The organism is Prevotella melaninogenica, from assembly GCF_003609775.1.
Taxonomy (GTDB): Bacteria; Bacteroidota; Bacteroidia; order Bacteroidales; family Bacteroidaceae; genus Prevotella; species Prevotella melaninogenica_A.
Map to the genome: position 1 here is coordinate 1,268,771 of NZ_AP018049.1, position 230,686 is coordinate 1,499,456.

Annotated in this window: 168 protein-coding genes, 4 tRNA genes, 3 rRNA genes and 1 pseudogene (2 of these 176 cut by a window edge); 71 read left to right on the plus strand and 105 right to left on the minus strand. The window is 41.4% G+C overall.

Annotation, left to right across the window (positions count from 1 at the left end; translation table 11 throughout):
- From PMEL_RS05215 to PMEL_RS05300, 18 genes are all read left to right on the plus strand, one after another.
- A protein-coding gene (locus PMEL_RS05215) for a lytic transglycosylase domain-containing protein (RefSeq protein WP_120174280.1) crosses the window boundary here: on the plus strand, positions 1-1,019 show its 3' portion. Its footprint begins 118 nt before the window's first position; 1,019 of the gene's 1,137 nt are visible here — the last part of the coding sequence; its start codon lies beyond the left edge, outside the window; it ends in the stop codon at positions 1,017-1,019.
- 42 nt (positions 1,020-1,061) lie between these two features.
- Entirely contained in the window at positions 1,062-3,356 is a 2,295-nt protein-coding gene (locus PMEL_RS05220; RefSeq protein WP_120174281.1) for a RelA/SpoT family protein, read from the plus strand.
- A 367-nt stretch (positions 3,357-3,723) separates the two neighbouring features.
- On the plus strand, positions 3,724-4,302 hold the full coding sequence (locus PMEL_RS05225) for a hypothetical protein (protein WP_145985350.1): 579 nt from the start codon (positions 3,724-3,726) through the stop codon (positions 4,300-4,302).
- 263 nt (positions 4,303-4,565) lie between these two features.
- The gene (locus PMEL_RS05230) at positions 4,566-5,630 is read left to right on the plus strand and encodes a LysM peptidoglycan-binding domain-containing protein (protein ID WP_120174283.1); all 1,065 of its coding nucleotides are present in this window, start codon (positions 4,566-4,568) and stop codon (positions 5,628-5,630) included.
- A 14-nt stretch (positions 5,631-5,644) separates the two neighbouring features.
- Positions 5,645-6,925 (plus strand): PAAR-like protein, encoded by a 1,281-nt coding sequence (locus tag PMEL_RS05235; protein WP_120174284.1) that lies wholly within the window; start codon positions 5,645-5,647, stop codon positions 6,923-6,925.
- Between the two features lie 2 nt (positions 6,926-6,927).
- Positions 6,928-7,512, plus strand: coding sequence for a hypothetical protein (locus PMEL_RS05240; RefSeq protein WP_120174285.1), 585 nt, complete (start codon positions 6,928-6,930; stop codon positions 7,510-7,512).
- Between the two features lie 140 nt (positions 7,513-7,652).
- Positions 7,653-8,219: a hypothetical protein gene (locus PMEL_RS05245; RefSeq protein WP_145985351.1), complete on the plus strand. Its 567-nt coding sequence runs from the start codon at positions 7,653-7,655 to the stop codon at positions 8,217-8,219.
- 358 nt (positions 8,220-8,577) lie between these two features.
- Positions 8,578-11,532 carry a TonB-dependent receptor gene (locus tag PMEL_RS05250; protein WP_120174287.1) on the plus strand — a complete coding sequence of 985 codons (2,955 nt, stop codon included), beginning with the start codon at positions 8,578-8,580 and terminating at the stop codon, positions 11,530-11,532.
- Positions 11,532-11,912 carry a hypothetical protein gene (locus PMEL_RS05255; RefSeq protein ID WP_120174288.1) on the plus strand — a complete coding sequence of 127 codons (381 nt, stop codon included), beginning with the start codon at positions 11,532-11,534 and terminating at the stop codon, positions 11,910-11,912. The genes PMEL_RS05250 and PMEL_RS05255 overlap by 1 nt, the downstream gene beginning before the upstream one ends.
- Positions 11,913-11,950: 38 nt before the next feature.
- Positions 11,951-12,466, plus strand: a complete 516-nt coding sequence (locus PMEL_RS05260) for a T9SS type A sorting domain-containing protein (RefSeq protein WP_120174644.1) — start codon at positions 11,951-11,953, stop codon at positions 12,464-12,466.
- 31 nt (positions 12,467-12,497) lie between these two features.
- Positions 12,498-13,616: a DUF4876 domain-containing protein gene (locus tag PMEL_RS05265; protein ID WP_120174289.1), complete on the plus strand. Its 1,119-nt coding sequence runs from the start codon at positions 12,498-12,500 to the stop codon at positions 13,614-13,616.
- A 48-nt stretch (positions 13,617-13,664) separates the two neighbouring features.
- Positions 13,665-15,266, plus strand: coding sequence for a DUF6850 family outer membrane beta-barrel protein (locus PMEL_RS05270; protein WP_231999367.1), 1,602 nt, complete (start codon positions 13,665-13,667; stop codon positions 15,264-15,266).
- Positions 15,267-15,467: 201 nt separating this feature from the next.
- A complete protein-coding gene (locus PMEL_RS05275; protein ID WP_120174291.1) occupies positions 15,468-18,290 on the plus strand; it encodes a M16 family metallopeptidase in 2,823 nt (940 codons plus the stop codon).
- A 383-nt stretch (positions 18,291-18,673) separates the two neighbouring features.
- Positions 18,674-19,888: a DNA cytosine methyltransferase gene (locus PMEL_RS05280; protein WP_120174292.1), complete on the plus strand. Its 1,215-nt coding sequence runs from the start codon at positions 18,674-18,676 to the stop codon at positions 19,886-19,888.
- 1 nt (position 19,889) lies between these two features.
- Positions 19,890-20,780 carry an ATP-binding protein gene (locus tag PMEL_RS05285; RefSeq protein WP_172586752.1) on the plus strand — a complete coding sequence of 297 codons (891 nt, stop codon included), beginning with the start codon at positions 19,890-19,892 and terminating at the stop codon, positions 20,778-20,780.
- A 104-nt stretch (positions 20,781-20,884) separates the two neighbouring features.
- Complete coding sequence (locus PMEL_RS05290; RefSeq protein ID WP_120173978.1) at positions 20,885-21,823, plus strand: IS30 family transposase; 939 nt, start codon at positions 20,885-20,887, stop codon at positions 21,821-21,823.
- A gap of 112 nt (positions 21,824-21,935) precedes the next feature.
- Positions 21,936-23,396 (plus strand): ATP-binding protein, encoded by a 1,461-nt coding sequence (locus PMEL_RS05295; RefSeq protein ID WP_120174294.1) that lies wholly within the window; start codon positions 21,936-21,938, stop codon positions 23,394-23,396.
- 5 nt (positions 23,397-23,401) lie between these two features.
- Positions 23,402-24,325, plus strand: a complete 924-nt coding sequence (locus PMEL_RS05300) for a response regulator (protein ID WP_120174295.1) — start codon at positions 23,402-23,404, stop codon at positions 24,323-24,325.
- Positions 24,326-24,794: 469 nt separating this feature from the next.
- Here PMEL_RS05300 and PMEL_RS05305 read toward each other — a convergent pair whose 3' ends face one another.
- Both PMEL_RS05305 and PMEL_RS05310 read right to left on the minus strand, forming a co-directional pair.
- Entirely contained in the window at positions 24,795-25,544 is a 750-nt protein-coding gene (locus tag PMEL_RS05305) for an LrgB family protein (RefSeq protein WP_120174296.1), read from the minus strand.
- Positions 25,544-26,047 carry a CidA/LrgA family protein gene (locus tag PMEL_RS05310; RefSeq protein ID WP_120174297.1) on the minus strand — a complete coding sequence of 168 codons (504 nt, stop codon included), beginning with the start codon at positions 26,045-26,047 and terminating at the stop codon, positions 25,544-25,546. Before PMEL_RS05310 ends, PMEL_RS05305 begins: the two co-directional genes overlap by 1 nt.
- Positions 26,048-26,190: 143 nt before the next feature.
- On the opposite strand from PMEL_RS05310, the gene PMEL_RS05315 reads away from it, so the two are divergent.
- Both PMEL_RS05315 and rsmD read left to right on the plus strand, forming a co-directional pair.
- Positions 26,191-27,087 (plus strand): DUF3822 family protein, encoded by an 897-nt coding sequence (locus PMEL_RS05315; RefSeq protein ID WP_120174298.1) that lies wholly within the window; start codon positions 26,191-26,193, stop codon positions 27,085-27,087.
- A 106-nt stretch (positions 27,088-27,193) separates the two neighbouring features.
- Entirely contained in the window at positions 27,194-27,724 is a 531-nt protein-coding gene (rsmD, locus tag PMEL_RS05320) for a 16S rRNA (guanine(966)-N(2))-methyltransferase RsmD (RefSeq protein ID WP_120174299.1), read from the plus strand.
- A 96-nt stretch (positions 27,725-27,820) separates the two neighbouring features.
- Here the strand turns inward: rsmD and cls are convergent, their stop codons facing one another.
- The 4 genes from cls to PMEL_RS05340 all read right to left on the minus strand — a co-directional run bounded on the left by cls (position 27,821) and on the right by PMEL_RS05340 (position 33,607).
- Positions 27,821-29,242: a cardiolipin synthase gene (gene cls, locus PMEL_RS05325; protein ID WP_120174300.1), complete on the minus strand. Its 1,422-nt coding sequence runs from the start codon at positions 29,240-29,242 to the stop codon at positions 27,821-27,823.
- Positions 29,243-29,259: 17 nt separating this feature from the next.
- Positions 29,260-30,882, minus strand: a complete 1,623-nt coding sequence (locus PMEL_RS05330; RefSeq protein WP_231999368.1) for a hypothetical protein — start codon at positions 30,880-30,882, stop codon at positions 29,260-29,262.
- Between the two features lie 53 nt (positions 30,883-30,935).
- Positions 30,936-32,870: a DNA primase gene (gene dnaG / locus PMEL_RS05335; protein ID WP_172586753.1), complete on the minus strand. Its 1,935-nt coding sequence runs from the start codon at positions 32,868-32,870 to the stop codon at positions 30,936-30,938.
- A gap of 152 nt (positions 32,871-33,022) precedes the next feature.
- Positions 33,023-33,607 carry a hypothetical protein gene (locus PMEL_RS05340; protein WP_120174303.1) on the minus strand — a complete coding sequence of 195 codons (585 nt, stop codon included), beginning with the start codon at positions 33,605-33,607 and terminating at the stop codon, positions 33,023-33,025.
- Between the two features lie 514 nt (positions 33,608-34,121).
- Here PMEL_RS05340 and PMEL_RS05345 point away from each other — a divergent pair.
- The 6 genes from PMEL_RS05345 (at position 34,122) to PMEL_RS05370 (ending at position 40,797) form a co-directional block, all read left to right on the plus strand.
- Positions 34,122-34,991, plus strand: coding sequence for an electron transfer flavoprotein subunit beta/FixA family protein (locus PMEL_RS05345; protein ID WP_120174304.1), 870 nt, complete (start codon positions 34,122-34,124; stop codon positions 34,989-34,991).
- 194 nt (positions 34,992-35,185) lie between these two features.
- Entirely contained in the window at positions 35,186-36,208 is a 1,023-nt protein-coding gene (locus PMEL_RS05350; protein ID WP_120174305.1) for an electron transfer flavoprotein subunit alpha/FixB family protein, read from the plus strand.
- Positions 36,209-36,364: 156 nt separating this feature from the next.
- Entirely contained in the window at positions 36,365-36,760 is a 396-nt protein-coding gene (locus PMEL_RS05355) for an endonuclease domain-containing protein (RefSeq protein ID WP_120174306.1), read from the plus strand.
- A 91-nt stretch (positions 36,761-36,851) separates the two neighbouring features.
- On the plus strand, positions 36,852-38,585 hold the full coding sequence (locus PMEL_RS05360; protein ID WP_120174307.1) for an acyl-CoA dehydrogenase family protein: 1,734 nt from the start codon (positions 36,852-36,854) through the stop codon (positions 38,583-38,585).
- 108 nt (positions 38,586-38,693) lie between these two features.
- Positions 38,694-40,241, plus strand: coding sequence for a restriction endonuclease subunit R (locus PMEL_RS05365; protein WP_120174308.1), 1,548 nt, complete (start codon positions 38,694-38,696; stop codon positions 40,239-40,241).
- Positions 40,242-40,413: 172 nt separating this feature from the next.
- Positions 40,414-40,797, plus strand: coding sequence for a hypothetical protein (locus PMEL_RS05370; RefSeq protein WP_120174309.1), 384 nt, complete (start codon positions 40,414-40,416; stop codon positions 40,795-40,797).
- Positions 40,798-41,514: 717 nt separating this feature from the next.
- Here PMEL_RS05370 and PMEL_RS05375 read toward each other — a convergent pair.
- The 5 genes from PMEL_RS05375 to PMEL_RS05395 all read right to left on the minus strand — a co-directional run bounded on the left by PMEL_RS05375 (position 41,515) and on the right by PMEL_RS05395 (position 49,193).
- Complete coding sequence (locus PMEL_RS05375; RefSeq protein WP_120174310.1) at positions 41,515-42,036, minus strand: hypothetical protein; 522 nt, start codon at positions 42,034-42,036, stop codon at positions 41,515-41,517.
- Between the two features lie 152 nt (positions 42,037-42,188).
- The gene (locus PMEL_RS12345; protein ID WP_231999369.1) at positions 42,189-42,569 is read right to left on the minus strand and encodes a hypothetical protein; all 381 of its coding nucleotides are present in this window, start codon (positions 42,567-42,569) and stop codon (positions 42,189-42,191) included.
- Between the two features lie 474 nt (positions 42,570-43,043).
- The gene (locus tag PMEL_RS05385) at positions 43,044-46,376 is read right to left on the minus strand and encodes a DEAD/DEAH box helicase family protein (protein WP_120174312.1); all 3,333 of its coding nucleotides are present in this window, start codon (positions 46,374-46,376) and stop codon (positions 43,044-43,046) included.
- A 45-nt stretch (positions 46,377-46,421) separates the two neighbouring features.
- Positions 46,422-47,570 (minus strand): restriction endonuclease subunit S, encoded by a 1,149-nt coding sequence (locus PMEL_RS05390; protein WP_120174313.1) that lies wholly within the window; start codon positions 47,568-47,570, stop codon positions 46,422-46,424.
- A 111-nt stretch (positions 47,571-47,681) separates the two neighbouring features.
- Positions 47,682-49,193 (minus strand): N-6 DNA methylase, encoded by a 1,512-nt coding sequence (locus tag PMEL_RS05395; protein WP_120174314.1) that lies wholly within the window; start codon positions 49,191-49,193, stop codon positions 47,682-47,684.
- Positions 49,194-49,828: 635 nt separating this feature from the next.
- Between PMEL_RS05395 and tssD the strand changes: the two genes are divergently transcribed.
- On the plus strand, positions 49,829-50,524 hold the full coding sequence (tssD, locus tag PMEL_RS05400; protein WP_172586754.1) for a type VI secretion system tube protein TssD: 696 nt from the start codon (positions 49,829-49,831) through the stop codon (positions 50,522-50,524).
- A 5-nt stretch (positions 50,525-50,529) separates the two neighbouring features.
- The gene (locus tag PMEL_RS12350; RefSeq protein ID WP_231999370.1) at positions 50,530-52,017 is read left to right on the plus strand and encodes a hypothetical protein; all 1,488 of its coding nucleotides are present in this window, start codon (positions 50,530-50,532) and stop codon (positions 52,015-52,017) included.
- Between the two features lie 284 nt (positions 52,018-52,301).
- Here PMEL_RS12350 and PMEL_RS05415 read toward each other — a convergent pair whose 3' ends face one another.
- From PMEL_RS05415 to PMEL_RS05430, 4 genes are all read right to left on the minus strand, one after another.
- Positions 52,302-53,507 carry a mechanosensitive ion channel family protein gene (locus PMEL_RS05415; protein ID WP_120174315.1) on the minus strand — a complete coding sequence of 402 codons (1,206 nt, stop codon included), beginning with the start codon at positions 53,505-53,507 and terminating at the stop codon, positions 52,302-52,304.
- Between the two features lie 76 nt (positions 53,508-53,583).
- Positions 53,584-54,912 carry a D-alanyl-D-alanine carboxypeptidase/D-alanyl-D-alanine-endopeptidase gene (gene dacB / locus PMEL_RS05420; RefSeq protein ID WP_120174316.1) on the minus strand — a complete coding sequence of 443 codons (1,329 nt, stop codon included), beginning with the start codon at positions 54,910-54,912 and terminating at the stop codon, positions 53,584-53,586.
- A complete protein-coding gene (locus PMEL_RS05425; protein WP_120174317.1) occupies positions 54,909-55,316 on the minus strand; it encodes a hypothetical protein in 408 nt (135 codons plus the stop codon). Before PMEL_RS05425 ends, dacB begins: the two co-directional genes overlap by 4 nt.
- A 169-nt stretch (positions 55,317-55,485) precedes the next feature.
- The gene (locus tag PMEL_RS05430; protein ID WP_120174646.1) at positions 55,486-56,385 is read right to left on the minus strand and encodes a diaminopimelate dehydrogenase; all 900 of its coding nucleotides are present in this window, start codon (positions 56,383-56,385) and stop codon (positions 55,486-55,488) included.
- A gap of 456 nt (positions 56,386-56,841) precedes the next feature.
- Here PMEL_RS05430 and ruvA point away from each other — a divergent pair, with 456 nt between their 5' ends.
- Both ruvA and sprA read left to right on the plus strand, forming a co-directional pair.
- Positions 56,842-57,459, plus strand: a complete 618-nt coding sequence (gene ruvA, locus PMEL_RS05435) for a Holliday junction branch migration protein RuvA (protein WP_120174318.1) — start codon at positions 56,842-56,844, stop codon at positions 57,457-57,459.
- 163 nt (positions 57,460-57,622) lie between these two features.
- A complete protein-coding gene (gene sprA, locus PMEL_RS05440) occupies positions 57,623-65,185 on the plus strand; it encodes a cell surface protein SprA (RefSeq protein ID WP_120174647.1) in 7,563 nt (2,520 codons plus the stop codon).
- A 181-nt stretch (positions 65,186-65,366) separates the two neighbouring features.
- On the opposite strand, the gene PMEL_RS05445 is transcribed toward sprA, so the two are convergent.
- Together PMEL_RS05445 and cysK are read right to left on the minus strand one after the other, a co-directional pair.
- A complete protein-coding gene (locus tag PMEL_RS05445) occupies positions 65,367-66,107 on the minus strand; it encodes a hypothetical protein (protein ID WP_120174319.1) in 741 nt (246 codons plus the stop codon).
- 1,058 nt (positions 66,108-67,165) lie between these two features.
- The gene (gene cysK / locus PMEL_RS05450; protein ID WP_120174320.1) at positions 67,166-68,113 is read right to left on the minus strand and encodes a cysteine synthase A; all 948 of its coding nucleotides are present in this window, start codon (positions 68,111-68,113) and stop codon (positions 67,166-67,168) included.
- Positions 68,114-68,306: 193 nt separating this feature from the next.
- Here cysK and PMEL_RS05455 point away from each other — a divergent pair, with 193 nt between their 5' ends.
- The 3 genes from PMEL_RS05455 to PMEL_RS05465 all read left to right on the plus strand — a co-directional run bounded on the left by PMEL_RS05455 (position 68,307) and on the right by PMEL_RS05465 (position 71,588).
- Entirely contained in the window at positions 68,307-69,125 is an 819-nt protein-coding gene (locus PMEL_RS05455) for an AAA family ATPase (RefSeq protein ID WP_120174321.1), read from the plus strand.
- A 19-nt stretch (positions 69,126-69,144) separates the two neighbouring features.
- On the plus strand, positions 69,145-70,158 hold the full coding sequence (locus PMEL_RS05460) for a DUF4435 domain-containing protein (protein WP_120174322.1): 1,014 nt from the start codon (positions 69,145-69,147) through the stop codon (positions 70,156-70,158).
- A gap of 128 nt (positions 70,159-70,286) precedes the next feature.
- Positions 70,287-71,588, plus strand: coding sequence for an alpha-L-fucosidase (locus tag PMEL_RS05465; protein ID WP_120174323.1), 1,302 nt, complete (start codon positions 70,287-70,289; stop codon positions 71,586-71,588).
- A gap of 207 nt (positions 71,589-71,795) precedes the next feature.
- Here PMEL_RS05465 and PMEL_RS05470 read toward each other — a convergent pair whose 3' ends face one another.
- The 16 genes and pseudogenes from PMEL_RS05470 to PMEL_RS05540 form a co-directional block, all read right to left on the minus strand.
- Positions 71,796-72,539: a hypothetical protein gene (locus PMEL_RS05470; RefSeq protein ID WP_145985352.1), complete on the minus strand. Its 744-nt coding sequence runs from the start codon at positions 72,537-72,539 to the stop codon at positions 71,796-71,798.
- Entirely contained in the window at positions 72,529-73,752 is a 1,224-nt protein-coding gene (locus tag PMEL_RS05475) for a DUF262 domain-containing protein (protein WP_120174325.1), read from the minus strand. Before PMEL_RS05475 ends, PMEL_RS05470 begins: the two co-directional genes overlap by 11 nt.
- Positions 73,753-74,015: 263 nt before the next feature.
- Positions 74,016-74,863: pseudogene (gene dinD, locus PMEL_RS05480) on the minus strand (DNA damage-inducible protein D).
- Positions 74,864-75,260: 397 nt separating this feature from the next.
- Positions 75,261-76,505, minus strand: coding sequence for a VapE domain-containing protein (locus PMEL_RS05485; protein ID WP_120174326.1), 1,245 nt, complete (start codon positions 76,503-76,505; stop codon positions 75,261-75,263).
- 481 nt (positions 76,506-76,986) lie between these two features.
- The gene (locus PMEL_RS05490) at positions 76,987-77,412 is read right to left on the minus strand and encodes a DUF6078 family protein (protein ID WP_172586755.1); all 426 of its coding nucleotides are present in this window, start codon (positions 77,410-77,412) and stop codon (positions 76,987-76,989) included.
- Positions 77,413-77,869: 457 nt separating this feature from the next.
- Positions 77,870-78,481: a hypothetical protein gene (locus PMEL_RS05495; RefSeq protein WP_120174327.1), complete on the minus strand. Its 612-nt coding sequence runs from the start codon at positions 78,479-78,481 to the stop codon at positions 77,870-77,872.
- Between the two features lie 75 nt (positions 78,482-78,556).
- Positions 78,557-80,461: a molecular chaperone DnaK gene (dnaK, locus tag PMEL_RS05500; RefSeq protein WP_120174328.1), complete on the minus strand. Its 1,905-nt coding sequence runs from the start codon at positions 80,459-80,461 to the stop codon at positions 78,557-78,559.
- 55 nt (positions 80,462-80,516) lie between these two features.
- A complete protein-coding gene (locus PMEL_RS12225; RefSeq protein WP_172586756.1) occupies positions 80,517-80,687 on the minus strand; it encodes a hypothetical protein in 171 nt (56 codons plus the stop codon).
- A 154-nt stretch (positions 80,688-80,841) separates the two neighbouring features.
- A complete protein-coding gene (locus PMEL_RS05505) occupies positions 80,842-81,465 on the minus strand; it encodes a DUF4840 domain-containing protein (RefSeq protein WP_120174329.1) in 624 nt (207 codons plus the stop codon).
- 421 nt (positions 81,466-81,886) lie between these two features.
- Positions 81,887-83,344, minus strand: coding sequence for a TrkH family potassium uptake protein (locus PMEL_RS05510; RefSeq protein ID WP_120174330.1), 1,458 nt, complete (start codon positions 83,342-83,344; stop codon positions 81,887-81,889).
- Between the two features lie 2 nt (positions 83,345-83,346).
- On the minus strand, positions 83,347-84,687 hold the full coding sequence (gene trkA / locus PMEL_RS05515; protein ID WP_120174331.1) for a Trk system potassium transporter TrkA: 1,341 nt from the start codon (positions 84,685-84,687) through the stop codon (positions 83,347-83,349).
- A gap of 42 nt (positions 84,688-84,729) precedes the next feature.
- Entirely contained in the window at positions 84,730-86,649 is a 1,920-nt protein-coding gene (gene dxs / locus PMEL_RS05520) for a 1-deoxy-D-xylulose-5-phosphate synthase (RefSeq protein ID WP_120174332.1), read from the minus strand.
- Positions 86,650-86,921: 272 nt separating this feature from the next.
- Positions 86,922-88,010: an OmpA family protein gene (locus PMEL_RS05525; protein WP_120174333.1), complete on the minus strand. Its 1,089-nt coding sequence runs from the start codon at positions 88,008-88,010 to the stop codon at positions 86,922-86,924.
- Between the two features lie 522 nt (positions 88,011-88,532).
- Positions 88,533-89,954 (minus strand): MATE family efflux transporter, encoded by a 1,422-nt coding sequence (locus tag PMEL_RS05530; protein ID WP_120174334.1) that lies wholly within the window; start codon positions 89,952-89,954, stop codon positions 88,533-88,535.
- Positions 89,955-90,189: 235 nt separating this feature from the next.
- Positions 90,190-90,885, minus strand: coding sequence for an FKBP-type peptidyl-prolyl cis-trans isomerase (locus PMEL_RS05535; protein WP_120174335.1), 696 nt, complete (start codon positions 90,883-90,885; stop codon positions 90,190-90,192).
- 111 nt (positions 90,886-90,996) lie between these two features.
- Positions 90,997-92,544: a glycine--tRNA ligase gene (locus PMEL_RS05540; RefSeq protein WP_120174336.1), complete on the minus strand. Its 1,548-nt coding sequence runs from the start codon at positions 92,542-92,544 to the stop codon at positions 90,997-90,999.
- Between the two features lie 493 nt (positions 92,545-93,037).
- Here PMEL_RS05540 and PMEL_RS05545 point away from each other — a divergent pair, with 493 nt between their 5' ends.
- The 3 genes from PMEL_RS05545 (at position 93,038) to PMEL_RS05555 (ending at position 97,791) form a co-directional block, all read left to right on the plus strand.
- A complete protein-coding gene (locus PMEL_RS05545; RefSeq protein ID WP_120174337.1) occupies positions 93,038-95,764 on the plus strand; it encodes a DNA gyrase/topoisomerase IV subunit A in 2,727 nt (908 codons plus the stop codon).
- A gap of 156 nt (positions 95,765-95,920) precedes the next feature.
- Positions 95,921-96,757 (plus strand): DUF3316 domain-containing protein, encoded by an 837-nt coding sequence (locus PMEL_RS05550; protein ID WP_120174338.1) that lies wholly within the window; start codon positions 95,921-95,923, stop codon positions 96,755-96,757.
- Complete coding sequence (locus PMEL_RS05555) at positions 96,754-97,791, plus strand: S41 family peptidase (protein ID WP_120174339.1); 1,038 nt, start codon at positions 96,754-96,756, stop codon at positions 97,789-97,791. Before PMEL_RS05550 ends, PMEL_RS05555 begins: the two co-directional genes overlap by 4 nt.
- Before the next feature lie 37 nt (positions 97,792-97,828).
- On the opposite strand, the gene PMEL_RS05560 is transcribed toward PMEL_RS05555, so the two are convergent.
- On the minus strand, positions 97,829-98,326 hold the full coding sequence (locus PMEL_RS05560; protein ID WP_231999371.1) for a hypothetical protein: 498 nt from the start codon (positions 98,324-98,326) through the stop codon (positions 97,829-97,831).
- Between the two features lie 292 nt (positions 98,327-98,618).
- Here PMEL_RS05560 and PMEL_RS05565 point away from each other — a divergent pair.
- Positions 98,619-98,700, plus strand: a tRNA-Leu gene (locus tag PMEL_RS05565).
- A 227-nt stretch (positions 98,701-98,927) separates the two neighbouring features.
- Here the strand turns inward: PMEL_RS05565 and PMEL_RS05570 are convergent.
- Together PMEL_RS05570 and PMEL_RS05575 are read right to left on the minus strand one after the other, a co-directional pair.
- Positions 98,928-99,419 (minus strand): porin family protein, encoded by a 492-nt coding sequence (locus PMEL_RS05570; protein WP_120174341.1) that lies wholly within the window; start codon positions 99,417-99,419, stop codon positions 98,928-98,930.
- 552 nt (positions 99,420-99,971) lie between these two features.
- Positions 99,972-100,406: an HU family DNA-binding protein gene (locus PMEL_RS05575; protein ID WP_120174342.1), complete on the minus strand. Its 435-nt coding sequence runs from the start codon at positions 100,404-100,406 to the stop codon at positions 99,972-99,974.
- Between the two features lie 977 nt (positions 100,407-101,383).
- On the opposite strand from PMEL_RS05575, the gene PMEL_RS05580 reads away from it, so the two are divergent.
- The 7 genes from PMEL_RS05580 to PMEL_RS05610 all read left to right on the plus strand — a co-directional run bounded on the left by PMEL_RS05580 (position 101,384) and on the right by PMEL_RS05610 (position 107,963).
- Positions 101,384-101,461 (plus strand) — tRNA-Val (locus tag PMEL_RS05580).
- A 46-nt stretch (positions 101,462-101,507) separates the two neighbouring features.
- Positions 101,508-101,582 (plus strand) — tRNA-Val (locus PMEL_RS05585).
- Between the two features lie 157 nt (positions 101,583-101,739).
- Positions 101,740-103,086 carry an adenylosuccinate lyase gene (gene purB / locus PMEL_RS05590; protein ID WP_120174343.1) on the plus strand — a complete coding sequence of 449 codons (1,347 nt, stop codon included), beginning with the start codon at positions 101,740-101,742 and terminating at the stop codon, positions 103,084-103,086.
- A 138-nt stretch (positions 103,087-103,224) separates the two neighbouring features.
- Positions 103,225-104,772 (plus strand): pseudouridine synthase, encoded by a 1,548-nt coding sequence (locus PMEL_RS05595; protein ID WP_120174344.1) that lies wholly within the window; start codon positions 103,225-103,227, stop codon positions 104,770-104,772.
- A gap of 140 nt (positions 104,773-104,912) precedes the next feature.
- Complete coding sequence (gene asnS / locus PMEL_RS05600) at positions 104,913-106,304, plus strand: asparagine--tRNA ligase (RefSeq protein ID WP_120174345.1); 1,392 nt, start codon at positions 104,913-104,915, stop codon at positions 106,302-106,304.
- Positions 106,305-106,410: 106 nt separating this feature from the next.
- A complete protein-coding gene (locus PMEL_RS05605) occupies positions 106,411-107,085 on the plus strand; it encodes a YiiX/YebB-like N1pC/P60 family cysteine hydrolase (RefSeq protein WP_262697065.1) in 675 nt (224 codons plus the stop codon).
- A 332-nt stretch (positions 107,086-107,417) separates the two neighbouring features.
- The gene (locus tag PMEL_RS05610; protein WP_231999372.1) at positions 107,418-107,963 is read left to right on the plus strand and encodes a hypothetical protein; all 546 of its coding nucleotides are present in this window, start codon (positions 107,418-107,420) and stop codon (positions 107,961-107,963) included.
- Positions 107,964-108,282: 319 nt separating this feature from the next.
- Here PMEL_RS05610 and PMEL_RS05615 read toward each other — a convergent pair whose 3' ends face one another.
- The 8 genes from PMEL_RS05615 to PMEL_RS05650 form a co-directional block, all read right to left on the minus strand.
- Positions 108,283-108,747 (minus strand): hypothetical protein, encoded by a 465-nt coding sequence (locus PMEL_RS05615; RefSeq protein ID WP_120174347.1) that lies wholly within the window; start codon positions 108,745-108,747, stop codon positions 108,283-108,285.
- A gap of 259 nt (positions 108,748-109,006) precedes the next feature.
- Positions 109,007-110,191, minus strand: coding sequence for a peroxiredoxin family protein (locus PMEL_RS05620; RefSeq protein WP_231999373.1), 1,185 nt, complete (start codon positions 110,189-110,191; stop codon positions 109,007-109,009).
- Positions 110,181-111,578 carry a RagB/SusD family nutrient uptake outer membrane protein gene (locus tag PMEL_RS05625; RefSeq protein ID WP_120174348.1) on the minus strand — a complete coding sequence of 466 codons (1,398 nt, stop codon included), beginning with the start codon at positions 111,576-111,578 and terminating at the stop codon, positions 110,181-110,183. The genes PMEL_RS05620 and PMEL_RS05625 overlap by 11 nt, the downstream gene beginning before the upstream one ends.
- Before the next feature lie 11 nt (positions 111,579-111,589).
- Positions 111,590-114,745 (minus strand): SusC/RagA family TonB-linked outer membrane protein, encoded by a 3,156-nt coding sequence (locus PMEL_RS05630; RefSeq protein ID WP_231999374.1) that lies wholly within the window; start codon positions 114,743-114,745, stop codon positions 111,590-111,592.
- 911 nt (positions 114,746-115,656) lie between these two features.
- Positions 115,657-116,541, minus strand: coding sequence for a ThiF family adenylyltransferase (locus tag PMEL_RS05635; RefSeq protein WP_120174350.1), 885 nt, complete (start codon positions 116,539-116,541; stop codon positions 115,657-115,659).
- Positions 116,542-116,675: 134 nt separating this feature from the next.
- On the minus strand, positions 116,676-117,536 hold the full coding sequence (locus PMEL_RS05640) for a S1 RNA-binding domain-containing protein (RefSeq protein ID WP_120174351.1): 861 nt from the start codon (positions 117,534-117,536) through the stop codon (positions 116,676-116,678).
- Positions 117,537-117,632: 96 nt separating this feature from the next.
- Positions 117,633-118,340, minus strand: a complete 708-nt coding sequence (locus PMEL_RS05645; RefSeq protein ID WP_120174352.1) for an ABC transporter ATP-binding protein — start codon at positions 118,338-118,340, stop codon at positions 117,633-117,635.
- 66 nt (positions 118,341-118,406) lie between these two features.
- Complete coding sequence (locus tag PMEL_RS05650; RefSeq protein WP_120174353.1) at positions 118,407-120,524, minus strand: cation:proton antiporter; 2,118 nt, start codon at positions 120,522-120,524, stop codon at positions 118,407-118,409.
- Positions 120,525-121,264: 740 nt separating this feature from the next.
- Between PMEL_RS05650 and PMEL_RS05655 the strand changes: the two genes are divergently transcribed.
- Positions 121,265-122,278, plus strand: a complete 1,014-nt coding sequence (locus PMEL_RS05655; RefSeq protein WP_120174354.1) for an aspartate-semialdehyde dehydrogenase — start codon at positions 121,265-121,267, stop codon at positions 122,276-122,278.
- A 485-nt stretch (positions 122,279-122,763) separates the two neighbouring features.
- Here PMEL_RS05655 and PMEL_RS05660 read toward each other — a convergent pair whose 3' ends face one another.
- A complete protein-coding gene (locus tag PMEL_RS05660; protein WP_120174355.1) occupies positions 122,764-123,171 on the minus strand; it encodes an FMN-binding protein in 408 nt (135 codons plus the stop codon).
- A gap of 222 nt (positions 123,172-123,393) precedes the next feature.
- Between PMEL_RS05660 and lipA the strand changes: the two genes are divergently transcribed.
- A complete protein-coding gene (gene lipA / locus PMEL_RS05665; protein WP_120174356.1) occupies positions 123,394-125,217 on the plus strand; it encodes a lipoyl synthase in 1,824 nt (607 codons plus the stop codon).
- A gap of 174 nt (positions 125,218-125,391) precedes the next feature.
- Here lipA and PMEL_RS05670 read toward each other — a convergent pair whose 3' ends face one another.
- The 10 genes from PMEL_RS05670 to guaB form a co-directional block, all read right to left on the minus strand.
- Entirely contained in the window at positions 125,392-126,555 is a 1,164-nt protein-coding gene (locus tag PMEL_RS05670; RefSeq protein WP_120174357.1) for an OmpA family protein, read from the minus strand.
- Between the two features lie 1,120 nt (positions 126,556-127,675).
- On the minus strand, positions 127,676-128,290 hold the full coding sequence (locus PMEL_RS05675) for a hypothetical protein (RefSeq protein ID WP_120174358.1): 615 nt from the start codon (positions 128,288-128,290) through the stop codon (positions 127,676-127,678).
- On the minus strand, positions 128,287-129,489 hold the full coding sequence (locus PMEL_RS05680) for a DUF4280 domain-containing protein (RefSeq protein ID WP_120174359.1): 1,203 nt from the start codon (positions 129,487-129,489) through the stop codon (positions 128,287-128,289). The genes PMEL_RS05675 and PMEL_RS05680 overlap by 4 nt, the downstream gene beginning before the upstream one ends.
- Positions 129,490-129,491: 2 nt before the next feature.
- Positions 129,492-130,409: a hypothetical protein gene (locus tag PMEL_RS05685; protein ID WP_120174360.1), complete on the minus strand. Its 918-nt coding sequence runs from the start codon at positions 130,407-130,409 to the stop codon at positions 129,492-129,494.
- A gap of 479 nt (positions 130,410-130,888) precedes the next feature.
- On the minus strand, positions 130,889-132,781 hold the full coding sequence (gene mutL / locus PMEL_RS05690) for a DNA mismatch repair endonuclease MutL (RefSeq protein ID WP_120174361.1): 1,893 nt from the start codon (positions 132,779-132,781) through the stop codon (positions 130,889-130,891).
- An 8-nt stretch (positions 132,782-132,789) separates the two neighbouring features.
- Positions 132,790-133,080: a ubiquitin carboxyl-hydrolase gene (locus PMEL_RS05695; protein ID WP_120174362.1), complete on the minus strand. Its 291-nt coding sequence runs from the start codon at positions 133,078-133,080 to the stop codon at positions 132,790-132,792.
- A gap of 63 nt (positions 133,081-133,143) precedes the next feature.
- Positions 133,144-135,018, minus strand: a complete 1,875-nt coding sequence (locus PMEL_RS05700) for an OstA-like protein (RefSeq protein WP_120174363.1) — start codon at positions 135,016-135,018, stop codon at positions 133,144-133,146.
- A 53-nt stretch (positions 135,019-135,071) separates the two neighbouring features.
- Complete coding sequence (locus tag PMEL_RS05705; protein ID WP_120174364.1) at positions 135,072-136,514, minus strand: peptidylprolyl isomerase; 1,443 nt, start codon at positions 136,512-136,514, stop codon at positions 135,072-135,074.
- Between the two features lie 17 nt (positions 136,515-136,531).
- On the minus strand, positions 136,532-137,956 hold the full coding sequence (locus tag PMEL_RS05710) for a peptidylprolyl isomerase (RefSeq protein WP_120174365.1): 1,425 nt from the start codon (positions 137,954-137,956) through the stop codon (positions 136,532-136,534).
- A gap of 75 nt (positions 137,957-138,031) precedes the next feature.
- Positions 138,032-139,516 carry an IMP dehydrogenase gene (guaB, locus tag PMEL_RS05715; RefSeq protein WP_120174366.1) on the minus strand — a complete coding sequence of 495 codons (1,485 nt, stop codon included), beginning with the start codon at positions 139,514-139,516 and terminating at the stop codon, positions 138,032-138,034.
- Positions 139,517-139,848: 332 nt separating this feature from the next.
- Between guaB and PMEL_RS05720 the strand changes: the two genes are divergently transcribed.
- Entirely contained in the window at positions 139,849-140,337 is a 489-nt protein-coding gene (locus PMEL_RS05720) for a Dps family protein (protein WP_120174651.1), read from the plus strand.
- Positions 140,338-140,759: 422 nt separating this feature from the next.
- On the opposite strand, the gene PMEL_RS05725 is transcribed toward PMEL_RS05720, so the two are convergent.
- From PMEL_RS05725 to PMEL_RS05760, 8 genes are all read right to left on the minus strand, one after another.
- The gene (locus PMEL_RS05725) at positions 140,760-141,071 is read right to left on the minus strand and encodes a helix-turn-helix domain-containing protein (RefSeq protein WP_025838526.1); all 312 of its coding nucleotides are present in this window, start codon (positions 141,069-141,071) and stop codon (positions 140,760-140,762) included.
- Positions 141,072-141,074: 3 nt separating this feature from the next.
- Positions 141,075-141,425 (minus strand): type II toxin-antitoxin system RelE/ParE family toxin, encoded by a 351-nt coding sequence (locus tag PMEL_RS05730; RefSeq protein ID WP_120174367.1) that lies wholly within the window; start codon positions 141,423-141,425, stop codon positions 141,075-141,077.
- 225 nt (positions 141,426-141,650) lie between these two features.
- Positions 141,651-143,834, minus strand: coding sequence for a DNA helicase RecQ (gene recQ, locus PMEL_RS05735; protein ID WP_120174368.1), 2,184 nt, complete (start codon positions 143,832-143,834; stop codon positions 141,651-141,653).
- 101 nt (positions 143,835-143,935) lie between these two features.
- Complete coding sequence (clpX, locus tag PMEL_RS05740; RefSeq protein ID WP_120174369.1) at positions 143,936-145,174, minus strand: ATP-dependent Clp protease ATP-binding subunit ClpX; 1,239 nt, start codon at positions 145,172-145,174, stop codon at positions 143,936-143,938.
- Between the two features lie 9 nt (positions 145,175-145,183).
- On the minus strand, positions 145,184-145,876 hold the full coding sequence (gene clpP / locus PMEL_RS05745) for an ATP-dependent Clp endopeptidase proteolytic subunit ClpP (RefSeq protein WP_120174370.1): 693 nt from the start codon (positions 145,874-145,876) through the stop codon (positions 145,184-145,186).
- Positions 145,877-146,053: 177 nt separating this feature from the next.
- Complete coding sequence (gene tig / locus PMEL_RS05750) at positions 146,054-147,418, minus strand: trigger factor (protein ID WP_120174652.1); 1,365 nt, start codon at positions 147,416-147,418, stop codon at positions 146,054-146,056.
- A gap of 486 nt (positions 147,419-147,904) precedes the next feature.
- Complete coding sequence (gene lptB / locus PMEL_RS05755) at positions 147,905-148,759, minus strand: LPS export ABC transporter ATP-binding protein (protein ID WP_120174653.1); 855 nt, start codon at positions 148,757-148,759, stop codon at positions 147,905-147,907.
- A 234-nt stretch (positions 148,760-148,993) separates the two neighbouring features.
- Positions 148,994-150,340, minus strand: a complete 1,347-nt coding sequence (locus PMEL_RS05760; RefSeq protein WP_120174371.1) for a hypothetical protein — start codon at positions 150,338-150,340, stop codon at positions 148,994-148,996.
- A 576-nt stretch (positions 150,341-150,916) separates the two neighbouring features.
- Here PMEL_RS05760 and PMEL_RS05765 point away from each other — a divergent pair.
- Positions 150,917-151,663 carry an MlaE family ABC transporter permease gene (locus tag PMEL_RS05765; protein WP_120174372.1) on the plus strand — a complete coding sequence of 249 codons (747 nt, stop codon included), beginning with the start codon at positions 150,917-150,919 and terminating at the stop codon, positions 151,661-151,663.
- 146 nt (positions 151,664-151,809) lie between these two features.
- A complete protein-coding gene (locus PMEL_RS05770; RefSeq protein WP_120174373.1) occupies positions 151,810-152,577 on the plus strand; it encodes an ABC transporter ATP-binding protein in 768 nt (255 codons plus the stop codon).
- 264 nt (positions 152,578-152,841) lie between these two features.
- On the opposite strand, the gene PMEL_RS05775 is transcribed toward PMEL_RS05770, so the two are convergent.
- The 13 genes from PMEL_RS05775 to PMEL_RS05850 all read right to left on the minus strand — a co-directional run bounded on the left by PMEL_RS05775 (position 152,842) and on the right by PMEL_RS05850 (position 169,022).
- A complete protein-coding gene (locus tag PMEL_RS05775; protein ID WP_120174654.1) occupies positions 152,842-153,231 on the minus strand; it encodes a hypothetical protein in 390 nt (129 codons plus the stop codon).
- A gap of 29 nt (positions 153,232-153,260) precedes the next feature.
- Positions 153,261-154,574 (minus strand): ribosome biogenesis GTPase Der, encoded by a 1,314-nt coding sequence (gene der / locus PMEL_RS05780; protein ID WP_120174374.1) that lies wholly within the window; start codon positions 154,572-154,574, stop codon positions 153,261-153,263.
- Positions 154,575-154,887: 313 nt separating this feature from the next.
- Positions 154,888-155,769, minus strand: a complete 882-nt coding sequence (era, locus tag PMEL_RS05785; protein ID WP_120174375.1) for a GTPase Era — start codon at positions 155,767-155,769, stop codon at positions 154,888-154,890.
- Positions 155,770-155,956: 187 nt separating this feature from the next.
- Positions 155,957-156,976 (minus strand): beta-ketoacyl-ACP synthase III, encoded by a 1,020-nt coding sequence (locus PMEL_RS05790; protein WP_120174376.1) that lies wholly within the window; start codon positions 156,974-156,976, stop codon positions 155,957-155,959.
- A gap of 2 nt (positions 156,977-156,978) precedes the next feature.
- A complete protein-coding gene (gene rpmF, locus PMEL_RS05795) occupies positions 156,979-157,164 on the minus strand; it encodes a 50S ribosomal protein L32 (RefSeq protein ID WP_120174377.1) in 186 nt (61 codons plus the stop codon).
- Positions 157,165-157,185: 21 nt separating this feature from the next.
- The gene (locus tag PMEL_RS05800; RefSeq protein WP_120174378.1) at positions 157,186-157,704 is read right to left on the minus strand and encodes a YceD family protein; all 519 of its coding nucleotides are present in this window, start codon (positions 157,702-157,704) and stop codon (positions 157,186-157,188) included.
- A gap of 353 nt (positions 157,705-158,057) precedes the next feature.
- Complete coding sequence (locus tag PMEL_RS05805; RefSeq protein WP_120174379.1) at positions 158,058-159,224, minus strand: sensor histidine kinase; 1,167 nt, start codon at positions 159,222-159,224, stop codon at positions 158,058-158,060.
- 365 nt (positions 159,225-159,589) lie between these two features.
- Positions 159,590-159,702, minus strand: a 5S ribosomal RNA gene (gene rrf / locus PMEL_RS05815).
- Positions 159,703-159,936: 234 nt separating this feature from the next.
- A 23S ribosomal RNA gene (locus PMEL_RS05820) occupies positions 159,937-162,840 on the minus strand.
- Between the two features lie 380 nt (positions 162,841-163,220).
- Positions 163,221-164,751, minus strand: a 16S ribosomal RNA gene (locus tag PMEL_RS05825).
- Together the 16S, 23S and 5S rRNA genes form the textbook arrangement of a ribosomal RNA operon.
- 485 nt (positions 164,752-165,236) lie before the next feature.
- Positions 165,237-166,910, minus strand: coding sequence for an AMP-binding protein (locus PMEL_RS05835; RefSeq protein WP_120174381.1), 1,674 nt, complete (start codon positions 166,908-166,910; stop codon positions 165,237-165,239).
- A 141-nt stretch (positions 166,911-167,051) separates the two neighbouring features.
- Complete coding sequence (locus PMEL_RS05840; RefSeq protein WP_120174382.1) at positions 167,052-167,606, minus strand: helix-turn-helix domain-containing protein; 555 nt, start codon at positions 167,604-167,606, stop codon at positions 167,052-167,054.
- 939 nt (positions 167,607-168,545) lie between these two features.
- Positions 168,546-169,022 carry an arginine repressor gene (locus PMEL_RS05850; RefSeq protein WP_120174384.1) on the minus strand — a complete coding sequence of 159 codons (477 nt, stop codon included), beginning with the start codon at positions 169,020-169,022 and terminating at the stop codon, positions 168,546-168,548.
- Between the two features lie 321 nt (positions 169,023-169,343).
- Between PMEL_RS05850 and PMEL_RS05855 the strand changes: the two genes are divergently transcribed.
- On the plus strand, positions 169,344-170,072 hold the full coding sequence (locus PMEL_RS05855; protein ID WP_120174385.1) for a Bax inhibitor-1 family protein: 729 nt from the start codon (positions 169,344-169,346) through the stop codon (positions 170,070-170,072).
- A 390-nt stretch (positions 170,073-170,462) separates the two neighbouring features.
- Complete coding sequence (locus PMEL_RS05860; RefSeq protein ID WP_120174386.1) at positions 170,463-171,416, plus strand: M48 family metallopeptidase; 954 nt, start codon at positions 170,463-170,465, stop codon at positions 171,414-171,416.
- Positions 171,417-171,555: 139 nt separating this feature from the next.
- On the opposite strand, the gene PMEL_RS05865 is transcribed toward PMEL_RS05860, so the two are convergent.
- The 4 genes from PMEL_RS05865 to rpmH form a co-directional block, all read right to left on the minus strand.
- On the minus strand, positions 171,556-172,554 hold the full coding sequence (locus PMEL_RS05865) for a D-alanine--D-alanine ligase (RefSeq protein WP_120174387.1): 999 nt from the start codon (positions 172,552-172,554) through the stop codon (positions 171,556-171,558).
- Between the two features lie 163 nt (positions 172,555-172,717).
- A complete protein-coding gene (locus tag PMEL_RS05870; protein ID WP_120174388.1) occupies positions 172,718-173,815 on the minus strand; it encodes an RluA family pseudouridine synthase in 1,098 nt (365 codons plus the stop codon).
- A gap of 6 nt (positions 173,816-173,821) precedes the next feature.
- Complete coding sequence (locus tag PMEL_RS05875; RefSeq protein ID WP_120174389.1) at positions 173,822-174,601, minus strand: PASTA domain-containing protein; 780 nt, start codon at positions 174,599-174,601, stop codon at positions 173,822-173,824.
- A 218-nt stretch (positions 174,602-174,819) separates the two neighbouring features.
- On the minus strand, positions 174,820-174,975 hold the full coding sequence (gene rpmH, locus PMEL_RS05880) for a 50S ribosomal protein L34 (RefSeq protein WP_004361653.1): 156 nt from the start codon (positions 174,973-174,975) through the stop codon (positions 174,820-174,822).
- A 217-nt stretch (positions 174,976-175,192) separates the two neighbouring features.
- Here rpmH and efp point away from each other — a divergent pair, with 217 nt between their 5' ends.
- The 4 genes from efp (at position 175,193) to cdaA (ending at position 179,157) form a co-directional block, all read left to right on the plus strand.
- Positions 175,193-175,759, plus strand: coding sequence for an elongation factor P (gene efp / locus PMEL_RS05885; protein WP_120174390.1), 567 nt, complete (start codon positions 175,193-175,195; stop codon positions 175,757-175,759).
- A 359-nt stretch (positions 175,760-176,118) separates the two neighbouring features.
- The gene (locus PMEL_RS05890) at positions 176,119-176,946 is read left to right on the plus strand and encodes a hypothetical protein (RefSeq protein WP_120174391.1); all 828 of its coding nucleotides are present in this window, start codon (positions 176,119-176,121) and stop codon (positions 176,944-176,946) included.
- Between the two features lie 471 nt (positions 176,947-177,417).
- Entirely contained in the window at positions 177,418-178,260 is an 843-nt protein-coding gene (gene folP, locus PMEL_RS05895) for a dihydropteroate synthase (RefSeq protein ID WP_120174392.1), read from the plus strand.
- A 120-nt stretch (positions 178,261-178,380) separates the two neighbouring features.
- Positions 178,381-179,157 carry a diadenylate cyclase CdaA gene (gene cdaA / locus PMEL_RS05900; protein WP_120174393.1) on the plus strand — a complete coding sequence of 259 codons (777 nt, stop codon included), beginning with the start codon at positions 178,381-178,383 and terminating at the stop codon, positions 179,155-179,157.
- Positions 179,158-179,477: 320 nt separating this feature from the next.
- Here the strand turns inward: cdaA and PMEL_RS05905 are convergent, their stop codons facing one another.
- Positions 179,478-181,223 (minus strand): GNAT family N-acetyltransferase, encoded by a 1,746-nt coding sequence (locus PMEL_RS05905; RefSeq protein ID WP_120174394.1) that lies wholly within the window; start codon positions 181,221-181,223, stop codon positions 179,478-179,480.
- 454 nt (positions 181,224-181,677) lie between these two features.
- Here PMEL_RS05905 and pta point away from each other — a divergent pair, with 454 nt between their 5' ends.
- A complete protein-coding gene (gene pta, locus PMEL_RS05910) occupies positions 181,678-182,721 on the plus strand; it encodes a phosphate acetyltransferase (RefSeq protein ID WP_120174395.1) in 1,044 nt (347 codons plus the stop codon).
- A 118-nt stretch (positions 182,722-182,839) separates the two neighbouring features.
- Complete coding sequence (locus tag PMEL_RS05915; protein ID WP_120174396.1) at positions 182,840-184,045, plus strand: acetate kinase; 1,206 nt, start codon at positions 182,840-182,842, stop codon at positions 184,043-184,045.
- Between the two features lie 382 nt (positions 184,046-184,427).
- On the opposite strand, the gene PMEL_RS05920 is transcribed toward PMEL_RS05915, so the two are convergent.
- A complete protein-coding gene (locus tag PMEL_RS05920; RefSeq protein WP_120174397.1) occupies positions 184,428-185,192 on the minus strand; it encodes a UDP-2,3-diacylglucosamine diphosphatase in 765 nt (254 codons plus the stop codon).
- A 154-nt stretch (positions 185,193-185,346) separates the two neighbouring features.
- Entirely contained in the window at positions 185,347-185,667 is a 321-nt protein-coding gene (locus PMEL_RS05925; protein WP_120174655.1) for a metal-sulfur cluster assembly factor, read from the minus strand.
- A gap of 196 nt (positions 185,668-185,863) precedes the next feature.
- Here PMEL_RS05925 and PMEL_RS12135 point away from each other — a divergent pair, with 196 nt between their 5' ends.
- On the plus strand, positions 185,864-186,073 hold the full coding sequence (locus PMEL_RS12135; protein WP_145985353.1) for a hypothetical protein: 210 nt from the start codon (positions 185,864-185,866) through the stop codon (positions 186,071-186,073).
- A gap of 64 nt (positions 186,074-186,137) precedes the next feature.
- Here PMEL_RS12135 and radC read toward each other — a convergent pair whose 3' ends face one another.
- From radC to PMEL_RS05940, 3 genes are all read right to left on the minus strand, one after another.
- Complete coding sequence (radC, locus tag PMEL_RS05930) at positions 186,138-186,836, minus strand: RadC family protein (protein WP_120174398.1); 699 nt, start codon at positions 186,834-186,836, stop codon at positions 186,138-186,140.
- 163 nt (positions 186,837-186,999) lie between these two features.
- Positions 187,000-187,386: a four helix bundle protein gene (locus tag PMEL_RS05935; RefSeq protein WP_120174399.1), complete on the minus strand. Its 387-nt coding sequence runs from the start codon at positions 187,384-187,386 to the stop codon at positions 187,000-187,002.
- A gap of 135 nt (positions 187,387-187,521) precedes the next feature.
- The gene (locus PMEL_RS05940) at positions 187,522-188,562 is read right to left on the minus strand and encodes a glycosyltransferase (RefSeq protein WP_120174400.1); all 1,041 of its coding nucleotides are present in this window, start codon (positions 188,560-188,562) and stop codon (positions 187,522-187,524) included.
- A 288-nt stretch (positions 188,563-188,850) separates the two neighbouring features.
- On the opposite strand from PMEL_RS05940, the gene PMEL_RS05945 reads away from it, so the two are divergent.
- The 4 genes from PMEL_RS05945 to PMEL_RS05960 all read left to right on the plus strand — a co-directional run bounded on the left by PMEL_RS05945 (position 188,851) and on the right by PMEL_RS05960 (position 194,889).
- Entirely contained in the window at positions 188,851-189,627 is a 777-nt protein-coding gene (locus PMEL_RS05945) for a DeoR/GlpR family DNA-binding transcription regulator (RefSeq protein ID WP_120174401.1), read from the plus strand.
- Between the two features lie 38 nt (positions 189,628-189,665).
- Positions 189,666-190,865, plus strand: a complete 1,200-nt coding sequence (locus tag PMEL_RS05950) for a 1-acyl-sn-glycerol-3-phosphate acyltransferase (protein WP_120174402.1) — start codon at positions 189,666-189,668, stop codon at positions 190,863-190,865.
- A 45-nt stretch (positions 190,866-190,910) separates the two neighbouring features.
- Positions 190,911-191,561: a hypothetical protein gene (locus PMEL_RS05955; protein ID WP_120174403.1), complete on the plus strand. Its 651-nt coding sequence runs from the start codon at positions 190,911-190,913 to the stop codon at positions 191,559-191,561.
- Between the two features lie 685 nt (positions 191,562-192,246).
- Positions 192,247-194,889: a thiol protease/hemagglutinin PrtT gene (locus PMEL_RS05960; RefSeq protein ID WP_120174404.1), complete on the plus strand. Its 2,643-nt coding sequence runs from the start codon at positions 192,247-192,249 to the stop codon at positions 194,887-194,889.
- 165 nt (positions 194,890-195,054) lie between these two features.
- Here PMEL_RS05960 and kbl read toward each other — a convergent pair whose 3' ends face one another.
- On the minus strand, positions 195,055-196,242 hold the full coding sequence (gene kbl / locus PMEL_RS05965; RefSeq protein ID WP_120174405.1) for a glycine C-acetyltransferase: 1,188 nt from the start codon (positions 196,240-196,242) through the stop codon (positions 195,055-195,057).
- Positions 196,243-196,421: 179 nt separating this feature from the next.
- Between kbl and PMEL_RS05970 the strand changes: the two genes are divergently transcribed.
- The gene (locus tag PMEL_RS05970; RefSeq protein ID WP_120174406.1) at positions 196,422-197,375 is read left to right on the plus strand and encodes an NAD-dependent epimerase/dehydratase family protein; all 954 of its coding nucleotides are present in this window, start codon (positions 196,422-196,424) and stop codon (positions 197,373-197,375) included.
- 595 nt (positions 197,376-197,970) lie between these two features.
- On the opposite strand, the gene PMEL_RS05975 is transcribed toward PMEL_RS05970, so the two are convergent.
- Entirely contained in the window at positions 197,971-198,804 is an 834-nt protein-coding gene (locus PMEL_RS05975) for an SPFH domain-containing protein (protein ID WP_410524633.1), read from the minus strand.
- Positions 198,805-198,992: 188 nt separating this feature from the next.
- Entirely contained in the window at positions 198,993-199,895 is a 903-nt protein-coding gene (locus PMEL_RS05980; protein WP_120174408.1) for a hydrogen peroxide-inducible genes activator, read from the minus strand.
- A 647-nt stretch (positions 199,896-200,542) separates the two neighbouring features.
- Between PMEL_RS05980 and ahpC the strand changes: the two genes are divergently transcribed.
- Positions 200,543-201,109 carry an alkyl hydroperoxide reductase subunit C gene (gene ahpC / locus PMEL_RS05985; protein WP_120174409.1) on the plus strand — a complete coding sequence of 189 codons (567 nt, stop codon included), beginning with the start codon at positions 200,543-200,545 and terminating at the stop codon, positions 201,107-201,109.
- A 116-nt stretch (positions 201,110-201,225) separates the two neighbouring features.
- Positions 201,226-202,779: an alkyl hydroperoxide reductase subunit F gene (gene ahpF / locus PMEL_RS05990; protein ID WP_120174410.1), complete on the plus strand. Its 1,554-nt coding sequence runs from the start codon at positions 201,226-201,228 to the stop codon at positions 202,777-202,779.
- Between the two features lie 214 nt (positions 202,780-202,993).
- Here ahpF and PMEL_RS05995 read toward each other — a convergent pair whose 3' ends face one another.
- The 4 genes from PMEL_RS05995 to PMEL_RS06010 all read right to left on the minus strand — a co-directional run bounded on the left by PMEL_RS05995 (position 202,994) and on the right by PMEL_RS06010 (position 206,776).
- Positions 202,994-203,194, minus strand: coding sequence for a helix-turn-helix transcriptional regulator (locus tag PMEL_RS05995; RefSeq protein ID WP_009012559.1), 201 nt, complete (start codon positions 203,192-203,194; stop codon positions 202,994-202,996).
- Positions 203,184-203,675 (minus strand): hypothetical protein, encoded by a 492-nt coding sequence (locus tag PMEL_RS06000; RefSeq protein WP_120174411.1) that lies wholly within the window; start codon positions 203,673-203,675, stop codon positions 203,184-203,186. Before PMEL_RS06000 ends, PMEL_RS05995 begins: the two co-directional genes overlap by 11 nt.
- A gap of 136 nt (positions 203,676-203,811) precedes the next feature.
- Entirely contained in the window at positions 203,812-204,405 is a 594-nt protein-coding gene (locus PMEL_RS06005) for a hypothetical protein (RefSeq protein WP_120174412.1), read from the minus strand.
- Positions 204,406-204,898: 493 nt separating this feature from the next.
- The gene (locus PMEL_RS06010; protein WP_120174413.1) at positions 204,899-206,776 is read right to left on the minus strand and encodes a heavy metal translocating P-type ATPase; all 1,878 of its coding nucleotides are present in this window, start codon (positions 206,774-206,776) and stop codon (positions 204,899-204,901) included.
- A 222-nt stretch (positions 206,777-206,998) separates the two neighbouring features.
- Between PMEL_RS06010 and dusB the strand changes: the two genes are divergently transcribed.
- Positions 206,999-207,955 (plus strand): tRNA dihydrouridine synthase DusB, encoded by a 957-nt coding sequence (gene dusB, locus PMEL_RS06015; RefSeq protein ID WP_120174414.1) that lies wholly within the window; start codon positions 206,999-207,001, stop codon positions 207,953-207,955.
- A gap of 98 nt (positions 207,956-208,053) precedes the next feature.
- Here the strand turns inward: dusB and PMEL_RS06020 are convergent.
- The 4 genes from PMEL_RS06020 to PMEL_RS06035 form a co-directional block, all read right to left on the minus strand.
- Positions 208,054-208,126, minus strand: a tRNA-Pro gene (locus PMEL_RS06020).
- A gap of 75 nt (positions 208,127-208,201) precedes the next feature.
- On the minus strand, positions 208,202-209,524 hold the full coding sequence (locus PMEL_RS06025; protein ID WP_120174415.1) for a UDP-N-acetylmuramoyl-tripeptide--D-alanyl-D-alanine ligase: 1,323 nt from the start codon (positions 209,522-209,524) through the stop codon (positions 208,202-208,204).
- Positions 209,525-209,790: 266 nt separating this feature from the next.
- Positions 209,791-210,762 carry a ComEA family DNA-binding protein gene (locus PMEL_RS06030; protein WP_120174416.1) on the minus strand — a complete coding sequence of 324 codons (972 nt, stop codon included), beginning with the start codon at positions 210,760-210,762 and terminating at the stop codon, positions 209,791-209,793.
- A 240-nt stretch (positions 210,763-211,002) separates the two neighbouring features.
- On the minus strand, positions 211,003-212,364 hold the full coding sequence (locus PMEL_RS06035) for a sodium-dependent transporter (RefSeq protein ID WP_120174417.1): 1,362 nt from the start codon (positions 212,362-212,364) through the stop codon (positions 211,003-211,005).
- A gap of 72 nt (positions 212,365-212,436) precedes the next feature.
- Here PMEL_RS06035 and PMEL_RS06040 point away from each other — a divergent pair, with 72 nt between their 5' ends.
- The gene (locus tag PMEL_RS06040) at positions 212,437-212,829 is read left to right on the plus strand and encodes a VanZ family protein (protein ID WP_120174418.1); all 393 of its coding nucleotides are present in this window, start codon (positions 212,437-212,439) and stop codon (positions 212,827-212,829) included.
- Here the strand turns inward: PMEL_RS06040 and PMEL_RS06045 are convergent.
- From PMEL_RS06045 to dut, 8 genes are all read right to left on the minus strand, one after another.
- Entirely contained in the window at positions 212,789-213,286 is a 498-nt protein-coding gene (locus PMEL_RS06045; RefSeq protein ID WP_120174419.1) for a CYTH domain-containing protein, read from the minus strand. The two genes, PMEL_RS06040 and PMEL_RS06045, sit on opposite strands and share 41 nt — an antisense overlap.
- 82 nt (positions 213,287-213,368) lie before the next feature.
- Positions 213,369-213,506, minus strand: coding sequence for a hypothetical protein (locus PMEL_RS12230; RefSeq protein ID WP_172586758.1), 138 nt, complete (start codon positions 213,504-213,506; stop codon positions 213,369-213,371).
- A 185-nt stretch (positions 213,507-213,691) separates the two neighbouring features.
- Complete coding sequence (prfB, locus tag PMEL_RS06050) at positions 213,692-214,807, minus strand: peptide chain release factor 2 (RefSeq protein WP_120174420.1); 1,116 nt, start codon at positions 214,805-214,807, stop codon at positions 213,692-213,694.
- A 171-nt stretch (positions 214,808-214,978) separates the two neighbouring features.
- A complete protein-coding gene (locus tag PMEL_RS06055) occupies positions 214,979-216,787 on the minus strand; it encodes an AMP-dependent synthetase/ligase (RefSeq protein ID WP_120174421.1) in 1,809 nt (602 codons plus the stop codon).
- 742 nt (positions 216,788-217,529) lie between these two features.
- On the minus strand, positions 217,530-219,554 hold the full coding sequence (locus PMEL_RS06060; RefSeq protein WP_120174422.1) for a murein hydrolase activator EnvC family protein: 2,025 nt from the start codon (positions 219,552-219,554) through the stop codon (positions 217,530-217,532).
- Positions 219,555-220,466, minus strand: a complete 912-nt coding sequence (locus PMEL_RS06065) for a DUF4292 domain-containing protein (RefSeq protein WP_120174423.1) — start codon at positions 220,464-220,466, stop codon at positions 219,555-219,557.
- Positions 220,463-222,199 carry a tetratricopeptide repeat protein gene (locus PMEL_RS06070; RefSeq protein ID WP_120174424.1) on the minus strand — a complete coding sequence of 579 codons (1,737 nt, stop codon included), beginning with the start codon at positions 222,197-222,199 and terminating at the stop codon, positions 220,463-220,465. The genes PMEL_RS06065 and PMEL_RS06070 overlap by 4 nt, the downstream gene beginning before the upstream one ends.
- 21 nt (positions 222,200-222,220) lie before the next feature.
- Positions 222,221-222,658 (minus strand): dUTP diphosphatase, encoded by a 438-nt coding sequence (dut, locus tag PMEL_RS06075; RefSeq protein ID WP_120174656.1) that lies wholly within the window; start codon positions 222,656-222,658, stop codon positions 222,221-222,223.
- 182 nt (positions 222,659-222,840) lie between these two features.
- On the opposite strand from dut, the gene dgt reads away from it, so the two are divergent.
- The 4 genes from dgt to argS form a co-directional block, all read left to right on the plus strand.
- On the plus strand, positions 222,841-224,178 hold the full coding sequence (gene dgt / locus PMEL_RS06080) for a dGTP triphosphohydrolase (RefSeq protein WP_120174425.1): 1,338 nt from the start codon (positions 222,841-222,843) through the stop codon (positions 224,176-224,178).
- Between the two features lie 275 nt (positions 224,179-224,453).
- Positions 224,454-225,449, plus strand: a complete 996-nt coding sequence (locus tag PMEL_RS06085) for a YqiA/YcfP family alpha/beta fold hydrolase (RefSeq protein WP_120174426.1) — start codon at positions 224,454-224,456, stop codon at positions 225,447-225,449.
- Between the two features lie 267 nt (positions 225,450-225,716).
- Complete coding sequence (locus tag PMEL_RS06090) at positions 225,717-229,166, plus strand: DEAD/DEAH box helicase (protein WP_120174427.1); 3,450 nt, start codon at positions 225,717-225,719, stop codon at positions 229,164-229,166.
- A 575-nt stretch (positions 229,167-229,741) separates the two neighbouring features.
- Positions 229,742-230,686, plus strand: partial view of an arginine--tRNA ligase gene (gene argS / locus PMEL_RS06095; protein ID WP_120174428.1) — the 5' portion only. Its footprint extends 876 nt past the window's final position; the window shows 945 of its 1,821 coding nt (coding positions 1-945); the start codon lies at positions 229,742-229,744; its stop codon lies off the right edge, out of view.

The following is a 230,686-nucleotide window of genomic DNA, read 5'->3' on the forward strand; positions in this document are numbered from 1 at the left end:
CTGATGCATCAGAAACGATGGCAGGATATGTTGACGTAGACTATATAGATGATAAGTTCTATAATAGTGGTATAGAAACAGGGTTTAAGAATACACCCTCTACGAATGCAACAGAGCCAGAAAACGGCATGGAAGTTATAGATCGTAAGATGCGTAATCTATCGAATGTGATGACAATGACCTGTAATGAGGAAGTTAAGAAATATATCGATCGCTACACAAAGGCTGGACGCCAATCAACTTCTTACCTCTTAGGACGTGCACGTTATTACAACCCTATCTTTGAAGAAGCACTGCGTTTCTATGGTTTACCATTAGAGTTGAAGTATCTTCCTGTGATAGAATCAGGCTTAAATCCCAATGCTACCTCACGTGTGGGAGCAGCAGGACTATGGCAATTCATGGCAACAACCGGTAAACAATATGACCTTCAGATTGACAGTTATATTGATGAACGCCGCGACCCAGAGAAGTCTTCCTACGCTGCAGCACGTATGCTGAGCGACCTTTACAAACGATTTGGCGATTGGACATTGGCACTTGCTGCCTATAACTGTGGACCGGGACGTGTTAGCAGTGCTATCACAAAGGCTGGTGGTGGTGCTGACTTCTGGGCTGTCTATCAGCATTTACCAAAGGAGACACGTGGTTATGTTCCTGCTTTCATTGCTGCTAATTATGTAATGAACTACTATGCAGATTACGACATCACACCTTTATCAACAGGTCTACCCAACCGCTGTGATACGATCATTGTAGAGAAAGACGTTACACTTGCTAAGATTGCCAATGTATTAGGTATGAATGTGGACGATTTGAAAGTACTTAACCCACAGTATCGACAAGGCTTAATCAAGGCTTATGCAACAAATGGCGTAGCTAAGTTACGCCTACCTTCTGAGATGATTGAGAAGTTCAAAGACTTCAAAGATCAGATTTACCAAAACGAAACACCAAGCGAAGAGCCTAACATGACTATCGCGGCTACTAATACAAGCCAAGAAGCCATATTATACTAACAAGATTCTTTTACCTTATTATATATAACGGGAGGATGCACAATGGACAAGGACAATATTGAAGTTAAGGAGATTGACTATGAGAAGATGGTAGATGATGCCTTTCAGCATCTCATTGATACCTATCTTGCTTCACGTCATCGAAAGAAGGTTGATATCATTACCAAGGCTTTCAACTTCGCTCGACAAGCGCATAAGGGTGTGCGCCGACTCTCGGGCGAACCTTATATCATGCACCCTATTGCCGTTGCCCAAATTGCTTGTGAAGAGATGGGACTCGGAGCAACAAGTATCTGTGCAGCCCTCTTACATGATGTCGTAGAAGATACCGACTATACAGTGGAAGATATGGAAAATATCTTCGGTCCTAAGATTGCACAAATCGTTGACGGATTAACCAAGATTTCTGGTGGTATCTTTGGCGAACAGGCTTCTGCTCAAGCAGAGAACTTCAAGAAGCTTCTGCTCACGATGAGCGACGACATACGCGTTATCCTTATCAAGATATGCGACCGTCTGCACAACATGCGCACCCTTGAATCCCAACCAGCAAGCAAACAGTATAAGATTGCAGGTGAAACCCTCTACATCTATGCACCACTTGCAAACCGATTGGGACTAAATAAGATTAAGACTGAACTGGAAGACCTAAGCTTCCGCTACGAACATCCTGAAGCATACGCCTCTATTGAGAAGAAACTTGCTTCAACACAGGCGCAGCGTGATACCCTCTTTGAACAGTTCACAGCACCTATCCGTGCCGAACTTGACAAGATGGGCTTTGAATATGAACTTAAAGCACGTGTAAAGAGTCCTTATTCTATTTGGAATAAGATGCAGAACAAACACGTCACTTTTGAAGAAATATACGATATCCTTGCCGTACGTATCATCTATAAACCAAAGTCACCTGATGAGGAAATCAACAACTGTTTCCAAATTTATGTGGCTATCAGTCAGATTTATAAGAGTCATCCTGACCGTCTGCGCGACTGGGTGAACCATCCTAAGGCTAATGGTTATCAGGCTTTGCACGTAACATTGATGTCTTCCAAAGGTCGTTGGATTGAGGTTCAGATACGTTCTGAACACATGAACGAATTAGCTGAACAGGGCTTTGCTGCACATTGGAAATACAAAGATGGCGGTGAGATCACTGAGGATGAGGGCGAATTGAATGAGTGGCTCAGTACGATAAAGGAAATCCTCGATGACCCACAGCCAGATGCTATGGACTTCCTCGATGCTATCAAACTTAACCTCTTTGCATCTGAAATCTTTGTCTTTACACCGAAGGGTGAGATTAAGACAATGCCTGCAGGTTGTACGGCACTCGACTTTGCTTTCCAAATCCACACCTTCCTCGGTAGTCACTGTATCGGTGCAAAGGTCAACCATAAACTTGTCCCATTGAGCCATAAACTTCAAAGTGGTGACCAAGTAGAAATCCTGACTTCGATGTCGCAACACGTCAATCCCTCATGGATTAACTTTGTGTCTACAGCGAAGGCAAAAGCAAAAATACAAGCTATCTTGCGACGTGAGAGCCGTGAGTTACAGAAGGCAGGCGAAGAGCAGCTATCGAAGTGGCTAAAGGCACACGACCTTGAGATGACAACTGCCACCTTAGACAAGCTTTGCGAACTACACGACCTCCATAAGCATGACAGTCTTTTCCTTGCCGTTGGAAACAAGACCGTTATCCTTGGCGATACTGACTTGAATGAACTTCGTGGAAAGTCAAAGTCTGAGAAGACAGTTACCTCAGGTGGTTGGCGCCGTTATGTTCCTTTCTTAAAGTCAAATGGCAAGAAGACTACTGAGTCTGTAGAGGCTAAGGACATAGAATGTACAGAAGGCTTAATCGTTGTAACCAAAGAGCTCAACAGAAAGAAGCCTATCTTCATCAATGAAGAAAACATACATCGCTATCTCTTCCCACATTGCTGCCATGCTATCCCAGGTGATGATATCCTCGGATATATTGACAACAAAAATCATATCGAGATTCATAAACGTGCTTGCCCAGTAGCCACAAAGCTAAAAGCAAGCTACGGTGGTAGAATCTTAGATGCTAAGTGGGACATGCACCGTCGTTTGTTCTTCGATGCAACGATTGAGATTCGTGGTATTGACCGTAGTGGTATGCTGCACGACATCTCTGATGTCCTCTCCGACCAATTGGGTGTTAATATCCGTAAGGTTACGATCTCCAGCGATAATGGCATCTTTGAGGGAACGATCGAGATGCAAGTCCACGACCGCAAGGATGTACAGTTTATCGTTGAAAATATGAAGAATATTAAGGATGTACAAGAGGTCTTAGAGATTCTTTAGTCCTCTAAAGAACTATCTAACCTCAAGATTGATATTCCTTCCAACACACGGACTAATAAAGCCCCTAACAAGAGTGGGGGCTATTACACAGCTTGCAAAAAAAGTTTTGTTTTAATTTGCTGTCACTTTTAACATTTCACATAACCCTACTGTAAACTAATCAGTTATGTTATAATCTTGAATGACAGCAATGACAGCAAAATTAATTTTAAGTGAATTACTTTATAATTGGCATACAAAGGTGGAGCGTGTGATGAGTTCCTAATTATTACGGATATACTAAAAGGGTTAGGGAGAATCTCAGGAGCTACGCAATAGGTTATATCACTCGAGAAATGGTAATCCATAAATGTAATGTAAAGACAAAATGAATATTGGAAAGAAACTTTTACCATTAAGAAGTTATTTCATTTCACATCAAGTCTTAACAAGCTGTATTGCAATTATCTTTATACTATGCGGTCTATGTGTGTTATCATCGGCATTTTATAATGCCAATGACATATATAAACACCTCAATCTCAAAACAGGTGTTGTATCTTATTGGGAGCGTACAGGGGGAAAATACAATACTGCGACCATGAATATAAAAGATGATAGTAACACTTATACGACAGAGAGGTTTGGTGGTTGGTTATGCTTGCAACATAGTGGTAAGCAGGGAGAAAAAGTGATATTCTATACCAACGATAAGATAAAAAGAAATAACAAAAACCAAATACGCTATTTTGGACTGAGTACAATAGACTCTCCTCGCCACACCTTTTGGCTATTTATGGATATTCTAAGCTATATATTTGAATCAAATATTTTTTTATTCATCCCTGGCATAGTTGGATGCCTCTATTTTAATATGACAACCGTAAAAAACAAGTTTATCAGAACAGCTTCTTGGACACTCCCATTTCTGACATTATTTCTCATAGGCTTGGCTACAACATCTTAATTTGACCAAAGAACAAGCCTCAAAATGACAATAAATCAAAATAAAACAGAATAGCCTAATGCTACACTACTTAAAAACACATAACAATTCTTTGATAAAATAAATTATATCCTCAAAATGTTTGTTTTTAGGAATTTATATTTATCTTTGCTAAATATGAGGTAGAGGTCCTTAGGGACCTTTTACAATACAAATAAACGAAATCATAAACAAAATAATATTAGAAATCTGTCCACCTTTTCATAAGAATTAAAACAAAAAATATGATAAAAGAAGAAAACAGAATCTATACAGTTAAACAGGGGGATACGTTGCAAAGTATTGCAGACCAGCTACAAATTAATGTGGACGACATTATTGAGTTTCATAACAGGCACTCTAATACTTTTATAACAGAATCTCGTCCAAATCTATTTGGAGTTGACATAATAATTCTGCCAGCTGACTTGTCCGAGTTTAGACGGAGACATAATCCTAACAGGCTTAATCTTCTTTATGGAGACATTACTCTTGCCTGCGAAGATATAGTTATTGATGAGGCAACAGAACTGCAAATGAGAGGACAGAATTTAATTCAGGCACAAACCATACAGCGTTTTTCCGTAAAACAAGAAGAAAAAGATGGTCATGCTATCAGTATCATTGATTGCAAGGAAATTATCAAGCGACAGATATCTCCAGAGTACAAGCCATTGGCAGATACCATTTCTTTCCTTGGACAACCACTTTATCATCTTGTCTTAGGGATTAACCCTAATGGAGAGATTGCAAAAATTGTCAATCAAGAAGAGATTTACGAACGGTGGAATAAACTCAAACAGACAAAGGAAGCACAGATATTGCTTGCTGACGACGTTACTGGGGAAAAAATAAGTCAGGCTATGGATACTGATTATAGCCAAACATTGAAAGTGATTAAAGAAACGTTGCGATACAGATTACTCTGCCCTGACTTTTGGGGAGATCAGACTTTGGGTGAGGTGCGGCATCGTGAAACAGACCTCACTTTAAGCTCCAACTTTTTCTCTTCACATAAGATTAGATTTTTATTGAAAGAGACTTTCGCTCGTGCAGATGAAACAAAAGGAATTATTGTTACTCAAGAATATAGTTCCATGAAAGAGATACAGAAAGAACTTTCAGGGGTTTACAACAGCAGCCTAAATGATTATCTACAAACTCCGATGAACTATGGAATGAAAATCAAATGTACATTCCACCTCTCAGGAGTCCCCTTATGTATACAAGAATGTCATTGTCACCTACAAGAGAAACTTAATGATATGGCAGTCTTTACGAATGAAATTCATATCAAGTATAATCATTAATTGAATAAACAATAATGGGCAAGTTATATATTCCTGAAAATGTTTGGCTGGTATGTTCTGAAGGAACAAGCACACAACAAATGCTTGTAACAAGCCAGTCAACAGTGAAAATCGATGGCGGACATTTAATGGCAACAACAGCAGATAGGGTAAAAACTGATTTTGGCTGCAAAAAAGAAGCTCTTGCAGACGCCATAGGTGTAGCAATTTGTGCAATGGTCATTGCAGCATGCGTCGTGGGAACAGGTGGATTAGGAGCATGTGCCATTATAGGTCTGGCGGGGGCAGCTGGTGCTGTCGGTGGAGGAATCCTGGGCAGAGTGTCGCCATGCGGATGTGCACGTTGCATGGGTCCTTGGCAAAACTACAGTCCTTCTGTCATAGTAAGTGGTTATAATGCCCTCTTGGATGATTCTTTTTCTATCTGTTCAAAAGGCGGAACGATTAAGATAATGTTCTCTAAAGAAGCAGCAGAGGCGTATGCTGCTTTGGTGGCAATGAAATCGAACACCGAGATTGCCAATGTCGCAGCAATAGCATTTGCACTTCCATTTGTTCTTAAGGGAGCAGGAACTGCAATTATAGGTTTCAAGGGAGGGTTTACAGCAGCCTTAGCTGTTAGTAGTAAGGCAGCATTCCTTTACACATTAGAAGCAAGTATGATTGGCGGGGCATCGTATGGCATCGGAATATTGGTAAAGGAAGGGAAAGAAAGTATATACAAAAAAGCTGGAGTTTATAACTATACAAAAGGAAAGGAGGAGGATGAAGTAACATCCATTTTAGGTAATGATGATGGACAAAAAGATTTATTTGATGCCAAAAGTAATATTGGAAAAGTTGGAAAAATTGGAAAAAGGAAAAGCTATTCTATTACATCTTATGAAAAGATGAGTTATGAACGTGAAGGATACTTAAGCACGACCAAGGGATACATTGAGGAAAAGAGTTGGGAAACGGTCGAAGAAAAAGCCAACTGGAAATATAAAGCTACGAGTACTAAATCAATAGAAAAGATTTCGTCAACAGACAAACTTACACAATCTACAGGTGCATATTACATGAAAGAAGAGTATACTCTTAAAACAGGAAAGGATTATAATATTGGCAAAGGGCTTGGTTCAGATTTAAAAAAAGGGATAAATCCTTTCGGACATATGTTCGCTATAGATTTATTAATAGATCTTAGTAGAGGAATATGTAATAAGTTACTGGAAAATAAGAAAAAAGACTACGAAAAAGTTCTCACTACAGAACAAAAAGCGCGTAATGCAAAAAATGTAAAAACTAAATAAAAATGGATATAAATATCTCCCTAATAGAAAAAAAGGCTAAAAGACTCTTTCTAAGCCATAGGAAAACATCTTATACTATCGGTTTGTTTTTCATCTGCTGCTGTTTATATGTTGACTTTGTTACGATAAGTAACACATGCCACAAAATAAACAATCTTGAGTATAAAGAAGGAGTTGTTTCCTATTGGAATCATACAGGTGGAGAGTTTAACGATGCTACTCTAAAAATTAATAATGACACTAATACGTATATAACTCAACGTTATGATGGCTGGCTATGTTTTCAACATAATGGGAAAAGGGGTGAAACTGTTGCTTTCTATACTGTTAAGGATGAAGTGAAAAATGAGAAAGAAGGAATACCTTACTATGGATTATGCGAGAAAGATAACCCACGAACTTCATTTTGGTTATTCTTTGATGTGCTTTTTCCTTGCTATAAACCCGTTCTTATTTGGTTGGCTCTTGGTACCATCGGAATAATCCTTTTTAACTTTCAAATAATCCGAGACCGTTTTGTCCTACCTTTAAGCATTGTGGTTTTAGGTGTAAGTTTTCTTATGTTTATCATAGCTTCTATATCATGACAAAACTACTAAATATAAAATTATCAGAACAGTTTCTTGGACAATCCCATTTCTGACATTATTTCTTATAGGCTTGGCTACAACATCTTAATTTGACCAAAGAACAAAGAGCCTCAACATGGCAACAAATCAAAAAAAAGATGAGAACAGAAGAAAAATCATTATTATTGAAGCATCAGACACTTTCAAAATTAATAGCGATAGTGCTTATCATATTTAGCCTTTGTATTAATTATTATGTCATAGAAAGAGCCATATCTAATTACCAACATTTGCAACAGAAAGAGGGTGTTGTAGATATGTGGTATAGTACAAGTATGAAAACGACAAAAGCTTGCTTAAAAATAGAAGGAGATACAACTATCTATTCAACAAGCAGACCAGGCTGGTGGATGACATTACAACACGATGGCAAAAAGGGGGAGAAAGTTATTTTCTACACACTAAATAACGAACATAACGCAACCACCGAACAAACTAACCGTTATTTTGGTTTAAGCGAAATAAACAATCCTCGCTCCTCGTTCTGGATATTTCTTGATGTTATATTTTATACTTATAAAAAAGTATTTATTTTCTTCTTACTTAGCGTTATAGGACTCGTCCTTTTTAATGGGAGTATCGTTAAAGACCGCATAATTAGATTTACATCCGTCGCTTTAGGCATCTTATTTATTCTTTTTTGGGGTATAGCATCTATTTCTTAGATGATTATCCCTTACAAAAAATGATAAAGTTTACATCTGCAAGAGGAACTTCAATATAACAGATACAATTTCTTTTCAAACGTGCGGAGGCTCCGCACGCATGGTGCGGACGTTAAACACCAATAGTGCGGAGGCTTAACACCAATCATCTGGGCGGTTTATAACCTTACAAAATTCTACTACTCATAAAGTGTTAGATATCGTTTCTTCTCACACATTAGGCTGTCCCTTATCATTCCATATATCAGAAGGAGCTTATCTAATATGATAAAAGCATTTCCTATTTATAGAGGAAAGCAAATAAATACCTATTTTTGAGTATTGTAGAGTTAGTAGATTCGTCCTACCTTTGCAATTCATGGACTTCACGAATAGGATAATAGCGTCTATTGTATTTTGCGGACTAAGTATCAATGGAATTGCACAGACACTAACAGGTTGTGTTGTGGGGAAGGATGATCGTAAGCCTATAGCCTACGCATCAGTCACATTGAAGGAAAATCGCTTATACGCTTTTACGGACGAAAAAGGTTGTTTCACGATAAAAAACGTACCGAAAGGAAAGTGTACAGCGGTAATATCTTGTCTTGGTTATGCAGAACAAACAATAGTTGTCACCATTAATAATGATGGTGCCACGCTCAACGTGCGCCTTGCCGAAGACAACCTTCAACTCGATGAAGTACAAGTTGTTGCACATCGAAAGAAGGACGAGATAACAACCTCTTACACCATTGACCGTAAGACGTTGGACAATCAACAGATAATGACTTTGGGCGATATTGCCCAGCTTTTACCGGGTGGTAAGAGTGTGAACCCTTCTCTGATGAATGATAGCAAATTGACTTTGCGAAGCGGTTCATCAGAGCGAGGCAACGCGTCGTTTGGTACAGCCATAGAAGTGGATGGTGTTCGTCTGAACAACAATGCTATGATGGGTGAAACAGCTGGTGTAAGTACACGGGGGGTAAGTGCTTCTAACATTGAAAGTGTGGAGGTAGTACCCGGTATTGCCTCTGTAGAATACGGCGACCTCACCAATGGTGTAGTAAAAGTGAAGACCCGTAGAGGTAGTTCGCCTTTCATCTTGGAAGGAAGTATCAACCAACACACCCGCCAGATAGCCCTTCACAAAGGATTAGACTTAGGCAAGAACGCTGGACTTATCAACTTCTCCCTTGAGCATGCACGCTCTTTCTCGGATGCAGCATCGCCTTACACTGCTTATCAGCGCAACGTTCTATCGTTGCACTATATGAATGTCTTTATGAAGAAGACACAACCTCTTACCTTGGATATTGGTCTGAATGGTGGCGTGGGAGGCTATGATTCAAAGGCAGACCCAGACCGCAACTTGGACAGTTATTATAAGGTTAAGGACAATAATGTGGGTGGTAATGTGCGCCTTGACTGGTTATTGAACAAGTCATGGATAACCAATCTGAATTTTACAGCTGCCTTCACCTACGCTGATAAACGCTCAGAAAGCTATAGCAATGAGAGTAGTAGTTCTACACAACCTTATATCCACACTTTGACGGAAGGATATAACATTGCTGAAGACTACGATAAGAACCCTTCTGCCAACATCATCCTTGGTCCTACGGGTTATTGGTATCTTCGTGGCTTTGGCGACTCGAAACCATTAACCTATAGCTTGAAGCTGAAGGCTAATTGGAATAAATCATTTGGAAAGTTCCGCAATCGCCTACTTGTTGGTGCAGAATGGACCAGCAGTAAGAACAAAGGAAAGGGAACATACTACGAGAATATGCGCTATGCACCAACATGGCGTGAATATCGTTTTGATGTCCTTCCCGCTTTAAACAATATGGCACTCTATGCCGAAGACAAGCTATCAATGGCTGTAAATGCCAAACAGAACATTGAATTGACAGCGGGTGTACGTGAGGATATTACCTCTATTCCTGGCTCAGAATATGGAACAGTGGGTAGTCTTTCACCACGACTGAATATGCGCTATATGCTTCGCTTCGGACAAGAAAGTTGGGTGAACAGTCTTAGCTTGCATTCAGGATGGGGAAAGAGCGTGAAGCTTCCGAGTTTCCAAGTACTCTACCCTTCTCCATCTTATCGTGATATGTTGGCATTCTCATCTACCAGTGATGCTAATAATCGCTCTTATTACGCCTATTACACTCACCCTTCAAAGGCACGATACAATGCTGACTTGAAATGGCAATATGCCAACCAGTGGGATTTAGGTGTGGAACTGAGAACAAAAATTGCGGACATCAACCTTTCATTCTTCCATAGTAAGACTTTCAATCCTTACATGGCAACAAACACTTACACACCTTTCACCTATAAATACACATCACCTGCTAAACTTCAAGCGAGCGGTATTGATGCGGCTAATCGACTCTTTGCGATTGACCCACAGACAGGTATTGTGACTGTGAGCGATGCCAGTGGTGCGAAAACACCAGTCGTTCTCGGTTATGACGAACGTAACACCTACGTCACCAATACGAAATATGTGAATGCTGACCCATTGAGTCGCTATGGCTTAGAATGGATTATAGACTTCAAGCAGATTAAGTTGCTCCGCACACAGGTGCGTGTAGATGGTAAGTATTATCATTATAAAGCACAGGACGAAACCCTCTTTGCGGATGTTCCTGTAAGTCTTAACACACGTCAATCAGACGGTAGACTCTATCAGTATATTGGTTATTACCGTGGTGGTGCAGCTACTTCAACCAACTATACCGCCAATGCTTCACCATCAAATGGCTCTGTCAGTGGTCAAGTAGATATGAATGTCACATTGACGACACATATACCAAAGATTCGACTCGTCGTAGCTTTGCGTTTGGAAAGTTCACTCTATACTTACAGCAGAGCCACCAGCAGTCGTGGATATGTTGTGAATAGTGGCAATGAATACTTTGGTGAGCCATATAATGGTAAGGCAGAAAATCAAACAGTAATCGTCTATCCTGAGTATTACAGCACATGGGATGCACCAGAAACATTAGTTCCCTTTGCAGAGAAATTACGTTGGGCAGCAACGAATGACAGAGGATTATACAACGACCTGACACAGTTGGTTGTGCGAACCAACTATCCTTACACATTGAATCCGAATAAGTTGAGTGCGTTCTGGTCGGCTAACTTGAGTGTAACAAAGGAAATAGGCAAACACGTATCTATATCGTTTTATGCCAATAACTTCTTCAACACACTTGCTCAGGTACACTCTACTCAGACAGGACTTGAAACAAGTCTCTTTGGTAGTGGATATGTTCCGAGTTTCTATTATGGACTTTCATTAAGATTGAAGATATAATGAGAAAGATATTTTGTTTACTTGCAGTATGCGTGATGACGCTGTTAGTTTCATGTGCTGACTATGATGAAGGACTTGATGTAGTCAACTTTGATGTGAAGTTAGAGTTTCCAAGCACATACGATGGCTCGTATGAAGGCTTACGTGTAGAGTTACAAGACGCTGTGGCAAGCACCTTCGTTGATAGTACAGACACTGAGGGAGTAGCGCATTTCAGTGTTCCTTCTGGGTTGTATAAGGTCAGCAGCTCTGCAAGAAAGGAGACAGTAGATTACCGTTATTTCTTCAATGGTGCCAAGTCGCAGGTGGTCGTTGCAGTAGACTCTCCTCGCATAGTAACCTTACCATTAGTAATGTCGAAGAAACGTATCGTGAATTAAAAGAGAAATAAAGATAGTATAAATTAAAAACAATGTTTATGAAGAAAATAAGTTTTATAGGGCTTATCGCTTTAGCACTGTCGTTCATACCCCTTAGTGGCTTTGCGCAGACAGTACAAGAAAAGATGATAACCTGCCTTGTCTTGACCGAAACGAATGGTACCAAGACCGAGTTTGCTTTGGATTCATACCCAGTTATAACCATAGAAGGCAACGACCTTGTTATTACTTGTGAGGGTAAGAAGTTATCAACAGCACTGACAGGCGTGCAGGACTACCGCTTCATTGAGAAGAAGGTGACAACAAGTATTAGTAGTGTACCTTCTAATGACCCAAAGAATGAATCTAACACACCTCAATTCTCTTTCAGTAATGCTGAGGTTAGTGGATTGAAAGCAGGTGCAAGAGTGGCTATTTACAATCTTAATGGTACACAAATCAGCTCAGTAACAGCAGATGGTGAGGGACGAGTTGCCCTTGATTTCTCGTCTTTACCTAAGGGTGTCTACATTCTCCGCACACCTACAAAGAGCTTTAAGTTTATGAATAAGTAAGAATAACATTAGAAATTAAATAGAAAAAGATATGAAGAAAATATTACTTCTCCTTGTTGCTGTATTTGCTTTCATCAGCAACATCAACGCACAAACATGGAATATGGTTGTGACACATAACGATGGTACCGTACAAGTCATCAAAGCATCAGATGTAAAGAACGTTACTTTCCAATTGCCTGATCAGAATGCTGACCAAGTTATCATCAAGGAACTATACACAACTGGCGTACCAGACGATAAAGACCCCAAGAAGTTCTTCCAATCAGACAAGGGTTTTATCCTCTATAACAATGGTGGTAAGACTGCGGTTATCAGCAACTTGGCTATTGGTATGTTAGACCCATACAATGCACATTCTGGTGCAAATGCATGGTATAGTGCAGGTGCAACGGAGCCATCATACGTATCTCAGAACTGGGTTCCAGCAACTGCAGGTATATGGTACTTCCAGAATTCATTGGTTATCGAGCCTTATTCACAGGTTGTTATCAGCTGTATGGGGGCTATAGACAACACCAAGACCTATTCTAAGAGCGTCAACTATGCCAACAAGGATTATTACACAATGTACGATCCAGAGTCTGGCTATAACAATACATCTTATTATCCAACACCTTCAAATGTTATTCCATCCAGCCAATATCTTAAGGCAGTAAACTTTGGTCCTGCCAATGCTTGGCCACTTAGTCAGTCTTCTCCAGCCTTCTTTATCTTCCAAACAAAGGGCACAACACCTGCTGCTTTTGCTAAGGATGCAAGCAATATCACATACGCACCGGGCAAAGCACAGACAAATGTAAATGCTGTTTTGAAGGTCCCAACAGACTGGATTCTTGATGGTATTGAGGTTTATCAGGATATTAACGAGAGTAAGAGTAAAAAGCGTTTCGGCTCTGACGTGGATGCTGGTTATGTAAAGCAGACTATCAAACTTGGTCATAGCGTATATCGTAACGTGGATGCTGAAGCGACAAAGAAGATTGAAGGCAATACCGCTAAGTTGGTTTATAACTACAAGTATGGCACAGACCCAAGTGGTATCGATGCTGAAGCATCTATGAAGAATGGAGCAAAGATTGTCTACATGGACACTAACAACTCTACTTCTGACTTCCACGAGCGCAAACAGTTCTCACTTAGAGACTAATAAAATAGATGGTAAAAGAACATAACCTGTAAGATGAAATATAGGTTCATGACACTTATACTGGCAGGAGCAGCCCTCTCTGCCAGCCTCAACGCACAGGAGCAGGCTAAAGATAGTCTGCTCCATCGTGATTTTAGCTTCGTTGCCAATAGCGATGCATGGCTGAGAAGTGACAATGCTGCAGCTTTGACACGATTTAAGACAAAGAACATTTCTTTGGCTGAAGTTTATGCACAATATGGCAAGGGAGGCTTTGTCAACTATGACGAGTCACCACGTACCGTGCAAGCGGGTGCCAACGTGTCTTCATTCTATCGTTTGACGGACAGGATTGTCCTATCGGGAAGTATGCGTTATGACAACTTCTCTGGGCGCAACATGACTGGTTCAGCATTCATACAGACCCAGCGTCTGCCCTTTGATATCGTAGAAGACTCGCTAAACCATGCTGGCACAAAGCATCGTGACACCTATAATCTTATGGGAGCATTGTCTTGGGAGATATATAAAGGACTTGCCATTGGTACAAAGGTGGACTTCACTGCAGCAAACGTTGCTAAGTATAAGGATTTAAGACATAAGACAAAGCTAATGAACTTAGCCCTTACAACGGGCGTATATGTACCACTACGGTCTGTTAGTCTTGGCCTTAACTATACGTATCGACGTAACACGGAGAGTGTAGTTTTCAGTACTTACGCTTCAAATGCACAAGAGTTTTCATCTTATATCAACTATGGCCCGTGGATTGGCAAGACCGAACAATTCAGCAGTTCAGGCTTTACCGACAGCAACAGAGAGCAACCGATGCTCAATGAATATCATGGGTTAGGACTACAATTTAGCTGGGACATCCTACCTAATCTCTCATGGTTTAACAACTTTGGCGGTACATATCGCAAAGGTTATTACGGCAGGAAGTCACCCTATACGATAGTTCACTCCGATCATCATAGCAACATCTATGACTATCAATCACGCCTATCTTTGACTCTCGACAAGCAGATACATCATCTCGATTTCAGCTTTTCAAGCGAGAATCTTGTCAACGAGATGAATGCTTTTCGTTCTAACAAAAACGAACAAGGGGCATACTTCTATCAGTATCTTGACCCTGTGAAGAGTGCTAACAAGGCGTGGAACGACGTACATCTTGGCTATACGGGCTATTATGGCGTTATAAACGAATTACCTCTCTGGACGATTGAAGCGGGGGCAAACTTCTCTCACCGCAAGCAGACGGGCTACAGCTACCCTTACTTCCGACGTCAGGACATCCACACAACAGAGGCTTATACAAGTCTTACACGTAACCTCCTTTTCCGAAAGGGAGTACTTTCACTACAAGCAGGCTTTGCCTACAAGAAGGGAAAGGGTGATGCTTTCGAGGATGGAACATTGGCACAACCTTCTGATAAGCAGAATGGTTTTCCTACGATGGACGTACTAATGTATTGTGAGTATAAGTATCTTACAGACCCGCAATACTCCCTTCAACTTGGCGTTAAGTATGCCTTTGTACTTCCGGGGACAAAGATGAAAACCTACACTGCCTTTGACTTTACTCATCGCCACACTAATGACGGCAACGCTTACCTTGTAGGTAGGAACTATTCAACGGGCAGACTGACCATTGGTTGCACCTTCTAACAGTCTTACTATTGGTCCGCACGAATGGTGCTAAGCGTTCGCACAAGTGGTGCTGAGCCTCCGCACCACTCGTGCGGAGCACTTAAAAGAGTACAATATGCTATTAAGACCAAAGCAAGTAAGCCTTAGTAAGATGACAGCTACCCCAGAGTAATTACCAAACAGACATAAAAGAATTATAAAAGGAATCAATCACATATTATGTTAATAAACAAAAGAATCATCAATGCGCTTGTGCTCCTGCTCCTCGTAACAGGTGCTATGGCGCAGAATGTCACTACCGACAACAGCTTCCGTATGGGTAAGTTGAAGAATGGTATGACTTATTATATACGCCACAATGCCAAGGAGAAAGGAATAGCCGACTTCTACATTGCACAGCGTGTGGGAAGTATTCTTGAAGAACCAAACCAAAGAGGATTGGCTCACTTCCTTGAGCACATGGCTTTCAATGGTAGTAAGAACTTCAAGAACACTGCTTCTTCACCAAGTATCGTACATTGGTGTGAGGCACATGGTATTAAGTTCGGTACCAATCTCAACGCCTACACCTCTGTTGACGAAACAGTTTACAACGTCAGTTCCGTACCTGTAAAGCACGAATCTACCATCGACTCTACCCTACTTATCCTCCACGACTGGAGTCACTACTTGGACCTTGAGGACAAAGAGATAGACAAGGAACGTGGTGTTATTCACGAAGAGTGGCGCACACGTCGTGCTGGTATGGCTTCACAACGCATGTTGGAAGAGGCGTTGCCAATTATCTATCGTGGTACAAAGTATGAGGACTGCCTGCCAATCGGTAAGATGGAGATTGTAGACAACTTCCCTTACAAGGCTCTTCGTGACTATTACCACAAGTGGTATCGCCCAGACCTGCAAGCAATCATCGTTGTGGGCGATATTGACGTAGACAAGATGGAACAGAAGATACAGTCTGTCTTTTCTGCCATCCCAATGCCTGAGAATGCTACTCATCGTGAATACTTCCCAGTAAGCGACAACGACAAGATGATTGTGGCTTCGCTGAAAGATTCTGAACAGCCTATCATGCTCGTTACACTTTATATGAAGCGTGAGGCTACACCAGATGCAGAGAAGTCTACTGTAAAGTATCAGCGAGACGGATATGTTGACGACTTGCTTTCTTATATGATTGGCGAACGCCTTAACGAGATGCAGGACAAGAATCCAAAACCTTGTTTGAGTGCTTCTGCACGATTGGGACAGTTCTTGATTAGCCGTACAAAAGATGCCTTTGTTCTTTCTTTCGGTGCTCGTCAGGAGGATGTAAAGGGTTCTTTCGATGCTGCAGTGGGTACGATAGAGCAGATTCGTCAGCATGGTTTTACTCCATCAGAGCTTACTCGTGCCAAAGCCTTCCGCCAGAAGGTGATTGACCGCCAATACAATGAGCGTAACGACCGTCGCAATTCTTACTATGTGCGCCGTGCTAAGCAGAACTTTTTCGATAACGAACCGATTACCACCGAAGCATACGACAAGCAACTCGATGATCAATTCTTTAACGAGGTGACTCTCAACGAGGTGAATGCTGCTATGCGTGAAGCTATCACGAATAAGAATCAGGTGCTTGTTATATATTCTCCCGACAAGGCTGGCGTAAATGTTCCCTCAGATGCGCAGTTCGAGCAGATGGTTCTCGATGCACAGGCAAAGACCTATCCTAAGTATGTTGAGAAGAAGTTGGACGATAAACTTATAGAGACGTTACCGAAGAAGGGACGTATCAAGAGCGAGAAAGCTGGCTTGCACGGAACGACAGAAATCACACTGAGCAATGGTGTGAAAGTATTTTTCAAGAAGACCGACTATCAGAAGGATGCAGTAACGCTAAACTTCTTTGCAGAAGGTGGTTCATCCCTCTATCCTGTCAAGGATTTGATTAACACGCAGTTTATCTCAGCTGCTGTAAAAGAAGGTGGTGTTGGCCGCTTCAGTGCAACAGAACTCAACAAGTTCTTAGCTGGCAAGACCGTACGTATCAACGCTGGTGTAGGCAATGAAACACAGTCTATCAGCGGTAACTCATCTATCAAGGACATTCGTACGCTGTTTGAACTTACTTACTTGTATTTTACCAACCTCCGTCGTGATGATCAGGCGTTCCAGTCAGAAGTTAACCGTATGCGTTCTTTCCTCACCAACCGTGAGGCAAGTCCAAACGTTAGCTACAACGACTCTATCGCTACCATCGTTTATGGCAACTCACCACGTGTACAACCACTTAAGGCAGCTTCGCTTGACAAGGTAAGCTATGACCGTGTTCTCGAGATTTACAAGGAACGTTTCAGCAATGCTTCTAACTTCAAGATGATTATCATGGGTAACATTGACATCGCTCAGTTGCGCCCTCTCTTGGAGCAATACATTGCTTCGCTGCCATCAACAGGCAAGAAGGAAACCTTTGCAAAGACTTATCCTGACGTGCGCAACTGCAACGAGACACACCGCTTTGAAAAGAAGATGAAGACGCCATTGGCACGTGTAACCGTCTTCTACACATGGGACGAACCTTACACAGCTAAGGCTGATTTGGAACTCGACATCTTCAAGCGTGTATTGTCTATCGCCTATACCGACTCTATCCGCGAGGAGAAAGGTGGAGTGTATGGTGTGAAACTACAGCAGAGTCTGAACGCAACAAGTAATCCTCACGCCATGTTGAAGATTGCCTTTGATACCGACCCAGACAAGTATAACATGGTAATGCCAATCATCACAAAGCAGATTGAGCATATTGCCAATAAGGGTCCAGAGGCAGTAAGTCTGCAGAAGGTGAAGGAATATCTCCTAAAACAGTACGACCAATCTTCTGTTACCAATGACTACTGGCTCTACGTGATATACAACCAGCTGCGCCACGGAGTTGACTTTGACAAGGACTACAAGACAATCGTGCGTAACATCACAGCTGCCGACATCCAGCGTATTGCCCAAAACCTTATCAAGAGCAACCGCCGAATAGAAGTAACGATGCAGTCAGAAAAGGAGAAGTAAGCCGTTCTATATTATAGGTTGCACAAAGTAAACCTACTTAAAACAGCCATATCGAAGCCAGAGAGCTTTGATATGGCTGTTCTTATGCCAAAGAGTATGAAGATATTATTGCAAAATCAACCGCATTAAACGGCAAAACGTATCATAAATGGCGTTCAAACATATCATATATTCTCTTATGATGAAAATATATTTATAAAAGGAATGATATTCTCATTTTTTTTGTATCTTTGCCATGTAAACTATTCGATTTGTTGCAGACTTTTGCTGTATAACAGAAAGCATAGGCAACTTTTTGTTGCTCATGTTTTATTATTAGAATAAAACTAAAGTGTTGCAGAATTTAGTTTTTGCAATTATAGTTACGTTTTTTATCAACCTAAATGAAAAAGAAAGAATATACAGTCATCGATCTCTTTGCAGGAGCAGGGGGCTTATCACTTGGCTTATATCAAGCTGGGTGGAATGGGTTATTCGCTATAGAAAAAAATCCCTTTGCTTTTGAAACATTGAAATATAATCTAATAGATGACAAAAAACATTTCTCATGGCCAGAGTGGTTGCCACAAACACCACATGATATTGACGAAGTTCTGAAGAATTATTCTCAGCAGTTAAAAGAATTACGAAATAAAGTGGATTTAGTTGCAGGAGGTCCTCCGTGTCAGGGCTTTTCAATGGCAGGTAAGCGTATAGAAAGTGATGTTCGTAACCAATTGGTATTTTCTTATATTAAGTTCATAGATTTAGTTCGACCAAAGATGATTCTATTTGAGAACGTTAAGGGCTTTACTTATGCTTTTGATAAGAAAAATGATAATGACGCAGAGCCTTATTCACACAAGGTTATACGTGGTTTACAAAAACTTGGGTATAAAGTAAAACCCCATGTTTTTGATTTTTCAAATTATGGTGTACCTCAGCGTCGAAAACGTTTTATTTTGGTTGGTATTCATAAAGATTTAGGAACTCCAGATAATTTTGAGCAGTTGCTGTTGGTTAATCGTGACCAATTCTTAAAAGATAAAGGATTGAAACCAACAACTACATTGCAAGAGGCAATTTCTGATTTATTGCGTAGTAACGGTGAAGTTCCAACACCTGATCGTAAAGGTTTTAGTTCTGGGAAATATCGTAGTGGGAAATTAACCAATTATGAAAAATTGATGAGAGGGGATTATCCAAAAGGGCATGAGATTCCTGATAGTCATAGCTTTGCTAGGCATACAGCTGAGAAAACACTATGCTACCAGCATTTGTTAGCAGAATATCCTCAACGTGGAAAACGTATTGATGGGAAGACTCGTGAGAATTGGGGAATCAGACAAAGAAGCATTACTGTTTTGGATCCTGCTACTGTATCTCCGACTATCACTGGGCAGCCCGATGACTACCTACATTACTCTGAGCCTCGTATTATGACGGTTCGTGAATGTGCTCGTATTCAGTCTTTCCCAGATTGGTATGAGATAAAAAAGAAATATACAACAGGAGGAAAAATGCGTAGAATAGAAGTGCCTCGCTATTCTCAGGTGGGTAATGCTATTCCACCATTATTTGCCGAGCAGGCAGGTTATGTACTCAAACAGATGTTTTAGTATGAAAGATAATTTGCAATTTAAAGTTAGTGCTGAGTTGAAAAATATTCTTGGTCGGGATTTGATAACAAGTCCCGATATTGCCATACTGGAGTTGGTTAAGAATTCATACGACGCACATGCTTCTAAGGTTGAAATCACTTTTGATGACGATTATATAACCATTGCAGATAATGGCAAAGGTATGTCAAAAGACGATCTAATTAACAAATGGCTATTTGTAGCATATTCCGCAAAAAGTGATGGTACTGAAGACACGTCATACCGAAGTAAGTTCAAACGCCACTATGCTGGTGCTAAGGGTATTGGACGTATGTCATGTGACCGATTAGCTAGAAATTTGGTCTTAACTACTCGAAGCGTAGATAGCGATAAGACAGAGGTCCTTTATGTTGATTGGAGGTCCTTTGAAGTTAGTAAACATAGTGAGTTTGACACAATAAATATTCCACATGAAACAATAGATACTAACCTTTCTTTTCCTTTGGCATCTCCCACAGGAACAATCTTGAAGTTTACAGACCTTCACCTTTTATGGTCCCGTGAAGATATCAAACGACTTCGACAGTCTTTAGAGAAAATGATTAACCCCTTCTCTGGAACAGATGATGATTTTACAATAGAGATTATTGCGCCAAAGATGAAGGAAGAGGATAAAAAAGTTAGCTCTCAATATGATGTGATAAATGGAGTAATAGAAAACTCTATCGCTGATGTGTTAAAGCTGAAAACAACACAAATAGAGAGTCGTATTCAAAATGGTAAAATCTATACTATTTTGAAAGACCGTGGGATTACTATGTATGAGATAGAAGAGGCAATGCAAGTTCCAAAACGAAGTGCAATAAAAGAGTGTCCCTCTCCGAGAGATGCAGACGTTCTCGACGCGTAGCGAGAGGTTGTCTGCATCTCTCGGAGAGGAAAAAGAAACAACCAGCAATACAAATAAAAAAGGAGACCGAAGTCTCCCAAAGATTAACTAACTTTGTATTGCAAATGTATCATCAATTAATCTCGGAGCAAAGGTCGCAAATTTTTGCCTTACTCCAAAAGAAAACAGCGAGAAAAGAAATTGCCGAGATCGTCGGTATTAGTCAGTCAACACTCTCACGTGAAATCAAACGCAACAGTACGCCTTCGGGAAAGTATATCTGGACGAAGGCGCATGATATGGCTATGCAGCGCAGAAAGAGCACGGTAACTAACGCCAAACTCTCCGACGAATTAGTTTGGAGAATTAAAGAATATATTATCAACGACCAGTGGTCTCCAAGACAAATATCAGGGTATCTGCGCATAAATGAGAGTATAGAGGTCTCCCACCAGTCCATCTATAACATTATCCACAATGACACAACAGGGAAGCTTGCAGAGCACACAAGGCATAAGATGAAATACAGGCATCGTCCCCAAGGCGGACATCTTCCAATAAAGGACAGGGTGAGTATCCATGAAAGAAGTAAGGAAGTTGACGGGAAGAGATTCGGAGATTTTGAGATGGACTTGATCGTCGATCCTGCCCAGCACGCCATACTCACAATAGTGGAGAAATCCACCAATATGTTGTTTATGCAGAAACTGCCATTTGGAAAAATGTCAAAGCCTCTGGTAAAGGTGGTTAGGAAACTACTGCTGCCATACAAAGACAGCCTGAAGACAATTACAACAGATAACGGACCTGAATTTGCAGCACATAAGGACATCACAAAATACTTAGGAGTGCCCGTGTACTTCGCTGACCCATATTGTTCATGGCAAAAGGGAACTGTTGAGAATACAAACAAATTAATCAGGCAGTATATACCTAAAAAGGATTCGTTTGATAAATATACGGACAAGAGAATTATGTCCATACAAAAGAAATTGAACGAAAGACCAAGAGAAAAATTAAACTTTTCTAATCCAAAGTGCGAGTTCTTTAAACACGTTTTGTAATTTTGCACTTGCTGGTTGACTCTGCGCAAGCCAAAATTACTACTTATTAGATACAGTTTCTATAAGCATCTTCTACCTCAATCGGGCTGCAAAATATAATTTTACAAAAAAAATGGGTATAGAACCTGTTAAATATGGAAATGTATTTCTTTTTAGAAACGGTTTCAGAATATTTCCTTTTGGAGAATGGAACGATGATAGCTGGAAATTAAATCAACGCGTTCAACAAGGTTATAATCGATTTTTAGGTACTCGAGAATTATTCGGTCGAGTCGATATTGAAACGGACAACTCAGAACTAATTAAAGAAGTATCAAGTCGAGATAATGGATTAATTAAGACAGGTGCTTCTATCCAATTAATGGATTACTTTACTCTGATACATAGACGTTTGGAACGTTATGTTGTTGGTGTCTTATGGGGAGAAGGATTTTTAAGAAAGGAATACTTTATTAATCAAACTTCAGCTATAGCCGCACGAGTATTGTTAAAAAAAGATAAGGACCAAGAAACTGCAAAACATTTATATGCAAATATAGGTAGTAAGGTTGATTTTATGCAACTCATAAAATCTCTTGTGAATGATAAGTCTGTAACAGTATTACAGTATAATGAGGAGTTGGCAAACATAGTTGCTAATCCCTCAGAGACGGAGATGATTCAGACACAAATGTTTGATGATGTTCGCAAATTAGCTGAGAAAACTAATGATTCTTATTTACTTGAGAAGATTCAAGAGTTTGAGAAGCATCTTGATGATTTACGCCAGGAAAAAGAAGACGCAGAACGAAAAGCAGAAGAGGAGCGTAAGGCAAAAGCTGAAGTTGAACGTAAATTCCGTGCCGAGAAAGAAAAACGAGAGCAAACCGAGAAAGAATTAGAGCAAAAGACAAAGCAAAATCTATTCCTACTTTCTGTTGGTACACTTGATACTGACCGTATATTAAAATATCATCATGATATTCGTATTCATGCGGCAACAATACATAATACGATAGGTCAGATTATGAAAAAAGCAAATCGAGGTGTTTTAACACCAGATGAAATAATCAAATTGGTAGAACGTATATCTAGGGCAAATGAAAAAATTACATCAATAGCACAGTTTGCAACAAAGGCGAACTATAGTATTGAAACTGACGTAATTAAGGCTGATATTATCAGTTATATAAGTGAGTATATCAATAATGTTTTACCAGAGTATTATGGTGATATAACATTGAATTGTGAAGTAAATTCGTGTTCTAAAATATTGGAATTTGCACCAATAGAAGCAAGTATCTTTATTGATAATTTGGTTTCAAATACCGTAAAATCCAATGCACAACATTTCGATATTACTTTTAAAAATAAGAGAGATGTAATATGCATGATAGTTTCTGATGATGGTGATGGTCTTTCTTCAAAATTGACAGATCCTAGTAGTATATTTGAAAAGGGTATAACCACATCAGACGGTTCGGGGTTAGGCCTTTATAATGTTGCGTCTTTCGTTAGAAATGTGATGAAAGGAACTATCGATGTTGATAAGTCTAATAATAAAAAAGGGTTTAAACTATTCATAAATTTCTAAACATCATGAACTTAAAGTATAAAATTCTTTGGATTGAAAATGAAAAAGACTGGGTAAATAGTATTGAAGACCAAATTCAAGAATATCTTGATAATTTGGGATTTGAATTTAAAAAGAAACTCATAAACAAAGAAGATCAAGAAATCGATTATAATAGTTGGGATTTAATCCTTATGGACTTAAATCTTGCAAGTCAACCTAATGGTGCGGAGCTTATTTCTAAAATCCGTAATCAGGGAGTATATACGGATGTTGTCTTTTATTCATCAAGTGGAATTGATGAGTTAAGGACGAAAGGAAGAGAAAAAGAACTTGATGGAGTATATTATAGTAGTCGTGATGTAAATTTATTTATAAAGAAGGTAAAGGCTGTTATTGACACCACAATCAAAAAGGTTCAAGACTTAAACAATCTTCGTGGACTAGTTATGGCAGAGGTAAGTGAACTCGATTCACGCATGGCTTCTCTTATAAAAAAATATTTTATAGATCAAAGCACTGACAAAAAAACAAAAGACTTTACAGAACGCTTTGTTAATGAAATGGAGAAAAATACCAAAAAGAAGCTTTCAGAAAGTAAAACTTGCGATAAACTTTGCAAACATACATGGCGCAATCTTTCTATAGAGGAAATAATAGAGGATTTCGATTTTGATGCTTCCAGAAAAGCTCGTGCAGTCAATTTGATAATTAAAGAAGCAAAAATTTCATACACCCCTAAAGGCAATAATTTTTTTGAGGATTATTCTAATGAAATGCTAAAAATGCGTAACCAACTTGCACATTGCAGTAGCTCCTACATAAATGGGAAAGAGATTTTGACTACAAAAGATGGAGAAAAAGAATTTAACGACGAAAATTTTAAGGAGATCCGAAAACAAATAAGGGAATATAACGCTATCTTTGATAAAATTGAAAAGAAAATTTAGGAGAGGGTATTATGTTAATACTTTTATAATTAGTGGGCAACGATTAAGTGGTCGTACCTTTAAAGATTATTGTAAGTGAAGGAGAGTGTATTAAAATTATTCTTATAGAAAATTCTCAGGAAGTCCTTAAATCTATTTAACAAATACGCGGATAAAGTAAACTATCAGTATAACTAAATGTTCATTACTATGAAGTTAATTAAGTTTTTCTATTAAAAGCATTTCACCAAAAAGAAAAATTAGAATAACCTTTTGGTGAAATATGTCGTTTAAACAGCATTTCCCAGTAAAACCAACTTTGCTGTCACTACTGTCACCCTAATTCATTAGTTAACTTATTATGTAACAGTAGGATTACACGAAATGTTAAATGTGACAGCAAAATGAAAACAAAACTATTCGTGGAATAGTGTGTATAAATTCCTTCTTACCTTAGTAGACTTTATCACACTATAACACACAAAGACTCCTAAACAACCCCCATCAAACGAAGAATCGTTGGGGTAAGCAGGGCTGTAAAGATACCGTTCAGCGTAATACCTAAGCTCGCAAAAGCCCCATACTTACTGCTATATGCCATCGCTGTTGATGCACCAACAGCATGAGAAGCTGCTCCCATAGAGAGTCCTTGTGCAATAGGACTGCTTACATGACCGAATGACAACGTCTTAAAGCCTACCAATGCACCAATAATACCTGTGATAACCACCACAGCAGCTGTAAGAGAAGGAATACCGCCAAGACTCTGTGTCACTTCCATCGCAATAGGTGTTGTGACAGATTTACTTGCCATTGAGAGAACGATAATATCAGGAGCACCACAAAGTTTGGCTACTAAAACAACACTAACAATACCCACTAAACAACCAACAAGCTGTGACATGACGATTGGAAACCACAGACGCTTAATGGCATCAAGCTGTAAATAAAGTGGTACACCTAAGGCTACAACAGCAGGTTTAAGCCAAAAGTCAATCAATTGGGCACCTTGCTTATAGACAGCAAAAGAAACACCAGTTATCTTGAGATAGACAATAATAAGTACGATAGCTATCAAGATAGGATTAAGTAACATCCAACCAGTACGCTGCTGTAGACGTTTGATGTAAAAGAAGGCAGCAAAAGTTAATGCCAAAATAACATACTGATTGGAAAAGATATCTTTACCATCCTGTATAAGGTCAATAGTCTGACCGATTGTTTCATCCCACGAATTCATTATTTTTCCTCCTTTTTAGTTATCTTATCCTGTCCGAGTAACGCTTTGTCAAGTTCTATTCTTTCAGCCTCTTCCATGGCCTCAACCTCTTCGGTTTCCTCCAGCACCTTCTTCATCTTCTGCGCATGGGCACGATGATGAAGTAAGTCCATAGCCATCAACCGACGTTCAAACTTTATGACAAGTTGATGCATCTGTCCTGTAACAACAAGAACAAGAAGAGTACTGACTACTGTTGCAGTAACAATAGGGAACCATTGAGCCTTAATAAGATCAAGATAGAGAATAAGAGCCACCCCAGGCGGTACAAAGAAGAAGCCAAGATTTGCTATCAGAAGCTGTGATAATCGCTCCACCCATCCTAACTTCACCCATCCTAACTTTAGGAAAAGAGTTAGTAAGAGCATACCAATGATACTGGACGGCAGTTTTATTCCTGTAGCCCAAACAATAAACTCTCCCAATGCTAAGCATCCGAAGATAACAAAGAACTGTCTTGCCATGTAAAAAAGTTATTATTCAACACCACCATCAAACATGATTGTTTGAATAGTTATAGCATTTAATAAGTAGATGCAAAGTTATAGATTTTTTAAGTATCAAACGCTAAATTTCCCTTTTTTAATACTTGAAAGAAAGGCTTTCGATGATATTTATCAAGCAGATAACCAACGAAATCGGAAAAAAATGCGTAAGTTTGCAGATGATAAAAAGCTATACAACGTTCGTAATGACAGAAACAGACAATAACATATCCGACAAGAAACTGCGACTAACTATCAGATTTAGCAGGAACAACATGGCATTTGCTGTGGGCGACCCACAGGAGAATGGTATGCTCGTTTATGAACCATACGAGATGAATATGGGTATCTCTGTTGCTGCCAATCTACGTGAAGCCTTCAAGGTTTCTGAACTACTGCAGAGCGGATACAAACGTTTGTTAGCAGAGATTGATACACCTGTGATGCTTATGCCTGTTGATGACTTTGGCACACAGGATATCGAAACACTCTATCATCACACTTATCATAGACAAGGCAACGAGGAGATTCTATCGAGTATTCTACCAGACTTGAACGCTGTTGCCGTCTTTGCAATTAACAAAGACCTCAAGCTCGTTATCGACGACCATTTCAAGGATATTCGCATACAACCGCTTATGCAGTCTGTATGGACTCATCTCTATCGTCGTTCTTACGCTGGTCCACGTAGAAAGCTCTATGCTTATTTCCATGAGAAACGTATGGAGGTTTTCACCTTCCAACAAAACAGATTCCGTTTCAGCAATTCATACGAAGCAACTAATGAGCATGATGCTTTGTATTACCTCCTTTATATATGGAAGCTAACAGGAATGGATGTAGAGAAAGATGAGTTATGTCTTGTTGGTGATATACATTACCAAGACTGGCTCCTTGACAAAGTAAAACAACATTTGAAGTTCTGTAGGGTTATCAATCAGGAAGTTTACTTCAACAACAGCCAGTTGGCTAAACGTACAGAGATACCTTACGACATGAAAGCAATTTATTTGGAATAAAAGAAAGATTAAGATGTAGAGTGAATTAAATCCACACATCTCCCACAGATACAAATGTCTTAACTCCATTTCACTCCCTAACTCCTTCACTCCTAAAAAAGAAACTATGCGAATTATAACAGGAAAATATAAAGGCAGACACTTTGATATTCCACGTACCTTTAAGGCACGTCCTACAACAGACTTTGCTAAAGAGAATATCTTTAATGTTATCAATGCATACGTGGATTGGGAAGAAGCAACTGCACTCGACCTCTTTGCTGGTACGGGTAGTATATCCTTAGAACTCTTATCACGTGGTTGTCAACAGGTAATAAGCGTAGAGAAAGACCGTGACCATGCTCGCTTCATCAGCCAATGTATGGAAAAACTTGGCACAGAGGAAAATATCTTGATAAAAGGTGATGTATTCCGTTTTCTAAAGAGTTGTCACCAGAAGTTTGACCTCATCTTTGCTGACCCTCCATACGCATTGCCAGAGTTAGAAACTATTCCTAATCTCATCTTCCAATATGACTTATTAAAAGAAGATGGACTACTTGTCTTTGAACATGGTAAGAACAATGATTTCTCCGCTCACCCCAACTTCCTTGAACATAGAAGCTATGGTAGTGTAAACTTCACCTTGTTTAGATAAACACAGCTTTATCCGTAAAACTTCCTATAAAAGAGTTATATCGGAAAGTTAACAATATTGTCTGATTTAGGTTAAAGCTTTCTTAGCTTCTTACCCTTACAACAGTGGACTCAAAAGTCTTACCATTGATTCCCACAACCGTTGTAGGAAGGAACGATGCGTAAGGTTTCGCACATCTTCCAAAGCAACACACTCTTCTTGGTCCTTTAAGAAGACATCCTTTACCTTCAATGCTATTTTCTTATCATAGAAGAAAGCATTTGCTTCAAAGTCATTCTCAAAGCTACGGAAGTCAACATTAGTAGAACCAATCGTTGCTATGCTATCATCGGCAACAAGAAGTTTTGAATGATTAAAACCGGCCTTATATAAATAAACTTTTACTCCCGCTTTCACCGTATCTAAGACGTATGTGCGTGAAGCCCATTCCACAATCTTTGTGTCTGTCTCGTAGGGAATCATCAGTCTTACATCAACTCCCGACAAGGCTGCAGTACGCATAGCAAAGAGGATTGGGTCGGTAGGAAGGAAATAAGGCGTTTCCATATAGACATATTGCTTTGCACTGGTAAGTACCCTTACGTAACCTTGCTCAATCTCAGGCCATAAACTTGTTGGACTACTGGTGACAATCTGAATAAGACTATTATTCTCAGCAACCTTGCTGACAGGATAATAAACATGGTCAGTAATCAACTCACGACTCACAAAGAACCAATCTACCAAAAAAGCACGTTGCAAACCATATACCGCAGCACCAGTTATCTTAACATGCGTATCACGCCAAGCCAGTTTCTTTATTCCCTTCACATAACGATTGGCGATATTCATACCACCGATAAAACCAACATCACCATCAATCACACATATCTTTCTATGATTACGATAGTTCACCTTACTGGTAAAGACTGGGAAACGTACAGGCATGAAGGCATATACTTCTATACCCTCGGCACGCATACGATCAAAGAAACGCTTCTTTGTTTTCCAAGAACCCACATCATCATAGATGACACGCACCTCAACTCCTTGTCGTGCTTTATCAATCAAAGCATCAGCAACAATCTGTCCCAAGGGGTCACTGGCAATAATAAAAGTATCTAAATGAATATGGTGTTCAGCCTTACCAATCTCCATTAACAAAGAAGGAAAAAACTCGTATCCAGAAGTATAAATCTCTGTTTCGTTATTCTTAAATGGTAAGACCCAGTTCTGATTCATAAAGAGTTTGATAAGTTCTCGATACTCATTGGGCAGATGAAGACGCTTTTGTTCTACAAACTCCAACATGGAACGCTTTGTCAACTGGTCCATACTATACTGCCATATCTTACGCTCCTTACGTGTGGTCTGGCCAAAGAAGAAGTAAAGAATAATACCTAACATTGGGATAAACGTTAGCACCAACATCCAAGCCATAGTCTTGGCTGGCTGTTGGTTATCCATCAATATGCGCACCATCACAACAATGATGACAACAACGTAGACTGCTAAGAATGCCCAATGAAAATAAATCATCTATATTCTCCTTTTCACTAACTCTTTGAAACGTCTGAATCGTCTATCTTTTCTTTCTCTCGTAACTGCTGAATATAAGCCAATTCGTCTAAGGCAAAGTCACCACTTTCTGGGTCATCAATCATCTGACGAAGTATCTCCTCTGCCTCATCAAGCCTACGCAACTCTATCAACACATAAGCTTTGCGTCGATACAGAAAGTGCAAGAAAGGACGCAAAGACTGATCAATCTCACCTTCCTCATCTTCAGAGATGGAACTGTGCAAATCTTCCAAAATATTATCTATAGTCATCAGCGAACGATGATCACCCAGATTTATCAAACAATTCACATATTCCTCAGCATAAAGAGCACGATTTAGCCCAGTTACAAACGAAAGATAATAGTAAGCCCGATCATACTGACGCAGCTCATTATAGCAGAAACCTAACATATAGCAGACTTCTAAGAAAATACCTATTTCACTCTTGCTCAGCTTCTGGAAATTAGCATTTAACAAGCGGTAAGCATTCTCTAAACAAGCAACAGCCTCATAGTAACGCTTCTGACGATAAAGCGTCCGACTACGATAAACAAAGCGGGCAGCATCTATACTTCCCACATTGGCTATCAGTCGCTGTTCTTCTGTTAATTGATTCTCCTCACCATTAGCAAGTTTACTCTTAGCTTCCTTCCACATATAGACAAACTCATCCTGCAACTGCTTTGTTGAACGAAGGTCGTATGCTAACAAGACAGAATGCGACTGCACCTGCACTTCCCTTGTGTGAAGAGGTCTACCAATTCCTGACGGCAATGGTAATAAAGTAGCAACTACCTGATAATAAAGCACATCTTCACAACCATCCGCCTGCTGAATACTAAAAGTCATACGGCGACGTGTCGTCGGATGAGCTGGAAGGAAGAAGACAATATCAAGCATTGCCTTTTGTCGAACAAACATTCCATTTGCTATCAGAGTATCAGACAGGTTATAGGATGCTATAGCCTCACGGTCGTTGATAACCGTAATGGAATCTGTAACAACCGTCAACTCAGAGAAGACAACATCCACTAATCCGAAGACTTTATCCATCCACTGCCTTAAGGTTGCAGCTTCCTTATCATTCTGTCTCCACTCGGCAGCCTTCTTCTGATGTCTTAGTTCCTGTTCACGGAGGAGAAAAATATCACGCTCAACTTCCTTTGAAGCCCATTCTAAGTCTGTTGTAGACGAACTCTTAGCATCATCCTTTGTTTCAGTAAGAATCCTTATAAAAGAATTCTGCCATGCAAACATATCGACCATAGCCGAAGAAAGGATGTCTTGAGCACGGTCGTCATCTAACAAAAGTGGCGTTAGAATATGTAAGTCAATAACATTTGTTTCCTCATTGATTGTATAGCTAAAGCGTGGACCAGTAGAATTAAGATTAAAGTGATTGCACACATGACGCACAATGTTTATATCGTTCATTTCAGCTTCTGCAAAAAAGAGGAATGACAATTCTACCTGCGGATACTTATTGATAATACGAATACCAAAATGACCGCTCTGAAATGCATAGCGAACGAGTGCGGCATCTCCATCTTCTCTCCACTCCCCAGTACAGTTGAGTGCTTTCAGTGCCTTCGAAACTATCCTTTTATTCTCACCCATATCAAGGCTTGAAAGCCTAAGTGGGGGATTAAATAACCTTCTTATCAGATTCATCATACCAGAATATTACTACCATTTTTCTTTGCCAATTCATTACGAAGATTCTGTGTCCTCATAATTTCTCCCATAACTTCTTGCATCTCTTCTGGGTCTTTCACTTGCAGAAGTCGTGCATTCAACTCCTTCAAATGAGAAGAAACATACTCCAGACGAAAATCAGCAACAAGATGTAGAACACGATCACGTAATGTCTGCTCCGTTTCCTTCACCTGCAGACTCTCTGCAAGTTGGAAACGATCTACACTCAATCTTACGGCTACAGATGAAATATCAATATCAACATGTTGTGTAAAGTACTCTTCTGCCTTGAAGCCTTCTTCACCACAATGCTCTACAGCTTCCTGCAATATCTTTTTATATAACTCATTAGAAAAGCCGAGTTCATCACTTCCAAGGTCGTAAGCTATATATTGTGCTACAGTCAGATTATATATCTGTCCGCTATTCTCATCTTTCACATCACGAAAGATAATCTTCTCTCCATCCTTAATTACAGCCTGTATAAGCATCTCTTCTACCTTTGATACCAATTGAGTAGATGTATCTACCTCCTCTTCTCTATGTTGCTCCTCTATGACTACTGAGTGCTGTTGCTGTTGTTCGCGTGTCTGTTGTTCTCGATTGGAATAGATATTACGATTCATCTGTTCCATCAACGTACGCTCTGACACGCCTGTACGGTTAGCACACTCTCGGATATAGGTATCACGGAGTATCGGGTCTTTAATAACAGAAATGCTTTGCACTATTGAACCAACTGCCTCTGAACGTTTAATAGGGTCAGTAACTCCATTTAAGAGTACATTAATCTTAAAGACGATGAAGTCTGTCTGATTATCTTCAATATATTTTCTAAAGTCCTCTGCACTATAACTACGTGCGAACTCATCTGGGTCTTTACCGTCAGGAAGTAACAGTACCTTCACATTCATACTCTCTGCCAACAACATATCAGTTCCTCGAAGAGCAGCATGCTGACCAGCCTCATCGCCATCATAGAGCAGAACGATATTAGAAGTAAAGCGGTGCAACAGTCGAATCTGATGCACTGACAATGCTGTACCACTATTAGCTACGACATTCTCAATCCCGCACTGGTGCATAGAGACAACGTCTGTATATCCCTCAACCATATAAACGAGGTCGTGCTTAGCAATAGCTTTCTTTGCTTGGAAGATACCATAGAGTTCTCTCTCCTTATGATAGATAACACTATCGGGAGAATTGACATACTTCTGACTAACTCCCTTCGTACGAGAATCCAGCAGACGACCACCAAAGGCTGTCACCTTACCGCTTACACTCACCCATGGAAACAATACACGTCCATTGAAGCGGTCGATAAGTTCTCCATTCTCACGTTCGAAGCAAAGACCTGTCTTAACAAGAAATTCTCTCTGGAAACCTGCCTTTAAGGCTGCATCAGCAAAGGCATGACGACTCGACAGACAGAAACCTAACTGAAACTTACGAATAATATCATCTCTAAAACCACGACTGCGAAAGTACTGCATACCAATAGCCATACCATCAACATCGTTGTGCAAGATATCATTAAAGTACTTTGCAGCCCATTCATTGACCAAGAACATTGATTCTCGTTCATTCTCCTGCTGCTTTTCCTCATTCGTCAGTTCTCGCTCATGCACTTCAATATGATACTTATTCGCAAGCCACTTCAAGGCTTCAGGATAAGTCATCTGCTCATGCTCCATGATAAACTTTACCACATGCCCCGCTGCACCACACGAAAAGCATTTGTAAACACCTTTCACAGGACTGACGGAGAACGATGGTGTACGGTCATCATGAAAAGGGCACAAGCCTTTATAACTTGTTCCCGTCTTGCGTAAAGAAACGAAATCGCTGATTACTTCAACAATGTTCGACGCATTCAAAATCCTGTCTACGGTCGCTCTGTCTATCATTATGCTACAAAGATAACACAAACCAATGAGATAGCAAAGTTAGAACAAGAAAACTTTGCTACAGATAGTTATCACCTGTAGCAAAGTTATTCCAAGACCCAGACACATCACATGTGTCTACAACCTGTATAAATGTTTCTCGTCCTTAACGCTTACTTCCTATCAACGACTATATTGATAACATAGTCAGCAAGATTACCTTTTTGATTCGCAATCTTATAACAATTCTTTTTATATGACATTTCTTCAACTACAGGACAAGGAACGCCATCTATCTTACACTCCTCAAATGTCATCGAGTTAATTGGGACTCTTTTAGCTCGCCATGATATCGTATGTCTCTTGGTGTCACCAAAAATCTTTGGACTACCAAGGAAAAGGGTGCATTCCTGTGAAGGTTCCACCTCATGCTGGAATATATCTACATGTAAACAAGAGGAAAGAACTCCTGCTCGTAAATTATCTTTCATCCAAAAGTCATTACAAATAGACAACATATTATTTGATGCTGATGTCGAAACATCCATTTGCAAATCACCTTTACCTATTGATGCAAATAGGTTATTTCCAACATACTTTGCAAGTTCTAATGAATCAGCAATATTTTCCCCACTCGTGCTTGAGAACCTTACAAAAAGAGACACATACCCTGGAGGTAATACATCATTATTTTCCGAACTACAAGACAAAAGAAATAATGGGAGCATAGCTAATAAAAATAAAACTCTACTTTTCATAGACTTACAATTTAGTTATTTATAAATAATTTGTTGTTAAATTACCTTTGATTTATCTTATGCAAAAATAAAAAAAAGAAGAACTTTTGTCAAGTTACGCCACATCTTTTTAACATAATTTGAACAACGCCTATTCTTATTACAAAAATAGTTTTATTTTTAGTTGCTGTCACTTTTAACATTTCATATAACCACCCTATAAACCAGCGTGTTAAACACTGATACAGAATGACAGATATGACAGGAAAAGTTAATTTAAAGCGTTTCTTATACCCCTGAGAAAAATGGGCTCAGTCTATAATAAAGAGATAATTTCTATGAAATAATAGATGACTGAAGGCTCGTAAACATTGAAAACTTCTCCAACTCTTACAACCAAGGATAGAATCGCTCCTAACAAACATAAACACAGTTAAGCGGTTTTTGTGCAAGTTTTTTTGTTTATGTTGCAAAAAAACTGTACTTTTGCCCTCAACCAAAACAATTGAATATTAAATAACACATTATTATATTTATGAGTTTGAAAATTGTAGTACTTGCTAAGCAGGTACCTGACACAAGAAATGTGGGAAAAGATGCCATGACAGCCGAAGGAACGGTTAACCGTGCCGCACTGCCTGCCATCTTCAACCCTGAAGACCTCAACGCATTGGAGCAGGCTCTAAGACTGAAAGAACAGAACCCAGGCTCTACTGTAGGAATCTTAACCATGGGACCTCCACGTGCCGGAGAGATTATCCGACAAGGACTCTATCGTGGTGCTGATACCGGCTGGTTGCTTACCGACCGTAAGTTTGCTGGCGCTGACACACTCGCTACTTCATACGCTTTGGCGATGGCTGTACAGAAAATCGGTGATGTAGACATCATCATCGGTGGACGTCAGGCTATCGATGGTGATACCGCACAGGTTGGACCACAGGTTGCACAGAAGTTAGGACTCAACCAAGTTACTTACGCAGAAGAAATCCTAAAGATTGAGGATGGTAAGGCTACTATCCGCCGTCATATCGATGGTGGTGTAGAGACGGTTGTTGCTCCATTGCCAGTTCTTGTCACAGTGAACGGTACTGCTGCTCCTGCACGTCCTTGCAATGCCAAACTCGTGATGAAGTACAAGTATGCTACTTGTCCTATGGAGCGCAAAGGAGATGAACCTTGGACAGAACTCTACGAGGAGCGTCCTTACCTCACACTGAACCAGTGGTCGGTTGCCGATGTCAATGGCGACGAGGCACAATGTGGTTTGAGTGGTTCACCTACAAAGGTTAAGACTGTACAGAATATTGTCTTCCAAGCTAAGGAGAGCAAGACACTCACTGGTTCAGACGAGGATGTAGAGGGACTCATCCAAGAACTATTAGGAGAGAAGATTATTGGTTAAAAGCCTCTCCCCCAACCCCTCTCCGAACCAACGGTCACTGACCGAAGGGAAGTAATGGAGAGGGGCGTAGAATGTTCTATATAAACATAAGATTGAACATCATGGGGAGGTATCATATAAACATAAGAAAATCCCCCAGCAAGTGAAGCATTTCACTCCCCTCTCCACTCGGAGAGGGGGCGGGGGTGAGGCCTATGAACAACGTATTTGTATATTGCGAAATAGAGGAAACCACCGTACAGGAGGTTTCACAGGAGCTGTTGACCAAGGGTCGCAAGCTCGCAAATGAGTTAGGTGTGGAACTCCATGCCATCGCTGCCGGTAGTGGCATTAAGGGTAAGGTAGAAGACCAGATCCTGCCATACGGCGTTGACAAACTCTTTGTCTTTGATGGTGAGGGACTCTTCCCTTACACATCAGCACCACACACAGACATTCTTGTAAACCTCTTCACTGAGGAGAAGCCACAGATTTGTTTGATGGGTGCTACCGTTATCGGTCGTGACCTCGGTCCACGTGTGTCATCATCCCTGACAAGTGGTCTTACTGCCGATTGTACTCAACTTGAGATTGGTGACTACGAAGATAAGAAAGCGGGTAAGCGTTATGAGAATCTGCTCTATCAGATTCGTCCTGCTTTCGGTGGAAACATCGTGGCAACCATCGTCAACCCTGACCATCGTCCACAGATGGCTACTGTACGCTCTGGCGTTATGCAGAAAGCTATCTATGAAGGCGAAGCTAAGAAAGAGGTTGTCTATCCAGACGTTGCGAAGTATGTACCAGAGGTTGACTATGTTGTAAAGGTTATCGACCGTCATGTTGAGCCAGCACAGAACAACCTGAAGGAAGCTTCTATCGTTATCTGTGGTGGCTATGGTGTAGGATCTAAAGAAGGTTTCGACTTGCTCTTTAAGTTGGCTAAGGAACTTCATGGTGAGGTTGGTGCCAGCCGTGCCGCTGTTGATGCAGGTTGGGTAGACCACGATCGTCAGATTGGTCAGACCGGTGTCACCGTCCATCCAAAGGTTTACATCGCTTGTGGTATCTCTGGACAGATTCAGCACATTGCTGGTATGCAGGACAGTGGTATCATCATCTCTATCAACAACGATCCAGACGCTCCTATCAATGCCATCGCCGACTATGTCATCAATGGCTCTGTTGAGGAGGTTGTTCCGAAGTTGATAAAGTATTATAAGCAGAATAGTAAGTAAAGCCAGCTGACTGAACAACTAACTGGCCCCTCCCCCTTGCCCCTCCCCCGAAGGGAGGGGAGTAAAATGCGAAAAGGGAATAAGAGGACTACTGTCGCTAAATACTCATTATCACAAGAGGCATAGCGTGTATAATCATTGACTAACTACCGACCTATGACTAAAGAAAATAGAAAGAAATGCACCTACAAGACAGCTTCACCTGACAGATACCATATTCTGAAAGACTTTGCAAAGAAGAATCGAAACGAGATGACTTTGGCAGAAGATATTCTATGGAAAGAATTAAAAGGTACAAGGGGCGAATATCATTTCAGAAGACAGCATCCTATAGGTGACTTCATTGTAGACTTTGCTTGTCTTTCACAAAACTTAGTCATAGAAGTAGATGGGGCTTACCATAAGCAACCGCTACAAGAGGCAGACGATGAAACAAGAACAGAATACCTCAATGAAATGGGATTTAATGTGCTTAGATTCACCAACGAAGAGATATACACGGACATAGATAATGTGATAGAACAAATAACCGAATTTATAAACAACGAATAAAAAGAGTCCCTAACCGTAAGAATCAGTACATTCTACTCCCCTCTCTTCGGGGGAGGGGCAAGGGGGAGGGGCTACTTTTACATTTTTTATCATGGCAAATTATTATACTGACCACCCAGAAATAGCGTTTCACTTGGAGCATCCATTGATGAAACGCATCGTAGAACTGAAAGAGCGTAACTACGCTGATGCTTCTACACATGCTGACGCACCAGTAAACTATGAGGATGCTATCGAAAACTACAAGCGCATCTTGGATATCACTGGTGACATAACAGCAAACATTATTGCACCTAACTCTGAGTCTGTTGACCTCGAAGGTCCACATCTCATCGACAACCGTATGCACTATGCCAGCAAGACCTTAGAGAACATTGAGGCGACTCGTCAGGCTGGCTTGTGGGGCGTTTCTATGCCTCGCCGCTATGGTGGACTGAACCTACCAAACGTTGTCTTCTCTATGATGTCTGAGCTTATTGCTGCTGCCGATGCTGGTTTCCAGAATATCTGGTCATTGCAGTCTTGTATCGACACACTCTATGAGTTTGGTGACGAGGAGCAGCGTCAGAAGTTTATCCCACGTATCTGTGAGGGAGAGATGATGTCAATGGACCTTACCGAGCCTGATGCAGGCTCTGACCTCCAGCGTGTAATGCTCAAAGCTACCTTCGACGAGAAGGAGAACTGCTGGCGATTGAATGGTGTGAAGCGTTTTATCACCAATGGCGACTCAGACATCCACCTCGTCCTTGCACGTTCAGAAGAGGGCACACGTGATGGTCGTGGACTTTCAATGTTCATCTATGACAAGCGTGATGGCGGTGTTGACGTACGCCATATTGAGCATAAACTCGGTATTCATGGTTCTCCTACCTGCGAACTTGTTTACAAGAATGCAAAGGCAGAGCTCTGTGGTAGCAGCCGAATGGGTCTTATCAAGTACGTAATGGCATTGATGAATGGTGCTCGCCTTGGTATCGCTGCACAGTCTGTTGGTCTTGAGCAGGAGGCTTACAACGAGGGCTTGGCTTACGCTAAGGATCGTGCACAGTTTGGCAAGAAGATTGTCAACTTCCCTGCTGTCTACGATATGCTCTCTCGTATGAAGGCAAAACTCGATGCTGGTCGTTCTCTCTTATATCAGACTGCTCGCTATGTCGATATCTACAAGGCTTTGGAAGATATTGCACGTGACCAGAAACTCACGGCTGAAGAGCGTCAGGAGATGAAGAAATATACCCGCCTTGCTGATGCCTTTACACCATTGGCAAAGGGTGTCAACTCTGAGTATGCTAACCAGACTGCCTACGACTCTATCTCTATCCATGGTGGTTCTGGTTTCATCATGGAGTATAAGTGTCAGCGTCTGTATCGTGATGCACGTATCTTCTCTATCTACGAGGGTACAACACAGCTGCAGGTTGTTGCTGCTGTGCGTTACATCACTAACGGCACTTACCTCTCTATCATGAAGGAGATGCTTGAGGGCGAACTCTCTTGCGACTGCATGAAGGGGCTGCGTGACCGTGTTGCAAAGCTTGTTCAGCTCTATGAAGAGGCTGTTGAGAAGGTGAACGCAAGCGACAATCAGGATGTTCACGACTTCCTTGCACGCCGTCTTTACAATATGACTGCCGACATCATCGGTTCTCTCCTCCTTATCGAGGATGCTTCTAAGGCACCAGACCTCTTCAAGAAGTCTGCCCATGTCTTTGTTCGTATGGCTGAGGAAGAAGTTATCGGTCACACTGCTTATATCAAAGCTTTCAACGCTGAAGACCTTGAGCAGTTCAAGGCTGTGGAAGAAGAAGACACAGAAGCATAAATATATAACGATATAAGAAATGAAAGCGAAGGTGGAGAAACTAATTCCCCTTCGCTTTTATTTATAATAAACAATAAACCTACTAACAAAATAAAGAAATAACTGAGTATGAATAAAAATCTATGGAATTACTATAAGCAATCAGAGGATGGGCAAAAAGCCATTGATATATTCAATCCTGAGACTGAAAATATATGGGACAACATTGAGAAAATTATTGAATTATTAAAGCAATGGGATATAAATGAGAACTTACAATATCTTTTGAATAGAGTCATATTATATAACATCAACCTAATTGAAAGAGAATTTATCAAAGAAGATGATATTTTCAGTCGGGAGTTTTTTGAACACCTAATAACTACTTATGATATAAAAGATTTTCATATTGATGATAATGAGAATATCGATTGGCTGGAAGAAGTCATACCCCAAAATAAATTTAGAGACAAAGCATCAACCATAGATGGCTTATCCTTATTCTTATATCTTTATGATTCCTTTTTCACACCTATCCTATTATCAAATCGCTTTGATCTATTCCAGAAAAGCTGTGATGCTCTTGGTATAGAACTACCACCTATTCCACACACAACTAATTACAAAGAGTACCTTATGTACTATTATGATATATGTGTCGTCTTAAATGCTTTTCAACAAGAGAACGAGCTAAGCGATGCAGAGTTGTGTGCTTGTATCTATGACTATGGTATGAGAGTTCTACAAGAGACAACTATAGAAACAGAATTACCACAACCAACCAATATATGGTTAACAGGTGGTTCTGGGAAACACGATTTTACTTTCTTGGATTCTTTAGGAAATTCACCTGAGGCAAAAAGTTCTATATGGGCGTGTAATGAGAAAACGCGAAAAGGAGATATTGTTATTATGTATTGTACTTCTCCCAGAAGCTACATTCACTCCGTATGGCGTGCTGGCTCTACAGGCATATTTAACCCTTTCGATTATTACCATTGCCGTACAACTATCCAAGAAGGAATAAGACTTCCTGAAATTACATTTAATGACTTAAAAAATGACGAATACTTTTCAAGCTTACCGATAGTACGCAAGAATCTGCAAGGCATTAACGGAGTTGCGTTCTCTGCAAAAGATTATTCCGAACTCCTTAGATTAGCAGCGTCAAAAGGGGCAAAGACTGACGAATTTCCACAACTATTCATGGGAGAGCATATAGATTTTGGAGAAATAAAGTTAGAAAAGGATGTTGAAGAAAAGATTCTAATCCCGATTCTTAAAAAACTTGGGTATATCGAAAGTGATTGGACAAGACAACTCCAACTAAAAGCAGGTAGAAAGGAAAAAGCTATTCCCTACTTTGTTTTCTTCCCCAAAGGTGAGAAGCATTTTGAGAACGCCCCTTTCATCATCGAAGCTAAATTAGATATGTCTTCTATCTTAGAAAGACAAAAGGCTTTTAGACAAGCTTTCTCATATGCACGTTTGCTCCGGTCTAAACTAATGGGTATCTGCGACAAAGAACGTTTGATGATTTATAGAATAGAATCTACTGGCAGTTGTAATATAGAGACACCATTATTTGACTATCATTGGCAAGCCATATACTCAGACAATATCATCGGAGCAAAACTTGTACAATGCATAGGAAAAGAGGTTGTTGAATCACTATAAACTACTAATATTCACATATAAAGAATTCTAACATCATCCCCCACCAAATACTTTCATTTCCAAAGATAATATGCGGAACAAGGAGAAACAAAACTGAAATAATTATAAATATTAGTATTTTTCTGCTTATTTATAACTATCTTTGTCATCCATATTTAAAGGAGAGAATAAGATGAAGAAATATTTTAAAGCAAGTATGTTGCTGATGGGCTTATTGTTCATCCAGTCAACAACAGCATCCGCACAATGCCCCATCAAGGAACAGATAATGAATGGAGACGATGGCGGAGAAGGTCTGGAAAAGGCAAAACGTGAACGCGAAAAGACTCCTGTTAGCCACACGCTGATTATCTTCTTTGACAAGAAGACAGGCAACAAACCTCTACTGAAAGCCATCAAAAAGCAGGACTGTACCCTACTCTATAAATACAAGGAGTTCAGTGCTGTAGCGGTCAAAGTTGACGAGAAGCACGACGTTGATAAAGCCATTGCCGACTTCAGAAAGGTGAAAGGCGTGACAAGCGTGAACAAAGACGGAATTATGCAGTTGCAATAGAACAGACGTAATTCATAATTCATAATTCAAAATTCATAATTATGATTACTACTATACGCTGTGTTTATTGCTACAAGTAACTTGTTCACTTGTAAACCCGCAAACTCGTTTACTTATGAACTTGTAAGCTTGTTCACTTGCAAAAAACTCTGTGAACTCCCCAGACCACATGATCACTCTGTGGACTTAAGTGCTGTCTAAACCTCAGTGTAACTCTGTGAACTCTGTGAACTCTGTGAGAGAACCTTTTTAATTCATAATTATGATTACCTGTGTCTAATGTGTTTCTTACTGCGCATTAAGACTGGAAAACAAAAAGACAAAAGAATAAAACAGCAAAATACTCTTTTACCGTTTTATTCTTTTGTCTTTTACTTTATAGGTTTCCTCAAAATAGGTAGCAATAAAATCTACTTACGTTAGTAAGAGAAAACACCAATTATTACGAAAATAGTTTTGTTTTTAGTTGCTGTCACATTTAACATTTCACGTAAATACGCTATCAACCAACAAGTTAAACACTACTCTTATATGACAGATATGACAGGAAAATATATTTTAGGGATTTTCTTATCCTCAAAGAACAATTGAACCAGTAGCTTAAAAGCAACTTCAAGCTGACATCACAGCTAACCATTCCACGATAAAGCTGTAGAAAGTAAGGCAGAGGCACTTGTATAACCAAGCCACCACAACCCTACTCTCCACACTTATTCCTTACCGACTCATTGTCAGTATAAGTTCCTTCCCTTTCTCCAGATTTACAGTTCCGCTAAAAATCTGGTTATCTTTGTTTATCTGTTTATCGGCGGTAGTGTGATAAACCTCCAACTGGTAGTTGCCAGAAGGGATATTATTTATCTTGAAATCAACATCATAGCGACAGATGCAGTTTGTCATCATGTCCTTATCGGGATACAGGATGAGAACAATCTTACCCTCACTGCTGCTTGCTCCTACATGGAACAGGTCGATTGCACAGTTATCCATGACGTCTGCAAAACGTGCCGTGACAGTATTCTCTTTACCGAGCAAGAGGTGCAACGCAGACTTCTGTCCTACAAAACTATTATAGTACTCAGGACGAGAATCCAACAAGGAAGCAGAAGCCTTGCAGCCTGACGACTTTACATCACTTACTCCAACATTCCCAACAACAGTGTTTTCCGTTGAACAAGATAACATCAACACTGATAGGCAGCATATAGCCAAACAATTAATAGGTTTCCAATATTTCATACGTATGTCTATTTATAGGGTTAGTTAACACAAAAGATTCTTCGTAAAGATAGTGTTTTATTTTGTAGAATGAAACTTTCCTCATGTTAAAAAATCTATATCATGTTATTTCAATACCCAAGCAGTTAACCGCAGTCCTTATCGTTCTATCCCTACACAAACCGCGTTTTATCTTCAACGATACGGAATGTCTGTATATCCGGCAAGACCTCTATCACATAGACTGTACCCGGATGGAAATTGAATTCCATTTCTTTCTTATAGATAACCTTATGAGCAGCGTGGCGTTTCAAAAACCTGTATTCATAGAATTGAAATGTCACCCTGTGCCTTCCGGCAGTGATAAAATATCCATCAAACCACGAGAAACTTACGCCACGTCCATAAGTGATATCATCAACCTTGCTGATTGACACGCCAAAATTTCTGACTCTTTTATTGTATTTTGGCAGAAACAGTCTGCTATGCTTAGGATTACGGCGCAACCAAGCCCTTTTCTCATACTTGAAAATGCCTATTGGCGAGACTACCATCAGTATTACTATAATGAAAAGTAGCGTCCTGACCAGTTGATCAGAAAATAATCCTCCCAATTCGCAGAAAAAAAAGGCGACAGGACAAACAAAGGCTACAAGAAGTCCTACCATTGCCCATCCTGAGAGTGTTGTCACATCAGGAAAAGATCGAACAGGAGAGAAACGGTAGAAAATAAAATTGCACAAGTATATCATTGCCTTTATGCCTAACAGCATAACTGCAAATCCTACCAAGTATTGGAAAAATAACGAATTTATAAGTGGACAAATTGCTTGTAACATTGTTCAGTTGATGGATTAATGGGGTGATGGGATAATAGGTTCACGAGTTAACAGGTTGCCCCCCTACATTCAAGCAACTCGTCTACTTGTAAACTTATCAACTCGAAAATCTAAATGATTGCCAACATCGCAAGCAACTTGTCTACTTGTCAACTCGTCTACTTGTCTACTTGTCTACTTGTCAACTTGTCAACTAATCACCTTATGCAACTCATTCACAAAATCTTTCAGTCCCACAAAATACTCGCCAAAGACCTCTCGCCATCTATTCCTATTCAAAGGATATTCCATGAAGTCGCTTATCAGCAGGTCACCATTCTCGCTGAGATAGTTCAGTATCTCTTTCAGATACTGTTCTTGCTCACCTGTCAGGTTGCCGTCTTTGATAAAGCGGGTATAGAGGGCTAACGCTTTCTGGCGGTCGACACCTTGAATGACACGGATAAACGCAGCCACATTATGGTTATATTTCTTTCCATTCGTAGCCTCATCAAACTCCGTACGTGTACCTAATTCTTCCCAGAAGATACGTTGCAACTCGTTGACATCATCCGTCGTCAGCTGCTCAAAGTTCTGTATCTTCCTTAATACTTCATTGTCCGTATGCTTTGCCAAATAGTCTATCACACGATCGTGATAGGTAACCTTCAGCGTGACTGGAGCAGCCACATCATCCGAACTGATTGCATCTTCGATGTTGATAACAAATCTTCTCTCGTCCCTACTCTCGGCTAACACATGTACCAACTCACGTAGTTCCTTCCTCACTCGTTCAAGACTATTCAGCGTACAATGGTCCCAGAAAGCGGCAGTCTGCACCTCCTTAATCGTTTCCATCCGCTCTCTCACGGCTGGGATTGTGGCTTTCTTCTCTAACAGTTGGGCAATCTTAATCACACTCGCACGACTGTTATCGGCCTTCACTGTACTATCTACCAGTTCTAACTGCAAATAAAGCATCAATACATCGAACTTCTTTGCAGCCTCATTCTCCTTCGGACGGGGCAGCAGATGGGCTATTCCCTTCAGTTCGGCAACGTCTAAATCACTCAGACAAACCCATGCCTCACGGTCACGATAGGGTTCGATAGTCTGCAGATGTGCTCTGACATCTATGCGCGACAGACTCAGACTATCCACCTGTGCGTGTAGGATAGCCTTCAATTCATCATGTAGTCGACGGTCATCTTCCTTCTCTTGATGCTCTGCTGTCTGTAATGCAGCAGCGATATCGAGCCTCAACGCAAAGAGTCGTTCGGTCAACGACTTCACAGCGACTGGGTTTGCACCATCACTATTCACTGAGAAATACTCGAAGTTATTACACCAATCGAAGATATAGAACTCTTTCTTGTCAGCATCACCAAAGACCTTCGGACAAAGACGTGTGCCACGTCCTATCATCTGCATAAACTTAATCTTCGACTTCACACACTTAAAGAAGACGAGGTTAAGCACCGATGGCACGTCAACACCTGTGTCAAGCATATCGACACTGACAGCTATCTGTGGGTTCTTATCCATCTGTTCGAAGTCAAGTATAAGACCACGCGCCTTGTTGACATAGTTATCAATCAACTGACAGTAGTCGGGATCTTTCTCGGGATAGAGCGTGCGGAAGCGTTCAACGATGAGTTCTGCGTGCTTGTGGTTCATGGCAAAGATGATAGTCTTACCTATCTCTTCCCCACTCTTCACCTTTAGTCCTTTTTCCATCAACTCCATCAATACCTTGTCAACAGTATCTATGTTGAAAAGATACTTGAAAATCTCTTGCGGGAGGATGTCACGATGATATTCATCGTCGGGTCCTAAGCCTGCTAAAGACTTCTCATAGTCCATTAGTCTTTCTGCTTCTTCACGGTCCTCCTTCGACATTTCATCCCATTTGGCACCACGTTCCATTATCTTAGAGTGATACTGCAACGTTTTATAAGGACAGAGATAGCCATCCCTGACAGCCTCATCAATGTCGTAACTATAATTAGGCATACCATTATCTAACTGTAGAAGGTCGTAGGTATTGCGGTCTATCTCATCACGTGGGGTGGCTGTCAGACCGATGAGCAACGAGTCGAAATAGTTGAAGATGGCACCATACCGTCCAAAGACACTTCGATGAGCTTCGTCGATGATGATGAGGTCGAAGCGTCCAACACTAAAGGCTTTATCCTCTCTGTCGAGGTAGTTTATCATCGTTTGATAGGTTGAAAAGAGGATGCGTGCCTGCATATCAGGTGCCTTCTCTTCGCTCAACACCGACATAGAAACACTCGGCAGCAAGGCTTCATAGTTTTTATGTGCCTGACCGACGAGTGCCGTACGGTCTGCAAGAAAGAGTACATTCTTCACCCAGTCATTACGCATAAGGATGTCGCAGAGCGAGATACTCACACGTGTCTTGCCTGTTCCTGTTGCTAAGACGAGCAGTCCACGGCGATGCTTAGCGTTAAACCACTCCACAATACGCTTGATAGCCGTCTGCTGATAAGGGCGGTCTGTGATATCAGCTTTTATCGTTACGTCCTTTATCTCCGCCCTTCCCCGCTTCTGTATCAGCCTTTCGAGGTCGTCCATAGAGTGGAAGGATATCACGTCACGGTCGGCATAGCCCATTCCATCAATGACTTTTGTCGTAAAGCCATTGGTATAATAGATGACAGGGCGCACGCCATATCGCTTCTCTAAGCAGTCAGCATAAAGCGTTGCTTGGTGTCGTCCTTCTGTTACGGCATGGTTAGTTGCCTTGGCTTCAATAACAGCTAAGGGTTTACCGCCACGGCTAAAGAGAACATAGTCGGCATAGCCTTTCCCCGAAGCGGTAGGCATTCCGTCTACTTCCACTTCTATACAAGCCTTTCCGCCCTGCACCATTCCCTTCACGTCTAAGAGTTCCCAACCTGCCTCCTCGAGCATATAGTCGATGAGATACTTCCTTGTCACCGCCTCACTTTCAAGACTTTCGCGAGGAATTACCACAGGTTGTGGGTCGTCGAGCGTCTCTTTCTGTACGCTATTGACCACCTCCATCTCTACCTTTGGTTCAGGACTCGTAACGAGGGCAACCGTAGTAGTCGGTGCAGAGATAAGGGTTGCATCGAAGGGTGGGATATTCTTCACGGCATCCCAACGACCCATAAAACCCGCTACGACATTATAAAGCGCACGAAGACAACGGAAAGCCTTCACACGATTAACAGGTTCGGCACCATCATGGCTGGCAGCATTGCCTATCTTCTTTACTAAATAGATGTCGTCCGAAAACCTATAATCATGGTTGATAAAGGCGTCTGTCTCTGGCAGACGTAACATATCGTTGAGTGTCATCCGCTCGTCAACGGTCACACCTTTTATTCTCAGCATCTGCTTCATCAGCCATTCAAGGGCTTTACGTGCGTTGTTGGCAGACGCATCAGGATAGATTGGTTGTTGTTCTTCAGCCAACCTGCAATAGTTATGCAAGCTCTTAAAGCTGGGTATTTCGTCTGCTACCAATCGTATGTAATCAAAGTTTTTAGCCATGTCGTTTTTCTTCGTCTTTATATTTCAAGTATTCTGATTGCTTGCTTAGTCAAACCAGTATTGCATTCGTGCAGCAAGAAGGGTCTCTAAGTCGGTAATTGTCTTTTGAATAGCAGCTTTCTGCTGCTCTATCTGCTCTATCTTTTGCGCAAAAGAGTGCTGGAGGGGGAGAGGAGGGTATATTATAGGGAATTCTCTCATTGCTTTTAAAGATACATTCCTTATCGTAGTTCCTGTACATACAGATTCAGCATATCGTTTAAAATACTCACCTCTAATAATCTCATATATGAATAATTTGTTAACATCCTTATTCAACTTTATATAACAAGCACTCTTGCCCAATATTACATTTTCCCCGTTATAGAAAGCACTTTTACCTAATGTTCCATTAATAGAAACTAACAACGTAAAATCATCCATTTCTACATAATACTTCTTCCTTACAAAATCAGTTACTTTCTTGGTCGTTGATTTTATGGAAATACATCCATTTTCTAAATTGTTACCATTAATAAAATACCAACCAGTATCTAAGTCAGAGTATTCAGGAGTACCATGAAGTCCGTCACCAATTTTACGAGATATATCTTTCAATTTCTTCACTTCCCACCCTTTCTCATTCTCCACAGGGTTCCCAAACATCTCATAGAAGATGCTTTGTGCAAGTGTATCATAGCCTTTTAGCTGCTCTTTCTTAATCCGTATCAGCTCGTTTAGCTTATCAAGTTCGGAGACAATGGATAGCTGGGTAGGCTTGGGAGGAATAGCAATCTTATGCTTTGAGATTGTAGCCTTATTCAAGGTAATACCCATCACAGCCTTATTACTTCCCTCCCATCTATAATTCATGAGATAATAATAGAGAAATGAAGCATCTATATCATAACCATTTCGAAGATTAAAAGCCATTATAGCCTCATTCGTATATAGGTCTTTACCAGCAATAGCTGTCTTACCTACGGTCAGCTTAAAGCTCATTATGACAGTTCCTCTTTTAACCAGTTTAATGTTCTTAGCGGCTTCATCAGAAATACAATCCTTTGAACTTGAGATGTATTTACCATCTAAATCTTTGATAGAAACCCACGTATTATCACCTTCAAACAAAGAAAAGTTCTTTCTATCAGGTGTTTTACCCATCTGAAGGTCAAAGACATCTTTGAATAATCTTATATCCCAATCCTCTCTCATACGCTTACCTCCTTCCTTACTTGCTGTATAAGAGAATACTGTTGAGGTTTAGCAATCCCCTTGCCTACCCACTCGCAGCCAAGAGAATATACCCTTATAAAAGTCAGTTGATTATTCATTCGTACCCTCCTCCAACATTTCCATGAGTGCATTATAACCACTTAGATAATCCGCCTCATTCGCTTTTAGACGAGAAAGGATGTCGTTGACAGGCTCATAGGTTACTTTCTCACGCTCTACCTCCTTATACTTGTTAATGGAGAGGTCGTAATCATTCGCACGAATCTCATCAACAGACACCATAAAGCTCTGTTCCTTACGGCTGCGATTAGCTTCGTCAGCAAGGTTATGGAAGCGGTTGACAACATCAGGGATGTCATTCTCAGCTATTGGCGAACGCTTGTCGTCGAGCGAAAATCCGTCAGCCTGCATATCATAGAACCACACCTTATCCGTTCCGCCACTGTTGGTCTTGGTAAAGACAAGTACTGCCGTGCTAACACCAGCGTAGGGTTTGAAGACACCACTCGGCATAGAGACAACAGCCACCAACTGCTGATTGTCGACAAGTTCCTTACGCATTGCGATGTGTGCCTTGGACGTTCCGAAGAGAACACCGTCTGGAACGATGCTCGCACAACGACCGCCCACCTCCAACGAACGTACAAACTGGGCAAGAAAGAGTAGCTCCGTCTTCTTCGTGTCAGCGTAGGCAAGAATCTTCTTGTTTATATTTCCCTTGTCAAGACTGCCCGCAAAGGGTGGGTTGGCAAGGATGAGTGTGTAGCAAGACTCGTCATTGTTCTGCTCAGAAAGGGAGTCGCGACGTGCCAATTCGGGTGCTGTGATGTCATGCAAGAGGAGGTTCATTGCACCGATACGCAGCATCGTAGGGTCGGTATCGTAACCATTGACAAGCGAAGACTTAATATGCTTCACCGATTCAGCCGTATAGAGTGCCCGCTCGTGATGCTCCTTGATATACTTCACTGCCTCCACCAAGAAGCCCGCACTACCCATCGCAGGGTCGCAGATAAAGTCGTTAGGCGTCGGCTGCATCATGTCTACAATCATACGAATGATGTGGCGAGGCGTGCGGAATTGTCCGTTTGTTCCCGAAGCAGCCATCTTACCGAGGATATACTCATAGACATCGCCCATCGCATCACGATTGTTCATGTCGAGGGCATCGACCCCATCGACCACCTTCGTCAGTGTACGAGCATCAGAGATAAGGAAGGTAGCCGACTGCATATACCTACTGTAAGCACTCTCCTCACCTGTTCCGATTGTCTTGATAAACTCAAAGACATTCTGACGAACCATCTGGAACATGTTTTCTGGACCCGTATGGCGAAACACCGACCAGCGCATACTCTCGTAGGGCACCTCTTGTTCGGTAGTAGGATTCAGCCAGTTCTGCCCAACAAGGAAGGTAGGATTCTTTACTTCGGTATCAAAGTCGCGTGCCATATCTTCCTCTTGTAGCTGCTTGTCGTCAAGCATCTTCATAAAGAAGATATAGGTCATTTGCTCTAAAACAGTAATAGGATTGGTGATACCAGAGACGTGGAAGGTGTCCCATATCTGGTCAATCTTGGTTTTTATCTCGCCAGTTATCATCGTTATCAGTTTACGGATTATAGATTGTGCTTGCCCTCTACCAAGCAAGACGACTACAAATGTACAAATTATTTTCCAATTCTTTCACTTGGAAACTTTGAATTTTGAACTTTAGTCTTTGCCAAAAGAAAGCAGAGATATGGACTGGTTGACATAAACGAAAAAACAAAAGAGTATGTAGCCTTTGGATAGAAAGGACTTATCACACAAATTGTGGTTCTTCCGAAATATGAAATGACAAACTAAAAAGCTTACATAATAAGGCACACAGAGTTACGGAGAGGACGGAGGTAAAGGCAATAACACGGAGGTGCCGATGGCACATAGAGCGACAGAGGCGTAGCGTACAGATTCCTGATAACTCTGTTGGGGTAAACGCTTTATGTATAAAGTGATAATGAAATTGGCAAACAATCTCCATTACTCCACGCACCGACGGTGCCTCCGTAACTTCCATTACGTTGTTTTAATCATCCTCCGTACTCTCCTTTTCTCCGTGTGACATTTCGTCAGAGACCTAAGCTTAGGCGAATCATTATCATTCCAAATATCTGAAGACCCTAAATTGTGTCTCCATTTCTTTGTATTTCTGTAAGAAAACATTATATTTGCAAAGAACAAAGAAATAGAACTCTATGCCTACAATCGCACTACTAACACTTAACGGACATAGCTATGATGTTAAGCTACTCAACCAATGTTTCGGACTGCCTGTTGGGTGGAATGGATTCCCGAAACAATCTTTGCCTGGTGACGGACAATTACGCTTACTGATGGATACACCTGCCGACAATTTCATATTGGAACTAATGATGAAGACGGAGGAAAACCCCATTGCAGAGGGAGTGCTTGAGATATACGACGGGACAGATGATATACCATTACGTCACATCAAATTTAGCAAAGCATATATCACTGAATTTCGGGAAACTTTCGATATCCTAAACGGCGGAGAGATGACCACCTATGTGCAAATCTCCCCAATGGAAATGACAATCAATAAGAGACTCGATATAGAACGGAGATTCTTTTGGTTATGGAACAAAACTCCACTGAAACCTATGAAGATGAAAGAAGTTGTGGCAGACCCCAACATACACATCAACGATGCTTATTGGATCAATCCTAATGGGGAGAAATGCAGAGATTTCCCTGTTGGAGAGTCTGTAAAGCTCTATTTAGTTCTTGGTAATTACAATGTAGGGCAAACTGTTCAATTCAACTTCGAGGAAGAAACCGATGAAGGAATCTACCATGAGTCTTGTTCTGGACTAACAAACAACAAAGGTATGGTTGTTATTGAAGATTTTAAACTAAAAAAGAAAGAATGACATATATGGCACAAATCATTATTACATCGCCACAAGCAGTAGGAAGCGTAACGATTACAGCTCAGGAACCAGGCGTCATTACATATCACATCTATTGGGATGGAAGAATAGAAAAACATATTCCAAAAACTATACAGAAAGGATATGAAAAAAAATACAAGTATGTCTATCATTCTTCTGATACCGAAGAGTATGAGATATGTACATTGGATTTCTTTAAAATAAAGGAAAAAGAAAATGGTATCAAACTTTTTAAAAAACCAGAAAGGACAGACATTTCAGAAGACTTGAAAGTTTCTGAAGGACAAACTGAAAGACGTATTCTCTATGAAAACGAAGATGTTGCGGAATTTGGTTCTAATAATGGGGCAACCTTTTGGAGACTTTATAAAGCTAAATCTAATAATATAGAAATAGTACGAATGCCAGACTATTTAAACTTTATTAGTGGAACAGTGACTATTTCCTATACTTTCACAGCAACGAAAAGACGTTATGCAAGTCCTAATGCCTTTGCTGGCTTCATCGGTGCACTTGCAACAACGAGACTAAAATTGCAAACCACAGGAAGTTGTTTTAAGTATGGCAGTTGTTTCCCAAGTTCAGAACATGTCAATGGAAAAAGTATAGATACAATTTACTTAAATGATAAAGACGAACAATTATTTATTACAGCAATGAAAAATTTTGGTTTCAATAAACAAGTAACTGGTAGAAATAAAAAGGTATTTACCGATGCTATCCAAGAAAAAAAAGGAACTTTACATAATTCTCATTTGCATTCTGGTTTTAATGAGGCTGTTGTAAAGATTGTCACTCTATCTATTTTAATACTTTTCTTGATATCTTGTAAGCAGAAAGTTCTGTCTCAACCTTGTCAGAATTTAATCGTTAATTCTTCTAATAATGTATTTCTACTTGGTGATAGTATTGTCGCTAATAGTGCTTTTTCCAATCAAGTAAACACCTCTTGTGCAACGGGAAAGGAAGGGTGTATACTTGAAAAACTGACAACAGATTACTACAGTTCACTTTCCAAAGAATCGGGTTCGGTTTTGAAATTAGATAAGACACATCAGCTATCACTCAAAATTTATAAGAAAAAGAGTAGTACGGAAGAACATATAAGAGCCTATGCCATGCTTTCTGTAAACAACTTGGTTTCTGATTCAATTCTGTGCTATGAATATTACAATAATGCCAATACACTTTCTTGTTATGAACAGATATATTACATCAATATTAACCAACGCAAGATATGGACTGTTATGCTGACTTATGACGAAGAAAGTGCAGAAGCTAACAATGTAAATATATACAAAATAGATTTAAACACAAACCGCTTTAGAAAAGAAGTCAGCAATAATGGAAAGGCATATAAGTCTGCAAGCGATAAAGAAACTGCTTTTATTAAGGAATTATATCCTATGACTCACCACCTGTTCCTTTCCTCCAAAGACAAATCAGAGGACAAACGACGGTTTGTCAGTTAGACTAACAAGACGGTAGATTTACTATTGTTTTAATGATACGGAATTGTCTTATCAAGCTACAATTGTTAGATAACTTCTGCCCTCAGCATAACAAGGTAGCTACAAACACATAAATTATGACCCAACTCCTCTGCTTGTATTCAAACTTCTTTGGGGATTAGCCAAGCAACTTAAAGAATAAAACTAAGCCTTCGCACGATATGTGCGGAGCCTCCGCACATGTCGTGTTGATGCTCCGCACATATTGTGTTGAGGGTTTAAATGAAACTCCTCTACCAACTCTTTTACTGTGTAGGGTTCTGTGCATAGACCTTCAAGCCGAACTCGTTGGCATAGGCGTAGACATGTTCGAGGATGTCAGCCATGGCATGCTCGTAAGGAATCCAGTCTTTCTGACGTAGGAAGAAGTAAAGTTCCATAGGGACACCCGCCTGTGTTGCCTCCAATTGACGTACGAGGAGAGACATCTTCGCATTGACATCCTCACGCTTGGCAAGGTAATGCTCCATGTAACGACGGAAGAGAGCAGTCGTCACAACCTCACCCTTTAGGTCGTCCGCCTTAGCAAGTCCCTTATCAATTAGCTGTTGTTTGAGTCCATCGTCAGCAATACGAATGCTGCGAACATCAAAATAAATCATCTTCTTGACCCTTTGTCCCTCTACATCTTCCAATCCTTTCCAGTTTTGGAACATTCCACTAACTAATGTAAGAGGCGGTACGGTGGTAATCGTATTATCGCCCTGACGAATCTTCACAGTTGTGAGTGTGATATCAATAACCGTTCCATCCACGAAGCCTCCAGGCAAAGCAATATGATCACCAATATGAATCATCTCGTTACTCGTCAGACGAACACCAGCAACAAGACCATCAATCGTGTCTTTGAAGACTAACATAAGAACAGCAGAGGTTGCTCCTAAGCCAGCCAACAACGTCATCGGACTACGATTAATAAGGATTCCAACCACCACAATCACAGCAATAAAGATAGCAAGAATCTTCAATACGCCACAGAAAGACTTAAGATAAAGACTTGTCGAGTCACCGGGTTTCGTGTTGAGATAGCGCAGGCGGTCGATGAGTTTCGTCACAAGTCGCGTCGTTGCTACGGTAAGATAGACAGCTGTTAGCCGTGTCAAAGCCACCTGAACAACATGGTACTGATAGAAGACAAGCGGCATCAACTGCCATATCACCAAGGCAGGGACAATGTGGCAGGCTGTGCGCAGCACTTGATGGTCAAGGAGAACATCGTCCCATCGAGCTTGCGTACGCTTTACCAAACGAAGAACGAGGGGTATGAATAAGTATTTACAGATTCGTTCGGCAATGAAAGCCAACAAGATTGCTACTAAAGTCAATAAGACATGACGCAATACAGGAACGGTATGACCATGTACACCGACTGACTCAATGATATTCTCGACGAAGATTCTTATCTCTTCAAGAATGTCCTCAAGAAGATTATGGGGAAGCTTTGGTATCATAAATTCTTTTCTTTTTAAAGGGTTATTGGGCTTATTGGACTAATAAGGCTAATTGGGCAAATAAGGCTAATAAGCCCTATTGGCACAACGCCACACAAATCTTGTTTTGGAGATTACGCATAGGTCCATTGCTGAGTCCACCATTATTAATAATAGAGAAACAAAGCAGATGACCATTAGAAGCAGTGAGATAACCCGCAAGTGAGCTGACACCCTTCACCGTACCAGTCTTTGCACGTACATTACCAGCTGCTGCCGTACCACGCATACGGCTCTTTAAAGTTCCGTCTACGCCAGCTATCGGCTGTGCTTCAAGATAGGCACCATAAATATCTGAACGCTGATAAGCATAGCGCAAGAGTTTTGTTTCAAGCTCGGTACTTACGTAGTTATACAAAGACAAACCAGAACCATCAGCAACATAATAGTCACGAGGATTCAAACCGATACGGCTGAAGAGGGCATTCTCATACTGGCGACCAGCCTTTGCACTCGCCCATCGTGTACCACCACTGGCAGCCAACTGATAGAACATTGATTCGGCATAGAGGTTATCACTCACCTTCATCATACGATGGAGAACCTGTCGGATAGAATGTGTGCGTGTTGCTATCAAGCGAGCATTAGCAGGCGCCTGACGTTCATCAGTAAAGCCATTGACTAACACACCCATTTCCTCTAACTTACGAGAGAAACGATAAGTGAAGTCGTCCTTACCATCAATCAACAAAGGAGAGAGGTTCGGATTCTTATCATCCCAACACCAACCCTCGCCCAAGCGGTCACGATCCTTAAAAGAGAGGTCGGCATAGATGTTGCCTTCTATGGTCTTAATACCCTGATTACGTACGGCACGTGCCAATTCAGTCAGATCCGAAGAAGATAACATTGGGTCCATACCACCATAACAATAGAGGTCGCCACGCAACACCTGAGTAGAATCGTCTATCTCACCTGTATAGTAAAGGCTTGTCGTAAAATCGTAATCAGCACCGAGTTTATCCAAAGCAGCGATAGCAGTCAGGCACTTCATCGTAGAAGCAGGGCGCATGTGCAGACGTTCACGGAAGTGATAGACAGGAACATCATCCGTCAAATCCCACACCATCACACTTGTTTGTACCGTTTCTAAGAGCGGACTACGGAGTATTCCATCCAAACGAGCAGTGATATTCTCCTTCCAACTAAGATGGCTATCCGTGGTAAAAGCAGGGATGATACTATCGGTATCTTCCTCTTCCTCGCTGACAACAGTAGTTACAGTTGTCACCTTAGGCTGTTCAATAGTAGCCGCTTTAGGATGAAGGATATTCGCAACCTCCGTACTGTCTAAATATATCTGTGCCTGTGCTGGCAGACCCAATAAGACACCAAAGACCAGTGCCGATAAGTATTTTAATCTCATACCTCGTTATCTTTCTTTTCTATTCGTTTTCTCAGTGCTGACAGGAAACTATCAACATTATCAGGTTGTACGCTGACAACGCTGCCATTCATCATTTCTAACAACGCATAATGTCCCAATCGAAAGGCAAAAGGGCGTTTTTCAACTGTCTTCACCTCGCTGAGAAGAACATGTTTTCTTAGTCCTACTCGTCCTGTCGTTATCTGTAAGACATCGTCATCAGTCAACACGTATTTAGTATGTATGGCACGGTCTACCGCTCTGATCGTCACAATGATAAGCAAGAAGCCCAAAACCACCATCAGACTACTCGTACGATGCCACAGACAGAAGAAGGCACCAAGGGCAAAAACCACGATGCCACCCATGTCATTTATAGTTACTTTATGTTGAAAAGTTCTCATATTAAATGCAAAAGTACAAAAAAAAGCCTTTGCACGTCAATATATTACATAAAAAGATAATGGCAACCAACTGGTGGTTGCCATTATTAAGGGGGAAGGTTATTAGCCTAATGGGCTAATAGGACTAATAAGGCTAATTGGGCTAATAAGGCTAATTAGCCAAATAGCCTTACACCAACTTCGCAATAATATCCTCGCGGCTACCTGGAAGCATATCAATAACTGGAATCTCAGGCATTGTATAGCAACCCGGAGCAAGGCGCATACTTGCACGTGCCACGTTAACAAGCACCTGTGCAGTAAGCGCAGGGTTATTGATAGACATATCAAAAGAGAAGTGCTGGTTGTGAGTCTTACCGCTCACACCCTTACGCGTCATGTGAACACCATGACCAACATCGTTCAAAGCAGCTACGCTTGGTACGGCAAACACGTGCAACTCATCGTGTGCAAAGTAATCGTCAGCCTTAAGTTCTTTCTTTACGTCCTCAAGGTTAGCACCCTCTTCTAACTCAACATAGACCATACGACGGTGGATTCCCTCACCGAGAGGAATAGTCATTGACAAAGCTTCCTTAACGCCCTTCTTGCTACGAGCCACAACAGAGTGACCCATTGAACGGCCCGGACCAAAGTTGGTATAAGAAAGACCCTCTGGTGCGAGGCTCTCCATCAAGATACGAACGATTGAATCAGAACCCGGATCCCAACCAGCAGCAATAACACTAACGGTGTTAGTGCGCTTATTATTTTCCATCTGCTTAGTGCGATAGTCAAGGATTGAACCATGAATATCGAAAGAGTCAACAGTATTGATACCCAATGCTGTAATCTTCTCTGCAAACTCTGGGCAGCTACGCGTTGGTGCAGCAAGGATGGCTACGTCAACATCTTTCAACTTTGTTATATCATCAACAACCTCGTATGGGGTCAGCTCCAATGGTTTATCCTTGTCTCCCTGACGGCGAACAATACCGGCAATCTCAAAATCTGGTGCTGCTTCAAGTGCCTGAACACTATAAACACCAATGTTACCATAGCCTACGACGGCTGCTCTAATCTTTTTCATATTCTTTACCTTTAACAGTTTAGTACTCGTTATCTGCTGCAAAAGTAACGTTTTATTTAAAGAAAGTATAGCAAAAAAAGATGTTTTAACATAATTATGTAGAAGCCACAACCACAACTGGCCCCTCCCCCTTACCCCTCCCCCAAAGGGAGGGGCGTAATCAGCGAGATACCCCTTTTGGTTAGTACACGAGTTTACAGGTAGACAAGTTTATGTGTAAACAAGTTATTCTATTTGGGAGTTGACTCTTTTCTTGCGAGCAATCTATAAGCATACGGTACATTTCACGCCCCTCCCTTTGGGGGAGGGGTAAGGGGGAGGGGCCAGTTGGTTGAGCCGCTTATGCCTTCTTTTTTTTTTATACCTTTTGTAATACAATATTTTGTTATTATATTACGTTATTAATTCTGTATATACAAAACACCTTGCCACGGTAAGGATTATTTTTATTAGATTATGATTGAATACATCAGGGGCGAACTGGCTGACCTGACACCTGCATTGGCTGTTGTCGAGGCACATGGTGTGGGCTATGCACTGAACATTTCGCTTAATACTTATAGTGCTATACAGGGTAAAGCGCAAGTGAAACTCTATGTGCACGAGGCTATTATGACGGGTGGACGCGACGACAACTATACGCTCTATGGCTTTGCCAATAAGCAGGAACGCTCGCTCTATCGATTATTGATTACTGTTTCGGGGGTCGGTGCTAATACCGCTCGTATGATTCTCTCATCACTGACACCTGCAGAACTTTGCAATGTCATTGCCAATGGTGACGAGAAGATGTTGAAGACGGTGAAAGGAATCGGACTCCGTACAGCACAACGCATCATCGTTGACTTGAAGGACAAGATTATGCAGAGCGGTATTGCTGACGAGTTGCACGTAAGCAGTCAGCCTAACACACCAACTGTCAACACTGCTATCAAGGACGAAGCGGTCAGTGCATTGACAATGCTGGGCTTCTCTCCTGTACCATCAGCAAAGGTTGTTGTAAGCATCCTCGCTGAACAGCCAGACCTACCAGTGGAGCAGGTTGTTAAGTTGGCGTTGAAGATGATTAAGTAAAAAGCCTCACCCCCATCCCCTCTCCTACAGAGAGGGGCGTGATTACCGCCTACAACTGCACTTTACTGTATGTTAAGGCTTACCATTGGTTAGAACTATCCACCTACTCCAACATATCCCCTCCTTTGGAGGGGCTTGGGGAGGTATAGAACCACTTATCTTCTTGAAAAGAAAGTATTACATATCCATCCTTATTATCACACTTCTCGGCAGTATCGGACTGTTGAGCTGGGGACGCTCGGCACTTAGTTTTGCACCAATTGCAAAACTGGTTTATGCGGTAGCGCCACCAGATACGGTCAAGAAAGCGAAGCCTATTGAAGTGGAGATCGATGAGGAGACTATTCCTGACTCTTTGCTACATCCTCGTTGGAAGGTGCAGCGCACTACCCCGATTACATACGACGACCTCAAGGAAAACTCTACCGACCTTATCCGACCAGAGAATATGCGACAGACTGTGGAGTATAACGACTCACTCGACCGCTATATCATTGGTTATAAGATTGGTAAGACCTACGTGATGGCTCCAATCATGATGACGCCAGAGGAGTATAGGAAGTGGACGGAGAAGCGTAGCTTTGCTGATTATTACCGCTCAAAGAATCAAGAAATACTAAAGGAGAAAGGTAAGGATAAGTTTGACTTTACTGATATGCACTTCTCATTGGGTCCTGCTGAAAAGATATTCGGTCCTGGTGGTGTACGTATCAAGACACAGGGTTCGGCTGAGTTGAAGTTCGGCGCAAACATCAAGAACATTGATAACCCATCACTTCCTATCCGTAATCGTAAGACAACGGCAATGGACTTTGATGAGAAAATCAATGTCAACGTGAATGGCAAGGTGGGTGACAAGGTGAACATGAACCTTAACTACAATACCGATGCTACCTTCGACTTTGACACACAGAACTTCAAACTGAGATATGAAGGTAAGGAAGATGAGATTATCAAACTCGTTGAGGGTGGTAATGTTACCTTCCCTTCTAACAACTCTCTCGTACAAGGAGCATCTGCCCTCTTCGGTATTCGTACCGATATGCAGTTTGGTAAATTGAAGTTACAGACCGTATTATCACAAAAGAAGAGTTCTAACAAGAGCGTTAGTTCACGTGGTGGCAAACAACTTACGCCGTTTGAGATTGATGCTGCCGACTATGAAGAGAATCACCACTTCTTCCTCTCACAATATTTCCGCGACAACTATGATGCGGCTATGAAGTCATTGCCTAACCTCAAAACTGGTGTTACGATTAATCGTGTGGAGGTATGGGTGACGAATAAGACTGGAACAACGAGTAACACACGTAACATTGTTGCACTTACAGACCTTGGTGAAAACAAGAAGATTAGCCGTACTGACCTGTGGGGGACTGGTAACGGACCTGTGCCAACAAACAATGCTAATACAGAGTACACCACTATCACGCAGACTTTCCCTGCCGCTCGTGACATTGATCAAGTGACGGGTATCCTTGATGGTGCAGGACTTGTTGGTGGCAACGACTATGAAAAGTTGGCTAACGCCCGACTGCTCAATAGTTCTGAATACACAATCAACAATGCCTTGGGTTATATCTCACTGAAAAGCGGATTACAAACTGATCAGGTGTTGGCGATTGCCTACGAATACACATACGGTGGTGTAACCTATCAGGTGGGTGAGTTTGCCAGCGATCGTACCAATATCAATGAGGCACTCTTTGTCAAGTCATTGAAGAACACCAGCAATAATCCTAAGCAAGGAAACTGGGACTTGATGATGAAGAACGTTTATTATCTCGCTTCTAACATTGAGCGCGATAAGTTCCGCCTCGACGTGAAGTATCAGAGTGATACGACAGGTGTCTATCTGTCATACATTCCAGAACCGCAAGTAAAGAACCAAACGCTCATCAAACTTCTCAATGCTGACCGACTGGATAATAATAACAATCCGCATTCCAATGGTTATTTTGATTACGTTGAAGGTTATACCATCAGCAACGGACGTGTATTCTTCCCTATGGCTGAGCCTTTCGGCAACGGACTTCGCAAAGCATTGACAGATAAGGGAGTTACTACAGCCATAGCTGATAAGTACGTTTTCGAACAACTCTATGACTCTACGAAGACCATCGCTAAGCAGATTGCTGAGAAGGATAAATTCATCCTTATTGGCCAGTATCGTGGTTCGGCTGCAAACGTTATCTCCCTTGGAGCCTATAACGTTCCACAGGGATCGGTAATAGTAACTGCGGGCGGTGTAACCTTGAACGAGGGTTCTGACTATAGCGTTGATTACAGTGCTGGTGAGGTGACAATCCTTAATCAGAGTATTATCGATGCAGGTACAGCAGTCAATGTATCGCTGGAAAGCCAGAGTGCTTATCAACAGGAGCGTAAGACGATGATTGGTGTAAACTGGGAGTACGACTTCTCAAAGGACTTCCAGATTGGTGGTACCTTCATGCACCTCTCTGAACAACCGTTGACAACTAAGGTGAATATGGGTTCTGAACCACTCAACAACACCATTTGGGGACTGAATATCAACTGGAAGAAAGAGAGTCAGTGGCTTACGAATATGCTCAATAGAATTCCATTCCTACATGTTACCCAGCCTTCATATATTACTTTCTCTGCTGAGTTTGCACAGTTGTTAGCAGGCCAGAGCAAGGGAACACAGGACAATGCTTCTTATCTCGATGACTTTGAGGGAGCGAAGACAACTATCGACGTAAGTCAGCCTACCTCTTGGATTATCTCCAGTGTACCATCAGATTTCCCTGAGTATTCAGATAAGACAAGCCTTCGCAGTGGCTTCAATCGAAGTTTGTTAGCATGGTACACTATCGACCCGCTCTTCACTCGTCGCAGTAGTTCACTGACACCGGGACACATCAAGAGCGATCTCGAGCAACTCTCTAATCACTATGTACGTGAGATTCCAGTTACCGAATTGTTCCCAAATCGTGACCGAAACTATAGCGGTTCTATCTCTACATTGAATATTCTGAACCTCGCTTACTACCCTTCTGAGCGTGGACCGTATAACTTCAATCCGAATATTGACGTTAACGGACACCTCACGAATCCTACTGGAACATGGGGAGGTATGATGCGTAAGTTGGATACTAACGACTTCCAAACTGCTAACATCGAATATATAGAGTTCTGGATGCTCGACCCATTCATCTATTCCAACCAACTGCCGAATGCCAATCAGTATGGTGGTGACTTCTATATCAACCTTGGAGAGGTGTCTGAAGACGTACTGAAAGATGGTAAGAAGTTCTATGAGAGTGGTATGCCTGTAGATGGTAGCCAGTCATGGACAACTACGCAATGGGGTAAAATCCCAACACAAAGTACGATTACTTACGCCTTCGCAACCTCAAAGGGTAGTCGTGCGAAACAAGATGTCGGCTTTAATGGATTGACTGATGAGGAAGAACAGCAGTTTGCTTCTTATCAGAACTTCCTTACAGCAGTGCGTGCTAACACCAATCAGGCTGTCTTCGACTCGATATGGGCAGACCCTGCCAATGATGACTACCACTACTTCCGTGGTTCTGATTGGGATGCTAAGCAGGCTTCTATCCTTGAACGATATAAGCGTATCAACAACCCACAGGGTAACTCACCAGACAATGATAACAATAACGAGCGTTACGATACCTCGTATAAAACAACGCCTGATGTAGAGGACATCAATCAGGACTATACGCTGAACGAATATGAGAAATACTACCAGTATCATATTAGTATTCGTCCACAAGACCTTGTCGTAGGTCAGAACTTCATTGTTGATAAGCGTGTAGCCTCAGCCCCACTGCGTAAGGGTGGCTCTGAACCTGTCACTTGGTATCAGTTCCGTATTCCTTTAGAGGAGTTCCAAAAGCGTGTGGGTAGCATCAGTGGCTTTACCAGCATCCGCTTCATGCGTATGTTCCTCACTGGTTTTGCCAAGCCTATCGTACTCCGCTTTGGCACTTTCGACCTTGTAAGTGGTAAGTGGCGTCAGTATCAACAGAACCTTACCAACTCTGCCAGCAACTCGGGTACAATGTCAGTGAGTGCTGTGAGCCTTGAAGAAAACAATGATAAGACTCCTGTAAACTATGTAATACCTCCTGGCATTGAACGTGGAAAGGACCCTAACCAGCCACAATTGGTTGAGGAGAACGAACAGGCACTCTCTATGGTTGTTAACAATCTTGGAACTGGAGAGTCAAAGGCTGTCTATAAGAATACAACCCTCGATCTTCGTCAGTACAAGCGTCTGCAGATGTTCGTACATGCTAATGCCTTTGAACAGAATACAACCAATCTTACGGATAACCAGTTGGCTGTGTTCATCCGTTTGGGGTCTGACTATAAGAACAACTACTACGAGTATGAAATTCCTTTGAAGCTGTCTGCTCCAGGTCGTTATGATATGTATACTGGGCAGCATCGCCGTATCGTATGGCCAGAGGAGAATATGCTTGATATTCCATTGAAGCTCCTCACCTCTGTAAAGAAGCAACGTAATCAGGCACGTGGTGCAGGAACAGCAAGTTATAATCGTGCTTTCTCTGTTTATGATACAGACCGTCCTGCTAACAAGGTTACTGTGATGGGTAACCCAACCCTTGGTGAAGTAAAGACAATGATTATTGGTGTTCGTAACCTTTCCAGTAGTCAGAAGAGTGGAGAGGTATGGGTGAATGAATTGCGTTTACAGGAGTTTAACAACGAAGGTGGCTGGGCAGCAAGAGGTCAGCTCAACCTGCAACTCTCCGACTTCGGTACTGTGGATGTTAATGCCAGCCATAGCACTGATGGCTTCGGTGGTTTGGAACAGGGTGTTAACGAGCGACAGCAGGAGTCTAAGACAGATATTTCGGTCACCACAAGTCTTGAGTTAGGAAAGTTCTTCCCTGACAAAGCAAAGGTATCAGCACCATTATATTACAGCGTAACCAAGAGCGAGAGTCGTCCTAAATACAACCCTCTCGACACGGATATGGAATTGAAGGACGCCCTTGATGGTACTGCAAATCGTCAAGAGCGTGACTCTATCGAGGCTATTGCTGTTACGAAACGTCTGACAACGAATTTCTCTTTGTCTAATGTACGTGTTGGTATTCAGACGAAGAACCACCCTATGCCATACGACCCAGCCAACTTCTCATTCTCTTATAGCCATTCTCACTCACACACATCAGGTGAGACAACGGTCTATGAGAACGAAGACAACTGGCGTGGAGCATTGAACTATAACTGGACTCCAGTGTATAAGCCTTGGGAACCTTTCAAGAAACTTATAAAGAGTAGATCGAAATGGTTTGAAATCCTCAAGCGTTTTGGCTTGAACTGGTTGCCACAAAACGTTACCTTCAACACCGAAATGGTGCGCAACTACTACGAGTTGCAGGAGCGTGATATGGAGTCGACTGAGAACAGTCTGCTCCCACTTACCTTCAGTGAACAGTTCCTTTGGAATCGTGACTTCGCCCTACGTTGGGACTTGACACGTAATCTCCACATGAACTTCCAAAGTGCTACACACGCCGAGATAGAAGAACCTTACACTCCAATCAATAAAGACCTCTATGCTGATCGTTATCAGGCATGGAAAGACTCGGTGTGGACAAGTATTAAGCACTTCGGTACACCACTCGACTACCAACAGAACTTTACGCTTTCTTATCAGCTTCCACTCAACCTGCTACCGATCTTCGACTGGGTAAACGCTGATGCAAACTACAATGCATCCTATACTTGGGTACGTGGAACAAGCCTTGATGATGGTACCTCTCTTGGTAACACCATCACGAGCAATCGTGCTTTGAACATCAATAGCACCTTTAACTTTGAACGACTTTATAATCATATTCCATTCCTCAAGAAGACCAATGAACGGTTTAACCGTACTCGTCCGACTCGCCCTAAGCTGACAGCAGAACAGAAGAAAACTGAGAGGGAAAAGAAAGAAAAAGAAAGAAAGGAGAAAGGTCAAGATGACGACAAGAAGAAAGCACTGCCTAAGAACCAGAAGAGCTTTGAAAAGGAAATCGTTATCAATGCCGATTCTGCTGTCCTTGTCCCACATGGCAAGAATACAAAACGCCTCATCGTTTCTGCTAAGGACGAAAGAGGAAAGGCTATCAAAATCAAGTATCGTAAGATTGGTGATACACAGTTGAAAGTCTTCAACCGTACAGACTCCGCTATCCGCATGAAGCTTACCGTCACACCTAAGGAACCACTCGATAATAAGGGTTGGTATAAGACGGCACAATGTGTGGCACGTGCGCTGATGATGGTACGTTCGGCAAGTATCTCTTATCGTGACCAATACGCAATGGCACTGCCTGGCTTTATGCCAACGGTGGGTGATGCCTTCGGACAGACACATGGTACAGGAGCCTTATCACCAGGTCTTGACTTTGCTTTCGGTCTTATTGATGACGACTATATTGGTAAGGCACGTGACAACAATTGGTTGCTTATGAACGACAGTGTAGCTACACCTGCTGTAACGAATCGTACTGAAGACTTACAGATTCGTATGACACTTGAACCATTTAAGGACTTCAAGATAGACCTTACTGCCAGTCGTATGCAGACTACCTCACGAAGCATCCAATATATGTACACGGGTACGCCTACCACACAGAGCGGTTCACTCACTATGACAACCCTTTCGTTAGGTACAGCCTTCGAAAGTCAGGGCAATGCCAACAACGGCTATCATAGTCCAACGTTTAATCGTTTCGTGCAATCACTTGATAGTTATCGCAATCGTGTCGAGGCACAATATAACAATGCGACTTACCCTGCTTCCTTTGGTGGCGGACACTTCACTCCTGCTGTAGGTGCTGTTAATAAGTATAGTGCAGATGTTATGGTTCCTGCTTTCCTCAATGCATACACCAGCATGAGTGGAAACGGACTCAACATCTTCCCTTCTCTGCGCAGTTTATTACCTAACTGGTCTATCCGTTACAGTGGTCTTTCACGCTTACCATTCTTTGAACAGTTCTTCAAGAGTGTTAACATCAATCATGCTTACCGCAGTATCTTTGCTATCGGTTCTTATCAGAGCTATAGCACATGGCAGGAATACATGAACGGACTCGGTTTCATTACTGATGCAACTACGGGTAACCCTATTCCAAGTTCGATGTATAACATCTCACAGGTGAGTATCAACGAAGCTTTCTCTCCTCTGTTAGGTATTGATGTAACTCTTCAGAACAACCTCACTGCACGCTTGGAGTATCGCCAGACACGTGTATTATCACTCTCTATGACCAGTGTACAGCTGAATGAAGCCTCATCAAAAGACTGGGTTGTCGGTATTGGTTATAGAATAAACGACTTCAATCTTTTCAACAATGGTACACGACGTGTAGCTAAGAGTAAGAAGAAAAAGACAACAGAAAGTTCACAACAGGACAACAGTTCTTCTCGCCAGAGCAGCGGATTGAACCGTGACCTCAACCTACGCCTTGACATGAGTTATCGCCAGCAGGCATCGCTCACACGTGACATTGCTTCACTCACATCGGCAGCTTCAAGTGGTAATACTGCGTTCAAGTTCTCTTTCTTGAGCGACTACACCTTGAGCCGTTTGGTTACTGCCAGCCTCTACTACGACTTACAGATCAATACTCCACTCCTCTCATCAGGCAGTTACCCTACAACCACCCACGACTTTGGTGTGAGTCTAAGACTTAGTCTGACAAGGTAAACTAAGAGATTACAATTTTGCAATCATGATTGCAAAATATAACTTGAATATTCGTTTTATTCCAAGAAACATAAAAAGGTGTACTATTTTTCACTTTAAGTACACCTTGTATTAATTTATTTGTTTTCTGTTTTTCTATATAGAACCATCCAAAGAATGTCATTCTAAGACCAATATAAAGCTATTTTATTGCAAACTCTCTAACGCTCCTCTCAGAATCATACCAATCTAAGATGAGTTTAAGAATCCTTGAGGTAGGACGTTCTGCAATTGGCGTATATTGATTTATATGCTTTGTAAATAGAACGAAGGTCCCTTCCAGTTGCGTATCTTTAAATTCTGGGGCTATGCGCCCTTCACACTCTCTTAAGCCAATAATACGACAAAGTTCTCCACATTCCATATCCAGAATATGCTCAAATTCATAACCCATCCATACCCATCCTTTCTCATCAAAGAGTTTCCCAAAATAAGCTTGTGACTCCTTATTCTTCACAACAAGCAGTTTAGGTTTTACAACTTCCTCAATAATGTGCATCGTAAGATTTAATTGGTCAACAATGAATTTTATACCATCAGATGTCTTTAATATTTGGGTTTTCAAAATATTCTGCTCTCTCTCCTTAAAATAGAAAATATCAAGATAATCAGACTTATCTCTTAAATCTATATCTTCGTCAAAAAGCATCTTCTTTACTGGACTCCAATAATTATCATATTGTTGCCCATACCAGATTTCTTTTATTGGTCCATGAATAATCCCACTATCTTCATTATTGCGAAACGATGGATTAATTCCTGTTACTAAAATATCACTTTGAACATTGTCTGCATAAGTATAACCTCTGCTAATAATCTCATTGGGAAGTGAAGCAATGTATTCCTCATTCCAAATCTCAGCTAATCTTCTTCCTATATCCATAATTGAAATTCTATAATAGCTTTCTTATTTTATTTATCGCCACAAATTTAACATTTTTATTTTATCCTTAAATAAAAATTAAGAATAAATATATGATAAACATAAAACATTTATCTAACCAGCTGTATAAAAGCAAAGACTATAGAAATATATCCAACAAACAAGTTTATATATCTTACCAATAGAAACATTTGCAATTAATAAAAAACATTGCAAGTTCATCGAAATACAATCAAAATCACATTCCATCGAGTGAGGTTAAAGCTCAATGGAGAAACCGTTTCGATGTACCCAGCACTCTAAATGATACTGGTGTATTTCTTAATATGACATAAATCTCTTTTGTTTTCTTTGTACTAAACCAGCTACCCTACATTTAACAACACTATGTGTCATTACCATCCTTTTAGTGTTATGACTTCTGAACGTTAATAAAAAACAGAAAGTTCTTATCTTCTTATTGATGACTATGAGATTTGGAAATCGCGATTTCCAAATCTCACTTAGAAACATATTTTCAAGGTCCTACGTATAGATGACGAGACTGCTATGGTATCTTGAAACAGTATCAAAGGAAATGTGGAGCGTCCGAACACTTGACAGACACAAACCTTCCTCTTACAAAAATAATAAAGAAACCTCTTCTCCACTCTCTCCAAAAGGAAAGAATGGAGAAGAAATCAGTCTAAAATGTAATAATTTTTCCACTCTTCGTTTTTAGTCAAGCATCTTCTACGTTCGAATTAACGCCCTTTTGGCTTGCAAAAGATGCCCTATTGAAGTATTACTAACGCCCTTTAAGAAGCCTAATAAGCACCTTCTCTTTTACAAGTTTGCAATCAACTGATAATCTGAAGGTTAGAAAGAGGGAAACTAAAGCATTATTTTACAGTATCAATAGGAGTTAAAGTCCCATTTGTGTAAAACATTTTCAAATATCAAAATAGTATTTATCAAACTATAAAAGCATTATCTTCCTACCTAAAAATAAAAACAGACTACCTTGTCTTAAAGACAAAAGCAGTCTGTTGGGAAAGTATTTTAGAATTTGGAAAATACTAAAGAGGATATTCATCAAAGGCGTAAAGCACTGTTGAGAGATAACGCTCACCTGTATCTGGTAGCAAGGTTACAATAGTCTTACCAACATTCTCAGGACGCTTAGCAATCTCGGTAGCTGCAAAGGCTGCAGCACCAGATGAGATACCAACCAACAAACCTTCTTGTTGTGCCAACTGACGACCTGCAAGAATTGCCTGATCATTCTCTACTTGGAAAATCTCATCAACATACTTACTATTATATGTGTTAGGAACGAAGCCTGCACCAATACCCTGAATCTTATGTGGTCCACTCTCTCCACCACTCAAAACTGGAGATGAGGTTGGCTCAACTGCAATAATCTTCACATCAGGATTTTGCTCCTTAAGGTAGCGACCGATACCACTCACTGTACCACCAGTACCCACACCAGCCACAAAGATATCCACTTTACCATCTGTATCACGCCATATCTCTGGACCAGTAGTAAGATAGTGGCGTTCTGGATTAGCCTGATTCTCGAACTGCTGAAGGATAATACTACCCGGAATAGAATCTCTCAACTCCTCCGCTGCCTTGATAGCACCCTTCATACCCTCCTTGCCATTTGTCAGTTTCACCGTAGCACCGTATGCCTTCACAAGATTGCGACGCTCCACACTCATGGTCTCAGGCATAGTGAGAATAAGTTTATATCCCTTCACAGCCGATACCAATGCCAAGCCTACGCCTGTATTTCCACTGGTTGGCTCGATAATAGTAGCTCCGGGCTTTAAGAGTCCCTTAGCCTCAGCATCCTCTATCATAGCCAATGCTATACGGTCCTTCACACTACCACCAGGATTAAAATACTCTACTTTTGCAAGAACAGGAGTATTGAGTCCTCTTTCTGCAGAGAATTTATTAAGTGCTAACAGTGGCGTATTACCTATAAGCTCAGTGAGTTTGTTTACTATCTTTGCCATATTCTTTGGAATTTAATTTCTTACTTATTGTTTATGGATGCAAAGGTACAAACATTTACCCATATATGAAATACACTCTTTATGTTATTTAGCATACCATAAACGTGGTATTTACATTAAAATAAGGCTTTCTTATTGCCATTCACGCAAAAAACATTATATTTGCATTACTATTGTCATAAAATCTACGATTATGCAGAAATACGCAGATTACATAGAAGAGATTGAGATTGACTCGCTTTGGAGTGGAAAGAAACATATCCGATGGACATTAGACCGACAGGTGAATATCCTGAGTGGAATTAATGGTGTCGGCAAGAGTACTATTCTTAATAAGGTGATACGGAGTCTGTCGCAAGGAGGTGAGTTTCCCAGCCATTCGCTAAAAGGTGTCCGTCTAAAGGTGAGTCCTGATGATGCACGATGGATACGTTATGACATCATCCGTTCGTTCGACCGACCTCTGATGAACTCGGATAGTATCAGCAAGATAAACATCGATCTTGTTACAGAACTTGACTGGCAGCTCTTTCAGCTTCAACGCAAATATCTTGACTATCAGGTAAACATCGGCAACCGTATTATCGATACCTTACAAAGTGGTGACGCGGATGCTGCAGAGAAAGCACAACAGATATCACAACCTAAGAAACGTTTCCAAGATATTTTGGACGACCTCTTTACCGAAACTGGTAAGAAGATTATCCGTTCTGAGAATGAGATAAAATTCTCTTCATTAGGTGAAGTCCTCGCTCCTTATCAGTTGTCAAGTGGCGAGAAGCAGATTTTGGTTATCCTGCTGACTGTATTGGTAGAAGACAATGAACATTACGTTCTCTTTATGGACGAGCCGGAGGTGAGTCTGCATATAGAGTGGCAGAAACGCTTAATCGACCTCATCTTAGAACTGAATCCGAATGTTCAGATTATCCTCACGACACACAGTCCTGCTGTCATCATGAACGGATGGATTGACCGTGTGACAGAGGTTACGGACATAACCGATAAATGATTGTCTGAAGGAGGGAGCGATGGGAAAAAGACTGAGCGACAACCTATCATCGGCTTATATTGATGCAGTAAACCGATTGAACGGTAAGCGGGCACGGAGAAAGATTATCGCATACGTGGAAGCGTATGACGATATCTTCTTTTGGCGCACTGTCTTAAGCAGTTTTGAGAACGAGGAGCGTTACTTTGAAGTGATGTTGCCATCGCGATTAAACCTTACCAAGGGCAAACGGTCGGTATTGATGAACCTCGTTTCACAGAATATTGGTGAGAACATGATTGCTTGTGTGGATGCTGATTATGACTATCTATTGCAAGGAGTTACCCAACTTTCCGACGAAGTGAACAACAACCCATACGTTTTCCATACGTATGCTTATGCTATTGAAAACCTACAATGTTACGCACCGAGTCTGCATGATGTGACAGTAGCTGTAACGCTCAACGACCATCCTATCTTTAACTTTGAAGAGTTTCTGAAACTTTACAGCGAAAGTATACACCCACTCTTCGTCTGGAGTATCTGGCATTATCGCCAAGGCATCCACAAGAAGTTTACCATATCCGACTTTAATAGAGTTGTGGAGATTGGTAATTTCTCTCTGAAAGGGGCTGCTGAAAGTCTTCAACGACTGCGCCATAAAGTGCAGATGCGTGTACGACAACTCCAAAAAGAGAACCCGAATGCAAAGGAAAGCTACTTGAAACTGAAAGAGGAATTGCGTACCTTAGGCGTTACACCTTCAACCACCTATTTATATATTCAAGGGCATCACCTCTTCGACAACATCATCGTACCAGTCTTGAAACGAGTATGTGACCTCCTCATTCGCGAACGTGAAGATGAGATTAATCGTAATGCTATACACGATACGCAACGTCGCAACGAGCTATCAAGTTATGGCCATAGTACGGAGGCGATTATCCCTATGCTCCGTCGTAATGTAGGTTATACGAACGCTGAACCATTCCTAAGATTGAAAGAAGATATTTATACATTCTTGAATCCACCGACACAACAACCAACAGACTAAGTCCTTCTGTTTTCTTCATAACTTTACCTTACCCCATGCTTGTGTCTATACTTTCTTTACTTAGTGGGGCATTATCTGCTGTAGTTTTATTATCTTTGTAGTCAAAATCTAAACAACAAAATTCTTACATGAAGAAGACTCTACTTTTAATCGCAACACTGCTAGCAAGTTATGTCGGCATGGCACAGGAGACTTACCAGCCAACGGCAGAGAATCTCAAAGCGCGCGAACAGTTCCAAGACGATAAGTTCGGTATCTTCCTGCATTGGGGACTCTACTCAATGATGGGTACAACCGAATGGATTATGACCAATAGGGATATCAACTACAAGGAATACCCTAAGTTGGCTAAAACTTTCTATCCTTCGGAGTTTGATGCAGATGCTTGGATTAAGGCTATCAAGGCTGCTGGTGCAAAGTATATCACGATTACCACTCGTCACCACGATGGTTTCTCGCTTTATAAGACTGCTACCAGTACTTATAACTCTGTTGACGGTTCACCTTTCAAGCGTGATATTATCAAAGAATTGGCTGATGCCTGCAAACGACACGACATAAAGCTGCATCTTTATTATTCACACCTCGACTGGGGACGTGAGGACTATCCAGTGGGTAGAACGGGAACTGGAACGGGTCGTCCAAAAGAGAAGGCTAACTGGCCAAGCTATTACAAGTTTATGAACACGCAGCTGACAGAATTGCTCACAAACTATGGGAAAGTAGGTGCAATCTGGTTTGATGGTTGGTGGGATCATGACAACGACGCAAAACCTTTCGATTGGCAGTTGGAGGAGCAGTATGCTTTGATTCATAAGCTACAGCCACAGTGCCTCATTGCTAACAACCATCATCAGACTCCTTTCCCTGGTGAGGACATTCAGATCTTTGAACGTGACCTACCGGGTGAGAACAAGGCTGGACTGTCTGGACAGAGCATCAGCCGTCTGCCATTGGAGTCATGCCAGACCATCAACGAGCATTGGGGGTACAACATCACCGATACTCTCTACAAATCACCAAAGGAGCTGATTCAGATGCTTGTTCGTGCTGCTGGTAAGAATGCCAACCTCCTGCTCAACATCGGTCCAGAGCCAGGTGGTGCCCTTCCCGAACTTGCCCTCAACCGCCTTCAGGCCATCGGTGAATGGCTGAACAAATATGGTGAAACCATCTACGGCACTCGTGGCGGCATCGTTGGTCCACACGAATGGGGTGTAAGTACACAGCGTGGTAACAAACTCTACATCCACATCCTAAACTGTATGGACTCCAGCCTCTTCATCCCTACTGGTAACCACAAAATCAAGTCTGCCACCGTCTTTGGCACTAACAAGCGTGTCAACTTCACAAAGACTGGCAACGGCATCACCCTCAACTTTGACACCGTCCCCACCGACATTGATTATATTGTTGAGTTGACGTTGTGATGTAGGCTTTCTCACCTTATCATATTTCAAATACAACCCGCAGCAACCATCCAGTTGCTGCGGGTTTTCTTTACATGTATGAATAGCCTTTTTATCAAATATATCCTATACTGATAATCAAAGAATTACATTCTTATGGTACAAAAATGTTTCCTCAAATTGAGTAGTATTGATTAGAAATCATCTTGGATGTTATCGCCATTCTTATCATTTAACCTCTTTAAGGCAATTTGTATAAATACCATAGAGTTTCATGTACAATTCATCCATAAGGATTAATATTGACAGCATTGTGAAATAGTTTTCCTTTTCATAAATCCCATCTTTTAGCCCTGATAGAGATGGAAGATTCTCTTGGTATGATCTCAAATTGTGGGCATAACGATTTCGGTGCCGATAAACTACATTATTGTAGAAATCTTGTAAGTCATTTCCGAGAAATGAAATCTTCCCATTATCATAGATTGCAAAAGAATCTTTATTAATTATATTTGGACTTGCCTTAAAAAGTAGAAAATCTTTTTCTTTAACTACACCTATAAGTGACTTATCAACAATACTAGTAATATTACTATTGATATCATTTACTAAGTTTTCTCTATATTGTTCCCCAAAGGCAGGCTCATTGATTTGATCTAGTGCAATCCGTCTAATAACATCTTGCATCTCTTTAAATATCTTCTGTTTATCTTTGTAATTCGAGCATTCTCCCATTTTATCAGTCAGCATCTGATATCTATACTCATAATCATTTGTTGCCATCTCCCAACAAATACATTTCAATTTCTGTTCAGATGCACCAGTCATTTTGAGAAAAGTAGTCTGTAAAATATATTCACATAAAGGTTGGGTCTCAATACCATCTCCAATAGCTCGACAAGAGGTTACTGTATCTCTGAGTATATCGAGTATGGGAGTTTGTATAAATAGTTGATGTTGATTAGTTCGCATACTCTTCATAAATTTGAATAGAAACTTTTAATCTTTCTCTCAAATGCTTCAAAAGATTCGGAGTCTTTGAATAATATTCACTGCTCTTTTTACTAGAAATCTCCGTACTTATCTTATCTATTAGGGTCTTATCAGAAGTTATGCTTTTATTTTTAAACACTATCCAATATATCAATCCAAATAGCCAGTAATCAGCATCTACCCATGACGTAAACGCATCTTTCTTTTCATCAAGATTAAAATTATTCTTGTTTTCTTGTATCCAACTTCTTAATTTTACAAACCGATCTATAAAACCACCATTAGGAAAAACATCATCAAATTTAAAAGCATTAAATTTATCTGTTCTACTTTCTTGTTCTAATTGTAAAATATATGAAACATAATCAGCAATATAGTTCTCACGAGAATTATACGCTGAGTACCCTACAAGAATTTTATTTGAATTTTGTAATCCATAAAATTGTGAGAGGACAGCCAAATATCGTGCAAAGTCAATTGGAGAAGGAACCATCTTCTCAATTATTTTAATATTACATAGAACATCCTCTTTAATATCGCCATTTAATATTTTACCTTCAAAGTAATTTTCTTTTTCTGTATCCATATAATACAAAGATCGTCTACTTTCTAAAGAAGATAACTTTCTTCCTAAATAATTTATATTTCGGAACAAGGTTGAAAAAAACTTTTGAATTTCACTAGTATTAGTAGTATTAGGTATTATGTACGAAAAGCCTAAAAACGTTTTTTCAAAAAAATCATCATTCAAAGAAATAGCTATTATCTCATATCTATCGTCATTGTTCAATTGCTTCTTTATCTCTTCTTTCGTATTACTATCTTTTTGCAATAATTCTTGAAAAGTCCATCTTATAGACTTCTTCTCTGGCATGTCTTCTGAGCTATCATCGCCATCAGCAAAAGAATAAGACTCATCGAATTTTTCCTTATTTGGCATATAGCCAAGATAAGACAGCAATATAGATGTCAAACGCTGCTGACCATCTAAGATTATATTTCCTTCATTGGCATAAGCAATTGTAATTGGCTGAACAAATTGTCCATTTTCCAACGATTGTATAAGGCGCTGAACATCCTTCTTTTCCCAAACAAAACTCCTTTGGTATTTGGGAAGAATAATGTTCTTTTTAAGCATCAACTCTATCCAATGCTTCAGTGTGTATTCGCCATAATAAACTCTTGTGTCCATTTTTTATAATCTGAAATTAGTGTTTTTTAATCTATACTTTTATTATTTACTATTATCTTTATTAACTCTTCTAATTTAGAGATTAGATTTAATGTAGGATAACCTTCTTTTAATGATACTTCATCTTTGACCTTATTTCTCTTACGTAAAGGGTCTTGATGAATTTCTTTCAATACTATTGAAATGTATTCGGAGTATTCTTTATCGTCCTTCTCTTGTAATTCTTCTTTCGCAAAGATATAGGATTAAGAAATTACAAGTTCTCATCCTTTATGCGTATCTTTTCCTCGATTATTTATTAGAGCTTTCTTTTCTTCACTCACCAACCTCCTTTCTACCTTTTTAACGTCTTCTGCAGGAGGCAGATTCTCTGGTATAATTCCACGTTGAATCATCATTTGCCGAACAGCTTTATTATTCTCAATATGTTCATTACTGATTTGACCTTCTCCATATAAGTCCTTTTGCTGCACATTGACATTAGTCATTTCAGCTGCAAAATCCTTCGCTTTAATACTGATAGTCGGTAGGAAATCAGCAACAGGTCTACTTGCAGGACCCCCATCTTCTTTTTTATTTGTGCTGTACTTAAGCGAAACAATGCCTGATCTCCTTTAGAGCGGATTACAGCAAAGCCTTTACTATCGACACCTCGTTCATAAAGAATACCAGATAGATGTTTTTCAGTCTCTTGCAGCTTTGTACGTGCTTTCACACGTTCTATCTCCAATAGCCTTTGCTCTATTAACTCAGCCTTACGTGTCTGCATCGCAAAATAGGTTTGTGCAAATGCTATCTGTTCTTTACGTGGGTCACCATTTTGTGCAATTAGGTAACAGCCATAGCGAGTTAAGAGAATATCATCAATCTCTCTTTCTGACCCAGAACCAAGATTAACCATTTTCCTGTCGTCAGGAAAATGGTCAGAAACCAAACTCCCTGCATTTTCACAGGCAATTTTGGCTTTATCTATTACTTTCGAGAAATTCTCCCATTTCGAATAACCCAAAAGCAGCTGGAGTTCGCGTGCACTCCAACATTCAATCCCCTCGACCTCTACAGCCACAGCTTCAAAGCCATTGTATAATTCTTGAATTACTTCTTTTTTCATCTTATCAGTTTTGTAGCTTTTATCTTATTCATAGCAGCAAGACTTAGAACACTTTGTAACTTAGATATTAAATATCCTCACACTTTATCGCCATTTACGAACAAGAAAATATATAGTGTCCTTCCTTGCGCTCTTTTATAGATGAGTTTTTAGTTACACTTCCCATTAACATGGGTAACTCCTTGCAAATATAATATAAAATATTTATATAAAGAATAAAGAGAAAAGGTTTTTTACAAAAAACTATTCATGCTGAATGTCAATAGAGCTAACATAGCTTTGTTTTTAGTTGCTGTCACTTTTAAGACTTCACGCAACTGACAGATTATAAACTACTTATAGCACGTTGAAGTGTGACGGCAGTGACAGCAACTTTGAAAGTTTATTCGGATAACAACTAACGATTTAAGATGGAAGAGACAGACTGGCCAAGGCTACTACGCACTGTGACCAAATACTCTGTGCCATGCGAAGAATGTTTACTGTGGAGGTTCGGGATGTTGGCAAGGACACGACCGAAATGGGAGAGGCTTGTCAGGTGTAGCTGACTGCCGTATCGCTGGCGAAGAAGACTAAAGATCGAGGCGGCTGTCATATAAGCACCCTTCATCAAGTCCTTAGGGATGGAAAAGCACTCGAAGAAGAGAGCCTCAGCAGGAGTGCGCTGTTGATACTGCACGTTGTTTGCCATAATCTCTTGGGTATCAGTCTCATCAAACCAATAACGCCTACCGCTATCTAATTCAGCAACAGCCTGCGCATAGAGTTGCTTATAGTCTATGTGCTCGGGCAAGCAAATAGGACCAGTCAGCGTGACTGCAATAAAACGGCGACAGCCACTGGGATCGCTAAAGACATCCGAAACGTTTGCCGTAGCAATGAAAGAGGCAACACGTGGCAACGTAAGCTGCTGCTGACGATAAGGCTGACGGAGTTTGATACTTGCAAGCTGCATGACATTCTTCAAAAAACCGTCTTGCGTCTTTGCCGACAGGGCATTGAACTCATCAATGTTTATCAGCAGCGACTGTGTCATAGCCCTCAGCGTATTCTGTTTCTCACTGATGACAAGGTTGTCATTATAGCCCCACTGCAACATTTCGGGCAGCAAACGTTTACAGAAGGTAGACTTCCTATAGCCCTGCCGTGAGATGAGTAGCGGTGCCACACTGTTGCCATGTGCATTATCTAAGCCCATCCATTGTGCCACCATTGCAAGAAACCACGTGTGAAACCAGTCTGTCCACCGTGTATTGTCATTAGGAACACAGTCTGCCAAAGCCTTGATATGATCCTTTCCATCCCATCGCCCACACAGACTATTGAGGAAGTCGTCCACAGGATTAAAAACCTTGACAAAGTCCGACTCCGTGTATCGTCGGATATCTTTGTCCCACACATCAATACCATCAAGACGTGCTTTGATGGCGATAGTATTGCGCATACGTTCATCCGCTGGCACAAAAGGTTCGTTACTCCCTACCTTTCGGATTTCCGTACAGCCCAAGGCGGTGTTATACCGCATTTCATACTTCCGCTCAAGATAGTTGAGCAGACGACGAGTAATATCATTTTTAAGTCTATCCGACTGTCGCTTTCGCTGATTTTCAGCTTTAATGTTCTTAAGATTCTTATACTGCATAAGTTTTGAAATTTACAAGTTGACAAGTTAACAAGTTGCTTGTGAGAAAGAAGAAAGAGTGAAAAGGTTAATCTGTTATTATGTCTTTCTAATATCTGTCCTTATGTCATTCTGTCTAATGAGACATAGAAAAGTCAAACTGTTACTATGTCTTCTCTTATCTGACCTTGTGTCATTCTGGCTAATAAGCCATAGAAAAGTTAAACTGTTACTATGTCTTTTCTTATCTGACCTTTTGTCATTCTGTCTGATGAGCCATAGAAGAGTTAAACTGTTACTATGTCTTTCCTTATCCTGTCTACAGCACCACACGTGCGGAGCATTAACACAAGATGTGCGGAGCGTTAACACCAAATAAATAAGACACCACTAACAGTCAACTAACCCAACTCCTTTACTCCAAGAAGAACTACCCCACTCTTCCAAACACGCTAATGTCTTAACTCCTCTCACTCCCTTTCACTCCTTAATCCCTTAATCCCTAATACTCCCAGCTCGTTTGATAATTGTCATAAACACGTGGGGCGGCATAGCCATAACGCAGGAAAAGCTCATTAATCCATTGCTGCTCGCCCTCACTCAGTTTGTTAATCCCCCGATGATAACGATAGTAGACAAAGCGACTGCCGAAATGGTCCTCCAGAGCACGACGTAGAGAGCGGTAGTCACTATGCTTTACATCATCAAAAAGATGCGAGAATCCCCACGCCAATCGTTCTGTCTTCATTGTGTGAAACTCCTTACAGCTATTGCCAGAACGAGCAGAGGGAAGAACGGTCAATGCCGAGTGTTGGCTAACTGGAAGTGTCTTACCCACATAATAGCGCAGGCACTGCTCTTTGAGAATACAATCGTGCATAAAGCACACTGCCCAATCTTTGGGCATGTTAGAAAAATCTGTAAACATAAATAGAATGATTTAAGAATAAAACAAAAGGAAGATGCTGTTAGTTTGTAGAATATCACGCCTTGCGTGCCGTTGCTCTTCCTAATATCTGCGTGCAAAGATACAACACAGAGATACCCCTTGTCAAGTTTTTCACGGATTATTTTTATTTTGCTGTCACTCCTATCATCCACTCACGACTTATAACACTTTATAAATCAATCAAATACCGCAAATGTTAAAAATGACAGCAAACAGTTTTCAAACTTAGTGTAGTATATATATCATTTATAGAAATTTCAACATAAGAATTCACAATATATAATATTCCCTCGTGCTCATTTCGAGCAACGTGTAGGCTGTATGCCGCAAACACTGGCTGACTTTCTCGCAGTGAGTGCCAGCGCTGTGTTCATAATCGTAGGATAATTGGTTGTATTCTTCAAGGGTCATAGGATATTCTTCTTCAAAGTGATTCCTACATCCACTCATCGACTGTCGTCCTTACCAAATCTAAAATCATAGCTTTATCTTTGGACTCTATAATATCTTGGACTTTCTTACCCTTAAATGTTTGATAAATAGATAAACGGATAACAGGAATTCCGCTTATAACTCCAGTAACATCCCTTAGAAAATCATAAAAAGCACGCTGCCTCCATCGTGAACTTCCAGCCCCATCTAAGCATCCATTATCATCACTTTTTACAAACAACATCTCTGATGAATTATTTTTCCAAAATCCTCCATGCTTACGGCAACGAGACTGGTATAGTTCACAGAAACACATATATTCATCTAAACGGAAACCTTTTATTTCTTGATAAATGGCAGAGTTTAATGTTTTATATCTATATTTATTGAAATGATTCTCTTCATCTAATTCTATTATAAACTTAGGGGTTGAGATATCCCATGGACCAAAAGTTAAAGGAGGATCTTCCTGTGTTCCTCCTAATTCTTTGTACATACTCTTCACCTCAGAATAATGCTCAGGTGAAAGTGATAACTGACTCTTAGTAAGTTTCGAGTGCTTCTTTTCTCCATACTCTTGCAGTACTACCTGCTTTAAGATATTCTCTTTTTTCATTGTTTAGGTTGGATAAAACAAAAGAGAAGAATATTAGAGTTCCTCTCTTTTGTTGTAATATAGTTATAATCTTCTTTACTTCACTTCCTCAAAGTCTGCATCTTGGATGGTGTCATCCTGCTTTGGCTGCTCCTGCTGACCAGCGTCTGCGCCTGGCTGAGGACCACCCTGTGCACCTGATTGGCTGTACATCTGCTGTGATGCTGCCTGCATAACGGTGTTGAGGTTGTTGATAGCTGTGTCGATGGCTGCAACGTCAGCTGACTTGTGAGCATCACGGAGCTGCTGGAGAGCAGACTCGATGCCTAACTTCTGATCGGCTGGAATCTTGTCACCATTGTCCTTCAAGAAGTTCTCAGTGGTGAAGATCATTGAGTCAGCCTGATTCAGCTTGTCAATCTTCTCACGCTCTGCCTTATCAGCTGCAGCATTCTGCTCAGCCTCAGCCTTCATACGGTTGATTTCCTCCTCGCTCAAACCACTTGAAGCCTCGATGCGGATGCTCTGCTCCTTACCTGTTGCCTTATCCTTAGCAGATACATTGAGGATACCGTTAGCATCGATGTCGAATGTTACCTCAATCTGTGGCACACCACGACGAGCTGGAGCAATACCTGTCAGGTTGAACTGACCGATAGACTTGTTCTGTGCTGCCATTGGACGCTCACCCTGCAGAACGTGGATAGTAACCTCTGTCTGGTTATCGGCTGCAGTAGAGAACACCTCGCTCTTCTTGCAAGGGATGGTAGAGTTAGCCTCGATGAGCTTTGTCATCACACCACCCATAGTTTCAATACCGAGGGTAAGAGGAGTTACGTCGAGCAATACGATATCACCCACACCGCTCTCCTTGTTAAGGATAGCACCCTGAATAGCTGCACCAACAGCAACCACCTCATCAGGGTTAACACCCTTTGAAGGCTCCTTACCGAAGTAGTTCTTTACCAATGTCTGCACAGCAGGAATACGGCTTGAACCACCTACCAGGATAACCTCATCGATATCTGATGTCTGCAACTTAGCATCACGGATAGCGTTCTGGCAAGGAACAAGACAAGCCTGAATGAGGTTGTGTGCCAACTGCTCAAACTGTGAACGAGTCAAAGTCTTTACCAAGTGCTTTGGAACACCGCCCTCAGCTGTGATATAAGGCAGGTTAATCTCTGTAGAAGAAGAGCTTGACAACTCAATCTTAGCCTTCTCAGCAGCCTCCTTCAAACGCTGCATTGCCATTGGATCCTTTCTCAAGTCGATACCCTCCTCAGACTTGAAACCATCAGCGAGCCAGTCGATGATAACCTGATCGAAGTCGTCACCACCAAGGTGAGTATCACCATTCGTAGAAAGTACCTCGAACACACCGCCACCGAACTCAAGGATAGAGATATCGAATGTACCACCACCAAGGTCGAATACAGCAATCTTCATATCCTTATTAGCCTTGTCAACACCGTAAGCAAGCGCTGCAGCAGTAGGCTCATTCACGATACGCTGTACGTTAAGACCTGCAATCTGACCAGCCTCCTTAGTAGCCTGACGCTGTGAGTCAGAGAAGTATGCTGGTACGGTGATAACTGCATCTGTCACTTCCTGACCGAGATAGTCCTCTGCGGTCTTCTTCATCTTCTGCAATACCATTGCAGAAATCTCCTGTGGAGTATATTTACGGTCGTCAATCTGAATACGTGGATAACCACCCTCGTTAACAACCTTGAATGGTACACGCTCAGCCTCTTTCTGACACTGCTCGTAAGTCTCACCCATGAAACGCTTAACAGAGTAAACAGTCTTCTCTGGGTTTGTGATAGCCTGACGCTTAGCAGGATCACCCACCTTACGCTCACCGCCCTCAACGAAGCCAACGATAGAAGGTGTAGTACGCTTACCCTCACTGTTAGCGATTACCACTGGCTCATTACCTTCAAATACAGCAACACAAGAGTTTGTTGTTCCTAAGTCAATTCCAATAATCTTTCCCATAATTGTATATTCTTTTTTTTATTATTATTTCGTTTTCAATATTGACGCTTGTCTATCACAGTATCATCAGACTTACATCATCTACTGCTGTTACTGACGGCGTCATTCGCCAATAATTAGACAAATGATGTGCCAACAGAGACAGACTGACAGAATGGCAGAAAGACTCTGCAATATTGTCAAAACAATAAATTAATAGACAGAAACCACCTTTCTTATTTATCATTTTCCACAGCTTCACATACCTTTTAGACTTTCCCTATACTACTACTATACACTATCAGATGAAACAACAAGTATCTTCTTATATCATAGAAAAACAAACCCGGAAACATCCGAATAGATGTTCCCGGGCTTTTGCTTATACTGTTTTATAAAACTTATACTCTTGGTTCAGAAGCAAGGAAGAAATAATCAGCACCCTTACTAACAGACTTATCAAGAACACCGTCAATCACCAGTCCACCCTCTAAAAGACGAGTTGCAAGCACCTTACGATCTGCATCATAACCTCCATAGGTATAATCAGCCTTGAAAAGGAAAGCTATAGCTACATCATGAGTTTTACCCCCATAAGTAACCTTGCCTAAGTCCAAACGATAAGGAGCAATATAAAAGAGGATTGGTTTCACGCTGAACACGCTAATAGCACATTTGATTTCCTGATTTGGCAAAGCCTCGATAGCTTGCTTCAAATCAGTATCAATAATACTTGCGGTCAACATCTTAGTTGGGATATTTTTGATAATAAGTGTTGTGTCATCTTTGATTTCCCAAGTAGTATTCACAGAATCTTTTCTTTCAAGTTGTTCCCGTTCGTTTAGGCCATATCTCGAAAGTTTACCATGATAAAGGCCTTGAATAGTATGGCTTGCAGCCCTCAACTCTTCTACTGTTGGGCGGTTGCGTTTTGCCTGTTCATCATAATCGTCATTCAAACAAGAAGAAAATGACAATGTTGCTATAAGTGCAACAAATAAAATCAATAGTTTGTTCTTTTTCATTTATAGTACGTTTTGGTTATTATATTTAAGTTTATTGGTCACAAATTTACACATTATCAACTTATTTCCAACACAATTACTGTTAAAAGAGTAATAAGAAAGTTGTATGATAGTTTATGTTATTTATTTTAAAGAATTTACCCCCTGTTTGTAGACAAAATAAAGTGCTTTTGATAACATATAATACGCTATATAACTAAAAGAGAAGTTAGGGAAGATTGAAAGTATTTTCAGCTATCAACACTTTACTTTCACGATAATAAACATTTTTCTTCATGAAAAGAAATATTTTCTTTCGTGAAAATAAATATTTCTTTTCATGAAAATAATTCACCATCGTTGGAAATAAAGGAATGCTAAAAGCCTTTAGAAGGTATCAATATAGATAGAACTATAACCCAAACTCAGGCTTTTACCTACCTTAGTTTTCCTTCCAAAAAGCAGGCGAGAAGAGCACCAAGACTGTAAACAGTTCCAAACGACCTACGAGCATAAGGAAGGAACAAATCCACTTTGCAAAGTCTGGCAACTGTGCCCATGACATTGTAGGACCAATCTCCATACCCAAAGTCGGACCGACATTACCCAAACAACTCAATGTAATCGTAATAGCATTTGTATTATCAATACCAAAAGCAATCATCGTAAAGGCACAGAAGAGTGTCAAAATAAGATAAAGACCGATAAAGCCCAAAAGCGTTACACGTTTTGCCTGTGGGATATTCACACCATCAATCTTCATTGGTAAGACGGCGTTAGGATGCAGAATTTGACGAAACTCATTACGTACTACCTTCAACAACATCACTCCACGAATACTTTTGACACCACCACTGGTAGAACCCGAACAGCCACCGAGGAACATACATGCAGCTAAAACAACCCATGTTACATGAGGCCACTTGGCAGCATCGTCGCTGAATAGTCCTGTCGTTGTTATAAAGGAAATCACCTGAAAGAGGGCACAACGGAAAGCGCGCTCTATATCATAATGGTTACGATAAACAAGTTCAAAAGCAATAAAGATTGCAAATGAGAGTACCATAATCGTATAGAAACGGAACTCACTATTCTTTAATAACTTCTTGATATCCAATCCTACCACTGAGGCATACAACAATGTGAAGTTGACACCAGAAAGGAAGCAAAACAATGCACAGACATATTCTTCCGCCGGAGAGTGAAAGGTTGCTATAGAACCGCTCTCTGTTGAGAATCCACCCGTTGCCGTACTGGTCATAGAATAGTTGAAAGCATCAAACCATCCCATACCACATAGCTTATAAGAGAAGATACAAGCGATTGTCAGAACCACATAAACAATCCAAATCCACTTGGCACTTGTGCTCAGTCGTGGGTGTAATTTACTTTTAATAGGACCAGTTGCTTCGGCAGCAAATACCTTTACCGAACCGCCCACCATAGAAGGAAGGATGGCTATGGTAAAGAATACAATACCTAAGCCACCAATCCACTGTGTCAACGAACGCCAAAAAAGGAGTCCCTTTGGTAGATATTCAGGATAGTCTATAATCGTTGCACCAGTCGTTGTAAAACCTGACATAGCCTCAAAGAATGCATCTGTGAAACTCCCGATATAGCCACTAAGTATAAACGGAAGTGTACCAAAGAGCGTAAAGAGTATCCAAGATATCGTTACTACGAAATAGGCATCACGACGTCCTAAGAGGTTGTCTGCATGACGGCCTAACAATCGGAAAACAATACCAGCACCTACCGTTATGAGAATACTCCACACGAATGGCAGGATGTCAACACCATAATATATCAATGACACTAACAGACAAAGAAGCATCAGTACACCCTCTATCCATAATAGAGAGCCAAGAATCTTGGAAATAAGTTTCAGATTAAGCATGGTTAAATAAATAATTTTTCCACCTTTTTCATATCAGCATTATAACAGAACACCACAACAGAGTCGCCTGCTTCAATCTGTGTATTACCAGATACAAGCATTCCCTCTCCGCTTCTTACGAGTCCACCAATCGTTACTCCCTTCGGAAGATTTAAATCTCTTACCGCCTTTCGAGTGATTTTTGACTCAGGGCTTGGCACAAACTCAGCCACATCAGCATTGATAGACATAAGGAACTTCACATTTGCTACATTTGCATCAAGCATCATCTGATAGATATGACTGGCTGCAAGTGCTTTCTTATTGATAATCGTACCAATGTCAAGTCCATCAGCTGTATTCACGTAATCAAAGTTCTCTACTGATGCAACAGTTTTGCGAACACCAAGTCGTTTAGCCGTAAGACAGGCAAGAATATTCGTTTCTGCATTTGAAGTCAATGCCACAAAAGCTTGTGTATGACGGATTCCCTCCTCCTGCAACAAACCAATATCACGACCATCGCCATTGATAACCAGTCTGTCTTCACTGAAGATATCATTAAGAATCTCGCAACGAGTAGGCTTCTGTTCAATAATCTTCGCATTCATATATTCTGGCAGCATCTTTACAGCACGTGCTGCAGTCTTACCACCACCCATAAAGATTACATTCTGTACATCGACATAATGTTCCTTACCAACAATCTTACGAATATACGGAATATACTGCTTTGTGGTCATAAAATAAGCCAAGTCATATAACTGCAAGGTATCATTACCACCAGGGATAATTGTCTCATCATTACGCTTGATAGCAACGACATGATAAGGATCATCTGGTCCACAGATATCCTTCAAAGGTTGGTCGAGTATCTCACACGTCTCACGCAGTTTAATACCCAACATCACCAAAGCACCATCATGCACATCCCAACGTTGGCGTACCCATGACATCTTCAAACCATTGATGATATCTTTTGCAGCAAGTATCTCTGGATAAATAATATCACTAATACCCATCTGACGGAACAATTCCTTATTATGTTCTTCAACATACTCAGGATTGTCCACACGTGCAACAGTCTTCTTCGCACCCAACTGATGTGCCATAACACAAGATGCGATATTAGCTGATTCACTTGGAGTAACAGCAATAAAGAGGTCGGTATGTTCCACACCTGCTTCTTTCAGTCCCTTTATATTTGTGGGTGAACATTCCATGGTTAGCAAGTCATACTCACTACTGATTTTCTCCAGATTCTCTGGATTCTCATCCATAAGTACGATATCTTGCATATTACGAGAAAGCAATTTCGCCAAATAGGTTCCTATGGCGTATGCGCCTGCTATAATTATTTTCATTTCTTCTTCTTTTTCGTTTAAATGATGATGAGTGATAATATATCAGTTAGCCTTAGTTAGCTCTTTCTTGATACTCTCAATATCTATTCCACAGATTTCACGCAACTGCTGTACCGTTCCCTGTTCTACAAAATGGTCAGGCATACCCATACGAGTAATCTGTGGTGTATAACCATGATCGCTCATCCACTCTGTTACAGCAGAACCTAATCCACCATTACGTACACCATCCTCTATCGTTATGATACGTGAGAAACGGCTTGCAACCTCCTCAAGAAGCTTCTCATCCAATGGCTTCAAGAAACGCATATCATAGTGTGCTATTGATGGACAGGCGCTTTCAGCGTTTGGTGACTCAGCACTCTCTATCAGATTAATAGCCTTTTCAACATCATTGCCAATAGGTCCGATACTCAAGACAGCTACATCCCAACCATCATGAAGACGACGTCCCGTTCCCACTTCTACCTCTTTCAATGGGCATTCCCAATCGGTTAAAACACCATTCCCACGTGGATAACGAATCACAAAGGAACCCTTATCGGGCAACTGTGCTGTAAACATCAATCTACGAAGTTCACGCTCGTCCATCGGAGAAGCTATCGTAAGATTAGGAATTGGCCGCAAGAAAGCCATATCAAAAGCACCATGATGTGTTGCACCGTCTTCACCCACCAAGCCAGCACGATCTAAACAAAGAACTACTGGAAGGTTGAGTATAGCTGCATCATGGATAATGCTATCGTATGCACGCTGTGAGAAGGCGCTATAAATATTACAGAACGGTTGTAAACCATCCTTTGCCATACCAGCTGAGAAGGTGACTGCATGTGCCTCAGCAATACCAACATCAAAGGAGCGCTCAGGCATAGCATCCATCATTATATTCATAGAACAACCTGTTGGCATAGCTGGCGTGACACCTACAATGCGAGGATTCTTCTTTGCAAGTTCTAACAATGTCTTTCCAAATACATCTTGGAACTTAGGTGGTTCATTGCTGCAATCTTGCACTATACGCTTACCTGTCTCTGGATCAAACTTACCAGGAGCATGCCATACCGTAGCACTCTTCTCAGCTGGTTCGTATCCCTTACCCTTCTTGGTATGTAAATGAAGTAACTTTGGTCCCTTCATATCCTTTAACTGACGAAGGATACGAACCAATTCACCAACATTATTACCATCAAATGGTCCGAAGTAACGAATATTCATTCCCTCGAACATATTCTGCTGATGTGCTAAGGCTGACTTAAGAGCATTATTAAAACGCAATAAGCCCTTACGACGCTCATCATTTAGCAGACCTTTATCATGCAACCATTGCGAAGCCTTAAAGCGCAAACGATTGTATGTTTCATTGGTATCGAGTTTCAACAAGTATTGTTCCATTCCACCCACAGCCCTATCAATAGACATATCATTGTCATTAAGAATGATAAGCAAGTCATTTGGTTGGCTGGAAACATTGTTTAAACCCTCAAAAGCCAAGCCACCACTCATGGCGCCATCACCAATAATAGCAACGACATGACGTTGCTGCTTCATGAGATTAGAAGCAACAGCCATGCCCAAGGCAGCCGAGATAGAGTTAGAGGCATGACCACAAGTAAACGTATCATACTCACTCTCGAAAGGGGAAGGGAATGGCATCAAACCATTTAATTTACGGTTATTACAGAAGTTCTCACGGCGACCCGTTAGAATCTTATGACCGTACGCTTGATGACCGACATCCCACACGATACGGTCTTCTGGAGTATTAAATACATAGTGACATGCCACCGTTATCTCTGTCGCGCCTAAGCTTGAACCAAGATGACCCGGATTAACGGCAACCTCTTCAATGATATCCTCCCGCAATTGCTGGCATAACTTTGGCAATTCATCCAAAGACAACTTGCGCAAATCTGCAGGTGATTGTATTTTATTTAAAAGGTCGAATCTATTTTCCTTTGACATTATCGAATAACATGAAAACAATGCAAAGGTACGCTAAATAGATTAAAGGGCAAAATAAAACAGAGAGGTATTCTATTATTTAAGGTCTAATTTACAAATGAAGCTCTGTTTCACAGCTCGATATATTTTTTCTTACACAGATAAATAAAGTATAATTAGGTAAGAAACGAATAAAATAAGACATAAAAAAACAGGGACAAACCTTAAAGATTCATCCCTGTTTATTATTTCAGTCAACCAACCTTATTAAGGTTAGCTAATTGGTAGCTTAATTACTTAACGTAAACAACAGCCAAACGGTTAGAAGTTACGCCCTGTACACCCTGACCCTTAGCTTCATCAACGATGACACCACGGCTCTGGAGATACTTAGCAACAACGTCTGCACGGTTCTGAGAAAGGCGATCGTTGAGTGCCTTTGGACCCTCTGGAGAAGCTGTACCTACGATCTGTACGTGACGACCTGCCTTAACATCATCAAGAGCCTTCTTAGCCTCGTTTGTGAGGAAGTACTTACCCTGAGCGAATGTTACGAATACCAAGTTGTCAATGCAGAGAGTCTGAGTTGTCTGTGCAGGAACCTCCTTAATAACTTCCTTAACAACCTCAACCTCCTTAACAACCTCCTTTGGCTTAGCGTTAAGCTGATCACGGAGAGAGTTAATCTCATCGTTCAACTCACCAACGTTCCAAACCTTGAAGTTGTGAGTACCGTTAGAAGTCTTGAACTTGTAGTTAAGACCTACGAAGAGACCGAGCTGAGCTGCGTGCTTACCAAACTGAACAGCATCGCCAGGACCATGTGTAAGGTTCCAGAGAACAGCTGGCTCTACATAAAGCTGCCATGCTCTCTTCTCACCAAGGTTGTAAGCGAAAGTAAGACCAGTCTTAGCTGTCAACTCTGTATCATCACCAGTGTTAGAAGTCTGAATGATGTGCTTGTCACCATAAGTGATCCAGTAACCGATACCTGCCTCAGCACCTACCTCGAAACGACGATCTGGGTTGTACTCGCAGAAAAGGTTTGTGAAGTTTACAGTACCATTCAAACCGAGGTTGATGGCACGAACAATTGTGTGACTGTTAGAGAAACCTAAAGAACCAGTCTGCCAACGGTTGTCACCAAAGAATGCAAGACCCTCGAGGTTAGCACCATAAACTGGGCTGAACTGCTTACCGAGCTTAAGACCAGCTGCAGCGTTAAGAGGAGTTACACGACTGAGATCAAGAGGAGCCATAACACCACCCTCTACGCCGAGGTAAACATTGTCAAATGCCTTAGCCTTCTCGTAAGCTACCTGAGCTTGTGTACTTGTGATACCCATAGCGAGCATCGAAAGTGCAATCAAAAACTTTTTCATAAATGCTTAATATTAATTCTGTTAATTTTAGCGACTTAATTATATTCGGTGTGCAAAGATAGCACTTTTTTTGAATAGACTACATTATTTCATAGAAAAAAATCTAATTTTTAGGTAAAAAAGTGGTTTTTCAACATCTTTTTAACTGTTTTGGGCAATAAAATATCTCTAAAGAGGTAAATTTGCGTTTTAACATTCCCCTTTAAAAATAGATTTTAAAACACATATTCTACACCATATTTTATTGCTATTTTGACATATTGATCGTGCAGAATCACTTCACCTTATTATATATATAGGAGAAACTAACATACAACTATCCGCATATTCCACACAAATTAGGGGTAAAACTGTAGGTTTTTACCAAGAGTTTCTATGAAGTATAGGGTATGCAACCTTTATTCTTACTATCAGAAGTAAATTACAGTCATGAAGAAGAATCGCAATCCTTCATTTTTATAAAAAGAAAAAAGACTTTATAAGAAAGACTACTACCCATTTTAATCCCTCACCCTATAACAGTTATGTTCGTCGAAGACGCTTGAAAAGATAGAAGATAAACATCATTCCACGAAGAGAAAGTTCAACTGCCATTGCAAACCACACACCTTGAAGACCGTATTGTGATGCAAGTGCGTAAGCTAACGTTAAACGGATAAGCCACATACTACCCAAGTTTATCAATGAAGGTTTCAGCGTATCTCCTGCTCCTATACAGACACTATAAGCGACAATAGCAGCAGCGAAAAATGGTTCAGCAAAGGCTTCAATACGAAGGACAGAAGTTCCCAAAGCCTGAATTTCTGCCACTGGAGACAGCAAACCAATCATCTCTGGAGCGAAGATATACATTATAACACCCATAAACGCCATAACGACCATACCAAGTAAAACCGTCATCCATGCGAAACTACGGTGAAGGTCACGCCTATCTGCACCTACACTCTGCCCTACTAATGTGGTAGCAGCCTCACTAATACCATGCCCAGGCATGTAACAAAGACTCTCTGCGGTAATCGCAAACGAATGCGCTGCAATAGCGATGTTACCCAAAGGGGCAACAATCATGGTAGAAACCAATTGTGCACCATTCATCAGAAGATATTGTAACGCCATCGGTGCACCTATCTTCATCGCATTCCATATATATTGCCAACGCCACACAAAACGTTCAACATCCTGCTTCCAAGCCAAGATAGGACTGCGAAAGATTGCATAATAAGCCAATGGAAGTGCCACACAGACAAAAGATAAAAGACTTCCAAGTGCTGCACCAGCCACACCTTCACCCAAACCCGGCATCGTCATCTCCATACCAAAGAGAGAAATAGTACGCGTAGGGAAGATAAAGAAATAGTTGAAAATCACATCCAGCACACACATTAATATCGCCATGAAACTGGGGCGTCGCATATCACCCGACACCTTCAGCATCGCTGCTGACATATACTCGATTAGGTGAAAAGGAATTATGAGAGAGAAGATAAGGAAATAAACAGTTGCATCATACTGAATGTCAGCACCGCCTCCCAACCATACTGGAAGACGAGAACCGATAAGGAAAGTGACAAGTAGCAAAAACAGCGCAAAGCATAAGCCAAAAGCATAACCATGACGCATTACTGCACGCGCCTTTGGAAAATCGTTTGCACCAATAAAGTGAGCAACCTGAACAGAAAAACCCATTGTTACTGCACTCACTAAAGAGAAGAAAAGCCATGTTGCAGGTTCGACAAGTCCGATAGCTGCTGATGGTTCAGCTCCCAACGAACCCACCATTCCCGCATCAATATAAAACATCAAAACCGTTGTCACCTGCGCTAAGATAGATGGGATACTGAGTTGGATAATGAGATTAAACTTCTCATTCCTGCTCATCACCTCACCACTACGAATTTTGGCAAGAAGACTTTCTGCAACGGATTTACTAAAAGATATACGCACGGGAAAACAATGAAATATGAATAATGAAAACCTGAATAATAAATAATGAGACCTTGAGAGAATTAGTAAACCAAAGTTCCTAACAAGAAATGCTCCAAATATCAAAAGCAAAATAGGGACCTTACTCCCGTCTGTTCGCTGTTATTATTAAGCCGAACACACGGGAGCTTGTGTCCCTACATATAAGAATAAAGGTCAATCCGACCTTTCAAAAGGCTATGACGCTATACCTTGATTATGAATCCTTCAACTTCGTACCCGGATGAGAGAAATCAACCAGTCGAAGATCAAAGATAAGCGTTGAGTAAGCTGGTACCGTACCCGAAGCACTCGTACCATAACCTAACTGATGAGGAATATAGACAGTCCAATGATCACCACGATGCATTGACATCAAAGCAGTCGTAAATCCATCAACAAGACTTACCGCCTTACCCTCTGAACTATAAGTAAGACCAATGAAGCTATGTGCTGGACGTGACGTTATTGCATTAAAAGTATCATTTGACCATGACTTATCAAAGATAAGCCCCGATGTATAAGTCGTAGATGGAATCAAGCGACCCATATAATGCATAGACACAGAATCAGAATACAACGGACTTGTTGTGCCAGCTCCAGCCTGCTCTACATGTGCAATAATATAATCCTCTGGACTATAAGTCAGTGCAGAACCAGAGGTCTGTTTCTGATTTTGATAACTATAATTAAGTATTATCTTCCAAGAGGTATCACCACTCTTAATTTTCTGCTGAGTTGCAGTATAAAGCTTATTCCAATAAGTTTCGTTCTTCGACTGCCAATCAGCAAACTCCTCTACAGTATTATCTTTCTCTGTACATGAGGTAAAGAGGCCTGCTGAAAGCATCATTCCGCCCAAGCAGAAGACACCTGCAGCACGGCGAATAAGCGTCTTTATATTCTTTGTCATAGTCTTTTATTTAAATCAGAAAGAGATAGCGGAGTGGGATTATTAGAAACGATAGAGAACTTTGATACCCTATTAGATTCTAAAAAGCCGACTCTGCTATCCTTCTTTTAATTAGTCAATATCAATCTTCTTCAGCAGAGCAGTGATAGATACGCGGTCTTCAATGATCTCACGCAGTTTCTCAACTGGTACACGCTCCTGCTTCATTGAGTCACGATAACGCAATGTAACTGTGTTGTCTGTCAAAGTATCACCATCAACAGTCACACAGAATGGAGTACCGATAGCATCCTGACGACGGTAACGCTTACCGATAGAATCCTTAGCCTCCATGTGTGTATTGAAATGGAACTTCAGACTGTTTACAATCTCCTGTGCCTTCTCTGGCAGACCATCCTTGTTAACCAAAGGAAGAACTGCACACTTAACAGGTGCCAATGGCTCTGGCAACTTCAAAACAACACGGCTTGAACCATTCTCCAGTGCCTCCTCTGTATAGCTGTGACACATAACAGAAAGGAACATACGATCAACGCCAATAGATGTTTCTACGACGTATGGAGTATAGTTCTCATTACGCTCTGGATCAAAGTACTTCACCTGACGACCTGAGAACTTCTCATGCTGAGAAAGGTCGAAGTTAGTACGTGAGTGAATACCCTCAACCTCCTTGAAGCCAAATGGCATGTGGAACTCAATATCGGTTGCCGCATTAGCATAGTGAGCCAACTTCTCATGATCATGGAAACGATAGTTATCATCACCCATACCAAGACCCTCGTGCCATGCCAAACGATGCTTCTTCCAGTACTCAAACCACTTCATCTCGGTTCCTGGCTGGCAGAAGAACTGCATCTCCATCTGTTCGAACTCACGCATACGGAACACAAACTGACGTGCAACAATCTCGTTACGGAAGGCCTTACCAATCTGACAGATACCGAATGGTAACTTCATACGACCTGTCTTCTGAACGTTGAGGAAGTTTACGAAGATACCCTGTGCTGTCTCTGGGCGGAGATAAATCTTACTTGCAGCCTCAGCAGAAGCACCCATCTCTGTTGAGAACATAAGGTTGAACTGACGAACGTCTGTCCAGTTAGTTGTACCGCTGATTGGGTCAACGATGCCCTCGTCAAGAATAATCTGCTTCAAAGCCTCCAAGTCTGGTCCCTGCATAGCCTCAGTATAGCGTACGTGAAGTTCATCACGCTTCTTCTGATTCTCAAGAACACGTGGGTTGGTCTCACGGAACTTAGCCTCATCGAAAGCGTCACCAAACTTCTTGGCAGCCTTAGCTACTTCCTTCTCAATCTTCTCCTCGTATTTACCAATCTGATCCTCAATAAGGTTATCAGCACGATAACGCTTCTTTGAATCACGGTTATCAATCAATGGGTCGTTGAAAGCATCAACGTGACCGCTCGCTTTCCATACTGTCGGGTGCATAAAGATAGAGGCATCGATACCAACAATATTATTGTGCAGCAATACCATTGACTGCCACCAGTACTGCTTGATATTGTTTTTCAGCTCAACACCGTTCTGACCGTAGTCATAAACAGCTGCCAAGCCATCATAAATATCACTACTTGGGAAGACGAAACCATACTCTTTACAATGGCTCACAATCTTCTTGAAAACATCCTCTTGTGCCATAATAATCTATTTATACCTTTAATTTTTACCGCAAAGTTACGCTTTTTTAGCCGAATAAGGATAGGTTTACCACGAAACTTTATCCTAAATCGATTATTCACAAGCCAGACTTCTGATTTGCATGAAGTTATGCTGTCTCGTAAACAATGCCTTACTATGTATTATTATGCTGATAACCATGAGCTTACCTTACCTTTTTAACAGACGTCTTGATGCTCCACACGAATGGTGTTAAGCCTCCGCACCACTCGTGTTGACGCCCCGCACCATTGGTGCGGAGGCTAAGTTCAATCATTGAGAGGGGGTTATCTATTCAGAAGATAACAACCATTGGGATTGAAAAAGCCTATGACGCGAGTGAAACAAGAGTAGTGCAACAAACAGAAAACCAAATCCAACACTTGAACAAGCTATAATTTGCCTATTTGCATTTTTTTTCGTACATTTGCAGTCTTATGAAGCTTGCTTCTTTAAGTGATAAAACAAGAACTATATGGATGACGAAATAAAAGACTTGGACGGACTTACTCCTGAGGAAGATACTCAGGAACAGGATTCCCATTCCGATTATAAACCTGCCGATAGGTTTGATGCCTCTGCCGTGCACCACCTCTCTGGCATGTACAAAAACTGGTTCTTAGATTACGCCAGCTACGTAATCTTGGAACGTGCCGTACCTCATATCGAGGATGGTTTGAAGCCCGTACAACGCCGTATTCTCCATTCTATGAAACGAATGGATGATGGACGATACAATAAGGTTGCAAACATCGTAGGTCATACGATGCAGTTCCACCCACATGGTGATGCTTCTATTGGTGATGCCTTGGTGCAGTTGGGACAGAAAGACCTGCTCATTGACATGCAGGGTAACTGGGGAAACATCCTCACTGGTGACCGTGCTGCTGCGCCACGATACATTGAGGCGCGTCTGTCTAAGTTTGCTTTAGAGACGGTTTTTAATCCTAAGACAACAGAATGGCAACTTTCTTACGACGGCAGAAACAAAGAGCCAATTACGCTTCCGGTAAAGTTCCCGCTGCTTTTGGCACAGGGTGCTGAGGGTATTGCGGTTGGCTTGTCATCCAAGATTCTTCCACATAACCTCAACGACATCTGTGATGCAGCTATAAACTATCTGCGTGGTGAGGAATTCCACCTCTATCCAGACTTCCCAACAGGCGGTAGCATTGACGTATCAAAGTATAATGATGGTCAGCGTGGTGGCGTTCTGAAGGTGCGCGCAAAGGTTGAAAAGCTTGATAATAAAACCCTCGTCATCCGTGAGGTTCCTTTTACAAAGACTGCCAACACGCTCCAAGAGTCCATTACGAAGGCTGTTGAAAAAGGTAAGCTAAAGATTCGCAGAGTAGAGGATATGACTGCTTCGGAGGTGGAGATTCAACTTCATCTTACTCCAGGTACATCAAGCGACAAGACCATTGATGCCCTCTACGCTTTCACTGATTGCGAGATAAACATTTCGCCAAACTGTTGTGTCATCCGAGACAACAAACCAGAGTTCTTGACTATATCAGATGTATTGCGCAATTCTGCCGAACATACTAAGGCTTTATTGAAGTTAGAGTTAGAGATTCGCAAGCATGAATTGGAGGAACAGTTGTTCTACAACTCTCTTGAACGCATCTTCATTGAGGACCGTATCTATAAGGAGCGTAAATTCGAGACGGCTAAGGATATTGATGAAGTTGTAAGCTTCGTCGACTCAAAACTTGAGCCTTATAAGAAGACGTTTATCCGTGAGGTGACACGTGACGACATCATCCGCCTTTTGGAAATCAAGATGCAACGCATTTTGAAGTTCAATAAGGATAAGGCTGACGAATTGATTCAGAAGATTAAGGCAGAGATTGCTGAGATTGACAAGGACCTCAGCGAGATGATTCGTGTCACTATCGAATGGTTCACACACCTAAAAGAGAAATACGGAAGCGACCACCCACGTCGTACAGAGATTAAGAGCTTCGATACTATCGTTGCTGCTAAGGTGGTTGATGCCAATGAGAAGTTATATATTGACCGTCAGGAAGGTTTCATTGGTACAGGTTTGAAGAAGGCTGAGTTCGTTCAGAACTGCTCAGACCTCGATGATGTAATTATCTTCTACCGCGATGGTAAGTATAAGGTTATCCGAATTGCCGACAAGGTGTTTGTGGGTAAGGGAGTACTTCACGTACAAGTGTTTAAGAAGAACGATAAGCGTACGATTTATAACGTCGTTTATCGTGACGGAAAGACGGGACCTTACTATATCAAACGCTTCAACGTGACTTCTATCACACGTGATAAAGAATATGACGTAACTCTCGGCACGCCGGGCTCAAGAATCAATTACTTCACCGCTAACCCTAATGGTGAGGCTGAGTTGATAAAGATTACACTCGACCCGAATCCAGACAAGAAGAAACAAAACATCTTCATGGAGCGTGACTTTGCAAGTATTCTCATCAAGGGGCGTGCTGCAAAGGGTAATCTGCTGACTAAGGAGAGTATTCATCGTATCTCATTGAAGAGCCACGGACATTCTACCTTGGGTGGACGTAAGGTATGGTTTGACCCAGATGTCAATCGTATCAACTACGAAGACCATGGTCGTTTCCTTGGAGAGTTCTCTGACCAAGATAGCATCCTTGTGATACTTAAGAATGGAGAGTTCTATATCACCAACTTCGATTCATCCAACCATTACGAAGATAACATTCTTCGCATAGAGAAGTTTGATGCTGACAAGCCTTGGACAGCAGTCATCTTCGATGCTGACAATCAAGGCTATCCATACTTAAAGCGATTCCAGATGGAAGCAAGTAAACGTCATCAGAACTTTATTGGTGACAATCCTGATTCGCAGATGGTACTGCTAACAGACGTTGCCTTCCCACGTATACAGATTACTTATGGTGGTGCTGATGCGGCACGTGGTACAGAGGAGATTGATGCAGAGCAGTTTGTTGGTGTAAAGGGCTTCAAGGCGAAGGGCAAACGCCTAACAACTTGGACGGTTGACAAGATTGAAGAATTAGAACCAATACGCTTCCCTGAAGAGGAGAAAACAGATGACGAGAGCAATGAAGATGACATACAAGATGAGAACTCTGCAGCTGTAGAAAAGGAAGAGAACCTTGATCCAGATGCAGGTAAGTCTCAACAGCAGGTCATCGATGAGATTACTGGTCAGCTAAACCTCTTCGACAACGAATAAGCAATACGATAAACAATGAATTGAAAAAGGGGACGTACACGCCGTACGTCCCCCATTCAAAGAACGATTTATAAACGCTTGGGGCCTTATCACCGAAAGAGTGACACCAAATATCTATTTGACTTACGCTTTTATTGACACTTTTCAATTACGCCTATGAACCTAAAAAAGTCTTTATTTAGCTGTTTTTCTCTCTCAGCAATAATCCTTTTTACAACATCAACACCCACACTTGCGCAGGACACACTACGTAGTAACAAGGTTATCACTAATACACAGATGTTGGGAATGGGTGCTGTAAATACTCTTGACACCTATCTTTCGCCCGAAGAATATACCGGAACAGAACTTCGTTATATCTCTCATTCTGTGCGTGAGAACGGAACAAAACTATCAAGGGAACTCGTACATCAGGCACAAATACTATCGGTAAGTAATCGAAGGGAGAATAACAATGAACTGGGTGGCTTCTATAACTTCCAATACAACTGGCAATATGCCTTAGGACAATGGAACATTGGAGAAGGAGAACTACACTTAAAGGCAGGTGGAGGAATTGATACACGACTCGGATTCCTCTATAATATGCGTAATTCTAACAATCCTGCACAGGCTTATGCACAAGTGAATATTGCTCCGAATGCCGTTGCTGCTTACCGTTTCCGCCTTCGAAATCTACCATTCCAACTACGTTATGAGATCCAAGCTCCGCTTCTCGGACTAACCTTTTCACCTAATTACGGACAGAGCTATTACGAGATATTCACCCGTGACAACTATGATCATAACCTTGTTGTCACATCTCCTATATCTGCCCCATCGCTCCGTCAGCTGCTTACTTTCGATTTTACGGTTCGTCATACGACCTTCCGTGTTGGCTATCTTGGCGATTATCAGCAGGCAAAGGTCAATCAATTGCGCCAGCATGTATGGAGCAATCTCTTTGTAATCGGTATTGTTCGTAAGTTCTCAATCAATAAGTTCATCCCATGAGAAAGCTATATCATTCCTTCCTATACTTACTGATTCCAGCACTGACCTTACTCGGTACTGTGACAAGTTGCGTCACCAACGACCAGCTATCAGATAGTCCGCAAGGCAACTTTGAGGCTTTATGGCGAATTATCGACGAGCATTACTGTTTCTTTTCACAGAAGGGGATAGACTGGCAGGAGGTGCACAGCCGTTATGCACGCCAGTTTGACAACTCTATGACAGCAAAGCAACAGTTTGAAGTAATGACTAATATGCTCTCAGAACTAAAAGATGGGCACGTCAATTTGTACACCTCTTTCAACATAGGTCGCTATTGGTCATGGCACGAAGATTATCCAAAGAATTACTCTGATTCGCTTCAGCGTCTTTATCTTAAAACCGATTACCTCATTGCAAGCGGTTTAGACTATACCGTCCTTGACGATAATATTGGCTATATACGCTGTGAAACCTTCCAGAATAGTATTGGTGCTGGTAATCTTGACGACATCTTTATTCACCTTCAACCTTGTAACGGACTGATTATTGACGTGCGCAACAATGGAGGTGGTAATCTCACCAATGCCGAAGCATTTGCTGCACGTTTCACAAACAAGGAACTACTCGTTGGCTACATACAGCATAAAACAGGAAAAGGTCATAACGACTTCTCTGCGTTACAACCAGAATATCTCAAGCCAGGAAAGGGTATCCGTTGGCAAAAGCCAGTCATCGTACTGACCAATCGCAGCGTCTTCTCTGCTGCTAATGAGTTTGTTAAATATATGAAGTGCTGCCCAAATGTTATTGTAGTAGGCGATCGTACAGGTGGGGGAGCTGGTATGCCCTTCTCTTCCGAACTACCTAATGGATGGTCAGTGCGCTTCTCTGCTTGTCCAATGTACGACCGTGATAAACAGATGACCGAGTTTGGCATAGACCCAAACTACAAAGTTTCCCTCACTTCTGAGGACTTTGCACGAGGCAAGGACTCTATTATAGAGTTTGCAAGGAAGATGATAAAGACCTTTCCCAAGCCCCAATCCCTCTAAAAGGAGGGACTGGGAGGTATAAGGAGAAGTTTTAAAACTATATTTTACCTTGCTTTATCTCGTCAAACAAAAGTTTATTACCAACCTTGATGACCTTTACCTTATTGGTACATTTTAAGCCCATATCCAAGAAAGTATACTGATACCAGTTGTTACCAAGGCTCACAACACGAAGAACCTTATGAGCATTAGACGGTCCATCTTGAGCACCAGAACGGAACATCCACCCTGCATAAGCATCTGGTTGTGGATCATATTCATAATCATACGTAGCCTTCAACAACTTCAACAACTTCTTTGTGCAATGACTCTTTAGATATGCACTATTGTCAAAGCCCTTTGTATTATACATAGACGTAATGAGTGAAATAGCTGCACGCTCATCCTTACTCAAAACCTTCTTTGTAGGAGTGCCCTTAACGGACACCGTTTTCTGATTCATCACTACACTGGTCTCCCCAGCACCATTGTAAAATACAGAAGCTGACGCATACAAAGCTCCCATACATAAAACTGTTAATAACGTCTTTCTCATTGTCAATCGTTAGTTAGTTAAAGAAATAATTTTGTTAACATAATAGTCGGCTATTCGTAAAACCAGCCCTTTCATTCTCGAATGATATCGTGATAACATTAAAACTCAAGGAGATATTTTATTTAGTAACCAAACCTTCTTTGCAAAGATATATATTTAATTCCACCCATAACCAAATATTATAAGACTTTTTTTCAACATAATTCATATAGGTAGAAAAGGTGTATAAAAGAAAAGAATTTCCCAAACATTTGGCTATATCCAAAACATTGCGTATCTTTGCAGTCGTTATGCGCCTGTGGCGGAATTGGTAGACGCGCTAGACTTAGGATCTAGTGACTTATGTCGTGCAGGTTCGAGTCCTGTTAGGCGCACTGAAACAAGAGCCAGATAATTGGTAATCAATTATCCGGCTCTTTCTTTTATAAGCCTTAATTCTATTAAGGAATGGATATAAACGAAAATCGGTTCATTAGAAAGTTACCAAGAACTTTTTCTAACGAACCGATTTATTTTATACAGATAAGTCCCAAAACCTATCTATCAAACTCAACTAAACAGCTGATGACTGACGTAGACTTTTAGGACCTACCTTATATATTTAGAACTTGTAAGCTACACCTACACCAAGTACCAACTGGCTGTAGTTGTTGCTAACAATCTGATACTTCAACTCAGCGTTTACGCTCAAGTCCTTAGTAAGCTCATACTCAGCACCACCACCGAGGTTAATAGCGAGACGACCATCTGAACCCTCAATTACAGGCTTACCAGCATACACATACTTGTATGACCAGTTTGTGTAACCAAGACCTACGAGTGGATATACCTTAACCTTGTCTGCTACATCAAAGAGGTAATGAACGTTTGCATTGATATCCCACATTGAGATACCCTTATTCTTGAGGAAGTAGTCAAAAGAACCCTCACCTCTCAGCTGATCAGTGAAGTAGTACTGACCCTTAACACCAACACCGATGCTGTTTGTCTCAGAACCAAATACGAGCTGTGCACCTACAGCCTTATCGCCTGCCTGCGCTGAAGCTGAAAGACTCATAACTGCAGCACATACTAAAAGTAATAATTTTTTCATTTCAATTTATTTTTATGTTAAAAAAAAGTTCACTTAATCGAGGATGTAGACAAAGAAAAAGATTGTAAGACCTAACAATTTCTTTCATTTGATTTAGTTGAATTACTAAAATCAAAAAGATGTCCTAACTTGAATAAAAATACCTTTTAGATATTATCTCTAACAGTTTTTTTTAGTTTCAAATTATATCCACGAAACACTAACCACTATGCTCATATACACCTTATTTCAGCCTATATATATAGGGAAATGCTTAAATATCAGGTGCAAATATAAACAAAATACTTTTAACATCAAAGAAAAATAGCACAAATCTTACGAAAATGAGAATAAAAAAGCACATACATTAAGTATTTTGGGGACAAATAAACAAAAAATATCTTTTAGTTCTTTTATGCCCACTTATGAATAAGTTCAAAATACCAAACAACTTAAAAAAGCTTCAACCCTATTCAAAATTCATAAGAAAACAAAACTCCTGACACCAATATATTGAGTCAGGAGAAAAGATATAAAAATGCAATTTAAGCCAAAGATTTGACAAAAAGAAAATTAATCATCGTCTTCATCATCATACTCAGGCTCCGCCCACTCCACTCGCGCACCATAAGCCAGAGTCTGATTCTTCTTTCCAGTACGCGCATTGCGTGTACTGGTAGGGACAAAACGACACTTTACATTCTTAATATGTTTCTTGATATCGAAATCGTCAGGATTATCAACAGGCTCACTCTCTACCGTCAGATGGAATCGACCCAAGCCTTCAAGTGATACGGTCTCACCTTGACGAAGACGATAAGAGATTTCATCAACCAAAGCAATAACAAGTCCACGCACATCACCACGTGAGAACGATGTATTCTCCTGAATAGAATCTGCAAGGTCATCGGTTGTTGCAACACCCGTACTTACCGTACGAGCATACCATTTTCCAGCCCCTTTCTTATCTTTGAACTTACTCTGTTCAAGTCTTATTTCTACTGACATAATCTACTATTTTATCGTTCCATATAATATAAAACAGTGCAAATATAATCAAAATAAACAATTCATGCAAAACAAAATAAACTATTTTACGAAAACCACCCATCCCATCTACCAACAAAACAAACATTCATATAAAAGTAAAAAGAAGGATTTTTCCGTCAAATATATGAATGGTTTTCGTAGGTCTTTAACGAAAGAACCAAAGTTACTTATTAAACAAAACCATAGCTAAAACCATCAAACTATCTATTCTATTATTACCTTCAGACATAGAATATCTTTTCATTTTAATGCTTTGATTACATAGACAAGGCGTTGAAAAAACATTACACAAAACCAAGCAAAACATCTATAAATAAGAACAAAAACACACACTAAAAGCGGATTTATAACCAACAGGGAATCAATTAGTTATAAAATAGGAAAACAAAAGGTGCTTAATTGGACTTCAAAAGGGCGTTAGTTGGACTTCAAAAGGGCACCTTTTGCAAGTCAATTAGGCGTCTTTAAGAAGCCAAAAGAGCATGTATAGGTTTTGAATAGCATAAAAATAATTTACAAACATCAATCTAATGAGAAAAGAAACGGTTTGTAGAAGACGAATATACATAGCATCAATTTGCATTCATCTTGTAGTTTCCCTCTTTGTAAGCCCATCTAATTTGGAATAATCATACTATGCAAGTGTATTGGTTTTTATTCTATTTACAATCTATACATTTATCGGAAGAACCTAAATAGACGATAAACAGCCAACCCATTCGCAAGAAAAGCTACTTATTATAAAGTACATTACCGCCACAATAAGTCATCAGCATCAAATTATTTCCATGAAAATAATTCATAAGAGATAAATGAAACGAATGAAAAAGTCTCTTAACAGCAAGCCAAAATAAGATTTTCAACTAAATTATTTGCTATTTGTTTGCAAGAATAAAAAACTTTCCTTACCTTTGCACTCGCCTTACAAAAGTAAGGGGCGTTTAGCTCAGCTGGTTTAGAGCATCTGCCTTACAAGCAGAGGGTCGGCGGTTCGAATCCGTCAACGCCCACCAAGGGGTGTTTCCCTGTAACCTCTTGGGGTTGCAGGGGATTTTTAAAGGGCGTTTAGCTCAGCTGGTTTAGAGCATCTGCCTTACAAGCAGAGGGTCGGCGGTTCGAATCCGTCAACGCCCACCTTTAAGACACTAAGATGATGACTTTGCAACATTGTTGTGAAGTCTTTTTTGTTTTATTCAGCTTTAATCTGCAACCTTTTTGATATTATTATTATTATTATTTGCGCTATTACTGATTTTATTATTAAATTTGCACCATATTAATAAATAACATTATGACCCTTGACGCATTAACAGCCGTATCACCTATTGACGGTCGCTATAGAAGTAAAACGGAAAGTCTTGCTGACTATTTTTCAGAGTATGCACTTATCCGTTATCGTGTTCGCGTAGAAATTGAGTATTTCATCACGCTTTGCGAGTTACCATTACCACAATTGGAAAGCTTTAACAGCACCCTCTTTGAGCAGTTGCGCGATATCTATCGCAACTTTAACGAGACGTCGGCAGCACGTGTGAAGGAAATTGAGAGCATCACCAACCACGATGTAAAGGCGGTTGAATATTTCATCAAAGAGGAGTTTGATAAAATTGGAGGACTCGATGACTACAAGGAGTTCATCCACTTTGGACTGACATCACAAGACATCAACAACACAAGTGTGCCTTTGTCAGTTAAGGAAGCTCTCGAAGAGGTATTCTATCCACAGATTGAGGAGCTGATTGCTCAATTGAAAGAATACGCTGAAGAATGGAAGAACGTACCAATGTTGGCAAAGACACACGGTCAGCCAGCCTCTCCTACTCGATTGGGCAAGGAAGTTGAGGTGTATGTTTATCGTCTCAGCGAGCAACTTGCAACCTTGCGTAACTGCAAGATGACAGCTAAGTTTGGCGGTGCCACTGGTAATTTCAACGCTCACCACGTAGCCTATCCACAACACGACTGGCGTGCCTTTGGCAATCGCTTTGTCAGTGAGAAATTAGGATTAGAGCGTGAGCAGTGGACAACACAGATTAGCAACTACGACCACTTAGGTAGCGTGTTTGATGCCATTCGTCGTATCAATACCATCATCATCGACCTTGACCGTGATTTCTGGATGTATATCTCAATGGAGTATTTCAAGCAGAAGATTAAGGCAGGAGAAGTTGGTTCAAGTGCAATGCCTCACAAGGTAAACCCAATCGACTTCGAGAATAGTGAGGGTAACCTCGGTATAGCAAACGCTATCTTACAGTTCTTGGCACAGAAGTTGCCCGTAAGTCGTCTGCAGCGTGACCTTACCGATTCAACTGTTTTGCGTAACGTTGGTGTTCCTATTGGACATAGCGTTATTTCAATACAGAGCACATTGAAAGGCCTTCGCAAGCTCATCCTCAACGAAGAGAAATTAAGAGAGGACCTCGAAGAAACATGGGCAGTGGTGGCAGAAGCCATTCAGACCATCTTGCGCCGTGAAGCCTATCCAAACCCTTACGAGGCATTAAAGGCACTCACCCGCACAAATGAGAAGATGACAGAGGAAACTATACACGCCTTCGTGCAGACACTCAACGTCAGCGACAGCGTGAAAGCCGAACTAATGGCAATCACTCCATATAACTATACAGGAATTTAACCACTCCTATAAAGTCGGAAGAAGAAGAAATTAACTGAGTATCTCCGTCAAACGGAGTTCAATATTTTAATAAAACAACAAAAAGTAATAACAAATTGGCCGTGAGGCCAGTAGTATCAAATTTAAAGTTAAACAATTATGACAGAAGAATTCGAGAACAAAGAAGTTCAGTCTGAGCAGAATGAGAACAGCCGCGACGGCTATTCAGCAGCCGAACAAGGCGGCTATCAAAGAGAGTACCGTGGCACAGGACGTACACAACGTCCACGTATTCACAGCCAACGCGCTTACAGCAGCGACAAGGCTAATAGCAGTAACGACGAAGGCGGATTCCGTCCTGAGGGCTTCGGCTCTGGCTTACAGAGTGCAGGTCGTCCACAGCAGGGTGGCTATCGTCCACGTCAGAACAGCTATGGTGGCGGATATAACAACAGCCGTGGTGGCTATCAGAGTCGTCCACAGCAGGGAGGTTATCGCCCACGTTACAACAATAACGGTGAGGAAGGCGGTTACCAGCCACGCCAGCAGGGTGGATACAACAATCGTGGTGGATACCAGAGTCGTCCGCAGCAGGGTGGCTATCGTCCACGTTACAACAATGATGAGAATGGCTATCAGCCACAGGCTTATCGTCCACGCTACAACGCCCACACTGGTGCTGAGGGCGAGGAGAAAACAAGCTATCAGGCAAATCAGGGAGGTTACCAGCCACGTCAGGGTGGATACCAGCCTCGTCAGCAGGGTGGTTATCAAAGCCGTGGCGGATACAACAATAACCGTGGTGGTTATAACAATAATCGCGGTGGATACCAGAGCCGTGGTGGATACAACAATAACCGCGGTGGTTATAACAACCGTGGCGGATACAACCAGGGTGGTTATCGTCAGCACAGTGCTGATTATGATCCAAATGCAAAGTATTCACTCAAAAAGCGTATCGAATACAAGGAGGAAAACTTCGATCCAAATGAGCCAATCCGCTTGAACAAGTACCTTGCTAATGCTGGTGTTTGCTCACGTCGTGAGGCTGATGAGTTCATCCTTTCAGGTGCAGTGACCGTAAATGGCGAAGTTGTAAAAGAGCTCGGTAGCAAGGTTATGCGTACTGATGAGGTGTACTTCCAAGATAAGTTGGTTTCATTGGAGAAGAAGGTTTACGTTCTTCTGAACAAACCAAAGGACTATGTTACCACAAGCGACGACCCACAGCAGCGTAAGACTGTTATGGACCTCGTGAAGGGTGCTTGCCCAGAGCGTATCTATCCTGTTGGTCGTCTTGACCGTAACACAACTGGTGTATTGCTCCTTACTAACGATGGTGACCTTGCTTCAAAGCTTACTCACCCTAAGTTCTTGAAGAAGAAGGTTTATCACGTATTCCTCGATAAGGCTATTACAGCTAATGACTTGCAGAAGATTTCTGACGGTATTGAGTTGGAAGATGGCGAGATCAAGGCTGATGCAATCGAGTATGCTGACCCACAGGATCAGACTCAGGTTGGTATTGAGATTCACAGTGGTAAGAACCGCATCGTACGTCGTATCTTCGAGAGCCTCGGCTATCGCGTCGTAAAACTCGACCGTGTACAGTTTGCTGGTTTGACTAAGAAGAATGTACGTCGTGGCGATTGGCGCTTCCTCACTGAGAAGGAAGTTGATATGCTGCGTATGGGTGCGTTTGAATAAAATAGTAACCTCCCCAAAGCTCTCAAAAGAAGAGGATATGAGCAACCAAACAATGCTACTATTGAAGCATTAAAAAGATTGGTAAACAACATTTCTCTCCTTTTGAAAGATTTGGGGAGTACCTAATTATAATATAGCAAATGAAAAGAACAAAAATCGTCGATGCACTTGCTTGCACCGATTTTGGTAAGGATATCAACGTAAAGGGTTGGGTTCGCTCTCACAGAAGCAGCAAAGCTGTTGACTTCATCGCCTTGAATGATGGTTCTACGATTAAGAACATCCAGGTTGTTGTTGACCCTTCGACTATCGACGAAGACAAGCTGAAGAGCATCACAACGGGTGCTTGTATCAGCGTTGTTGGTACGCTCGTAGAGAGTCAGGGTGCTGGTCAGACCTCAGAGATTCAGTGCAAGGAGATTGAAATCTACGGTCTCTGCCCAAGCGACTATCCAATGCAAAAGAAGGGACAGAGTTTTGAGTACATGCGCAAGTATGGTCACATGCGTCTTCGTACCAATACCTTCGGTGCTGTATTCCGTATTCGCCACCACATGGCTATCGCTATCCATCAGTATTTCCATGAGCATGGTTTCTATTATTTCCATACTCCACTGATTACAGGTAGTGATGCTGAGGGTGCTGGTAATATGTTCCAGGTGACAACACTCGACCTTGACCGCATTGCAAAGGGTGGTGAGGTTGATTATAATGCTGACTTCTTCGGAAAGCGTACAAACCTTACGGTATCAGGACAGTTGGAGGGTGAGTTAGGTGCTACTGCACTCGGTGCTATCTACACCTTCGGTCCAACCTTCCGTGCTGAGAATTCAAATACTCCACGCCACTTGGCAGAGTTCTGGATGGTTGAGCCAGAGGTTGCCTTCATCGACCAGAAAGAATTGATGGACCTTGAAGAAGACTTCATCAAGTACTGCGTTCGCTGGGCATTGGAGCACTGTAAGGATGACCTTGAGTTCCTCAACAAGATGATTGACAAGGAACTTATCGCTCGTTTGGAGGGTGTATTGAAGGAAGACTTCGCTCGCCTTACCTATACAGAGGGTATCGAGATTCTGCAGAAGGCTGTTGCTGATGGCGTGAAGTTTGAGTTCCCAATCACTCATTGGGGTATGGACCTCAGCAGTGAACACGAGCGTTACCTCGTTGAGGAGCACTTCAAGCGTCCTGTCATCATGACCGATTATCCAAGCGAAATCAAGTCGTTCTACATGAAGAAGAATGAAGACGGCAAGACAATGCAGGGTACTGATGTTCTCTTCCCACGTATCGGTGAGATTATCGGTGGTTCTGTCCGTGAGGAGAACTATGACAAACTGGTCCAGGAGATTGAAAGCCGTGGTATGAAGCGTGAGATTTACGATTGGTACCTTGATACTCGTAAGTACGGAACCTGCCCACATGGTGGTTTCGGTCTCGGCTTCGAGCGTCTCATCCTCTTCGTTACTGGTATGCAGAACATCCGTGACGTAATCCCATTCGCACGTACTCCAAAGAACGCAGAGTTCTAACATAAAACACAAAAGGCGACTATCCTCCAAAAGATAGTCGCTTTTTATTTACTTATAAGAACACTCCCGACGAAACCTAAACATAACACGTACATAAAAATAAATTATCAAAAAACTAAAAAGAATCCCACCAAACCTTCTCTTACTGTGCCTTATTCTCTTAGTAAGCTGCTCTACTGACTCCTTCCAAGACGAGGACATATCGTTACGTAACTTGCATGAGGGCGACCTCATGTTTGTTGTGAAGGAAACAAGCAACCCTATCACAGATGCAACGCAAGGTATTAATGGACTAAAGATTGACCACGTGGCAATCTTCCATCATACGGATAGTGCCGATTATGCTTTAGAAGCTTATGGCAAAGCGGTGTCACTTACGCCTCTTACCAACTTCCTTAATCGTTCAAAATGGAAAGATGGAAAACCGCACATTGCTGTAGGTAGAGTAATTGTTGATTGTGATATGAATACTTCTATGAAGCAAGCATTAAGCTACCTCGGTCGCCCATACGATCGTTTCTACATGCCCGATGACAAAGAAATCTATTGTAGCGAATTGATTCAGAAATCATTTGTCGATCACCACGGCTTACCTATTTTCTCAACAATCCCTATGTCCTTCCACGATAACAACGGAAAAATCTTGGATGCTTGGACTCAATTCTATGCCTTCTATCATCGTGAAGTACCAGAAGGAGAACCCGGAACAAACCCAGGACAACTGTCACGTGACAAAGCTGTAAAGGTTACTTACGAATTCGATACTCCATCTGCAAAATAAATTATTCGTTGGGAGTGTTCTTCGCTATACCATAATACTATCAAAGAGTTAAGCTTAAACCCAAATATAAGTATAAAATAGTTTGCTGTCATTTTAACATTTCTCATTAAACTCCTATATATTAAGCATTTAAGAACTCATAAAGAGTGACAGGAATGACAGCAAATTAATTCACATACAAACCCATCTAATCTACGTATCACTTACCTATCAACTATCGAACTTCGTTAAAGAAAAATCTTTCAAGCTATATCTCCAAAAAGACTTGACATGAAACATTATATTTTCTATTTTTGTAACGAGTATTAATTATTTAATTAAATCCTATTACAATGAGAAAACTATCTTACGTAGAGTTTCTTGTTTCAAAAACGAGACAAAGACTTATTCTTCTTTTCCTATTACTAATTCCAATAGCAGCATTCTCACAGAAAGGGACATTTAGGACCTTAATGCAGGTTCAAGGTTCAGCACTTCCAAAACAGTTTAAGCCCTACGAACTTTGTTGCGACTTAGGTTACAATATTACCGATAACCTATATGCAGACCTTAGGTATGAGAACGCTATCGCTCTTTTTAAAGAGAATGGAGTTAAAGACTATGCTCATAGTCACATCGTAGGCTTAAATCTTGGCTACGTAGTCTATCACTCAGAGAATTGTAATATTGGGGCACAAATTGGATATGGCAGCAATATGAAACGAAAAAACAGTGATTGGAAATATGACTACTATGAGGCAATGGCATTCACCGACTTAGGAACATGCAAAATTAAGCCAAGATTCGGATTGGGCGTCCGCCATTACAACTCACGAACAAATCTCTACAAAGAAAGAACTATCGGATTTGCAAGTATCGGATTTGGAATTAATTGGTAATAACATACCTCATAATTATCCTATAGCTTCACTGAAAACGCAGGTTATTCTACAAGTTACTTCCTACTACAAAGAGTCATTTGCATAGAGAGTTTACCCTCCACACCATTGGTGCTAAGCATCCGCACAATATGTGCTGGGCATTAACACATAACTTATAAACCATAATGAGAATTCTCATTCAGCGGTACACAGAGTTTTATTGACATTGAATTTTTCACCAGTCTGCAAAATAAAAGAGAGATTTGGGTTAAATGAAACAACATTATAAATTAATAAGTGCCGAAAGCACTTATTAATTTATAATAACCACACAAGCCTACTCATTTTCCTCACTCTCTTCATCTTCCTCATAAGTGGACTTACCATCTAAGTAGCCTTCATCATAGCCTTCTTCGTAACCCTCCTGATACTTTGTTTCTAAATAATTATCATAGTTATTTGAATCATCATATCTGGCACCATAAGCATATCCTTTTCTCCCATCTTCCCTACCTTGATCATAACCATCAGAGTATCCTTCATCATAAGCGTCATCTGAAGTACTATACCCACTACTATAATTCACAGATTGACTTGGCACTACAGAAGGAACTGAGTATGAGTGGCTACTGTCTCTTATAGATATGCTATCAATTATAGGCAAGAGGGTATCTACTTGAGAAGCTGGTACTACCTCTCTACTCCTACCAGAACAATTATTAATAATAATCATACCAATACAAACAATAGCACCAAAACCTATTAAGACTGAATAAGTCCCACATCCTTCATTGTTTTCCACTACTTAAAGTCTATTTAAAAATTCTGATTCACTAAGTAATTCTATGTCATGCCTTTCTCAAGAATTTGTAATGCCTTTTTGCTTACCACTCATTCCAGAATTACTAAGTGCAAAGTTATAGAAAAAATATAAATGATAGATAATTATAGTAGATTTTAGGTGTAATGGACATTTGGTAAGATAGTCATTCCATCCTACCAAATATCCATTACACAAAAAACTTTACCAGATAGCAATAACATTACAACTTGGTTAGACCTTATTTCAGATACAGTTTAACAGTTTCATAAATTCGCTCACCACGCAAACCCTTAGCAAGAATATTTCCTTCTGGATCTATGAGTAAGATTTCTGGGATAGAAATAATACCATACGATTCTAAAACACGAGAACGCTGTTCCTTTGGTAATAGAAGATGATTCCACGTAGCCTTATCTGCGTCTATCGCTTTTAGCCACTCAGCCTTATGAAGATCAGTAGACACACCTAACACTACAAAACCCTTAGACTTAAACTCATCGTATGCTTTACGAATATTGGGCGTTTCCTTACGACACCATTTGCAACTTGAACTCCAAAAATCTATCAACACGTACTTTCCACGAAAATCATTTAGACTAATATGTTTCCCAGCCTCATCTACACCGACTATACTTGGTGCCTTCTGCCCAATAAGTGTGCTTTTTGCTTTCACCACCTTCTTAAAAGCCAGTCGATAATAATGAGAATCATGCAAGTCTGAACCAAATCCTTGTAACATACGTTCTGCCTCCTCTACCTTTGCTTTTGTATCAAGTTTAGAATGCTGCAGTTTATATGTATAATAGAGGTAAATCCCAAAAGGGGTGCCACGCTGTGCAGTAATCTGTGTATCAAACCAAGAGCGTAGTTGTTTGTAAGCATTATTATAGATAGGAGCAGTTGTTCTCTTTATTTCTTCCATTTCCCTGGTATCATTCTTTTCTCTCGCAGCATAGAACACCTGATCAAGCGAGTCAAGAAGTTGTTTTTGCCCTACTCTATCACGCTCTTTCACAAACTTTTCATAAAGAGCCTGAAAAGTAGAACTACTTGATTCAACTTTTATACCCTTTGATGAGCTGAGAGAAAAAGTGAAATCATTTACGCCATTAGAAGGAAAAATGTAACAACCTTGCAAGAAAGCTGCCTCCATATCCGTCTTCTCTGACACTGGTGTGATAAAAAGTAATTGAGAAGTCAACGTATCATTATAATAACTAAAAGCCTTGTCTACAACCTTTATAGAATCAAGTGGAAGCAAATAAACATTTTGTTCATCGTAAACAGAAAAAACATAGAGTTGCTTAATTGCAGGATTAGAAACACGACCCACAAGGGTTACACCCTTAGATTGAATAAACAAACTAAAGAATAGTAAAAGGAATAGAAGTCCATCTCTACGTAGCATAATATTATCTTTCATTTTGCTTCATTGAATTCTTATTAAATCTCATGACTTTTGCAGGTATAGGAAGTACGTAAAGAGGAGAATTGGGTTCCAAACTAAACGTACCTTCGCCTGTAACATGAGTTACAGTCTTTGCAAACTGTGATTCTTGATTCAACCGTTTCAGATCAATATACCTCACCATACCAGACATTGCAAGCTCGCGTCTGCGCTCCTCAAGCACTTTCTGCAAAGCATCGTTCCTATCGGTTGCAACAACATCTGTGTTATTTTTGATTCGATTATCACGCAACTTATTGATAAGAGTCATTGCACGCTCAACAGACCCCTCCCGAGCTTCGCATTCTGCCGCTATAAGATAGATCTCAGGAGAAGATACTGCTAAATTCGCACGTAAGTAAGGAGCCCATACATATTTATCTGTTGGAATATTACGAAAGTTCTTTGTAAAATAAATTTGAAGTCGCATATCATCCTCTGAAAAGAGGCTAATAAGTTCGTCAGAGCCAAAGACCTTAGAACTCAATCCATACACGTATGGTGCAAACTTGATATAGATATTTTCAGGATTATCAATATCTTGCGGAACATTGGTACGTCCTATAGAACTTTGTACTTTTACCACTGCATACTTCTTCAAATCTAATAAAGAATTGTTTATTGCCAGCACTTCGTTTGCAGCCTTTAAAGCCTCAGTATAATTACCCATATATAAATACATTTTAGCTAAGATGCCATACCCTGCTGCCTTTGATGCTCTAAAAGCATTTCCTTTAGGTTGTACTGGTAAGTTTGGCAAGGCAGCTTGTAAGTCAGACTGAATCTGTGCATAAACATCTTTCACACTTGCCCTGACAAGGTCTTTCTTAGAAATATCTTCATCCAAGATTAAAGGTACACCAGGATCGGTTTCAGCTGTACGCACATCATAGTGTTTTGCATAACCATTGACAAGATAAAGATATTCCAAGGCTCTACTTATCAATGCTTCTGCTTGAATAGAATGTTTTTGTTGTTCACTTGGTCCTTCCGCATTCATGATATTGTCTATAACCGTATTGTAATAATAAATTCGATTATAAGAAGCAAACCAAAAACCATCATCTTGTGCCTCCCCAAAAACATCTTTCTTAAAGAGATAAAGATTGAGGATAGACTGTTCAACACTATTTAAGCCTGGCGTAGCAGTTCCTTGTGCAACATCTGGAAGATACACATCATCCGTTAAATACGTAGGATAAGTATCTGAGACTTTCTGTACACTCTCATAATTCAGTAACGTTTCATAATCCGTTACTGTCTTAGGGATTTTCTCACCTTTAGGCTTTATATCAAGAAAATCATTGCAACCTGTCAGCATAACTACAACACAGATTGCCAATATTGTCGTAACTTTCTTCATTTCTAATTAATTTAAAATTTAGCAGATAAACCAATTGTCCAAGTCGTTGGGTTAGGAATACCTCTTTGTCCCCATCCATAACCAAATGTTCCAAGAGCCTCGGGATCAATCCCTTCATTATTTGCGTGCCAAGTAAGAAGATTCTGTACTTGTAGTGTCAAAGCTAAATTGCTCACACCCCATTTATCTGTTAGCTGTCTATCAAATGTGTAAGTAAACGATAAGTCGCGTAGCTTTATATAATCACCCTTAATAACATGAACATCTGCAGCATACCAAGGATGGCGAACCGTTGTTGCATCAAGGCTATACCCAGTAAAGGCTGGAGTAACATTAGCTCGTTTCTCATCACCAGGCTGTTGCCATCTATTGAGAATATCACGATTCACATTTGTTGTTGGAGGAAGAGAAAGGAAAGGAGCAGCCTCACCTCTGAGTACGTGTCCACCATAATAGACAAACATAAGTGAGAGGTTAAAGTTCTTATAAGTAAAGATATTAGTCAAAGAACCATTATACTTAGGGATTCTTGTACCCGAATAAACGATATCATTCAAAGAACTAACATTTTTTGCGACACTATTTCCACCATCAATATAATATTGTGGTGTGCCATCTGTTCCATCCAACCCTGCATAGCGGAAACTGAAGATAGCCCCCAAAGGATAACCCTTTACCGAAGCATTACCAGATGTAATACCAAAGACATTAATGTCAGAGTCATCTATATCTATCAACTTGTTCTTATTATAACCAAAGTTCAAAGTAGTAGACCATGAGAAATCTGTTGTTCTGATATTATTACTACTTAATGTAAATTCAACACCTCGGTTATACATAGTACCATAATTCAGTGTAACCCTTCGCCATCCAAGTGTCGGATCAGCTTCCCTATTCGCCAACAAATCGTTCGAACGTTTGTTATAGAACTCCAAAGCACCTGTGATGCGGTTCCCAAAGAAAGCAAAATCAATACCTACGTTTGTTGTTGCTGTCTTCTCCCAACGTAGTGTTGGATTAGGTGGATTCTTAATAGCAGATGCAAAATCTCTACTCCACTGATTATAACGTGCTGCTTCTAAAGTAAGATAAGGACCTGCATCTTTAGGTACATTTCCACCTATTCCATAGGTCAACCTTAAAGTTAGATTATCAATCCATGATGCTTTTCCATTCCAAAACTTCTCTCGCATAATATGCCACGCACCACCAACTGACCAAAGTGGACGATATTGGAACTTTGGGTCAGTACCAAATAGATTTGATTGATCTACACGAATACTACCCGTTATATCATATCGATTATCATAACAATAAGCAGCATTACCATAAAATGACACAAAGCGATTTTCTACATCAGTAATGTAATTATTAAAGATAGATTGCCACATAAAATAACCAGTGAGTGCCTCTGTCCGCATAAGAGATGACAAAGTCAATGGGTTAACAGGCTTATATCCTAAACTACTTTCATCAAATCCCATATAATAGATTGATGTTCCTGTAGATTTCTTTTGTCTACGTTCCCCACCAGCAATTGCTGTAACATTATGTACTCCAAATTCTTTGGAGAAATTTAACTGTGCACGTAGCGTATAAGCAGACACATCACTTCTGTACTCTCCCATCTGCGCTCCCTTAGGAACGTTGAGCGTCAAAGTCTTTCGCATAGAATTATATTGTGCTGCGTCATTTATCATATTTCGTACATAATATGACTCTGCACTATGAAACTCTGTTGTCTTACTTACTGTATTCTCCGTTTGGAAACGTACATCAAAGTTTAAACCCTTTATAATCTTAAAGTTTAAACCAAGTTGAACCTTATAATATTGATCTTTTGTTATGAAGTTCTCTTCTTGTCGATTTGTAATCGGATTAAAACTCTCATCCATAAGACCAAGTTCTTTCAAACGTTCTAATTCATAATCAGACTTATACTTAGGGAAATTGATTGGTGTTCCATCTTTATCGCGAAGCATTGTATATGAAGGGTTATTATGGTAGATATCCGTAAACTGCCCCATACCAGTATCGCCCTTATCTCGTGAGAAGCTACCAGTAACTCCAAGATCAGCTTTCAGCCATTTGAAGAAAACAATATTGTCACGCAAACTAAATCCATAACGCTCCGATGAAAGATAACGAGCATTATAATTATTGCCATCATAATTTAAACTAACAACATAACGGTTAGCCCAATTTCCACCAGATATGCTTACATTATGCTGATGACGAACACCAGTTTTCGTATAGAATTCTTCAAGTTCCTTTCGATTGTCTAAATTACGATAAACGTCTAAGCCTTTTTCTAATTCGGCATCGTCAATCATACCAGCTCTATTCTTATATAGGAGTTCCAATACTGGGTTAACCCTTTCTCGTGGATCAAGATAGGCATATTGTCCAGGGTCATATTTAAATCCCTCTTTCTGTAAATCTACTAATTCCCGGCTATTCAATCGATGTAGTCCACTCATATTAGGAGCAGGAGTAAATTTTAGGCTGGCATCATATTGAATCGTTGTTTTACCATTTCCCTTTCCATCAATAGTTGTAATAACAATAACTCCGTTAGCAGCTCGAGCACCATAAATGGATGCTGCAGCTGCATCCTTGAGGAAAGTCACATTCTTAACAATAGAAGGATTTATGCTATTAATATTTCCTTCAAAGGGTAACCCATCTACCACAAGTAAAGGCTCATTGCGAGTAGGACCACCACGTAAAGTTGACATTCCTCTAAGATAGAATTCACCATTTTGATAAACAAGTCCAGGAACCATTCCTTCAAGTCTACTTATGATGTTTGTCTGCAACTTATCTTTCAGTTTATCCGCAGTTACCACGTTAAAAGAACCTGTTGTTCTCTCTCGAGATAAGGTCTGATAGCCCGTTACAATAACCTCATTCAAAGGGTTGTCATCAACCTTCATTACTATCTTTAAAGGTCCATCATGAAGAACAGCAACTTCCATTGTCTTCATACCAATGTATGAGATAATAAGAGTTGTCTCGTTAGAATTTAACCAGATATTAAAATGACCGTCAGCATCTGTAAGACACATATTCTTACCATTCTTAACAGCAACAGTTACACCAATAAGGGATTCTCCTTTGTCATCCACTATCGTACCCGAGATTTGCCGTTTCTGAGATACTTCCATCCCTTCATAAGAAATTCGAGGAAAAACTCCTGCACACGCAGGTTGCTTACTCTGGAATAAAAGAACAGTCAAGACACATATTGTGCCAATACACAGACTATTCCTTTTCATTGCAAAGAAAAACTTTTCTTTAAGTCTATAGGTTTCTTCTCTCATAGTAACATTGGTAATAGGTTTATAAGTTATCTTAAATATTTATTGTTTCTCAAAATTGCATCATGGGACGAAAATAAACATTATTTTTTATAATAACAAATTAAACTGCTATTTTTTAATAAAATTACTAATAAAAGATTGTTTTTCCTGACAAAACTAACTTGCCTGCATGAATAGAAGAAAGAAGAAAGGATTTGAGTTTAATTGTTCTCATCTAATTGTTCAGATTCATATCGGCATGGTGGCGAATGTGTTATGTGCTCCGCACCAGTTGTGTTCAGCCTTCGCACAATATGTGCGGAACGTCCGCACATGATTTGCGAAGCGTCAGTGCATTCACAGAAAGCAGTAGAAAGATTCACGATTGTTTACACGATTCGTAGTAGACGACTAAGAGCAAGCTTAGTATGGAAAATAGTTATCGTACCTCAAAACTTAGTCTTTCTTCTCAATAATTATCAGTTAGAAAGTAGTGCAAAGACAGTCTTTATAACTTGATGTAGCCCGCTGCGCCTGCGTTACAAAGCCAAACAACCTGTTCAATAGTAACACAAAATATGTTTAGGCTCTAATGACCAATTTCGGTTAAACGAAATTATATTAAAAAAAGTTTGCTGTCATTCCTGTCACCTTACTATTGGACATAAATCACTGATAATAAACACAGTACAAAGAGTGTTAAAAATGACAGCAAACTAAATTAAAAAAAACAACCTAACTAATTGAGTTGTGTTCTATACCAATTTCACAAAATATTACTTATCCGCTGCAGCCTTCTCAGCCTTGAGACGTTTATGTTCTTCCAGCATCTTTGCAGCACGCTCATGAGCAATACGAGCAGGCTCACTTGTAGCCTCATCTTCAGGACGGATGCGCATAGTGTGGGCAAGATTGACAAGATCCTTAACAGCTTCTCCGCCTGCAATAAGTCCAGCCGCAGCTGGTACCCACGCATTAGAGCTTGGAATAGTATGCCGGTCAGTGCACTTACGCATATCCTTATCAGGACAGATGCAGTGGAAACGACAAGATATTTCAGGTTGTTCTATACTCTCAAGCGGTTCTTCAGGACTGTATACTACCTTAAGATGCTTAATCTTTGTCTTACGGAGTTTCTTTCGAATTACCTTCGCCAATGGGTCGTTGATCGTCTTGAAGATATCAGTCACACGGAACTGTGTGGCATCCATTTTATAAGCAGCGCCCATACAAGAAAGCAATGGGATGTTCAATTCATGACAACGATAGATAAGATCAAGCTTAGCAGTTACAGTATCAATACAATCAATGACATAATCATAATGAGAGAAGTCGAACTGATCGGCATTATCAGGCAAATAGAATGTCTGATATTTACGCACGATACATCGTGGATTGATTGAATGAATGCGCTCTTCAGCAACATCTACTTTGTGCTTTCCCACTGTTCGAGTAGTAGCAAGGAGTTGTCGGTTGACATTCGTTAGACAAACACGGTCGTCATCAATAACATCAATAGCTCCCACGCCACTGCGTGCCAACACCTCTACTGCATATCCGCCAACACCTCCAACACCAAAGACTGCGACACGACTACCATTAAGCGTATCGATAGCAGGCTTACCAAGAAGAAGTTGGGTTCTTGAAAATTGATTCTGCATTGTTTTATTATTATCCTTTATTTAGACTGAAAAGATAGTGCAAACGAAAACAAAAGAGAGCTTGTTCTCATTTTGTTGAGTGCAGACTATCTTATGCAAAAGTACGATAAAAAATTAAGAAAAAAGGGGTAATTCTATTTTACTAAACGTATTGACAGGGGTTCAACCGTAATCAGATGACGTTTATAGAGGTCGCCAACAGCTCGTTTATACACCTTCTTTGACACCTGAAAACGACGTTTAATATCCTCTGCTTCACTCTTATCTCCAAGATCGCATACTCCACCATTATCTTTCAGATATTGGAGTAGAACCTCTGCAAATCCTTCTGTATGCTGTTGTCCTGTTGGTTGAAGTGTACAATCAATCTTACCATCACGACGAACCGTAGAGATATAACCCTTCAAGCGGTCACCAGTATGGACATACTGGAACACTTGATCCTCATAGATAAGTCCAGGATATTTATTGTCAACTATGACTTTGAAGCCAAGGTCGGTCTTCTGCCATATCAACAAGTCAACTTCCTGCCCATGCTTATAGCCTCGTGGCTGTTCGTCAAGATAGTGCTCCACCTTTGCAGAGGCAACAAGACGATAGCTCTCTTCGTCAAGATGAACATAAACAATATAGCTATTGCCAATAACCATGCGCTTCTTTTGCTCACGGAAAGGGCAAAAGAGATCTTTCATCACACCCCAAGACAGGAACGCACCATACTCATTCACCCACGAACACTCCAAGTAAGCGAAGTCGCCTACCTGCGCCAAAGGTTCCTCAGTAGTAGCAATCGGGCGTTCATCCTGATCAAGATAGACAAACACCTCTAATTCATCACCAATCTCAGTGCCCTCTGGAACATATTTCTGAGGCATGAGAATCTCACCAGCCGGACCACCATCAAGGTAGACTCCGAACGGATCACCATTGCCTTCACGCAAGGCAATCTTCTGTACTGTGAGCGTATTGTATGCTCCAAGTTTTATTTTAGACATAATAACCCTTTATTGTTGAAGACAAGATAATTTCTTATAAGAAAAAGTAACATAAGAACAACATTCTCTAAGTAACTGACTTATCATTCTGAGAATCTATTTATTCTCTATTTCGACAGCAGCACTCCCCTCCTTTCGGAGGGGCTGGGGGAGGCTTTCTATCAAGCCATCTTTAAGATGTATCGTTCTGTCTGTAATACTTGCGAGGCCCTCATCGTGTGTAACGATAACGAAAGTCTGACCAAACTTATCACGGAGATCGAAAAAGAGTTGGTGCAGTTCCTGCTTGTTCTTTGAGTCCAAACTACCCGAAGGCTCATCGGCAAGGATGACAGCAGGGTTGTTTACCAAAGCACGAGCTACTGCCACACGCTGCTTCTCACCACCAGAAAGTTCGTTAGGCTTATGATTAGCACGGTCGCTCAAGCCCATAAACTCCAACAGTTCTTCGGCACGCTGACGTGCATCCTTAGTCTTCTTCCCTGCAATATAAGCCGGAATCATAATATTCTCAAGAGCTGTAAACTCTGGAAGAAGCTGATGAAACTGGAAGACAAAACCTAAGTGCTGGTTGCGGAAATCACTCAACTTACCAGCTGACAGACTACCAACATCTATACCATCCACAACAACAGAACCGCTATCTGGTTTGTCCAGCGTTCCAAGTATCTGTAACAAGGTAGTCTTACCTGCTCCAGATGGACCAACAATACTGACAACCTCGCCCTTTTCTATGCGAAGGTCGATACCTTTCAACACTTGAAGCGAACCAAAACTTTTAGTTATGTTCTTAATGTCAATCATATTCTATTCTTTTATTGGGGCTATTGGGCTAATTAGCCGTATTGGCCTTATTAGCCTAATAACCACTTACACCTTATTATGAATCCACTCTCTTACAGCCTCGTAAGCACTACGTTCCTCCGTATGCTGTGGCTGAGCAAAGGTCATATCGTCCATCTCACTACCATACTGATCAGGGAAGATAATCATGATAGTCTTACCCTTAACACATTTATTCAGTTCCTCTGGCAATCTTTCCATCGCAGTCTTATAGGATATTGTACCCTTACGCGCTGTCACAATGACAAAGAGGTGATCCTCTCGAACCTTTGAACCGAGTGTAGGCAATTCCTTCCAATGCTCCATCTCCTCATACTCTGCTCTAACACTTGGGAAACGATTACGAATAAACTCATTAACAAGTTGCAATGTTTCCTTACGACCATGGAATGTTATACGACACTCCAAGTTGCCTGCCATACGTGCTAATCGCTCCAACCAACGATAGAAACCAGGTTCAAACTCAGCACGAGAGGGGATTGCCACTTGTATTCTTCGGATTGTATTCAATGGCTGAAGAATACGTGTCACGATAATCTGACGGCTCAATCCGTTGTATAGACTTCGTGTAAACTCTCCCCAGAAGCTACGACTAATCTCCTTATGGAAGTGGAGTCCCATCAAAATTTCTGATGCCTGAAACTCCTTAAAAGCATGTTTAATACCATTGGCAATATTGGCAGCAATACGCACCTGCGTCACCATCGGAACATCAGAGGCACTTGCCAAATGGCAGAGATGGTCCAACAAACGCTGTCCCTCCGCCTGATTATGGCGCATATTTACATCATCATAAACCACATTCAATGCCACTAACTCTCGTTTTAAACGTGGATTACGCATCAGTGTAGCCATGGTTACAAGGTTATCAGAATACTCTGGGTACTTCACTGGAATCAGAATCTTCTCATCATCAAGATTCTTCATCATGTCATGTCCTTCTTTCTCCTGCAGACGAAGCCGTTGTGCTGCCCGCTCTGTGATGACAGTTGAGATGATACAGGTGAAGAGAATCATTATCACAATTCCATTCAAAACCTCGTCACCAAAGAGGTATTCACCCGGTGCTACCTGCAACTTACGTCCTACCATCACCATCGCAATAGCACCAGCTGCATGGGCACTGGTCAAACCAAACATCATGTGACCTGCCAACCAAGATAGGCGAAAGATACGAGCTGCCAAGTAAGCTGCTACAGCCTTACCCAAGGTGCCGAAGAAGACGATACAGAATACGACCCAAAGTATCTTACTTCCTTCAAAAAGTAGGCGTACATTAATCAGCATACCCACACCGATAAGAAAGTAAGGGATGAAGAGTGCATTACCCGTAAACTCTATGCGGTTCATCAATGGAGACACCTTTGGCACAAATCGATTCAATATCAAACCTGACATGAACGCTCCAAAAATTCCTTCCAAACCCACAGCATCCGACAAAGCTGCCGAGAGAAAAACAATGGCGAGGATGAAGATAAACTGCATCACAGCATCTGAATACCGACGAAGAAACCAACGTGTCACACGTGGAATCACCATAATTAGACCCACACAATATGCTACAAATTTCAGAATGAATAGCAGCCAAAAGACTATTCCACCATTGCCATGGAATGAGTTGACAATGGATGCCATGACAATCAACGCCATAAAGAGAGCCATCATAGATGAACCAACACTCAACGTTGAACTCGTATGTCGTGTTAATCCGTATCGTCCCACTATCGGATAGGCTATCAACGTGTTAGAAGCCATAATTGCCGCAAGCAGAAGCGATGCCAAAGGAAGATAGCCCAATAGGCTGACACCCATAAAATAGGTCATTGCAAAGGGGATAAGAAAGGTCAACATACCGAAGACCACCACCCTATTACGGTTTTTCTTCAGTCCTTCCATATCCATCTCCAGACCTGCAAGAAACATGATATAAAACAGTCCTACACGTCCAAAGAGTTCAAACGAAGCGTCACGACCAAGGATGTTCAGTCCATATTTTCCGACAAGAACACCCGCCAATACCATACCAATGATATGTGGAATACGTAGTCGTCCCATGATAATAGGCGAAAGCAATATCATCAGCAGAACAACAAAGAAAATCAATGTCGGGTCGGTTATCGGGAAATATTGAGATAAATTCAGCATGCGTATCTATAAAATTACTGTCTGCAAAGTTACGAAAAAACTTTGGCAACCGACTAATATTACCTCCCTAATAAGGCTTCTTCCGTTAATTGTATAGACTCTTTTCGTATTGCTCCAACGATAGAAACAAGGTTATTCGCTAAATAATACATAGCCAAGACTGTCTTGGCTATCTATTCTATTATAAGCCTCCAACACAGCAAACCTTTTCATTCTTAATACTTTGAAGATGTAAATAAGAGCTTGAAAAATCATTACATATTTTCGGATAAAACAGCTATAAATAAGGACAAAAACACACATGCAAAGCAGGTTGATAACTAAAAGAAAATCAATTAGTTATAAAGGAGTAAACAAAAAGGTGCTTAATTGGACTTCAAAAGGGCGTTAGTAAGGAGCTTAAAGAGCATCTATTGCAAGTCAATTAGGCGTCTTTTAGAAGGCTAAAGAGCATGTATTCGTTTTGAACTACATAAAAATAGTTTACAAACGTTGATTAGTATGGGAATAAGTGGTACTGCCTTAAAAGTGTATAAGCCTTTATTCTATTCTCTTTCTTTGCATTTAATGGAAGCATCTTAATAAGCCTATTATTATCACTAAATGACAGAAAACAACAGTACCCCACTGAATTATATCTATCAAAACAGAAAAAAGACTAACATACCGTTGTTTGTCTTAGGGAAAAATAGTAAATTTGCAACTACGAATAGGTTAGTAAACAAATAAAGATAAAAGATATGAAAGTAGCAATTGTTGGTGCCAGTGGTGCCGTAGGTCAAGAGTTCCTGCGCATCTTAGCTGAGAGAAACTTCCCAATGGACGAGCTTGTTCTCTTTGGTTCAGAACGTTCTGCAGGTAAGAAATACACATTCAAGGGTAAGGAATACGAGGTAAAACTGCTCCAGCACAATGATGATTTCAAGGATGTAGACATCGCCTTCACAAGTGCTGGCGGTGGTACTTCTGCTGAGTTTGCTGAGACCATCACCAAGTATGGTGCTGTCATGATTGACAACTCAAGCCAGTTCCGTCAGGATGATGACGTGCCATTGGTTGTTCCAGAGATTAACGCAGAAGATGCTTTGAACCGTCCACGTGGCATCATTGCTAACCCTAACTGTACTACCATTATGATGGTTGTTGTATTGAATCCAATCGATAAGCTCAGCCATATCAAGAAAGTACACGTAAGCAGCTATCAGAGTGCATCTGGTGCAGGTGCTGCCGCTATGGCAGAGTTGCAGCAGCAGTACAAGGAACTTGTTGAGACAGGCGAAGTGAAGACTGTTGAGAAGTTCCCACATCAGTTGGCATACAATGTCATTCCACAAATTGATAAGATGACAGAGAACGACTATACAAAGGAAGAGGTGAAGATGTTTAACGAGACTCGTAAGATTATGCACTCTGATGTTCGCACTTCTGCTACCTGCGTTCGCGTGTCTTCTCTCCGTAGCCATTCTGAGGCTGTATGGTTCGAGACCGAGCGTCCACTCTCTGTTGAGGAGATTCGTGAGGCTTTGAAGGCAGCTCCTGGTGTTACTGTTGTTGATGATCCACAGAACTATATCTACCCTATGCCACTCGAGAGTGCTGGTCACGATGATATCTATGTGGGTCGTATCCGTAAGGACCTTGCTGATGACAATGGCAATACACTCTGGCTCACTGGCGACCAGATTCGTAAGGGTGCTGCTTTGAATGCTGTACAGATTGCGGAGTACTTGATTAAGGTGGGTAATGTGAAATAGGAAGAAAGAAAAAGAAAAGAAAAGCTGGCCTCTCCCCCAACCCTTCCCCCGTAGGAAGGGGAGTGATTACCGAAAAAGGATAAAGGTTTGCAGAACATTAAAAGAGCGTATCGAGAAGACTGAAAACTTCTTGATACGCTCTTTTCTTTTGCATTAATAAAGCCAATTGATGATAGGCTACATCAAAAGACATAAGCTTCACCATAGTAAACATAGTCTCTTGACCTACTAAAAACGCTATTTTGCTATCGTATAACTATCGTTTCTACGTATGAGAAACGTGCTTGGTGGATTTTTCTTCACGTAAATAATTATTTCTTTTCACGTAAATAAATATTTTTCTTCATGAAAATAAATATTTATTATCGTGAAAAGAATTAACCAAAGTCGCTATATCATAGTCTAATAAACTATATATCAACAGAATAAACACGTGAGAAAAACACCACAAAAAGCACGTTTATTAAGAAGGAAAAATATGTATCCTACTTATTCTTCTTATAATAAGCTACAGCAGCAGCTACATTCTCCTTCACAGCACGTGATGTATAGGTAGCTCCTGTCACACCATCAAGGCTCTCTGCCTTTGCAGCTTTTGACAGTTTCATGCCATTAAACTTTGGGAATAATCCTTGCTTCACCTTATCATAGAACTTAGGACCTTCACGATTAGGCAAAGCCTCAACCTTGACAACCTTATTATTCTTGATATAAACCTCTACAGGTGTTGCACCCTTAAATCCCTTTACATTTTGACAGAGGCTGGTCGTATTGACAACGTATGTGCCGTCTGCCTGCTTATACATTACCTTATCCTGCTGCACTGCAGCGAAAGCAATCCCTGTTGTTAGTACTGTTATGGCTGCTACTGATACTAATTGTTTTTTTAACATAACCTATTACCTTTATTTTTTACTGATAAATTCGACTGCAAATGTACGAAAAAGTAAAAGAAGCGTTCTCTCTTTTTGCATCTTTTAAGAGTTGCTTATTAGCCTTATTGGGCCAATAAGGCTAATAAGACTAATAGTGCCTTCCTCACTATTTTCCTTAGTTTCTTCTCTCTTTAATTATTTTATTTGTACATTTGTTCCCATAAACAATCAATATCAACGATGAAATATATACTACTACCTAAACCAGATACTATTCATCAACTACCCTTCTACTTTGCGGTAGAAGAATACGTAGCACGTCATTATACCGATGACGACTACTTTATGGGCTGGCGTGTGAACCCCACGGTGATGTTAGGACGCAATCAGTTGATTGACAATGAGGTCAATACAGATTACTGCAAAGAACAAAAGATTGATATTTTTAGACGAAAAAGTGGTGGCGGATGTATCTATGCCGACAAAGGCTGCATACAGTTCTCCTATATCTCTCGTGCCACCAATGCCAATGAGGCCTTTGCACAATATATGCAACGGATGGCAGACTTACTAAAAGGTCTGAAGATTGAAGCACAGTTATCAGGACGCAACGACATCCTCATCGACAACACAAAGGTATCGGGTTGTGCTTTTTATCAACTATCTAACCGTAGCATTCTGCACAACTCCCTACTCTTTGACACCCAACTTGACCACCTTTCTAATGCGCTCACACCTGCAAAAGAGAAACTACAAAGCAAGGGAGTGGAGTCTGTTAGACAGCGAGTGACGAACGTTGCAACCTATACACAGTTAGATATCTTATCGTTTATGGACTATGTACGACTGGAGATGTGTGGTGCAGAGGTTTTAGAACTGACAGAAGACGATATGAAAGGAGTGGCTGAGATAGAAAAGGAACTTGCTTCTGACGACTTTGTCTATGGTAAAAACCCCAAATATTCTCTCGTTCGTAAACATCGTTTTGAAGGTGTCGGAACCCTTGAAGCCCATATTGAATTAAAGAATAACATCATTGGAAGTATCAATATGGTGGGTGATTACTTCCTTCTTGGCGATATCGACCACGATTTCCTCAGCCTACTAAAGGGCTGTGCGTTCACAAGAGAGGCTGTTGAAGAAAGATTGCAAGATATAGACCTATCCACAATTATTCGTGGTCTAAAGCTACGACAGTTTCTCCACCTACTCTTCGGTCGTGAGCCACACGTGATGAAACCAGACTGGTTAAAGATTGACCTTACATCGAAGAAGTCGACTGGTGAAACAGCAGGCATCCTTGCTAAGCACCATCTAAACACTATCTGTACCAGCGGACTCTGTCCCAATCGCTCGGAATGTTGGATGGCACGTACGGCAACTTTGATGATTGGCGGTGACATCTGTACTCGAAAGTGCCGTTTCTGCAACACATTAAGTGGCAGACCCAGACTGCTCAACCCTGACGAGCCACGCCACGTGGCTGAGTCAGTGAAAGCTCTCAAGCTACGTTATGCCGTTATCACCTCTGTTGACCGTGATGACCTACCTGACTATGGTGCAGCTCATTGGATAAAGACCATCGAAGAGATACGCCGATTAAACCCTGACACAAAGATTGAACTGCTCATTCCAGACTTTATGGGGAAGGCTGAACTCATACGTCAAGTCATGGCAACTCGCCCCCACGTGGCAGGACATAACATGGAGACAGTGCGTCGCCTCACACCATCAGTACGTTCCGTGGCCCGCTACGAACGTAGTTTAGACGTACTGCGAGAGATTGCTAACTGTGGTATCACAGCCAAGACTGGCTTCATGCTCGGCTTAGGTGAGACCCATGAAGAAATTTTAGAGACAATGGATGATATCCTTACGACAGGTTGCCAACGCCTCACACTCGGTCAATATCTCCAACCTACTGCCGAACACCTGCCCGTTAAAGCCCATATCACACCCGAAAAGTTTGCTGAATATAAGCGGATAGCATTAGAGAAAGGTTTTAAGCATGTAGTCAGTGGACCGCTTGTCCGTTCGTCTTATCATGCTGCAGAAGGAGTTTAAGCCATAGCTTACACAATGAAGGGAACAAAGGATCAATGACAAATGAAGTGGTATTGGGCTTGTTAGGCCAATTAGCCAAATACCTCCAATCACTCCTATCATCATAACAAAAAGTAGGGATACACGCTCGTGTATCCCTACTTGCTTTAAAAAAAATATCTTGGTATACTTATCTTATTCCGTAATCTGAACCGTTGCACGGCGGTTGAACGAGATAGGAGATAAGGTCTCTACTCCACCCTTACCAACAGTCGTAATCTTATTGCTCTCAACACCCATCTTAACAAGTTCACCAGCAACAACAGTAGCACGACGCTCTGACAACTTTTGGTTGTAAGCAGCAGAACCTGTTGCGCTATCTGCATAACCTGTCACAAGGAGGTTGTTATTATTGTCCTTAGCATACTTCGCCAAAGCCTGTACGTTTACGAGGTCTTTCTGAGAAGCAATCGTAGACTGGTTGATCTCGAAGAAGACTGAAACTGGGGTTGTTACCAACTGCTTCACAGACTCCGACACGGTCTCAACAGGCTTCTGATTTGCCAATTCATTACGAAGACGTGCATTCTCTTCCTCTGCATCCTGAAGGCGTGCATTCAGTGCATCGAGTGCTGCCTGATGCTGTGTATTGATAGCTTCCATATCTGGGCTCTTCTTCCAAGTACCCTTACCGATATTGAAGTTCAAACCAATTTCTGCATAAAGGTTATTGTCATGTGACTCCCATCCACGACGCTCATTGTTAGCGTATGCAGCTCCATCGAGGTCGCCCTCATAGCGATTCCATCCTGCTTCAAGGTAAACACGCATTCCCTTGCTCACCTTCCAAGAAGACTGAACACCTGCACTCAAACCCATAGCATAACGATTAGCTGACATAGAACGGCCAACACCAGCACCAGCGAATGGCACGAAGTTCCATACACGGTTCTCATTATATCCGCAAAGGAGGTTACTCAAGTTGAACATTACCTGCTCCTGCGCAATCCAATACTTGTTGCTGTTATCAAGCTGAGAAGCAGGGTTGCTGTCAGCACCAACACGCTTGCCCCAAATACCTTGTATCTTTGTACGAAGACCGATACCGGGTGTGAACCACTTACCAATAGCGAAAGCTGCGCCCGGCTTTGAACGGAAGTCCTTCAACGGACTAATAGCAGCATCACGCCCATGCTCTTGGTTAGAATACCATGCGTTCCAGTCTGCACCAAGCTGTACAAACCAGTTGCTCCAGAACGAGTTTGTAGCTACACTATACTTCTCAGTGAGAACTTCATCTTGGGCAGAACCGGTCATAGACACACCAGCCAACGCCAAAACTATCAATAACTTTTTCATAATCTTATTATTTAACGATCTTAACCTATTCTTCTCCTTGACTGCTGACTGTGTTTACCAGCAATACTAAGTTTGTTCACAAAGATAATAATTAAAATCTATTAGGGTCTGTTTTTTCTAAAAAATACTATTTATTTAACGTTGAATTATTAAACCAAGATTGCTCATTAGAGCCTAAACAGATTTTGTTTTATGATCGAGCAGATTGTTAGTCTTTGTAACGCAGTCGTAGCGGGCTACGTTAAGTTACAAAGACGGACAATATGCCGATAAGAAAATAAAAGATGGTAGGAAACAATACCAGAGTAATAAGAATGATACATATTGTGGTCTAATGACCGATTTGGGTTTAATATACTAAAGATTTTTATTTTTAATTTGCTGTCATTTTTAACAATTCGCATAACTAACTGTAAATCTATCATTTAAATAGTATCTAATAATGACAGCAGTGACAGGAAATTTACTTTTGATAGAAAAATTACTCCTATAACTCCTTATCTTAATTCACAATGATTAAACCCAAATCATACAGGCTTAAGAGATGATACGTATTATGGTCTAATAATTAGTTCTTCAGAAATTTGGAGTGATAAGGGTGCCGGCTAAGTTTAGGACTTTAATGAAATGTCACACAGAGAAATGGAGAATACGGAGGATTATTAAAAATACAACGCTGATAGGCACGGAGGCACTGTTGCACATGGAGCAACGGATTTTGTTTACCAGTTATATTAGACACTTTCTTTTCAAAGTATTTATCTCAAAAATTATCAGGAAGCTGTACGCTACACCTCTTTCGTTCTTTGTATCGTCGACACCTCCGTGACATCATGTTTATCTCCGTCCTCGTTGAACCTCCGTGTGCCTTACAATTAAGAGCGTTAGTATTTCACTCCATATTTTGGAAGAACCTAATAAAGGGTATTGAACGCTTAGCACATGATGTGCGTATGCCCCGCACATCTTGTGTTGACGCTCCGCACATATTGTGCGGATGGTGTATCACCTTAATGAACGAAGTCCATTCACATACATATAAAGCCTACAAAGGTCTTACAATCAATCGATTCCTTGAGCCACTCGTACTAATATCCCTGTAAGTCATTTTAGAATATTATCATTCTCCATTCTTAAACCGTTTCTTAAACTCACTTTTGGGCATCTTATATTTCAAATAACGTATGACATTCTCACGATAGAAGCTATCCATATACGCCTTATCATAGTCCTTTTCATAATCTCGGATAGACTCATCTACGCCAATATCCTTCAACACTGGCACTGGGTTTTCCTTTGTTCCATACGCTGGATTATTCATATCATCCCTGTTGACTGTCAAGATAACCTTCATACCATAAGGCCAACGCATCTGGTTTATATCAACAAAGTACATTATACTAAAATACTTTTTGTATTCCGTAGAATAAAAAGGATTATACCATGCCTCAGGATTAGAGAAATCATTACCATTCATCTTTACTCGAAAGACTTCTAATGTTTTATGATCTTTATCTACATTCTTAATATAATTCTTAGAGTTTTTAGGAGGCGTTGTCACTTGTACATTATATGAACGCTTAATATAAGCTACATAATATTTCTCAGCTTCATTATTGTACTTATGGGCATAATACAAATTATTAATAAGAAAAACAATGATAGGTATTACAATGCAAGAACCTACTATCTGTCCTAAAAAAGCCATTGGTATGTTTTTTATGATATTCTTCATAATAATTGTGCTAAAATATTAGATGTATTTATACCCTTTTCGCCACGGAGAGAATTTATTTCTTGCATCATACTTCTATATAAATCATTTTCATCTTTATTTGAACTCCATTCTATACCATTACTGATAACAGAAGATACTATTCCAAAACCCAACTTTTGCACATTATTTATTGTAAATAATTCTCCACCTATTTCTTTACTAATATCTTTTGCTTTTTGTCCAGCAAAATATCTCCAAAAAGCACGAGTAAGCCCATTACCTTTTGTCATTTCGTCCCTAAACCAAAGACACATGGTCTTGAGAGTCTCACGATTACTATCTATCACAGGCATAACACCTTCGAATGTCGTTTGGTAAATTGATAAACCTGTATCACGAGTATTTTCATCTGTCCACAGTTCGCCATCTGCCAATAAATCTGCTTGCTGATTAGAGAGTGTCTCATAAGCATATTTTTGTTGATTTTTGGTATTATTATCCTTATAACCATGTTTAACATAGTCATAAATAGCAAGGCTTGAACTAATAATAAGACCACAGACATCTGAATGACCTTCTGCTTTGAAAGCATTTGCTGCTGCTCCTATAAATCCTTGAGTAAATTTAGAACAAGTATTAATAGTCAAAATACTATTATTAGCATCACTAATCATCTTAGCTAACTCTACAGCCTTTGCATGATCCATGACCAATGAAACGACACCACCTTTATTACAAGGCAGTATCGAACGTTCCAAAAGAGCGTTATACTCTTCTATCTTAACTTTCTCATGCACCATTTCCCAATCCTTACTGAATGATTTGTCGCACTCGTTCGCTAAATTTTTAGATATAATAAATGAAGTAACTCCTCCTGCTATCAGAAAACCTGATGTATAATAAGCTATCGTTGCTGCTGCAGTTGCTGCTGTAGCAACAAGAGGCGCAGCAGCACCTGCTGTAGCTATTACCAAACCAACAGCCAATGCTCCTAGTGCAAGACCAGCAAGCAGTCCTCCAAGTCCAGAAAAGAAAGATTGCTTAATACGGCACTGCAACTGACAGCTTAATTTCTTGTCGCAAATATTGAGTAATGCTTTACTTTCTTTACCATACAAGACTTTAGCTTCTCTCTTCGTAATGATTTGGCTGGGTAATGTAGACAACATCTCCGTACAGATAACATCTGTGCCAGCAGGTATATATGATTGTGCCATAGTTATTTCAGTCTGTGAATACGATAAGTTACCAAAATCTCAATATTATTCTTTACCTCCTCGATGATATTCACCTTGATTTCCTGAGGAAGTCCGTCATCTGCAAGGAGGACGTCATGATAGAACTCATAATTATATTGCGTAAAGCCGTACTTGATAATCGGCTGGTAGCGTTCCTTATAGGTCTTCATGATGCCATACTCATTGACAAACTTTATACGTTGGTCGTCAGCAGAGATATAGCGTGATATCTTTTTCAGTCCCGTCTCTTCATCAGTGCTTAACTCTTGCGTAAGAGAAGTCTTAATCGGAGTTTGGTCAAAGAGGAAAGAATAGAAGGTTTGCTCGAACTTCTCATCTTCCAGCTTTTTCTCTAAAAGATACCTATCAAAGAAAACATCATAAAACAACTTACTTGAGAGTTCTTTTCTGAAAGTCGGTTCATCAACAAATTGCTTGTCAATAAGGTCAGTAAACTTCTCTACCTGCTTGCCTTCATCAGAACCTTGTTCCATTGTAGAATTGATAGTATAGAACATCTCCGCACGGTATTCCTCCCATCGTTTCTTGATTTCTTCAAAGTTCACCACTTTGTTAATCTTTCCAGTCAGTGAGTCAACAGTAACCTCTGCACGACACTTGATACTATCAATCTTATCCAGTAACTCCAGAGCCGCCATCATATTTTCTGGTCGTATCTTGACAAAACTCTCCGTCACTTCACCTTTAAACCTATTATTTTTCAGTTTAGAGTCATACTGCAAAGATATTTCACGCCGTGTATCAGAATGGCTTGTTATCATTCCGTCTATACGGTTCAACACTTTCTGTTCACATCTGTATTTAACCGTCTTGTCAAACAAGTCAGCTTTCTCATTAAGGTTACGCCATGGGCTGCCTTCTTCTCCCCAATCTATCATATCGGTTTATATAGAATTAGTAAATATTGTTATAGAATTTGTAAGAAAAGAGGAAGAGGACTACAATCCTATTTATCAAGTGCAAATATAAAGAAAAAGCATTAGAATAACAAATAAAAAGGCTGACAAAAGTTAGGTTCTTCCAAGGTATGTAGGGGTAAAGTCAGTGTTAGCAGCGAAAGCACTTAGATCTATTTACTCCTCCAAGAGAGGTTCGGACTTCTTCCTTTTGAGAATGTTTTAAATTTGCTGTCATTGCTATCACTTATAAATATTACCTAACTCTTTCAGCTACAATAGAGTTACACGAAATGTTAAATGTGACAGCAAATTAAAACAAAACTTGTAATAGAGTATTCCGCATACTTTAGAGACATTATCGAACATTAATTCAGAAGGAAAATAACACAAACAACAAGCCCTATTAAGCTGATTGGGCTAATAGGGCTTTATAAGGCAAACAGTCATAAAAGAGACTATCAACTATCGAAAAGATGTTCAATATCCTGCTGCTTCATTATCGCAATCACTGGTTCACCAGAAGGCGTATAGTTGACATTACTACAAGCAAAGAGTTCGTTGACAATATTATCCATCTCCATACTACTCAGCACCTGACCATGCGGTATGGCTGCATTACGTGCAAGACTCAATGCAAGAGCTTGATCGATTTCTTCCTTCGCACTCGTTCCGCTCTCCATTGCCGATGCTACCATGTCATTGATAAGGGCAACAACATTCAGTCCTTCTATACCTGCAGGAACTCCATTGACAGCATAACTACCACCACCGAGGCTATCAAGCTGGAAGCCCATCTCTGCCATTTCAGGTAGAATCTGGTCGAGAACCACTTGGTCGGAAACGGAGAATTGAACCATCTCGGGGAAGAGTACCTTCTGAGAATGCACTTTATGTTCAGACAGCTGGCGCAAATACTCCTCATAAAGAATACGAATATGTGCGCGATGCTGGTCGATAATCATAAGTCCAGACTTCACTGCTGTCATAATATAACAGCCCTTATACTGGTAATGCGATGGTGCCTTATCTTCTATCAACGATTCTGCTACTGGTTGTGTAGCCGCAGAAGGGATGATTGCTCCACCCTCCAAACTACTGTTCATAGTACCCAGACTACTGCTTATCACCTCTCCCTCACTTTGTTCAAAGAGCTTTGACTGACGAATATCACCACCAGAACCTAAACCAGCATAAAGTTCTTCCCAGTCGTCTGGTACTGATGGCTTAACCGGTTGAGACGACTGTTTAAAAGGATTATAAGCGGGATTGAAATCTACCTTTGGTGCAGACATTCCTACATTAGGGTTGAACACAGGAATATCGGGCTTTCCTTCGGTATCAAAGTCGATGGCGGGAATATCATTAAAGCGACCTACAGCCTCCTTGACAGCTGCCAGTAGAATCTGCCAAATAGCCTGTTCGTTCTCAAACTTTATCTCAGTCTTGGTCGGATGAATATTCACATCGATATTCTCAGCTGGTACATTAAAGTAAAGGAAGTAGGGAACCTGTTCTCCCTGAGGTATCAATCGATCAAAAGCCGTCATGACAGCCTTATGAAAATATGGGTGTTTCATATAGCGATTATTGACGAAGAAGTACTGATGAGCAGTTTTCTTTCGTGCCGCCTCAGGCTTACCTACAAAGCCATGAACATGACAAAGACTCGTGTCAACATCTATCGGTAGAAGGTCTTGATTGAGTCGTTTACCGAATACTTCAACGATACGCTGACGATAGTTGCAAGCTCGAAGGCTAAACAGCTCCGTTCCATTACTATGCAACGTAAAAGAAATCTGTGGATAGACCAATACGATGCGTTCAAAGGCAGTGATGATATTATTGAGTTCGGTAGTATTCGACTTCAAAAACTTACGTCGAGCAGGTACATTGAAGAAGAGATTTTCAACAGTAAAGTTGCTGCCTACAGGACAAGAACAAGGCTCTTGACCAGTAAAACGGCTACCTGCAATAGACAAATGCGTACCCAATTCCTCACCTTCCATGCGGGTCTTCAATTCTATCTGAGCCACAGCAGCAATAGATGCCAGTGCCTCTCCACGGAAACCCATCGTACGAAGAGAGAAAAGGTCGTCTGCTTTACGAATCTTCGAAGTGGCATGACGTTCGAAAGAAAGACGTGCATCAGTTTCCGACATACCCTTTCCATCATCGATTACCTGAATAGAAGTGCGGCCAGCATCAACCACCAACACATCAATATGCGTTGCTCCTGCATCAATGGCATTCTCCACCAACTCCTTAATAACCGAAGCTGGACGCTGAATAACCTCACCAGCTGCAATCTGGTTGGCTACACTATCTGGTAAAAGTTGTATAATATCACCCATGAATGATCCTATAAACCAATGAATAAAAATAAGATAAGAAGAGCTATGACACCTGCCGAAAGAATCAACGACACCCACATTGCCGTAAAACGATTGCCTCTATGGCGCAACACCTCAGGCTTCAAAGAACCGCTAATTTTGCGCTGTAATTCCTCCCGATATTCACTTTCTGAAACCTCTTCACCATTCAATTCACGACGTGCACGCTGCTCTATATCATTGAGCAGTTCCTTACGTTCGTCCACATACATATATTCATGGTGGAAACGACGTGGTCGTGATGATTGGAAGAATAGCATTATTTATTGTGGAGTATTACTTAATAAAACACCAAATGGGTCTGTATATAAGACCCAAAGACGTCATTCTATTTGCTGACGAGGCGGTAAAGATACTCGCGAATTACGTACGGTTGCACTCGTCTTACGTGGTGCAAGGCGGAATATATCGTTCTTATCCTTAGGTCGTGCATCATCGAAAAGTTCAAAGCGAGGCAGTGTCAACTTGTCTGGTGGTATCTGTGTCATCGGACTAATAACGCCATTCGACTTCGACATCCATATCTTCTGTAGCTTTCGGACAGGCGAGATAAACATCCTAAGCGTATCTGTTTCTGTATAATTATGCCCAATGAGTGTACTATCTTTATCGGTATGATAGAAGACAACTTCAACATTTCCCCAAGCATCAACCCGACGAATAGCACCATTGACAAAGTCGGCACGCATATCCTTAGAGGATATCTGATTATAGTATTTGGCTTCAGGAAGCTTTTCAATAGAGAAAGCATTGCCATAAACAAACGCCTGACGGATGGTTGAGTCGTTCATATATGCCTTAATAGAATCGCCCACCAACTGACGTGTACCACTCCACACAATAGGATAATCATACATCGTCAGGCAGGAGTCCTTACTATTAGCAACCATAAAACCGCACACCGCCTGAACGTCTGTACGATAAGCGCGAACATTATTCACACCATATACCTCACGATACATCTGTGGGGTATTCATGTGGAACCCCTTCATACTAATAGTATCAGCATGAACAAAGAGCGTATCACCTTGTGAAAAATCCTTTGCTACAGGGCCAGGATTACCACCAAAAGCTATCGCAGCGGAGTCTGTATAATGTAGGTAATCGCCATAGAAAGCGTGCTTACCTTTGTAATCAATGTAATAAACGTTACCCTCACCAGTTCCCTCGTGTGTATTACTATTGTAGGTAAGGTCATGACCAGTTATGGTGCGCTGTTTTAACTTGTCTACAATCTTCACATTGCCACGCCCAGCACTATAACCACTCTTAGCATTGTAAGTCACTTCATCACCAGTAATAACACGCTGTGCCTTACGGTCATCTATCTTAACATTGCCACGTGCATTACTATGACCAGTCTTCTCGTTATAGAACACATCCTGACCGATGATAGTGCGGTTGTTTGCCTTGTCGACAATCTTCACATTACCATGACCTTCTGCTTCTCCTGTTGAACTGTTATAGACAATATTATCGCCTTCAACATCCTGCTTTGGAGAGGTGATAGTGGAACGTCCATTAAGTTCCATCTGGTCGGTCTTGCTATTATAAGTACCGTCATTTGTATGCACCACTTCACCCTTGGCTGTCTTAATAACCGACTTACCAACAACATGAACAAGACCAGTCTCAGTATTACCATGCGCCTCAGGCGTTGTAATGCGATACTTCGGCGTAAACATCACAACGTCACCAAAGAAGTTGGCATCATGAGTTTCCGTATTATAATCACCTTGATCAGCAACAACCGTGTTACCATTGTAAACCAATGTACCACGTCCTCCGAAGTAGTTAGCCACCTTAGAGGCTGTGTTATAGTCCAAGCTATCACAGCGGAGAGACCTACCCGGCTCTCTTGCAACCACCTTTCCACGTGCATGGACCATCTGTGCAAAGCCATCGTAATGTAGGCGTTGACAGTCAAGAGTCACTCCACCTGGGCGAGTAATATGTACACGGCTGAAAGCTTTAAACCAATTAGACTTTTCATTGAAATAAGCACTATCGCACTTAAGCGTCATACCCTTATAACGGAAACGTACATCGCCTTTTGCAATCATCACATCAGGCATTTCCAACTGGTTATGACGCAGATTATCAGCATAGTCAATATAGAACTTATCTCCCTTCTTCTCCGTTACATTCTGTGCCCGAAGCGACTGCGGTTGCCATAGCCCAAACAGGCATAGAATCATAGTAATCAAGATTCTATGCCCGCAAAATATATCTTTATACTTGTTGTTTATTGTCATTTAAGCCAACCTTCGTATTGGAAATTACAATTTCTATAACGAGGATTAATCCTCACATAAGTTTCCTTTACCTTCTTTACAACCCAATCATGCAGTACTTCCTTTCTGCGCTTAGCTGTAACAATATCGCGCATCGTCTGGAAGTCTTCTGTTATCGTTGCTCGGTGTTCAGGTATACGTGCTTTCAACTTCACGATAGCACAAACAACCTTACCACGAGAATTGACCATCTGGAATGGCATTGAAACCTCATCAACCTTCATCGTATCAACGACACGAGCTACCTCTGTTGGCAGTTCCTTCATCTTAAAGCGTGAAGTGCGAGTGTTCTCTACAGAGTTAACCATCAAACCATGGTTATTCTTCGTATCTTTATCATCTGAGAGATAAGCCGTAGCATCCTCAAATGTAAACTTACCATTTCTGATATCCCTACCAATAGAATCCAAACGCTCCTTAGCAGCATCAATAGAAGCCATTGATACATTTGGTTTCAGAAGAATATGACGGACATTCACCTTATCACCACGACGGTCAACAAGCTGAATAATATGATAACCAAAATCACTCTCTACAATCTTTGAAATCTTCTTTGGATCAGTAAGATTAAAGGCTGCAGCAGCAAATGCAGGGTCGAGTACACCACGTCCCATATAACCCAACTCACCACCCTGACGAGCCGAGCCTGGGTCTTCTGAGTAAAGACGAGCCAATGTAGCAAAAGAAGTTTCACCCTTTGTCACACGGTCCGTATAGTCACGTAGCTGATTCTTGATACGATTTACCTCCTCTACTTCTACCTTTGGAGTCTGCGTAAGAATTTCCACCTCAACCATTGTTGGTATCATTGGAATACTATCCACTGGAAGCTTTTTGAAGTATTCACGTACCTCAGCAGGCGAAACTGTCACGTCGCTGACCAGATTCTGTTGCATCTTCTGCACAAGCAGACGATTCTTATAATCGTCATGCAGGTCTTGGCGAATCTGTGTCATACTCTTATTCTGGAATTCTTCAAGCTTCTCTCTTGAACCAATTTGTGGTAAAGAAATCCAATAGTTTATCTGATCATCTATACCACGTGCAATCTCAGACTCGCTCACCTCAACACTATCAAGGGCTGCCTGATGAAGGAAAAGCTTTTGAACAGCTATCTGTTCTGGCAGAATACACTCAGGGTCACCATCCCACTTCATGCCTTCAGCCTCACTTTGTATTCTCATTATCTCAACCTCAGACTTCAAGATAGGTTCGTCACCGACTACCCAAATAACCTCATCAACAACACTGTTTGGTTTGTCTACGGTAGTAGTCTCAGTCTTTACAGAGTCTGACAGAGCAACACGGCCGCTTGTACGGAATGCACCAGCATGCAGACCCATTGCCGTGAGAACTGTTCCTGCAAGCAGGACTATAGTCTTTCCTTTATTTATCTTCATTGAAATGCTGTATTATCTTAATGCTTATTGACTGTTGAAAGAACCTTCTTATCAACAACTACTTTATACTTCTTGCGCAATGCTTCTACCCATGCCTTCTCAAGTTCCTCCTGATAGTTGGATACAACGAGGTCGCGCACATCTTCCATACCCTCTGGAGCCTTTATCTTCTTACCAAATACGGCATCAATAGGGTATCCGTTAACTGGCTTTACAGTCGTCTTCGCACCGAAGATTTCACGATCAACCAATGCGTTATCACCCTTTCGGAAGATTCCTTTCTCCACACGAATACGGATAGTATTGTCAGCATTGAACTTATCACGCAGTTTTTCTGCCCACTGGTTGAAAGGTACATTCTTCACACATGCCTTCACAGCCTCAACATCTTCCTTTGTCTTCACGTGATAGGCAATACCCTTAAAACGTGGTTCAGTCCACTTATATTGTTTCTTATGCTTACGGAAATACGCTTCAAGTGCCTTTTCGTCCTTAGCAGCCTTATCCCATACCTCACGATTACTCATTTCAATCATCAGCAAACCGTCATAATACTCACGGATAAGATTCTTCATACTTGCATCTTTTTCCTCCAAAGAAGCAAGTTTTCTATCAAGCAGTTGCTCCTGTGTGATAGTCTTTCCCTCACTCTCTACAATTGAATCGAGTTTCTGGTCGATAATCTGCTCACGCAAACCTTGCATCTCAATATACTGCATGATGTCAGAACGAAGCGTTTCGTAAGTAGGGAAGCTCTCACGACCACCCATCTTGATAATATGATAACCAAAAGGTGAAAGTACAGGAGTACTTATCTCACCTGGCTTCAAAGCAAACAATGCTTTCTCAAACTCAGGCACTGTCTGTCCTTTCTGAAGATGTAACAACTCACCACCATTCATGGCAGAGTTAACGTCTGTAGAATATTTCTTAGCGAGTTCAGCAAAGTCTGCTCCACCACGAAGAGCATTGTAAAGAGAGTCAGCTAACTGCTTAGCTTCCTCTTGAGCCTCCTTATCAGCATTCTGATACAAACCAATGAGAATATGTGCACAATTCCACATACCACCATTAGCCTCTACCTGTTGCTGTGCTTCACGATAAAGTTTACGTCCTTCTGCCTCAACGTCAGCATCTGTGATGAAGGTTGGGCGCACCTGCTGGTTACGATAGCTGAGGAACTCCTTTTTGAAAGAACTGAGCGTATCAAGCCGTGCATCGAGTGCGGCTTGAACTTTCAGTTTATAATTGATAAAGAGGTCAACATACTCGTCTACATTCTTCTTATCAATTACCCCTTCAGCATTATTTTTATTATACGAATACTCAAATTCCGAACGGCTCACTGGCTGTCCGTTAATAGTCATTATCGTTGGGTCAGTCTGCCCGTATGCCATTGTCGACGAGAGCAGAAGAGCTGACAAAATTACTTTGAAATTCATTGTTATTCTTTTAACGCAGGGACCCTCTCCCCTGAAAAACAGGGAAGAGGGCGAATAATTTATCGTCTTTTAATATTATTCTGGACGTGAATAGTTTGGTGCCTCACTGGTAATAGAAATATCATGTGGATGACTCTCCAACACACCAGCGTTGGTAATACGAGTGAACTTAGCATTATGCAAGTCTTCGATAGAAGCTGCACCACAGTAACCCATACCCGAACGAAGACCACCGACGAGCTGATAGATAACTTCCTGAACAGTTCCCTTGTAAGGAACACGACCAGCAATACCCTCTGGAACAAGTTTCTTAACATCGCCAACATCGTTCTGGAAGTAGCGGTCACGTGAACCATTCTTCTGCTCCATAGCCTCTAATGAACCCATACCACGATAGCTCTTGAACTTACGTCCGTTGAAGATAATTGTATCACCAGGTGACTCTTCTGTACCAGCAACTAATGAACCAACCATTACGCTGCTACCACCTGCTGCCAATGCCTTAACAACATCACCAGAGTAACGCAGACCACCATCAGCAATCAATGGCACGCCTGTACCTTCTAACGCCTTACAAACATCATAAATAGCACTCAACTGTGGTACACCAACACCTGCTACGACACGTGTTGTACAGATAGAACCAGGGCCAATACCAACCTTAACAGCGTCAGCACCATTCTCAACCAAGAACTTTGCAGCCTCTCCTGTCGCAATGTTACCCACTACGACATCAAGGTTAGGAAAGGCAGCCTTTACATCATGAAGCTTACCGATTACACCAGCAGAGTGTCCGTGAGCAGTATCAATAACGATAGCATCAACACCAGCAGCAACAAGTGCTTGTGCACGCTCCATTGTGTCGCCAGTCACACCAACTCCAGCAGCAACACGAAGACGACCCTTCTCGTCCTTACATGCCATTGGCTTATCCTTGGCTTTGGTAATATCTTTATAAGTAATCAAACCAACGAGACGATTCTCACGGTCGACTACTGGCAATTTCTCAATCTTATTTTCCTGCAAAATGTGCGCAGCTGCAGTAAGGTCAGTCTGCTGATGAGTTGTAACAAGATTCTCCTTGGTCATCACATCGTCAATGAGTTTATCCAAATGACGCTCAAAACGAAGATCACGATTGGTAACAATACCCACGAGATGATTCTCCTCATCTACTACAGGAATACCACCGATATGGTAGTCTGCCATCATCTCAAGTGCATCTTTCACAGTACGACCCTTAAGGATAGTAACTGGATCATAAATCATACCATTCTCAGCTCGCTTCACAATAGCTACCTGACGTGCCTGGTCTTCGATGCTCATATTCTTATGAATCACACCGATACCACCTTCACGCGCAATCGCTATTGCCATAGAACTCTCCGTAACGGTGTCCATAGCTGCTGTAACGAAAGGTACATTAAGATCAATGTTACGTGAAAACTTGGTTTTCAAGACCACCTCTTTGGGCAGTACTTCTGAATAAGCCGGAATTAAAAGGACGTCATCGTAGGTTAAGCCGTCCATCGTGATTTTGTCTGCAACAAATGATGACATAATTGTATTTTAGAAATTTATTGCATGCAAATTTAGCAATTAAAAATCAAACAGACTGGCTTTTTCCAGTTTTTCTCACACCTTATTAAAAGTATTTAATATTTATTCCTCAACATACTCCCTGCTTTTCGCCAATGACTATAAAATATCAAGCTTGTATCTATACTTTATAGAAACCAATACATCGATAATAACCTCCTCATTATCAAGTAATCATAAACACATATAGATTATATCAATGAGTTAATAGAATTTATCTGTTGTGGCTGTTTGATAAACTCACTAACTTTGCAAACGAAAACAAGAAACAACAATTTAAAAATATATTCAAGATGAAAAGATTAGAAGTATTAGGATTAAATGAAAAGAAAGTAGAAAACGTAGTAAATGAACTTTCAGTTTTGCTGGCAGATTTTCAGGTATTCTACAGCAACCTCCGTAATTTCCACTGGAACGTGAAGGGACATGGTTTCTTTGTATTGCATAGCAAGTATGAGGAACTTTACAACGATGCTGCAGAGAAGGTTGATGAGATAGCAGAACGTATCCTTCAGTTGGGTAGTACTCCTGAGAGTCGTTTCAGCGTATATCTGCAAACTTCAGAAATCAAAGAAGCTGGGGTTGTTAGTTGCAGCAAAGAGGCTGTTGACCTGCTTCTCAATTACTACAAGACACTGATTGCTCGTGAGCGTAGAATCATCGAAGTTGCCTCTGACGCAAATGATGACACAACCGTTTCATTGGTAAGCGACTTCCTCAAAGAGCAGGAAAAGACTGTTTGGATGCTCGTTGCTGTTAGCTCACAGAATTGTGCTGAATAATACAAAAACATTGAATAAATAGCCAAGAGGCTGAATCAGAAGTAGAAATGCACACCATAGGCATTTGTCAGAAGGCTTATTTGAAGAATTGACTAAACTCGTACCACTCTTCATTAACCACTGACCACTTTCTGATTCAGTCTCTTTCTTGATTTAGCTACATGGTAAACAAAAAAAAAATTTTAAGAACTTTCTTACAAATATATCCCATGTTAGTTTGCCATCATCGTCTTAATATATTCTTTATACTAACCATTAGCGTTCTATATTCCTACCTTCTGATAACATATTATTGCTCCGCACACATCGTGCTGACGCTCCGCACACATCGTGCTGTTGGTAAACACCATTAGTGCTGAGTGCTAAACACCTTGTAATATATTGCCGAAACGAAGTCAATTTACGCCTTTTCACCAGCGTAACTACCCTACCACCAAGGCAAAACGAAGTCCTAAAGCATTCGCAATTTGCATAAAAGTAGAAAGCTGCATATCACTGTTTCCACGCTCAATATTTGAGATATACTCTCGTTTCTTACCTATCTTATCAGCCAACTGTTGCTGGGTCATCTTCTGCTGCTTGCGTTGTTCCTTCAACAATTCAGCGTAATAATAGGCCTTAGCACGTGCTTCAAACTCTTCACGTTCAGGTGATCCAGGTTCTCCATATTTCTCTGTTAAGCGTTCAGAAGATGTACGTAACTTTGCTAACTTATTTTCATCTAACTTTATCATAACTTATTCCTCCATATAATTTTCCAACAATCTATAAGCCTTGCTTATCTCACGTTTATATTGTTTCGTATCTTTCTTCAAAAAAGAATTAAGATACAAGATCTTTGTTGCTTGCATAAAACTGGGAGCATTCACCGCAAACAGAATTGTGCGATACTCATTACTACCCAAGGAAATACGTGCCTCATAAAGGTCTGTATTCTCTAAATGCTTCACATAATTCTTCTTTACGACATCTTGTGTCTTGATAATATGCTCCACATAATCGTATTTCTCTTTAGTTTTTGAATCTAAGCCTGCATAATAGGCTTCATACTCTGATGAGTAGATGACTTCTCTTACAACTTTATCCATAAGCAAAGGTAACAAATAAATTACATATATCCAAATAAATGGAATAAATTAATTACATTATTAAGATTTATAAAGGAGTTACGGTTAACAATAAATAGATTAAGACTCAGAGCTTTGTATTCAGATTATAGGTTAAAAGATTTTCTGTTATATGATGTAGGGATACACAAACCGTGTATCCCTACAGATAAAGAGCTATACACCCATTAATAATGATGTATTGTATTAGTTAGCCATCTCTGACAAGAACTTGATACGCACAAGACGAATTTCCTCTTCGCTATAGTCGCTATCTAATTCTTCCATTGCAGCATCAAGACTATCAGTCTCGCTATCCATAAAGTAGTCGTAGATATCGTCTATCTGGTCCTCATCATACACCTCATCAAGGAAATAGTCGATGTTGAGTTTTGTTCCACTATAAACAATCTCTTCTATCTTTGTCAGCAGGTCATCAAAGTCAAGTCCTTCAGCTGTAGCGATGTCATCAAGCGGAAGTTTTCTGTCGATACTCTGGATAATCTTTACCTTCTGCATCGACTTCTTTGCAACTGTTCTGACGCGCAGCTCTTCTGGTCGTTCAATATTATTTTCCTCACAATGCTGCTTAATCAGTTCACAGAACTCCTTTCCATAACGCTTTGCCTTACCAGCACCAACGCCTTGAATATTTTGTAGTTCTTGTTCGTTGATAGGATACATCATCGCCATTTGTTCCAAAGAAACATCTTGGAAGATAACGTAAGGAGGTATCTCTAACTTGCGAGCAATCTTTTTACGAAGATTCTTCAACATAGAGAAGAGTTCTGGGTCAAGGACTGCCGTACCCATCATAGGCTCATCATCCTCATCCTCATCCTTAAATTCGGTATCCATAACTATCATGAATGACTCTGGCGACTTCAAGAATCGCTTACCAGCAGCGGTTAGTTTTAATAAGCCGTAGTTCTCTACATCTTTCTTAAGATAACCAGCTAAGAGTGCCTGACGCACAACTGGATTCCAAATCTTTGGATTCTCATCCTCACCTTCTCCGAATTCGTCTAACTCATCATGCTTATGGTCTTTCTGATCGTCAGTAGCTCTGCCTCGTACAAAGTCGATAACATACTCCTGACGGAAGTTCTCCTTCAGGGTCTTCACAGCATTAAGAACAATAAGGAGTTGTTTCTGACCTTCTATCTTCGTCTTTGGATGTAGACAGTTGTCACACATAGCGCAGCTGCACTTTGGATAGTCTTCGCCAAAGTAATGCAACAACATCTTTCGACGACAGACAGATGACTCTGCATAAGCTTCTGTTTCTTGTAACAATTGACGACCGATATCTTGTTCTGCAACAGGCTTTCCCTCCATAAACTTCTCCAGCTTATTGAGGTCTTTTTTAGAATAGAACACAACACAGATACCTTCCTCGCCATCACGTCCAGCTCGTCCAGTCTCTTGATAATAACCTTCAAGACTCTTCGGAATATCATAATGTATAACAAAGCGTACATCTGGCTTGTCAATACCCATACCAAAGGCTATCGTTGCCACAATGATATCTAACTCTTCCATGAGGAAGTCGTCCTGTGTCTTTGAGCGTGTTTCGGAATCAAGTCCTGCATGATAAGGAGCAGCCTTAATATCATTAGCTTGTAAGATAGCCGCCAACTCTTCCACCTTCTTACGTGAAAGACAATAGATAATACCACTCTTACCTGTATGCTGCTTAATAAACTTGATGATTTGCTTGTTTGTATCGTCATCTCCCTTCTTCGGACGTACCTCATAATAAAGGTTCGGACGGTTGAAAGAGCTTTTGAACTCGGCACAATCCTCAATGCCTAAGCTACGTACAATGTCCGTACGCACCTTATCGGTAGCCGTTGCAGTCAAAGCAATTACAGGAGCAGTACCAATCGTTTCAATAGCACAACGAATCTTACGATACTCTGGTCGGAAATCATGTCCCCACTCAGAGATACAATGTGCCTCATCAATAGCGTAGAAACTGATCTTCACTGACTTCAAGAACTCCATATTCTCTTCCTTGTTCAAGGACTCTGGAGCAACATAGAGTAGTTTTGTACGACCAGAAACAATGTCTGCACGTACTTGATCGATTTCGGCTTTCTTCAAAGAAGAGTTAAGATAGTGTGCTACACCATCCTCCTCGCTGATTCCATTGATAACGTCCACTTGGTTCTTCATCAATGCAATAAGCGGAGAAACGACAATAGCCGTTCCCTCCATAATCAATGAAGGAAGTTGATAGCAAAGACTCTTTCCACCCCCCGTTGGCATCAGTACGAAAGTATCATGTCCGTCAAGAAGATTACGGATAATAGCCTCCTGGTCGCCTTTGAACTTGTCAAAGCCAAAGTAATGTTTTAGTTTTTCGGTAAGATTGACTTCTTGTGTCATGTTAATAGCTGGGTATATTCCAATCCTTTACGGTTCTGTAGAAATAACACAGCCTACTGACGCAAAACTATCTTCACATCAGTAGGCTGTATATATAGGTTTTATGAGGCTGTATTCGATTTCTGAATATGAGCCTTATCAAGTTGTTGACGAACGTATTCTTCCGTCACTTCAAATGACTTTATGCGTCGTGATGGTACGTCGAACATAGCATCCATCATCACAGCCTCAACGATAGAACGTAATCCACGGGCTCCAAGCTTATACTCTACACCCTTGTCTACGATATAATCAAGTGCTGCTTCGGTAAAAGTTAGCTCAATACCATCCATCTTAAACAACTTAATATACTGCTTCACGATAGAGTTCTTTGGCTCAACAAGAATCTTACGCAATGCCTCACGGTCAAGCGGATTAAGATAGGTAAGCACTGGCAAACGTCCAATAATCTCAGGAATAAGACCAAATGACTTCAAGTCTTGAGGAAGAACATACTTCATCAAGTCGTTCTTATCTATCTTCGCAACGTTCTGCACAGAGTTGTAACCAACCGTGTGTGTATTCATTCGCTGTGCTATCTTACGCTCAATACCATCAAATGCACCACCGCAAATAAAGAGAATGTTACGAGTATCAACGTGGATGTAATCCTGATCAGGATGCTTACGACCACCCTTTGGCGGTACGTTAACCATTGTTCCCTCTAAGAGTTTCAGCAAGCCCTGCTGTACACCCTCACCGCTTACATCACGGGTGATGCTTGGATTATCGCTCTTACGCGCAATCTTATCAATCTCATCGATAAAGACAATACCACGCTCAGCAGCAGGAACGTCATAATTAGCAACCTGCAAAAGGCGTGAGAGAATACTCTCAACGTCCTCACCTACGTATCCAGCTTCTGTGAATACGGTTGCATCAACAATCGTGAAAGGCACATCAAGGAGTTTAGCTATGGTGCGAGCAAGCAATGTCTTACCCGTACCCGTAGAGCCAACCATGATGATATTACTCTTCTCAATCTCTACACCATCATCGTCCTTTGGCTGTTGTAAACGCTTATAATGGTTATAAACAGCCACAGCAAGATAGCGTTTCGCCTCATCCTGACCAATGATATATTCATCAAGATACTGCTTAATTTCCTTTGGTTTAGGAACCTTCTTGAGTTTGAAAGCCTCACCGTCGCCACTCTGATCCTGCGCCAATGCACCTGTCTGCATGACGATATTATAAGCCTGCTGTGCACATTCCTCACAGATATAGCCGTTTAAGCCTGTGATAAGGAGTTTTACTTCCTTCTCACCCCGACCACAAAAACTACATTTCTTTTGGGGCATTATTATCCTTTACTTTACTTCTTCCGAAGCGTTATTTACTGGTTTTCTCATCAAAACCTCATCAATCATACCGTACTCCTTAGCCTCTTCTGAAGTCATCCAGTAGTTACGATCACTGTCATTCCAAACCTTTTCGAATGGTTGATGAGAATGTTCGCTGATGATGTTATAGAGTTCTTTCTTGAACTTCTGAATCTCGCGTGCCTCAATCTCAATATCAGACGCCTGACCCTGTACTCCACCTAATGGCTGATGAATCATCACACGACTATGCTTCAAGGCAGAACGCTTACCCTCCTTACCTGCAACAAGCAAAACGGCAGCCATAGATGCAGCCATACCTGTACAGAGTGTAGCAACGTCACTGGAGATAAATTGCATAGTATCATAGATACCTAAGCCCGCAGTAACACTTCCACCAGGAGAGTTAATATAAATAGATATATCCTTACCTGGGTCAACAGAATCCAAGTAAAGCAGCTGTGCCTGAATTGTATTGGCTGAATAGTCATCCACCTGAGTACCGAGGAAGATGATTCTCTCCATCATCAAACGTGAGAAGACATCCATCTGAGTCACATTCAGCTGACGCTCCTCAAGGATATATGGGTTAAGATACTGTGCCTGTGCTCTCATTACGTCATCAAGCACCATACCATTCATCCCAAGATGCCCTGTAGCATACCTTCTAAAATCGTTCATTGTTTTCCTTTCTTATAATTTATATATGACAAAAAATAGAGGTTATCGACCTCCCTTATCATTGTCATCTATACAAACACCATGCCACTCAGAGCGACATTCGCCTGCATATCTAAAGCAAAGATAAGCAAAAAAATCGATAACCTCTATATATAAAGGAAGATTTTTCTAAAAATATTACTCGCTTACAAGTTTGTTGAATTCCTCAAGACTTACTGTCTTTACGTTCAATTTAACAACCTCCTTGATAGCCTCAGCAAGCTTACGATCGAGAGCTGCCTCAACGAATGAATCAACATTCTCACGCTTCTTCAGCATCTCATCAGCATAACCATTCAAGTAATCCTCTGGTACGTTAGTCATACCATACTGAGCAAACTGTGCACGTGCCATCTGACGAGCGCTCTCACGAACATCGTTATCATCAACCTTGATACCATGATCCTTAGCCAACTGCTCCTTAATCAGGTGCCATGTCAATTCCTTGATGCTCTGTGCGTAGTTCTTCTCTACAAACTCCTCACCCTTATCTGGGTTGTTAGCCAACATAATACGCTTCAAGATAGCATCAGGGAAAGTCAAATCACCAACCTTCTTCTCGCAGTAAGCACGGAGGTCCTGAATAAACTTGTAGTTAGAATCACCCTTCAACTGCTCTGCCAAGCCATCAGCAATTGCCTTACGGAAAGCTGCTTCATCCTTGATATCAGCATCCTCACCATAAACGCTCTTCCAAAGTTCAGCATTATTCTCAGCCTTAACGAAGCGTGAAATCTCTGTAATCTGATAAGAGAAGTTACCCTTATGCTCAGCAACCTCCTCCTTCTTAATCTTCAAGAGCGAAGAAACCTCGATATCGTTATCAGGATAAGCTGCTGTTGGGTTAAAGATAATGATATCACCAAGCTTAGCACCATCGAAGAGCTTCTTCTGATCCTCAACCTTGATGTACTGTGGCATCAATGATGCGCCCTCAACGGTGATACCACCCTCGAGTGTATTTCCATTCTCATCCAACTCACGGAGGTCACCCTTCAACATATCGCGCTGCTCTGGATCGAACACCTCAGCCTTTTCATAATGACCTGAACGGCTCTGGAACATCTCTACCTGCTGATCAATCAACTTGTCATCAACAGCAATCTCGTAGTAGTCAATCTTGTTCTTGCCATTCAACTCAATCTTAAACTCTGGAGCGATAGCAATATCAAACTTGAACTCGTAAGGAGCTGGCTTCTCCAAGTCTACTGCCTCCTGAGACTCAGAACCCATTGGCTGACCCAACATCTGAATCTTGTTATCAGCAATATATTTCTGGAGGTTCTCACCAAGAATCTTATTAATAGCATCCATCTTTACCTGTGGACCATACTGACGCTTAATCAGACCCATAGGCACCTGACCCTGACGGAAACCAGGAACGTTGGCACGCTTGCGATAATCCTTGAGAGTTTTCTCTACCTCATCCTTGTAATCAGCTTCCTCAACGGTGATGGTCATCAAGCCATTCACTTTGTCGGGATTCTCAAATGAAATTTTCATCTTTGATGTTATATATTTATGTTTATTATTATTTATCAAAAGTACAAGTTCACAAGAGGGCGCAATTACCCCCTACAGACTTTGAAGTGCAAAGATACTTAAAAAATCGCATAACCTTATAATATATAAGTGGAAATTTGTTTTTTTAACCAAGATAATTGGCTACGGAAGGCTATAATTGGTTTTATTATTTAACCAACAAAGCTTCTTACAACCAACTCTTATATTGAGTTTTACTGTATGCAGCTTTTTATTTTCAGCTTTCTTTGAAAAAAGAAAAGGCTTTGTTGTCGAATTATTTTCATGAAAAAAAAATATTTATGGTCGTGAAGAAAAATATTTCTTTTCATGAAAATAATTATTTTTCTTCATGAAAATAATTCTCAACTTACTTACGCTTGCATAAACAAAGGCGCAAAGAATGCTTTATCTTTGCGCCTTTCTGACGGCTAATATAGCCTATCTAAAAGAGAGGATATATTTCTCTTATAAACCATTCGCCTCTTCCTGCGCACGTTTACGCTGGTCGAGCAATTGGAAGTCTTTCTTCTGAAGAACGAAGTCTGTACCGAGATATTTCTCCTTCACTATCTTATTGGCTGCCAACTCCTCTGGGGTTCCTTTGAAGAGGATTCGACCCTCAAAAAGAAGATAGGCGCGATCGGTAATATTCAACGTCTCATGTACATTGTGATCGGTAATAAGAATACCAATATTACGGAACTTCAATCGCCAAACAATGTGCTGAATATCCTCAACGGCGATAGGGTCGACACCTGCAAAAGGCTCATCAAGCATGATAAACTTTGGGTCAATAGCCAAACAACGAGCAATCTCACAACGACGACGCTCACCTCCAGAAAGACGATCACCGAGGTTCTTACGCACCTTTTCCAATCGGAATTCGCGAATCAGACTCTCCATCTTATCGATACGTTCCTGCTTTGATAGCTTTGTCATCTCCAAGACGCTCATGATATTATCTTCCACACTCATCTTACGAAAGACACTCGCCTCCTGTGGGAGATAGCCAATACCAGCACGAGCACGTTTATATACAGGGAAATTGGTAATCTCCTGATCATCAATATACACATGTCCTTCATTTGGAACAACCAATCCCGTTGTCATATAGAACGACGTGGTCTTTCCCGCACCATTTGGTCCGAGCAGTCCCACAATCTCACCCTGCTTCACATTGATGCTCACACCATTGGCAACGGTACGCTTTCCGTATCGCTTCACCAGTTTCTCTGTACGAAGAATACTTCCCTCGCCTTCTGGGCGCACAACAATATTATCTAACTCTGCGTTATCTTTCTCTTTTTCCAATTCTGGCATAATGATAATCTTTACAGAAACCACATAGAAGGAGAAAAGGCTCTGACATTCTCTTCTGTCCTCGCCTGTTTTCATTTCCACTATCGCTGCAAATTTACGAAATAAAAAGCAGATAGCTGTCAGTAAGAGACTAAATACTCTGCAAAGACACGAAAATATCATTAAACGAAAACAGCAGGATGACACCCCATCCTGCTGTCTGTATTTATCTAAGAGGCAATTGTAGCCGTCAATTTATCGCTTCACTTTCACATAATCACCTGATTCTGAACGTACAACATACACACCACGTTCCAGCTCTACCGTAGCAGGAACCTGACCCGTCCAGACCGTCTTGCCGTCAAAGCTGTAGACCGTTGCCCTCTGAGGTGTAGATGTATCAATGCGGCAGCCTGTCTCTGTAGCAGAAACACCGAATATAGATGCGTTGTCCTTCACCGTTGAAATACCAGTAGGATTCTTTTCCAGCTTAATCATATAAGTGCTGATAGTGTTCTTGCCTTTCACACCAATGCCTGGATAGCCACCGTTGGTCATCGTACAGTAGACACGTACAATGTTGTCCTCAGAAAGGCTGGCATCAAAGGTAAACTTTCCCGACTCACTTGTCATAAGAGCAGCAGGAACGTTCTGATAGCTCGCTGTTTCACTCGCCTTATATTTCCATACGAATTCCGTCCTCTCACGTGCTGTTGAGATACCACGGCTGAGGAAGAGGTCGGACAGGTCAACTGTCAGACCGCTGACCTTACTCTTCGGGACGAGGTAAGAACCCTGTGATGAATACCTAAAATCCTCCAGCGGTGCATCTACAACGTAACGATCGGGTATCTGATCAAAGGCAAGTGCATTGCCACGGACGTCAAGCATCGTCAGTTCCTTCAGCATCTTAGCACCCTTAATACCACGGAGGCCCTTGTTCTTTGCAGGCAAGGAGCACACAAGCGAGGTCAGGCGCGTGTTGTTTCTTACGTCCAACGTGTCAATTGAGGCACCCACGAAACCAATCTGTGACAGGTTCGGTGCGTCCCAGTTGTTCACCTTCTTCAGTGAGCCCTGTCCCAGAAGTGTAGGAGAAGCCTGCACAGACTTCATCATATCACTCTTTGGCAGAACGATTTCCTCTACACCTGTAAAGGTCAGCGTGAGTACTTCCAGGTTAGGACACTGCGCCACGTCTACCTTGTTATGCTTCTGCAAGTCAACATAATCGACATTCAGGTTCTTCAATACATCAGACTTTACCTCCAACACGCCGTTGACCTGCTTCTTCTGCACGATACGCAAAGTCACCAGTTTGTCAGCCGCTACCTCTATGGTTCTCTCACTTGTTGAGGGATGCACAAAGGTGTATTCGACCATCGTCAGGTTGCCATCTGTTGCCGCAGTGTAAGTCTTGACAGCCTCATTTGCTCCGAAATTGCAGACCAGAGGGGCATTGGCATCCGTACGGACGGCAAAAGATACGTCAGTGGCATTCGGTGCAATACTTAAAACAATACGCTCATTTGGAATAGTCTGAGCTGATACCATTGTCACATAGCTTAGAAACAAAGCCGAAACGAGTAGTTTTTTCATCATACGCTTTTGTAAGTTAGACTTCCCCTTGTACAGGGAAAGAAGTTATTTAAATTATATATTGAATGTTAACAAACGACTCCAGTTTCTCCAGCTTTCCTCCAGACTGCAGAATTTCATCATAATATTACACATTAAGTGATTTGACTGCAATATTAATAAAATCCTGAAACTTACACAAATAAAAAGCTATCAAATCAACAACAAACATTAAAGATTTATATTATATCCGCCTACAACCGTCCGTTATATTTTATTTTTGCAAGAAATAACCAGCCTGACACTTGCAGAATAACAGTCGGATTATGCCGATTCACACCAAATCTCTATCAGAATAACAAAGAACAGGAAAGCTGGAAGGCTGACAAGCAAAGCCTGGAAGGCTGCACTGTACAGGAACAACACCTCTGTCAAAAACAAAAAGATAAGCTGTAGACATCGAGAAATCAGCAATCTATCGTCCATAGCTGACCATTCACCATAGCAGAAATGAGAAAGATTTTATTAATTAATGTCTTTCTTTTCTCTTTCTGTGATATTTTGGTTAATTTTGCATTTTGAACATCAAATAGAAAGAACATGCTTTTATTCAAATGGCTGACAACATTCGGTAATTATCTGATATTGATGGGACGTTCATTCAGTCGTCCTGAGCGAATGAGAATGTTCCTAAAGCGATATGTTAAGGAGATGTCCCAGTTGGGTGTAGACTCAATCGGCATCGTGTTACTTATCTCTTTCTTTATTGGAGCAGTTATATGTATACAAATTAAACTCAACGTGCAGAGTCCTTGGATGCCACATTGGGTGTCGGGTTATGTAACACGAGAGATTATGCTTTTGGAGTTCTCCAGCAGTATTATGTGTTTGATTCTATCAGGTAAAGTAGGCTCAAACATTGCATCAGAGTTAGGAACCATGCGTGTAACACAGCAGATTGACGCTTTAGAGATTATGGGTATCAACTCTGCCAGCTACCTTATCCTACCAAAGGTATTAGGACTCATCACAATCATGCCATTCCTTGTTATCTTCTCTGCCGCAACAGGTATCATTGGAGCATACGCCACAGCCTACATCGGACATATCATTACACCTGTAGATTTGACCGCTGGTTTGCAACATGATTTCAATCCATGGTTTATGTGGATGAGTATCATTAAGGGATTCTTCTTTGCCTTTATCATTTCAAGTGTATCATCCTATATGGGTTACACCGTGAAGGGCGGAAGTGTTGAGGTCGGCAAGGCATCTACTGACGCAGTAGTCTGTTCAAGCGTACTGATTCTCTTCAGCGACGTTTTCCTCACACAGATATTGAGTTAAACCTCCCCCAACCCCTCCAAAGGAGGGGAGATGAGAGAGAATAAATCAACTCTTGAAAGTTAATACAAACTAATTAATAAGCCCATCTTCCCCCACAAGTAAGCAGATTGGGCTCCCCTCCTTCCGGAGGGGTCGGGGGAGGCTCTATGATTGAAGTAAAACATCTATTCAAATCATTCGGCGACAAGGAAGTGCTGAAGGATATAAACACCGTTTTTGAAGACGGAAAAACAAACCTCATCATCGGACAGAGTGGTGCAGGTAAGACTGTTCTGATGCGTTCGCTCACTGGTCTTCTCGACCCTACTAAGGGCGAAGTACTTTATGACGGACGTAACTTTGTCAACATGACAAAGAAAGACCAGATTCTCATGCGCCGCGAGATGGGTATGATTTTCCAAGGAGCTGCCCTCTTCGATTCACTCACTGTTCTGGAAAATGTACGTTTCCCTTTGGACATGTTCTCAGACATGACCGCACAGGAACGTGACAAAAGAGCAATGGAATGTATTGAACGTGTAAACCTGACAGGGTCTGAACAAAAGTTCCCTGGGGAGATTTCTGGTGGTATGCAGAAGCGTGTAGCTATTGCAAGAGCTATCGTTATGAACCCAAAGTATCTTTTCTGTGATGAGCCTAACTCTGGACTCGACCCAAAAACCTCACTGGTCATTGACGAACTCTTAACAAGTATCACGCGAGAATTCAATATGACAACCATCATCAATACTCATGATATGAACTCCGTATTGGGAATTGGTGAGAATATTGTCTTCATTGCAGACGGAAGGAAGGAGTGGCAAGGTGATAAAAACTCTGTCATTACATCGGATAATGAGAAGCTAAACGACCTTGTCTTTGCTTCTGAACTCTTCAAGAAGGTAAAGAGGATAGAGAATAGTGGTGCACTCTAAACAGCCTGCCTTTCCCTATAAGTTATGAAGAAAAGGCTTTGATAGCACTTCTCCAACACTATCTTACTTAATAGAAAAGTCCTCCCGCTTATTTGTTTCAACCTCTTTTAGGACGAAACTAATAAGCGGGAGGACTTTTTACAAGAGCATATTGTTATGTTATCAGTACTTAGCACCATTGGTGCGGAGCATCAACACAACACGTGCGGAGCATCAGCACAATGATTGAAGATAGTAAAGAAAGGAGCAACTGAGAATGATGTGTTATCTCATCATCCACACTCCCTGCTTCTTTAGCATTGGAACAACAACCTGCTCGGTTGTCTTATCGCCATAATGAAACAGCAGAAAAGCACTGACAGTACTATCCTTTTCAGAGAAAACAGATGATACGAAAGATACAGAATCAATTCCGTTATGCTCTGTCTTCTGCTGTTCAACAAACTGACGGAGGTTCGTCAAGAGTTGCTTTCTATAACTATCAGGCAACTTCTCTGAACGATTTTCACCTCCTAAGAAGGCATCATACTGACCTTTCAATAGTTGCTCGTAGTAGAGTTTGGCTGCACGACCAGCCAACTCTCCTTGATCTACCTCCTTTTTCTTACTGCAAGCCACCAATAAAAATGGCAAAGCGATAAGAAGAGGAAACATTATTTTCTTCATAGGCACAACCCCTACGACTACTTCTGACGAATAAACACGTTGATTGGACAACCATGCAGGTTCCAGTTCTCACGTATCTTGTTCTCCAAGAAACGACGATACTGCTCCTTAACATACTGTGGCAGGTTCGCATAGAATACGAAAGAAGGAATCTGTGTGTTTGGAAGCTGTGAGCAATACTTAATCTTGATATATTTACCCTTCACTGACTGTGGTGGTGTTGCCTCAATGATAGGAAGCATTACCTCATTCAACTTCGTTGTACCGATATGTATTGTACGGTTTTGATATACCTCTTTTGCTGTTTCCAAAACTTTGAAAATACGCTGCTTTGTCAGTGCTGAAGCAAAGATGATTGGGAAGTCAACGAACGGAGCCATACGCTTACGAATAGCATTCTCAAAGGTATCGATAACCTTTTGGTTCTTGTCTTCAACCAAATCCCACTTGTTCACAACGACAACAAGACTCTTATTGTTACGCTGTATGAGCTGGAAGATATTCATATCCTGCGACTCGATACCACGTGTTGCATCCAACATAAGAATACAAACATCAGAGTTCTCAATACTTCGGATAGAACGCATAACGCTATAGAACTCCAAGTCTTCACTCACCTTGTTCTTGCGACGAATACCGGCAGTATCAACAAGATAGAAATCAAAGCCAAACTTCGTATAACGTGTATAGATACTATCACGAGTTGTACCAGCAATCTCGGTAACTATATTACGGTCCTCACCTATGAAAGCATTGATAATACTTGACTTACCTGCGTTAGGACGACCTACAACAGCAAAGCGAGGGATATCCTGTTCAACGATTTCGTCTGGCACATCTTTCAAATTCTCAAGTAGAATATCAAGTAAATCACCTGTTCCACCACCAGTGGCAGCACTGATACAGATAGGCTCACCCAGACCAAGTTTATAGAACTCAGCTGCTTGATAATATTCTCCGCTATTGTCAACCTTATTAGCAACAAGGAGTACTGGGAGTTTCGTGCGACGAAGAATCATTGCTACATCCTCATCCCAATCGGTAATACCTGTCTCGGTATCAACAACAAAGAGAACGAGATCTGCCTCTTCCGTTGCCACAAGCACCTGCTTGCGGATTGCATCTTCAAAAATATCGTCTGATTTAACAACCCATCCACCAGTGTCAACAACAGAAAATTCGCGTCCGTTCCACTGACACTTACCATACTGACGGTCACGTGTTGTACCAGCAGTATCGCTCACAATTGCATGACGTGTTTGAGTTAATCGATTGAAAAGTGTGGACTTACCTACGTTTGGGCGTCCCACAATAGCTACTACATTTGCCATTTATATTGGTCTTTCCCCTCCTCATAATTCAGCACTAAAACTGTTTAATCAATTATGAAAAGGCGCCAGATGTGGTCAGGCATCCGATGAATATTTGCCGAGGATGACCATTCCCCAGCCCTCGCTTTGTGCGAGAGTGTACCCTACTAAGCAGTCAGGGTGATTTGTTTTTATTAATAAGGGAGCTATTAGCTTTGCATTAGCCCAATGAGCCATATTAGCCTTATTGGCCCAATAAAGCAAATAAAATATCTCCCCAGCCTATCCCATTAGGCTCTCTCCTCCTTTGGAGGAGCTGGGAGAGATCCCCCCTTTACTCTGGACTATACCCGAAATGTTTCAATTCTTTCTGTGAATTGCGCCAGTCCTTATCTACTTTCACAAAAGTCTCAAGAAATATCTTCTTATCAAAGAAACGTTCCAAACTCTTACGTGCTTCGGTAGACACCTTCTTGAGTGCCATACCCTGATGGCCAATAATGATTCCCTTCTGGCTGCTACGCTCCACATAAATGACTGCATTGATATGAATCTGACGGTCATCCTCTTTGAAACGTTCTACAACAACCTCAACAGAATAAGGGATTTCCTTATCATAATAGCGCAGTATCTTCTCACGGATAATCTCTGACACAAAGAACTTTGCTGGCTTATCTGTCAACTGATCCTTATCAAAGAAAGCTGGACTTTCTGGCAATAGTTCGTGAACACGCTTCAAAAGAATGTCTACTCCAAACTTATTCTTAGCCGAAATAGGGAGTATCTCTGCATTAGGTAACAGTCCATGCCACTTCATAACAAGATCGCCAAGCTTCTTCTGGTCGCTCTCGTCAATCTTATTAATCAAAAGAATAACAGGAATTGACATCTTAGAAACCTTCTCTAAGAAGTCCATATTCTTCTCTGGATCTTCGATAACGTCTGTCACATAAAGTAAGATATCGGCATCTGCCAAGGCAGACTCAGAGAACTGGAGCATCATCTCTTGCATCTTATAGTTTGGCTTCAGTACACCTGGTGTGTCTGAAAATACAATCTGGGTATCCTCTGTATTGACAATTCCCATGATACGATGACGCGTTGTCTGTGCCTTAAACGTGGCAATACTGAGTTTCTCGCCGACAAGTTGATTCATCAGCGTACTCTTTCCGACATTCGGATTACCAACGATATTTACAAATCCAGCTTTATGCATATTATCTATTCACCCACTATTTCCTTCCAAAGAAAGGAACGTTTAAAAAGTTCTATTATAATTATAATTAGAGAAACGAATGTAAGCAGATGTCATCCTTACCGCTCTCCTAATCTCTGTAACAAAAAAACGCACCTATCTTATAAGAAAAGAAAGATGCGTTTTTGTGTATGATAACTTAGAGTCTTTATTTCTTAACTGCTGCAGAGTCACCGTCATAAGCCCACTTAAAGTAAGATGCGCCATTAACGAAACCTGCACCAAAGCCGGTGAAAATAATATTATCACCCTTCTTTAGTTGTGACTCGAAATCCCAAAGAACAAGCGGCATACAAGCGGCGCTGGTATTACCATAACGCTGAATGTTTACCAATACCTTCTCCATTGGAACTCCAATGCGCTTTGCAACCGCCTCGATGATACGAAGGTTTGCCTGATGACAAACTACATAGTCAATATCATCTTGTGTTAAGCCATTGCGCTCCAAAAGTGTTGCACAATCTTCACCCATTGCTGTAACAGCATAACGGAAGACGGTACGCCCCTCTTGGTAGGTGTAATGCAAACGATGATCAATTGTAAAGCTTGAAGAAGGACAAACAGAACCACCAGCCTTAATATGGAGGAATGGAAGTCCCTTACCGTCTGTGCGATGATAAGAATCAATCATACCAACGCCTTCCTCGGTTGTACCCTCTAACATCACAGCACCTGCACCATCACCGAAAAGTGGACATGTAGCGCGATCACGATAATCGGTAATAGCTGACATCTTATCAGCACCGATAACAATAATACGCTTGTGACGACCACTTTGGATCATATTGCAGGCTACATCGAGCGCATACATGAAGCCACAACATGCACCAGCTAAGTCAAATGCGAAGGCATTCTTCAATCCCAGCTTTCCTAAAACGATAGAAGCTGTAGAAGGATGCGGATAGTCAGGGGTCGTTGTGGCAACAACAACAGCATCAATACTGTCTGAATCAGCACCTGTCTTTGCTAACAGAAGCTTTGCTGCCTTGCGGGCCATATAGGATGTACCGAGTCCCTCTTCGGTCAGGATTCGGCGCTCCTTGATACCAGTACGAGTAGTAATCCACTCATCATTAGTATCAACCATGCGAGACAATTCCTCATTATTGAGGACATAGTCAGGCACGTAACCTGCGACACCTGTTATAATCGCATTAATGTTACTCATGCTTATTCAGCTGTTTCCTTTACGACAGCAACCTTACCACGATAGTAACCACAAGTTGAGCAAACTGTGTGATAAACATAGTAAGCACCACAGTTAGGGCATAATGCCAATGTAGGAGCTACTGCCTTATCGTGAGTTCTTCTCTTGAGTGTACGAGTCTTTGACTGTCTTCTTTTTGGATGTGCCATAATTCTTTAAACTTTAATATTTTATTTTTTCAATTTTAATAGAGCTTCCCAGCGCGGATCCATTGCCTGCTCGTCTTCCTCACCGCTTCGGGCGGCAGAATACTCCTCAAGAGCTCGTACCATAGCAGGGTTGCATTTTCCAGGTGCATGCACATGCTTGATAGGGATTGCGAGAGCTATGAATTCGTAGAGGTACCATGTAACATCGAGTATTCCTTCGTCCTCGGCCACCGTCACAAGGTCGTCCTCTTCTGAGTTTTCTGTTCCAAACTTAACATCGAGACGCTGTGTGGTCTCGATTGACTGCTCCATAGGATCAAGACATACGTCGCACGGAACCATTACCGTACCTGTTTCATGAATGTCAAGGGTAAAAATATCATTTCCCGTGCGCACAATATCAAGAGATACATGCACACGTCCTTGACTCACTTCAGGAGCGTCAACTGCCTTAAAGTAAGCGTCATCCAGGTCGAACTCAAGGTGATTAACACCTTCTTCCAGACCCTTCAAGTCTATTTTAAGGGTTTCTAAGTCCATAATTGGGTTGCAAAGTTACGAATATTTTTCTGATTATAAGCAAATTATAAGTAAAAAAAGTAAGAACATCCAATATTAACGATTTATACTCTGTTTATTCTACACAATATGAAATGAAGTCTTGCTATGTATTATCATTAGAAGATTAAAGCGTTTTCTAAATGTCTCAAACATATAAACAACATTGCATTTGTAACTCAGATGATACTCTATCAGTAATAAAATCAGGAATATATGACTATAAAAGCCGAATTATTTTCACGTAAAGAAATATTTTTCATCATGAACGAAAATATTTTTTTTCATGAAAATAAAATATTATTTTCATGAAAAAAAATCTATCACATTAGCATCTACTCTTTTCGAAGTTCTATGCGAAAAGTTGTCCCCTTACCAACTTCAGAGCTTTTCACGTATATCTTTCCATGATGATATTCCTCCACAATACGTTTAGCAAGGCTCAACCCTAAGCCCCAACCACGGTCTTTAGTGGTAAAGCCTGGACGAAATACATTTCTTATATCTTTTTTCTTAATTCCTTTACCTGTATCGATCACTTCAACAATAGCACGCTTGTCTGTTTCTTCTAAACGAAGTGTAATACTTCCAAACTTCCCTCCCATTGCATCAACAGCATTCTTACAAAGGTTTTCTATCACCCACTCAAACAGAGATGCATTCAAATTAATAATAATATCATCTGCTGGTAGAACTGTCCTCATCTCAATCTTCTTTGATGTTCGACGGTCCATATAATCAACAACATGGTTTAAAACCTCGTTAAGACTGGATGGCACAGGCTCTGGAATTGATCCTATCTTAGAGAAACGATCAGCAATAAGCTGCAAACGTTTCACATCCTTATCCAGCTCGGGTAGAAGTTCATCTTCGGGATAAGTCTCCTTTAAAATCGTTGTCCACGCCATAAGTGATGATATAGGGGTACCTAACTGGTGTGCCGTCTCCTTACTTAATCCTACCCAGACTTTGTTTTGCTCTGCACGCTTTGATGTTAGTAAGGCGAAAATAGCTACTATAACAAATAACATTACAACACCCAACTGTACATAAGGATATATAGCAATGCGCTTTAACATCAATGAATCATCATAACAAACATCAATATAATCATTATGATTCTTACTCAAAGAGATACGAATAACCTGACCAGAAGCTTTCAACTGTTGCCCTAATGAAGTAACATAATTAGTGCTATCTTTGCCATTACGTGCTTTAATTTCTATATTCCGATACTCTGTTACAGTTCCGTCACTATCCAAGACAACAACAGGAATAGTATGGTTTTCATCTAATACCTTCAAAACAAGACTTAAATCCGTATTTTCATCTGCTGCACTAAGTGACTTCATAGCCTCTGCCCACACCTGCATCTTACTTCTCTCCTGCTCTGCCAAATCACGTGTTAAATAACGAGACACAAGCATAGAAGCGACAGCAATAAGAATTGCTGCTACTACCAAAAATATCTTTACCTGTCGGATTCTATCAGTCCACTGCATATAAAGAATTAACGAAAAGAAATAAATAATATTATAAAGTGTGCATCATATTAGCTATATCAGACCTATCAACCTTATTAGATTAAAGCATTAGCCCTGTTAGCCCCAATAGCCGTAATAAAAAATATTAAGCTTTAGCCTATTAGGCTCGGTAGCCGTGATAAACAAAAATATTAACCCTATTAGTCCAGTAACCTTAATAAAAATATTAGGCTTATTAGCCTTATTGGCCTTAATTAGCCCAATACAATATCTTACCCCTATCAACACATCATCAACACCTAACATTCAACAACCATCACCCATCTCCATCACCCAACAACAAAAAAAGAGCCCCGAAGATTTCTCTTCAGAGCTCTTGTAAAAGGAGGCGGCCACCTACTCTCCCGCATTGCATTGCAGTACCATCGGCGCAGGCGGGCTTAACTTCTCTGTTCGGAATGGGAAGAGGTGGGACCCCGCCGCAATAACCACCTGATAAATCGTTCGGATGACTTTACTTAAAGTTATATATACTTTGCGTATATCTATTAAGTTCTCCTTCTCAAGTAGACAAGATTTAATTTCTCTACTGATAGTTGTCAGCCGTATAAGGTGACGTATTTCCACAAGCAAAACATATATAGAACCTATCTCCTTACTTTAAGAAGAATACACAGCTCAAAGTCTGAGTCACTGGTCCCCGCACTCCAAACTTTGGAGGCGGGAGACCCGAAGAAAGTTTCGGGCAATTAGTAGTGCTCGGCTTTGACGTCACCGTCTTTACACCTACACCCTATCAACGTCATCGTCTATGACGACCCTTATGAGGAGTTCTCATCTTGCGGCTGGCTTCGCACTTAGATGCTTTCAGCGCTTATCCAATCCAGACTCAGATACCCAGCGGTGCACCTGGCGGCACAACTGGTAAACCGGAGGTCTGTCCAACACGGTCCTCTCGTACTAGTGTCAGCACCACTCAAAACTCCAACGCCCACGATAGATAGAGACCGAACTGTCTCACGACGTTCTGAACCCAGCTCGCGTGCCACTTTAATGGGCGAACAGCCCAACCCTTGGGACCTTCTCCAGCCCCAGGATGTGACGAGCCGACATCGAGGTGCCAAACCACCCCGTCGATATGAGCTCTTGGGGGGGATCAGCCTGTTATCCCCGGAGTACCTTTTATCCTTTGAGCGACGGAGTTTCCATACACGTCCGCCGGATCACTATGCCCCAGTTTCCTGCCTGCTCGGCATGTCTGCCTCCCAGTCAAGCGCCCTTATGCCATTGCACTCTATAAGGCCGGTTACCAATCGGCCCGAGGGCACCTTTGGAAGCCTCCGTTACGCTTTTGGAGGCGACCACCCCAGTCAAACTACCCACCAAGCAGTGTCCGCGCAAACAGCGCGTTAGACCTCAGACAGCCAAAGGGCCGTATTTCAAGGATGGCTCCACGAATGCTGGCGCACCCGCTTCAAAGCCTCCGGCCTATCCTACACATCGGATGACCAAGGTCAATGCTAAGCTGTAGTAAAGGTTCACGGGGTCTTTTCGTCCCATCGCGGGTAATCGGCATCTTCACCGATACTACAATTTCACTGAGCTCATGGTTGAGACAGCGTCCAGATCATTACACCATTCGTGCAGGTCGGAACTTACCCGACAAGGAATTTCGCTACCTTAGGACCGTTATAGTTACGGCCGCCGTTTACCGGGGCTTCAATTCAATGCTTCCCATTGCTGGTGACATCTCCTCTTAACCTTCCGGCACCGGGCAGGTGTCAGGCTGTATACATCATCTTTCGAGTTTGCACAGCCCTGTGTTTTTGTTAAACAGTTGCCTGGACCGATTCTCTGCGCCTCATATTGCTATGAGGACCCCTTATCCCGAAGTTACGGGGTCAATTTGCCTAGTTCCTTAACCATGAATCTCTCAACGCCTTAGTATATTCTACCCGACCACGTGTGTCCGTTTGCGGTACGGGTCGCATATACATTAAGTTTAGCGGATTTTCTCGGAAGTATGATTACCTGCACTCAAGTTATCCCGAAGGATTACCTGTACTTTCATGGTTCAGCTCGGAAGGTGGATTTGCCTGCCTTCCTCATAGCCTACGCACTTAAACGCCCTATTCCGTCAGGGCGCGGCAGTGTCACTGCTCCGTCTCCACATCACTGTATATGCGAGTTGCGGAATATTAACCGCATCTGCCATCGCCATCGCCATTCGGCTGAGACTTAGGACCCGACTAACCCCGGGCTGATTGGCATCGCCCGGGAAACCTCGGTCTTTCGGCGAAAGGGAATCTCACCCTTTTTATCGTTACTTATACCTACATTTGCTTTTCCATAAGCTCCAGGATTAGTTACCTGCACCATTCAACGCTAATGGAATGCTCCCCTACCGATACTTTTAATATACATTACTATCCCGCGCCTTCGGTATCTGACTTATACCCGATTATTATCCATGCCCGGACCCTCGACTAGTGAGCTGTTACGCACTCTTTGAATGAATGGCTGCTTCCAAGCCAACATCCTAGCTGTCACGGGGACCAGACTTCGTTAGACTAACTTAGACAGAATTTCGGGACCTTAGACGGCGGTCTGGATTCTTCTCCTCTCGGGGACGGACCTTAGCACCCGCCCCCTTACTGCACGACTGCAGTCCATAAGCATTCGGAGTTCGTCAGGTCTCGATAGGCGGTGAAGCCCTCTTGACCTATCGGTCGCTCTACCTCTTATGGAAATCGTCGCACGCGGCACCTAAATGCCTTTCGGGGAGTACGAGCTATCTCCAAGTTTGATTGGCCTTTCACTCCTACACTCACCTCATCGGGAAGCTTTTCAACGCTTATCCGTGCGGTCCTCCATTCGGTGTTACCCGAACTTCAACCTGGGCAAGTGTAGATCACTTGGTTTCGCGTCTACCCCATCTGACTTGACGCCCTATTCAGGCTCGCTTTCACTGCGGATGCGCGTCTCATGACGCTTATCCTTGCCAGACATGGTAACTCGTAGGTTCATTATGCAAAAGGCACGCCGTCACCGCTTACGCGGCTCCGACCGCTTGTAGGCGCATGGTTTCAGGAACTATTTCACTCTCCTCATCGGAGTGCTTTTCACCTTTCCTTCACAGTACTCGTTCACTATCGGTCTCACGGGAGTATTTAGCCTTACCGGATGGTCCCGGCTGATTCGCGCAGAATTACACGTGTTCCGCGTTACTCAGGATACCACTACGTCTCGTCATGCTTCGAATACGGGATTATCACCCTCTATGATTGATCTTTCCAGAACATTCTTCTCACAATCTAAGTACGACAACGTGGTCCTACAACCCCTGCTAAGCGTTGCCACAAAGCAGGTTTGGGCTCTTCCCCGTTCGCTCGCCACTACTAGGGGAATCATTATTTATTTTCTCTTCCTAAAGGTACTAAGATGTTTCAGTTCCCTTCGTTCGCCTCACTACAGACATGTAGTGATAACAGGTCTTCAACCTGCTGGGTTGTCCCATTCGGAAATCCTTGGATCAAAGGTTATTTGCACCTACCCAAGGCTTATCGCAGCTTATCACGTCCTTCATCGCCTCCGTGAGCCAAGGCATCCGCCATGCGCCCTTTCTTACTTTCTTCGCCTTCTCTGTAATTACTCACAGAGAATGTAGCTCATACTTTCAGCTGTTGTGTGATTCTAAAGAATTTGAAGTTGTTTCTTCAATAATTAGAATTCTAATTCTTCCCATTATAGAAAGAATAGTTCTACATTACAGTCTTGCTTGTGTCAATATGTCAAAGATCTTGTGCTGTAAAATACAGCAAAGTGGAGAATAAGGACTTGAACCTTTATGTGAGCCTTAAACTCTAAACTCCTACATTTATATAATACAGAGTGCAGTGAGTACAAGAAGAAAAACGAACCAAAGGTTCTTTATATCATCTTGAGTACCGTTAAATTGTCAACTTATATAATTAAATACGTATCGACTCAATAACTAATAAGCATTCTCTCCAGAAAGGAGGTGTTCCAGCCGCACCTTCCGGTACGGCTACCTTGTTACGACTTAGCCCCAATCACCAGTTTTGCCCTAGGCCGATCCTTCCGGTCACGGACTTCAGGCACCCCCGGCTTTCATGGCTTGACGGGCGGTGTGTACAAGGCCCGGGAACGTATTCACCGCGCCATGGCTGATGCGCGATTACTAGCGAATCCAGCTTCGTGGGGTCGGGTTGCAGACCCCAGTCCGAACTGGGACCGGCTTTCAAGATTTGATGCAATTTGCATTACACCGTCCCTCTGTACCGGCCATTGTAACACGTGTGTAGCCCCGGACGTAAGGGCCGTGCTGATTTGACGTCATCCCCACCTTCCTCACACCTTACGGTGGCAGTGTCTCCAGAGTGCCCAGCATCACCTGATGGCAACTGAAGAGAGGGGTTGCGCTCGTTATGGCACTTAAGCCGACACCTCACGGCACGAGCTGACGACAACCATGCAGCACCTTCACAGAGGCCCCGAAGGGCGTCATTATCTCTAAATCCTTCCTCTGCAATTCAAGCCCGGGTAAGGTTCCTCGCGTATCATCGAATTAAACCACATGTTCCTCCGCTTGTGCGGGCCCCCGTCAATTCCTTTGAGTTTCACCGTTGCCGGCGTACTCCCCAGGTGGGATGCTTAATGCTTTCGCTTAGCCGCTGATACCAGGTACCAACAGCGGGCATCCATCGTTTACTGTGCGGACTACCAGGGTATCTAATCCTGTTCGATACCCGCACCTTCGAGCTTAAGCGTCAGTTGCGCTCCCGTCAGCTGCCTTCGCAATCGGAGTTCTTCGTCATATCTAAGCATTTCACCGCTACACGACGAATTCCGCCAACGTTGTGCGTACTCAAGGAAACCAGTATGCGCTGCAATTCAGACGTTGAGCGTCTACATTTCACAACACACTTAATCTCCAGCCTACGCTCCCTTTAAACCCAATAAATCCGGATAACGCCTGGACCTTCCGTATTACCGCGGCTGCTGGCACGGAATTAGCCGGTCCTTATTCGTATGGTACCTGCAAATAGGGACACGTCCCTAACTTTATCCCCATACAAAAGCAGTTTACAACCCATAGGGCCGTCATCCTGCACGCTACTTGGCTGGTTCAGACTTCCGTCCATTGACCAATATTCCTCACTGCTGCCTCCCGTAGGAGTTTGGACCGTGTCTCAGTTCCAATGTGGGGGACCTTCCTCTCAGAACCCCTACTGATCGTTGCCTTGGTGGGCTGTTACCCCGCCAACAAGCTAATCAGACGCATCCCCATCCATTACCGATAAATCTTTACTTCATATCTGATGCCATCAACGAAGACTATGCGGTATTAGTCTGCCTTTCGGCAGGTTATCCCACAGTAATGGGAAGGTTGGATACGCGTTACTCACCCGTGCGCCGGTCGACGTCCAAAGAGTGCAAGCACTCAATGCCGTTTCCCCTCGACTTGCATGTGTTAAGCCTGTAGCTAGCGTTCATCCTGAGCCAGGATCAAACTCTCCATTGTAAAATATGTTTTGGTGATAAGTGATGAGTAATGAATGATAATGAATACCAATATCCCTCAAGCACTCCACCGAGTAATCTCTGTTTCAGAACGCTTATCCTAAAAGTATCAAGTAAAAAGCACCTTTTCTTTTGTTCCTTAATTGTTTTGAGGCAATGCCTCAAAAGCAGGGACAATGAATTGATCGGTTCGTTTCTTTTACCCATCCATTTGATATAAAACCAAACAGACGCTTCTTGTACTACTTCTCTGTTTATGTAAATCTTTTCAAAGAACTCTTTCTTTTGTTGCTTTCAGTAACTTGCCAGGTGGCTTGTTTTGTAAAGCGAGTGCAAAGGTATACAGAATTTCCATTCCCACCAAATGTTTTGAAGAAAAACTTTCAAAAAAGTGCATTTTTCTTCTTCATCCCACTCTTTTCAGCATCAATTTGAGCACTACACCTTATAATATAACAGACACGCTTATAAAAGAAATAAATTCCTTTACCGTTTATCACGTTCACGAATTTCCACACGTCGAATCTTACCAGAGATAGTTTTCGGCAAAGCATCCACAAATTCGATAATTCGTGGATACTTATATGGAGCTGTCACATGCTTCACATGGCTCTGCAGTTCCTTCACAAAAGCTTCATCAGCCTTATCCTTCCAGTCATTAGCAAGAACAACTGTAGCCTTTACGATCATGCCACGTATTTCATCTGGCACACCCGTTACTGCACATTCAACAACCGCAGGATGGGTCATCAACGCACTTTCCACCTCAAATGGGCCAATGCGATAACCCGAACTTTTTATAACATCATCAGCACGACCGACAAACCAATAATACCCTTCTTCATCTCGCCATGCCAAGTCACCTGTATGATAAAGGTTGTCATTCCATACCTTCTCTGTCAGTTCAGTATCCCGATAATACCCCTTAAAGAGACCTATTGGTTTCCCTGCACTGGTATCTATACAGATTTCGCCCTTCTCACCATCCTCACATGGCGAACCATCCGACTTCAAGAGTTTGACATCATACTGCGGATTCGGTTTACCCATACTTCTAGGCTTTGGCTTAATCCAAGGGAAAGTGCCCAAAGTCATTGTCGTTTCCGTTTGTCCAAAGCCCTCCATCATCTTGACACCTGTAAGTTTATAAAACTTCTGAAAAACGACAGGTTCAAGAGCTTCTCCAGCCGTAGTGCAATACTTCAGTGCAGAAAGATCATACTGCGAGAAATCCTCTTGCAGCATAAAACGGTAGATAGTTGGAGGAGCACAGAAAGAAGTAACATGATACTTCTCCATCATACGCATAATTTTCTCTGCCGAAAACTTCTCATGATCATACACAAAGACCGTTGCTCCCGCAAACCATTGTCCATAAAGCTTACCCCATACAGCCTTACCCCATCCCGTATCAGCCACGGTAAGATGAATACCATTTTCATCGAGATTATGCCAAAAAACACCCGTTATCAAGTGTCCCAAGGCATAGAGATGATCATGTGCCACCATCTTCGGTTCACCACTGGTACCGCTTGTGAAATACATCAACATTGTATCTTCATTTACGTTCACATGCTCAGGGCGAACGAAGGCTGGAGCATTCTCCCATTCAGCAAACCAATCATGAAATCCTTCAGCAACAGGACAACCCTTCTGTGCCAAAGAGTTAACAGCAACAAGTACCTCTACCGTTGGACTTTCAGCCATAGCCTCCATAACCTGCGTAGTTACATACTCATCATTGACACATATAATAGCTTTTACAGATGCACGCTGATTTCGATAAGCGATATCTTTTGCAGTCAACATGTGAGTTGCAGGAATAGCTACTGCCCCAATCTTGCACAGTGCCATCATAGACACCCACCATTGATAATGGCGTTTCAATATCAGCATAACCTTGTCGCCACGTCCTATACCAAGACTTAGAAAATAAGATGCAGCCTGATCAGTTTGTTCTTTAAACTCAGCATAAGTAGCCCTCAATTCCTCACCACGCTCGCTGGTCCACAACAATGCCAGTTTCTCTGGCGCAACCTTTGCCCACTCATCCATAACATCGTAAGCAAAGTTAAATGTTTCAGGAACTACGAAATGCAGGTTGTCACGAAAATCTTCCTCTGAAGTAAAGTGTGTTTGTGTTAAATATCTTTCTATCATTTTATTCTTCTAAATTAACATTATGCTTTATAGGTTTTCCTATATCACACAAAATAAACATATTAAAAGACTATACCCCTCTCTAAAAGTACACGATATACCATCGTCACTATTCCTTTAGAGGTTATGAATAAACTAAACCTAAAATATAATAGCCAAGAAGCGCATTGGTACGTTATCCAAAGCACGCATACAATGAGGTTGATTAGCATCGAAATAAATGCAATCACCTGGCTCTAAAACAAATCGCTTATCCCCTAACCTAAGATCCATACGCCCTTCCCAAACCATATTAAACTCCTGTCCAGGGTGTACATCCATATTTACAGGTACATCTTCTGGCTTTGGTTCAACCGTCACAAGAAAAGGATCAGCTCTTCGGCCACTAAAACCACTTGCCAAACTTTGATATTTATAAGCATATCTACGCTCAACACTCATGCCCTTTCCTCTACGTGTCAGAAAGTAAGAACTCATGTGAGGTTCCTCACCAAACATCAAAGCATCCAAAGCAATGTCATACTTACGGGAAACCTTATACAGCTTACTCACAGACAACTCACTCTCACCTGTTTCCATCTTCAAATATTTCTCCTCAGATATACCACAAGTTTCAGCCATTTCCTGTACAGAAATATCCAAAGCCTCACGTAAGCCCTTTAATCTTTCTCCTATTTGCTTTATCGCTTCTTCCATAATTCAATGTACTACTTTATTCTTCACAAAAATAATAAATAAAATTATATCCAAGACAAAAGGCGACATATTTTCAGAATTATGCAGATTAAATAAACAAATTTATACATACCTATAGGTAGGTTGTGCATACTATCATCTACTCAAGAAACAAAAAACAAACCTATTTTATCTATGCACTAAGAAAAGCCAAACTCATAACAATACACAAAAATAAGGTTCCTCGATTAAATACATAGGAATGGCAATAAAATAAAGATTTAATACTTAGACAGCATGACTATTCAAAATCAGATGGTCTTACAAGGGGACAAATTACAAGATAAAATGTAGAAAAACAAATAAAGACTATGTCTATCTATGCCTATGTCTTTTCGCTTCTACAAACAATTTATTCCCATTCCAATCGGTATTTGTAAACTATTTTCGTGTAACTCAAAACCAAAACATACTCTTTTAGCTTTGAAAAGACGCCTAATTGACTTGTAATAGATGCCCTTTTGAAGTCTTACTAAGCCCCTTTTGAAGCCTAATTAAGCACCTTTTCTTGTGTGACTTTATAACCAATTGATTTACTGATAGTTGTCACCTCTCCTCTCATACGTATTTTTCTGCTTTCTTTTAGGAGTTTTACACGTACTTATGTAATGGTTTTTCAAAATCTTATCTACAATTTTTCGACGTGTTAGAATGAAAAGGTTTTTAGTGTCGGAAGATGAGTAAAACTGACTATCAAGACTGCTTTGGTAGTCTATCAGTTTCATCTAATCTTTGGTTCTTCCATTAAAGCTATATGAAAAAGTGTCTGTATATTTAACGGAAAATCAAAAAAAACTCGCTTTATAAACTCCTTATAGAATTTATAAAACGAACTTTTAAGTAACCTAAACATCCTTTTGGCATAAATACCAATAAGAAATGTAAAGTGCTTTTCTCTTCTTATCCAATCTCAGGAATTACATACGACAGTGCCTCCAACACTTGACCGCGTGTAGCACCCTCGCGAAGTGCAATGAAAATAGTATCATCACCCGCAATAGAGCCTAATATATAAGGTGAATCAGAGTTATCAATATCGTATGCAAGTGCACTGGCATAACCCGGGCGCGTCTTGACAATAGCCAATTGCCCTGATATGTTCACCGATACATAACCACTTCGCTGCAACATTTCCGTTGCTTTACGTGGTGTCGTCACACGACGATACATTGTCTCATTTGGCAGAACATATACATATTTTCCATTCATAGAAGCAGCCTTTGCTACTTTCAACTGCTTGAGATCACGACTCAATGTTGCCTGAGTCAATTTGAAGCCTTCTTTCTCTAATACCTTCAAAACTTCTTCCTGGGAACTAAGTTCCATACTTGAAATCAACATCTTCAATGCTTCAAGTCTACTGTTTTTTACCTTCATAACCGTATATATATTCTGATTCGCTTGCAAAAGTATGCAAAATCTTTTGTTTATGCAAATAAAAATGCAGATAAATACAAGAAATAGCATTATTATACCACATCTTATGCATAAATTAAAAAGAAAGTAAACAAGAGTCTACACGAATAGAGTATTATAAAATTAATAAAAAATAGACATCATATTTGTCAGTCTACAATCTTTCTATTATATTTGTAACTAAATGGCATAGCATTTGCATAACAAGAGATATAAGGCAGTTATGCCACAGAGTCGACTGCACGTCGGCAACAGAGAAAAGAAAACAAACAAAAAAAGATTATGAATATGAATTTTGACAATTTCACAAACGTGACAAGCAGCCAGGAGCGCGACTTAGAAATGTCACGTGTATTTCCATCATTGATGCGTAAGGTATATGTGTGGATGGCTATGGCACTTGCCATCACTGGTGTTATAGCTTATGGAGCAGGAAACTCTCCAGCCCTCATCCAACTCCTCTATATGGGACGCGGTCCACTACTCGTGGCAGGCTTAGTAGAAGTAGGTATCGTATGGTATCTCTCTTCACGCATCCAGAAACTATCACTCGTTGCAGCAACAGTATGGTTTATCGTCTTTGCTGCCATCAATGGATTTACCTTAGGATGGATTTTTGCAGCCTTCTCGTCAGCAGCTATTGCTAAAACCTTCTTTGTTACTGCAGGAACCTTCGGTGCTATGGCATTGATTGGTTCAACAACTAAGAAGGATTTAACCAAGATGGGCGGTATTCTTTTCATGGCACTGATTGGTCTTATCATCGCAGGAATTGTGAACATCTTCCTGAAGAGCGCAATGTTCGACTTCATCGTGAGTGGTATCGGTGTTCTTGTCTTCACAGGTCTTACAGCTTGGGATGCACAGAAGATTAAGCAAAACCTATTGATGGCACCTGACGCTGGTGAAGGAGCACAGAAGATTGCACTTCTCGGTTCATTGAGCCTTTACCTCGACTTTATCAACCTCTTCCTTTATCTCCTCCGTTTCCTCGGAAACAGCCGAGACTAAACAAAGGAAGAATCAAACATATAAGGACAGCCTTTTTAGGTTGTCCTTTTTTTATTTATAGATATACAAGAAGGAAGACAGAGTTTATATCTTCCTCCCGAAAGGACACAAAGTACGCATTTATCTTTATTTACGGAAAGCTAAAAATTACTATCTTTTATATATATTGTAAACAAAGACTAATTTACTTATCCTATAATCCTAAAACATCACCCTCTATTACTACTTTTAAAACAAAACGCAGGCTAACTATCAAAAAGAAAGAAAACACTCCTATCAATCACCCCAAAAAAGGTTTTGAGGTGGCAGAAAGCACAAACAATCCTTGAATAATTAAAAAATTATATATAAATTTGCATATCAAAAGGAATCATTAATTAAACAATTCGTATGAAAAAAACTATCTTTGGCGCATGTCTTAGCGCCTTCCTCCTATTGGGAGCAACGCCAATGCAGGCACAATTCAATATTGGTAAAGCTGCAGGAGGTGCAACAAAAGTTCTTAAAGCAGCCACACTGACAGATGCTGATATGGCAAAATACGTAAAAGAGTATGTTGCATGGATGGATGAACATAATCATGTTTGTGATGCCAAGAGCCCATACACAAAGCGTCTGAACAGACTTACACAAGGTTTGAACGAGGTTGAAGGTATTCCTTTGAACTTCAAAGTATATTATGTTACTGACGTAAACGCTTTCGCTTGCCCTGATGGTAGCGTACGCGTATTCTCTTCATTGATGGACGTAATGACAGACGAAGAGTTGCTGGGTGTTATCGGTCATGAGATTGGTCACGTTGCACACAAGGACTCTAAGAAGGGTTTCCGCACCGCATTGCTGACCTCAGCTTTGAAGGATGGAATCGCTTCAACCAATGGAGCAGCTGCAGCATTAAGCGAGTCACAGCTTGGTAGCCTCGGTGAGTCACTGCTCAATGCGACTTACTCACAGAAACAGGAGAGCAAGGCTGATGCCTATGGCTATGAGTTCCTCAAGAAGAATGGTAAGAATCCTTGGGCTATTGCACTCTCTTTCGAGAAGTTGAAGAAGTTGGAAGAGGACGCTGGCGTAAAGAAGGACAGTAAGTGGCAGCGCATGTTCTCGTCACACCCTGACCTCGACAAGCGTATCAAGACAATGGGTAAGCGTGCAGAGAAGGATGGCTTCGCTCGTCCAGAGAATAAGATGCCTGAAAAGATTGTATATGAAGAGCCTACAACAACAAAGCAGGGTTCTAACACTCAGACTTCAACTCGCAAGTCTTCTGGCAACCGCACTGTTGGTAAGAAGCCAGCTGGTAAGCGCCCAGTAGGCAAGCGTCCTGCACCTCGCAAGAGATAAGAAGAGTAGATTCTTTCTGAGTCTACGACTAATAGACATATAAAGAGAGAGGGTATCAGATGTGCCATAGTCCTTACGACTGGCTTTCTGATACCCTCTCTTCTTTTTTATCTTTCAGAAAAAGACTTATTCAGTCTGTTTACTTAAATTGATTCTCAACAATCTCGCTTAAAACTTCCTTAATATCCAAGCCTGCGGCACGTACCTGCTGTGGAATAAAGCTGGTGACGGTCATACCTGGTGTGGTATTGATTTCAAGCATATTGATAACATCCTTACCATCCTTATCCTTTGAAATGATGTAGTCGATACGAATAATACCATTTGCATGAAGAATATCATAGATGCGACTTGTTTCTGCAGCTACACGCTCAGCAGTTTCGTCTGACATACGAGCAGGTGTAATTTCCTCTACCTGACCATTATACTTAGCGTTGTAATCAAAGAACTCATTGCTTGTCACAACCTCTGTAGCTGGGAAGACAACCGACTTATCCTTTGTCTTATAAACACCCTGAGAGATTTCCATACCATCCATGAAAGCCTCTATCATCACCTCATCGCTCTGCATAAAAGCAACACGGAGAGCAGGTGCAAGTTGGTCAATATTCTTCACCTTTGATACACCAAAGCTACTTCCATCAGCTGATGGTTTCACAAAGCAAGGCATACCGAGTCGCTTTTCAATCTCAGCCTCATCATACTCTTCACCACGACGAAGCAAAATACTATCAGCTACCTTGACACCAAGACCACGGAGGTAATTATTAAGTACATACTTATCGAAGGTCAAAGCCTCAACCAAGACACCTCCTGTTGAGTAAGGCAGTTGGATAAGATCAAAGTATCCCTGCATCACACCATTCTCGCCAGGCTGACCATGAATTGTGATATAGGCATAATCGAACTCTACTCGCTCACCGTTCATGACAAACGAAAAGTCATTCTTATCGATTGGTGACAAACTACCATCAGGTAATTCAACATTCCAATCGAGTCCCTTTACATCAACGATATATATATTGTAACGTTCCTTGTCAAAGAAAGAGTATAACCCCTGTCCTGAACGCATAGAAACATCATGTTCTGATGAGTCGCCACCACAGACGATAGCGATTGTTCGCTTTGAATCTTTCATTGTGTCTTATTATTTTTATACCCTTTTCCCTCTCTAAAAATAAACTACCTGATTTCCTTCGTAGGGTTAATATGGGTTATTATTATTTCTTTTTATCTGAATATTCTCCCAACTTATTAACATATACCTTGTCAACTCGTTTACTTGCCAACTCGTCCACATGTCAACTAACAACCTCGTCCGCTCTTCCACTTATAAAGCCTCTCCACTTCTCAATCAGTGCAGCAAGGTCTGCAGGCTGTTCGCTGGTGAAGTCCATCTGCTCACCCGTTACGGGATGAACAAAACCTAATGTCCGAGCATGGAGTGCCTGACGATTACAGAGTGCAAGACAATTACGAATAAAAGCCTTGTAAGTGCTTGAACGCTGACCACGCAGAATCTCTGTTCCACCATAACGTTCATCGCCAAACAATGGGTGTCCGATGTGTTTCATGTGCGCACGAATCTGATGGGTACGACCAGTCTCAAGAATACATTCTATGAGTGTTGTGTAGCCGAAGCGTTCTATGACACGATAATGTGTAACAGCTGGTTTACCTATCTCCGAGTCAGGAGGGAAAACCGTCATACGCAATCTGTCTTTCGGATCACGCGCAATGTTCCCTTCGATGCGCCCTTCATCCTCCGTTATGTTTCCCCAAACAATAGCATTATAGCTGCGATGGGTAGTTTTATTGAAGAACTGCTTTCCCAATGCCGTTTTTGCATCAGGTGTCTTTGCAATCACCAAGAGCCCACTTGTGTCCTTATCTATTCTATGCACCAATCCTACCTCAGGATCATTGGGGTCGAAGGAAGGCATATCTTTCAAGTGCCAAGCAATGGCATTAATCAATGTACCATGAAAATTACCTGCTCCCGGATGCACAACAAGACCCGCTGGCTTATTGATAACCATCAAGACATCGTCTTCATAGACAACATCCAAAGGAATATCCTCTGCTTCTATCGTATTATCATGCTTCGGACGGTCGAGCATCAAGGTGATAACATCCTCTGGACGCACCTTATAATTACTCTTTACTGGCACATTGTTCACATGAATATAACCAGCATCGGCAGCCTTCTGAATACGGTTACGACTGGAATGTTGCATTCGTTCAAAGAGGAACTTATCTATACGAACAGGCTCCTGACCTTTATCTACAATGACACGGAAATGCTCATACAACTCACCTTCCCCTCCCTCATTAGGTTCAGCAGAAAGGAAGTCATCATTAAGCTCATCCTCAAATATCGTTTCTCCTTCTGTCATCATAGTGCATTATTCTTTTGGTCTTACTGAAGAAGGGTCAGCTGGCAAGCCCGACTGAGAAGAAGAGCCCGAGCCACCAGATCCCGACCTTCCACGGCCGTCTTTAATCTCATTGCCATTCTCATCAACTGGAACCTCTACGTATTCCTCAACCATATCGTACTTAGGAACCTTCTCTACAACTTCTACTTCTTCATACTCAGGCTCCTTCAATCCTGATGTATCAGAAATCTGACGCGTACCATCACCCACCTGCAAGACAATCACAGCATCTGATGGGACACGATCACCCGCTTGAACATGCTTACCCTTCACCAAGATACCATAAATCCAATCTTTCTCTCCTGGAATATACTCAGGTTCACCCACCTTAAATCCCATAGAGAGCAACTGTGCCTGCGCCTCACGAAGCGAGTTGTTATCAATAATATCAGGGATAACAAGCGATGGAGCACTTGCTGCATTGATAGTTACATAAATCACGTGAGTAGACTTAATACGCTTACCTCCAGCTGGCGACTGTTCAAGAATACAGTCAGCAGGAAGTTCCTTCACGTATCCAGTATCCGTTACTTCAATTGTCAATCCAACCTTATCCATGATATCCACCGCTTCGCCATACTGCTTATGAATTACATTTGGCACAACAATAGATTCGCCATGAAGGGTGTAGTAGTCAAGACCAAACCTAACTCCTATACACAACATCGACACAAGGATAGCGATAGCCAGGATATTGCCCCAGATATATGTGCTGTTAAATTTATGGAAGAATTCTCTTGCTGTCATTCAACTTGTTTACTTTTCTTCTAACTTGTCAACTTGTTAACCTGTTAACCTGTCAACTCCTAATATTAGCATATAACTTGTCAACCAGTCAACTCATCAACCCGTCAACTAAACATTATACTTGGCAAAGGTAGATAAAAAAACGGAAAGAAGCAAAGAATACTCTCTACTTCTTTCCGTTTTCGCACTAAATCCCTCTAAGGGAAAAGGCGTACTTTTTACTTTCCGTGATGTTCGTCAGAAACAGTTAACTTCTTACGACCCTTGGCACGACGAGCAGCCAATACACGACGGCCGTTTTTTGTTGCCATTCTCTCGCGGAAACCGTGCTTGTTTACACGACGACGGTTGTGCGGCTGAAATGTTCTTTTCATTTTCTTATCCTATTTTATTGTTATTGTGCGAATTATAAGAGCAGCAAGACAAAACTTGCCATTATGGGCTGCAAAATTACTTAATCTTTTTGAATTAACCAAGAAAACGATGATTTTTACGCTTATTATTTATGTTTTTTTCCATATTTTCCGTAACTTTGCACCGCATTAGTGAGATATCAACGTATAAAAATATTAAATTAGATATTAACAGATTATGATTAATTCACAGGAAATCAAGATCGGAACATGTATTCGTCTTGATGGTAAAATTTGGACTTGCATCGACTTCCAGCACCGTAAGCCAGGCAAGGGTAACACCGTTATGATTACCAAGTTGAAGAATGTTTCTGACGGTCGCGTGCTTGAGCGTACCTTCCAGGTTGGTTTCAAGCTTGAGGATGTACGTGTTGAGCGTCGTCCTTACCAGTACCTCTATGAGGATTCAACTGGTTACATCTTCATGAATCAGGAGACTTTCGAGCAGATTCCTATCTCTAAGCATCAGATTACTGGTTCTGAATATATGAAGGAAGGTGATGTTGTAGAAGTTGTTACAGATACTTCTGACGGCACAATCCTCCTCGCAGAGATGCCTGTTAAGACTACATTGACTATTACACACAGCGAGCCAGGTGTGAAGGGTAACACTGCTACTAACGCAACAAAGCCTGCTACTCTTGAGACTGGTGCTGTTGTTCGTGTTCCTCTCTTCATCAACGAGGGTGAGGTTATCCAGATTGACACTCGCGATGGTAGCTACTTAGGTCGTGTAAATGGCTAAGTCCTGCCTGTCAACAGACAGACTATCATTAAACATTATATAATATAGGATGTGTCAGGCAACTGACATATCCTATTTTTTATTCTTCCTATATATAAAGTGCTAAAGCCTTTCTAAAGATCGAGAAGCTATTAGGTATCTTACAAGAATAGTTTTGTTTTAATTTGCTGTCACTTTTAACATTTCACTCAACCCTACTGTAAGCTAATGAGTTAAGTAATGATTTTATGTGATAGCAGTGACAGCAAGATTTGATTTAACAGAAGACTTCACCAACAGTACATATTAGGTAGAGCATATAAAGAGCATTCAATTATCACAGAGATAAACATTTGAACAGATTAATAAACCTATACAAAATGGAAGACTATAACCTACGCCTTGACAAAGAAGTTTTCCCTAAATGGAAAGCAGAACTTAAAGAAAAGGAAGAAGTCCCTTTACTTGACACTAATGGAGAACCTATCTTCACATGTGATGGGATTATGTGGAAAAATGATGTTTCAAAAAAAGAATTGTACAATAGCTGGGAGAAATCTAATAGACGTATTCTATTCTTACTAAAAGACCAACCTTCAGAAACAAATGATGATACTCGTTTCTGGCTTAAGGATATGCAAGAAGACTCTGAAGACAAACGTAAACTAAAAAGCAAGAACCGCAATTTAGAAATTAAATTCCTATGTCGCATAGCTAATCTACATTGGGGACTTTCCAAGGTAAACAGAGATGAGGAAGAACAGTGGTGGCTGCCAGAAATAAAGATGCACTTTGATAAACAGAAAGAGTTTTTCAACACACAACCTTTTGCTTTTGTTGAATGTAAAAAACAACCTGGTAGCACAAAATTAGCAACAAAGGTACTGGGACACCACCTTCACACTTACGGACATCTTCTAAAGAAAGAGGTTGAAATACTCAAGCCAAACATCATTGTTTGCACTAATTCTAAAATATATGCTACGGTCAGAGAAATGTATCCTGCCGAGGAGATTCACGAATTTGATGGACATAAAAGTTTATGTGTACATTTTAATAAAGAGGCAAAAACCACTACCGTTATTCTATGCTCTTATCACCCCAGTGCCAGACATAGCGAAGAAAATAACTATGAGGGAGTCATGTACCACTACAGAGAATTTGTAAAATCAAAATTTTTTGACTACTTAAAACCTCTGTCAGAATGATAGACTATAACCACAAATAAGTTCAGCTTCGTCTACAACAATATGTTTACATCTAATTATCAAGGGTTAATTCACATTATTAATATGGCATCCTAACATCCTAACAACTGTTTTTTCGAAAGCAGTAAGACAACGAACACGTATTATTTTCATGAACAAAAAGATTTATTTTCACGACAAGAAATATTTTTCTTCATGAAAAGAAATATTTTTTTCATGAAAATAATTCGAAACTTGCTTATGAACCAACCCGCCATACCTACTAAACAACAAGCCAAAAAATACTGATTTTCAACACAAATAACGTCCTATTCCATGTTAATCCTAATCTTTCGTTCCTCTGTTACTATGTCTTAACACGTCCCCTACTACTCTGTTACCCTGTCTTAAGATTACCCTGTCTCCCCCACTATATCAAATTTCTTAATTCAAAATTCACGTATATGCTACTTTTGCATTACCTTTGCGGATATGGAAAGTATGAACCTTGGGGCAGATGTAAAGCCCGTTAACTATACTATCAACGTGCGAGGACAACTCATCGATTTGAGCCACCCACTCGTTATGGGTATCATGAACGTGACACCAGACTCTTTCTTTGCCGGCAGTCGTGTACAGACGGAGGAGGCTATCCGCCAACGTGCCCATGAGATTGTGGCAGAAGGTGCGAAGATTATTGACGTTGGAGCTTGCTCTACTCGTCCAGGCAGTGAAGCTATCAGTGCTGAGGAGGAGATGCGTAGATTAGCTTTTGCCCTCCCTATTATCCGAGATGCCGAGTCTGACGCTATCATCTCGGTTGACACCTTCCATGCTTCGATTGCCAGACGCACAGTTGAGGAGTTCGGAGCTGACATCATCAACGATGTTGAAGAGGGAAAAGACCCAGAGATGTTCCCTACTGTCGCCGAATTAGGTACACCTTATATATTAATGTCTACGGCAGCCAACCTACACGATATGTTCATCAACTTCTCACGTGAAGTGCAAGAGCTACGTGCCTTAGGACAAAAAGACATTATCCTCGATCCCGGCTTTGGCTTTGGAAAGGGTGCTGTAGAAGGCAACTATACCTTGCTGAGTGTGATGGAGCGATTGCAAGTAATGGAGCTTCCTCTACTTGTTGGCATCAGCCGTAAGCGCATGATTCATCAACTTTTAGGTATAACAGCAGATGAAAGTCTTAACGGCACAACCGTTCTGAACACTATCGCCCTAATGAAAGGAGCAAACATTCTTCGCGTTCATGACGTTCGTCCTGCTGTTGAAGCTGTGAAAATCGTTGAAGCAATGCGCCAGAATGCAGAGCAGTAAGAAAGATTCAACATATTAATTATAAACCAATAGACACCCTACATTTCACCCGCCGTCAGCATCTAAGTCCTCCACCGCATGAGAGGGAACCATGGCGACACGGGTAGTAACTTTGCTATTATGTTTTTCCCATTTGGAATAAAAGATGTAATCGACATCGTGCTGGTAGCACTGATGCTCTACTATATTTACCGATTGATGAAGGAGTCACGCTCGCTGAACGTCTTTATCGGTATTATGGTGTTCGTTATCACATGGCTCATTGTGAGTCAAGTGTTAGAGATGCGCCTCTTAGGTAGCATCATGGACAAACTTGTTTCGGTAGGTGCTATCGGTTTCATTGTCCTTTTCCAAGAAGAAATTCGCCACTTCCTTTACAGCCTTGGTGCTCACAGAAGAGTAAACAACATCATGAAACTGTTTAGAAGAAAGGGTGACAAAAGCGAAGTTGACAAAGAAACAATCATGCCTATCGTTATGGCTTGTATGAGTATGAGCCGCGGAAAGGTAGGTGCACTGATTGTTATTGAGCGTGGTGTGAAATTAGAAGACATCGTTGAGACAGGCGACTTGATTGATGCTCGTATCGACCAACGCCTTATAGAAAACATCTTCTTCAAGAATTCTCCACTCCATGATGGTGCGATGGTAATCTCGAAATGTCGTATCAAGGCTGCAGGTTGTATTCTTCCTGTGAGCCACAAGCAGGATATTCCAAAGGAACTTGGCTTGCGACATCGTGCTGCAATGGGTATCTCTCAAGACTCCGACGCATTGGCTATCATCGTGTCAGAGGAAACAGGCCGCATCAGTGTTGCCCTACGTGGTGAGTTCCAACTCCGCCTTTCTGCCGAGCAGTTAGAGAGTATCATTACAAAGGAGATTGTAATGGCGTAATGGGTGTTGGGTGATAGGTGATGGGTGTTAGGTGTTGATGAATACTTATAAAGGGTATATGATTTGGGTGTTAATGTATAGTCATAAGCTTGCTATTCATTAACACCCAATTTATTTATCAACATGTTCCCTCAGATGCGCCAAACTTTAACACATTATCAACAACCAAGACCCATAACACAACACCTAATATAGTATTCATCAACACCCAACACTTAACAACCAACAACCATCACCCAACACCCATTTAACCAACATGTTCCCCCAGATGCGCCAAACTTTAACACATCTTCAACACCTAACACTTAACACCTAACACCTTAGTTAAGCATTAAATTCATCTCAAGCTTATCATCCTTAAAGATATAATCAGCTAATTCAGCAATCGTTAATGAACGGGTATCAGGCAAAGGATGATTGGTTCTAACGACGTATCCCTGCTTGATTTGGAAGTAGATATTGTTCATCGGAATATCCGAATCATTGTACACTCGGATGTTCTCTGCATGCTCTGGATGACGGTTTGCATAGAGTTGCAACGCCTTTTCAGCATTGATAATACGTATCATTCCCGGGATATCCTTTGTTTCTCTACGCGCATTCGGGTCGATAGACAATGAGATACGATGATCTTCCTTGATAATCTCAAACCCTTCTTCGTCATGCAGAAGTACACAATCCTTTGTTCGTTGCCAGCTATCGAAGGTTGCAAAATCCATGTTATCAACACCTTCTGGAGCTGGTGTACAAGTAATATTACATGTATAACCGCAACGCCCATACCAATCGTAAAGCCATTCTTCAGCAGGTATCAACGATGCAAAAACCACATCCTTATGATAAAGACGGAAGTGAGCCTGCGACATTAGGTTATTACCCATATTCTGTTTGCGGAACTCTTCTCGTACACTCACACCACTAATATAAGCCGTTTGCACCTCCTCGTTATAATACTTCAGCGTATAAGGAAGCGTCTGAAGAGCAGCCACCGTGTGCTGATCAACCTGACAGATAACATTATATTCAGGTTTAAAAACACGTGAGAAATAAAGTTGAACGAAGGCTTCAACGTCTTGGAAGGTATCACGCCATAAAGCAATGGTTTCTTCTTTAATCTTTTCTTGTGACTCCTCCTGCGCCAAAGGATATTTCTCCATGACCACACTCTTCTCCAAAAGGATGTCTGGTTTATAGGAAAGTTTCGCATAACGGAGTCCTTCTATTCCAAGGTCTTCCTCACGATTCATATACTCATACTGCTCTGGAAGGTGCTGTGCAAACTCTTGATTGATAATAGAGAATGATCCTTCGTATGCCGTATCAGCCTTTTCTACACAGACATCAAACACCTTATTCGTAATAGGGCAGCCGAAAGTAAAGGCTATCAGCTTTCCATCTACCCATATCGTACCACCACTGGCACCTATCTCATCCCACAAATCAAAGACACGTGTCATAGAACGAAGTTCTTCAGAGAGTTCCTCGGTATTTTCACTTTCCTCCTTTGTGACAGCCCTCCAGTTTTCTTCTACAGCAATACACTCGGGTATCATCTCCTTTGTAAGCGGACGATACTCATAGTTAGGATAGCTCTTACGGAACTTATTACAATGATTTCGTTTGCCTTGAAGTTTCTTACCAGACAGAGTTGCCAACTTTTCACGAGTGTAGATGTAATCAAAATGGTCGCGATCGGGCTTTATAAAGAAAGTGTCTGGGAAAGTTTCCTCCAAAACACTAACCATATAAGAACAAACACCCAACAATAAGAAGGGATGACCCAAGGTGATTGCATCATCTCGCATCTGTCTAATAACAGCTGCAAAACGCTCACGCATAGCCTCATCCCACTTACATTTCCACACTGGAGCCATATAGGCAAGATGATGTCCCGTATAAAAACGGAACACTAAAAAGCCGTCAACCTCAGCTATTTGCGTGTTATATAGAAACCGCCAAGAGATGATATTTGCAAAACTTAAATCACAATTCATGCGGTCGCCACACAGCGTGTAGCCTTGTATCAATTCACGGTCAGTTGTCTTAACATCGTGAAATTTAATCATAACTTATCTGTTTTGTTTGAAACACAAAGGTATATAGAAAACCTAAGACACCCAAAGAGTAAATTGTTTTTATTACTACCCAATAAAACTTCATTTGCATCTTTTAATAGTATAACTCTTTCCTAACAACAAATTGCAATCAAACTGACAATACACTACAAGACTGTTAGCCCTCAGCACGATTGGTGTTTACCATGCGCACCACATGTGCGGAGCATCAACACCACATGTGCGGAACAAAAATACATCGCTAAAAAATACGAAGAAAAAGACATCTTTGTCCCTATTATATATAGAAGATACTCACAACGAAAGTAGATGGAAAATGATTGCCAACCTGTATAAACCTGTTTTATAGGAGAAAACGATAATTATGTTTGGAATTATAACTTTCTTTTGCTATCTTTGCATAGCAAAAACAGAATTTATAATAATTACATTTTAAAAGACATATATGGACTTATTAGAGCAAATCGTTGCACGTGCTAAAGCCGATAAGCAACGTATCGTGCTCCCCGAGGCAGAAGAGGAGCGTACCCTTAGGGCAGCTGACAGAGTATTAGCTGATGACATCGCCAATCTGATCCTCATTGGAAACCCAGCCAACATCCATAAGCTTGCCGAAGAATGGGGGCTTAAGAACATTGACAAGGCTACCATTGTTGACCCAGAGAACAACCCAAAGAGTGAAGAATATGCTGAGAAATTGGCTGAATTGCGCCAGAAGAAGGGCATGACAATCGAGCAGGCTCGCGAACTGGTTACCAAGAACAACCTCTACCTCGGCTGTATGATTATCAAGACTGAAGGTGCTGATGGTCAGATTTCTGGTGCTCTCTCTACAACTGGTGACACACTTCGTCCTGCTTTGCAGATTATTAAATGTGCGCCAGGTATCAGCTGTGTGAGTGGTGCTATGTTGATTCTTACACACGAGGAGCAGTATGGCGAGAACGGTATTGTCGTTATGGGCGACGTTGCTGTTACTCCAAACCCAACTGCTGACCAGTTAGCTCAGATTGCATATACCACTGCTGAGACTGCAAAGAGTGTTGCAGGCTTCCACAATCCATACGTTGCTATGCTGAGCTTCTCAACAAAGGGTTCTGCTCAGGATGCTAAGGACCGTGAGACTGGTAAGAGCGTTTATATCATTGATAAGGTTGTTGAGGCTACAAAGATTGCCAAAGAGAGATTCCCTGAGTTGAAGGTTGACGGCGAGTTGCAGGCTGATGCAGCATTAGTTCCAGCCGTTGCAGCTAAGAAGGCACCGGGTTCAAGCATCGCAGGTAAGGCAAACGTACTCATTGTTCCTAACCTTGAGGTAGGCAACATCGGCTATAAGCTGATTGAGCGACTCGGTGGTGCAAAGGCGATTGGCCCAATCCTTCAGGGTATTGCTCGCCCTGTAAACGACCTTTCTCGTGGTTGTTGTGTTGATGATATCTATTATATGGTAGCTATCACAGCCTGCCAAGCACAGGATTCTAAGAAATAAAAGTAGAATTGGAAATGATGATTTAGGGGTTCTGAGAGCATTTTAGAAATGCGCAAAGAGCAATAAGACGCTTATAAAACACCCCCTATAGCATCCTTCTAAAATAATAGTTCTTTATATGAAGATATTAGTTTTAAACTGCGGTAGTAGTTCCATTAAGTACAAACTGTACGATATGACAGATGAGTCTGTATTGGCTCAGGGTGGTGTTGAGCGTATCGGACTCGATGAGGCATTCATCAAAGTAAAACTTGACAATGGCGAGAAGAAGCAGATTATGGCTGACCTTCCAACCCACAAGGAGGGTGTTGCGCTCGTATTCAAGGTGCTCCTCGCCCCAGAGATTGGTGCACTGAAAAACCTCGACGAGATTGATGCTGTTGGTCATCGTGTCGTACAGGGTGGCGACCTCTTTGAGAAGAGCTGCATCGTAACCAAGGAAGTGGAAGATGGTATTGAGAGTCTTATCGACCTTGCACCTGTTCACAACGCTGGTCACTTGCGTGGTTTACGTGCTGTTGATGCTTTAATGCCTCACACTCCACAGGTAGTTGTATTCGACAATGCTTTCCACAGCACAATGCCTGACTACGCTTACCTCTACGCAGTACCTTATGATCTCTACAAGAAGTACCATGTTCGCCGCTATGGTTTCCACGGTACGAGTCATCGCTACGTATCACATCGTGTTTGCGAGATGCTTGGTGTTGACATCAAGACACAGAAGATTATCACTTGCCACATTGGTAATGGTGCCTCTATCACAGCTATCAAGGGTGGTAAGGTTATCGACACCTCAATGGGCTTGACCCCATTGGCTGGTTTGATGATGGGTTCACGCTCTGGTGATATCGACCCTTCTGCTGTTACTTATCTGATGGAAAAGCTCGGTAAGAAGCCACAGGAGATGGCAGACTACCTCAACAAGGAGTGCGGTGTACTTGGTATTACAGGTATTAGTTCGGATATGCGCGACATTGAGAACGCTGACAACGCAGGTGATAAGATGGCTCATTTGGCATTGCAGATGTACACTTATCGTATTAAGAAGTACATTGGTGCATACGCTGCAGCAATGAATGGTGTTGACATCATCGTTTGGACAGCTGGTGTTGGCGAGAATCAGACGGGTCTTCGTTGGGATGCTTGCCAGGATATGGAGTATCTTGGTGTTAAGCTTGACAAGGAGCGCAACATGTGTCGTGGTGAGGAGAGAATCATCTCTACCGATGACTCAAAGGTTAAGGTTGTACTTGTTCCTACCGACGAGGAGATTGTTATTGCTCGTGACACACAGGAACTTGTTAAGGACTTGAAGAAATAATGAAGACAGATATAGGCGTTATAGGCGATTTTATACTTTCATAAAATACCTAATAACGCCTATAATTGTATACTTACGCTGGCAAACAGCAATAAAACTCCATAAAAATGCGAAAGGTAGTTATCTCACGACAACTACCTTTCTTTTGACTAAACTTAATCTACAAACCTGAGTTTTAATTTTATATTATGAATGTCTTAAATCGAATTTAGGGCTTAAGCCTCTTTTATCTTATCTCGGTAATGAGTTGTTACTCATCCCTCTTAAAGACAATGCAAAGTTACACTTTTGTTTCGTAACCTCCAAATTATTTTGCGAAAATTCACTTTTTATACTTAAAAAATACCCTTTTGTCTTTACAAATAGGATATTTTTACGTTTCTTAAGGCTTGCTTTCACCTTCTACATACTCTTCAAGGAACATGTGTTCACCATCAAATACGGCATAAGTGAACTGCCATATCCAGTCACCAAGAATTAATAAACGAGCCTTCCGCGACAAGGTGAGATCGAGTTCAATATGACGGTGTCCGTAAATATAATAGTCTATGTCTTTATGTGTGGACATATACTCCTTCGTGTACTGCACCAGATACTCCTTATCTTCGCCCAAGAAGGGAACTTCCTTTCCATCAGCACGTTTCAGTCTACTCCTTTTTGCCCAGTTCAAACCTAACTGCATACCCCACCAAGGGTGAAAGAAGTTGAGTAGTCGTTGACAGAAAGGATTATGAAACACTTTACGAAGGAAGCGAAACTTTGGATCAGGGTCACCTAATCCATCCCCATGCGCAAGGTAAAAGACCTTATCGTAAATCTCTGTTGTAACAGGTTTACGATGCAGGATTACACCACATTCTTTCTCCAAATACCCATAAGTCCAAAGGTCATGGTTTCCTGTGAAGAAATGAACCTCCACTCCCATATCCGTTAACTCAGATATTTTACCAAGGAAACGAGTAAAACCTTTAGGAACAACATATTTATACTCATTCCAAAAGTCGAACATATCGCCTAACAAATAAACTGCGGCAGCCTTATGCTTAATAGTATCCAAGAAGCGTACAAGGCGTCGTTCATGTGTGCGACGGTGCTCTATAGCGAGTGATCCGAGGTGTGCATCGGAGAGGAAATAGATATTCTTCATGTCATTGGGTAATGGGGAAGGATAATAAGGGGTGATGATTCTGTCCTTTATTCTGAGGCAATGCCCCAGAAGAAGGGACAAAATGGCAGAGACAATACAGCCCTACTTAAACAGAGGCTTAGATGCTCTATTCTACAAGGGAGCGTAAACAGGCTTACTCGAAGCCTAATTCAACACGTGCCTCTTCTGTCATCATGCTTTGATCCCATACTGGTTCAAAGACAAGGTTGATGTTTGCAGTCTTAACACCTTCTACACTTTCCACCTTTGTGCGTACGTCTTCAAAAATGAAATCTGCAGCAGGACAAGATGGAGAAGTGAAGGTCATATCCATATCAAGGTTGCCCTCGTCATCCACATCAATCTTGTAAATCATACCAAGATCATAGATATTCACTGGTATCTCTGGGTCGTAAACGGTCTTCAAAACGTCAACGATTCTTTCTTCTATCTTTGTTTTCTCTTCTATTGTCATAATTAGTGATTCTTTTAATTGAATTATCTTTTTATTAAACATAGTGCAAGTGAACGCAATGAAAAGTTTACTTTCGTATTGCCGAACACAGCCTATCTTTTGCAAAGATAGTAATTAAAAACTATAATCACAATAATTCATTATAGAAAGGTTATATTCTATTGTGAGATTACATACAGAAAATAGTCTATTTGCAGTGTATAAATTAATAATAGGAGGACGAACAGTCTTGATAAAGAAGTGCAACGCAAGCTATTCAGTACTCCGCACCATTGGTGCGGAGCATCAACACAACTCGTGCGAAGCATCAACACCACATGTGCGGAGTAATAACGCAGCAGCTAAAGATAAGAAGAAAGAGCCGATATGGACATTACAAAGAATGTTATCAGACGCTTATGGCTAACCTATATGGGAAATATTCACCTGACAACACACATGGCATGTAGATTTTTTAGAGCCTTTTTCAGCTATAACTTTCCTTCCTCACGATATGAGAAATACCCTCCATCGGCGAGTATTACATGGTCTGCAAAGTGGATATGAAGCAATTCGCAGGCTTTATGAATATGCGATGTCAGCATATCATCTTCCCTACTTGGATTTGTACTGCCACTGGGGTGATTATGACAAAAAGCCAAAACGGTAGTGTTCTTTAACAGCACCTCCTTCATCATCAGACGAAGATCGACAGGTGCCATAGTAAGTCCACCCACCGAAATGCGCTTGGCTTCGATGAGTCGGAAGTTCTGTTTCATCATTAAAACCCAGCCTTCTTCGATATCAAGGTCTTGTATCGTAGTGTGCATAAATTGGTAGATACTCTCGGCACTATTGAGTATTGGTGCCTCTTCCACTGTCGCCTTCTGCCGTCTTTTACCTAATTCACAAGCTGCGAGGATAGTAATTGCCTTTGCAGAACCGATACCCTTGTATTGCTCTAAATCACGAATAGAAAGCTTTCCAAGTGTATTCAGATTATTATTACAGTCATTGAGAATACGCTTCATCAGGTCTACTGCACTCTCTTTGGGTGTACCAGAACCAATCAGAATAGCAAGTAATTCGGCATCGCTGAGTGCACCAGCCCCCAGCCTTTCAAGTTTTTCGCGTGGGCGATCAGCCTCTGCCCAGTGAGAGATAGATAGTTTGGGAAATTCAGAATTCATAATTCAAAATTCATAATTATGATTACCATTAATTCAAAATTCAGAATTCAGAATTCAAAATTATGATTACTTGTAAATCAGTGTTCATACATCAAAGTTTGTAATTTCAATTATGCATTGTCATTTAGATGAATATACTACTTATTCAAAGTGCTTCATCTATCTAATATTTGACATCGAGTCCACTTCTCATATTCCTCTTTTTCGTGATAATAATAGAAGTTAACAACTTGATTATTTCGACATTATCATTACTCATAGACTTATATCCACCCTCGTTGATGTACTCGCCTACCAAGAGTTTTTCAAGCCAATAATGAGTTTCCTTAGCCTCTTTAAGAGCTACCTCAAGTTTGTGTATAAAATCAGCAGAGCTTTGTGCACTCTGGCTTTCTGCTATATTCGCACCAATACTGGTCCCACTTCTAAGGAGCTGTTTTGACAGAATAAACTCCTTTTCTTCGTCTTTAAGATATTTATATAAGCGTATTATCCTATTGCTAAAAGCATCGACCTTCGTCAATAGAATATTGTTCTCACGTTTAAGCATAATATCAGATAGTTTGTAATTAAGTTCAGGTCTAAGATTATAACGGCTCAATTAACTATAAATGAGCCGTCAACAGTTTCTATTTCAGTTCACATCGGTAATCATAATTATGAATTTTGAATTATGAATTATGGATTACTTATAGAAGTTTTTTTCGTATGCGGCAAATTCGTCCATGCCACATACACAGCGTTTCCACCATGCGCTAATAAAGCCACAACCGTAGCCAGTAAGCTGAATGAAGGCTGCTTCGATACTTAGAAGACCAATGTTAAGACTATTGTTTTGCATAGCAGAATCCACACAGATAATGACACTGTATAGTACCAGTGGCAACAAGCCCATCATGATAAGGAGACTACCAAAGACATGAATAATTGGGAATAACTGCAAGAAGAGTCCAAAGAGAATCATCAGAACCAATAAAGCCGTTCCAACAGTAAATACCATCGGTAAGAGATGGACAAGTTTCAACGACTCAGGATACTTCTTATAGAGGTTAATGCGGGCGATACCAGAATTGTAAACCTGCTTCCAGAACTTGCGGAAGTCCGTACGACGCTTATGCCACACCCATGCCTCAGGGAACAGTCGACAACGCTTTCCTGCCTTGAAGATACGAATAGAGAAGTCAATATCCTCTCCAAAACGCATCTTAGAAAAGCCACCCAACTCCTGATAGACATCACGACGGATACCCATATTAAACGAACGAGGATAGAACTTGTCAAGTTTCTTCTTTCCACCACGTATTCCTCCCGTCGTAAAGAACGATGTCATAGAATAAGAGATGGCCTTCTGGGTATCTGTAAAAGAGTCATGTGCACAGTCAGGACCACCAAAAGCGTCCGCAGGCTCGCGCTCTAACTCCTTGCTTACAGCACGGATATAACCCTTCGGAAGTACAACATCAGAGTCAAGAATAAGCAAATACTCACCCTTTGCACGCTCAGCACCATAGTTACGGCTCTGCCCTGGCCCTGAATTTTCCTTGCTATAATAGTGCAGGTCAAGCCTGTCAGCATACTTATCGCACACCGCCTTACACGGAATTTGTGAGCCATCTTCAACGATAACGACCTCAAAATCCTTCTCCTCCTGGCTGAGCAGGCTCTCCAATAGTTCGTCAACCTCATCTGGACGGTTGAAAACAGGAACAATGATGCTGTACTTCATAATATTGCAAAGATAATACTTTGTTCGTGAATGACAAGTAAATTGATAAATTATTCTTCCAAAATAACTCTCTTTCTGTCCTCCTCTTGTCACAAATTCAATCGTAAAACGTACTATTAATCAGCCATAGATACATCGCAGGTAGATGTAAACAATTGTTAATCTTCTGTTAAACGGGGGCTTCATCTTTAGCCATTGATTTATTTTAACTATATTTGTACAAAACTGTTCTAATGCGGTAAAGCGTGACAGACATCAGCTAAAAGCTACCAAAAACCGATGCAAAATATGACAAAAGAAGACAGGCAAAATGCCATTCTCGACCAGCTTCTAACACAGGAGTCTGTATTGGTTTCCGATTTGGCAACCTCCTTGGATGTGTCATTAGTAACGATACGAAAAGACCTAACCGAACTTGAAAAGGCTGGAAAGCTTTATCGAAGTCATGGTAAGGCTATTCTTATCAATCCATTTACCAACAATCGCTCGGTAAACGAGAAGGAAAAGCTGAATGCGGAAGAGAAACAACTCATCGGAGCCGAGGCTGTCAAGCTACTTGTGAAAGACGATTCCATCATTCTTGCATCGGGAACAACGATTCATGCGTTGGCTTGTAATATTCATTCAGAGAGCAGACTGACAATAGTTTCGGCCAGCCTTCAAGCCACAATGACCTTAGCTGCCAACGATAATATTGATATTATCCAGCTTGGTGGTATGGTTCGTCATAGCAGTGTTTCGGTTGTAGGACAATATAGCATGGAGATACTCCGTGGCTGTTCATTTACAAAACTCTTCTTGGGTGTGGACGGTATCGACCTTGACTTCGGTATCTCAACGACTGACATACGTGAAGCAGAACTGAACAGAAGCATGATGCAGGCAGCACAAAAGACTGTTGTATTAGCCGATTCAAGCAAGTTTGGCCGTCGTGGCTTTGCAAAAATTAGCGGACTTGAGGATATAGATATCATCATTACCGACTCAAAGATACCGCAGTTTGTAGCCAACAAGATTGAAGAAATGGGCATAGAATTAATCATTGCAGGCTCTCACAGCATGTAATAAGACATAAAATAGAAACTTATTAATTATTTACAATTATGAAAATACCATCAGAGTTTGACCCTATCCGTCCGTTTGAGCCGGAAGAACTACCGGCAGTCTATGATAGGATTCTTGCTGACAAGCAGTTCCAAATGGTGCTGGCATACCTCTACCCTGATGTTCCAACAGAGGCGATAGCAAAGAAGATGTACGCTTGCAAGACAAATCTTGAATTTCAAAAAGCCTTCTGCTATCCTTTCCTCCAGCGTCTTGTCACGGAGTTGAGTTTAGGATGTAGCATGGATGCGGTGAATATCAACACTCGCAAACGCTATACCTTTGTCAGCAACCATCGTGACATTGTACTCGACTCTGCTTTCCTCGACAAGCTGCTCATGGATGTTGGCTTTGCCACTACTTGTGAGATTGCTATCGGCGACAACCTCCTTTCTCAGGATTGGGTGCGTGACTTGGTGCGTATCAACAAGTCATTTACCGTAGAGCGTGCCCTCCATTCGGTTGAGATGCTTCGTGCCAGCAAGCGTATGTCAGAGTATATCCACTTCGTTATTGCTGAGAAGAACGACAATGTATGGATTGCTCAACGACAGGGAAGAGCGAAGAATTCAAACGACCTTACCCAACCTGCGATCCTAAAGATGATGGCAATGGGTGGAGAAGGTACTATCATTGAGCGTCTGAAGCAACTCCACATCGTGCCGTTAGCTATCTCATACGAATACGATCCATGCGATTATCTCAAAGCACGTGAGTATCAGTTGCGCCGTGATTTACCTTACTGGAAGAAGACAGCTGAGGACGATCTTGAAAGTATGTTAGTAGGTATCAAGGGCTATAAGGGACATATCTTCTACAAATGTGCGCCATGTATTGATGAATGGCTTGACACAGTAGATGAGGACCTGCCAAAGAACAAGCTCTTTGATGCCATTGCAGCACACATCGATCACGAAATTCACTGCAACTATAAGCTCTATCCAATCAACTACGTGGCACTGGATATGATTCAGGACACACGTGTTTACGAAGAGTATTATACAGCAGAAGACTATCAGAACTTCAATGATTACCTCAATGGTCAGATTGAGAAGATTGAAATTGAGAACCGTGATGATAAGTTCTTACGCACTTGTTTCTTGACACAGTATGCTTATCCTGCAAAGAATTACATTGCTGCGTCATCTGAAAATGGTCGATTTAAATCACTTCTGAACCGTCTTACCTTTAAGAAGTAATACAACGTGAACTGGTTTAGAAAGACTATCTACAGACTATTGACTATGGTAACGGCACTCGTGTCGTTACTTATAGTCAGTGCCTGTGAGCATAACTTCTATGAGACAGGCGACAGCGAACTGTCTTATCTACATACCGACTTCGTTGAAGCGCATACCAATGAGCTATCAGCCTTTGCTTCAGCAACTACTGATGACGGAGTACAACTGACCTTAAAACCTGCAGTAAAAGAACTATGGGCGACAAAGGGCGACACAACCTATCGTGCCTTGCTGTATTATAATAAGGTGGAGAATGGCGTAACATCATCATTTGCCATCAGTCCTGTTGCGGTCTTACGTCCACGTTTGGCACTTGACTTCCCAATAGTGTACACCGACCCCGTTGGTTTTGAAAGTATCTGGATGAGCAAGAGTCGTAAGTATCTCAACCTTGCCCTCACTTTGAAGACAGGAAAAACAGAAGACAAAAAGGCTATTCAGAACTTAGCTATTGTCTGTGACTCCATAAAACACCTGTCTTCTGGTAGACGAGCGTTCTATCTCCGACTACATCATCACCAGAATGGAGTACCAGAATATTATAGCAGACGTATCTTTACAAGTATTCCTTTGACTGGTTTTAAACAGAATGATGCAATCTATTTGAATATCAACACTTATAAAGGAAAGATCAATAAGCAGATTACTTTATAACGCTATAAGCTGAATTCGTTTTATAATTATGTTTTACTGCGTTTTCATCTGCAATAAAACACAAACAACAAGCCTATATAAAGACATAGGTAAGACTATCAACTATCTACTTTTTTCTTATCTTCTGACACAGAAACCTTATCTTTATAATACTCGAAAATCCACCGATAATACTTTGAAAAATTATTACATAATTTCAAATAAAACCTTTGTAAATAAGCGAAAAACACTCACAAAAGAAAGACTTGTAACCAAAAGGAAATCAGTTAGTTATAAAGCAGTAAAGTAAAAGGTGCTTAATTGGACTTCAAAAGGGCGTTAGTAAGGGTCTTAAAGGGTATCTTTTGAAAGCCTATTAGGCGTCTTTTAGAGGCCAAAAGAGCATGTATTTAAAATCATGACGTGAAAAATTATGACAAAACAACAAATTATTAGTCCAATTGGACCTATTAAGCTAATTAGCCTAATTAGGCTAATTAGGAATCAGTTATTTGTAGATTATAGATTGACATAGTATCAATTTGGGATAGAGATTCCATGCAAGTGTATAAGTCTTAAAACTTGATTACACATCAATATCAGCTTTATATCAATATATTAACCCACAATCTGTTCCTAATATATATAGAAAAATCAAAAAAATAGTGTACCTTTGCAGCCTATAATGCATTTATATAAACCTGATATGATAAATTCAATATTTCAATTTGACAATAAAAGAACAGTCTTTTCAGCACAGAATACTCTATTGAAAAGAGGTTTTCTCGCTCTTTCCCTCCTACTTTCTGCAACAGCCAACTACGCTAAAGATATTGATTTCAACACTGCTTTACGTATTGCAAGAACGTATGTAAATGTAAGCAAAAAGGCTGCCCAAAACGTAAAAACACGTGCTGTTGCAACTGCGACACAACAACCTTACTACGTTTTCAACGATGATGCAGGCAAAGGCTTTGTTGTCGTTGCGGGCGATGATAAGATGGGTGAGGTGTTGGCTTACAGCAACGAGGCTTCGATTGATATGGCTAACCTTAATCCTGAAGCACGTTATCTCTTTGATACTTATCGACAGGTATATGAAGAGTTGAGGAAAAACAAAGCTCTTACCACACGTGCAGGAGCAGCTACAAAGACAACTGATGCAGTACAGCCATTGCTGAAAAGCAAGTGGGGACAGGACTATCCATACAGCAAGCAGACCCGTTACATGACGGGGTGTGTAGCTACTGCGGTTGCACAAGTGATGTATTTCCATAAATGGCCAGCACAAGGAAAGGGACAAGAAAGCTATACGGTGAAGTTTGATAACACTGTTCGCTCAGCCGATTTCACACAGTCACGTTATGATTGGGACAATATGCTGCCCAATTATAACCGTAGAAACGTTACTGCACAGCAGGAAGATGCGGTGGCATTGCTGATGAACGATGTAGGTATTGCTACCAATATGCAGTACACTGATGGTGCAAGTGGTACACAGAGTTATATGGCTGAGCGTGCTTTGCGCAATTACTTCGACTATGATGCCTCAATGGTAACAAGATCATACGAGGGAGTTTCCAACTTTATCGAGATTGTCAAGAAAGAACTCCGCAATGGTTTCCCACTCTATATATCAGGTGATTCAAAGAATGGAGCGGGTCATGCGTGGGTTTGCGATGGCTTTGATGAGGACGATAAGTTCCACATGAACTTTGGATGGAATGGTCAGGCAGATGGCTATTACTCGCTTGCTACCTTGAATGTTACATCTACTGGTAGCGAGTTTAATGGTGCACAGCATAGCTTCAACCGCCGACTTCATGTCATTGCGATACACCCTAATAAGCCTGGTACACCAAAGATTGATGCTGACATAGCCTATCAGTCACCTAATATCAATTTTGATTACGGAAGCGACATGGCGTTTGTTGGCGATGCTCCTACAACCTTATCCGCTACTGCTAAGGTGATGTATTCAAGGTTTATCAACCAGAGCCAAAGTGAGCTTGTGGGCGATATTGGTTTAGGAATCTATGACCAAGAGGGGAAACTGGTAAAGGTAACACCTTATGGACAGAACGGAAGGGAGGTATTCACCAAGGACCGATTTATATTTAACGAAGGTAAGTGGGTTTCTGGAGGTGTGATAGATGATAAGATAACCTTCACCCTCGACTTTACAGCACTTACAAACGGTACCTATTCGCTCTATCCTATTGCAGCAAGAACACAGGAAGACGGAACACTTGGAGCTTGGGCGAGAATGAAGAAGGCTCCACGTATCGTGATGAAGGTGGAGAATAGGAACATCAGCTACTTAGAATTGCCATCGACAACAACGGCTTACCAGCTTACAACCAACCCAGAGTTTGACAACAAAGTGATGCCGGGTGAATCAAACATACTCCGTCTAAACATCCGGAAATTAGATACAAACTTCTTCAATGGAACCGTAAAGGTTGAACTTATCAACAGTGAGAATAAGGTCGTATTTACCACACAGACGGATGAAGTGATTGACTTTGATGTCTACACAACAACACGTGTCAGACTTCCATTCAACCTCCCTTATGACATTCCAGCGGGTACCTATCGACTACGTACCACTATTACCAATGCCGACAACGAAAGCTGTCAGGTGCGTGAGAAGGTTTCACAAGAACCTTACACACTGACGATTGAGGATGGAAAGCGCGCTGACCTCTTCTCAAGACTGACTATTTTCGCTCAAGATAATGAGGAAGGAAGTGTTCCTATGGAGAACTTTGATGTATCAAGAAGTTCAACACTCCGAGTGAGTTGTATTGCTATTCTTGCAAAAAATGTACAATACAAGGGCGGCATTACACTCTACCTTATCGACACGGTGACGGGTATGTCAATCCCAGTGATGAAAAAGCCGCTACAGGTTGACCTCACACAAGCAGGAAAGATGACATTGATAACCAGCGATTGGATTGACCCTAAGACTGAGAAACTCATCAACAACCGCCGCTATCGATTGGCATTAATTGGTGTGGTAGATGGTAAGAACGTTGATTTAGTACCAGCGTCTACAAAATCCCCTTACCTTTCTCTCATCAATGGACCGTATGACAAATATCCTGAGGATGTGACAAATGGTGTGGAAGAAGTGAGCATCAAACCGACATTACAATTCGTTGACGGACGCTTATACGTACAACAACAGGGCTTGAAGCGCGTAGAGATATATGGTATGAATGGAATGTTAGTAGCAAGCAGTGTTACGAGTGGCACCGACAATCTTACCCTCTCCGTTCCAAAGGGAATCTACGTGGTGCGCATCATCACACAAGGAGGTCTTTACACAAGCGTTATCCGATAAACAACTATCCAATAACAAAGAGCGAGTACCTATCCCGGCACTCGCTCTTTTTCTATCTTTTAATAATCTATTCGTACTCCGCACATGTGGTGCTTACCAACAGCACCACACGTGCTGACGCTGAGCACCAATGGTGCTGACTACTAATCAGTGTCTACAAGTAGACTATTTCAACACACCAAGTTCCTTACCAATCTTGATGAAAGCCTCAATACACTTGTCAAGCTGCTCACGGTTATGACCTGCTGAGAGCTGAACACGAATACGAGCCTCGCCCTTTGGTACTACTGGATAATAGAAACCAGTTACATAGATACCCTCTTCAAGGAGCTTAGCAGCATATACCTGAGACAACTTAGCATCGTAAAGCATTACCGCACAGATAGCACTTTGGGTTGGTTTAATATCAAAACCAGCAGCCATCATCTTATCGCGGAAGTAGTTAACGTTCTCAACCAACTTGTCATGAAGTTCATTGCTCTCCTTCAATATCTTAAATACTTCAATGCTGGCACCGATAATACATGGTGCAAGTGAGTTAGAGAAGAGATAAGGACGACTGCGCTGACGAAGCATATCAATGATTTCCTTGCGACCAGTTGTGAAGCCACCGAGCGCACCACCAAATGCTTTACCAAGAGTACCTGTGTAGATATCCACGCGGTCGTAAGTCTTGCAGAGTTCGCTTACACCATGACCAGTAGCACCAACAACACCAGCAGAGTGAGACTCATCAACCATCACGAGAGCATTATACTTCTCAGCGAGGTCGCAAATCTTGTCAACTGGAGCAACGTTACCGTCCATTGAGAATACACCATCAGTAACGATGATACGGAAACGCTGTTCCTGTGCCTCCTGCAAACAACGCTCAAGGTCTGCCATATCGGCATTTGCGTAACGATAACGCTTCGCCTTACAAAGGCGTACACCATCAATAATAGAGGCATGGTTGAGCGCATCAGAGATGATAGCATCCTGATCAGTGAGCAATGGCTCAAAGACTCCACCATTAGCGTCAAAGCAAGCAGCATAGAGAATAGTGTCTTCAGTCTTGAAGTAGTCAGAGATTGCAGCCTCAAGTTCCTTGTGGCTGTCCTGTGTTCCACAGATAAAACGAACAGAGGACATACCGAATCCTCGCTTGTCCATCATCTTCTTAGCACCTTCAATCAAACGTGGATGATTAGAAAGACCAAGATAGTTGTTAGCACAGAAGTTCAAAACTTCCTTGCCTTTTACTTCGATTGCCGCACTTTGAGGACTCTCAATGATTCTTTCCTCTTTGTAAAGTCCTGCTTCTTTAATCTCAGCAAGTGCATTACTGAGATGTTCTTTCATCTTACCGTACATAACATTAGATTTTATTTATTAGTAGGCAAAGTAACTTATAAAAATTGAGAAAAAGGAGGTTGAGGAGGTTTTTTTTACGTGATGACTTATTTTTTTAATAATTTTAATACCTAATAGTGCGTTATCAACAAAAAATATGCTTACTTTGCAACCAGTTATATTTAAGCTTAACAATATTTATGAAAAATGTTTTGGTCATAGGCTCTACTGGTCAAATTGGCTCGGAGCTTACCAGAGAACTTAGAAAACGTTATGGAAACGACAGCATTGTTGCTGGTTACATTAAAGGAGCAGAACCTAAAGGTGAACTGAAAGAAGGCGGCCCATCAGCAGAAGCCGACGTTACTAACCCAGAGATGATTGCCGATATTGTAAAAAAGTACAACATTGACACCATCTACAACCTTGCTGCATTACTCTCGGTAGTAGCAGAAAAGAAACCACAACTGGCTTGGAAAATCGGTATTGACGGTCTGTGGAACATCTTGGAAGTAGCGCGTGAGAACAATTGTGCGGTCTTTACTCCAAGTTCTATCGGTTCATTTGGTTTGAGTACACCTCACACACTGACGCCACAGGACACTGTTCAGCGTCCTGAAACAATCTATGGTGTGTCAAAGGTTACCACAGAGTTGCTCAGCGACTACTACTTTAAGAAGTACGGTGTTGACACTCGCTCAGTACGTTTCCCAGGTTTGATTTCCTATGTAACGCCTCCGGGTGGTGGTACTACTGACTATGCAGTTGACATCTATTACGCTGCTGTTCGTGGTGAGAAGTTCGTGTGCCCTATCAAGAAGGGAACACTGATGGACATGATGTACATGCCAGATGGTTTGCATGCAGCTATCTCATTGATGGAAGCTGACCCAACACGTTTGGTTCATCGCAATGGTTTCAACATTGCTTCTATGAGCTTCGACCCTGAAGAAATCTTCAATGCTATCAAACGTTACAAGCCAGAGTTTGAGATGGAATACGACGTAGACCCACTCAAGCAGGGTATTGCTGACAGTTGGCCAGACAGTCTTGACGATAGTTGCGCACGCGCTGAGTGGGATTGGAAGCCTCAGTATGACCTCGACGCAATGACTGTTGATATGCTGAAGAACCTTGAGGCTAAGTTGAAATAAGTCTACAACACAAAGAGATAGATTAGTATAAGCTTGAAGATAGTACCTATTAAACTACTCTATCAGGCTATAATCTAAACAGTATAAAGAAACAAAGAGGTGGTTGCCAGCATGGTAATCACCTCTTTGTTATTTACTATGAATGTTCCCTCAGATGCGCACTTTACATCATCAGCCAACATTCAACACCCTACTCCCAAGCAAAACATATTCCCTCAGATGCGCACTTAGCATCATCAGCCAACATTCATCACCCAACACTCAAGCAAAACATGTTCCCTCAGATGCGCACTTAGCATCATCAGCCAACATTCATCACCCAACACTCAAGCAAAACATGTTCCCTCAGATGCGCACTTTGCTTTCTTTGGAGAATTATTTTCATGAAAAAAAATAATTATTTACGTGAGAAGAAATATTTTTCTTCATGAACAAAAATATTTATTTTCATGAAAATAATTCGCACATAAAGCACACTTTTCTTATAAAAGAAAGAAATACAAGCCTTTACAGCAATACTATCATCACCGACTTAGCCTACTATTATCTTCAAACACACGAATGGATTAATATTTATTTCTTTCCGCATCTCTACTTATCGACGGATATTCCACATCGGTGTTTCACCTCCTCCGAAGAGAACGTCTATATTAGCACCATTCTTCTTCTCGATAACATCCCATGCACGCAACTGAATAAACTGTGCTGGCGAGAGGTTCAACTCAGTCATATAAGCCTTGTCAGCCACCGCCTTATTACGCTCGGCCTTTGCACGTGCAAGCTCCATTTCGGCACGTTTCTCCTGTGTCTGCTTAGCCTGAATGCTTGCAGCAGTCTTGTTCATTTCCTCCAACTGCTCCTTGTTAGGCATCACACGATCGGTAATCACCTGCTGAATATCAATAGGGAAGTTTGCCTTTTTTGATAAAGAAGCAACATATTGGCGCATAGATAGCTTGATACGGTCGTCAAACTTAGCAAGCACCTCACGATTACTCATCAAGTCGAATGGTGAACAAGAGGATACATACTCACGTACCTTATTGCGGAAATAAGGCTCAATGAAGTTCTCAAACCAGTTTTCTCCATAATTTCTCAGCAAGTCAGGGGTCTGCCCTTTCTTCACTTGGATAATCATATACATATTAACATCAAGTGGAGTATTGTCATTTGAGAGCAAGTCATCAAACTGGAACTGCATCTTCTGTGGTAAGATATTAAAGTAGACAGCAGTCGTTGTTGGTGCTATCAGAGTGATTGAATTTACTGGGTCGTCAGCAACACGCGTACTACCAAAGAAGATAGGCTTCATCTTTAACGCAGCTTCTTGGTCGTATGAAGGGTTTACAAATGAGAAGAAAGCAAATCCGATGACACAAAGAAAGGCTGCAAAGGCTGCAGGAATCAATAACTTTTTCGAAATATTCATACTAAAGAAATCTTTAAGATTAAAATTAGAATACTGTTCGCTGGGGCGCTTTGAATTGATTTTCATATCAAATGAATTTATAATATCTATGCCTATAAATTGACATCTTATCATTGCAAAGATAATAAAAATATAATATGTAACGCTATTTTTATTCCTATTACTTCCCAAAGGAAAGCTATTAAGATTTAACTTTGAAACGCATCAGGTAAGGACTCTTTGATTCTATCTGCAAGCATACGGAGCAATGTATGACGAATGAAGTTAGGCGAAGTCATCAGTATTATCTCACGAGAAGGCACTGGATGAGCAAATGGACGCACAAGGCGATGCTGCTCCTTTGTGAGCTGTGAGAGGGCAAGCTGTGGTATGAAAGTTACTCCCTTACCATGCTCTACGATACGCATAAAGGTTTCTATGCTTCCTAAATTATAGCTCTTCTTACTCAAGGCAGCCGACTTCAGCTGACAGAACTTCACCAACTGATCACGGAAACAATGTCCTTCGTCCAGCAACCACAAATATTCTCCAGACAAATCAGCAGGACGAATAAACTCCTTCTCAAACAATGGGTCGCCTTCTGCTACATAACCGAAGAACTGTTCACGATAAAGCGGTGTACACGACATCTCCTCCAATCCGTCGACACGTGCCAAGATACCAGCATCAATATCACCCCGACGAAGTGCTCTGCGCATCTCCTCAGTCTTCATCTCCGTAATTCGCACATCCATCTCTGGGTGTTCGTTCATCAACTGAGGGAAGAAACGTGGAATAAGGTAAGGTGCGATGGTTGGCAGCACGCCCACCTCAAAGGTACCCGTAAGCACCTGACGTTCCTCATCAATAACTTGTTTGAGTTTCTTTGCACGATTAAGCACTTTCCAAGCCTCCTCTATCACCTTCATTCCTGATTGTGTAGGCTGTATCGGTTGACGCTTACGATCAAAGATTTTCACACCTAATTCGTCTTCCAATTTTTGAATCATCGAACTAAGTGTTGGCTGTGTGACATTGCAATCATCAGCTGCCTTTGCAAAATGCTTGAGCCGATAAACTGCCATTACATATTCTAATTGTTGTAGTGTCATTCTTCTAATACCATATATAGACTATGGCAAAAATAGATAAAAAAAGCCGAATAGCCGTGTTATCATCGTATTTTTATGCTTTATATAGCTCTTTTTCATCCTTTATAGTGAGTATATACGACCTTAATCACCATAAATAAGTATTAAATTTCACCACCTTATAAGTTTCATATCAGTATTCCTCACCACCTAACAACCATCACCCAACAACCAACAAGCCACAACGCACTAAGTGTGCTAACGCTCCGCACATGTGGTGCGGAGGCTGAACACAAAGCGTGCGGAGGCTGAGCACAAAGCGTATTAAAGGTTGACAACCTTATTATATATGATTTTATTGACTACAACTTGCTATGAAGTAAGAGTTGTTCTTAGCTTATTCATCTTACGTTTCAAAGACAATACGATTGCTTTCAATTCATTATTGCATTGCATAAGTATATGTTTAATATATTTTTTAGTTGAAGGTAATCTTTTAATTTACCAAATAGACGAACACAACTCATTGATAATCAGCACTGCTAATAAGCTTGATAGATTTTATTAATCAGCATATAGATTTTATCTATTGGCTGTAATAATTACAAATACTATCTTTGCATTACGAAACAAAAAATAATTTATCACATAAATAGTTTTAAGAAGATATGGAACCAATTATCAATGCACACGCACCAGAGTTTACCGTTCAGGCTTTCCAGGACGGACAGTTTAAGACCGTTTCAAGCAAGGATATCGAGGGCAAATGGGCGCTCTTCTTCTTCTATCCAGCTGACTTCACTTTCGTATGTCCTACAGAGTTGGAGGATTTGGCAGACAAGTACGAGCAGCTCAAGGGTCTTGGTGTAGAGGTATTCTCAGTAAGTACTGATACTCACTTCGTACACAAGGCATGGCACGATGCTTCTGAGACAATCAAGAAGATTAAGTACGCTATGCTCGCTGACCCAACAGGCGTATTGAGCCGTGGCTTCGGTGTATACAAAGAGGACGAGGGTCTGGCTTACCGTGGTACATTCCTCGTAAACCCAGAGGGTCTCGTTAAGATTGCTGAAATCCAAGACAACAGCATCGGTCGTAACGCTGATGAGCTCGTTCGTAAGGTTGAGGCTGCGTTGTTCGTTGCTTCTCACGAGGGTGAGGTTTGCCCAGCTAAGTGGAAGAAGGGTGGCGAGACATTGAAGCCAAGCATCGACCTCGTAGGTAAGCTCTAAGACTTAGTATCTGTAATAACAGACATAAAAGTGTCATAGAAGTTATGGTGGAGAGATAAGTCTCGGGACTTTATCTCTCCACTTTTTTATTAATAAGGAGAGAAATATACAAACCCATGTTAGATTCAAACATACTCGAACAGGTGAAAGGCGTCTTTGCTTCGCTCTCATCTGATATAACACTTAGCGTAACCCGCAACAGCAATGACGAAAACTCAGCAGAGTTCTCTTCCTTCCTTGAGGATTTCGCCTCTACTTCTGACAAGATTAAGACAGTTTATAAGGAAGGAGAACAGTTCTCGTTTAGTATCCTTCGCAATGGTGAAGAAACTGGTATCAGCTTCCGTGGCATACCAAACGGACACGAGTTTACTTCGTTGCTCCTTGCTATCCTCAATACTGACGGACAGGGTAAGAACCTTCCTGACGAGGCGATTGCAGCACGTATCAAGTCATTAAAGGGTGAAATACGCCTTCAGACTTACGTATCTCTCACCTGCACAAACTGTCCTGACGTTGTTCAGGCACTCAACGTTATGGCGCTTATCAACCCAAATATCAGCAATGAGATGGTTGACGGCGGTCTATATCAGGACGAAATACAACGTTTAAACATACAAGGCGTACCTTCTGTGTACGTTAATGGGGAGCCATTGCATACTGGTCGTGGCGATCTCGGAATCCTTTTGCAGGAGTTAGAGGACAAGGTAGGCACCGATCACGATGAGAATGCTGTGCAGACAGTACGTGAATATGATGTTATCGTACTCGGTGGTGGTCCTGCTGGAGCATCTTCTGCTATCTACTCTGCCCGCAAAGGCTTGCGCGTAGCTATTGTTGCAGAGCGCATCGGAGGACAGGTAAATGATACAACAGGCATAGAAAACCTTATCTCTGTCACCAAAACGACAGGTACACAGCTTGCTGCTGACCTCCGTACCCATATCAATGATTATTCAATCGACGTATTCGACAACCGCAAAGTGGTTTCTACCAACTTGAAAGAGGCTATTAATACTATTTCTGTACGTGGTGGCGAAACCTTCACTGCACCAGCTGTTGTGATTGCAACAGGTGCAAGCTGGCGCCGTCTTGGTCTGCCTGATGAGGACAAATACATCGGTCATGGTGAGCATTTCTGCCCTCATTGCGATGGTCCTTTCTACAAAGGTAAGGATGTAGCAGTCATCGGTGGTGGTAACTCTGGTATCGAAGCAGCCATTGACTTGGCTGGTATCTGCCGCCACGTAACTGTTCTTGAGTTTGCTGATGCTATGCGTGCCGATGAGGTTCTACAGCAGAAAGTAGCCAGTCTGCCTAATGTTGAGGTGTTCCTTTCTACCCAGACAACAGCCCTCTTGGGTGATGGTCAGAAGCTATCGGGTATCAAAGTGAAGGACCGTACCAATGACGAAGAGCGCGAAATAGCCTTAGATGGTGTCTTTGTTCAGATTGGCTTATCGCCAAACAGCGATGCTTTCAAGGATCAAGTAGAGGTAACTCCTCGCAATGAGATTGTCGTTGACGCAACCAACCGCACTAATCTAAGTGGCGTATATGCTGCTGGTGATGTTACAACGGTACCTTACAAACAGATTACAATCGCTATGGGAGAAGGTGCAAAGGCTGCCCTTTCAGCCTTTGACGACCGTATCCGTGGCGTGATTTAAGAATAATATCTTCTCTGACTTGAGTATATGTTGAGCCCGATGAGGCAAGTGTGAACTATCTTCACCTTGTCCATCGGGCATTTTTCTTTTAATTCTAAATTCACAATTCAGAATTCATAATTATGATTACTTTGATAATTCATAATGCATAATTCACAATTCAGAATTATGATTAGCAATGATATCGAAAATAAGGGATTATAAATACAAGACTTTAATCGCCTTCTTCAAGTTCAAAAATATCATCTACACGCTTATCGAATACACGTGCAATCTTCAGACTGAGAACTGTTGAGGGAACATACTTCTCGCTTTCGATAGCGACAATCGTTTGACGAGATACCCCAATAAGTTCTGCTAATTGAGCTTGGGTCATACGCTTTATTGCTCGTTCTACTCTTATATTATTCTTCATTATTTATTCTCCTTTTATGTAGTTCGTAAAGAAAACGGAAGTGAAACAGCAGAAATATGCTGAACATTGATAGCATTAACAACATGATATAAACCATACCAAAGCAGAACCACGTGAAGATTACAAAGAAAATCGTATTTACTTTCAGTGCCCATACTAATGAACGCATTCGGAGATGTTCAACATATTCATCCTCAACTCTTTCCTTTGAAAATGCAATCATATAGAGAGAGATAAAGGTCAAACAGTAGACAATTTCTGAAAACATGTCTTCCTGTGCAAAATAAAAGAAAGAGCGTCCCTCTTGTTCAGGTGCAAAGAAGTTCAAGTTTCCAATATGTAAGGTAATAAAACTCAGTCTGTCATCATTAAACCAGTCATTAATACCTAACCAAGAAACCATAATCATGACACTGCAAGGGATAAAAATAAACCAACCAATCTTCCTAAAGATGTGGGGTAAAAGATAATCTGTTTTCATAAAGTAGCTTTTTTAATTAATAAGACAAGATATCTATCACGCCACAAAAGTAATACTTACTTTTCTTAAAGTCAAGTAAACTATACAAAAAGACTGCTTTAACAATCCTGTATTTAACCTATATTCACACTAAAGACTACTTTTTATGGTCTTTTATCTCATTCTTTTTCTGAATAGAATCAGCTTTTAACTCCTGCTGTGTCAGTCGATAAGCCTTGAGGATAGGGTCTTCCTTATCCTCTAAACCGTCCATTTTCTTGAAAATTTCACGCAACTCTCTGACATGCTTACGGTCTCTACGGTATCGTTTGTCAAGTATAAGACCTAAATCGAAACCACCAAGTCCACCAGACGGGCGTTTTTCTAAGATGTCTCGTTTCGGCATCTTCTTTAAGAGTTCACGCCCATCAACAACTTGTTTACCTATTACCACCACCTCATCCAAATAATGTTCTGCAGGGAAAAGGAAGACGGTATCACGCAAAACCTCACTCCGAAATAACTTCTCTGGTGCATAACCTTTCTTTTTAAAGGTAGCTGTTTGGAATGAATCAGGCAGGTTAATGATTCCTTGCCATGTAGTAAGTCCCACATTCTTCCCATCCACACTGACCAACACATCACGTATTGGAAAGCGCGTAGCCCCATCACATACCAGCACTTTCTGTGCCTGAAGTGACGAGAGTGGTAGCAAAAGCCACAAGAAAAATAGAAATAATCGTATCTGCATAACAATCAATTCTCTACTGCAAACTTACACAAAAGTTTTCTTATTCAGCTTTTTTCGTAATTATTTTTATCGTAAAAGCAGAAAGTTGTAACATTGTTTAAGAGTGAAAGAGTTCATCTCTTCTCAACGTGCGAAGGCCCAGCACCAATGGTGCGGACGCTGAACACCAATAGTGCGAATAGCGATATCGCACCGAATCACTAAGCAAAAGAAACCTTATTAATAACTCAATAACTCAAAGGGAATCATAGGTTTGCATCACAAAGACCAATAATAGTATCACTCGAAATGCCAGATAAGCCGAAAGAGAACAGTCTATTGCTTTATCAAATTATACTTTTCAAACTATTAAAAAAGGCATCTGCGTAGCTACTTTACGACAGATGCCAAATTACTTTCATGTAAAAAAGAAATTATTTTCACGAAAATAAATATTTACGTTCATGAAGAAAAATATTTATTTTCATGAAAATAAATCGAGAAGAATGCCTTTCTATCTTGCTCTCATCGCATTAAGAACAGCAAGAACCATAACGCCAACATCAGCAAAGACAGCTAATCCCATGCTTGCCATTCCAAAGGTAGCAAGGAGAAGAACTGCAACTTTGATACCGATAGCAAACCATGCGTTCTCCTTTGCTATAAAGATAGTACGACGTGAGAGTTCTATAGCAAGTGCAATCTTTGAAGGTTTATCATCCATCAACACAACATCTGCTGCTTCAATGGCTGCATCACTACCCAAAGCACCCATAGCAATACCCACATCAGCACGTGCCAACACTGGTGCATCATTGATTCCATCACCAACAAAGGCTATTGTTTCATCTGTATTCTTCTCCTTAATAAGACGTTCAATGTGACTAACCTTATCAGCAGGGAGCAGTTCGGCATAGTATTCCGTCACCTTTGTCTGCTCAGCAATTTGCTCAACAACTTCCCTCTTGTCGCCGCTCAACATCACTGTCTTGCTAACCCCCAACTGCTTCAGAGACTCTATTGCTTTCACAGCATCAGCCTTCAGCTGGTCAGAGATAACGATATGGCCTGCATATTCACCATCAATCGCAACGTGAACAATCGTACCCACATGGCTCGCACAACGTTCGCAGGTAGGAAGTATAATATTAAGTGTAGCCATTAAGCGGTCATTTCCAACGCTTACCGTCTTACCATTAACAGTAGCAGTAATGCCCTGTCCCGCTGTTTCTTGTATATCTTCAACTGTACAATTATCCTTTTCATCTGTATATGACATACGGAGGGCAAGGGCAATTGGATGGGTAGAATAACGTTCAACATGGGCTGCCAAATGAAGCAACTCTTGCTCAGAGAGTTTCTCTGGATGGATAGCCTCAACATCAAAAGTACCACGTGTCAAAGTTCCAGTCTTATCGAATACCACCGTAGAGAGCTTTGCCAAAGCATCCATATAGTTACCACCCTTAATGAGGATTCCCTTATGAGAAGCCCCACCGATTCCTGCAAAGAAGGTAAGTGGAATAGAAATAACCAAAGCACATGGGCAACTTACAACCAAGAAGGTCAATGCACGATAGAGCCAAACACCAAAGGCTGGTGCGTAACTATCATAGAAGAACGGAGGAATAACAGCCAAAGCAAGAGCAGCAATCACCACGATAGGGGTATAGACACGTGCAAAACGACGAATGAAAGACTCACTGTGTGACTTGTTATCACCTGCCTCTTCGACGAGTTGGATAATCTTTGCAGCCGTAGACTCACTATATGCCTTTTCAACTTGAACTTTCAACACACCCGAAAGATTAACACAACCAGAGATAACCTCCATGCCCACACTTACATCACGTGGCATACTCTCACCCGTAAGGGCCACAGTATTCAAGCTGGAAGCGCCCTCAAGTACCCTTCCATCTAATGGTATCTTCTCTCCGGGTTTAACAATCACAGTCTCACCAATCGTCACTTCCTCTGGACTTACGCTCTTTACCACTCCATTTCGCTCCACGTTGGCTACATCAGGACGAATATCCATCAGCTCAGAGATGGAGTCGCGCGCCTTGTCTTCCGCATAATGCTCAAAGAGTTCACCCAATTGGAAGAACAACATCACAAAGACTCCTTCGATAAACTGTGGTTCAGCATTAGGAAGAAAACCAATGAGTAATGCTCCGATAGTCGCAATACTCATAAGGAAATTCTCATCAAAAGGGTCGCCTTCCATGACTCCCTCAACCGCTTCACCTAATACATCATAACTGATAACCAGATATGGAACCAAATAAACAAGCAGCACCTGCCACATTGGGAGTGTTGCAAAATGCTCCACAAGCCATGCTCCTGCGAGGAGTACAGCCGTAAGAATGATTCTTAAAAGTTTCTTTTTCATAATCTTAAACCTGTTACTGCATTAATATTCTGCTGCAAAGATAAGAATTATATTTTGCAACTGGGTTGCAAAGATGGTTACAAGTATATAAGAACATACCAATTTTTTCTCCTTACACCTTCTAAAAACTAACGCTTTTACTTTGCAAAAACTTTTCCTTCTTTTGCTTTTTTGCCTTCTTACTCCTTTACTATTCAAACCCTTTTCGTTACCTTTGCACCTATGAAAATAGGAACAATAGATTTGGGAGAACGCCCACTATTCTTGGCTCCAATGGAGGATGTGACAGATATTGGCTTCCGAAAGATGTGCAAACGCTTTGGGGCAGCCATGGTATATACGGAGTTTGTGTCGGCTGATGCCGTCATCCGTAGTATCAAGTCGACACTTTCAAAATTAGTCATTGACGATAGTGAGCGCCCTGTAGGAATACAGATATACGGCAGAGATGTAGCTTCGATGGTTGAAGCAGCCAAGATTGTAGAACAGGTTAAGCCCGATGTGATAGATATTAACTTTGGTTGTCCGGTGAAGAAGGTGGCAAACAAAGGTGCTGGCTCTGGTATGTTGAAGAACATCCCATTGCTACTTGACATCACAAGAGAGGTAGTAAAGGCTGTCAACACACCTGTCACAGTGAAGACTCGATTAGGTTGGGACAACGACAACTTGGTTATTACCGACCTTGCAGAACAATTGCAAGACTGTGGCATACAGGCATTAACGATTCATGGACGTACCCGTTCGCAGATGTACACAGGCGAGGCTGACTGGACACTGATTGGTGAGGTGAAGAACAATCCACGTATTCATATCCCCATCATTGGCAATGGTGACGTTACAAGTATTGCAGAAGCGCACGAGAAGTTCGACCGTTATGGTGTTGATGCTGTGATGATTGGACGCGCAACCTTTGGTTGTCCATGGCTCTTTAACCAAGGAGAGAAGCAGCTAACAATAGATGACAAGATTGACATTCTTGAAGAGATGCTACGCATAAATGTGGAACGTATCGACGAGCATCGTGGTATCCTGCATACTCGTCGACACTTAGCAGCATCGCCAATCTTCAAAGGAATCCCTGATTTTAAGAAGATACGCATCGCCATGTTGCGCACAACAAAGATGGATGAGCTGATGGCTATCCTCGAAGATTGCAGGGAAAAGCTAAGAGAATAATGAACAATTAGGATTATAAGGCCAATAAGCCTAATTAGGCTAATTAGCCCAATAAAACCAAAAAGGGAAGAAACCACACGGCTTCTTCCCTTTTTCTGTCGGGATGACCAGAGTCGAACTGGCGACCCCTACGTCCCGAACGTAGTGCGCTACCAACTGCGCTACATCCCGATTGTTTTATAAACGAATGCAAAGTTAATTATTTTCTCGGACTAACATAGACTTTGCTATCGTTTTTCTTATCTCTTAGAGCAAATCTGGAAGCTCAAAAAGCTTAATTCCATTACTACCTTTTATCAAGATATAATGGTTGTCTGGACGATGAAGAGCTGTCTCCGCCTTCACCTCATCGATGTCATTAAACTTGCGGAAATCAGTTTGTGTTTTAGCAAACTCCTCTCCAACCAACCACACATTACGAATGTCTGTGGCTTTCAATAGTTCCACAACCTTCTGATGTTCTTCTGCAGACGCATCTCCAAGTTCACGCATATCGCCGAGGATAGCCATCTTATTCTCTACATCCATCAACTGAAAGTTCTCTATTGCAGCAGCCATACTGGATGGATTAGCATTATATGCATCCACAATAAGTTTGTTATGTGCTGTCTCTGTCAGCTGTGAACGATTGTTATGAGGGACATAATTCTCCAAAGCATGGTTGATTTGCTGTGGCGTAACACCAAAGTGAAGACCAATAGCAATGGCTGCCAACATATTATCTAAGTTGTAAGAACCAATGAGATGGGTCTGAACTTCGTAGGTGGTGGATGATGGTTGTTGGGTGTTAAGGCTTGATGATTGCCATTCAAACTTCAAACATGGCGCACAACTAACAACGTTACCTTGCACGTCAGCAGTATCATCCTGTCCGTAAGTTATGATACGATCAAACTCACGCTGCTCTGCCATCTCTGTCAAATCAGGGTTACTCTCGTTGAGAAAAAGCAAACTTCCATGAGCTTTAAGGAAATCATAGAGTTCGCCCTTTGTCTGCTTTACGCCCTCAAAACTACCAAAACCCTGCAGATGCGCACGACCAACATTGGTTATCAAACCGCAAGTTGGCTCTACGTATGTAACTAATTTCTCGATGTCACCAGGATGAGAAGCACCCATCTCAATAACCGCAATCTCATGTTCTGGACGAATATCAAGCAAGGTACGAGGCACACCTACATCGTTGTTATAATTCGCCTCCGTATGATGTACATTGAATTTCTCAGTCAATACAGCAGAGATAAGTTCTTTGCTTGTCGTCTTTCCGTTTGTTCCTGTAATACCAATCACAGGGATTGAGAACTGACGACGATGTTCGCGTGCCAATTCCTTATAAGTAACAAGGGCATCATCAACGAGGATATAACGCTCGTCGCCAGCCTTTGCATATTCCTTTTCGTCAATGATTGCATAGCTACAGCCCTTTTCCAAGGCTGCTTCAGCAAACTTATTACCATCGAATGAAACTCCCTTCAATGCCAAGAAAATACTTCCTTTAGGACAGTTACGACTGTCGGTGGTCACGACGGGATGCGCTTGGTAAATCTTGTAAATCTCCTGTATATCCATTGCGTTTACTTTATTCTTAGTGCAAAGGTAAGCTAAATGAAAGACAATGCAAAGCAATGAATGTCTTTTTTTATTATCAGAAATAATGTTCAAGCAGTTAGGAGGATTACGATTAGACTCGGTCCAACAACATATAGCAAGCGAATTAACGCCCCGCACCATTGGTGTTAAGCCTCCGCACCAATGGTGCGGAGCATCAACACAACGAAAAAAGATGGTAAAGAGTTTCTATCAGAGCCTAACAATAGCTTATAAAACATGACTACTTAAAACGCAACATACGGACGCAAACGCTCGATTGATTCGGGAGTAAAGTCCTTTAATAAGTGGAGTTGTGAGAGATTGGAAAGTTTTCCTTTAAGTCGTCTATAATCACAAATAGCCCTTGCCTGATAGAAGTTCATATAAGGATGCTGGCGAAGTTGTCCAAGAGTTGCGGTATTTAGGTTTATCTTCTCCGTTTGTGGGTTAGCAATTGAGAAGTAAGGTAGACTTTCTTCTGGGAATCCTTCTATCTCTTGCAGTTGTCCCACAGCAACGTATCCACCTAATCGTTTACCATAGCTGAGAATGGCACGTGCCCACCCTGAGCCTATACCAGGCACCTTCTTTAGCTGGGTTGTATCAGCAGTAACAAGATTGATACGCTCACCTGCTTTTAGTTTCAATGGGTAGCGAAGAGTGTCACGATCGTTACCTTTGTTAGGCTTATACGCGTTTTGCGCCTTATAGGCTTCATAAGCAGCATGGGCAGCCTGCCTATCAGCTTCCTTTTGAGCAATATAAGCTTGTACAGAGGCGAGCGTGGAGGCCGGTTCGTAATCATCGCCAATCGTTATATAGGGTTCTAACTCTCGATACTGCTTGCGCGTAAGACCATAGAGTCTGGCGAAATCCATTGGTGAATGATAGACTCCTCCTTTAGAACGATACTTGATGATGTTACGCACTTGGAAAGGGGCTAAGCCTAACTGCTGCAACTGTTCGGCTGTAGCCGTATTCGGGTCAAAGGGAAATAGCTGTTTACCTTCTGCCGTTTCAACTGCAGGAAGCTGTTCTTTATGGGAGAAAGAAGTGGGCTTAAGCTTACTTATACTGTCGTTTTTCACATCTGAAGTTTCCGTTGTCTGATTGCCAACAAAGATAATCAAACCAATACTACCAACGATAAACAACAAGAGTATCAGTAGCACTTTTCGATCGGAACGATGGAGATAGAAAATCGATTTTAGATTCATAGTGTGTAGAATTTAAGTCATTTTCTTTTCTTCAAAAGAGATTCTTTTTATAGAAGTAAAGAATGGTCAGGTAGTTATTAAGTATGAATAAGTGATGAAAGGTAGTAGATTAAGAGTGGAGATTAAGACCTCTCTTGATATTTACCAATCCCCTCTCCTATTGAAGAAGGGTTGGTATAGAGCTTCTTCTCTTACTTTTTCAGGATGGAGAAGATAGAGAGAACTTACTTATCTAATGGCTTAGAATACTCCCAACTGATGTAGGAAGATAGCAAGAATAGCCAGTGGACAGACGAAACGGATGAGGAAGTAATAAGTACCAAAGAAGATACCACGTGTGGTTCCCCAGTTAGTAAACTCATCTTTCACCAGCTTTTTAGGTACATACCAGCCAATGAATAGGCAGGTAAGAAGTCCACCAATAGGGAGGAAGATTTGTCCTGTCACAAAGTCGAAGACGTCGAAAAGGTCGACACCTGCCACTTTGAGGAAACTCCACTCGCCCAACGACAACGAACAGACAGCACCGATAAGCGAACAACCAGCCGTAACGATCATTGCAGCACGTGGACGACTGATGCGCAACTCCTCTTGGAAGAAGGCTGTACTCACCTCGTGTAGGGAAATCAAAGAGGTCAACGCTGCCATTGAAAGCAATAGATAAAATGCCATTGAAATAATATATCCTACCACAGGCATACTTGCAAAGGCTTGTTCAAAAACATTTGGAAGTGTGATAAAGATAAGAGATGGTCCGCTATCAGGACTTACTCCCACCGAGAAGGCTGCTGGGAAAATCATCAAACCTGCAAGAATTGCAACGCAACAATCAATAATACCAATCTGTACAGCCGAGTTCAAGAGCTTTGTATGACGGCTATAATAAGAGGCGTAGGTACAAATACAGCCCATTGCAATACTCATCGAATAGAATGATTGTCCCAAAGCACCAAGGAAGACATCACCCGTTACCTTACTAAAATCGGGCTTCAGAAGGAATTCTATTCCCTTACTTGCTCCTGGAAGAAGGCAAGATGCTATGACAATAGCCACCAAAAGCACGAAAAGTGCTGGCATCAGAATCTTTGATGCACGCTCAATACCATCCCTAACACCATGAATGATAACGTAATGCGTGAAAAGTAGAATCATTACTGTCCATAGAACTGGCTTCCATGGATTAGTAGAAAAGTCTGTAAAATAAGACTTAAAAAACTCTGGTGTACCATGAAGATGATTCAACACAGAGGCTGCACCATATTGCAAGCACCAACCTGAAACCACAGCATAATAGCCAGTAATGAGGAAACCTGTGAGCACCCCTAAGTAACCCACCCACTTCCAAGCTGTTCCATTGGATAGCTTTGTGTAGGCACGTGCGGTATTAGAGGCTGCATGACGACCGATAATAAACTCGCTGACCATGCAAGGTAAGCCCAACAACAAGATACAACCGATATAGATAAGAATGAAAGCAGCACCACCATTCTGACCTGTCATATAAGGGAAACGCCACACATTACCCAAACCAACAGCACCGCCTGCCGTGGCAAGAATCATACCTAACTTGCTTCCAAACTTTGCTCTTTTTTGTTCACCCATATAAATTTGACTTGAATATATGCGCAAATTTACGAAAAAATCTCTACTTTTGTATCAAATTAGAAGTAAAATATGAATATATTACAACACATCTTAACTAAATATCCATTTAGTTGTATTATTGTAATAGGAACTTGGATATTGTGTTTTATGACTATTCCTGAAACTCCATTGAGTTCTGTTAGGTTTATAGACAAGTGGACACATAGTCTTATCTACTTAGTTTTAGGACTAAGCATAAGCCTTGAATACATACGCACAACAAAGTATCCCAGCCCCAAGTTTATTGTCGTATGGGTCTGGTTAATACCTGTTCTTATGGGAGGACTCATAGAGATTCTTCAGTCCAACTGTACAAATGGGAATCGAAGTGGCGAATGGCTCGACTTCTACGCAGACGCTATTGGTTCGACAATAGCCTTACTTATCGGTATTCTTCTGGTACGATATCGCGCCAAAGCTTAAATGGATTGCGACGCATCTGAGAATTATAAAAGTGGCGATTTCCCGTCACCTCCAAGCCTATAAAGTCTGGCTTGTCAAACAACTCATCCTCACTACCTAACTCAACCTCAGCCAACACGAGTCCTTCATTATCCCCATGAAACTCGTCTATCTCAAAGGTATGACCACCAAAAGGAACAAGATGGCGATGCTTATCAATTACACCCGGCTCGCATAAAAGCATTAGCTGCTGTGCTTCTTCCAGTGTAATCTCTTTTTCAAACTCATAACGTGATAGACCACCTGTACGTGATGGACCTTTGATTGTCAGATAGCCTTTATCATCTCTGATACGAACACGAACGGTATTGACTGCTGCAAAATATCCTTGTTGTATGTGACTACAACTACTTGCATGCTTTTTCCAGTCCTTATTCTTATGAACTAAGAACTTTCTTTCAATCTCTAATCCACTCATGAGAATCCCATTATTAATATAATCATTGACTGTTACCTATCAATAAGATAACTGTCGGCCATTATAAAAGCGCTGATTATTATTAGATATTTGATGCAATAATGATTGTAAGAACGCTCAATGTTATTAGAATCACAGCCAACCATGTAATAACTCGCTTAGCCTGTTTTTCTTGTTTAAGTTCTCTTTCCTTACGGTTTACTTTACTTCTTTCGCTCATAGTTATATTATTTTAAAAGGTTGAATATCATTAATAATAAGGGAAGAAACCTCCCCAAACTCCTCCAAAGGAGGGAATGTATTAGATAGCAGTGGGATTATCGTAACTTTATATCTTAATTACTTTTATCCAAACCGTTTCCCATTAGGCTCTTTCCACCCTTCGGTGGGGACGCAAAAGACTTTTTATTCCTCCGTTGGGAACTCCATGAGGTAAGCCTTAATGAAGTCATCAATCTTACCATCCATCACACCATCCACATCAGAAGTCTGATAATTAGTGCGATGGTCCTTCACACGACGGTCATCAAAGACGTAACTTCGAATCTGACTACCCCATTCTATCTTCTTCTTACCAGCCTCAATCTTAGCTTGTTCTTCCATGCGTTTCTTCATTGCACGGTCATACAACTGTGACTTCAAGAGCTGCATAGCCTTCGCACGGTTCTTTGGTTGGTCGCGAGTTTCCGTATTCTCAATGAGGATTTCTTCCTGTTCTCCAGTGTCAGGGTCTTCATATTGATAGCGTAGACGTACACCCGATTCCACCTTGTTGACGTTCTGTCCACCCGCACCGCTCGAACGGAAGGTGTCCCAACTAACACGAGCTGGGTCAACATATACCTCAATAGTGTCGTCTACCAATGGCGTAACGAAGACGCTGGCAAAGCTTGTCATACGCTTACCTTGGGCATTGAACGGACTTACACGTACCAAACGATGTACACCATTCTCACTCTTCAAATAGCCATAAGCATACTCTCCGCCCTCAAACTTCATTGTTACACTCTTGATACCAGCCTCATCGCCTTCCTGTATATCAGAGATAGTAACTCTATATCCCTGTGCTTCGCCCCAACGCATATACATACGCATCAGCATAGAAGCCCAGTCTTGACTCTCCGTACCACCCGCTCCAGAGTTAATCTTCATCACACACTCCATCGGGTCTTCCTCTTGACGAAGCATGTTCTTAAGCTCTAAGCCTTCGATTAACTTCAGAACCTTAGCATAAGCGGTGTCAACTTCCTCCTCAGTAACGAGTTCATCTTTATAGAAATCGAACGCTAACTGAACTTCATCAGCCAACGCACGAGTTTTATCATAGTCTTTGACCCATTTCTCTATATCCTTAACTTTCTTCATCTGCTCCTGTGCACGAGCTGGATCATCCCAAAAGTCTGGGGCTTGTGTACGGAGTTGTTCCTCCTCAAATTCGATTCGTTTCTTGTCAATATCAAGATAACGATGCAACGCTTCAGTGCGTTCTTGGATATCTTTTAGCTGATCTGCTGTTATCATCTTTATTCTTTTATCGTTGGAATGAGATTAGAAGATTTGGTAGAAATAGTGAGCCTAACAAGCCTTGTGAAGCTAACAAGCCTAATAAAGCTCGTAAAATACAGCCTAAGCCACCTTAACAATTAACGAGTCAACCCGTCAACTCATCAACTCTGCAACTCATTTACCTCCCTACTCCTCGTACATCTTTTCAATTACATCCTGATAACGACGGTTTACAACCGAACGTTTCAGCTTCAATGTATTCGTCAACTCTCCGCTTTCCATTGAGAAATGGTGAGGGAGAAGGGTGAAACGTTTAATCTTCTCGTATGATGCCAAACGCTGCTGTAAGGTATCGATACGCTCACGCATCATCTCGTTAACACGCTCATTCTGGCATAACTCCTCACGGTCCTTGAACTCAATATGATTTTCTTTTGCCCATTCTTCCAATACAGAAAACTCTGGAACAATCAGAGCAGCAACAAACTTACGCTGATCAGCAATAACCGAAACCTGCTCAATGAATTTATCAACAAGTAGCATACCTTCCACCATCTGTGGTGCAATATACTTACCATTCGAAGTCTTGAAAAGATCTTTGATACGTTCTTTTAAGAACAACTCACCATTCCTCATATAACCAGCATCACCAGTATGGAAGTAGCCATCCTTATCAAAAGCTTCTGCATTCGCACTGTCACGACGGAAGTAACCTGGCATAATCGTAGGACCCTTCAACAGAACCTCACCTTCATCGCTAATCTTGATATCAATACCTTGAAGTGGTCTACCCACAGAACCAACGGTATAAGACTGACCATCATGATCACAGGTAACGGTTGCAAGACTCTCTGTCAATCCATAACCAACGAGCATGTTAATTCCAATGCTATGTACAAACTCTTCAATCTCTGGAGAAACGTATGCACCTGCTGTTGGGAAGATATGAGGGTTCTCCAATCCTAACTGCTTGCGCACAAGGCTCAACACAGTCTTATTGACAAACTTATACTCCATCTCCAACCCCAAAGGAACACGCTTTCCACGTGCCAGATACTGTATATTACGCTTTCTACCAACGTTCAGAGCATAATAGAAGAGTTTACGCTGAACAATGCTGGACTTCTCCATGCGCTCCTTTACAGCCACATAAACCTTCTCCCAGAAACGAGGTACAGACGCCATACACGTTGGATGCGTCTCACGCATACTCTGCTGAATCTCCTTTGGATAAGTGTTTACAATCAATTCAGCACCCGCAGCGAGAGACAAACAAGCCCAACCACGCTCGAAGACATGACTGAACGGCAGGAAGTTGATAACACGGTCTTTTTCATTTACAGGCACACTCTTTCTATTGGCATCCATAGCTGCCTGATACATCTTATAAGTCAAGATAACTCCCTTACTCTCGCCAGTGGTACCACTTGTGTAAAGGATATTACAAATATCATCATAGTTTGCTGTTGCCAAACGCTCTTCTACCTCTGCCTCACGCGGAAAACCCTCACCTAACTTCAAGAAGTCTGCGAAATAAATAGAATTCGGATCATGCTGACTAAGGCGTACACTTGAATCAAAAACAATGATACGCTCCAGTGTAGGACAAAGAGATTGAATACGACGTGCTTTGTCATACTGCTCCTGTTCGCCAACGAAAAGAAACTTAATGCTGGCATCTTGAATCATGTATTGTATCTGCTGCTCAGAACTTGTTGCATAGAACGGAATGCTAATCACACGTACGCCGTATGCACCATAATCCGTATAAAGATGATGAATACAGTTCTGAGAAAATACGGCAATAGCCTCTTGTGGCTTCATTCCGAGGTTCAAGAGAGCATTTGATACTTCCTTTACGCGCATTGAGAACTGATTCCATGACACAGTCTTCCACTCCAGGCTACCAAAGTTACGGAAAGTGATTGCTGGTTTTGCACCGTATTTTTTTGCTTGTTCGTGAATAAGAACAGAGAGATGTCCGATTGTCTGCATTGTTTCCTAATTTATCTTCATCAAATCAGCATATATAAAAAAGCCTGAAAGTCTTTTATTCAAATAGCTGATTGCACTTTATTTTCTGCAAATATAAACATTTATCCGCAAAGCAAAAAATAAATTAGATATTAAATTGCAATTTTAGCCTTTTGGTTTCACTCTATCAAATAAAGAAGAATAGAACAATTATCTTCTTTTATAGAACAAAACACATCCTACATAAGTACCAATTAGAAATCCAAAAACTTACAATAAGAATTTACTGAAATATCTTCTGTGTAATTGTCATCAATAAGTTGAATCCATTTATATAACCTATTTCGATGCGTTTAATGCTCCGCACCATTGGTGTTTACCATCCGCACGATATGTGCGAAGCCTTAGCACGATATGTGCGAAGCATCAACACATCGGCTAATGATGAGAAGAAAGCAGCATTATAGATATTACAAAGAGGAAAATAAGATGTTTATAGCTAACTATTAAGAGGCAAAAAGCTTACAAGACAGCTATTAAAGAAGATTTTTCTTCATGATAAAAAAGAATTATTTTCATGATAAAAAAGAATTATTTTCATGATAAAAAAGAATTATCTTCATGAAAAGAAAGTTTTCTTCTCATGAAGATAATTTAGTTATAACGTACTATTGAGATTTGAAAGACGATAAAACACGAGGCAAGAAATCGTCACTTTACACTCAATAAGCCTACATTATTAATATAAGAGATAAGATGCTTATCAGCGCAACCACTGCTCTGGATTCAGCTTAGCTGTTTCCTTACGCAACTGGAACTGAAGAATACCCGTCTTACCAACGGTTCCAATGGTCTGTCCCGTACCAACCTTCTGACCCTTGCTGACACCAACAGAACCCAAGTTAGCATAAACAGAGATATAAATACCATGACGAATCATCACAACACTCATACCACCTGCCATGAACACACCACTCACCTCACCCATAAAGACACTGCGAACGGCTGCTCCAGGAGCACCCTTGATGTTGATACCATCATTATTCAGACGGATATTTGACATACCAGCCACATTGTACTGACCGAAGTGACTGACAATCTGACCCGTCAATGGCATTGGTAATCTACCACGGTTATTAGCGAAATTACCCGTTATCGCACGGTCGGCTGAGCTAAGCATATCATTGTTTTCAGCAGCAGATGCTCTCGCTGCTTCAGCCTCACGAGCAGCTCGCTCACGGTCAGCATCAGCCTTACGTTCAGCAGCCACACGGCTTGCCTCAGCCTCACGAGCCATCTGATCGGCACGAGCCTGCTCGGCAGCAGCACGCGCTTCAGCCTTTTCCTGTGCAGCACGAGCAGCAGCTTCCTGCTCCTCAACCTTACGAATAGCACGCTCACGAGCGGCAACACGTTCCTTCTGCAATGCTTCCTGACGAGCCTTTTCAGCCGCAGCACGGGCAGCGGCAGCACGGGCAGCAGCCTCCTGACGAGCTTTCGCAGCAGCTTCAGCAGCAGCACGAGCGGCAGCCTTAGCTTTCTCCTCACGCTCTTTTGCCTCAGCAATACGACGAGCATTCTCACGAGCGGCAGCTTCTGCAGCAGCCTTCTTGCGTGCCAATTCCTCTGCACGCTTCTTAGCGGCAGCGGCACGAGCGGCAGCCTGCGCCTTTGCTTCTGCTATAGCACGTTCGCGTGCCTTCTGTATTTCAATCTGAATGAGTCGGTCAATCTGTGCATTCAAAGCCTGTTGCTGTTGACGGCGCTGTGCGATAACACCCTGCAAGACCTTCTGATCGTTCTGCAAAGAGGTTACAACCGTCTGCTGTTCAACACGCTTACGTTCCATCTGAGCATGCACCTGACGGTCTTTGTAGAGAAGATTACTCTTATTAATACGCACCTGCTTCAACTGTGAGTGCTTCTCATCTACCTGCATCTGCTTAGCTTTGAGCTGTTCGCCCTGCGCACGCTGATAGGCAGCATACTCTCGGACGAAACGAAGACGACGATACATCTGGGTTAAGTTCTTTGCAGAAAAGACAAACATCATCTTATCTTGAATACTACGATGACGTGCCATGTATCGCATTGAACGGATGAAACGAGCACGACGCTCTCCCAACTGTGCCTCAAGAGAAGCCAGCTGACCTTTCAAAATACCGATATTCGTATCTAAGCCCTTGATGTCTGTGGCAATTGTGTCAATCGTTCTCTTGTGCTGACCGATTTCAGTATCGAGGCGAACAATCTTTTGCAGACGGTCATCAACGTCCTTCTGCTTTACTTTCATTTCCTCCTCGTGTTCCGAAATCTCTTGTTGCAACTTCTGGTTTTGCTGCTGCAAGCCCTTAATTTCCTCTGTTGTTACGTAGGCAGGACCCTTTGCACCCTTCTTACCAACATTGGCATTGCGAGCAGCAGCCTTACCACGTACAACTAACTGACCCTTAACCTGAACGGGTTGACCCTTGCCTTGAGGCTGCTGGCCATTGACAAGTTGCTGCTGTTGTACGTTACCATGCTGTTGCTTACCCTTTACTTGGGTTTGAGTTTGCTGCTTCTCAGCTACCTGCTTCTGACCTTTTACGTTAGTTACAGGAACTTCTGCTGGGCTATTTTGTTTCGCATCAAGAGCTTTTTTACCCTTCCCCTTTACAGAAGATTTTGTTTGAACAGGTTGATTGACAGCCGCTTTATGCTGTCTCCTATGCTTTCGTGAATGCTGAGCAGAAACACTCAGCATACACATGATTGACAATATGAATAATAAAGAAAGACGTTTCATTTAAAAGTTCATTAGTTTGCCGAGGATATCCTCTACGCTTACTTTTGTGTACTTATCAGATGGTGTGGTGAAAACTTCCCAATCGCTGGCATCGCTGAAGCTCTCAAGATCAAAGCTTGCCTTAAGTGTCTTCGCTGGCTTCTGTCCAAACTTTGGTGTATTGATTGTCAACATCTGACTTGCAGGGAAGAGTTTTGAGCCAAATGCTTTAAAGTCATCATAACTCCATGAGAGCTTTGAAGCACCATGAGCATTGCTGTTATAAGTAACAGTTGTCAGTACAATCTGGTTGTTCTTAGGGTTAACCGACCACTGATAATCCATCTTTCCATCTTTAAGACTTATCAGAGTAGAACCCTCTGTCTGTGCTTTGCTTTCATCAACAGCAAACTGTGAGAGGTCTGCTTCGCTTACCTTTTGCTGACGAGGAATGAACACTTGATTCCAGAAAAGCGACTGAAGTGAATAGAAGTTGATACCATTATCACGCAAGAAGCCTACCTCATCGTAGCTTGCCTTTACATACTGCTTATGGATACGGTCAATGAAGAGGACGTAATCCTTTGCAAACTCGATGCGTCCCACCTCACTACGAAGAATTGGAATCAGCAACTGCAAGCGGATAACCTCATCCTTACGCATACGCAAAATACCTGGTACGGTAATATCCTTACGCCCATCATTGAGCGTAAAAGTGAGGTTTGAAACGAGGTTCTTTTGGTAAAGTGCATTATCAGCAACACGCTGCATGACAACAAGACTCTCCATCTTGTTATCCTTTGGAGCAGGTGCTGTCTGCTGTGCAACCTTGTTATCCTGCACAGGTTTCTGTTGCACTACGGCTTTCTTTGTACCACATGATGCCAAGATTAGGGCAGTCATGCTTACAAGTAATATCTTTGTTTTCTTCATTCTGCTATGTATTTCTTTAGTTCTATCTTCTTTCTCAATGTCGCATTCTCCTTATTTCCATCGAGAGCTTTCCTCCAGTACTCAAGAGCTTTCTCTATATCGCCTGTCTGTGCATAGATATCACCAGCGTGTTCCTTTACAACATTGCTCAGAGTAGAGTCATTACGAATTGCTTGTTCGATATAAATCTTTGCCTCTTCGTAGCGCTTTTGCTGGAAAAGTATCCATGCGTAGGTGTCAAGATAAGTACTATTATTAGGCTCTGCCTTGATAGTCTTATAGCTCATCTGCTCTGCCTTTGTAAGGTTTTTATTCTCCTCACTGAGGTAATAAGCATAGTTGTTCAATGCAGCCACATTATCTGCTTTCCACTGCAAACAACTATCATACGCTTGAAAAGCCTCATCATTGCGCCCCTTCTCATGAAGGATATCACCCATAATAGCGTAGAAGTCTGACACAATACCAGGGTTACTGTCTGGCTTTATCTGTCCCACTCCCTTTCGGAAGGTCTCCAATGCAGCGTCACTATCGTGCTTTTGGAACTGAGCCATACCTTGGAAGTAATAGAATGCCATCTCATCTGGATTATACTCTATGGCTGGTCGGCAGATAGCGATGACCTTATCGTAGTCTTCTGTTTCCCAAATGTTTTGAATCAGAGCTACTCTTGCACGCGAATTATCAGGCTCTACCTCAATAGCTTGCTCATAAACGCGATTGATTTCAGCCTTTGGCCACTTGCGAAGTGTCATGTATGCGGCTTTAAGCATATAGATATCAGCGTCTTCTTGTGGAACGGCTAATGCCACAGAGAACTGTCGCATCACCTCAGTACTATCTGGGGTATTATCCTTCTGACTGCTTGTAATAATCTGACGGAGTAACTCTAACTTTGTTTCCTTCTCTGTTTTCGGCGATTGCAACAACTCCTGTAGGATTGTTTTTGCGGTTGCCTTGTCTCCGATGTTATTATAATAATCCATCATAGAGAGCTTAGCAAGCGAGTTATTAGGATCCTCTTTCAGTACATCACGGTACTTCTGAAGGGCTTCCTTCTTCTTTCCATTCTGCAAAAGCCAGTTTCCGAGCATCACACGATAGTTGAGATCGAGCGGATGACTGTCAACAAGTGCCTTCAACTCGTCGTACTCTTTGCGCTTTTCCCCCATCTGTTCGTAGAGTTGCATCTTGCTAAGTGAAATCTGCTCGTTGGTTCCTTCCAATATTTCCAGACGTTCCAAGCACTTAATCATCATCTTGTACTCATCCTGGGAAGCGTAAAGTTGATAGAGAAGTTGCAGCACATCAGAACGCATTTTATTAGATTCATAAAGACGTTCAAAGGCATTGATGGCATTAGGATAGTCCTTCTGTGATACGTAGAGTTTTCCTAATTTCTCCTGATAAGCCGAGTTCTCAGGATCAAGACTTGCCGCCTTCTCGAAGTATTCACGTGCCAATGCATCCTTCTTCATGTCCACATAAAAAGAGGCTAACTGATAATAAACCTCCGGTGCTTGTGGATTAAGGTCGCGTGCATGGCGCAGAAGGTCAAAGGCAGCCGTAAGGTTGCCCATATCCTGCTGTCGCATTGCCTCAAGGAAGAAGTAATTATAGCTTTGAAGGCTATCCTTTCGATCAGCATGCATTGCCAAAGAACCACCCAACAAAGCAAGAGCAAGGAGGGTACGGCGCATCTTTGTGACTTTCAATATAACGTTATTGAACATTTATCGTTTCTTTCTTTGTCTTTACTTCACACCCGTATGACCATATCCACCTTCACCACGTTCGGTCTCATCGAGTACTTCCACCTCAACAAACTCTGCTTGTTCGTGGCGTGCAATGACCATCTGCGCAATGCGTTCACCATCGTTTATGGTGAAAGGTTCATTGGAGAAATTAATGAGTAGTACCATGATTTCACCACGATAGTCGGCATCAATCGTACCAGGAGAGTTGAGAACAGTCAGTCCATGCTTTAAAGCAAGACCGCTACGAGGGCGCACCTGTGCTTCAAACCCCACTGGGAGAGCAATATGAAGACCAGTTGGAATGAGTCTTCTCTCCATTGGTTGCAGTACGATAGGTGCATCGATATTAGCGCGAAGGTCCATCCCCGCACTCTGTGAAGTAGCATAAGCAGGAAGCTGCTGATGCCCTTTATTGATTACTTTTATCTGTGTCATTGCCATATAATAAGGTACAAAATTAAGCATTTAAAGCCACATTCATACATTTTATGAAGTAAAAAACTTGTTTTTAGCCAATTTTAATTACTTTTGTGTGTAGCTTTCAAGTAGCTAATAAATCATAAACAGAATTCATCAACACCCAATATTCAACACCCAACACCCAACAAACATCATCAATGAACTGGCAACAACTCATATCAAATAAGCGTCTCGGACAAGAAGATCGTCACGCCCTTCGACACGACGACCGCTCTGAATTTAAGCGTGATAGCGACCGATTGATTTATTCCGCACCGTTCCGACGACTGCAAAACAAGACCCAAGTTTTCCCTCTTCCAGGTAGTGTCTTTGTACACAACCGCCTAACTCACTCTTTGGAAGTGGCTTCCTTGGGTAAATCCTTGGGTGATGACGTGGCAAGAAGACTCATCGAAATACACCCAGAGTTGCGTAGTACGCTCTTTGAAGAGATTGGAACCATCGTGCAGACAGCTTGTTACGCACATGACATGGGTAATCCTCCGTTCGGTCATAGTGGTGAAAAGGCTATGCAGGCATTCTTCACAGAAGGTCCAGGGATTAGCTTGAAGGAAAAAGTTAGCCCACATTTCTGGGAAGATATTACCCATTTTGAAGGTAATGCTAATGCTTTCCGCCTGCTTACCCATCGTTTCTTAGGCCGAAGAGAAGGTGGTTTTGTGATGACTTATAGTACTTTAGCGAGTATCGTAAAGTATCCTTTCAGTTCTACATACGCCAGTAAACATGGCAAGTTTGGCTTCTTTGCTACGGAAGAAGAAACCTATAAGAAGATTGCTGACGAGTTAGGTATCATTCAAAAGGATAGTTCTGAGGACGGTATCTGTTATGTTCGCCATCCGTTGACCTATCTTATGGAGGCAGCAGACGATATCTGTTACGAGATTATGGATATCGAAGACTCACACAAACTCAAGCTCCTATCCTTTGAAGAGACAGCCGATTTGCTCCTTGGCTTCTTCGATGAAGAAACCAGAAAGAGCATCCGAAAACGCATAGAAGACGAGGGTGTGACCGACCAAAACGAGCAAGTCGTTTACTTCCGTGCGTGTGCCGTTGGATTATTAGAGGCAGAATGCGTCAATGTCTTTGTTGAACATGAGGAGGAGATACTTAACGGAACCTTCGAAGGGTCGCTCATCAAGCATATTTCCGAACTTCCACGACAGGCTTACAAACACTGTACAGAGGTCTCTGTGGATAGGATTTACCGCAGTAAAGCAGTCCTCGACGTTGAGCTATCAGGTTATAAGATTATGGAAACACTGATGGAAGCACTCATTGGTGCTGCCGTTGAGCCTGAACACTTCCATAGTCAGCAACTTATCAGACGTTTCTCAAGCCAGTATGACATCCAAAGTCCTTGTCTTGAAACACGTATCATGGCAGTCCTTGACTTCATCAGTGGAATGACAGATATCTATGCACTCGACATCTATCAGAAGATAAATGGTATCAGTTTGCCACTGATATAAAAGCCTCCCCCGACCCCTCCGAAAGGAGGGGAGGCAAAGAGGGAAAAAGATGGATGCTATTCTCACACTATCATCGCAGTTATTCACTCTTTCAGAGGGACTTAAAGAAATTCTCTGGGAGGACATTTGGAAAAGCTTCTGACATGGAAATCAACACAAAGGTACCCCACAACGCATTTGTCTTAACTCCATTTCACTCCTTCTATTCCTCCAACTCCTAAGTTTCCTTCCCTCCCTTTCACCTCTTCAACTCCTCTAACTCCCCAATAGAAACAATGGAAAATCAATATAAGAAAACCTTTCCTGACCTCATGGTAGATAAGAAGATTATCTACGTTCACGGCTTTATGTCAGCCGGTTCAAGTCATACGGTACAGATGCTGAGGGACTATATGCCCGAAGCAACTGTCATTGCGCCCGATCTCCCCATACATCCTGAGGAGGCAATGGAACTATTACGCAACCTTGTTGACACCGAAAAGCCCGACCTTATCATTGGTACTTCAATGGGAGGTATGTACACAGAGATGCTTTATGGTGTCGACCGTATCTGCGTGAATCCTGCTTTTCAAATGGGAACAACCATCAGCGAGAGTAATATGATGGGTAAACAGATATTCCAAAATGAGCGACAAGATGGCGTACAGGAGGTTATCGTGACCAAAGCATTGGTAAAGGAATACAAAGAGATAACTGAAAAGTGTTTCTCACAAGTGACAGAGGAAGAGCAGCAACGCGTCTTCGGACTTTTTGGTGATGCTGACCCATTTGTCCACACCTTTGACCTTTTCCATGAACATTACCCTCAGGCAATCCATTTTCATGGTGAACATAGACTTATCGAGAAGGTTGTATTCCATTATCTCATGCCCGTTATCCGATGGATTGATGACCGACAGGAAGGCCGCGAACGTCGTACGGTACTCATTGACCAGAACACCCTCGCTGATGGATATGGTAAACCGAAATCAAGTCTGAATAAAGCTTACGAGTTCTTACTTGATAACTATAACGTATTCTTTGTGTGTCCTGCACCTACCAACAATCCATCAGCCATCACTGAACAACAGGCATGGATTGAAGATGCTTTCAGCGCACCAGCATGGAACCATACGATCTTCACCAACCAGCCTCACCTTCTCTATGGCGACTACTTCATTAGTAGTACTGAACACGACGACTTCCTCGGCACAAGCCTACTTTTCGGTAGCGAAGAGTTCAAGACTTGGGAGGATATTATCACTTTCTTTGAACGCTTGGGAGGACAGTAAGCAGGCGAAAAGTCTCATTTCTGTGAATTATTTTCATGAAAAGAAATATTTTTCATCGTGAAAAGAAATATTTATTTTCATGAAAATAAATTCTTCTCTTCATGAAAATAATTCACAACAATAGGCTTTCTGCAATAAAGAACGTTCACAACCAACTGATAACAAAGCAATAACACCCACTCAAAACATAACCCAACGAATTAGTCCCCACACATAGTATAAAAACAATTCTTCTTTATTAACAAGGACTGGGGAAACATTATCATAATGGCACACGAACTATTCTCACGTATCGCTGACATCCTTTCGGCACCTTCTGAAGCGCAGGCTCTTATCATGCACGAGACACTCGTCATTGCTTGTCATGAAGGATTAAAAAACACCCGACATGGTTTCGGCAACCTTTCTTCGCAGGTGGAGTCGCTCTGCCGACAGCATAATATTGCCCCACAAGACATTGTGGCAATCCAGAAAATGCGCCGACATAGTAACTCTTACGCTCCGATTCTACCTGAAGATGTGGCTTACGACTGTCGTGCCTTAGCTATTTTCGTTTCTGCTGTTGTGCAAGAAGCTATTCCTTCGTTCCTCGTTGGAAAGATTCCTGCACACGGACGCATCACAGAGAACATTCAGATTACGAATTATCGTTACATTCGTTGTATCGTAAGAAAGTGGGACGAAAGTACTATTCAGGTAGCTGTAACCAATCAAGACAGTAGCGAAGAACTCTTAACGGTGGACTATATGAACACACCAGACTACATTGATTTCAGCTACTTACGCCCGATGCTACGCGAAGGAATGCAGCTAAATCTCCTTGACTGTACTGTCACCCGAAAGAAGGTCGTACCGCGCCTTATCGTTGTTGAGCCAGACTATCTGATAGATATCTCTACCATAGCTAACTGTTTTGAGACTTACGGACACCATCCGTTGCTTTTCACCGTCAATAGACTTACTCCTCGCCTCAGCAATAAACACATTGTATTGGGTAATTTCGCAGGTTCTGCACTCGATGATATCATCAATCATCCTGCAGAATACGATATCAAAGAAACCTTCCGTTCTAACTTCAGAGAGAAGGCTTTGGACTATGCGACCTGTCCCGACTTTGATGCAGCGTCCTTCAAACAAGATGCAGAACGACAAGTGGAGAATATCAAGGAAATTGTTGATGAAATCTTCCAAACCTTCGACCGTGAGAAAGCAATTCTTGAACCTTCATTCGTTTGCGAGCGATTGGGCATACAGGGTCGTGTTGACTTGATGACAACAGACTTAAAACTACTTGTTGAGCAGAAGTCGGGAAAGAATACTTTTATTGAACGCAAATACAAAAATCCACATGGGTCGCTCCATGTTGAGAAACACTACGTGCAGGTGTTGCTCTACTATGGTATCTTGCAATATAACTTCCAACTCAGTCCGAAGAATGCACACATCCAACTCTTGTATTCTAAATATCCCCTACCCGACGGACTGCTCGAAGTGGAGCCCCTCCAAAAGCTGATTCGTGAAGCTATTCGCTTCCGTAATCAAGCTGTTGCAACGGAGTTTTGGATGGCTGAAAATGGCTTTGATAGGATGTTACCATTGCTCACACCGCAGACATTGAACGTTGAGAAGCAAAACGATAACTTCTACAATAGATACCTCTTACCACAACTCACTGAGACACTGGCACCACTTCACCAACTCAACGACCTTGAACGTGCTTATTTCACACGTATGATGACCTTTGTTATCAAGGAACAATTAGTATCGAAAGTGGGTGTGCAAGAAGGTGTAGGAAACAGTAATGCTGACCTATGGAACATGCCTCTTGCAGAGAAGAAAGAGACAGGAAACATCTATACAGGGCTGACTATCATTGAGAAAGAACGTAGCAGCTCGTTCAATGGCTATGATACAATAACACTATCTGTACCCCAACAGGGCGAAGATTTCCTCCCTAACTTTCGCCGAGGAGATATGATTTATCTCTATTCGTACAAGAAGAACGAGGCACCTGACGTGAGAAAGAGTATTCTCTTTAAAGGTTCTTTACAAGAGATACATGGTGATAGCATTACTGTACACCTCAATGACGGACAGCAAAACCCTAATCTTATCAGCGGAGATTACTTCGCTATTGAGCATGCAGGTAGTGACATCGGTGGAACATCAGCTATCAGAAGTCTTTACACCTTCATCACATCAAACGAAGAACGTCGTCAGTTGCTCTTAGGACAACGCACACCACGCGTCGATAAATCCCTTACCTTATCCCGTAGCTACCATCCCGATTATGACGAAATCATCTTGAAAGCTAAGCAGGCACAGGATTATTTCCTTCTTATCGGTCCTCCCGGCACTGGCAAAACCTCGCAGGCTCTGCAATTCCTTGTGCGTGAGCAGCTGGCAGAAAGCATCTATTCACAACCATCATCAGCTTATTCAGCAGAAGATTCTGAACACAACAAACTTTCAGAAACCATCAACACCCAACACTCAACACCCAACACCCAGACGTCAATCCTCCTCCTTGCCTATACAAATCGCGCTGTTGACGAAATTTGTAATATGCTAACAGAGAACGATATTGACTATATCCGTATTGGTAACGAGTTCAGTTGTGATCCGAAATATAGTGACCATTTGTTGAAGGAAGTGTTAGATGACAACGCAACCCTCAACAGCATAAAGTCTACCTTAGCAGATGCTCAAATCGTTGTTGCCACAACCTCAACAATGAACAGCAATGCTGCACTCTTTAATATCAAGCATTTCGACCTTGCAATCATTGATGAAGCGAGTCAAATATTAGAACCAAATATCATAGGATTACTATCTACCCGACATGCAGAAAGGCGTGCAATAGAGCGGTTTGTACTAATTGGCGATCATAAACAATTACCTGCGGTGGTGCAACAACAGGACTCTTTAGAAACGGAAGAAACCAATATTTTCCTCAAAAATATCCACCTTTTATCATGCTCAAACTCCCTCTTTGAACGCCTTATCCTTACAGAGCGAGCTGCAGGGAGAACTGAGTTTGTTGGTACACTGCACAAACAAGGGCGAATGCATCCAGACATTGCCGACTTTGCTAATCGTAAGTTCTACGTACGTGAACAACTTGAATGCGTACCATTAGCGCATCAGTTGGAGCAGACATTGGCTTATAACGAAACGAGTGAGGACAAGACGGATGATGTTTTGAAGGCGCATCGTATGATTTTCATCCCTTCAAAGCCATGTCGACAACTGAATATTTCAGAGAAAGTAAACACGGAGGAGGCGCGTATCATTACCGACCTGCTAAGACGTCTGTACCGACAACTCGGCAAAAACTTCGACCCACAGAAGTCTGTTGGTGTCATTGTGCCTTACCGCAATCAGATTGCAATGATTAGAAAGGAGATTGAGAAACTTGGTATTCCAGAATTAGAAGAAATCAGTATTGACACCGTTGAACGCTATCAGGGCAGCCAGCGTGACATCATCCTCTACTCCTTCACCATTCAAAGTCGCTATCAACTCGATTTCCTCACCGCCAACACATTCTACGAAGACGGTCAACCTATTGATCGTAAACTGAATGTTGCCATCACAAGAGCCCGCAAACAGTTGATTCTTACAGGTAATGAGCCGACATTAAGACAAAACCAAATCTTCGCAGAACTCATTGATTATATCAAAGAAAAGGGTGGATATTATACCATTGAAAGGTAAAATAGGAAAGAAGCTTTGATAGGAAGAGGATGCGAAAGGTAAGAAATGAAGACATAGAAGCATAGAAGATAAAAGGATTATACAGACATCGGGGGATAAAAAGTAACTTTCTCCACGTCGTACGATGTGTAAGCACCATTGGTGCTAAGCCTCCGCACCATTGGTGCTGGGCATGAACACCAGTGGTGTTAACGCCTAAACACCACTTCACAGACAATCAACATGACAGCAATCTATCGTTAGAAAGGACTTACACAACTGACTATAACCATGAATATCTACGACAAATAGCCGTCTTTATAATGAAATACAGCAGTTCTACTATACCTTAAAAGTAATCAAGTCCCTGAATTTTGAATTATAAACTGTGCCTTTAAAGTAATCAAAATTATGAATTATGAATTATGAATTATGAATTAAAACCAATCATAATTATGAATTCTGAATTATAAATTATGAATTAAAACCAATCATAATATATGAATTATGAATTATGAATTATGAATTACCCCCTCCTCCTGCTGTTATTCGGCTGATTTTCCGTAACTTTGCAGGCAGATAAAAAGAAACAAATGATGAAGATAGAAGAGCAAATTACCGTTGCTGCACTTGCAGCTGTCAAGGAATTGTATGGAACAGAAGTTCCTGAAAAGATGATTCAGCTGCAGAAGACACGCAGCGACTTTGAGGGTAACCTCACACTCGTCACCTTCCCATTGCTGAAGACTTCACACAAGAAGCCTGAAGATACGGCACAGGATTTAGGTGAATACCTAAAGAAGAACTGTAAGGCTGTAGCCGACTTCAACGTTGTAAAGGGCTTCCTTAACCTCGTTATTGCACAAGCAGCATGGACAGGTCTGTTGAATGATATCAACGCTGACGAGAAGTTTGGCGAGAAGCGTGTGACAGACGAGAGCCCATTGGTGATGATCGAATACTCTTCACCTAACACCAACAAGCCACTTCACCTCGGTCACGTTCGTAACAACCTACTTGGTTGGTCATTGGCACAGATTATGGAGGCTAACGGCAACAAGGTAGTAAAGACAAATATCGTTAATGACCGTGGTATCCACATCTGTAAGTCTATGTTGGCTTGGCAGAAGTGGGGCAATGGCATCACACCAGAGCAGGCAGGCAAGAAAGGCGACCACTTAGTTGGTGACTTCTATGTTCTCTTCGATAAGCACCTCAAAGAGGAGTGCAAGCAGTTGCAAGAGCAGTATGAGAAGGAGGGATTGACAGCCGAAGAGGCAAAAGAAAAGGCTGAGCACGAGGCTCCACTGATGAAGGAAACACGCGATATGCTCGTGAAGTGGGAAGCTAACGACCCTGAGGTTCGTGGTTTGTGGGAAATGATGAACAACTGGGTATATGCAGGTTTCGATGAGACTTACAAAGCATTGGGCGTTGGTTTCGATAAGATTTACTACGAGTCAAGCACTTATCTCGCTGGTAAGAAGAAGGTGGAAGAAGGTCTTGCAAAGGGTCTTTTTATCCGCAAGGAAGACAACTCT

What these genes read in the sequence shown, in the direction of transcription:
- PMEL_RS05220 (WP_120174281.1), top strand. Translation starts at nt 1,062, where the DNA reads ATGGACAAGGACAATATTGAAGTTAAGGAGATTGACTATGAGAAGATG.
- PMEL_RS05225 (WP_145985350.1), top strand. Translation starts at nt 3,724, where the DNA reads ATGAATATTGGAAAGAAACTTTTACCATTAAGAAGTTATTTCATTTCA.
- PMEL_RS05230 (WP_120174283.1), top strand. Translation starts at nt 4,566, where the DNA reads ATGATAAAAGAAGAAAACAGAATCTATACAGTTAAACAGGGGGATACG.
- PMEL_RS05235 (WP_120174284.1), top strand. Translation starts at nt 5,645, where the DNA reads ATGGGCAAGTTATATATTCCTGAAAATGTTTGGCTGGTATGTTCTGAA.
- PMEL_RS05240 (WP_120174285.1), top strand. Translation starts at nt 6,928, where the DNA reads ATGGATATAAATATCTCCCTAATAGAAAAAAAGGCTAAAAGACTCTTT.
- PMEL_RS05245 (WP_145985351.1), top strand. Translation starts at nt 7,653, where the DNA reads ATGAGAACAGAAGAAAAATCATTATTATTGAAGCATCAGACACTTTCA.
- PMEL_RS05250 (WP_120174287.1), top strand. Translation starts at nt 8,578, where the DNA reads ATGGACTTCACGAATAGGATAATAGCGTCTATTGTATTTTGCGGACTA.
- PMEL_RS05255 (WP_120174288.1), top strand. Translation starts at nt 11,532, where the DNA reads ATGAGAAAGATATTTTGTTTACTTGCAGTATGCGTGATGACGCTGTTA.
- PMEL_RS05260 (WP_120174644.1), top strand. Translation starts at nt 11,951, where the DNA reads ATGAAGAAAATAAGTTTTATAGGGCTTATCGCTTTAGCACTGTCGTTC.
- PMEL_RS05265 (WP_120174289.1), top strand. Translation starts at nt 12,498, where the DNA reads ATGAAGAAAATATTACTTCTCCTTGTTGCTGTATTTGCTTTCATCAGC.
- PMEL_RS05270 (WP_231999367.1), top strand. Translation starts at nt 13,665, where the DNA reads ATGACACTTATACTGGCAGGAGCAGCCCTCTCTGCCAGCCTCAACGCA.
- PMEL_RS05275 (WP_120174291.1), top strand. Translation starts at nt 15,468, where the DNA reads ATGTTAATAAACAAAAGAATCATCAATGCGCTTGTGCTCCTGCTCCTC.
- PMEL_RS05280 (WP_120174292.1), top strand. Translation starts at nt 18,674, where the DNA reads ATGAAAAAGAAAGAATATACAGTCATCGATCTCTTTGCAGGAGCAGGG.
- PMEL_RS05285 (WP_172586752.1), top strand. Translation starts at nt 19,890, where the DNA reads ATGAAAGATAATTTGCAATTTAAAGTTAGTGCTGAGTTGAAAAATATT.
- PMEL_RS05290 (WP_120173978.1), top strand. Translation starts at nt 20,885, where the DNA reads ATGTATCATCAATTAATCTCGGAGCAAAGGTCGCAAATTTTTGCCTTA.
- PMEL_RS05295 (WP_120174294.1), top strand. Translation starts at nt 21,936, where the DNA reads ATGGGTATAGAACCTGTTAAATATGGAAATGTATTTCTTTTTAGAAAC.
- PMEL_RS05300 (WP_120174295.1), top strand. Translation starts at nt 23,402, where the DNA reads ATGAACTTAAAGTATAAAATTCTTTGGATTGAAAATGAAAAAGACTGG.
- PMEL_RS05305 (WP_120174296.1), bottom strand. Translation starts at nt 25,544, where the DNA reads ATGAATTCGTGGGATGAAACAATCGGTCAGACTATTGACCTTATACAG.
- PMEL_RS05310 (WP_120174297.1), bottom strand. Translation starts at nt 26,047, where the DNA reads ATGGCAAGACAGTTCTTTGTTATCTTCGGATGCTTAGCATTGGGAGAG.
- PMEL_RS05315 (WP_120174298.1), top strand. Translation starts at nt 26,191, where the DNA reads ATGATATTTATCAAGCAGATAACCAACGAAATCGGAAAAAAATGCGTA.
- rsmD (WP_120174299.1), top strand. Translation starts at nt 27,194, where the DNA reads ATGCGAATTATAACAGGAAAATATAAAGGCAGACACTTTGATATTCCA.
- cls (WP_120174300.1), bottom strand. Translation starts at nt 29,242, where the DNA reads ATGATTTATTTTCATTGGGCATTCTTAGCAGTCTACGTTGTTGTCATC.
- PMEL_RS05330 (WP_231999368.1), bottom strand. Translation starts at nt 30,882, where the DNA reads ATGGGTGAGAATAAAAGGATAGTTTCGAAGGCACTGAAAGCACTCAAC.
- dnaG (WP_172586753.1), bottom strand. Translation starts at nt 32,870, where the DNA reads ATGATAGACAGAGCGACCGTAGACAGGATTTTGAATGCGTCGAACATT.
- PMEL_RS05340 (WP_120174303.1), bottom strand. Translation starts at nt 33,607, where the DNA reads ATGAAAAGTAGAGTTTTATTTTTATTAGCTATGCTCCCATTATTTCTT.
- PMEL_RS05345 (WP_120174304.1), top strand. Translation starts at nt 34,122, where the DNA reads ATGAGTTTGAAAATTGTAGTACTTGCTAAGCAGGTACCTGACACAAGA.
- PMEL_RS05350 (WP_120174305.1), top strand. Translation starts at nt 35,186, where the DNA reads ATGAACAACGTATTTGTATATTGCGAAATAGAGGAAACCACCGTACAG.
- PMEL_RS05355 (WP_120174306.1), top strand. Translation starts at nt 36,365, where the DNA reads ATGACTAAAGAAAATAGAAAGAAATGCACCTACAAGACAGCTTCACCT.
- PMEL_RS05360 (WP_120174307.1), top strand. Translation starts at nt 36,852, where the DNA reads ATGGCAAATTATTATACTGACCACCCAGAAATAGCGTTTCACTTGGAG.
- PMEL_RS05365 (WP_120174308.1), top strand. Translation starts at nt 38,694, where the DNA reads ATGAATAAAAATCTATGGAATTACTATAAGCAATCAGAGGATGGGCAA.
- PMEL_RS05370 (WP_120174309.1), top strand. Translation starts at nt 40,414, where the DNA reads ATGAAGAAATATTTTAAAGCAAGTATGTTGCTGATGGGCTTATTGTTC.
- PMEL_RS05375 (WP_120174310.1), bottom strand. Translation starts at nt 42,036, where the DNA reads ATGAAATATTGGAAACCTATTAATTGTTTGGCTATATGCTGCCTATCA.
- PMEL_RS12345 (WP_231999369.1), bottom strand. Translation starts at nt 42,569, where the DNA reads ATGGTAGTCTCGCCAATAGGCATTTTCAAGTATGAGAAAAGGGCTTGG.
- PMEL_RS05385 (WP_120174312.1), bottom strand. Translation starts at nt 46,376, where the DNA reads ATGGCTAAAAACTTTGATTACATACGATTGGTAGCAGACGAAATACCC.
- PMEL_RS05390 (WP_120174313.1), bottom strand. Translation starts at nt 47,570, where the DNA reads ATGAGAGAGGATTGGGATATAAGATTATTCAAAGATGTCTTTGACCTT.
- PMEL_RS05395 (WP_120174314.1), bottom strand. Translation starts at nt 49,193, where the DNA reads ATGATAACTGGCGAGATAAAAACCAAGATTGACCAGATATGGGACACC.
- tssD (WP_172586754.1), top strand. Translation starts at nt 49,829, where the DNA reads ATGCCTACAATCGCACTACTAACACTTAACGGACATAGCTATGATGTT.
- PMEL_RS12350 (WP_231999370.1), top strand. Translation starts at nt 50,530, where the DNA reads ATGGCACAAATCATTATTACATCGCCACAAGCAGTAGGAAGCGTAACG.
- PMEL_RS05415 (WP_120174315.1), bottom strand. Translation starts at nt 53,507, where the DNA reads ATGATACCAAAGCTTCCCCATAATCTTCTTGAGGACATTCTTGAAGAG.
- dacB (WP_120174316.1), bottom strand. Translation starts at nt 54,912, where the DNA reads ATGAGATTAAAATACTTATCGGCACTGGTCTTTGGTGTCTTATTGGGT.
- PMEL_RS05425 (WP_120174317.1), bottom strand. Translation starts at nt 55,316, where the DNA reads ATGAGAACTTTTCAACATAAAGTAACTATAAATGACATGGGTGGCATC.
- PMEL_RS05430 (WP_120174646.1), bottom strand. Translation starts at nt 56,385, where the DNA reads ATGAAAAAGATTAGAGCAGCCGTCGTAGGCTATGGTAACATTGGTGTT.
- ruvA (WP_120174318.1), top strand. Translation starts at nt 56,842, where the DNA reads ATGATTGAATACATCAGGGGCGAACTGGCTGACCTGACACCTGCATTG.
- PMEL_RS05445 (WP_120174319.1), bottom strand. Translation starts at nt 66,107, where the DNA reads ATGGATATAGGAAGAAGATTAGCTGAGATTTGGAATGAGGAATACATT.
- cysK (WP_120174320.1), bottom strand. Translation starts at nt 68,113, where the DNA reads ATGGCAAAGATAGTAAACAAACTCACTGAGCTTATAGGTAATACGCCA.
- PMEL_RS05455 (WP_120174321.1), top strand. Translation starts at nt 68,307, where the DNA reads ATGCAGAAATACGCAGATTACATAGAAGAGATTGAGATTGACTCGCTT.
- PMEL_RS05460 (WP_120174322.1), top strand. Translation starts at nt 69,145, where the DNA reads ATGGGAAAAAGACTGAGCGACAACCTATCATCGGCTTATATTGATGCA.
- PMEL_RS05465 (WP_120174323.1), top strand. Translation starts at nt 70,287, where the DNA reads ATGAAGAAGACTCTACTTTTAATCGCAACACTGCTAGCAAGTTATGTC.
- PMEL_RS05470 (WP_145985352.1), bottom strand. Translation starts at nt 72,539, where the DNA reads ATGCGAACTAATCAACATCAACTATTTATACAAACTCCCATACTCGAT.
- PMEL_RS05475 (WP_120174325.1), bottom strand. Translation starts at nt 73,752, where the DNA reads ATGGACACAAGAGTTTATTATGGCGAATACACACTGAAGCATTGGATA.
- PMEL_RS05485 (WP_120174326.1), bottom strand. Translation starts at nt 76,505, where the DNA reads ATGCAGTATAAGAATCTTAAGAACATTAAAGCTGAAAATCAGCGAAAG.
- PMEL_RS05490 (WP_172586755.1), bottom strand. Translation starts at nt 77,412, where the DNA reads ATGTTTACAGATTTTTCTAACATGCCCAAAGATTGGGCAGTGTGCTTT.
- PMEL_RS05495 (WP_120174327.1), bottom strand. Translation starts at nt 78,481, where the DNA reads ATGAAAAAAGAGAATATCTTAAAGCAGGTAGTACTGCAAGAGTATGGA.
- dnaK (WP_120174328.1), bottom strand. Translation starts at nt 80,461, where the DNA reads ATGGGAAAGATTATTGGAATTGACTTAGGAACAACAAACTCTTGTGTT.
- PMEL_RS12225 (WP_172586756.1), bottom strand. Translation starts at nt 80,687, where the DNA reads ATGATAAATAAGAAAGGTGGTTTCTGTCTATTAATTTATTGTTTTGAC.
- PMEL_RS05505 (WP_120174329.1), bottom strand. Translation starts at nt 81,465, where the DNA reads ATGAAAAAGAACAAACTATTGATTTTATTTGTTGCACTTATAGCAACA.
- PMEL_RS05510 (WP_120174330.1), bottom strand. Translation starts at nt 83,344, where the DNA reads ATGCTTAATCTGAAACTTATTTCCAAGATTCTTGGCTCTCTATTATGG.
- trkA (WP_120174331.1), bottom strand. Translation starts at nt 84,687, where the DNA reads ATGAAAATAATTATAGCAGGCGCATACGCCATAGGAACCTATTTGGCG.
- dxs (WP_120174332.1), bottom strand. Translation starts at nt 86,649, where the DNA reads ATGTCAAAGGAAAATAGATTCGACCTTTTAAATAAAATACAATCACCT.
- PMEL_RS05525 (WP_120174333.1), bottom strand. Translation starts at nt 88,010, where the DNA reads ATGAAAAAGTTTTTGATTGCACTTTCGATGCTCGCTATGGGTATCACA.
- PMEL_RS05535 (WP_120174335.1), bottom strand. Translation starts at nt 90,885, where the DNA reads ATGACAAAGAATATAAAGACGCTTATTCGCCGTGCTGCAGGTGTCTTC.
- PMEL_RS05540 (WP_120174336.1), bottom strand. Translation starts at nt 92,544, where the DNA reads ATGGCACAAGAGGATGTTTTCAAGAAGATTGTGAGCCATTGTAAAGAG.
- PMEL_RS05545 (WP_120174337.1), top strand. Translation starts at nt 93,038, where the DNA reads ATGGATGACGAAATAAAAGACTTGGACGGACTTACTCCTGAGGAAGAT.
- PMEL_RS05550 (WP_120174338.1), top strand. Translation starts at nt 95,921, where the DNA reads ATGAACCTAAAAAAGTCTTTATTTAGCTGTTTTTCTCTCTCAGCAATA.
- PMEL_RS05555 (WP_120174339.1), top strand. Translation starts at nt 96,754, where the DNA reads ATGAGAAAGCTATATCATTCCTTCCTATACTTACTGATTCCAGCACTG.
- PMEL_RS05560 (WP_231999371.1), bottom strand. Translation starts at nt 98,326, where the DNA reads ATGAGAAAGACGTTATTAACAGTTTTATGTATGGGAGCTTTGTATGCG.
- PMEL_RS05570 (WP_120174341.1), bottom strand. Translation starts at nt 99,419, where the DNA reads ATGAAAAAATTATTACTTTTAGTATGTGCTGCAGTTATGAGTCTTTCA.
- PMEL_RS05575 (WP_120174342.1), bottom strand. Translation starts at nt 100,406, where the DNA reads ATGTCAGTAGAAATAAGACTTGAACAGAGTAAGTTCAAAGATAAGAAA.
- purB (WP_120174343.1), top strand. Translation starts at nt 101,740, where the DNA reads ATGACCCTTGACGCATTAACAGCCGTATCACCTATTGACGGTCGCTAT.
- PMEL_RS05595 (WP_120174344.1), top strand. Translation starts at nt 103,225, where the DNA reads ATGACAGAAGAATTCGAGAACAAAGAAGTTCAGTCTGAGCAGAATGAG.
- asnS (WP_120174345.1), top strand. Translation starts at nt 104,913, where the DNA reads ATGAAAAGAACAAAAATCGTCGATGCACTTGCTTGCACCGATTTTGGT.
- PMEL_RS05610 (WP_231999372.1), top strand. Translation starts at nt 107,418, where the DNA reads ATGAGAAAACTATCTTACGTAGAGTTTCTTGTTTCAAAAACGAGACAA.
- PMEL_RS05620 (WP_231999373.1), bottom strand. Translation starts at nt 110,191, where the DNA reads ATGAAAGATAATATTATGCTACGTAGAGATGGACTTCTATTCCTTTTA.
- PMEL_RS05625 (WP_120174348.1), bottom strand. Translation starts at nt 111,578, where the DNA reads ATGAAGAAAGTTACGACAATATTGGCAATCTGTGTTGTAGTTATGCTG.
- PMEL_RS05630 (WP_231999374.1), bottom strand. Translation starts at nt 114,745, where the DNA reads ATGGAAGTATCTCAGAAACGGCAAATCTCGGGTACGATAGTGGATGAC.
- PMEL_RS05635 (WP_120174350.1), bottom strand. Translation starts at nt 116,541, where the DNA reads ATGCAGAATCAATTTTCAAGAACCCAACTTCTTCTTGGTAAGCCTGCT.
- PMEL_RS05640 (WP_120174351.1), bottom strand. Translation starts at nt 117,536, where the DNA reads ATGTCTAAAATAAAACTTGGAGCATACAATACGCTCACAGTACAGAAG.
- PMEL_RS05645 (WP_120174352.1), bottom strand. Translation starts at nt 118,340, where the DNA reads ATGATTGACATTAAGAACATAACTAAAAGTTTTGGTTCGCTTCAAGTG.
- PMEL_RS05650 (WP_120174353.1), bottom strand. Translation starts at nt 120,524, where the DNA reads ATGCTGAATTTATCTCAATATTTCCCGATAACCGACCCGACATTGATT.
- PMEL_RS05655 (WP_120174354.1), top strand. Translation starts at nt 121,265, where the DNA reads ATGAAAGTAGCAATTGTTGGTGCCAGTGGTGCCGTAGGTCAAGAGTTC.
- PMEL_RS05660 (WP_120174355.1), bottom strand. Translation starts at nt 123,171, where the DNA reads ATGTTAAAAAAACAATTAGTATCAGTAGCAGCCATAACAGTACTAACA.
- lipA (WP_120174356.1), top strand. Translation starts at nt 123,394, where the DNA reads ATGAAATATATACTACTACCTAAACCAGATACTATTCATCAACTACCC.
- PMEL_RS05670 (WP_120174357.1), bottom strand. Translation starts at nt 126,555, where the DNA reads ATGAAAAAGTTATTGATAGTTTTGGCGTTGGCTGGTGTGTCTATGACC.
- PMEL_RS05675 (WP_120174358.1), bottom strand. Translation starts at nt 128,290, where the DNA reads ATGAAGAATATCATAAAAAACATACCAATGGCTTTTTTAGGACAGATA.
- PMEL_RS05680 (WP_120174359.1), bottom strand. Translation starts at nt 129,489, where the DNA reads ATGGCACAATCATATATACCTGCTGGCACAGATGTTATCTGTACGGAG.
- PMEL_RS05685 (WP_120174360.1), bottom strand. Translation starts at nt 130,409, where the DNA reads ATGATAGATTGGGGAGAAGAAGGCAGCCCATGGCGTAACCTTAATGAG.
- mutL (WP_120174361.1), bottom strand. Translation starts at nt 132,781, where the DNA reads ATGGGTGATATTATACAACTTTTACCAGATAGTGTAGCCAACCAGATT.
- PMEL_RS05695 (WP_120174362.1), bottom strand. Translation starts at nt 133,080, where the DNA reads ATGCTATTCTTCCAATCATCACGACCACGTCGTTTCCACCATGAATAT.
- PMEL_RS05700 (WP_120174363.1), bottom strand. Translation starts at nt 135,018, where the DNA reads ATGATTCTATGCCTGTTTGGGCTATGGCAACCGCAGTCGCTTCGGGCA.
- PMEL_RS05705 (WP_120174364.1), bottom strand. Translation starts at nt 136,514, where the DNA reads ATGAAGATAAATAAAGGAAAGACTATAGTCCTGCTTGCAGGAACAGTT.
- PMEL_RS05710 (WP_120174365.1), bottom strand. Translation starts at nt 137,956, where the DNA reads ATGAATTTCAAAGTAATTTTGTCAGCTCTTCTGCTCTCGTCGACAATG.
- guaB (WP_120174366.1), bottom strand. Translation starts at nt 139,516, where the DNA reads ATGTCATCATTTGTTGCAGACAAAATCACGATGGACGGCTTAACCTAC.
- PMEL_RS05720 (WP_120174651.1), top strand. Translation starts at nt 139,849, where the DNA reads ATGAAAAGATTAGAAGTATTAGGATTAAATGAAAAGAAAGTAGAAAAC.
- PMEL_RS05725 (WP_025838526.1), bottom strand. Translation starts at nt 141,071, where the DNA reads ATGATAAAGTTAGATGAAAATAAGTTAGCAAAGTTACGTACATCTTCT.
- PMEL_RS05730 (WP_120174367.1), bottom strand. Translation starts at nt 141,425, where the DNA reads ATGGATAAAGTTGTAAGAGAAGTCATCTACTCATCAGAGTATGAAGCC.
- recQ (WP_120174368.1), bottom strand. Translation starts at nt 143,834, where the DNA reads ATGACACAAGAAGTCAATCTTACCGAAAAACTAAAACATTACTTTGGC.
- clpX (WP_120174369.1), bottom strand. Translation starts at nt 145,174, where the DNA reads ATGCCCCAAAAGAAATGTAGTTTTTGTGGTCGGGGTGAGAAGGAAGTA.
- clpP (WP_120174370.1), bottom strand. Translation starts at nt 145,876, where the DNA reads ATGAACGATTTTAGAAGGTATGCTACAGGGCATCTTGGGATGAATGGT.
- tig (WP_120174652.1), bottom strand. Translation starts at nt 147,418, where the DNA reads ATGAAAATTTCATTTGAGAATCCCGACAAAGTGAATGGCTTGATGACC.
- lptB (WP_120174653.1), bottom strand. Translation starts at nt 148,759, where the DNA reads ATGCCAGAATTGGAAAAAGAGAAAGATAACGCAGAGTTAGATAATATT.
- PMEL_RS05760 (WP_120174371.1), bottom strand. Translation starts at nt 150,340, where the DNA reads ATGATGAAAAAACTACTCGTTTCGGCTTTGTTTCTAAGCTATGTGACA.
- PMEL_RS05765 (WP_120174372.1), top strand. Translation starts at nt 150,917, where the DNA reads ATGCTTTTATTCAAATGGCTGACAACATTCGGTAATTATCTGATATTG.
- PMEL_RS05770 (WP_120174373.1), top strand. Translation starts at nt 151,810, where the DNA reads ATGATTGAAGTAAAACATCTATTCAAATCATTCGGCGACAAGGAAGTG.
- PMEL_RS05775 (WP_120174654.1), bottom strand. Translation starts at nt 153,231, where the DNA reads ATGTTTCCTCTTCTTATCGCTTTGCCATTTTTATTGGTGGCTTGCAGT.
- der (WP_120174374.1), bottom strand. Translation starts at nt 154,574, where the DNA reads ATGGCAAATGTAGTAGCTATTGTGGGACGCCCAAACGTAGGTAAGTCC.
- era (WP_120174375.1), bottom strand. Translation starts at nt 155,769, where the DNA reads ATGCATAAAGCTGGATTTGTAAATATCGTTGGTAATCCGAATGTCGGA.
- PMEL_RS05790 (WP_120174376.1), bottom strand. Translation starts at nt 156,976, where the DNA reads ATGAGTAACATTAATGCGATTATAACAGGTGTCGCAGGTTACGTGCCT.
- rpmF (WP_120174377.1), bottom strand. Translation starts at nt 157,164, where the DNA reads ATGGCACATCCAAAAAGAAGACAGTCAAAGACTCGTACACTCAAGAGA.
- PMEL_RS05800 (WP_120174378.1), bottom strand. Translation starts at nt 157,704, where the DNA reads ATGGACTTAGAAACCCTTAAAATAGACTTGAAGGGTCTGGAAGAAGGT.
- PMEL_RS05805 (WP_120174379.1), bottom strand. Translation starts at nt 159,224, where the DNA reads ATGCAGTGGACTGATAGAATCCGACAGGTAAAGATATTTTTGGTAGTA.
- PMEL_RS05835 (WP_120174381.1), bottom strand. Translation starts at nt 166,910, where the DNA reads ATGATAGAAAGATATTTAACACAAACACACTTTACTTCAGAGGAAGAT.
- PMEL_RS05840 (WP_120174382.1), bottom strand. Translation starts at nt 167,606, where the DNA reads ATGGAAGAAGCGATAAAGCAAATAGGAGAAAGATTAAAGGGCTTACGT.
- PMEL_RS05850 (WP_120174384.1), bottom strand. Translation starts at nt 169,022, where the DNA reads ATGAAGGTAAAAAACAGTAGACTTGAAGCATTGAAGATGTTGATTTCA.
- PMEL_RS05855 (WP_120174385.1), top strand. Translation starts at nt 169,344, where the DNA reads ATGAATATGAATTTTGACAATTTCACAAACGTGACAAGCAGCCAGGAG.
- PMEL_RS05860 (WP_120174386.1), top strand. Translation starts at nt 170,463, where the DNA reads ATGAAAAAAACTATCTTTGGCGCATGTCTTAGCGCCTTCCTCCTATTG.
- PMEL_RS05865 (WP_120174387.1), bottom strand. Translation starts at nt 172,554, where the DNA reads ATGAAAGATTCAAAGCGAACAATCGCTATCGTCTGTGGTGGCGACTCA.
- PMEL_RS05870 (WP_120174388.1), bottom strand. Translation starts at nt 173,815, where the DNA reads ATGATGACAGAAGGAGAAACGATATTTGAGGATGAGCTTAATGATGAC.
- PMEL_RS05875 (WP_120174389.1), bottom strand. Translation starts at nt 174,601, where the DNA reads ATGACAGCAAGAGAATTCTTCCATAAATTTAACAGCACATATATCTGG.
- rpmH (WP_004361653.1), bottom strand. Translation starts at nt 174,975, where the DNA reads ATGAAAAGAACATTTCAGCCGCACAACCGTCGTCGTGTAAACAAGCAC.
- efp (WP_120174390.1), top strand. Translation starts at nt 175,193, where the DNA reads ATGATTAATTCACAGGAAATCAAGATCGGAACATGTATTCGTCTTGAT.
- PMEL_RS05890 (WP_120174391.1), top strand. Translation starts at nt 176,119, where the DNA reads ATGGAAGACTATAACCTACGCCTTGACAAAGAAGTTTTCCCTAAATGG.
- folP (WP_120174392.1), top strand. Translation starts at nt 177,418, where the DNA reads ATGGAAAGTATGAACCTTGGGGCAGATGTAAAGCCCGTTAACTATACT.
- cdaA (WP_120174393.1), top strand. Translation starts at nt 178,381, where the DNA reads ATGTTTTTCCCATTTGGAATAAAAGATGTAATCGACATCGTGCTGGTA.
- PMEL_RS05905 (WP_120174394.1), bottom strand. Translation starts at nt 181,223, where the DNA reads ATGATTAAATTTCACGATGTTAAGACAACTGACCGTGAATTGATACAA.
- pta (WP_120174395.1), top strand. Translation starts at nt 181,678, where the DNA reads ATGGACTTATTAGAGCAAATCGTTGCACGTGCTAAAGCCGATAAGCAA.
- PMEL_RS05915 (WP_120174396.1), top strand. Translation starts at nt 182,840, where the DNA reads ATGAAGATATTAGTTTTAAACTGCGGTAGTAGTTCCATTAAGTACAAA.
- PMEL_RS05920 (WP_120174397.1), bottom strand. Translation starts at nt 185,192, where the DNA reads ATGAAGAATATCTATTTCCTCTCCGATGCACACCTCGGATCACTCGCT.
- PMEL_RS05925 (WP_120174655.1), bottom strand. Translation starts at nt 185,667, where the DNA reads ATGACAATAGAAGAGAAAACAAAGATAGAAGAAAGAATCGTTGACGTT.
- radC (WP_120174398.1), bottom strand. Translation starts at nt 186,836, where the DNA reads ATGAATTCTGAATTTCCCAAACTATCTATCTCTCACTGGGCAGAGGCT.
- PMEL_RS05935 (WP_120174399.1), bottom strand. Translation starts at nt 187,386, where the DNA reads ATGCTTAAACGTGAGAACAATATTCTATTGACGAAGGTCGATGCTTTT.
- PMEL_RS05940 (WP_120174400.1), bottom strand. Translation starts at nt 188,562, where the DNA reads ATGAAGTACAGCATCATTGTTCCTGTTTTCAACCGTCCAGATGAGGTT.
- PMEL_RS05945 (WP_120174401.1), top strand. Translation starts at nt 188,851, where the DNA reads ATGACAAAAGAAGACAGGCAAAATGCCATTCTCGACCAGCTTCTAACA.
- PMEL_RS05950 (WP_120174402.1), top strand. Translation starts at nt 189,666, where the DNA reads ATGAAAATACCATCAGAGTTTGACCCTATCCGTCCGTTTGAGCCGGAA.
- PMEL_RS05955 (WP_120174403.1), top strand. Translation starts at nt 190,911, where the DNA reads ATGGTAACGGCACTCGTGTCGTTACTTATAGTCAGTGCCTGTGAGCAT.
- PMEL_RS05960 (WP_120174404.1), top strand. Translation starts at nt 192,247, where the DNA reads ATGATAAATTCAATATTTCAATTTGACAATAAAAGAACAGTCTTTTCA.
- kbl (WP_120174405.1), bottom strand. Translation starts at nt 196,242, where the DNA reads ATGTACGGTAAGATGAAAGAACATCTCAGTAATGCACTTGCTGAGATT.
- PMEL_RS05970 (WP_120174406.1), top strand. Translation starts at nt 196,422, where the DNA reads ATGAAAAATGTTTTGGTCATAGGCTCTACTGGTCAAATTGGCTCGGAG.
- PMEL_RS05975 (WP_410524633.1), bottom strand. Translation starts at nt 198,804, where the DNA reads ATGAATATTTCGAAAAAGTTATTGATTCCTGCAGCCTTTGCAGCCTTT.
- PMEL_RS05980 (WP_120174408.1), bottom strand. Translation starts at nt 199,895, where the DNA reads ATGACACTACAACAATTAGAATATGTAATGGCAGTTTATCGGCTCAAG.
- ahpC (WP_120174409.1), top strand. Translation starts at nt 200,543, where the DNA reads ATGGAACCAATTATCAATGCACACGCACCAGAGTTTACCGTTCAGGCT.
- ahpF (WP_120174410.1), top strand. Translation starts at nt 201,226, where the DNA reads ATGTTAGATTCAAACATACTCGAACAGGTGAAAGGCGTCTTTGCTTCG.
- PMEL_RS05995 (WP_009012559.1), bottom strand. Translation starts at nt 203,194, where the DNA reads ATGAAGAATAATATAAGAGTAGAACGAGCAATAAAGCGTATGACCCAA.
- PMEL_RS06000 (WP_120174411.1), bottom strand. Translation starts at nt 203,675, where the DNA reads ATGAAAACAGATTATCTTTTACCCCACATCTTTAGGAAGATTGGTTGG.
- PMEL_RS06005 (WP_120174412.1), bottom strand. Translation starts at nt 204,405, where the DNA reads ATGCAGATACGATTATTTCTATTTTTCTTGTGGCTTTTGCTACCACTC.
- PMEL_RS06010 (WP_120174413.1), bottom strand. Translation starts at nt 206,776, where the DNA reads ATGAAAAAGAAACTTTTAAGAATCATTCTTACGGCTGTACTCCTCGCA.
- dusB (WP_120174414.1), top strand. Translation starts at nt 206,999, where the DNA reads ATGAAAATAGGAACAATAGATTTGGGAGAACGCCCACTATTCTTGGCT.
- PMEL_RS06025 (WP_120174415.1), bottom strand. Translation starts at nt 209,524, where the DNA reads ATGGATATACAGGAGATTTACAAGATTTACCAAGCGCATCCCGTCGTG.
- PMEL_RS06030 (WP_120174416.1), bottom strand. Translation starts at nt 210,762, where the DNA reads ATGAATCTAAAATCGATTTTCTATCTCCATCGTTCCGATCGAAAAGTG.
- PMEL_RS06035 (WP_120174417.1), bottom strand. Translation starts at nt 212,364, where the DNA reads ATGGGTGAACAAAAAAGAGCAAAGTTTGGAAGCAAGTTAGGTATGATT.
- PMEL_RS06040 (WP_120174418.1), top strand. Translation starts at nt 212,437, where the DNA reads ATGAATATATTACAACACATCTTAACTAAATATCCATTTAGTTGTATT.
- PMEL_RS06045 (WP_120174419.1), bottom strand. Translation starts at nt 213,286, where the DNA reads ATGAGTGGATTAGAGATTGAAAGAAAGTTCTTAGTTCATAAGAATAAG.
- PMEL_RS12230 (WP_172586758.1), bottom strand. Translation starts at nt 213,506, where the DNA reads ATGAGCGAAAGAAGTAAAGTAAACCGTAAGGAAAGAGAACTTAAACAA.
- prfB (WP_120174420.1), bottom strand. Translation starts at nt 214,807, where the DNA reads ATGATAACAGCAGATCAGCTAAAAGATATCCAAGAACGCACTGAAGCG.
- PMEL_RS06055 (WP_120174421.1), bottom strand. Translation starts at nt 216,787, where the DNA reads ATGCAGACAATCGGACATCTCTCTGTTCTTATTCACGAACAAGCAAAA.
- PMEL_RS06060 (WP_120174422.1), bottom strand. Translation starts at nt 219,554, where the DNA reads ATGAAACGTCTTTCTTTATTATTCATATTGTCAATCATGTGTATGCTG.
- PMEL_RS06065 (WP_120174423.1), bottom strand. Translation starts at nt 220,466, where the DNA reads ATGAAGAAAACAAAGATATTACTTGTAAGCATGACTGCCCTAATCTTG.
- PMEL_RS06070 (WP_120174424.1), bottom strand. Translation starts at nt 222,199, where the DNA reads ATGTTCAATAACGTTATATTGAAAGTCACAAAGATGCGCCGTACCCTC.
- dut (WP_120174656.1), bottom strand. Translation starts at nt 222,658, where the DNA reads ATGACACAGATAAAAGTAATCAATAAAGGGCATCAGCAGCTTCCTGCT.
- dgt (WP_120174425.1), top strand. Translation starts at nt 222,841, where the DNA reads ATGAACTGGCAACAACTCATATCAAATAAGCGTCTCGGACAAGAAGAT.
- PMEL_RS06085 (WP_120174426.1), top strand. Translation starts at nt 224,454, where the DNA reads ATGGAAAATCAATATAAGAAAACCTTTCCTGACCTCATGGTAGATAAG.
- PMEL_RS06090 (WP_120174427.1), top strand. Translation starts at nt 225,717, where the DNA reads ATGGCACACGAACTATTCTCACGTATCGCTGACATCCTTTCGGCACCT.